This is a genomic window from Paraburkholderia sp. RL18-101-BIB-B (assembly GCF_046026985.1).
Classification (GTDB): domain Bacteria; phylum Pseudomonadota; class Gammaproteobacteria; order Burkholderiales; family Burkholderiaceae; genus Paraburkholderia.
Map to the genome: position 1 here is coordinate 1 of NZ_JARESV010000009.1, position 229,965 is coordinate 229,965.

General features: G+C 61.9%; 208 protein-coding genes and 3 pseudogenes (1 of these 211 only partly in view). 107 read left to right on the plus strand and 104 right to left on the minus strand.

What is annotated here, in order from left to right; all coding sequences use genetic code 11:
* From P0D73_RS15605 to flgE, 3 genes are all read left to right on the plus strand, one after another.
* The coding region (locus P0D73_RS15605; protein ID WP_408431867.1) for a flagellar basal body rod C-terminal domain-containing protein at positions 1-759 on the plus strand (759 nt) is incomplete at its 5' end.
* Positions 760-779: 20 nt separating this feature from the next.
* Positions 780-1,496: a flagellar hook assembly protein FlgD gene (locus tag P0D73_RS15610; protein WP_408431869.1), complete on the plus strand. Its 717-nt coding sequence runs from the start codon at positions 780-782 to the stop codon at positions 1,494-1,496.
* 27 nt (positions 1,497-1,523) lie between these two features.
* On the plus strand, positions 1,524-2,759 hold the full coding sequence (gene flgE / locus P0D73_RS15615; RefSeq protein ID WP_408431871.1) for a flagellar hook protein FlgE: 1,236 nt from the start codon (positions 1,524-1,526) through the stop codon (positions 2,757-2,759).
* 397 nt (positions 2,760-3,156) lie between these two features.
* Here the strand turns inward: flgE and P0D73_RS15620 are convergent, their stop codons facing one another.
* Together P0D73_RS15620 and P0D73_RS15625 are read right to left on the minus strand one after the other, a co-directional pair.
* The gene (locus tag P0D73_RS15620; RefSeq protein ID WP_408431873.1) at positions 3,157-4,461 is read right to left on the minus strand and encodes an MFS family transporter; all 1,305 of its coding nucleotides are present in this window, start codon (positions 4,459-4,461) and stop codon (positions 3,157-3,159) included.
* Between the two features lie 81 nt (positions 4,462-4,542).
* Positions 4,543-5,841, minus strand: coding sequence for a cation:proton antiporter (locus P0D73_RS15625; RefSeq protein WP_408431875.1), 1,299 nt, complete (start codon positions 5,839-5,841; stop codon positions 4,543-4,545).
* 945 nt (positions 5,842-6,786) lie between these two features.
* Here P0D73_RS15625 and P0D73_RS15630 point away from each other — a divergent pair.
* From P0D73_RS15630 to P0D73_RS15640, 3 genes are read left to right on the plus strand one after another with little or no spacing between them, the layout of a single operon-like run.
* Positions 6,787-7,035 (plus strand): hypothetical protein, encoded by a 249-nt coding sequence (locus P0D73_RS15630; protein ID WP_408431877.1) that lies wholly within the window; start codon positions 6,787-6,789, stop codon positions 7,033-7,035.
* Between the two features lie 24 nt (positions 7,036-7,059).
* Entirely contained in the window at positions 7,060-7,338 is a 279-nt protein-coding gene (locus P0D73_RS15635; protein ID WP_408431879.1) for an H-NS family nucleoid-associated regulatory protein, read from the plus strand.
* A 21-nt stretch (positions 7,339-7,359) separates the two neighbouring features.
* A complete protein-coding gene (locus P0D73_RS15640; protein WP_408432151.1) occupies positions 7,360-7,581 on the plus strand; it encodes a hypothetical protein in 222 nt (73 codons plus the stop codon).
* Here P0D73_RS15640 and P0D73_RS15645 read toward each other — a convergent pair.
* Positions 7,491-7,994, minus strand: coding sequence for a UTRA domain-containing protein (locus tag P0D73_RS15645; protein WP_408431881.1), 504 nt, complete (start codon positions 7,992-7,994; stop codon positions 7,491-7,493). The two genes, P0D73_RS15640 and P0D73_RS15645, sit on opposite strands and share 91 nt — an antisense overlap.
* Between P0D73_RS15645 and P0D73_RS15650 the strand changes: the two genes are divergently transcribed.
* The 5 genes from P0D73_RS15650 (at position 7,897) to P0D73_RS15670 (ending at position 12,214) form a co-directional block, all read left to right on the plus strand.
* Entirely contained in the window at positions 7,897-9,360 is a 1,464-nt protein-coding gene (locus tag P0D73_RS15650; protein WP_408431883.1) for a mechanosensitive ion channel domain-containing protein, read from the plus strand. The genes P0D73_RS15645 and P0D73_RS15650 overlap by 98 nt on opposite strands.
* Positions 9,361-9,802: 442 nt before the next feature.
* Positions 9,803-10,186, plus strand: coding sequence for an HIT family protein (locus P0D73_RS15655; RefSeq protein ID WP_408431886.1), 384 nt, complete (start codon positions 9,803-9,805; stop codon positions 10,184-10,186).
* Positions 10,183-11,250, plus strand: a complete 1,068-nt coding sequence (locus tag P0D73_RS15660; protein WP_408431888.1) for an HNH endonuclease — start codon at positions 10,183-10,185, stop codon at positions 11,248-11,250. Before P0D73_RS15655 ends, P0D73_RS15660 begins: the two co-directional genes overlap by 4 nt.
* Positions 11,251-11,364: 114 nt before the next feature.
* On the plus strand, positions 11,365-11,763 hold the full coding sequence (locus tag P0D73_RS15665) for a hypothetical protein (protein WP_408431890.1): 399 nt from the start codon (positions 11,365-11,367) through the stop codon (positions 11,761-11,763).
* Positions 11,756-12,214 (plus strand): DUF2846 domain-containing protein, encoded by a 459-nt coding sequence (locus tag P0D73_RS15670; RefSeq protein ID WP_408431892.1) that lies wholly within the window; start codon positions 11,756-11,758, stop codon positions 12,212-12,214. Before P0D73_RS15665 ends, P0D73_RS15670 begins: the two co-directional genes overlap by 8 nt.
* Before the next feature lie 470 nt (positions 12,215-12,684).
* Here the strand turns inward: P0D73_RS15670 and P0D73_RS15675 are convergent, their stop codons facing one another.
* Positions 12,685-15,501, minus strand: coding sequence for a UvrD-helicase domain-containing protein (locus tag P0D73_RS15675; protein WP_408431894.1), 2,817 nt, complete (start codon positions 15,499-15,501; stop codon positions 12,685-12,687).
* A 209-nt stretch (positions 15,502-15,710) separates the two neighbouring features.
* Positions 15,711-21,641, minus strand: a complete 5,931-nt coding sequence (gene proA / locus P0D73_RS15680; protein ID WP_408431896.1) for an anti-phage protein ProA — start codon at positions 21,639-21,641, stop codon at positions 15,711-15,713.
* 495 nt (positions 21,642-22,136) lie between these two features.
* Between proA and P0D73_RS15685 the strand changes: the two genes are divergently transcribed.
* From P0D73_RS15685 to P0D73_RS15695, 3 genes are all read left to right on the plus strand, one after another.
* Positions 22,137-22,736 carry a GIY-YIG nuclease family protein gene (locus tag P0D73_RS15685; protein ID WP_408431898.1) on the plus strand — a complete coding sequence of 200 codons (600 nt, stop codon included), beginning with the start codon at positions 22,137-22,139 and terminating at the stop codon, positions 22,734-22,736.
* Positions 22,737-22,865: 129 nt separating this feature from the next.
* Positions 22,866-23,060: an H-NS family nucleoid-associated regulatory protein gene (locus P0D73_RS15690; RefSeq protein ID WP_408431900.1), complete on the plus strand. Its 195-nt coding sequence runs from the start codon at positions 22,866-22,868 to the stop codon at positions 23,058-23,060.
* A 465-nt stretch (positions 23,061-23,525) separates the two neighbouring features.
* Complete coding sequence (locus tag P0D73_RS15695; protein WP_408431902.1) at positions 23,526-24,389, plus strand: hypothetical protein; 864 nt, start codon at positions 23,526-23,528, stop codon at positions 24,387-24,389.
* A 491-nt stretch (positions 24,390-24,880) separates the two neighbouring features.
* On the opposite strand, the gene P0D73_RS15700 is transcribed toward P0D73_RS15695, so the two are convergent.
* Both P0D73_RS15700 and P0D73_RS15705 read right to left on the minus strand, forming a co-directional pair.
* Complete coding sequence (locus tag P0D73_RS15700; protein ID WP_408431904.1) at positions 24,881-25,327, minus strand: HU family DNA-binding protein; 447 nt, start codon at positions 25,325-25,327, stop codon at positions 24,881-24,883.
* A gap of 403 nt (positions 25,328-25,730) precedes the next feature.
* Positions 25,731-26,147, minus strand: coding sequence for a hypothetical protein (locus tag P0D73_RS15705; protein ID WP_408431906.1), 417 nt, complete (start codon positions 26,145-26,147; stop codon positions 25,731-25,733).
* 331 nt (positions 26,148-26,478) lie between these two features.
* On the opposite strand from P0D73_RS15705, the gene P0D73_RS15710 reads away from it, so the two are divergent.
* Positions 26,479-27,384, plus strand: coding sequence for an H-NS family nucleoid-associated regulatory protein (locus P0D73_RS15710; RefSeq protein ID WP_408431908.1), 906 nt, complete (start codon positions 26,479-26,481; stop codon positions 27,382-27,384).
* A 53-nt stretch (positions 27,385-27,437) separates the two neighbouring features.
* Here the strand turns inward: P0D73_RS15710 and P0D73_RS15715 are convergent, their stop codons facing one another.
* Positions 27,438-28,076 carry an SEL1-like repeat protein gene (locus P0D73_RS15715; protein WP_408431910.1) on the minus strand — a complete coding sequence of 213 codons (639 nt, stop codon included), beginning with the start codon at positions 28,074-28,076 and terminating at the stop codon, positions 27,438-27,440.
* Positions 28,077-28,479: 403 nt separating this feature from the next.
* Entirely contained in the window at positions 28,480-29,139 is a 660-nt protein-coding gene (locus P0D73_RS15720; RefSeq protein ID WP_408431912.1) for a hypothetical protein, read from the minus strand.
* A gap of 449 nt (positions 29,140-29,588) precedes the next feature.
* Here P0D73_RS15720 and P0D73_RS15725 point away from each other — a divergent pair, with 449 nt between their 5' ends.
* Together P0D73_RS15725 and P0D73_RS15730 are read left to right on the plus strand one after the other, a co-directional pair.
* On the plus strand, positions 29,589-29,921 hold the full coding sequence (locus P0D73_RS15725; protein ID WP_408431914.1) for an H-NS histone family protein: 333 nt from the start codon (positions 29,589-29,591) through the stop codon (positions 29,919-29,921).
* 161 nt (positions 29,922-30,082) lie between these two features.
* Entirely contained in the window at positions 30,083-30,160 is a 78-nt protein-coding gene (locus tag P0D73_RS15730; protein ID WP_408432137.1) for an H-NS family nucleoid-associated regulatory protein, read from the plus strand.
* 400 nt (positions 30,161-30,560) lie between these two features.
* Here P0D73_RS15730 and P0D73_RS15735 read toward each other — a convergent pair whose 3' ends face one another.
* The gene (locus P0D73_RS15735; RefSeq protein WP_408431916.1) at positions 30,561-31,802 is read right to left on the minus strand and encodes a D-amino acid dehydrogenase; all 1,242 of its coding nucleotides are present in this window, start codon (positions 31,800-31,802) and stop codon (positions 30,561-30,563) included.
* Positions 31,803-32,040: 238 nt separating this feature from the next.
* Here P0D73_RS15735 and P0D73_RS15740 point away from each other — a divergent pair, with 238 nt between their 5' ends.
* Positions 32,041-32,388, plus strand: coding sequence for a RidA family protein (locus P0D73_RS15740; protein WP_408431918.1), 348 nt, complete (start codon positions 32,041-32,043; stop codon positions 32,386-32,388).
* 69 nt (positions 32,389-32,457) lie between these two features.
* Complete coding sequence (locus tag P0D73_RS15745) at positions 32,458-33,246, plus strand: maleate cis-trans isomerase family protein (RefSeq protein WP_408431920.1); 789 nt, start codon at positions 32,458-32,460, stop codon at positions 33,244-33,246.
* 107 nt (positions 33,247-33,353) lie between these two features.
* Here the strand turns inward: P0D73_RS15745 and P0D73_RS15750 are convergent, their stop codons facing one another.
* Positions 33,354-33,728, minus strand: a complete 375-nt coding sequence (locus tag P0D73_RS15750; protein WP_408432139.1) for an SDR family NAD(P)-dependent oxidoreductase — start codon at positions 33,726-33,728, stop codon at positions 33,354-33,356.
* Between the two features lie 619 nt (positions 33,729-34,347).
* Here P0D73_RS15750 and P0D73_RS15755 point away from each other — a divergent pair.
* Positions 34,348-35,073 carry a GntR family transcriptional regulator gene (locus P0D73_RS15755; protein ID WP_408360393.1) on the plus strand — a complete coding sequence of 242 codons (726 nt, stop codon included), beginning with the start codon at positions 34,348-34,350 and terminating at the stop codon, positions 35,071-35,073.
* Between the two features lie 122 nt (positions 35,074-35,195).
* Here the strand turns inward: P0D73_RS15755 and bktB are convergent, their stop codons facing one another.
* The 4 genes from bktB to P0D73_RS15775 are packed head-to-tail and all read right to left on the minus strand — an operon-like array spanning position 35,196 to position 41,096.
* Entirely contained in the window at positions 35,196-36,377 is a 1,182-nt protein-coding gene (gene bktB, locus P0D73_RS15760; protein WP_408431922.1) for a beta-ketothiolase BktB, read from the minus strand.
* Between the two features lie 52 nt (positions 36,378-36,429).
* The gene (locus P0D73_RS15765) at positions 36,430-37,197 is read right to left on the minus strand and encodes an SDR family NAD(P)-dependent oxidoreductase (protein ID WP_408431924.1); all 768 of its coding nucleotides are present in this window, start codon (positions 37,195-37,197) and stop codon (positions 36,430-36,432) included.
* A 24-nt stretch (positions 37,198-37,221) separates the two neighbouring features.
* Complete coding sequence (locus P0D73_RS15770; RefSeq protein WP_408431926.1) at positions 37,222-40,701, minus strand: indolepyruvate ferredoxin oxidoreductase family protein; 3,480 nt, start codon at positions 40,699-40,701, stop codon at positions 37,222-37,224.
* Positions 40,698-41,096 (minus strand): dihydrodipicolinate synthase family protein, encoded by a 399-nt coding sequence (locus P0D73_RS15775; protein ID WP_408431928.1) that lies wholly within the window; start codon positions 41,094-41,096, stop codon positions 40,698-40,700. Before P0D73_RS15775 ends, P0D73_RS15770 begins: the two co-directional genes overlap by 4 nt.
* 137 nt (positions 41,097-41,233) lie before the next feature.
* Between P0D73_RS15775 and P0D73_RS15780 the strand changes: the two genes are divergently transcribed.
* Positions 41,234-41,503 carry a type 2 periplasmic-binding domain-containing protein gene (locus tag P0D73_RS15780; RefSeq protein ID WP_408431930.1) on the plus strand — a complete coding sequence of 90 codons (270 nt, stop codon included), beginning with the start codon at positions 41,234-41,236 and terminating at the stop codon, positions 41,501-41,503.
* A 178-nt stretch (positions 41,504-41,681) separates the two neighbouring features.
* Here P0D73_RS15780 and P0D73_RS15785 read toward each other — a convergent pair whose 3' ends face one another.
* The 5 genes from P0D73_RS15785 to P0D73_RS15805 are packed head-to-tail and all read right to left on the minus strand — an operon-like array spanning position 41,682 to position 46,105.
* Positions 41,682-42,401, minus strand: a complete 720-nt coding sequence (locus P0D73_RS15785; protein WP_408431932.1) for an ABC transporter ATP-binding protein — start codon at positions 42,399-42,401, stop codon at positions 41,682-41,684.
* Entirely contained in the window at positions 42,398-43,189 is a 792-nt protein-coding gene (locus P0D73_RS15790; protein ID WP_408431934.1) for an ABC transporter ATP-binding protein, read from the minus strand. The genes P0D73_RS15785 and P0D73_RS15790 overlap by 4 nt, the downstream gene beginning before the upstream one ends.
* The gene (locus P0D73_RS15795) at positions 43,186-44,073 is read right to left on the minus strand and encodes a branched-chain amino acid ABC transporter permease (protein WP_408431936.1); all 888 of its coding nucleotides are present in this window, start codon (positions 44,071-44,073) and stop codon (positions 43,186-43,188) included. Before P0D73_RS15795 ends, P0D73_RS15790 begins: the two co-directional genes overlap by 4 nt.
* Positions 44,066-44,959 (minus strand): branched-chain amino acid ABC transporter permease, encoded by an 894-nt coding sequence (locus tag P0D73_RS15800; RefSeq protein WP_408431938.1) that lies wholly within the window; start codon positions 44,957-44,959, stop codon positions 44,066-44,068. Before P0D73_RS15800 ends, P0D73_RS15795 begins: the two co-directional genes overlap by 8 nt.
* Positions 44,960-45,004: 45 nt before the next feature.
* Positions 45,005-46,105, minus strand: coding sequence for an ABC transporter substrate-binding protein (locus P0D73_RS15805; RefSeq protein WP_408431940.1), 1,101 nt, complete (start codon positions 46,103-46,105; stop codon positions 45,005-45,007).
* Positions 46,106-46,413: 308 nt separating this feature from the next.
* On the opposite strand from P0D73_RS15805, the gene P0D73_RS15810 reads away from it, so the two are divergent.
* From P0D73_RS15810 to P0D73_RS15825, 4 genes are all read left to right on the plus strand, one after another.
* Positions 46,414-46,695, plus strand: a complete 282-nt coding sequence (locus tag P0D73_RS15810; RefSeq protein WP_408432141.1) for an H-NS family nucleoid-associated regulatory protein — start codon at positions 46,414-46,416, stop codon at positions 46,693-46,695.
* A gap of 44 nt (positions 46,696-46,739) precedes the next feature.
* The gene (locus P0D73_RS15815; RefSeq protein ID WP_408431942.1) at positions 46,740-47,186 is read left to right on the plus strand and encodes an H-NS family nucleoid-associated regulatory protein; all 447 of its coding nucleotides are present in this window, start codon (positions 46,740-46,742) and stop codon (positions 47,184-47,186) included.
* A 261-nt stretch (positions 47,187-47,447) separates the two neighbouring features.
* Entirely contained in the window at positions 47,448-47,915 is a 468-nt protein-coding gene (locus P0D73_RS15820; protein WP_192700391.1) for a hypothetical protein, read from the plus strand.
* Positions 47,916-47,969: 54 nt separating this feature from the next.
* Positions 47,970-48,227: a hypothetical protein gene (locus P0D73_RS15825; RefSeq protein WP_408431944.1), complete on the plus strand. Its 258-nt coding sequence runs from the start codon at positions 47,970-47,972 to the stop codon at positions 48,225-48,227.
* Between the two features lie 496 nt (positions 48,228-48,723).
* On the opposite strand, the gene P0D73_RS15830 is transcribed toward P0D73_RS15825, so the two are convergent.
* The 4 genes from P0D73_RS15830 to mblB all read right to left on the minus strand — a co-directional run bounded on the left by P0D73_RS15830 (position 48,724) and on the right by mblB (position 53,900).
* Complete coding sequence (locus P0D73_RS15830) at positions 48,724-49,623, minus strand: HNH endonuclease (protein ID WP_408431946.1); 900 nt, start codon at positions 49,621-49,623, stop codon at positions 48,724-48,726.
* A 121-nt stretch (positions 49,624-49,744) separates the two neighbouring features.
* Complete coding sequence (locus tag P0D73_RS15835; RefSeq protein ID WP_408431948.1) at positions 49,745-50,464, minus strand: hypothetical protein; 720 nt, start codon at positions 50,462-50,464, stop codon at positions 49,745-49,747.
* 27 nt (positions 50,465-50,491) lie between these two features.
* Positions 50,492-52,717, minus strand: coding sequence for an anti-phage 6A-MBL system cap2_3 protein (gene cap2-3, locus P0D73_RS15840; protein ID WP_408431950.1), 2,226 nt, complete (start codon positions 52,715-52,717; stop codon positions 50,492-50,494).
* A gap of 16 nt (positions 52,718-52,733) precedes the next feature.
* The gene (gene mblB, locus P0D73_RS15845) at positions 52,734-53,900 is read right to left on the minus strand and encodes an anti-phage 6A-MBL system MBL-fold protein (protein WP_408431952.1); all 1,167 of its coding nucleotides are present in this window, start codon (positions 53,898-53,900) and stop codon (positions 52,734-52,736) included.
* Positions 53,901-55,465: 1,565 nt separating this feature from the next.
* Between mblB and P0D73_RS15850 the strand changes: the two genes are divergently transcribed.
* The 12 genes and pseudogenes from P0D73_RS15850 (at position 55,466) to P0D73_RS15905 (ending at position 67,402) form a co-directional block, all read left to right on the plus strand.
* A complete protein-coding gene (locus P0D73_RS15850) occupies positions 55,466-56,578 on the plus strand; it encodes a hypothetical protein (protein WP_408431954.1) in 1,113 nt (370 codons plus the stop codon).
* A gap of 2 nt (positions 56,579-56,580) precedes the next feature.
* Positions 56,581-56,913, plus strand: coding sequence for a DUF2623 family protein (locus P0D73_RS15855; protein WP_408431956.1), 333 nt, complete (start codon positions 56,581-56,583; stop codon positions 56,911-56,913).
* 130 nt (positions 56,914-57,043) lie between these two features.
* A complete protein-coding gene (locus P0D73_RS15860) occupies positions 57,044-57,463 on the plus strand; it encodes a hypothetical protein (RefSeq protein WP_408431958.1) in 420 nt (139 codons plus the stop codon).
* 284 nt (positions 57,464-57,747) lie between these two features.
* Positions 57,748-58,329 (plus strand): hypothetical protein, encoded by a 582-nt coding sequence (locus P0D73_RS15865; protein WP_408431960.1) that lies wholly within the window; start codon positions 57,748-57,750, stop codon positions 58,327-58,329.
* Between the two features lie 266 nt (positions 58,330-58,595).
* A complete protein-coding gene (locus P0D73_RS15870) occupies positions 58,596-58,772 on the plus strand; it encodes a hypothetical protein (protein WP_408431962.1) in 177 nt (58 codons plus the stop codon).
* A 550-nt stretch (positions 58,773-59,322) separates the two neighbouring features.
* Positions 59,323-60,282: pseudogene (locus tag P0D73_RS15875) on the plus strand (DUF2252 family protein); the annotation flags it as partial.
* A 265-nt stretch (positions 60,283-60,547) separates the two neighbouring features.
* Positions 60,548-61,960: a GH1 family beta-glucosidase gene (locus P0D73_RS15880; protein ID WP_408431964.1), complete on the plus strand. Its 1,413-nt coding sequence runs from the start codon at positions 60,548-60,550 to the stop codon at positions 61,958-61,960.
* Positions 61,961-62,021: 61 nt separating this feature from the next.
* Positions 62,022-63,260: an ABC transporter substrate-binding protein gene (locus P0D73_RS15885; RefSeq protein ID WP_408431966.1), complete on the plus strand. Its 1,239-nt coding sequence runs from the start codon at positions 62,022-62,024 to the stop codon at positions 63,258-63,260.
* Between the two features lie 9 nt (positions 63,261-63,269).
* Positions 63,270-64,211, plus strand: a complete 942-nt coding sequence (locus P0D73_RS15890; RefSeq protein WP_132382447.1) for a carbohydrate ABC transporter permease — start codon at positions 63,270-63,272, stop codon at positions 64,209-64,211.
* Positions 64,211-65,128: a carbohydrate ABC transporter permease gene (locus P0D73_RS15895; RefSeq protein WP_408281748.1), complete on the plus strand. Its 918-nt coding sequence runs from the start codon at positions 64,211-64,213 to the stop codon at positions 65,126-65,128. Before P0D73_RS15890 ends, P0D73_RS15895 begins: the two co-directional genes overlap by 1 nt.
* A 4-nt stretch (positions 65,129-65,132) precedes the next feature.
* Positions 65,133-66,296: an ABC transporter ATP-binding protein gene (locus P0D73_RS15900; protein ID WP_408177089.1), complete on the plus strand. Its 1,164-nt coding sequence runs from the start codon at positions 65,133-65,135 to the stop codon at positions 66,294-66,296.
* Between the two features lie 50 nt (positions 66,297-66,346).
* A complete protein-coding gene (locus tag P0D73_RS15905; protein ID WP_342960045.1) occupies positions 66,347-67,402 on the plus strand; it encodes a LacI family DNA-binding transcriptional regulator in 1,056 nt (351 codons plus the stop codon).
* A 42-nt stretch (positions 67,403-67,444) separates the two neighbouring features.
* Here the strand turns inward: P0D73_RS15905 and P0D73_RS15910 are convergent, their stop codons facing one another.
* Positions 67,445-68,302: a PA4780 family RIO1-like protein kinase gene (locus P0D73_RS15910; RefSeq protein WP_132382451.1), complete on the minus strand. Its 858-nt coding sequence runs from the start codon at positions 68,300-68,302 to the stop codon at positions 67,445-67,447.
* 707 nt (positions 68,303-69,009) lie between these two features.
* On the opposite strand from P0D73_RS15910, the gene P0D73_RS15915 reads away from it, so the two are divergent.
* On the plus strand, positions 69,010-70,722 hold the full coding sequence (locus P0D73_RS15915) for a SulP family inorganic anion transporter (protein ID WP_408431969.1): 1,713 nt from the start codon (positions 69,010-69,012) through the stop codon (positions 70,720-70,722).
* A 44-nt stretch (positions 70,723-70,766) separates the two neighbouring features.
* On the opposite strand, the gene P0D73_RS15920 is transcribed toward P0D73_RS15915, so the two are convergent.
* The 3 genes from P0D73_RS15920 to P0D73_RS15930 all read right to left on the minus strand — a co-directional run bounded on the left by P0D73_RS15920 (position 70,767) and on the right by P0D73_RS15930 (position 72,875).
* The gene (locus tag P0D73_RS15920) at positions 70,767-71,114 is read right to left on the minus strand and encodes a hypothetical protein (RefSeq protein ID WP_408431971.1); all 348 of its coding nucleotides are present in this window, start codon (positions 71,112-71,114) and stop codon (positions 70,767-70,769) included.
* A gap of 69 nt (positions 71,115-71,183) precedes the next feature.
* Positions 71,184-71,822 carry a LysE family translocator gene (locus tag P0D73_RS15925; RefSeq protein ID WP_408177094.1) on the minus strand — a complete coding sequence of 213 codons (639 nt, stop codon included), beginning with the start codon at positions 71,820-71,822 and terminating at the stop codon, positions 71,184-71,186.
* 168 nt (positions 71,823-71,990) lie between these two features.
* Positions 71,991-72,875 (minus strand): LysR family transcriptional regulator, encoded by an 885-nt coding sequence (locus P0D73_RS15930; RefSeq protein ID WP_408177095.1) that lies wholly within the window; start codon positions 72,873-72,875, stop codon positions 71,991-71,993.
* A gap of 145 nt (positions 72,876-73,020) precedes the next feature.
* Between P0D73_RS15930 and P0D73_RS15935 the strand changes: the two genes are divergently transcribed.
* From P0D73_RS15935 to P0D73_RS15960, 6 genes are all read left to right on the plus strand, one after another.
* Complete coding sequence (locus P0D73_RS15935) at positions 73,021-73,455, plus strand: VOC family protein (RefSeq protein WP_408431973.1); 435 nt, start codon at positions 73,021-73,023, stop codon at positions 73,453-73,455.
* 323 nt (positions 73,456-73,778) lie between these two features.
* Positions 73,779-77,018: an efflux RND transporter permease subunit gene (locus P0D73_RS15940; RefSeq protein ID WP_408431975.1), complete on the plus strand. Its 3,240-nt coding sequence runs from the start codon at positions 73,779-73,781 to the stop codon at positions 77,016-77,018.
* Between the two features lie 22 nt (positions 77,019-77,040).
* On the plus strand, positions 77,041-78,264 hold the full coding sequence (locus P0D73_RS15945; RefSeq protein ID WP_408177098.1) for an efflux RND transporter periplasmic adaptor subunit: 1,224 nt from the start codon (positions 77,041-77,043) through the stop codon (positions 78,262-78,264).
* Positions 78,261-79,757 carry an efflux transporter outer membrane subunit gene (locus P0D73_RS15950; RefSeq protein WP_408431978.1) on the plus strand — a complete coding sequence of 499 codons (1,497 nt, stop codon included), beginning with the start codon at positions 78,261-78,263 and terminating at the stop codon, positions 79,755-79,757. The genes P0D73_RS15945 and P0D73_RS15950 overlap by 4 nt, the downstream gene beginning before the upstream one ends.
* 101 nt (positions 79,758-79,858) lie before the next feature.
* Positions 79,859-80,545, plus strand: coding sequence for a heavy metal response regulator transcription factor (locus P0D73_RS15955; protein ID WP_007176723.1), 687 nt, complete (start codon positions 79,859-79,861; stop codon positions 80,543-80,545).
* A complete protein-coding gene (locus tag P0D73_RS15960) occupies positions 80,542-81,999 on the plus strand; it encodes a heavy metal sensor histidine kinase (protein WP_408281736.1) in 1,458 nt (485 codons plus the stop codon). Before P0D73_RS15955 ends, P0D73_RS15960 begins: the two co-directional genes overlap by 4 nt.
* Here the strand turns inward: P0D73_RS15960 and dinB are convergent.
* The 4 genes from dinB to P0D73_RS15980 form a co-directional block, all read right to left on the minus strand.
* The gene (gene dinB, locus P0D73_RS15965) at positions 81,966-83,132 is read right to left on the minus strand and encodes a DNA polymerase IV (RefSeq protein ID WP_408431980.1); all 1,167 of its coding nucleotides are present in this window, start codon (positions 83,130-83,132) and stop codon (positions 81,966-81,968) included. The genes P0D73_RS15960 and dinB overlap by 34 nt on opposite strands.
* A gap of 367 nt (positions 83,133-83,499) precedes the next feature.
* Positions 83,500-84,078 (minus strand): YceI family protein, encoded by a 579-nt coding sequence (locus tag P0D73_RS15970; protein WP_408431982.1) that lies wholly within the window; start codon positions 84,076-84,078, stop codon positions 83,500-83,502.
* Positions 84,079-84,123: 45 nt separating this feature from the next.
* A complete protein-coding gene (locus P0D73_RS15975; protein ID WP_132382473.1) occupies positions 84,124-84,699 on the minus strand; it encodes a YceI family protein in 576 nt (191 codons plus the stop codon).
* A gap of 126 nt (positions 84,700-84,825) precedes the next feature.
* Positions 84,826-85,380 (minus strand): cytochrome b, encoded by a 555-nt coding sequence (locus tag P0D73_RS15980; protein WP_408431984.1) that lies wholly within the window; start codon positions 85,378-85,380, stop codon positions 84,826-84,828.
* Positions 85,381-85,588: 208 nt separating this feature from the next.
* Between P0D73_RS15980 and P0D73_RS15985 the strand changes: the two genes are divergently transcribed.
* Together P0D73_RS15985 and P0D73_RS15990 are read left to right on the plus strand one after the other, a co-directional pair.
* Positions 85,589-86,614, plus strand: a complete 1,026-nt coding sequence (locus P0D73_RS15985; RefSeq protein ID WP_408431986.1) for a GGDEF domain-containing protein — start codon at positions 85,589-85,591, stop codon at positions 86,612-86,614.
* Between the two features lie 133 nt (positions 86,615-86,747).
* Entirely contained in the window at positions 86,748-87,998 is a 1,251-nt protein-coding gene (locus tag P0D73_RS15990; protein WP_408431988.1) for an arsenic transporter, read from the plus strand.
* Positions 87,999-88,043: 45 nt separating this feature from the next.
* On the opposite strand, the gene P0D73_RS15995 is transcribed toward P0D73_RS15990, so the two are convergent.
* Positions 88,044-88,289: a hypothetical protein gene (locus P0D73_RS15995; protein ID WP_408431990.1), complete on the minus strand. Its 246-nt coding sequence runs from the start codon at positions 88,287-88,289 to the stop codon at positions 88,044-88,046.
* Between the two features lie 373 nt (positions 88,290-88,662).
* On the minus strand, positions 88,663-88,998 hold the full coding sequence (locus tag P0D73_RS16000) for a hypothetical protein (protein ID WP_132383280.1): 336 nt from the start codon (positions 88,996-88,998) through the stop codon (positions 88,663-88,665).
* 399 nt (positions 88,999-89,397) lie between these two features.
* Between P0D73_RS16000 and P0D73_RS16005 the strand changes: the two genes are divergently transcribed.
* From P0D73_RS16005 to P0D73_RS16020, 4 genes are all read left to right on the plus strand, one after another.
* Positions 89,398-89,688: an EF-hand domain-containing protein gene (locus tag P0D73_RS16005; protein WP_132382480.1), complete on the plus strand. Its 291-nt coding sequence runs from the start codon at positions 89,398-89,400 to the stop codon at positions 89,686-89,688.
* 113 nt (positions 89,689-89,801) lie between these two features.
* Positions 89,802-90,212, plus strand: a complete 411-nt coding sequence (locus tag P0D73_RS16010; RefSeq protein ID WP_408431992.1) for a hypothetical protein — start codon at positions 89,802-89,804, stop codon at positions 90,210-90,212.
* Positions 90,213-90,228: 16 nt separating this feature from the next.
* Entirely contained in the window at positions 90,229-90,942 is a 714-nt protein-coding gene (locus P0D73_RS16015; protein WP_408177108.1) for a response regulator, read from the plus strand.
* A complete protein-coding gene (locus tag P0D73_RS16020; RefSeq protein WP_408431994.1) occupies positions 90,939-92,294 on the plus strand; it encodes an ATP-binding protein in 1,356 nt (451 codons plus the stop codon). Before P0D73_RS16015 ends, P0D73_RS16020 begins: the two co-directional genes overlap by 4 nt.
* A 45-nt stretch (positions 92,295-92,339) precedes the next feature.
* On the opposite strand, the gene P0D73_RS16025 is transcribed toward P0D73_RS16020, so the two are convergent.
* From P0D73_RS16025 to P0D73_RS16050, 6 genes are all read right to left on the minus strand, one after another.
* A complete protein-coding gene (locus tag P0D73_RS16025; protein ID WP_132382485.1) occupies positions 92,340-92,606 on the minus strand; it encodes a hypothetical protein in 267 nt (88 codons plus the stop codon).
* 106 nt (positions 92,607-92,712) lie between these two features.
* Positions 92,713-93,036: a DUF1634 domain-containing protein gene (locus tag P0D73_RS16030; protein WP_408177110.1), complete on the minus strand. Its 324-nt coding sequence runs from the start codon at positions 93,034-93,036 to the stop codon at positions 92,713-92,715.
* On the minus strand, positions 93,033-93,905 hold the full coding sequence (locus P0D73_RS16035; protein WP_408431996.1) for a sulfite exporter TauE/SafE family protein: 873 nt from the start codon (positions 93,903-93,905) through the stop codon (positions 93,033-93,035). The genes P0D73_RS16030 and P0D73_RS16035 overlap by 4 nt, the downstream gene beginning before the upstream one ends.
* Positions 93,906-93,919: 14 nt before the next feature.
* Positions 93,920-94,666 (minus strand): GntR family transcriptional regulator, encoded by a 747-nt coding sequence (locus P0D73_RS16040; RefSeq protein WP_408431998.1) that lies wholly within the window; start codon positions 94,664-94,666, stop codon positions 93,920-93,922.
* A gap of 171 nt (positions 94,667-94,837) precedes the next feature.
* Entirely contained in the window at positions 94,838-95,752 is a 915-nt protein-coding gene (locus P0D73_RS16045; RefSeq protein WP_408432000.1) for a DUF72 domain-containing protein, read from the minus strand.
* A 34-nt stretch (positions 95,753-95,786) separates the two neighbouring features.
* Complete coding sequence (locus P0D73_RS16050; protein WP_408432002.1) at positions 95,787-98,450, minus strand: hybrid sensor histidine kinase/response regulator; 2,664 nt, start codon at positions 98,448-98,450, stop codon at positions 95,787-95,789.
* 457 nt (positions 98,451-98,907) lie between these two features.
* Between P0D73_RS16050 and P0D73_RS16055 the strand changes: the two genes are divergently transcribed.
* Complete coding sequence (locus P0D73_RS16055) at positions 98,908-100,140, plus strand: DUF2252 domain-containing protein (protein ID WP_408432004.1); 1,233 nt, start codon at positions 98,908-98,910, stop codon at positions 100,138-100,140.
* 62 nt (positions 100,141-100,202) lie between these two features.
* On the opposite strand, the gene P0D73_RS16060 is transcribed toward P0D73_RS16055, so the two are convergent.
* The 7 genes from P0D73_RS16060 to bcsD form a co-directional block, all read right to left on the minus strand.
* Positions 100,203-104,930, minus strand: a complete 4,728-nt coding sequence (locus tag P0D73_RS16060; protein ID WP_408432006.1) for a cellulose synthase subunit BcsC-related outer membrane protein — start codon at positions 104,928-104,930, stop codon at positions 100,203-100,205.
* Positions 104,921-106,102: a cellulose synthase complex periplasmic endoglucanase BcsZ gene (bcsZ, locus tag P0D73_RS16065; RefSeq protein ID WP_408432008.1), complete on the minus strand. Its 1,182-nt coding sequence runs from the start codon at positions 106,100-106,102 to the stop codon at positions 104,921-104,923. The genes P0D73_RS16060 and bcsZ overlap by 10 nt, the downstream gene beginning before the upstream one ends.
* Positions 106,103-106,112: 10 nt before the next feature.
* Complete coding sequence (bcsB, locus tag P0D73_RS16070) at positions 106,113-108,656, minus strand: cellulose biosynthesis cyclic di-GMP-binding regulatory protein BcsB (protein WP_408432010.1); 2,544 nt, start codon at positions 108,654-108,656, stop codon at positions 106,113-106,115.
* Positions 108,657-108,659: 3 nt separating this feature from the next.
* On the minus strand, positions 108,660-110,864 hold the full coding sequence (gene bcsA, locus P0D73_RS16075; RefSeq protein WP_132382499.1) for a UDP-forming cellulose synthase catalytic subunit: 2,205 nt from the start codon (positions 110,862-110,864) through the stop codon (positions 108,660-108,662).
* Positions 110,861-111,649, minus strand: a complete 789-nt coding sequence (bcsQ, locus tag P0D73_RS16080) for a cellulose biosynthesis protein BcsQ (protein WP_132382501.1) — start codon at positions 111,647-111,649, stop codon at positions 110,861-110,863. The genes bcsA and bcsQ overlap by 4 nt, the downstream gene beginning before the upstream one ends.
* The gene (gene bcsP / locus P0D73_RS16085) at positions 111,646-112,536 is read right to left on the minus strand and encodes a cellulose biosynthesis protein BcsP (RefSeq protein WP_408432012.1); all 891 of its coding nucleotides are present in this window, start codon (positions 112,534-112,536) and stop codon (positions 111,646-111,648) included. The genes bcsQ and bcsP overlap by 4 nt, the downstream gene beginning before the upstream one ends.
* 204 nt (positions 112,537-112,740) lie before the next feature.
* A complete protein-coding gene (gene bcsD / locus P0D73_RS16090) occupies positions 112,741-113,196 on the minus strand; it encodes a cellulose biosynthesis protein BcsD (RefSeq protein ID WP_132382504.1) in 456 nt (151 codons plus the stop codon).
* Positions 113,197-113,753: 557 nt separating this feature from the next.
* On the opposite strand from bcsD, the gene P0D73_RS16095 reads away from it, so the two are divergent.
* Entirely contained in the window at positions 113,754-114,899 is a 1,146-nt protein-coding gene (locus P0D73_RS16095) for a GGDEF domain-containing protein (RefSeq protein WP_408177120.1), read from the plus strand.
* A gap of 118 nt (positions 114,900-115,017) precedes the next feature.
* Positions 115,018-117,351, plus strand: coding sequence for a diguanylate cyclase (locus P0D73_RS16100; RefSeq protein WP_408177121.1), 2,334 nt, complete (start codon positions 115,018-115,020; stop codon positions 117,349-117,351).
* A gap of 48 nt (positions 117,352-117,399) precedes the next feature.
* Here P0D73_RS16100 and hpaI read toward each other — a convergent pair whose 3' ends face one another.
* The 7 genes from hpaI to P0D73_RS16135 all read right to left on the minus strand — a co-directional run bounded on the left by hpaI (position 117,400) and on the right by P0D73_RS16135 (position 123,451).
* Positions 117,400-118,203, minus strand: coding sequence for a 4-hydroxy-2-oxoheptanedioate aldolase (hpaI, locus tag P0D73_RS16105; RefSeq protein ID WP_408177122.1), 804 nt, complete (start codon positions 118,201-118,203; stop codon positions 117,400-117,402).
* 21 nt (positions 118,204-118,224) lie between these two features.
* On the minus strand, positions 118,225-119,028 hold the full coding sequence (hpaH, locus tag P0D73_RS16110; RefSeq protein ID WP_408177123.1) for a 2-oxo-hept-4-ene-1,7-dioate hydratase: 804 nt from the start codon (positions 119,026-119,028) through the stop codon (positions 118,225-118,227).
* A 20-nt stretch (positions 119,029-119,048) separates the two neighbouring features.
* Positions 119,049-119,450, minus strand: coding sequence for a 5-carboxymethyl-2-hydroxymuconate Delta-isomerase (locus P0D73_RS16115; protein ID WP_408177124.1), 402 nt, complete (start codon positions 119,448-119,450; stop codon positions 119,049-119,051).
* Between the two features lie 21 nt (positions 119,451-119,471).
* Positions 119,472-120,335, minus strand: coding sequence for a 3,4-dihydroxyphenylacetate 2,3-dioxygenase (gene hpaD / locus P0D73_RS16120; RefSeq protein WP_408177125.1), 864 nt, complete (start codon positions 120,333-120,335; stop codon positions 119,472-119,474).
* A gap of 85 nt (positions 120,336-120,420) precedes the next feature.
* Complete coding sequence (gene hpaE / locus P0D73_RS16125) at positions 120,421-121,878, minus strand: 5-carboxymethyl-2-hydroxymuconate semialdehyde dehydrogenase (RefSeq protein ID WP_408177126.1); 1,458 nt, start codon at positions 121,876-121,878, stop codon at positions 120,421-120,423.
* Positions 121,879-121,922: 44 nt separating this feature from the next.
* Positions 121,923-122,681 carry a fumarylacetoacetate hydrolase family protein gene (locus P0D73_RS16130; protein WP_408177127.1) on the minus strand — a complete coding sequence of 253 codons (759 nt, stop codon included), beginning with the start codon at positions 122,679-122,681 and terminating at the stop codon, positions 121,923-121,925.
* The gene (locus tag P0D73_RS16135) at positions 122,678-123,451 is read right to left on the minus strand and encodes a fumarylacetoacetate hydrolase family protein (RefSeq protein ID WP_408177128.1); all 774 of its coding nucleotides are present in this window, start codon (positions 123,449-123,451) and stop codon (positions 122,678-122,680) included. Before P0D73_RS16135 ends, P0D73_RS16130 begins: the two co-directional genes overlap by 4 nt.
* A gap of 180 nt (positions 123,452-123,631) precedes the next feature.
* Between P0D73_RS16135 and hpaR the strand changes: the two genes are divergently transcribed.
* Positions 123,632-124,039, plus strand: a complete 408-nt coding sequence (gene hpaR / locus P0D73_RS16140; protein WP_042277081.1) for a homoprotocatechuate degradation operon regulator HpaR — start codon at positions 123,632-123,634, stop codon at positions 124,037-124,039.
* Between the two features lie 22 nt (positions 124,040-124,061).
* On the opposite strand, the gene P0D73_RS16145 is transcribed toward hpaR, so the two are convergent.
* The 3 genes from P0D73_RS16145 to P0D73_RS16155 all read right to left on the minus strand — a co-directional run bounded on the left by P0D73_RS16145 (position 124,062) and on the right by P0D73_RS16155 (position 126,937).
* Entirely contained in the window at positions 124,062-125,201 is a 1,140-nt protein-coding gene (locus tag P0D73_RS16145; RefSeq protein ID WP_408432017.1) for a DSD1 family PLP-dependent enzyme, read from the minus strand.
* A 22-nt stretch (positions 125,202-125,223) separates the two neighbouring features.
* Positions 125,224-125,895: an HAD family hydrolase gene (locus P0D73_RS16150; RefSeq protein WP_408177130.1), complete on the minus strand. Its 672-nt coding sequence runs from the start codon at positions 125,893-125,895 to the stop codon at positions 125,224-125,226.
* A 136-nt stretch (positions 125,896-126,031) separates the two neighbouring features.
* Positions 126,032-126,937: a LysR family transcriptional regulator gene (locus tag P0D73_RS16155; protein ID WP_408250479.1), complete on the minus strand. Its 906-nt coding sequence runs from the start codon at positions 126,935-126,937 to the stop codon at positions 126,032-126,034.
* A gap of 200 nt (positions 126,938-127,137) precedes the next feature.
* Here P0D73_RS16155 and P0D73_RS16160 point away from each other — a divergent pair, with 200 nt between their 5' ends.
* On the plus strand, positions 127,138-128,226 hold the full coding sequence (locus P0D73_RS16160; protein WP_408432019.1) for a hypothetical protein: 1,089 nt from the start codon (positions 127,138-127,140) through the stop codon (positions 128,224-128,226).
* Positions 128,227-128,286: 60 nt separating this feature from the next.
* On the opposite strand, the gene aroQ is transcribed toward P0D73_RS16160, so the two are convergent.
* Genes aroQ through P0D73_RS16175 form a run of 3 tightly spaced genes read right to left on the minus strand, consistent with a single transcriptional unit; the run spans position 128,287 to position 131,278 of the window.
* Positions 128,287-128,727: a type II 3-dehydroquinate dehydratase gene (gene aroQ, locus P0D73_RS16165; protein ID WP_132382529.1), complete on the minus strand. Its 441-nt coding sequence runs from the start codon at positions 128,725-128,727 to the stop codon at positions 128,287-128,289.
* Positions 128,728-128,770: 43 nt separating this feature from the next.
* A complete protein-coding gene (locus P0D73_RS16170; RefSeq protein ID WP_408432021.1) occupies positions 128,771-129,838 on the minus strand; it encodes a Gfo/Idh/MocA family protein in 1,068 nt (355 codons plus the stop codon).
* A 33-nt stretch (positions 129,839-129,871) separates the two neighbouring features.
* Positions 129,872-131,278: an MFS transporter gene (locus tag P0D73_RS16175; RefSeq protein WP_408177134.1), complete on the minus strand. Its 1,407-nt coding sequence runs from the start codon at positions 131,276-131,278 to the stop codon at positions 129,872-129,874.
* Positions 131,279-131,543: 265 nt separating this feature from the next.
* On the opposite strand from P0D73_RS16175, the gene P0D73_RS16180 reads away from it, so the two are divergent.
* A complete protein-coding gene (locus P0D73_RS16180; RefSeq protein ID WP_408314775.1) occupies positions 131,544-132,500 on the plus strand; it encodes a LysR family transcriptional regulator in 957 nt (318 codons plus the stop codon).
* A 261-nt stretch (positions 132,501-132,761) separates the two neighbouring features.
* Positions 132,762-134,285 carry a CoA-acylating methylmalonate-semialdehyde dehydrogenase gene (locus P0D73_RS16185; protein WP_408314777.1) on the plus strand — a complete coding sequence of 508 codons (1,524 nt, stop codon included), beginning with the start codon at positions 132,762-132,764 and terminating at the stop codon, positions 134,283-134,285.
* 83 nt (positions 134,286-134,368) lie between these two features.
* On the opposite strand, the gene P0D73_RS16190 is transcribed toward P0D73_RS16185, so the two are convergent.
* The 3 genes from P0D73_RS16190 to P0D73_RS16200 form a co-directional block, all read right to left on the minus strand.
* The gene (locus P0D73_RS16190) at positions 134,369-135,709 is read right to left on the minus strand and encodes an MFS transporter (RefSeq protein WP_408281671.1); all 1,341 of its coding nucleotides are present in this window, start codon (positions 135,707-135,709) and stop codon (positions 134,369-134,371) included.
* Positions 135,710-135,773: 64 nt separating this feature from the next.
* Positions 135,774-136,337, minus strand: a complete 564-nt coding sequence (locus P0D73_RS16195) for an isochorismatase family protein (protein ID WP_408314781.1) — start codon at positions 136,335-136,337, stop codon at positions 135,774-135,776.
* A 16-nt stretch (positions 136,338-136,353) separates the two neighbouring features.
* Positions 136,354-136,806: a MarR family winged helix-turn-helix transcriptional regulator gene (locus P0D73_RS16200; protein ID WP_408177138.1), complete on the minus strand. Its 453-nt coding sequence runs from the start codon at positions 136,804-136,806 to the stop codon at positions 136,354-136,356.
* Positions 136,807-137,093: 287 nt separating this feature from the next.
* Here P0D73_RS16200 and P0D73_RS16205 point away from each other — a divergent pair, with 287 nt between their 5' ends.
* From P0D73_RS16205 to P0D73_RS16215, 3 genes are read left to right on the plus strand one after another with little or no spacing between them, the layout of a single operon-like run.
* On the plus strand, positions 137,094-137,555 hold the full coding sequence (locus P0D73_RS16205; RefSeq protein WP_408314783.1) for a VOC family protein: 462 nt from the start codon (positions 137,094-137,096) through the stop codon (positions 137,553-137,555).
* Positions 137,556-137,558: 3 nt separating this feature from the next.
* Positions 137,559-137,897, plus strand: a complete 339-nt coding sequence (locus P0D73_RS16210; protein WP_408314785.1) for an ArsR/SmtB family transcription factor — start codon at positions 137,559-137,561, stop codon at positions 137,895-137,897.
* On the plus strand, positions 137,894-138,391 hold the full coding sequence (locus P0D73_RS16215; protein WP_408432023.1) for an SRPBCC family protein: 498 nt from the start codon (positions 137,894-137,896) through the stop codon (positions 138,389-138,391). The genes P0D73_RS16210 and P0D73_RS16215 overlap by 4 nt, the downstream gene beginning before the upstream one ends.
* 29 nt (positions 138,392-138,420) lie before the next feature.
* Here the strand turns inward: P0D73_RS16215 and P0D73_RS16220 are convergent, their stop codons facing one another.
* Positions 138,421-139,032: a LysE family translocator gene (locus P0D73_RS16220; RefSeq protein ID WP_408432025.1), complete on the minus strand. Its 612-nt coding sequence runs from the start codon at positions 139,030-139,032 to the stop codon at positions 138,421-138,423.
* Positions 139,033-139,049: 17 nt separating this feature from the next.
* Positions 139,050-139,697, minus strand: coding sequence for a VTT domain-containing protein (locus tag P0D73_RS16225; RefSeq protein ID WP_408281657.1), 648 nt, complete (start codon positions 139,695-139,697; stop codon positions 139,050-139,052).
* 138 nt (positions 139,698-139,835) lie between these two features.
* On the opposite strand from P0D73_RS16225, the gene P0D73_RS16230 reads away from it, so the two are divergent.
* Positions 139,836-140,363 (plus strand): GNAT family N-acetyltransferase, encoded by a 528-nt coding sequence (locus P0D73_RS16230; protein WP_408281655.1) that lies wholly within the window; start codon positions 139,836-139,838, stop codon positions 140,361-140,363.
* A 177-nt stretch (positions 140,364-140,540) separates the two neighbouring features.
* On the opposite strand, the gene P0D73_RS16235 is transcribed toward P0D73_RS16230, so the two are convergent.
* From P0D73_RS16235 to P0D73_RS16255, 5 genes are all read right to left on the minus strand, one after another.
* Complete coding sequence (locus P0D73_RS16235) at positions 140,541-141,602, minus strand: alkene reductase (RefSeq protein WP_408281652.1); 1,062 nt, start codon at positions 141,600-141,602, stop codon at positions 140,541-140,543.
* An 85-nt stretch (positions 141,603-141,687) separates the two neighbouring features.
* Positions 141,688-141,990 carry an ArsR/SmtB family transcription factor gene (locus tag P0D73_RS16240; RefSeq protein ID WP_132382559.1) on the minus strand — a complete coding sequence of 101 codons (303 nt, stop codon included), beginning with the start codon at positions 141,988-141,990 and terminating at the stop codon, positions 141,688-141,690.
* 205 nt (positions 141,991-142,195) lie between these two features.
* Entirely contained in the window at positions 142,196-143,119 is a 924-nt protein-coding gene (locus P0D73_RS16245; protein WP_408432143.1) for an ATP adenylyltransferase family protein, read from the minus strand.
* A 49-nt stretch (positions 143,120-143,168) separates the two neighbouring features.
* Positions 143,169-143,654, minus strand: a complete 486-nt coding sequence (locus P0D73_RS16250) for an adenosine-specific kinase (protein WP_132382561.1) — start codon at positions 143,652-143,654, stop codon at positions 143,169-143,171.
* A 231-nt stretch (positions 143,655-143,885) separates the two neighbouring features.
* Positions 143,886-145,586 carry a 3-(methylthio)propionyl-CoA ligase gene (locus P0D73_RS16255; RefSeq protein ID WP_408432027.1) on the minus strand — a complete coding sequence of 567 codons (1,701 nt, stop codon included), beginning with the start codon at positions 145,584-145,586 and terminating at the stop codon, positions 143,886-143,888.
* 315 nt (positions 145,587-145,901) lie between these two features.
* Between P0D73_RS16255 and P0D73_RS16260 the strand changes: the two genes are divergently transcribed.
* The 3 genes from P0D73_RS16260 (at position 145,902) to P0D73_RS16270 (ending at position 151,212) form a co-directional block, all read left to right on the plus strand.
* A complete protein-coding gene (locus P0D73_RS16260; RefSeq protein WP_408432029.1) occupies positions 145,902-149,360 on the plus strand; it encodes an adenylate/guanylate cyclase domain-containing protein in 3,459 nt (1,152 codons plus the stop codon).
* A gap of 96 nt (positions 149,361-149,456) precedes the next feature.
* A complete protein-coding gene (locus tag P0D73_RS16265; protein WP_408432031.1) occupies positions 149,457-150,506 on the plus strand; it encodes a patatin-like phospholipase family protein in 1,050 nt (349 codons plus the stop codon).
* Positions 150,507-150,597: 91 nt separating this feature from the next.
* The gene (locus P0D73_RS16270) at positions 150,598-151,212 is read left to right on the plus strand and encodes an HD domain-containing protein (RefSeq protein WP_408432033.1); all 615 of its coding nucleotides are present in this window, start codon (positions 150,598-150,600) and stop codon (positions 151,210-151,212) included.
* Positions 151,213-151,245: 33 nt separating this feature from the next.
* Here P0D73_RS16270 and P0D73_RS16275 read toward each other — a convergent pair whose 3' ends face one another.
* Positions 151,246-152,169, minus strand: coding sequence for a LysR family transcriptional regulator (locus P0D73_RS16275; protein ID WP_408281635.1), 924 nt, complete (start codon positions 152,167-152,169; stop codon positions 151,246-151,248).
* A 112-nt stretch (positions 152,170-152,281) separates the two neighbouring features.
* Here P0D73_RS16275 and P0D73_RS16280 point away from each other — a divergent pair, with 112 nt between their 5' ends.
* The 3 genes and pseudogenes from P0D73_RS16280 (at position 152,282) to P0D73_RS16290 (ending at position 154,888) form a co-directional block, all read left to right on the plus strand.
* Positions 152,282-153,265, plus strand: a complete 984-nt coding sequence (locus P0D73_RS16280) for an aldo/keto reductase (RefSeq protein WP_408317374.1) — start codon at positions 152,282-152,284, stop codon at positions 153,263-153,265.
* Positions 153,266-153,299: 34 nt separating this feature from the next.
* Positions 153,300-153,488, plus strand: a pseudogene (locus P0D73_RS16285) (aldo/keto reductase); the annotation flags it as partial.
* Between the two features lie 452 nt (positions 153,489-153,940).
* Positions 153,941-154,888 (plus strand): LysR family transcriptional regulator, encoded by a 948-nt coding sequence (locus tag P0D73_RS16290; protein ID WP_408177150.1) that lies wholly within the window; start codon positions 153,941-153,943, stop codon positions 154,886-154,888.
* 22 nt (positions 154,889-154,910) lie between these two features.
* Here P0D73_RS16290 and P0D73_RS16295 read toward each other — a convergent pair whose 3' ends face one another.
* A complete protein-coding gene (locus P0D73_RS16295; protein ID WP_408177151.1) occupies positions 154,911-155,918 on the minus strand; it encodes a TIGR03571 family LLM class oxidoreductase in 1,008 nt (335 codons plus the stop codon).
* A 397-nt stretch (positions 155,919-156,315) separates the two neighbouring features.
* Between P0D73_RS16295 and P0D73_RS16300 the strand changes: the two genes are divergently transcribed.
* Positions 156,316-156,837, plus strand: coding sequence for a GlcG/HbpS family heme-binding protein (locus P0D73_RS16300; RefSeq protein ID WP_408317370.1), 522 nt, complete (start codon positions 156,316-156,318; stop codon positions 156,835-156,837).
* Between the two features lie 83 nt (positions 156,838-156,920).
* On the opposite strand, the gene P0D73_RS16305 is transcribed toward P0D73_RS16300, so the two are convergent.
* The gene (locus P0D73_RS16305) at positions 156,921-157,343 is read right to left on the minus strand and encodes a VOC family protein (RefSeq protein ID WP_408177228.1); all 423 of its coding nucleotides are present in this window, start codon (positions 157,341-157,343) and stop codon (positions 156,921-156,923) included.
* Between the two features lie 273 nt (positions 157,344-157,616).
* Between P0D73_RS16305 and P0D73_RS16310 the strand changes: the two genes are divergently transcribed.
* A complete protein-coding gene (locus tag P0D73_RS16310; protein WP_408177153.1) occupies positions 157,617-157,922 on the plus strand; it encodes a DUF4148 domain-containing protein in 306 nt (101 codons plus the stop codon).
* Between the two features lie 254 nt (positions 157,923-158,176).
* On the plus strand, positions 158,177-159,907 hold the full coding sequence (locus tag P0D73_RS16315) for an FAD-dependent oxidoreductase (protein WP_408177154.1): 1,731 nt from the start codon (positions 158,177-158,179) through the stop codon (positions 159,905-159,907).
* A gap of 234 nt (positions 159,908-160,141) precedes the next feature.
* On the opposite strand, the gene P0D73_RS16320 is transcribed toward P0D73_RS16315, so the two are convergent.
* From P0D73_RS16320 to P0D73_RS16335, 4 genes are all read right to left on the minus strand, one after another.
* The gene (locus P0D73_RS16320) at positions 160,142-161,317 is read right to left on the minus strand and encodes an FUSC family protein (protein ID WP_408432036.1); all 1,176 of its coding nucleotides are present in this window, start codon (positions 161,315-161,317) and stop codon (positions 160,142-160,144) included.
* Between the two features lie 397 nt (positions 161,318-161,714).
* Entirely contained in the window at positions 161,715-162,146 is a 432-nt protein-coding gene (locus P0D73_RS16325; RefSeq protein WP_408317366.1) for a TerB family tellurite resistance protein, read from the minus strand.
* Positions 162,147-162,276: 130 nt separating this feature from the next.
* Positions 162,277-163,896, minus strand: a complete 1,620-nt coding sequence (locus tag P0D73_RS16330; RefSeq protein WP_408432038.1) for a class I adenylate-forming enzyme family protein — start codon at positions 163,894-163,896, stop codon at positions 162,277-162,279.
* A 39-nt stretch (positions 163,897-163,935) separates the two neighbouring features.
* Positions 163,936-164,358 carry a LysR substrate-binding domain-containing protein gene (locus P0D73_RS16335; protein ID WP_408432040.1) on the minus strand — a complete coding sequence of 141 codons (423 nt, stop codon included), beginning with the start codon at positions 164,356-164,358 and terminating at the stop codon, positions 163,936-163,938.
* A 266-nt stretch (positions 164,359-164,624) separates the two neighbouring features.
* Between P0D73_RS16335 and P0D73_RS16340 the strand changes: the two genes are divergently transcribed.
* A complete protein-coding gene (locus tag P0D73_RS16340) occupies positions 164,625-165,935 on the plus strand; it encodes an NAD(P)/FAD-dependent oxidoreductase (RefSeq protein WP_408177159.1) in 1,311 nt (436 codons plus the stop codon).
* Between the two features lie 32 nt (positions 165,936-165,967).
* Positions 165,968-166,804: an alpha/beta fold hydrolase gene (locus tag P0D73_RS16345; RefSeq protein WP_408177160.1), complete on the plus strand. Its 837-nt coding sequence runs from the start codon at positions 165,968-165,970 to the stop codon at positions 166,802-166,804.
* A 190-nt stretch (positions 166,805-166,994) separates the two neighbouring features.
* Here the strand turns inward: P0D73_RS16345 and P0D73_RS16350 are convergent, their stop codons facing one another.
* Positions 166,995-167,150, minus strand: a complete 156-nt coding sequence (locus tag P0D73_RS16350; protein WP_408432042.1) for a hypothetical protein — start codon at positions 167,148-167,150, stop codon at positions 166,995-166,997.
* 148 nt (positions 167,151-167,298) lie between these two features.
* Positions 167,299-168,471: pseudogene (locus tag P0D73_RS16355) on the minus strand (porin).
* A 482-nt stretch (positions 168,472-168,953) separates the two neighbouring features.
* On the opposite strand from P0D73_RS16355, the gene P0D73_RS16360 reads away from it, so the two are divergent.
* A complete protein-coding gene (locus P0D73_RS16360; protein ID WP_408432044.1) occupies positions 168,954-169,235 on the plus strand; it encodes a hypothetical protein in 282 nt (93 codons plus the stop codon).
* Between the two features lie 70 nt (positions 169,236-169,305).
* Here the strand turns inward: P0D73_RS16360 and P0D73_RS16365 are convergent, their stop codons facing one another.
* Positions 169,306-170,820, minus strand: coding sequence for a hypothetical protein (locus tag P0D73_RS16365; RefSeq protein WP_408432046.1), 1,515 nt, complete (start codon positions 170,818-170,820; stop codon positions 169,306-169,308).
* A 424-nt stretch (positions 170,821-171,244) separates the two neighbouring features.
* Here P0D73_RS16365 and P0D73_RS16370 point away from each other — a divergent pair, with 424 nt between their 5' ends.
* The 3 genes from P0D73_RS16370 (at position 171,245) to P0D73_RS16380 (ending at position 173,852) form a co-directional block, all read left to right on the plus strand.
* Positions 171,245-172,216: a LysR family transcriptional regulator gene (locus tag P0D73_RS16370; protein ID WP_408317387.1), complete on the plus strand. Its 972-nt coding sequence runs from the start codon at positions 171,245-171,247 to the stop codon at positions 172,214-172,216.
* Positions 172,217-172,295: 79 nt separating this feature from the next.
* Entirely contained in the window at positions 172,296-173,027 is a 732-nt protein-coding gene (locus P0D73_RS16375) for a nitroreductase family protein (protein WP_408317357.1), read from the plus strand.
* A gap of 243 nt (positions 173,028-173,270) precedes the next feature.
* Positions 173,271-173,852, plus strand: coding sequence for an NADPH-dependent FMN reductase (locus tag P0D73_RS16380; protein WP_408177166.1), 582 nt, complete (start codon positions 173,271-173,273; stop codon positions 173,850-173,852).
* 135 nt (positions 173,853-173,987) lie between these two features.
* On the opposite strand, the gene P0D73_RS16385 is transcribed toward P0D73_RS16380, so the two are convergent.
* The gene (locus tag P0D73_RS16385) at positions 173,988-174,545 is read right to left on the minus strand and encodes a 4-hydroxylaminobenzoate lyase (protein ID WP_408432145.1); all 558 of its coding nucleotides are present in this window, start codon (positions 174,543-174,545) and stop codon (positions 173,988-173,990) included.
* A 500-nt stretch (positions 174,546-175,045) separates the two neighbouring features.
* On the opposite strand from P0D73_RS16385, the gene P0D73_RS16390 reads away from it, so the two are divergent.
* The 16 genes from P0D73_RS16390 (at position 175,046) to P0D73_RS16465 (ending at position 191,102) form a co-directional block, all read left to right on the plus strand.
* Entirely contained in the window at positions 175,046-176,179 is a 1,134-nt protein-coding gene (locus P0D73_RS16390) for a porin (protein WP_408432049.1), read from the plus strand.
* A 138-nt stretch (positions 176,180-176,317) separates the two neighbouring features.
* Positions 176,318-177,691 carry an MFS transporter gene (locus tag P0D73_RS16395; protein ID WP_408432051.1) on the plus strand — a complete coding sequence of 458 codons (1,374 nt, stop codon included), beginning with the start codon at positions 176,318-176,320 and terminating at the stop codon, positions 177,689-177,691.
* Positions 177,692-177,768: 77 nt separating this feature from the next.
* Positions 177,769-178,734, plus strand: a complete 966-nt coding sequence (locus P0D73_RS16400) for a LysR family transcriptional regulator (RefSeq protein ID WP_408281601.1) — start codon at positions 177,769-177,771, stop codon at positions 178,732-178,734.
* Positions 178,735-178,898: 164 nt separating this feature from the next.
* The gene (locus tag P0D73_RS16405; protein ID WP_106301548.1) at positions 178,899-179,390 is read left to right on the plus strand and encodes a cupin domain-containing protein; all 492 of its coding nucleotides are present in this window, start codon (positions 178,899-178,901) and stop codon (positions 179,388-179,390) included.
* 35 nt (positions 179,391-179,425) lie between these two features.
* Positions 179,426-180,421, plus strand: coding sequence for a hydroxyquinol 1,2-dioxygenase (locus P0D73_RS16410; RefSeq protein WP_132382601.1), 996 nt, complete (start codon positions 179,426-179,428; stop codon positions 180,419-180,421).
* A gap of 95 nt (positions 180,422-180,516) precedes the next feature.
* The gene (locus P0D73_RS16415; protein ID WP_408432053.1) at positions 180,517-181,980 is read left to right on the plus strand and encodes an aldehyde dehydrogenase family protein; all 1,464 of its coding nucleotides are present in this window, start codon (positions 180,517-180,519) and stop codon (positions 181,978-181,980) included.
* A gap of 6 nt (positions 181,981-181,986) precedes the next feature.
* Positions 181,987-183,045, plus strand: coding sequence for a maleylacetate reductase (locus tag P0D73_RS16420; RefSeq protein ID WP_408432055.1), 1,059 nt, complete (start codon positions 181,987-181,989; stop codon positions 183,043-183,045).
* A gap of 41 nt (positions 183,046-183,086) precedes the next feature.
* Complete coding sequence (locus P0D73_RS16425; protein ID WP_408281591.1) at positions 183,087-184,376, plus strand: ABC transporter substrate-binding protein; 1,290 nt, start codon at positions 183,087-183,089, stop codon at positions 184,374-184,376.
* A 20-nt stretch (positions 184,377-184,396) separates the two neighbouring features.
* Positions 184,397-185,119: an ABC transporter ATP-binding protein gene (locus P0D73_RS16430; RefSeq protein ID WP_408432057.1), complete on the plus strand. Its 723-nt coding sequence runs from the start codon at positions 184,397-184,399 to the stop codon at positions 185,117-185,119.
* 2 nt (positions 185,120-185,121) lie between these two features.
* The gene (locus P0D73_RS16435; protein WP_408432059.1) at positions 185,122-185,832 is read left to right on the plus strand and encodes an ABC transporter ATP-binding protein; all 711 of its coding nucleotides are present in this window, start codon (positions 185,122-185,124) and stop codon (positions 185,830-185,832) included.
* Positions 185,829-186,695 (plus strand): branched-chain amino acid ABC transporter permease, encoded by an 867-nt coding sequence (locus tag P0D73_RS16440; protein ID WP_408177173.1) that lies wholly within the window; start codon positions 185,829-185,831, stop codon positions 186,693-186,695. The genes P0D73_RS16435 and P0D73_RS16440 overlap by 4 nt, the downstream gene beginning before the upstream one ends.
* A 10-nt stretch (positions 186,696-186,705) precedes the next feature.
* Positions 186,706-187,797: a branched-chain amino acid ABC transporter permease gene (locus P0D73_RS16445; RefSeq protein ID WP_408432062.1), complete on the plus strand. Its 1,092-nt coding sequence runs from the start codon at positions 186,706-186,708 to the stop codon at positions 187,795-187,797.
* A gap of 8 nt (positions 187,798-187,805) precedes the next feature.
* Positions 187,806-188,669 (plus strand): intradiol ring-cleavage dioxygenase, encoded by an 864-nt coding sequence (locus P0D73_RS16450; protein ID WP_408432064.1) that lies wholly within the window; start codon positions 187,806-187,808, stop codon positions 188,667-188,669.
* A 12-nt stretch (positions 188,670-188,681) separates the two neighbouring features.
* On the plus strand, positions 188,682-189,050 hold the full coding sequence (locus P0D73_RS16455; protein ID WP_408432066.1) for a Rieske (2Fe-2S) protein: 369 nt from the start codon (positions 188,682-188,684) through the stop codon (positions 189,048-189,050).
* Positions 189,047-190,180 carry a porin gene (locus P0D73_RS16460; RefSeq protein WP_408317337.1) on the plus strand — a complete coding sequence of 378 codons (1,134 nt, stop codon included), beginning with the start codon at positions 189,047-189,049 and terminating at the stop codon, positions 190,178-190,180. The genes P0D73_RS16455 and P0D73_RS16460 overlap by 4 nt, the downstream gene beginning before the upstream one ends.
* A gap of 169 nt (positions 190,181-190,349) precedes the next feature.
* On the plus strand, positions 190,350-191,102 hold the full coding sequence (locus tag P0D73_RS16465; RefSeq protein ID WP_408432068.1) for an SDR family NAD(P)-dependent oxidoreductase: 753 nt from the start codon (positions 190,350-190,352) through the stop codon (positions 191,100-191,102).
* 43 nt (positions 191,103-191,145) lie between these two features.
* On the opposite strand, the gene P0D73_RS16470 is transcribed toward P0D73_RS16465, so the two are convergent.
* Positions 191,146-192,213: a catalase family protein gene (locus P0D73_RS16470; RefSeq protein WP_408432070.1), complete on the minus strand. Its 1,068-nt coding sequence runs from the start codon at positions 192,211-192,213 to the stop codon at positions 191,146-191,148.
* 203 nt (positions 192,214-192,416) lie between these two features.
* On the minus strand, positions 192,417-192,923 hold the full coding sequence (locus P0D73_RS16475; RefSeq protein WP_408432072.1) for a hypothetical protein: 507 nt from the start codon (positions 192,921-192,923) through the stop codon (positions 192,417-192,419).
* A gap of 320 nt (positions 192,924-193,243) precedes the next feature.
* Here P0D73_RS16475 and P0D73_RS16480 point away from each other — a divergent pair, with 320 nt between their 5' ends.
* Both P0D73_RS16480 and P0D73_RS16485 read left to right on the plus strand, forming a co-directional pair.
* A complete protein-coding gene (locus tag P0D73_RS16480) occupies positions 193,244-193,471 on the plus strand; it encodes a hypothetical protein (RefSeq protein ID WP_132382627.1) in 228 nt (75 codons plus the stop codon).
* A gap of 183 nt (positions 193,472-193,654) precedes the next feature.
* Positions 193,655-194,374: an ABC transporter substrate-binding protein gene (locus tag P0D73_RS16485; protein ID WP_408432147.1), complete on the plus strand. Its 720-nt coding sequence runs from the start codon at positions 193,655-193,657 to the stop codon at positions 194,372-194,374.
* A gap of 6 nt (positions 194,375-194,380) precedes the next feature.
* Here P0D73_RS16485 and P0D73_RS16490 read toward each other — a convergent pair whose 3' ends face one another.
* The 4 genes from P0D73_RS16490 to P0D73_RS16505 are packed head-to-tail and all read right to left on the minus strand — an operon-like array spanning position 194,381 to position 203,588.
* Positions 194,381-195,874 (minus strand): efflux transporter outer membrane subunit, encoded by a 1,494-nt coding sequence (locus P0D73_RS16490; protein WP_408432074.1) that lies wholly within the window; start codon positions 195,872-195,874, stop codon positions 194,381-194,383.
* A complete protein-coding gene (locus tag P0D73_RS16495) occupies positions 195,871-199,191 on the minus strand; it encodes an efflux RND transporter permease subunit (RefSeq protein WP_408432076.1) in 3,321 nt (1,106 codons plus the stop codon). Before P0D73_RS16495 ends, P0D73_RS16490 begins: the two co-directional genes overlap by 4 nt.
* A complete protein-coding gene (locus P0D73_RS16500; protein ID WP_408432078.1) occupies positions 199,188-202,313 on the minus strand; it encodes an efflux RND transporter permease subunit in 3,126 nt (1,041 codons plus the stop codon). The genes P0D73_RS16495 and P0D73_RS16500 overlap by 4 nt, the downstream gene beginning before the upstream one ends.
* Before the next feature lie 15 nt (positions 202,314-202,328).
* Entirely contained in the window at positions 202,329-203,588 is a 1,260-nt protein-coding gene (locus P0D73_RS16505) for an efflux RND transporter periplasmic adaptor subunit (RefSeq protein WP_408432080.1), read from the minus strand.
* Between the two features lie 422 nt (positions 203,589-204,010).
* Here P0D73_RS16505 and P0D73_RS16510 point away from each other — a divergent pair, with 422 nt between their 5' ends.
* Positions 204,011-204,238 (plus strand): hypothetical protein, encoded by a 228-nt coding sequence (locus tag P0D73_RS16510; protein ID WP_132382639.1) that lies wholly within the window; start codon positions 204,011-204,013, stop codon positions 204,236-204,238.
* A 34-nt stretch (positions 204,239-204,272) separates the two neighbouring features.
* Here P0D73_RS16510 and P0D73_RS16515 read toward each other — a convergent pair whose 3' ends face one another.
* Positions 204,273-206,108: an ABC transporter ATP-binding protein gene (locus P0D73_RS16515; protein WP_408432149.1), complete on the minus strand. Its 1,836-nt coding sequence runs from the start codon at positions 206,106-206,108 to the stop codon at positions 204,273-204,275.
* 309 nt (positions 206,109-206,417) lie between these two features.
* Here P0D73_RS16515 and P0D73_RS16520 point away from each other — a divergent pair, with 309 nt between their 5' ends.
* Positions 206,418-207,584 carry a hybrid sensor histidine kinase/response regulator gene (locus P0D73_RS16520; protein WP_132382643.1) on the plus strand — a complete coding sequence of 389 codons (1,167 nt, stop codon included), beginning with the start codon at positions 206,418-206,420 and terminating at the stop codon, positions 207,582-207,584.
* Positions 207,585-207,630: 46 nt separating this feature from the next.
* Here P0D73_RS16520 and P0D73_RS16525 read toward each other — a convergent pair whose 3' ends face one another.
* Positions 207,631-210,207, minus strand: coding sequence for an ATP-binding response regulator (locus P0D73_RS16525; protein ID WP_408432082.1), 2,577 nt, complete (start codon positions 210,205-210,207; stop codon positions 207,631-207,633).
* A gap of 17 nt (positions 210,208-210,224) precedes the next feature.
* Positions 210,225-211,424, minus strand: a complete 1,200-nt coding sequence (locus tag P0D73_RS16530; protein ID WP_408281559.1) for a hypothetical protein — start codon at positions 211,422-211,424, stop codon at positions 210,225-210,227.
* A gap of 376 nt (positions 211,425-211,800) precedes the next feature.
* On the opposite strand from P0D73_RS16530, the gene P0D73_RS16535 reads away from it, so the two are divergent.
* Positions 211,801-212,223, plus strand: coding sequence for a carotenoid oxygenase family protein (locus tag P0D73_RS16535; protein ID WP_408432084.1), 423 nt, complete (start codon positions 211,801-211,803; stop codon positions 212,221-212,223).
* Positions 212,224-212,285: 62 nt separating this feature from the next.
* Here the strand turns inward: P0D73_RS16535 and P0D73_RS16540 are convergent, their stop codons facing one another.
* Entirely contained in the window at positions 212,286-212,471 is a 186-nt protein-coding gene (locus P0D73_RS16540) for a DUF3563 family protein (protein WP_408432086.1), read from the minus strand.
* Between the two features lie 251 nt (positions 212,472-212,722).
* Between P0D73_RS16540 and P0D73_RS16545 the strand changes: the two genes are divergently transcribed.
* From P0D73_RS16545 to P0D73_RS16555, 3 genes are all read left to right on the plus strand, one after another.
* Positions 212,723-213,016, plus strand: coding sequence for a hypothetical protein (locus tag P0D73_RS16545; RefSeq protein WP_408177191.1), 294 nt, complete (start codon positions 212,723-212,725; stop codon positions 213,014-213,016).
* 62 nt (positions 213,017-213,078) lie between these two features.
* Complete coding sequence (locus P0D73_RS16550) at positions 213,079-213,360, plus strand: hypothetical protein (RefSeq protein WP_408432088.1); 282 nt, start codon at positions 213,079-213,081, stop codon at positions 213,358-213,360.
* A 135-nt stretch (positions 213,361-213,495) separates the two neighbouring features.
* Positions 213,496-214,497, plus strand: a complete 1,002-nt coding sequence (locus P0D73_RS16555) for an alpha/beta hydrolase (RefSeq protein WP_408432090.1) — start codon at positions 213,496-213,498, stop codon at positions 214,495-214,497.
* Here the strand turns inward: P0D73_RS16555 and P0D73_RS16560 are convergent.
* Together P0D73_RS16560 and P0D73_RS16565 are read right to left on the minus strand one after the other, a co-directional pair.
* Positions 214,460-215,446 carry an alpha/beta fold hydrolase gene (locus P0D73_RS16560; protein WP_408432092.1) on the minus strand — a complete coding sequence of 329 codons (987 nt, stop codon included), beginning with the start codon at positions 215,444-215,446 and terminating at the stop codon, positions 214,460-214,462. The two genes, P0D73_RS16555 and P0D73_RS16560, sit on opposite strands and share 38 nt — an antisense overlap.
* The gene (locus P0D73_RS16565; protein WP_342960036.1) at positions 215,443-216,126 is read right to left on the minus strand and encodes a response regulator transcription factor; all 684 of its coding nucleotides are present in this window, start codon (positions 216,124-216,126) and stop codon (positions 215,443-215,445) included. Before P0D73_RS16565 ends, P0D73_RS16560 begins: the two co-directional genes overlap by 4 nt.
* Here P0D73_RS16565 and P0D73_RS16570 point away from each other — a divergent pair.
* Entirely contained in the window at positions 216,125-216,265 is a 141-nt protein-coding gene (locus tag P0D73_RS16570; protein WP_408281542.1) for a hypothetical protein, read from the plus strand. The two genes, P0D73_RS16565 and P0D73_RS16570, sit on opposite strands and share 2 nt — an antisense overlap.
* Before the next feature lie 169 nt (positions 216,266-216,434).
* Here P0D73_RS16570 and P0D73_RS16575 read toward each other — a convergent pair whose 3' ends face one another.
* Positions 216,435-216,578: a hypothetical protein gene (locus P0D73_RS16575; RefSeq protein WP_408432094.1), complete on the minus strand. Its 144-nt coding sequence runs from the start codon at positions 216,576-216,578 to the stop codon at positions 216,435-216,437.
* Between the two features lie 156 nt (positions 216,579-216,734).
* Positions 216,735-217,289: a hypothetical protein gene (locus P0D73_RS16580; RefSeq protein WP_408432096.1), complete on the minus strand. Its 555-nt coding sequence runs from the start codon at positions 217,287-217,289 to the stop codon at positions 216,735-216,737.
* Positions 217,290-217,621: 332 nt separating this feature from the next.
* Between P0D73_RS16580 and P0D73_RS16585 the strand changes: the two genes are divergently transcribed.
* Entirely contained in the window at positions 217,622-217,903 is a 282-nt protein-coding gene (locus P0D73_RS16585; protein WP_408432098.1) for a GCG_CRPN prefix-to-repeats domain-containing protein, read from the plus strand.
* A gap of 175 nt (positions 217,904-218,078) precedes the next feature.
* Here the strand turns inward: P0D73_RS16585 and P0D73_RS16590 are convergent, their stop codons facing one another.
* The 3 genes from P0D73_RS16590 to P0D73_RS16600 form a co-directional block, all read right to left on the minus strand.
* On the minus strand, positions 218,079-220,085 hold the full coding sequence (locus tag P0D73_RS16590; RefSeq protein ID WP_408432100.1) for a bifunctional DedA family/phosphatase PAP2 family protein: 2,007 nt from the start codon (positions 220,083-220,085) through the stop codon (positions 218,079-218,081).
* A gap of 86 nt (positions 220,086-220,171) precedes the next feature.
* Positions 220,172-220,870 (minus strand): glycine zipper 2TM domain-containing protein, encoded by a 699-nt coding sequence (locus P0D73_RS16595; RefSeq protein WP_132382665.1) that lies wholly within the window; start codon positions 220,868-220,870, stop codon positions 220,172-220,174.
* Between the two features lie 113 nt (positions 220,871-220,983).
* A complete protein-coding gene (locus P0D73_RS16600; protein WP_408432102.1) occupies positions 220,984-221,628 on the minus strand; it encodes an HD domain-containing protein in 645 nt (214 codons plus the stop codon).
* A 160-nt stretch (positions 221,629-221,788) separates the two neighbouring features.
* On the opposite strand from P0D73_RS16600, the gene P0D73_RS16605 reads away from it, so the two are divergent.
* Entirely contained in the window at positions 221,789-222,121 is a 333-nt protein-coding gene (locus tag P0D73_RS16605; RefSeq protein ID WP_408432104.1) for a hypothetical protein, read from the plus strand.
* A gap of 90 nt (positions 222,122-222,211) precedes the next feature.
* Complete coding sequence (locus P0D73_RS16610) at positions 222,212-222,688, plus strand: OsmC family protein (RefSeq protein WP_408432106.1); 477 nt, start codon at positions 222,212-222,214, stop codon at positions 222,686-222,688.
* A gap of 55 nt (positions 222,689-222,743) precedes the next feature.
* Here P0D73_RS16610 and P0D73_RS16615 read toward each other — a convergent pair whose 3' ends face one another.
* The 4 genes from P0D73_RS16615 to P0D73_RS16630 all read right to left on the minus strand — a co-directional run bounded on the left by P0D73_RS16615 (position 222,744) and on the right by P0D73_RS16630 (position 226,346).
* Positions 222,744-224,402, minus strand: a complete 1,659-nt coding sequence (locus tag P0D73_RS16615) for an NRAMP family divalent metal transporter (protein WP_408432108.1) — start codon at positions 224,400-224,402, stop codon at positions 222,744-222,746.
* A 123-nt stretch (positions 224,403-224,525) separates the two neighbouring features.
* Complete coding sequence (locus tag P0D73_RS16620; protein ID WP_408432110.1) at positions 224,526-224,693, minus strand: hypothetical protein; 168 nt, start codon at positions 224,691-224,693, stop codon at positions 224,526-224,528.
* Between the two features lie 885 nt (positions 224,694-225,578).
* Entirely contained in the window at positions 225,579-225,812 is a 234-nt protein-coding gene (locus P0D73_RS16625) for a hypothetical protein (RefSeq protein WP_408177205.1), read from the minus strand.
* 66 nt (positions 225,813-225,878) lie between these two features.
* Positions 225,879-226,346 carry an Lrp/AsnC family transcriptional regulator gene (locus tag P0D73_RS16630; protein WP_408177206.1) on the minus strand — a complete coding sequence of 156 codons (468 nt, stop codon included), beginning with the start codon at positions 226,344-226,346 and terminating at the stop codon, positions 225,879-225,881.
* A gap of 152 nt (positions 226,347-226,498) precedes the next feature.
* Here P0D73_RS16630 and P0D73_RS16635 point away from each other — a divergent pair, with 152 nt between their 5' ends.
* Entirely contained in the window at positions 226,499-227,152 is a 654-nt protein-coding gene (locus P0D73_RS16635) for a LysE family translocator (RefSeq protein ID WP_408281518.1), read from the plus strand.
* A gap of 66 nt (positions 227,153-227,218) precedes the next feature.
* On the opposite strand, the gene P0D73_RS16640 is transcribed toward P0D73_RS16635, so the two are convergent.
* Positions 227,219-227,392: a DUF1289 domain-containing protein gene (locus P0D73_RS16640; protein WP_132382683.1), complete on the minus strand. Its 174-nt coding sequence runs from the start codon at positions 227,390-227,392 to the stop codon at positions 227,219-227,221.
* 132 nt (positions 227,393-227,524) lie between these two features.
* On the opposite strand from P0D73_RS16640, the gene P0D73_RS16645 reads away from it, so the two are divergent.
* On the plus strand, positions 227,525-227,845 hold the full coding sequence (locus tag P0D73_RS16645) for a YnfA family protein (RefSeq protein ID WP_116121219.1): 321 nt from the start codon (positions 227,525-227,527) through the stop codon (positions 227,843-227,845).
* Positions 227,846-227,946: 101 nt separating this feature from the next.
* Here P0D73_RS16645 and P0D73_RS16650 read toward each other — a convergent pair whose 3' ends face one another.
* Entirely contained in the window at positions 227,947-228,456 is a 510-nt protein-coding gene (locus P0D73_RS16650) for a DUF1993 domain-containing protein (RefSeq protein ID WP_408432113.1), read from the minus strand.
* Between the two features lie 302 nt (positions 228,457-228,758).
* On the opposite strand from P0D73_RS16650, the gene P0D73_RS16655 reads away from it, so the two are divergent.
* Positions 228,759-229,965, plus strand: the 5' portion of a protein-coding gene (locus P0D73_RS16655; protein ID WP_408432115.1) for a S53 family peptidase. 353 nt of this gene lie beyond the right edge of the window; the window shows 1,207 of its 1,560 coding nt (coding positions 1-1,207); the start codon lies at positions 228,759-228,761; its stop codon lies off the right edge, out of view.

Below are 229,965 nucleotides of genomic sequence, written 5' to 3' on the forward strand. Positions count from 1 at the left end.
GGTGACTCTTTTACCGTTTTGCCCACGCGCGGCGCGCTCGAAAGTTTTCGTCTTGCGACAAGGGATGGCGCCGCCATTGCAGCTGCGTCGCCGGTGACTGGTAGCCCCAGCACCACGAACACCGGCGACGGTAAGGTGAGTGTCGGTGTGACCGGGGGTAATTATTTCATCCCGTCAACGCCGACCAGTCTGAAGTTCATGTCGAGTCCCGAACCGGGTCAGCTGACCGGATTTCCCGTGGGCTCGACGGTCACCGTCGACGGCACACCGCCAACAACGATTGAGATTACGGCAGCTGATACGCCTGTGCCGTACGACCCCGTAAAAGGTCTTGCGCTGACTGTCTCCAACAGCACAACGGGCGAGATGAACGGCGTAAAACTCGAACTATCCGGCAAACCAGCGAACGGAGATACGTTCACGATTGGTCCCAACACGGGCGCAACCGGTGACGGCAGCAACGCGCTCGCCCTGTCGAACATCCTGACATCCAAGGCATTCAATGGTGTAACCCTCAGCACCGGATTCGGCAATTACGTCAACGGCATTGGCAACACCACTAACCAGTTGAAATCCGTGGCCGCAGCACAGAACGCCGTTGTCCAACAGGTTGGCAATGCGCAGCAGTCGATGTCGGGTGTGAACATCAATGAGGAGGCGGCGAACCTCATGTACTACCAGCAGCTTTATCAGGCCAACAGCAAGGTCATTCAGGCGGCATCAACGATGTTTGACACCGTGCTGGGCATCTTCCGATAAGCAACCCAACCGGACTCCACATGTACGCACAAAACACCTATTTCAGGGACAGCGCGCCGCCCTCGCAAGCGCTGCTCGACTCTGTCAACGGCACAAGTACGCGCAAGGAAGCGGCGAACAAATCCGCGAGCAGCAACCAGGCCGAAGACCTCCAGGCCACGTTCCTTCGTCTGCTCATCGCTCAGCTGCAGAATCAGGACCCGACGAGCCCGATGGACAGCTCGCAGATGACATCGCAGCTCGCGCAAATCAATACGGTATCAGGCATCGCCCAACTAAATGTGTCGCTGGCCGCGCTGGCCGCGCAGCTCACGGCGGGTCAGCAGACCCAGGCTGCATTGCTGATTGGGTCCACCGTACTTGCCCCTGGTAACTCTGCCGCCGTCGTCGAGGGTAAGTCCGCCGGCTTCGGGCTGCAACTAGAAAGTGATGCGACTGACGTCCAGGTTGTAGTCAAGAACTCCGCTGGTCAGGTCGTAGATACGATAAATCTTGGAAAACAGTCAGCCGGGACGGTGCCGGTCAGCTGGGAGCCCAAGGACGAAAGCGGTAACCCTCTGCCGGACGGCACCTATACGTTCACCGCGACTGCAACTGTTGGCGGCAAGGAGATGCCGCTCAAAACCTTCTCGACGTCCGTCGTTCAGGCGGTAGTCAAACAGCCGGATGGAACACCCGGACTCGCACTGTCTAACGGCACGATTGTCGGTCTGAACGACCTCGCGGCCATCGTTTAACGATTCGCTCTTCTCGAGGAAAATATCATGAGTTATCAAACCGGTCTGAGTGGCCTTGCCGGCGCATCGAGGGACCTCGATGTCATTGGCAACAACGTCGCAAACGCCAACACCGTTGGGTTCAAGCAGGGCGTCGCGCGTTTCGCGGATATGTACGCGAACTCAGTGGCCACTGCTGTCAACAACCAGGTTGGTATTGGCACGCGTCTCGCTCAAGTGCAGCAGCAATTCACCCAGGGCGGTATCACGAACACCGGGCGCGAGCTCGACATCGCTATCAACGGAAACGGGTTTTTCCAGATGCAGAGCAATGGGGTGCTCACCTATTCGCGTGACGGCGTGTTCGAGCTGCGCGATGGGTACATCGTGAACGGAGCCGGGCAGAATCTGATGGGTTACAACGCCGACGCGTCGGGCGTAGTCAACACGGCGTCAACCGTGCCGTTGCGCGTGCCGATGAGTAATCTGCCGCCGAAGGCCACTACGGCTATCACTGCGGGGTTAAATCTGAACGCGCAGGACAGCTTGCCGAAGACGACCCCGTTCGCGAAAGGCGACCCTTCGAGCTACAACTACGCGACGTCCACTGTGGTCTATGATTCGCTCGGCGGTTCGCAGCAGGTCGACATGTACTTCGTGAAGACGGCCGCCGGCTCTTGGGACGTGTACGCAGGCTCGACAACTGGCGCCGCTACGCAGATAGGCACGGCGAAGTTCGATACCTCTGGCAATCTGGTCTCGACGACCGACGCGGCGGGCAACCCTACGGCGAAGCCCCTTGCGTTTGACTTTACTGTGGCGACAACGGACGGCTCCGCGACACCGCAGAGCCTTTCGCTGAGCATTGGCGGAACGACGCAGTACGGCGGTAAAACTGGCATCAATAACCTTAGCCAAGACGGTTTCGAGTCGGGGCGTCTGGCAACCTTCGCGGTCGACGTGGACGGCACGATTGTCGGGATGTACTCCAACGGCCAGACCATGGCCATCGGACAGGTAGCGCTGGCGACCTTCAACAATCCCAACGGCCTTGTCAACCTCGGGGGCAATCAGTACGCAGCGACGAACTCGTCGGGCGTCCCGCAAATTTCGGCGCCGGGCTCGACTAACCACGGAGCATTGCAGGGTGGGGCGCTTGAGGCTTCGAACGTCGACCTCACCTCTGAGCTCGTGCACATGATTTCTGCACAACGCAACTATCAGGCGAATGCGCAGACCATCAAGACGCAGCAGGCGGTCGATAACACGCTTATCAACCTGTAATCGGAGGCAGATGAGGCTTTCTTACCGGAGAGTCTCATCTGCCAAACCCAACAAAAAGGCCGCGTTACCTCTCAGGTGCGCAGCCTTTTCTTTTTTAGGTTGGGGGGTTAGCGCTTCGTGCTTTCCCGGGGTTGGAGCAGGGCGAGGCATGGTCGAAGTAGCAGCGCCGCCGAGATAACGCACATTCCGGTGTTCGTGCTTTGCGTGACGTACTTCATCTAGGCGCTTCTGCTCAGAGGCGGGATGAAGCGTAGTGATGGTCATTGTCTCGGTAACTTTTTATTAAGATGACGAGGTCGCGCCTGCCCCCCCGCCCCTCGCTTCAAGATGCTTGAGCGCGCACTGCAGAGGGAACAGGCAGCGGAATAGCGCTGGCTCCCATCCTCTATTCACCAAATCAACGCTCGTGACGCAGATAGCCTTCCTTAGCGGTATCGCGCATGCTGAACGAGACAAGAAAGGAAATGGCGCAAAGCGCGGTCACATACCAGTAGAACGTCGTCTCGCTGCCGGCCTGCTTGAACCACAACGCAACGTATTCAGCCGTGCCGCCGAACATCGCGTTTCCGACGGCGTACGAGAGGCCCACACCAAGTGCGCGCACTTCGGGCGGGAACATTTCAGCCTTGATGAGTCCACTAATCGAGGTGTAGAAGCTGACAATAGTCAGGGCGATGGTCACAAACACAAAAGCCATGAAGGGGCTAGTCACATCCCTGAGAGCGTGTAGCAGCGGAACCGTGCACAGCGTCGCGAGCGCGCCGAAAAGCAGCATCGATTTGCGGCGACCAATCCTGTCGGATAGCGCGCCAAAGAGCGGCTGAAGGCACATAAAGACGAATAGTGCGCCTGTCATCACATTGCTTGCTGTCTTGGCGTGCATCCCTGCCGTGTTCACCAGATACTTTTGCATATAGGTGGTGAACGTATAAAAGATGAGTGAGCCGCCGGCAGTGAAACCCACGACAGATGTAAATGCCTTGCGATGCTTCCAGAGACCTCGCAGCGTACCGGCTTCCTTCTGACGACGCGATTCTGCGGTCGTCGTTTCTTCTAGCGACTTGCGCAGATAGAGCGCGACGAGCGCCGCGCCTGCGCCTACGATGAACGGAATGCGCCAGCCCCAGGCCTTGAGTTCGTCCGCAGAGAGAGTCTGTTGCAGGATGATGAGTACGAGTAGCGCACAGAGCTGGCCCCCGATGAGCGTCACGTACTGGAAAGATGAGAAGAAACCGCGACGGCCCTTGAGCGCGACTTCACTCATATAGGTCGCGCTTGTACCGTACTCGCCGCCAACAGACAGGCCCTGAAACAGGCGCGCTAGCAGGAGAAGAGCGGGTGCCAGCGCGCCAATCTGGGCATATGTTGGAAGGAATGCGATGGCCAGCGAACCGCCACACATCATGTAAACAGACACAAGCATTGATGTCTTCCGGCCGTGTTTGTCGGCCAGTCGCCCAAAAAACCAGCCGCCAATCGGACGCATCAGGAAGCCTGCGGCGAATACGCCGGCCGTATTAAGCAACTGCGTAGTGGTGTTGCCGCTGGGAAAGAACGCCGGCGCGAAATAGATGGCGCAGAACGAGTATATGTAGAAGTCGAACCATTCGACGAGGTTGCCGGATGAGGCACCGACGATGGCGAGAACACGTCGGCGAGTATCTTGCGCTGAGACGACCTGCGCGTCTTTGAAATCAGTCATGCTTTTTCTATCCTTTGTTGCTTTAGTCGTAAATATCCAGCGGTCGAATTGCCGCTTCCTGCGGAGTTGCTAATCATTCTGTCAAGCGGTACCGGGTTGAGAATTCGGTCCATCCTCTGTCGCGTCAGTTCGTTTGGGCGCAACCGTGCAGCAAGTCAGTTTTTTTACCAACCTTCCTAGGGTCGTGGCCTGCACGAGAAGACTGAATACGACTACCAGATATGTGACGCCTATCAGCATCTCCCGGCCGTGGAAGTCCGGCACCGAGAGCGCTAGCGCAATTGAAATGCCGCCGCGGAGTCCGCCCCACGTCATGATTTTTACCGAGTGTGGGCTTACCTTGCGGAAGCCACGCAAGGCTGCGAGCGGCATTGCCACGCTAATCGCTCGAGCCAGCAACACAACTGGGACGGCGGCCAGACCCACCCATACAACGTCGAACTCAAATGAGAGTGCAATGACTTGAAGTCCGATGAGCGCGAACAGGACAAGGTTTAGTAGCTCGTCCAGCAGGCCCCAGAAACCGAACAGGTGTTCGCGCGTCCGCGCAGACATCGCTTTCTTCGTTCCGTGGTTGCCAATGACGAGTCCCATGACGACCATCGCGAGTGGCGCGGATACATGCAGCAATTCTGAGGCGCTGTACCCGGCTGTGGCGAGTGCGAGCGTCACCATTATCTGAACCGCGTAGCTCTTGAGACTGCGCAACATGAGAAATGCAACGTATCCAAGGGTAACGCCGACGACAATGGCGCCGCCCACCTCGCGGAGAAGCGTAGCGAGCACCTGGGTTAGGGAGAATTCCGCCGTTCCGGTCGCCAAACCAACGAGCGTAAGGAATGCAACCACGCCGGTGCCATCGTTGAAGAGTGACTCACCCGCAATCTTTATCTTCAGGTCCTCCGCGGCCCCGGCGCTCTTCAGGACGCTCATTACGGCAATGGGGTCTGTTGGCGAGATGAGCGCTCCGAAGACGAGGCTCCATAGCCATCCAACGGGGTGTCCCATCGCCAAGGTCAGCAGGTGAAATCCGGCACCGACCGCTGCGGTAGAAATGACCACCCCAACTGTCGCTAGCAGGAATACTGGCAGTTTTACCGTGCGCATTCGCGTCAGGTCGACGTGAAGCGCACTTGCGAACAGGAGAAAACTAAGAAGCCCGTGGAAAACTATGTCCGCGAAGTCGACGTTGCTGACCACCTTCCGTGCAACGACAACGAGACCAGGATTTCCGTAACTAGCGACCAGGAAGCAAAGGCTGACAATCAAGCCGACGGCGGTGATGCCAAGTGTGTCGGGCAATTTCAAAAACCTTTGATTCAGGAGACCAAAGACGGCAATGAGTGAAAGAAGAATGCCTACACCCTGGAACATGGTCATCCGCGTGCGTCCTGTTTCATGCAATATCCTGTGATGGTCCTACGGCGCGGAATATTCAACCGCCGCTTGTTCTCGGCTGCCGACGACCGTACGTTTGCGAAGAGTAGTTGGCTGATAAATTGAAGAGATGGCAATCGCCCCTCAATTATTTGCTTGTGAACAGTTTTTTCCGATTGTTCGTTGGTGACAAAAAAATGGGCACAACCGAAGTCGTGCCCAATGACGACGAGCGTCAGGAGGGAGGGGTTTGTTCGTAAATGGAAATGACGGAATTTCTCAGCTATTCAAAACGGTATGTGGCCAGTTTGTCCGAGTGCGATAACTCATAGACTAATCAAAACACTGGTCTCCACAAAGCCCTCGGGACAGAAAACACATATCGCTCACGTCGAACAATCTGGTGCATACAATGTGCTCCACGGTACTCGGGGGCAAGTGTCGCGTCGTGTTGGCGCCTCCCGTACCTCCGGGCGGCCGTCGCGCTTGTAGTACAGACAGACCAGCAATGCCGGTTCAGCCTTTATGTGAGGCTGGGGCCAATATCCCTTGACGACTACCATTACCTTGTCCGCGAAATCAATAGGTGTGTTGGAGGAGCGTGCGTGTCTCGGCTGTCTGCCTGTATGCAGAGTTCCTTTTCGGGCGAGAGAAGGTTATTCCACGCGCGAGACGACGAGGCATCAGCCACATTGGCGGGTATCGTTTATCGTTACCTGCTCGCGATATGTGTGACCATGCTCGTTGACGTAGGAGAGGGCATGCCGATATCTGATAGGGTCCTCTTGCATGACTGATTCTGGATTGGATGACTCCGCGGTGTCCGGGTCGGGCAACATCTTGACATACCGCAATGCGGGAGTCCTTCTCAAACGGGCCATGTCTCATGTGTCGCGACGGATGCGCTATACGCCTCTCATCAAGAAGGGGCCTATTGGAGTGCAGGACATGGAAAGCGACTCGACGATTTTTGAATCGCTGGGCGCATGCAGGCTGCACGCCATGGTTGCAATCGACCGAGTGCAGGCAGAGTGTGGCGCGAAGCGTGTGACGGTGCGCATCCCTCTCGACGACGGTCGGGTAGTTTACGCTGCATTTTTGCTTGCGACCACAATGCCGCAGCGTTGCGCAGGGTCGTTTGCGATATCGCGGCATCTGGGCCGGGAGCGACTGGTCGACTCGCGGATTTGGTGGTAACAGACCGGCGGTTTGTGTTGCCTTATGGGGGCTGTGGCCGGAACCGCAGAGAAGCAATTTATTGGCTGGAGCGGACGATTGAAAATCGCTGTTCACAAAAGGAGATACTGCGAGCGAGTCGAAAACTGTATCCGCGACGGCGTCCAAGACGACGACTGGCGTGGCCAGTGGGAAGGGGCAGTAGAAGGGCCGCAGTCGGCGCTTTATCGTGACTCCGCGTCTGGTGCGACCTGGAGCGGGCGCGGGCGGGCGCCGACGTGGTTGGCTGGTGACAAAGACCGGTCGAGGTATTTCATAGGTTGAGCGCGGACTCCGCCGACAGCGATGTTTGCGACCGCAGCTGTTGGGAAGGCGTTAGCCAACAACTGGCGCCGACTGATACATGAAATCGATGTCATCCGTTGCCTCTTCTCTGAAAAGGTGCCTGCGTTCCGGCTGCGAACTTTTGATGAAATTTATCTCGTCAATCTCATTGAGACCGAGAACCGCGTCGCCGGATGGACGCTGACAGACACCTCGAACACGTCTCCGGCCGCATCAAAATAGCGTCGAACTATTTCAAGCATGACCTCTCCGGCCTCGGCCTGCAACCTTTTGGTCGTTTCACCTTTCACGTTCAACGCGTGAACGTCCTGCTGGATTTCCGCGATGGCGCGGTCGTAACTTCGCCGACCCTCCGGACATGTGCGGCATACCGAGAGACGGAAGGACGGTCTGCACTTTCGGCGAGGAACCGTCTCGGATTCATCTGACCGTTGCTCGACACGAAAAGTGCCGTCGACAGGCTGCTCACGCACTGCCACGTGTACGCGTTCAGATGTGTATGCTCTTGTAGTCGCCTGATAGGAAGGAGGAGCGCCTGTGGAATATCCGTTAATTCTCGGATTCGGTATCGTCGTTTTAGACGTCATCGTATGGCGCTTCCGGATGCCTGCAAATGAGCTCGTACGGCTCTTCATCCGACTGGCATTTTTTTCTGCGCTGAGCTGGGTGCTTTTCTCCTCCGGTCTAAGCCCAATCACCCAAACGAGTCCCGAGAGCGCGGCCCGGTTGCACTGGTTAGGGCAGGTGCTCGAGATAATCTGGTGGTTGATGGGCGCTCGTCTGCTCACTCTCTCATTGGACACACTGCTGTTGCCAAGCGCCTGGCGAAGGCAACGGCTATTCTCGGACGTGTTCGGGGCCGTGGTATTTCTGGCCGCAATCGTGGCCGCCCTCGGCTTCGTGCTCGAACTGCCTGTGCGTGGCCTCGTCGCTACATCAGGTGCGCTCGCTATTGTGCTGGGTTTGGCAATCCAAAGCACACTCAGCGACGTATTCGCAGGCATAGTGCTGAACACCACCGAGCCATATTCGGTCGGCGACTGGGTGATAATCGACGACGTCGAGGGCAAAGTAATCGAAATGAACTGGCGGGCCACGCACCTGCTGACTGGTCAAGGGAATACGCTTATCGTGCCGAACGCTGTTGCATCGAAGGCGAAAATCTTCAACAACAGCAGGCCAGCAGATGTACACGGCTTATCACTCGTCCTTGAGATTGAGCCCGAGGCGCGGCCGAAGACGGTGCTCGATGCTCTAGGCCGCGCTCTGAAGGGCTGCAACGCCATTCTGGATGTTCCATCTCCGTATGCACGCGTGAGGCGCACCACACTAAATACGGTGCAATATGAGGTTGTCGCGTTCGTCGACGACATGAACAAGAAGCTCGCCACATCCAACGAACTGTTCGACCTTTGCTACCGGCATCTTGCCGCCTCAGGCGTGACGCTGCGCTCGCTTGGTGTGCCCGCGCCTGCCTTTGCCGCTCATGATGCCAAAGAGGCGCTGCTCAGCCGTGTCAGCCTGTTTGAGAGTCTGACCGGCGATGAAGTGACACGGCTTGCAGAACGACTTTCCCGGCACGAGTACCAGGCGAATCAGCAGGTACTGGCGCCTGACACGGTGCCAGACAGTCTTTCTATCGTGTACTCGGGCGTACTTTCCGTGAGGCTCAGCGAATCGGCAGAAGACCGTGAGATTGCCCGGGTCGGCCCGGGTGAGTCATTCGGGGAGGCGGGCCTGCTAGCAGGGCTATCGATGCACGTGTCGATTTCGACGCTCACGCCTTCCGTGCTGTATCAGCTAGGCAAGGACGACATGACGGCGTTCCTCAAAGACCATCCGGAGGTCGCAAAGCAGCTATGTCAGCAACTAGCCTACCGGCAGGACGCGCTGGGTAAGTTGACGACCCAGACCTCAATCGAGCAGGAAAAAGGTCATTCGCTATTTCAGTGGCTGTTTGACAAAGTTCGGCACCTGCATTCGCTGCACGATGATTCTTAGACCATCCGATGGCGACTCATGAAGAGGCAGGTGTCCTCGATAACCGACGCGGGAAGTGCAGCATCGACGAGTGGGATTTGCGCGATAGCTTCGTGTTAGTTGGTTCTGAGACTGTTTTATCCCGTCCGCGCATATTCGAGTGCCCCGCGCTCAAGAGTCTGGAGAGACGTGCCAGGTCCTCTCGGAGTACCTGTTGCCCGAAGCGGCGAAGAGCCTCAGCGGATTCACGACGTCGGCGCTCCATTCAGAGCATCTTCATTCGCGACTGCTAGAATGCTTGAACGCGATGTCGAGTTGATTTGATTGGCCAGACTGCGGGACGAGGGTCAGCCGCAGACGCTGGGCGCACGCGGGTTCTGAAATCAAGCGATTGGCTGATGTGTCGTCGACGTCCGCGACGACGAAGCCGAATGCGTGAGTCCGATATTCACCGGCGACGTCAATGACCTGTCCTTTCTGTGAAATTTCCCGTTCTCGTATCGTCGGCAATAACGAGCACGCTTTCTGGATACTTGATGGCTACCCGGTTTCACCCGGGCATAGCCTCATTATACCAAAGCGCCATGTTGGCTCATTCTTCGAAGTGACTAAAGACGAGCGTGACTGTCTTTTCGCGCTCCTCGATGATGCGAAGGCTTCGGCGGTCCGCTGTTATGCGCCGGACGGATTCAACATGGGCATCAACGACGGCCCGGCTGCTGGGCAGACTGTGCCGCATTTGCACATCCATCTGATACCGCGGTTCAAGGGCGACTTGCCGGACCCCCGCGGTGGAATTCGATGGGTACTGCCGGCAAAGGCAGACTATTGGAGCAAGCGAGATTGAGTCTCAACCCTCCGCCGCCATCCCCGGAAGCGCAACTGGCTTTTCTCGCGAAGCTTCAACGACTGTTCGCTGAGGGCGACTTTACAGCCACGTATAAGTTCGCGCTTCTGATTTCGTTCGCAGAATTGGCGGTCGAGCACGGAGCCGACGACGGCGCGCAACTGACGCTGACCACTCGTCAAATTGCAGAGCGATTCATCTTCCTCTATTGGAAACATGCGATTCCATACGGAACCGGTCGGCCAGGCAGCCAACCCGGCGTCCTGGTCCAGAACCTTGGAGTTCAGGCAGCGATTTTGAGCGCAATCGCGGAGTTTCGAGCAAGCACCTCAGCATCATCAGCGCTCCAGGCATCTAGCTTCCCTGGCTACGCGCCTCTGTTGTCGAAGGTTGCGGCCGTAGTATCGGCGCAGCCGTTGAACTATCTCCAAAATTTCGGCGGGGTGACGGACCCGTTCCTATATGAGCGGCCATTAAGAGGCGGCGTTACTTTGAAGCCGGGCGTTAGCTACTGTCTACGCCGGTTCTACACCCTCGTGGAGCAGATGGCTCGAACCCGGTGGGTAGCGCACATCAAGGCGAACCGCCGGAACCACCCAATTCTCGGCAACGCCGACGACCTCGAGGATTTCCTGTTCTCATCTTCTCGTCAGTCGCTCGCCATCATCAGCGCTAACCTGCGAAAACTGGATGGTCCTCGGTGCTTCTACTGTGGAGAAGGGCTGGTCGATGCAGACGTTGACCACTTCGTTCCTTTCTCGCTTTACCCAAGAGACCTAGTTCACAACTTCGTCCTCGCTCATCCGGCTTGTAATCGCAGCAAATCGGACACCCTCGCGGCGAAGCCCCATCTTGAGCGGTGGCTAGAACGTCTCTTGGTCAAAGAGCAGCAGCTCACTGAAATCGGGCTGCTGGCTGGCGTTTCGGGTGACAGGGGCACCGTACAGCGTGTGATAACTTGGGGTTACACGGTCGCCAGCGGCACTGGCGGCCGCGCCTGGTTGTCCCCCTCGACCTACGAGAATATCGATTTCCTTTATGTAAGCCTGCTATCGGCGCATTAAGCGAGCCGAAGCGCTGACGGATATCGGATTGACATCGACACGGCATGATTTTCTCAAGTTCGGTCGGAGCATGCCGATAAGGTGGGTTGGAGATGACACCGAGGCTCGCTCACCTTGTTCAAAAACTATGCTTTTGTGGCTTCGGCACTTGCCGTCTTAGTCCTTTCCGCTTGTGCGCCCGCCATATCGGTCCAAAGCACCGAGTTGTCGTTATTCACTGCAGCGCGTCAACAGGAGCGCTTCCGCGCTGCCGCGCCAATTACGGTCCAATTGACGACAGGATATTCGCGACAAGTGAAAGAAGGTTCCCTGTGGCGGCCGGTTGGTGAAGTTCCGCAAGGGCTTGTTCTCCGTCCCGTTGATGGAATATTTACCATCGAAGGGCGCCAAGTGCATGAAGCCTATCTTGTCGTTAAAGAGAACAACTTGGTGGGGTTCTATCTGGCTGGCGAATCTCACTTCTCCCCTTTGAAGCCATCTCAACCCATACTACTAGAGAAAATAAATGACTAACCTGTTCCGAGCTTTGGCAACCAGCGCGTTTGTAGCGGTTGTTGCGTCTGGATGCGCGAGTGGCCCGCAATATAAGGACGTTGCTTCTTCCATTCCGACGTTGAAGGAAGCGCAGGGACGGATTTATTTCTATCGCTCAAGCTCGATGTTCGGCGCGGCCATGCAGCCGACTATCAATCTGAATGGTCAAGCTGTCGGAAAGTCGCAGCCGGGGGGATTCTTCTTCGTCGATGAGCCAGCCGGCCAGTACGTCGTGTCGACGACAACCGAAACTGAGAAAACGCTGTCGTTCAAGCTCGACGCAGGTGAGACAAAATATGTAAAAACAAGCGTTGGACTGGGGCTACTTGTAGGTCGCGTCATCCCCACGCTGGAGTCCTCCGACGAAGCGACCAAGAGCATCGAAGACTTGCACTACACCGGAACTCCGACTACCGCTGCCTCGAAGTAACGAGCTTCGCGTTCCAATCATAGGCATGAATGACCGGTCAACTCAATTGCGCTGTACCCGGTCCATTTCATTAAGCTCTGGGCTGTAACCTTGCCCGACTAATGCGTAAGCCAATGGGGGCTTGGGCAATTGTCCTCGCCACCGTGGTGGGAGACGCCCGAGCGGCCGGTTTTAGTCTGCGGCGGGCTGTTCATTTGTCTCACCGTTTCAGCAGTCGGCTGAAAACGTCAATCCGATTGGATAGGCAAGCGCAGCCCGGTGAATCCGCGCCGGCAGGTGCCACATTCCCGTGCGCTTACGAAGCCCACCGCGAGTCAAAGACCATCGTTCTCTTGGTGGCAGGCGCGGCCGTAGGCGCCGTCCGTGGACGCAAGGAGAATCCGACGGGAACCGGATGAGCTTGGACGTTAGCGCGTCGAAACGGCTCACTCGTCAGCTCGCGAAACTGCGCAGTGCAGCCTCGCAGGATTTCAGGAGGTCGATACGGAGCCGCGACGCGTTTGGGCCGCAGTACCGCCACGACGTGGCTTGTACTCGCAGCGAGGATATGATGAGCACGCCTCGAACACCCCGTATGGTCCTGTTCTCTGCACGATAACGCCAGTTCCGCATGCGGGGCATCGCTCTTCCTCAACCACTTCGCCTCTGGAAGCCTCGACTTTCACCACCCCGTCTGTGACCAGTTCATTCAGGAACGAGGAAGTCTCTCCCTTCACGGTGAACAGGGCAACGGAACGCCGCGCGCGTGTCAACGCGACATAGAAGAGGCGCCGCTCCTCACCCAGAGCATATGTGTCGCCCGCTGGCATCGCCATTGCCAGAACGGGGTCGTCCGCTCTTGTACTTGGGAAGGTGCGGCTAAGCATTGCCGGCAAAATAACGTAGTCCGCCTCAGCGCCTTTCGAGCGGTGCATGCTCAAGAAGGAAAGCGAGATGAGCCGGCCATACCGCGCCTGCCAATTTCTCGGGATGTACGAGATGTCCGCGTTGTAACGACCTAGAATGAATACCGATACCTTTCCGTCTTTGCCCGGGGGCAAATTACCTTCCATTAGGTCGCGGTTTAGCTGTGCAAGGTACGCATCAATCGCGCCCTGCAACTCCCCTTTGCTGTCAACCTGAAGCGCTCTCAGTACAGGGCCCAGTGCCGGGGTCGCTGAACGCACCTTCTTTTTTAGCTGGTTCGGATTTTTGCTGATAAATTCGCTGGAAACGTCGCAAAGTCCCTGTGGGCAGCGGAAGGTTTGCTCCAGCTTCAGCACTTCAGAATGGCCAAACCAGTCTGCGAAGGCGGTCATGACCGAAATGTCAGAGCCGGCGAATCGATTGATGGATTGCCAGTCGTCGCCGACAGCAAAAAAGAAGCGACCGCGGCGATTGACGAGTGCCCGGCAAAGACGCGCCCTTGCACGTGAGGCATCCTGGAACTCGTCGGCCATAACAAGCTCGAACGGCGATTCGTAACGGCCAGCCTCCAAGTGGGCTGCGGCCTGATTCAGCATGTCCTCGAAGTCGATGCCGCCCTCCACAGCCAAGGCGTCATCCCACGCGTTGAGAACGGGGCCTACGATTTCGAGAAACATCTTGTGTCGCTGGATGAAAGCGTCGCGGTTATCAGCGTCCAGGCGTTGCAGCATGGCATCGATGGTCAAGCAGTTGCTCTTCATGTGCGTAATGAAGATTCGCACCAACGCAACAAGCTTCTCGTTCTCCATGGGCGGAAAGCCGCGCTCCGGTGTGTGCCTATCCGGGTTGGGGTCAAGCAGAACGCCGTGTGCGGTCAACTGCTTGCCCAAGACGTCGTCCAGAGACCTTGTTCGCAGTTGGTGTGAGGTCGTCTCAATCAGCTTCGTACCGCGCCGCTTATGTTCGGCGCGCTTCCACACGACGCCATCGAGGTAGCCGATGAACTCCGGCGGCGGTTCGCCGGCGGCGTTGAGCGCAAAGTGCTCGTGGTAGAGGCCGATGTCCGGGTAGTAAAAGTCAGGGAAATATTGACGATGCTCGGCGGTCGCCGTATCGAATTCATATTGCCGCTCATACTCGTAATTGACGCCGTTGTAAAACAACCAGTCGCAAATCAGCCGTTCTTCGTGGCTTCGCACACGCTCGCCGCGATTCGTCCGCACGTAACCGTTGCCGTCGCGGTCCCAGCCGTCGGAGGCCGATGTGCTACCAAACTCGGGTAAGTCACGGCCAAAGACCACACGGAAGAGGTCCCACCTTGTACGGAATTCGGTAGAGCGGTCCTTCAGGTCATCGACAATTGCTTCAAGCTTGCGCAGGCCGGCGGCCGCGTCCACGGCCCAGTCTGGCACGCTTGGCTTTCGTCCCGTGGCGTTGCCGATGATGCTGAGACCCAGACTATGGAACGTCCGGGCTTCCACCTTGACGTCAGGTCGACCCACACGCTTGAACGCTGTCTCGCTCCGGGCCCCAAGTTCTTCAGCGGCTTTCGCATTGAAGGCAAGAAGCAGTATTCGGTCCGGACTCACAATCTGGCGATGTACTGCGTACACTGCCTTTGCCACCATAGTGGACGTCTTGCCGGACCCAGCCGATGCGACCACGAGCATCCTGTTTTCGAAGCACATCACCGCGCGAATCTGGTCCGGAGTGAGGGGCTTACTTTCGACCTGGTCGAAGAGCTCACGCGGCCACTTTTTTTCGTCGTGTACGCTGCCGAAGTTGCAGATGCGACAGAACGACAGCCACTGCTGCTCCCGAAAGTTCAATATGGTCTCAAGTTTCTTCGGCTCGTCAGGGAGCGAAGCCCGATTGGCAGGGTCACGCACGTGCCTTAGGAGTGCATCGTCGCTAAGCGCCAGCTTGGGCCGCGATTGCAGCATCTCCATTTGGTCTTCGAATGGCACCCAGCCCATCCTATCGCGCATGGCATCGCCACGCCGTATCACATCGGAGACCCATGCGCTTATCTGGGCGTACGCCGCATTGAAGGCCTGCTGGCGGGCCGCACGCTCCTTGGCGAGTTTGGAGGCCGCTTTGCTGTCAGCGATTGCCTTCTGTAGCGCGCGCGCCCGCCCCCTGGGCAAGCCATCGACCCGACTTGGCGTCAGACCGTCCATCCGCAGCGTGAGCGCTGACCAAAAAACGCCGGGGTGAACCAGGACGGGCTCATCGCTGCCGTCGACCACTGTCTTGTAGCGCTTCCCGTCAAAGGTCAACTGAAGTTCGAGCTGGTCAACGTCAAAACTCAGACTCCACTTGCGTGACCCTGTGAACAGCAAACCCCACGATGTGGGTTCGAATACATGCGCCATGGTCATCAAGCGTGTCTGTAATTGTAGGCAAGGTGTTAAATGATGGCCTCAAGCTGACGAGGAGAGCGGCGGACGGCGCATCCACATCGAACGACGGCAAGGCTGTCGCAACTGGAACTACCAAACAAGCTTTGTCAGGCTGTCCATCCTCGTCTTGGGGAGTGAGATATCCGGCCCAACCGCTCGCTTCATTCATTCATTCATTCATTCAAGGTTCATTTCGTTAAACGAACTGAACCATCCTCGACAACCACTACCGTCTGAACTCGTCCATGGGTCAGCGCCCGAGAAATCCGTGCTCCGGCCTCGGCAGTTGTCCGGGCCACACCCAGCAGTCGGCAAACCGCTTTTGCCAGTCCATCTTGCGACGTGCCGCCTTGCTGCATCAGGATGTACACGGCCGCATTACCCAGTTCTTCGAGGCTAATCTCGTCGATACCGCGGCGCGTTTCGGGGTCGCTTCCTGGCACCCGGATACCCTCCCAAGTGCTCGGATTGGCATGCTCCGGCCAATAGAAAGTGATGCCGTTGCCCGTCGTCCGGACCACCTGCCTAGGCACCAGTGCACTCAAATGAGCCTCGATGCGGCTACCGACCCTGGACAGCCCCCAGGCCCGCGTTACACGCTTGAATATCACCGCCTGCGATACTGGCCCTTCCGTTTCAATTACCTGGAGTAGCTGACCAGCCAAGGTCGACATCGAGCCGCCCTCGTAGAAGAGGTCCGGATTGCCTTTGTCCAAGCTGGTCAGTTCGTATTCGGGAAGCTGCGTGACAGGAGCAACCGGCTCCACGGCCGATTCGCCCCTGGCATACAAGGCGTGCACATTTTCCTCATGCGCAACCTCTTCTGGCAGCTCAACAACTGGTTCGTCCTCAGTGGACACCGTCGCGACCAATTCTTCCAGTCTGGCCACAAGCTTTCGCATTGGCTCTTCCGGATTCAGCCACCAGTCGGTAGACCAAATGCGGTACAGCTCCCAACCCAACCCCTCAAGAACATGCTGGCGGAGCCGGTCACGGTCGCGCGCCGTCGCGCCGGAGTGATACATGGCACCATCGCATTCGACACCCAGCAAATAGCGGCCTGGCGCACGCGGGTCGACCACGCCAATGTCAATTCGGTACCCGGACACACCAACCTGCGGGTGGACCGTCCAGCACTTCTCGCGGAGGGCGGAAATCACCTGCCGCTCGAATGGGCTATCGGGCTCCCGTCCGGTCGGCATACTTTGCTCAACCAAGGCCCGCGGGCCGCGAATAGCAAACTCCAGATAGTTCTTCAGGTCTCGCACGCCGGCGGCCCTGACGCGCGACAGGTCAATCTGCTCGGGCAGCAGCGTGCTGAAAATCACGACGCCGACACGGGCTCGCGATACGGCCACATTGAGACGCCGATGGCCGCCCTCCAGATTCAACGGCCCGAAGTTGAGACTGACCTTGCCTGACGCATCTGGGCCATAGGTGATGGAGAAGAAGATGATGTCTCGCTCATCACCCTGGACGTTTTCCAGGTTCTTGATGAACAAGGGCTCCTGCGCCGCCTGCGCAATAGCCTGGTCCAGTTGCTGAGATACCCGCCGGCGTTCATCCAGCATCCGCTCAATCAGGCTTTGTTGCGCCTGATTGAAGGTCACTACGCCGAGCGTCAGATGCCGCTTCGCTGAGTCCAGATAATGCCGCTCAATCGCCTTGACGATGGCATCGGCTTCCGCCCGATTGGTTCGCGAGCCGCCGCGGTCGTAGACACCCTGTACGCGTTCAAAGCACACGCTCTGGTCGTTTGTCACCGGTGACGGGAACGTGACCAACTCGTTGTCGTAGTACGTGACATTGCTGAAGGTAATCAGCCCTTCGTGCTTGCTTCGGTAGTGCCAGTTCAACCGCAGTTCAGGCAGGCCAATACTGAGACACTCGTCCAGGATGCTCTCCAGGTCCTGAACGTCGTCGCTGTCGGCTCCATCGTCCGAGTCATCTGACCGGGAGAAGAAGCTTGTCGGCGGCAGTTGCTTCGGGTCGCCAACGCAGACGAGTTGCTTGCCGCGCGCAATGGCGCCGACGGCATCCCACACCGGAATCTGGGAAGCCTCGTCGAAGATGACCACATCGAACTGGGCGTGCGATGCGTCCAGATACTGGGCGACCGACAAAGGCGACATCAGAAGGCATGGCTTCAGCCGGTTCATCAGGCTCGGAAGGTTTTGCACCAGTTGCCGAATCGGCATGTGCTTGCGCTGCTTCTGCAATTCGCGGCGTAGCTTCCCCAGTTCAGAATCAGCACCAGGCACAATCTCGACGCTTGCCGGAATCTGGCCCGCCAGTCTGGCCGCAATATATTGCTGGGTCAGCTTCTGAAACCGCTCGTCAGCCTCCTTGAACTCAGCAATCTTGCGGTCATGCTCGGCACTCGAGAAGTTGCAGAGCACCGGTTGCCGGTCAATCGCTTTCCGCAGCCACCAGCTCTGGTAGCTGTATTCAAAGAACGTCGCCACAGTGGACAATGGCGCCTCGCCAGCCTCCAGTGCATCCACAATACCCTGCAACCCGCTGCTGATTGCATTGCCGCGGGATTTCCGCCACAGGCACCACGGCTGCAACTGCCGCGAAGCAGATTGCCATCCTTGAAGCAAGCTCAACAGCCGAGGAATCACGCTGGCGGCAGTCGGGTCAAGTCCGAGGTCAGCCTGACAGTGTCCAAGCTCAATGACTCGCCGGAGTTGAGTCATGACGTCCCGATAGCAATCGCGGTACGACAACAAACTCGAGCCAAGAGGCATGTCTGCCTTCAGGAGGCTCCGGTTGTCGGAAACAAATGGCTGCAGCTTTGCGCGGAGCGTCTGGGCCAACTCGATGTCGTTGCCCGCGATTGCCGTTACCGCGTCCGCGAATGACGTCGCCCACCGCTCGACCGACTCGACTGTGTTCCAGTCCGTCTTCGACGCAGCGAACGTTTCATGCAACAGTTGCGACGCATCATGAGACATAGACGCGATGACCTTGTCCTCGGCATTGACGGCGGTCAATGCCGTAATGACGGCCGGAACATCCCCACCTTGTGGGCGACGCTGGTCCTGTCGATACAGGCGCAATCGTCCGGTAGCCGCGCGCTGGGCAAACAGGCTCTTCGGCCACCAGGTATTGGTTGCCGCCGCCCACTGCAGCTTCAGCTCGGACGCATTGAGGGTGGCGATGTCGTCCACGTAGTGTTTGCTCAGAGGCTCCCATGCCTGATTGCGCGCCAGGCCATGCTGCCGGAGGTTGGCAAGCCGGTTGCGAGCGGACTCGTCATGCGCCGACCGGGCAACCTCGACTGGAACAGTGGGCGCGGCGGAAAGCACGTCGGCCAGTACATCGAATTTGCCTAGCCCATTCAGGGAGAAAGCAACTTTGGGAAGGCCCAGCTGATTCAGCAGGTTCGATGCAGCCTCATCCAGCTTCTTGATTTGGGCTTCAAACGCCGAAACCGCGTCGAGAAACTCTTGCTGCCAGGACGGCATCCATTCGGCTTTGTGGACGACTGCCAGAGGATGGTTCTGCAAACCGGTTAACTGGCCGGCCAGAGCGCCCATCTGGCGGGATGTCTCACGCAGTGCCTCGAGCTGAGCGCGGTTATGTACATCTGCATCGGCCCACGGCATCGCGCCAGGCCGCATTTCCGCATGCTGCAGGCTGGTTCCGATGGCCTCGTAAACGGTCAGGTCATTTGGATAGGTGCGATGCAGCGCACGCGCGACCCCATTGAGGTCAGTGCGGAGCGTCAGGAGTCGTTCGGACTCTCGCTCCCAGTCCTTCACCGTGCGTGCACCGGCGGCATCAAGTGCGACGCCTAGCTGTTTCAGGACATCCGCTTTCTTTGCCTTGGACGAATGCAGCTCGAGACAAAATGGCCCCAAGCCAAGACTGCTAAGCCGGCGATGCACCACCTCCAGCGCAGCCATCTTCTCCGAGACGAACAACACCGTCTTCCCGGTGGCCAACATATGGGCAATCAGATTCGAGATAGTCTGGCTCTTACCCGTCCCAGGTGGGCCTTCGATGACAAGATTCTTGCCTTCAGCGGCGACGCAAACGGCACGCAACTGTGACGAGTCCGACAGCAACGGCGTGAACAGGTCTTGAGGCCGGAACTTCTCGTCCAGGGTGCCGGGCTCGAAGCCCGTCGCGCTGTCAGCAAACGCCTTACCGGGATTGTTAATCAGATGGGCAACAACACTGTTTTCCTGGAGCTGCTTCTGACGGTCCTGGAGGTCCTTCCACATCAGGTACTTCGTGAACGAGAAGATACCCAGATGGACCTGCTCCTTGACTTCCCATCCCTTCAGTTCGCCGACATGCAGCCGGAAGGTCTGCAGAATCCGGTTGACGTCGATGCCACGGTCATCGGTTGGCAAAACGTCGAACGACGGCGGCTTCAGGCTGAAATCCTGCTGCAGCTTTTGCAGCAGCGTCGGGTTCACGAGTGCGTCGTCATCGTGACGAACCAGGCGGAAACCACTCCGGACGGACTGGCGGGACAGCGTAACGGGGATAAGCAGAATCGGAGCCAGATGGCTGGATTCGGCATCCTTGCTCTCCCGCCATTCCAGCATCCCAAAAGCCAGAAACAGCGTATTGGCGCCGCCTTCCTCCATTCCCGTGCTGGCCGCTCGGAATATCTCGAGAAGCCTGCCTTCCAGAGCTTCCTCCTCGATGTCCGTGACGATTTCGTTCCGGCCAAGCGCGTCGGTCGCCAAGTCATCCATTGCCGCCGTACCGTTTCGGCCGGCGTACACATTGGCATCGCGACCATCCGAGCCGGACATCATCTTCGGCTTCGCACGGACGCGGAATTCGTTTCCATCCGCAAGCCGGTCTTCCAGCGCACCCGGGTCAGGGCAAATGACGCGCAGCGTGGATTTGGTCGGCTTGAAATTTAGGAGCTTGTTTCGGAGCGTCAAGTCGAGCAGCTTGCTCTTCCATTTCGCCAGGCGTCCTTCTGGTGTTTCAGGTGTTACATCGTCACGCAGCGGTATGACGACCGGGTCCAGCGGCGGCAACTGCGGCACGTCCTCGATGATGGGTGTTTCGGCCTTGGCAATCGGGACAGTCTGCTCATCGACCTGCGACGAACGGGATGGGAGTGGGCGAATCTGGACTTCGCGTGCGCGCCGGACATCTACGGCATACGCGAACCCGGCTTCGTCGTTCAGGTGTTCCTCGCCGCGAGTGCAGGCCCAGCGAAGGGACGGTTTCTGACCGCCCGCCACGCCGGTGGTCTCGAAGACCATGAACTCGCCGGATTTCACCCGCTTACGAACTGCCTGAACATCGTCCACCAATGCAGTCGGAAAGCTGGTCTCTATCAGCCAAACGCCAACCCAGGCATGGCCTTCCTTGAACAACACAACAGGGTGCAGACCGGCCTGCTCCAGGCAAGACGCGAACAGCATGGCGAGGTCCAGGCAGGTCGCAAGCTTGCCATCCAGGATGCGTTCTGGCGTCCGGATTTTCTGGCCGTCATTTCCGAACGATGCAGGCGGATTGGAGTATTGGATGTCCTCGGCAACTATCGTGCTGTAGATAGCCGATGCCTGCTTCCAGACCTTCTCGCGATTCTTGGACTGATATCCGTCCATGGACAGGTCGGTCGACGTCTGGCGCAGCAACCCGGAGGCTCGAGCGAGAAGCTTGTCTACGACCCGCGAGTTCGGCATGCAAAACGCGGCCAGCAGTTCGGGTAAAGACCGCGCGCCGGCCCACTGGTCGTAGGCTAGAACATCAATGTTGTGCGTTGCCGTTACGAGTTCAGTTTCCTGAACACGCAACGATGCCGTGATAACGGCACGCTCAGACTCATCGAGCTGGCTGAAATACTGGTGGTCAGGACGCAGGTCGACAGGTGCCAGACGGCGGCTCTCGCCAGGCGCCAATGCCTCGAAACGGAAACGTGCGCTCTCAGCAAAAGCCGGCACACATTTGACGAGCAGTTCGACATCGGAGAGTGTCGACTCCCCATCGTTCGTGACCAAAATTTCACGGATGACCGGAACGTTGTTCTGAATCGCCGCATACCCTATCGTCAGGTCGGCAATAACCTGAACGCTCGGTAGCTTCACGTCGGTGTCGGTCGTCAAATCCTCAGCGTCGTCTGCCTGTCCCTGCGTCATCACCCCGTTCCTCATTATTCGTACTGGGTTCAACCGAAGCGCCATTACTGTGGGCGACGTCATCCAGGTTGAACCATGATATTGACTGCGCTATTACCTCTGATTCTTTCGCAAGGAGTTTATTCTCTTCTTGCAAATGCGAATTGCGTGGAAATCTCTTTTTTGTGCATTCGCTAGGTTCGGCCGAAATATTACGCCTTTTTTACCGTCATCCTAGGAAACCGGCTGAACCTCTGCACAGCTACGCTGAAGCTTGCCGCCATGGCGATTCGATTTCGGTCGTACGGGTCAAAGAGCCGTGGTCGATAGGACGCCCCCTGCGGTCCGAAAATTTCAGCCTCAGCCACTGTCAAGGTGTCCTAGGACACCTTGACAGTCGACTCGCATCTAGTCTCATGATGCCAATAAGGACCGGCGCTGCAAACGCATGAAATTCCGGATACTCCGCGCGCCATACAGTCACTATCGTTCCGATATCTGAAAGGGGGCGCCGCGATGAAGCCTGAGGCTATGCTGCGAGACGATGAAGGATGGCTGTACGTGATGCACAACCCTGCCTTTCCTGGTGTCGTAAAAGTGGGGCGCACGCAGCTCCTACCCAAGGTCCGCGCCGCACAGCTTTCAACGACCGGAGTAATCGGAAAGTTCGATGTCGCGTACGAGGCGTTGACGTTCGACCACACGCGCTTCGAGACAACCGTCCACAGACGACTATCCTGGTGTCAGGTGGAGAGAGAGTTCTTTCGGTGCGATGTCGGCGAAGCCGTGGCAGCTATTCAACATGTTGCCGGCCCGAAAATTTCATTCGAGAGAGGGGCCAGCGCAGCAGCGACGGCCTGCGATACTGAGCATACGGTCGTCGCATCCATCGACTATTTTTGCAATTGGGCTCGCTCGCTTGAAGAGTCAAACGTAAGATTCACGACAAGCAGCCGATTACATCAGTATTGGCTCCTCTGCCGCCCACAAGACATTCCGGAGCCGGCTTCGATGAAGGCGATGGTCCAGAGCCTGAAGGCTCTCGGATATCGGCATGTCAAACAGGGCGGGTCTGGTTTGAGAGGATTCTCGGGCTTGGCGGTGCCCGACACGTAGCCACGGATGAGGGTCTTCGCGCCGCAAATGTTGAAGGGCAGAGCGAGCTTGCGAAGGATTTGAAAAAACCGGAATAAATTCCTGATTGCAGGCGGCACTGAAGCGGCGGTCGCGGCGAGGGCAGGTGTTGTGAGCAAGGCAAAGGGTGCGGTCAAGAAGACGACGTCGAAGTCAGTCGGCGCAACTGCGGGCAAGGGGCGGCGGAAAGGACCGCAACCGGCGCTTTACCAAGACCCGAAGTCCGGTGCGACTTGGAGCGGGCGTGGACGGGCGCCGGGGTGGCTGGCATCAGTGAAGGACCGTAATAAGTTTTTGATAGGTTGAGCGGTCGCTGCGCTGACTGTGACTATTCCTACGTCCGCCATCGGGGAAACGACGGTTCAGAAGGTCGTCGCAAAGAGGACCTTTGCAAAAAAAGCCGACTGCTCGAGACGCATCCGCAGCGAATGGGAGCTGTGCCCCTATTGGGCAGTATGACGAAGGCAGCCTCCGAGGGCACAGCGTTTCAGTGTCACGCCTAGGCTTGTTTTCCTGGTTGATTGACGGGGCGTTGCCGGCACTGCCACTATTCTCGAACAGGACGGGCGCGACACTGGCAATGTTTTACCAAATTCGACGCGGTACTCCAGCAAGGAAAAGCTCCCTGTCGCAGAAGCGACAAGGTAACGGAGCTCAATTGCCAGAAAACCCGATAGGGTGAACCGTGAGAGCATTGCAAGGGGCGACCATGCGCGGCCAGATTTCAATGACGGAAGAGAATGTGACCGATTTCGAAAAGGGCAGTGAAAGATGAGCACGGTGCTCGAGACCCAACGCAGCGCGGCAGAGGAGCCGGAGCGCAAGGCGACGCCGCACACAGCTGTACTCGACCCGGAACGCCGCAAGGACACCGGCCTTCAGTCGGGCCTGATTGCGGAGAAGGATGCTCTGTACATGGCGCACTCCCAGGGCACTGTTTTCCACGGACACTCATGGCAGTCTTCCCTGCGCCTCGGCAACGAGGTTGTCTTTTACGAAGTTGCGCTTCACGGGAAGGTGTATCGCGCGCTCGCGCGGCCTGTGCCCGGCCAGAGTCCGCGAACCGCCACCCACGACCTGGAATACGGGCTTGCACGCGCGTGCTCGGATGGCCTTCAGAGGGATGGCTGGCTGCTCGAGCCACCGATGGCCATACCGAACACGCCGCGCGCGCTGGTGCGTGAGCTTCAGCACGTCACTGGCCTTGCCGTCGAAGACATCGTCGACAACGCGTACAGCATTCTGAACTATCGTCGCCACCACGGCGCGCAGTATCCCGATACAATGGAGCCGGAGAAATACAGCTTCAAAGAACTGTTTCTGATGTCGGTCGACACGGACGGCACCCTGAAGACCCTCTACGAAACGCCCTCGGGTGTATACCCGGAACAGTGGACAAACTTCCTGCGCGTGCTCGACCGCGAAGAGTGTGAACCGCTTCGGCAATACGCCGTCTCGGGCATGGCTGTCGGGGAATACGGGGAAGCCGGTGCAACGGCCATCCGCGAGGCATTGCACTTGCGTGACGGCGGGCTTCGCGCGGTTCCGCCCGCGTCGTATATGCCCTTCTTGGAGCGCTTTCCCCTAGCCGACCACCAGCAGCTCGAACGTACCGTGGGCGGACAGCGACGATAACCGGGCACTGGGCGGAATCTGGCCAAGCCCAACACTGCGTTCGAAACGCCTCACACCCAGCAGAAGAGCCGGACCGCATGGCGACACCGCATACGGCCGTACTCGAGCCCGGAGCGGCGGTAGAACTGCTTGCAAACCAGTGGCCACAAGACTAGCCGGAAGGGGCGGTCGAGTGGCTCCTGACTCAGGTCTGAGCCGGATTGATTCGACCGGGCCCAGACACCTATGGCCGTAAGTCAACCAGGGCCGTAATTTCGAATCCTAGCGTTCGGAGTGGCATCCTTGCCGCGCGCGCAGCGGCCGCAATGCACGACTTATATGACGCAACAATCTCGGTCGCCTTCACACATTGAGCGCACCCTGATACTCGGCTGTGTCGCCCGGTTCACCTTGAGTGGCCAGATTACATGAAGGCCCGCGCGCGCCAGGCATAAAAGCAAAAAAGCCCCTCGGACTTGCGTCGCGAGGGGCTCGCATTCAAGCGGCTCGGTTTAGAGAGCTGCGTCCTTCAGCTTCTTCAGCGGACGCACTTTCAAACGCACTGAAGCGGGTTTTGCGGCAAACCATTTTTCCTCGCCCGTGAACGGGTCCTTGCCGAAGCGCTTCTTCTTTGCCGGCATGTCCTGAGCAACAACCTTGAGCAGACCCGGCAGCGTGAACTCCTTCGCGCCCTTCTTGTGGACCGACGCGAGCACCGTTTCTTCCAGTGCGACCATCAAAGCCTTCGCGGCTTTCGGCTCGAGACCTGCGCGCTCGGCAAGGTGGATGGCGAGCGAAGCCTTCGTGAACGAATCCTTGATGGGCTTCAGCGGCGTGGCAGCGACCGCCTTCTTGGTGGCAGGAGTCGCCGCCTTCTTTACCGTCGGCGCCTTCGCCTTTTTCTCGACCGGGGTCGTCACCTTCTTCGGAGCCGGCTTTGCTGCAGCTTTCGTTGCCATAGATTCCTCGTCATTGGTCAAAGGTTGGCCCGGGGCCCTTGCCTTTGCGTAGTCACCGACAATGCGCAAAGGTCCAAATCCTCAGGCTGGCGCTAGCGTAGCAATTCGCATTTGAATCCGCAACGGGCGAGGCCCTAAAACAAGGGGTTTTGTGCAGAAGGAACGCAAAAACGGCGACCTGTAGCCCTCCAGAGGAGGCTGCACTCACGAAAACGGCTACGCGACAGGGTTTGACGCAGGGGCAAGAGGGGTAAACCACTCGCGCGAGTCCAGCGTCGGGTGCCGGAATCGGCAATGATGCATGCGAGCGCTTAAGATGATTGGTGTTTGCTAAAGGATGTTTATTTTCCTATGGCTTGAGCGCAGGGTCACCCTCCGGCAACCCTGCATGCACACCTCGAGTTTACTCAGCAGGGTCAAACAGCGCTGTAATTCCGACGTAGGCGGTCACGTCGCATTCGGCATTGCCTAGCTTCCGAAGAGCATTATGGTGACGGTCTGTGAGCCACCGGTCGCCGCCAGCTTCTCGCAAGACATGGCGGAAAGCGCGCACATCTTCCTTGCCTGCAAAAATCTGCTCGATGTATTTGTCTGCATCCAGTCGACCGGCTTCAGCTGCGGCAGCGAGGCTGTCCATCACCCATGACAGACCCGGGTTATGGGGCCTCGCCAGCAATTCCACAAGCTTGATTGGCAACAGAGATTTGTTCTTGTAGTCCCAGCCGCCGTATTCGATGCACCCGCTCGCCATCCGTTGACCTTCCTCAGTTTCAAACATCAGTGGTGTGACCTGCGGGATGTATCCGTTAATCGTTGCCATCAGAGTCCTCGATTTCGATTGCTGTTTTCTACCGGACTGAGCGACCGGCTAGCGTTGAATTACGGCATCAACGTAGCGGTCCTTGAGCGACAAACGTGAATGGCGATTTCTACGACTGGAATGCGCCGTGCAAAGCATCGACTTGGATGCATCACAAGTCATAGCGCCTGCGAAACTATCTCGTCCAGTTGGGGACGTTGCGTGCGTCGACCCTTGAAGACAGTTCTGCTATTTGAACCTTCCGCCAATGCTCCTCAAGACATAATCGACAACAGCTAGCGGACGGCCGATACGCATGGCATAGTGCGGACATCTCAAAGGGAGAGAAAAAATGACAACTCTGGAATCTATGCAGGCAAAAATTAAAAAGCTTGAGCAGCAAGCCGAGGCTCTGATTGCGAAACAGTCATCGGGCGTTATCGAGAAAATTCGCAAGTTGATGGCAGAACACGGCCTGACGGCTGCGGACATCGATGGGCAAGTTGGCGGCAAGCAGCGCGCGAAGAAGGTCGGAGCGAAGACTGTCAGCAATAAGAGTGCTGCTGCGGTCAAGTATCGCGACCCTAAGAGTGGCGCGACATGGACTGGACACGGCCGGGCGCCGAGCTGGATTGCGGCCGCGAAAAACCGAGATAAATTTTTGGTTGACGGAGGCACGGCGACGGCGAAGCCGGCTTCTGCGAGCAAAGCGAAGGCTGCTGGCAGTTACGTCCGCGGTCCGCAGCCTGCGCTTTATCGTGACCCAAAGAGTGGCGCGACGTGGAGTGGGCGTGGACGGGCGCCGGCGTGGATTGCTGAAGCCAAAGACCGAAGCAAATTTCTGATTGCAGGTGGTAAGGAAGGGACCGTTGCGGCGACCGCGGGTGCTGTGAGTAGAGTGAAGACTGCGGTCAAGAAGGCGGCGCCGAAGACGGTCGGTGCGACTGATGGCAAGGGGCGGCGGAAAGGGCCGCAGCCGGCGCTTTATCTTGACCCAAAATCCGGAGCGACATGGAGCGGTCGCGGGCCGGCGCCCGCGTGGCTGGCTGGTGCCAAGGACCGGACGAAGTTTCTGATTCATGGTGGGGCGGCGGCGGGCGCTGCGAGCAAGCCGAAAGCCGTCGCGAAGAAGGCCACGACAAAGACGGCGGTAGCGAAGAAGGCCGCGGCGCAGAAATCGGTTGTCGCCAAAAAGGCGGTTACGAAGTTGCCTGTCGCAACCGCGCCAGAAGCTGTGACTGCTCAAGCGACCGCGTAAGCCAGGGCACAGAGGTCGCTTTTCGTTGCGTCGGGACGCGCGATTAATGGGGTCTACCGCGAACGGGCCCGCATTGCTTCCAGTCGGGCGGCGCATTTTGCGTTCGAACCACCGCGCTTGTAGGCATGTGCCGCCTTTGAGCTGTCGGGGACGACGTCGCCGGGCGCACTTCTGTCCCAGTGCCCCTCCCAGTACAACCCAAGGTTGTACGCGGCCGACCGGTGTCCAAGCTCCAGTGCCGTGGAATACATGTCTTTGGCCATATCGAGGTCGACGTCCATGCCGCGACCAAGCCGCGCACTGTCCGCGAGAGCTGCTGCCGCCATGCCGCGCAGCGGCTCGCTCGCCGTATCGTCCTTCAGCACGTCACCCAGAATGACGTGGCCGCCCTCATAATCCGCAGGCCCACCAGTCTCAGTCACAAGAGACAGTGCAAGCGCGACCCGAAGGGAAGGGTGCCGGTCAGGGCCAACCCGGTCAAGCAGCCGCCGGCCGAGATAAGGTGCGCCCGACAGCGGGCTTGTGAGCAGGCCATTCGCAATGGCCGTAATAGATTCAAGGGAAAGAAAGCCAACCTTGGTCGCCGACACAACGTGGCGGAAGAATCGTTCCACGTCGAGTGACGGGTCGCCTTGGCGAAGTTGTGCCCATTCGTGTTCAATCTGGCTAAACCAGCTGGAATCTACGGACATCAGATTTGGGCGTCCTGTGGTGAGTGATGCGGGCGATGATACCTCACCGCTACTGCCACCCGACGCCCAAGACAGGGCCGTGCCCCGTCGCTGCAGGTAAGTCGATGACTGCCCGCTCTGCCCGAGCAAGGTTCTCTTGATTTCTCCGTCGCGGCTCTGCTTGCGCCCACTACGCCGAAGCGCTCAGCATTTTCGGCGCGACAGGAATGAGGATGTCGCGAACTGGTTGAGCGAATTGTGCTGTGATTGGGGCAATGGCGCTTTCTGCTTTGGCATCAGGTTGTTACGCCGCGCGTCAGCAAGTTGCCCACCGCCTTGCCAACAAAATGTGGGGATAACTTTAGGCGTTCGCCGGGGGACGGCACACAGAAGGTCCGGCCGGACCTCCCCTAATCTTCTGCCATCAAGGACGGGTCGACCGAGCCCGGAGTTCTTCGACGAGTGCTTTCCACGCCGCCAGGTCACCGGTCCGGGACACGTTGTCAATTTGTGTCGACTCTTCTGCGGACAGGATACGAGGCTCGGCCAGCTTGAGCTGGTAGGGTGCGGCCAGCTCAACTACGAAAGCGACTGGGTAGCCGGTGCTTGCCGATGTATTTCCTGTTTCCGTGCGGTCCACTATCGCAGTGACCTGTGAGCCACCGAGTTTTCTTCCGGTGCCGTAGTTGGTGAGGGATTCCGGATACACTCTTGTGCCCAGACGCACGGTGAGGGGCGCGTCAGCCTTGCAGGCCAGAGCATAGTGATTCAGCTTCCTCTTTCCTGACGGCAAGGTCGCACGACTTGTGACGAGGGCGTGCACGGGTAGCCGCGTGATAGTGCCATCAGCGGCGGCACTTGCGGTCCATAGAGCAATTTCTCCTGGTGTTACGTCAATTGCCCGTGGGCGGCTGGACATCGGAGAGAAAATCGCGGGCAGGTGCCCCATTTTTTCTGCAACCACCTCGGGCAAGCTACCAAGGGACTGGCCAATGCCCCAGAAGAACGTCCCCTGACCAAGCTGTCGCTCCCACTCCTTGCGCGTCACGATGGCTGCGAGTTCTTCGCCCGATTCCGTGCCCATCTTAGTCCAGCAAAACGTGGGCGGTAAAAGTGTAGGCGACATTTGGACAGTCCTCCTTGTAGATATCAAGTCACTCGGAGTCTTTGGGCGCGGACGTCGTTACTTACATTGAAAAGCCGTAAAGTATGGTCGGCGGTCGACTTTCGTGCATCGAACAAAATGTCCGATTGTGTTCACAAGCGCTCTTTCTTTATTCGGCTCAATTCCGACTGGCTTCACTATCGACCTCCGTTGTGGTCGATGGCATAGTTCGCGCATTGTAAGCAAAAGGAATCACTCGTGGTGACGTTCGAAGCCATCCATGCACGAATTGCAAGCTTGCAAGCGATGGGAGCAATCACGGCTGATGGTCGTCATTGAGATAAGTCGGCTCTCGCTCACGAGAGTTATGCGCATGCCACGATGCCTCTTGCATAGTGCGGACATTCATCACCCATACAGGGGACCATATGACAACACTAGAACAGACTAACGTAAAGATGAAGAAGCTTCAGGCGCAAGCCGAAGCTCTAGCAGCGAAGAAGGTCCACGCCGTTGTGGACCAGATTCGCGAGCTGATACTCACGCACGGTTTGACGACAGCAGACATCGACGCCAAAGCGAGGGCAACGCGGGAGGCGAAAGGACCGAATGTCGGTGCCGCCGCCGGCAAGACGAAAGTTGCCGATGTCACAAAGACCAAAGCTACGCCGAAGTACCAGCACTCCAAAACGGGCGCGACTTGGAGCGGGCGTGGGCGCCGACGCGGATTGTTAAAGTCAAAGACCGAAGCAAATTTTTGATTGCAGGTGGTGCGGAAGCGGCGGTCGCGGCGGGTGTAGGTGTTGTGAGCAAGGCAAAGGGTGCGGTCAAGACGGCGGCGCCGAAGACGGTTGGTGCGACTGCGGGCAAGGGCCAGCGGAAGGGTCCGCAGCCGGCGCTCTATCTGGACCCCAAGACCGGTATGACTTGGAGCGGACGCGGGCGTGCGCCGGGGTGGTTGGCTGGTGCCAAGGACCGGTCGAAGTATCTAATAGGCTAAGCGCTCGTTGACGGCGTCTTGAACTCTACACTTTCGACATCGGTATAGTGCGGGAGTTTTGCTTCTCGCGCTGCATGCGCGGTTGATGACCTAACCGCTGACACTATCAAGCACCGGGGGCCTGTCGATACCGAACCGTTGACATTCGTCTGCAACCGACACCCGCCCCACTATCAAGCCGTGGGCGCAATCTCGCCAGACCGCTTGCGCCTGTGACTATTCGAACCCGTTCGGAAGAGTTCGCCCCCTAAGGTCAACTGGCAAAGGCGGCTCCTGCCTTGTGCCCGGGGCGTGCTGCAGGTCGAGCGGCCAGCCGGGTCGCGAGACGGCTCCCGTCTACAAACGGGCACTCGCGCCCTGTCATTGAACCAGCGCTCCAAGCACCCGGATGAGTCGATGCTCACGGGACCAGACCGTCCATGGGGATGTCCGGGGTACGCCCCGCAATCAGGTCAGCGGTTACCCGTGCTGAACCGTGAGACATTGTCCAGCCGATGTGGCCATGACCTGTATTCAGGTAGAGGTTTCCATACTTCCTTCGTCCGAAGAACGGGAGGTTATTCGGAGTCATCGGACGCAGGCCCGCCCACATTTCCGCCCGGTCGTAACTGCCACCATCGGGGTAGAGCTCTTGCGTGACACGCTTCATGAACTCAAAGTCCGACGGCTTGTGCGTCGTGTTATACCCGGCGAATTCGGCTGTCGCAGTGACGCGAATTCTGTCGCCGAATCGTGAGATGGCTACAAGGTTGTGCTCGTCGACGACCGCCACGTTGGGCGGTTGCATATGCCCTTCGATTGGGATGGTGAGCGAATAGCCCTTCACAGGGTAGATGGGCAAATTGATTCCAATCTTCCGAGCCAGAATGGGACTGTAACTGCCGAGGGCAAGTACATACGCATCCCCCCTCAGAACGCCTTTGTCGGTGCGCACTCCGCTAATCTGCCCTCCCGCTACTTCAAGCGCCTGGATGTTCGTATTGTTCAGAACGGTGGCGCCTCGCGAGACAATGATTTCAGCCAGCGCCCGGGTGAACTTGGCCGGGTCGCCAGTTTCGTCTGTTGGGCAGAAAATCGCGCCGACAATGTCATCTTTCGCTGACGCGAGCGACGGGTCGAGCGACACAACTTCGTCTCGATTCAAGACCTTGATGAGCTGACCATCTGACTCCAGAAGCTTCATCTGCGCGACGCCTCGGTCCAACGCCTCCTGGCTTCTATGGAAGTAGATGATGCCCCGGTCGTTGCGGTCATAGCTGACCGATTCCGTCTTGATGACTTCCTGGAGAACGGACTGCGAGTACGCCGCAAGTCGATGTTTCAACAGTGTGTTGCGTCGTGCTTTCTCCGCGTTGCACTCCATCAGAAACAGCCACGACCAGCTGTACAGCGTTGGGTCGACCGAAAATTTGAAGCGAAGCGCCTGGTCTCGGAGTACCAGCGATTTGAGGAGAATCATAGGCGCCTTCGGTGACGACCAGACAAACGAGTGTCCAGGCGCAACCATCCCCGCATTGCCCCAGCTGGTTTCACCTGCGACCACGGGTTGCCTGTCAACGACCGTGACATCGTGTCCATCTTTTTGCAGCTGATACGCGGTAGTAACCCCCACCACTCCGCCGCCGAGCACAATAACCTTCATGACGCCCTCAATGTGAAACGTGGAATGACTTCGTGCCGCTGCGGCGACGACTGCTTAATGGCAGTCCGTTTCCGTTTTTTAAGTGTCGACACCGATGTATATTACGAACAAAAAAGTAAAGCAATGGGAGGTATCGCTGACTCTCGTGAGATAGCGAATTTGTCTATAAAAGTGTCGACAATTGTGTGTGATATACGCTAGCCTATGAGCACTTTACATCACCGTACGGGAGGGTTTTATGCAAATCAAGCGCTATGAAAGTGGCAAGCGGATGAGTCAGGCGGTCGTTCACGCAGGGTTCGCGTTTCTTGCCGGGCAGGTCGCCGATGACCCGAGCCAGGACGTGAAGGGGCAGACCGAACAGATTCTCGCGAAGATTGACCGGCTCCTTGCGCAGGTCGGTTCTGACAAGACAAGAATCCTGTCGGCGAGCATCTGGCTTGCCGATTACAAAACGTTCAACGAGATGAACGAAGTGTGGGACGCCTGGGTTCCCGAGGGTGATGCTCCGGCACGGGCGTGCGTCGAGTCGAAGCTTGCGTTCCCCCAGTACACCGTCGAAATCGGGGTTATCGCCGCAGTCTGACTTGCGGGTCGCTGAAGGGCGGCACCGATGTGCAAACCCGAACTCACAACGTGAATGGGATAGCCAAGAATGGAAACTCTCGAAGCTGCAGAGCGCTATGTGAAACTCGACTTCACCCTCGATAATGGAGTTTCTCATCGCGCTGCAATCGGTCTAGTCGTGCTGGCGACTGACCATACGATTGAGTATGAGTGGCGCAGGCTGCTCGCTGTCGAAGGCGTTGGATTCTACGAAAGTCGCATCATGAATTCGGCGCAAATCACCCCTGAGACGCTCAGGGATATGGATAGGCTTATTGCGCCGGGCGTTGAAGTTATCCGTCCTGGCGAACGGCTCGATGTTGTCGCGTTTGGCTGCACGTCCGCATCCATGGTTCTGGGAGAGGACCATGTAATTGAGCGCATCAGAGAAGCTCGGCCGAACGCTGCATGCACCACCCCAATCACCGCGGCCAGGGTTGCGCTGAACTCCCTCGGTGCCAAGCGAATTGCGCTCCTCACGCCCTACATGCGCACTATTACCGAATCGATGGGGGAATACCTCGTTGCTCGCGGTGTGAACATTGTGCGGATGGGGTCGTTCGAGCACTCAGATGACAACGAAGTCGCGCGAATCGATGCACAGTCAGTTCGCGACGCGATTCTGGAGCTCGGAAAGCATGATGATGTGGATGCCATCTTCGTTTCGTGCACCTCGTTGCGGCTAGCCGACCAGGTTGCGTCCATCGAAGCCGAATTGGGGAAGCCCGTGACCTCCAGCAACCACGCAATGGCGTGGCATGCACTGCGATTGGGTGGCGTCAAGGATGAACTGCCACAATTCGGTCGTCTGTTTACCGTGCAGAACATCGAACAGTAGGCATCTCCTTCGAGTAGTTCTCGGACGTGGTAGTCGCTAACCACGTGAAGCCTCAGTTCGGGCCGCTGTAGGTCGACTGTTTTGTCGACTCTACAGCGCCTTCGCATTCACGCTTTCGCGCAGAAGTAAGCGCCCTTCAGATTGGCATCCAGAATCTGGTCCCACTCGTCGCTTTCGTAGTCTTCGGCAGCTTTAATTTTGTCGATACCGGCATTGCAGACCATCGTATCGATACGGCCAAATTTCTGCAGCGTCTGTTCGACGAGCGAAGCCGAAGATTTAGGGTCCGAAACGTTAGCTACGACCATCATCGCGGGAAGGCCGTCACCTGCGAGCTCTGCCCCGGCCTGCGCGAGTTCTGTCGCGTCGTACGAAGCGATAACGACATGGGCTCCGTATTCTGCAAACATCCGCGCAAGTCCTTTGCCCAGTCCGCGGCTAGCGCCGCTGATGCAGACCGCTTGGTCGCTGACGGAAAAGATTCGACGGTCATACCGTGTTCCTCTCTAGCCTTGCCCGGCAACCGTCGTGCACTGCTAGGGGCCAAATCGCTCCCGCCTCCATCTAACCTATGTTAAACGATAAAAGTGTCGACAATAGTGTACTATGATGAGGCGCTCATATCCAATGGGCTCGGGTTGCGGAGGCGCTACAGAGGCTTCTGACTGTTGAAGCAGGCATCAATGCGGTGCCGGAATCCAGCGTCGTGTCACGAACCCTGCATCATCCGTCGCTTCGAAATCTGGCTATGTGGATAGTGCTGCTGCGAGCAATTCTGGAAAGACCCGCCCGCGGAGGAGAAAGCGGGACAAAGCAGTGTGGCGCACTCCATCATCGCCATCGTTGTCGAATCATCCGGAAGGCACCTCCGTTCCTAGACGGCGGCGACAGGGAGTGTTATAAAATTCAGTGTTGCCGACACTTTCCAACTGCTGCGGATGTGAAGCTTCGATGTCGCTGGGCGCAACGGGACGAATGCAAGTCCCCGTTCAGCGAATACCTCGAGGCGCAGCGTGAATCCTCCGACAGAAGGCCGATAGAGAGTGGCAGGTCCTCAGAAATGAACGAAGGTTGCCGCTGGCACCGGAAAGGAAACGAATTATGGCAGGCTACTCATCTCTCATTCGGGAAACTAAACCGCGCGTTCGAGAGACCAGCGCGCCGAAGCGGGCGGGGCTCACCGTCAACGACCTGTATGAGCAGTTGAAGGAGATGGCCGTCCTCTACACGATTCGGCCCGGCGAGAGAGTGAACGAGCTTGAGCTGGCCGAGAAGTTCGACGTCAGCCGCACGCCGCTTCGGGAAGCCCTCAACCGACTCGTTGCGGAAAACCTCCTCAACTTCGTTCCGAACCGTGGGTTTTTCGTCCGCGAGCTGAATCGTCAGGACATCTTCGACCTCTTCGAGCTTCGTCGAAGCATCGAAGCCTCCGCAGTGCAACTCGCCGTCGAACGTGCCGACCCGAAGGACGTGCGCGCCCTGCGCAAGTTCTGGAAGGACGTCATGAAGAACAAGGCTGCACAAGCGCCCACAAGCCAGCTGGTCGCGCGCGATGAAGAGTTTCATGTGCGGCTGGTCGCGCTCTCGGGCAACAACGAAATGGTCCGCTCGCTCTACAGCATCAACGCTCGCATCCATTTTGTGCGCTGGATTGACCTTGAGCAGCGCGGGCATGACGCATTCGCGGAACACCTCGATATCCTTGACGCCATTGAAGCCCGGGACGCAAAGCGTTGCCGCGAACTGACCGAGACGCATATCACCTGGCGGATGGAAGAAATCACCAAAGTCGTCGACGCAGGAGTCGTCAAGCTCTACTCGCAGTAACCCTGCCGAACGGGCGCCCGTCTTTCCGCGGCGCTGCCACGGAGCTAACGGTAGGCCACGCTGTGTACCAATTCGGTGACAGAACGCCCCATATTCCAGGGCTCCGTCACCGCAGAGCGTACTCAGATGCGCTCGAAAATCGCAGCGATTCCCTGGCCGCCGCCGATACACATCGTGACCAACGCATAGCGCGCGCCCGCACGGTGCAGTTCGTGAACTGCCTTGGTCACCAGAATGGCTCCAGTCGCGCCAATAGGGTGGCCGAGCGAGATTCCGGAGCCGTTCGGATTCAGTTTGGCCGCGTCAAATCGAAGTTCTTGCGCGACCGCGCAAGCCTGCGCGGCAAAGGCCTCGTTCGCCTCTATCACGTCGATGTCGTCCAGAGACAGACCCGCACGCTGCAACGCGACCCTAACGGCAGGTACGGGGCCGATTCCCATGTAGGCTGGAGCGACGCCCGCGTGTCCGTAGGAAACCAACCTCGCCAATGGAGTGTGTCCGTCTCGACTGGCTGCCTTTGCGGAGGCCAGTACGACCGCCGAGGCACCGTCGTTCAGGCTCGAAGCGTTGCCGGGTGTGACCGTTCCCTCTACAGCGAAAGCGGCCTTGAGCTTGCTGAGGTCTTCCCGGGTGATGTTCGGCCGTACGTGTTCGTCAGTCTCAAATGAGATTTGACCGGTTTTGCTGCGCACAGGGACAGGCACAATCTGTGATTTAAAACGTCCGGCCTCAATTGCCGCTGCGGCCCGGCGGTGCGACTCGAGTGCAAGTTCGTCCTGCTGGTCCCGGGAGATTCCGTACTTCACAGCAATGTTCTCGGCCGTCTGTCCCATGTGGTACTTCTCGAAGGGGTCAGTAAGCGCCCCGACCATCATGTCAACCACCTTCGAGTCGCCCATTCGCTTGCCCCAGCGAGCATCAAGCATCGAATAGGCAGCGCGGGACATGCTTTCGGCGCCTCCCGCGACAATGTAGTCGCCGTCGCCAACTGCGAGCGCCTGGGAGCCCGAGATGACTGCTTGCAAACCCGAGCCACAAAGGCGGTTCAGAGTTAAAGCCGTCGACGTCTCAGAAAGACCAGCTTCCATTCCCGCAACGCGGGCGAGATACATATCCGATGGCTCGGTGTGAATGACGTTGCCGAACACAATCTGGGTTACGACTGCCGGGTCGACAGCAGCGCGAGACAGCGCTTCACGGACGACAAGTGCTCCCAGCGACGTGGGCTGAACGCTGGCCAGCGATTTCCCATAGTCACCAATTGCGGTACGAACAGCACTAAGAACGACTACTTCCTCAGACATTCAACCTCCTGAGCGCTTAACGCGCTATACCGAAAATCGGTCGGTCGTACATTCAAAGAGAGCTGACCAGGTGGCCACCATCGACCGTGATGACTGAACCAGTCATGAACGAGGATGCGTGGGAGGCCAGCGTGAGAAGCGGACCGTCCAGCTCCGGCAGAGAGCCAAGTCTTCGCATCGGGATGCGTTTGACCAGTTGTGTGCCGGCGTCCGTCTCGAAGAAATCCCGATTCAGGTCGGTTTCAAAGTAGCCCGGCGCAATCGCATTCACGCGGATTCGGTAGCGCGCAAGCTCCAGTGCCAAAGCCTTGGTGAGCTGAATCACCCCCGCTTTGCAGACAGCGTATGCCGCCACCTGCTGCGCGACACGCAAGCCCAGAATCGACGCGATATTGATTACGTTTCCGGGCGCTTCCGTCTCCTTCAACTTGCTGGCATAGGCGCGAGTCATCTTCCATACGCCATTCAGGTTCACCTCAATTGTCTGATTCCACGAGTCGTCCGTGGTCGAAAGCGCAGGTGAATGGTGAGCAACTCCGGCGTTATTAATCAGCACCGCCGGCATGCCGACTCTTTCACTCACCGCGTCCAGGCAGCGGGTAATCGAGTCTGCATCCGTCACGTCCAACTCGAAGGCGTGTGCAATCTGCCCTTCCTCGCAGAGCGAGCGAGCCAGACCGGTACCAAGCGAGATGCGCCGACCACACATTGCGACCTGACATCCCTGCGCCGCCAGTGTTCTTGAAAAGTGCAGCCCCAAGCCGCTAAACGCTCCGGTGACCAGCACACTTTTTCCAGCAAGGTCGAAATCGAATGTCATCCCTGTCCTTTGCTCCTGCGTTTCTCACGCCACTTGCTTCAGCTCAATCACGGACGGCTTGGACAACTGAGCGACAGCGTTGGTCCACTCCGCGTCCACGGATTTAAAGTTGCGCTCTTTGACGTGTCCATATCCACGAATCTTTTCAACCATCGATGCAGCCCGGACGACTGCCTGATAGTTGCGCGCCGTGCCGTGACGGAGAATCTCGTCGACGGTCTGCTCGTATCGTGTAATCAGTCCGCGCTCCATCCGCCGTTCGGCTGTGTAGCCAAACACGTCCAGAGGTGTTCCGCGAAGCACCTTGAGCTTCGAAAGCGTCCGGAACACAGGCAGAATCCAGGCTCCGAATTCCTTTTTGCGAGGCTCGCCGGTCAGTTCGTCCCTGCCGGTCAGTCCCGGGGGCGCAAGGTTAAAAGCAAGGCGGAAGTCACCCTCGAACTGCTGCTTGAGGCTCTCAACGAATTCCGGCGAGGAATGAAGCCTTGCGACTTCGTACTCGTCCTTGTAGGCAAGCACCTTGAAATAGCCGTTTGCGACAGCTCGTGTCACGGCGTCCTGCCGCGGTGTAACGGTCCGTTCCCATTCGCGGACGCGGTTCACCAGTGCGCGATAGCGCTTTCCGTATGCCGCGTTCTGGTATTCGGAAAGGAACATGACCTTGCGTTCGATGAGCTCGTCGAGCGACGACGAAATCTGCACTGATTCGCGCATAGGCTTGGCCGCGACAAGTGCCCGCTCGGCAGAGCTGGGCGACAGGGCCGCGCGACGTCCCCAGAGGAACGCTTCCTTGTTCATCTTCACGCCCGCACCGTTGAGTTCGATTGCAGCATCGATAGCCTCGGAGCTAATCGGGATAAGGCCCCGCTGATACGCGTAGCCAAGCATGAACATGTTGCCGGCAATGGTGTCGCCGAAGATGTTGAGCGCATACTTGGTCGCATCCACAAACTCGACGCAATCACTGCCGACGGCGTCGGTGATGCCAGCTCGCAGCTCCGGTGAAGGGAACTTGAGGTCGGGGTGCCGGGTGAATTCGCCCGTCATGACCTCATGCGTATTGACGAGCATCCGCGTCGCGCCCTTGCGAGTCGCAGCGAGGGTCTTCCGGCTTGCTGCGACAACGAGGTCGCAACCCAGAACGGCGTCTGCGCCACCAGCGGCAATCCGGATAGCCTTGATAGCAGCCGGGTTCTTGCCGAAGCGAAGGTGTGACCACACCGAGCCGCCTTTCTGGGCGAGACCAGCCATGTCGAGAATCCCGCAACCTTTGCCTTCTAGGTGTGCGGCCATGCCGAGGATTGCACCGATGGTCACGACTCCAGTGCCGCCAACACCCGTTACGATGATTGAATACACGCCGTCATCGAGTGAGGGACGGTCAGGTTCGACCAGCGCCGGGAACAGCTCGACGTTTGGCTTGACCTTACCTGCCTTGCGAAGACTGCCGCCATGAACCGTGACGAAACTCGGGCAGAACCCGTTGTTGCACGAGTAGTCCTTGTTGCAGGACGACTGGTCGATAGCGCGCTTACGGCCGAACTCCGTCTCAAGCGGCACAAGCGAAACGCAATTGGATTTGACGCCGCAATCTCCGCAGCCCTCGCAGACCAGGTCATTGATGACAAGACGTTTGGGCGGGTCGGGAAACTGTTTACGCTTGCGGCGGCGTCGCTTCTCGGCGGCGCAGGTCTGGTCATAAACGAGAACCGTCACACCAGGAATGTCCCTGAGCTCTTCCTGCACCTTCTGAAGCTCGGAACGATGGTGAATCGTCACGCCCTTGGCCCAACCCGCGTCCGGCGGATATTTGGCAGGGTCATCTGTCACAACTAAGATACGGCTCACACCTTCCGCATGAACCTGCGTCGTGATGGTCATCGGACTGAGCTGACCATCGTGACGTTGACCGCCGGTCATCGCGACGGCGTCGTTGTACAGAATCTTGAACGTGATGTTGGTTTTTGCCGCAATCGCCGCGCGGACCGCGAGTAGACCCGAGTGAAAATAGGTGCCATCTCCCATGTTCTGAAACATGTGCTCGCGCTTGGAAAATGGAGCCTCTCCGACCCATGCCATGCCTTCGGCACCCATCTGAGTGTAGCCGAGCGTATTGCGGTCCATCGTCTGCGCCATCCAGCTGCAGCCGATACCGGCGTAGGCTTTGCTTCCTTCCGGGATGATGGTCGACGAGTTGTGCGGGCAGCCGCTGCAGAAGTAAAAGCTGCGCAGCATCGCTTCAGGAGCGAATTCCACCTTGCTCAGTTCCGTCAGGAATGAGACACGCTCGGCGATGCGCTGGTCGCCACTACGTTGCGCAAGCCGTTGTCCCAGAGCGACGGCAATATGGAGCGAGCTGAAAGACATCTCGACAGGAAACAGCTTCTTGCCGTTCTCGTCCTGCTTGCCGATTACGACCGGCGCGTTGGGCTCGCGGTACAGGATGTCCTTAATCTGCGACTCAAGGAGGCTACGCTTCTCTTCGACGACCATCATCAGGTCAAGGCCACCCGCAAATTCGCGGATGCCCTGTGGCTCGAGCGGCCAGGTGCAGGCGACCTTATAAACCGAGATACCCATCGCTTCGAGGTCAGTTTCAGTGATGTCAAGGTCGTCAATGGCTTGCAGCAGGTCGAGATAGCTCTTCCCGTGAGTCACCACGCCGATTCTTGCTCCCGGCTTCCCTAGCGTGACGCCGTCCAGCCCATTGGCTCGCACGAACGCGCGAACGGCATCGAGCTTGAAGTTGTGGAGGCGATATTCCTGGTCTTGCGGCGTGTCAGGCAGGCGAAGATTCAACCCGCCCGTCGGCATCTGGACATCAGCGGGGAGCGTGGGCATCACGCGATTGAGCTCGACATTAATGGCCGCTGACGCGTCGGCGGTGTCCTTCACGCATTTGATACCGACCCAGCATCCGGAAAAACGCGACAAGGCCCAGCCGTACAGACCATAGTCGAGAATCTCCTGAACGCCGCTAGGGCTCAGAATTGGAATGGCCGCGTCGACAAGCGCGAATTCCGACTGATGGCATGTGGTTGACGACTCGCACGTGTGGTCGTCACCCATCAGGACCAGAACGCCCCCGTGCTTCGAGCTGCCGGCGAGGTTTGCGTGACGGAATGCATCGCCACTGCGGTCAACGCCCGGACCTTTCCCGTACCAGATGGAGAAGACACCGTCGAACTTACCTTCGCCGCTGGTCTCTGCTTGCTGGGTTCCCCAGACAGCGGTTGCCGCCAGGTCTTCATTCACCCCCGGCACGAACACAACGTTAGCTTCGCCCAAAAACTTCTTCGCCTTCCCCAGTTCGGCGTCGTAAGTGCCGAGGGGAGAGCCGCGGTAGCCGGAAATATAGCCAGCCGTTTGCAGACCGTTCGCCTTGTCGCTGCGTTGCTGCATTAAAGGCAGTCGAACAAGCGCCTGGACGCCGGTCAGAAAAATCCGCCCGCTGTCGAGGGTGTACTTGTCATCAAGAGTTACTTTGCGCAGAGTCACGGTCATTCCTTCGAGGTGGTGCCTTCTTCAGCAAGTTGCGACTTCCAGTCCCACATCGCGCTTTGAGGCTCAGCACCACAGTCGGAGGCAGACTGTGCGAGAGCAACCGCTTCCGAAGTGGAATTGGCTCCGACTCCAGCCATTACATGAGTGCGTCCAGCCGAGTGCTCAACCGTCGCCGCAATAACGTCGCGGTGCTCGGCATGGGAGAGCGTCGACGACTCGCCCGTCGTTCCGGCTACTGCAATCGCGGCCGTGCCGCTTTGGATATGGAAGTCGATGAGACTGCGCAATTTGGCCCAATCGACCCTTCCGTCGGTCATGAAGGGCGTAATCAGCGCAACGATGCTGCCGCGGGGCAGACTTATGTCAGCATGCTTCGAAACCTCAAGATTGCTCATAAACATCTCCCGCAAATGGGGCGTCATGACCACGGTGACGACCCGTCCAAGCATTAGCCACAACACGAGTCGACGAATGTTTTGTTTTTATTCTACACAAGTGTCGACAATTAATTGAAAAGTTCGGCCCTCTTTTAATGGCAGAACTTACCCTACGTCCTTGCCTCACGCGGCGGTTTGTCTACCGCGCGAGCATGCCAATCCGGTGTTTACTCGAGCGTGAATTTCACGAAGCAGGGCTGCGGCTGCCGGTACGCCTGGTCGAAACAACATCAGACTTCACAACCATGTCGCTCTTACAGACCAATCCGGCGTTCGTGGCCATGCTGCCCGTTGCTGTTGCAGACTTCTGCACCAATCAAGGCCGGGGCGACGAGGCTCGCGTTAGCGGTTACCTCGCGGAGTGAGCCATACGAGCTCGTGACCCCGGCAGGGTGCGCCTGTCTCGCCTGGCGCACAACTGCTGATTAACGCATTGACTCGGGATAGGGGCACTGAGAGTGTCAAGCCGGAGCGATGGGAGGGCGATGTGTCCGCGCGCGGTGCCATCCATGCGGACACATCGTTTCGAAACGACAGAAAACGCTAATGAGGACGGCCACCCAAGTAGAGGCGGCGCATCTCATCACTCGCGAGCAGGTCGGACGACTTGCCCTCCAACGCAACTTGGCCCATAGAAAGAACATAGGTTCGGTCAGAAATGCGCAAAGCCTCGGTCGCATTCTGCTCCACCATCAACACTCCGATGCGCTCGGTGTTGCGTAGTTCGACAATTGCGTCGAAGACTTCGCCCAGCAACTTTGGAGATAGCCCAGCCGAAGGCTCGTCAAGCAAGAGGAAACGTGGCCTCGGCATCAATGCGCGCGCGAGCGACAGAATCTGCCGCTCTCCGCCGGACATGCCGGCTGCCCGTGCCCGGAGCTTGCGCTTCAATACTGGATAGGCGGAACAAAGTTCATCCAGCCTACTTTCCTTGTCCTGCTTCTGCATGAACTGCCCGCCAAGCGCGAGATTTTCCCAGACCGATAGCGAGCCGAACACGTTGTCGGTCTGAGGCACGAAGCCGATATCGTATTTCCTGACCTTCTTGAACACTGGCACCTGTCCGATGTCCTTCTCGTCCAGGGTGACATTTCCCTCCCGCGGCACCAGGAAACCCGCGACCGTCTTTAGCAGGGTCGACTTCCCACAGCCGTTCGGGCCAAGGATGGTGACAATTTCGAGTTGCTTCGCGTTGATTGAAATGCCACGAAGAATATCAACGTCGCGTGTGTAGCCGGCGACGACATTGTTGACGGAAATCATGCAATCACCCCCGCAACCTGATACTGGCCGCCCGGCTTCTTGCCGAGATACGCCTCAACCACGCTTTCATGAGTTTCGAGCTCTGACGGAAGGCAGTCCGCCACAGTTTTTCCCTTATCCAGAACAATGCAGCGGCTGCACGTCTCTGAAATGAAATGCATATCGTGCTCAATGATGACTAGCGTGATGCCTTGTCCGTTGATTCTCTTGAGCGTGGTGACGAGCTCTGAACGCAAGTTCGGGTGAACGCCAGCCATTGGTTCATCGAGGAGCAGCAATGCTGGTTGCTCCATCATCGCGCAAGCGATGCCCAGGAGTTTCTTCTGCCCGCCAGAGATGGAGGCAGCGGGCAGATGCGCGACCTTCGTGAGAAGCAGTTCTTCGAGAAGGCGATGCGCGCGCTCACGCGTCTCATGCTCAAGGCTGCGTGTCGCACCAGACCTGAAAAGCGTACTGAACAATCCGTGGCTTCGTGTCGACGCGGCCATCACAACTTCTTTCACCGTCATCCGCGTGGGCATTGACGGCAGCTGGAAGGTCCGCCGTACACCCTTTACGGCAATCTGATGGGAGGACAGGCCGCTCACCGGCTGACCGCCGACCTCGATGAGACCTTGGTCAATCGGGCAATAACCGGTGATTGCGTTGAGCACGGTGCTCTTCCCGCAACCGTTCGGTCCGAGCAGACCTACGATTTCGCCTGTCGTGACGTGAAAGTTGAGTCCGGTCAGGACGCTGTTTCCACCAAAGGACTTGTGGACATCCTGCAATCGAAGCATCGTGCTCATGTTGCGCTCCGGATTTTTTCGGGAAGTAGACCGCCTGGTCGAACCAGAAGACAGCCAAGCAGGACAACGCCGATTGTGCCGAGCCGGACGGCGCCAGCGATATCGCTGCTAATGTTGAGATAGTCCTTGGCGAATGGCACCGCGCTATAAATGGCTTCGACGAGCAATGCGCCGAGCACGACGCCGAGATTATTGCCAAGCCCGCCAATCATGACCATCGTCCAGATGACGAAGGTCTCGGACGCGAGCATGTAGTCCGGGCCAACGAAGCTCATGTAGTGCGCGAGCAGAGAACCTCCGACCGACGCTATCGCGGCGCTCGTGACCGTCGCTTTAACCTTGAGCGGAACGAGCTGATAGCCGAGACTGGTTGCCAGCGCAGGCTCCTCACGCATCAGTCGGATGGCTCGGCCGAAACGTCCACGGGAAAGCCGAACGCAGGCGAACAGTGCAATCGCAACCATGGCGAGCGCCAGCAGAAAAAATGCGAGGTCATTCTGGACGCCGGACGCGCCTCTGAACAATGGCGGCACGCCGCTGATGCCCTGGGCGCCGCCCGTGAGCCAGTTTTCGTTGAGCGCGACAGTGCGGATGAGCTCCGCCACCGCCAGGGTGGCAATCGCCCAGTAGTCAGACGCGAGGTTGCGCCCCAGCCGAGCTATGAAGAAGCCCACAACGATTGCGGCTACGACGCCAAAGAGTATGCCAACTGGTGCGGGATATCCGAGTGAGGAGGTAATTGCTGACGCGTAGGCACCGACACCCGCGAACGCTACAAAACCGAAGTTCAGAAGTCCGGCGAAGCCTGCCTGTAGATTCAACGCCAGTCCGAGCAGCGCATAAATGCAGCTCAGTGTCGCAACGTGCAGAAGGAAGCTATACACGGCGGACCTCCCGGTCGAAGATGCCGTACGGCTTGAAAAGAAGCGCGACGAGCAAAATCACGAACGACGCGGCGCTTATATACGTCACCGGAACATAGACGTCGGATGTGCCGAAAAGCCAACCGAAGTCGAGATTGGTCACCAGCGTCTCGGAAACTGAAATCAGCAACGCGCCTGCTGCTGCACCAAGAGGATTGCCGAGGCCTCCGAGAATGGCTGCGGCGAACACTGGCAGCAGCAGGTTGGTGCCCAAGGCAACGTGTACGCTCTCGGTCAGACCCAACATTGTCCCGCCCAACGCAGCCAATGCGCCGCTGAGGAACGTGATTCCGTTGACCACCCGTGCACCATCTACTCCGGTCGCTGCGGCCAGCGCGGGATTCGACGACATGGCCCGCATCGAGCGGCCGACCCCCGTTTTGAAGAGCAGAACCGCGAGCAGCGCAACACAACCGAACCCGCACGCAATCGAGGTAATCTGGTCGACCGAAATGACGGTTGAGCCGAGGGTAATTGGGCTCGACAGCCCCGACGAATACCGGAACGGCCGCGAGCCGGCGATACCCAGTACAACTGCGATGAGAATCATCGAGATGGCAAGCGAGCCAATCATCGCAATTGAACTGCCGGAACGTAGAAGCCGCTTGAAAACGAGCACATTGAGCAGAACCGCGACCACGCCTGTCGCGATACATGCCCCGATGAGCGCAAGTGAGAAAGGCAGACCTGTGCGATTCAACGCCAAAGTACCGAACGCGCCCAGCATCGCGTACTGGACGTGCGCGATGTTCGGAAATTTGACCAGTGAATACACAACGCTCAGGCCCACCGCCACCAGCATGATGTCCGAAGTTCGTATCAGGACATCGACGATGAATTGAAGCATGGGGACTCTCCTGGGCGGCCGCGCCGCAGAGCAGCGCGGCGGAGCTTATCGGGCAACGACCTTGGTATCGAACTTCACCTTGTCGTACGGCTGCTCTTTTCTTTGACCTGCGTCGTCGAAGGCAATCGTGCCGGTCGCGCCGTTGTACGGTACGACGGTCTTCATTGCCGCGCGAATCTTTGCGGGGTCAGTTGCCCCGGCCTTATTGATTGCGGCCGCCGCTACCATCACGCCGTCGTACGCATAGCTGCCGAATGAGGACTTCGGAGCTTCCTTGTATTTCTCGCGATATGCCTGTTCGTAAGTCTTGCCACCCGCGCCAATGGACGCGACTTCAAGTCCTTCCTGTCCCTGAGCGGCTTGTGGCACCGTGTCGCTCGTGCACATGGTGAGGTAAATGCCGTACCACTTCTTTTTGCTCAAACCAAGTTCGTACGCTTCGCGATTGATGGTCGCCGCCTCTTGTCCGTAGGCACTATAAACGTAGGCCTGAGGAGACGAGCGAGACATCTGCTGCAGCTCGCGTCGATATGTCGACTGTCCTTCGCTGTACAGCACGACGGAAGATACTTTGCCACCAAGCGACTCGAATCGCTTTTTGAATTCGGAGGCGACACCTTGACCGTAGGAGTTGTTCGGTGCGATGAACGCTACGTCTTTCAGGCTCTGGGCGAAGACGTCTCCCGCCGCGAAGCGAGCCGACAGGTCGTCGAGTCCGATAACGCTGAACGACCCTTCGCCGATTTTGCGGATTGCTGGGCTCGATGAACCGATGTTGATATGTACGTCGCCCTGCTGAACGACGTATTCGCCGACCGGGATAGTGATTCCTGAGGAAAACTCGCCGAGCACAACGGGGACTTTGTTCACAGAAACGAGTTTTCTTGCTGAACTCAACGCCGTCGCCGCATTGCCGCCGGAATCCTCCACGACGACCTGTAGCTTCTGACCCAGCACGCCGTTATGCGCGTTGACTTGTTCGACTGCCAGTTCAATACCCCGTCGTTGGTCGTCTCCGACGGATGCACTCGCTCCCGTAAGCGGCAACACCGCGCCAAGCGACACCGTCTGTGCGGCCGAAGCGGTCGCAATAGAAAGCAACGCGCTCGCAACAGCGCTGATGCACAGCTCCTTCGCAAACTTCATGATGACGCCCTCTCAACGATGGAAATTAAACTACACAAGTGTCGACAATTTATCCGAAAAAAAATTTTGTCAATAAAAACGTCGATGTCTGTAATCGCTGCCAGCGGCAGGCTGCGTCGTCAAATGCTTACTGGACTTGCGTTTGCGCGATTTTCCCGACTATCAGAGTTCTGCTTGCGCTGCGGCCGGAAGGTCAACGAGCCTCGCCCTAACGGCACCAGACTAGCTGATTGTCTACACTTTTGTATTCTGATTTTCCCCGATTCGGGGGGCGACGCGCGAAGAACGCCGCGAAGTCGGTACGCCTGTTGCCAAAACACTGGAACCCGAAAATCGGCGCAACATGGTCCGGGTACGGACGCGCCCCAAAGTGGATTGCCACCGCAAAGAATCGCGACCGATTCCTGGTTGACGCAGCGACGGCGACGGCGAAGTCGGCTTCAGCCACGAAGGCAAAGGCGGCGGGAGCAAATGTTCGTGGTCCACAGCCGCCGATGTACCGAAACCCAAAGTCCGGTGCAACTTGGAGCGGCCGCGGTCGCGCGCCGGCATGGATTGCTGAAGCCAAGTACCGGAATAATTTTTCTTGATTGCAAGCGGCGATGAACCGACTGTTGCGGCGAATGCAGGTGTAGTGAGCAAGGCGAAGGCTGCGGCAAAGAAGGGGGCTTCGAAGTCGAGCGGTGCGACTGGTGGCAAGGGGCAGCAGAAAGGAGCGCAGCCGGCGCTTTACCGTGACCCCAAGACGGGCGCGACCTGGAGTGGGCGCGGGCGGGCGCCGGCGTGGCTGGCCGATGCGAAAGACCGCAGCAAGTTTCTTATTGATGGCGCCGGCGCGGTGGCCGATGTGAGTGCTTCGACTGAGACGAAGCCTTCGACCAAAAAGGCAATTGCCAAGAAAGCCGCAGTCAAGAAGGTCGCAGCGACAAAGACCGCACCGGCGAAGAATGTTGTGGCGAAGAAAGTGGTTGCAAAGAAGTCCGTGAGCGCGAAGGCGCCGGCGAAGAAAGCACCGCGCCAGAGCGTGGCCGTGCCCGCTCCGGTGGCCGCAGTCGAGTCTGGTGCCGAGTTGACGACCTAAGCGGAGTTGCCAGGTACCCGGTGGACCGGCGATTTTCTGGTTCCACCGGGGACACCAAGCCGACGACGTTTTATTCCGCCTGTGCTGCCTGACGTCGCGCGGCTTGCTGTTGAGCGTGCTGCTTCGCAAGGTGCCTGCCAACTATGCAGCTACCGACTGCGCCAGCGCCACGCAACTGCGAGCCCATAGCCACATCACCCTGTCAGCCAGCACCCGCAGGACTTCAGCTAAAATGCCGGCATAACAACGATGGGGCCGGGGATGAAAACAAAATTAAAAGCTTTTGTGGCGATGATTGCGGTGGGCTCACCGGCGATAGCGCAAGTGACGATTGGCGCAAACGGCCAGCCCGTCGCACCCGAGAAGCCGATTTATCTGTCGTGCATCGGGAGTCAGTTGCAGTTCGGAAACGGATTCGGCCCGAACTTCACAGCCGAGCATAAAGGCGTCCGCGAGGTCATCGTTGTCGACAAAGTCCGTGGTGTTATCTCCGTTGACACCAGTCTCGCTGGTCACGTCGACGCTCGCATGTATGAGAACGACGACGAATGGTACGCAGCGGTGCAACAAGTGAACCTGCCTTACAAGGGTAAGGTTATACAGTACGTTGCAGTGCAGGTGAATCGCATAAACGGGCAAGGGCAGATTACTTACAGCGTTGACCCTAAGCAGCACACGGCCTACATGGACTTTGGAGGGACCTGCTACCCGGCAGCGCCGCAGTTCTGACGTCAGAACTGAACGGCGCGATGTCGGTATAGAGCGTTGCCCCGCAGTGCCTGATTGCATCGCCTGCATCCTGCAGCGCTCGCCCGCAGTAAGTTTTTGATTGATGGCGACCGCACGGCGGCCGATGTAAAACCGGCGGTCACGAAGGCTATTGCAAAAAAGGCCCCGACGGCGAAGAAAATTGCTGCCAAGAAGGCACAGCGCGCGAAGGTGCCGGCTAAGAAGGCGCCGGCGAAAAAAGCGCCGCGCCAGAGCGTGGCCGTGCCCGCTCCGGTGGCCGCAGTCGAGTCTGGTGCCGAGTTGACAACCTAAACGTAGTTGTCAGGTGGCCGGTGGGCCAGCGATTTTCTGGTTCCACCGGGTACGCCAAGCCCGCACGCTGCGACGGATTCGATGTCTTTGCGTAGTTGCATTTGGGCGTTGAATACTAAGCTCGAAGTCGAAGCTGATGTGATGCCGCCCCGTGGATAGCAAACCGTTCTTTCGGAAGCTTGTTCGAATAGTGGACCTTCCGAGGGCGCGGCTCGATGAAACGAAGCCGGAAATCGAGCCACCGCAAAAGTGGGCTCGACAGCGTTTCGACCTTCTCGTGATGCTTCAGTCCAAGCGCGTCCACAAATGTTTCCGCAATTTGCCCAGCACCAACAAACAGGGTTTGAGCGAGATGATTGACAGTCATTGATACAGGGGTCCTGCACGTTGGGGGGAGGGCAACGACCACGCATACGCTGCCCCTTCAAGCTTTCTCACATGTTCACCGGCGTGCCGTTCCGGGCTTATGTTTCAATCCTGTTTTCTTCCAACCGTTTCAAGCCGGTCTCGCTCTGTGCGATTTGGTGGGACTTTTCATCGAGGCGTTCGAAGAATTCATCGTCATGGGGTACTTCTTTGCAAGCACGTCCCAAATCATAGTGTCACGGAGGTCATGTCGGTCTTCCCCGTAATGAGCCTGTCGATGGTCGTCTGCGCAGATAGCGACAACATTTCGTTCATCGTCAGCCCCGCCACAATTCAGCGGAATGACATGGTGCGCTTCCAGGTAGTGAGCACCACTCGCCGTCACGAACCCCTTCTTGCCACATAGCTCACAGCACCCATCTGCAGCTCGCAGCTTCGCTGCGCGGACTACCGCCGAGTCGCGCTCATAAATCGCTGTGGCCGTAGTCGGAGCAATGACCTTCTTTGGGAGAGCTGCGGCGGCCGACGAAGCTCTGCGCTGCTTCTCATACTCCTGGTCTTCTGCATAAGGGTCGAACTCGGCGGGTTGCGGCTTACCGCGAATAACAACAATCCGGCGGTCTTTATTCCGATGATGTGGGTACCAGAGGACGGGGTCCAGCTCGCGTTGGTGTGCCTCGCTAGTCTCTCTCAGCCCTTTCATCTTCCGTACGCCATCGAGAATGGCGACATGAATCGGCATTTTTCGGTAGTAGGCTTCTACCATCAATGCGGATACCGCGTCCGCGCGGTTCAATTGGACCGGCGTGGCCGTGGTGATATTCTCCTGCGCCCAGTCCGACGCGGTGTCGATGAAAAAAATCTCATCGCTATCCTCATCCATGCCGTCGTGCCAGATGTTGACAAGGTATGGGCCACCCTCGCCTTTGAAGCACCAATCGTACTGCGTTGTCATAGGGACACCGACCTTCGCTGCGATGTCGCGGACGAGCTGCGTTGTAACCGGTTTTAGGTCTGCCAGAGTTGTCATATTTTGTCTGCAAGCAGGAGCGCCACGCGTAGCGCTAATAATTCGCGTGGACTCTTATTTTTCCTTCAGCCCCGTATGCTGCAAGATGGCGTGATGATACTTTCGATAGGTCACGCACTGCTCACTTTTGTGCCGCTTCGCCAGTTTTTTTCCGAGGTGTCGTCGGCTTTGCCGTGCGAACCTTCTTCGCGGCATGAATCGCGAGGACATTCTGGACGAAGCGTATCCCATTGTTCTTCGAAGCTAGCGCGGTCAGAAGATATTGTGCGAGGAAAAACAGACCGCAGTACATTGCTAATGAGGTGGGATTTCCGAAGAGTATGAGGCAGACAGGCACCACTATTACGAGCAAAAGCGACATTGCCGCAATATCGCGAAACATCAAATGGTTCTGGTGACTTTCAAGCACGGCAGTGTCGTTTTCCACCAGTTTGTAGAGCCGGTACCACGTCGAATTTTGGGCTCGCTCATCGGTGGGAAACTCACCCACGTTTGCTTTCAATGTTGCGAGGTCAATTCGAACATCAGCTCGGGCATGTACCGAGAACGCCCGGCAGCCTGGCATCGGGTGCTTCAACCGCCAAAATACTATCGTCGCCTTCTGCGATTGCGACAGCAGGTACGAAAGCATAAGAATCGGCACGGGAAGCAACACGGTCAGACTTGCCCTCAATGCCGCCATTTTATCGACTGTGAAATCACCGAGTGGGCGATGAAACACGAGCGCGAGCAATGCGATGACATCGACAATGCCGGCCGCAACAAGCCACATCATGTTCCGACGTTTCAGCGATTTTCCCGTTGTAGCTGCTGCTGCAGCTCCTTGTAGCGCATCCATCATCCATCCCCGAAAATCGAAATTATGCTTCTACGCTGGCGCACCGTCGCGGACCAATGCCGCATATCCTGCTGGATGACGTATCAGAAGCACGGCTGCGTTTCGCAGCTTCCCGTCGAGCAGCTTTGCTGTATCTCTGTCCATCTGGGACGGGCCGCTCACCGCGAGGTGGCTATGCCATGTGCCAAGGCATGAAAGCGTCTGCCCGCCCAGCGCCTCATATTCGCGGATAGTTGCCACTGTTCCTTCGGTTCCAAGAACAAAGCGCGTCGCAGAACGAGTGCTGTCCTGTGGTGCGGGCAGAACATCTGTGATAAAGATTTCCCGCGTCAACGAAGATACCCGTCCGACAATGAGGCCACCCGATTCAACGTGTGGATAGAGAGCCACGTCAGCCAAAATCTTTTGATGGGCGGCATCAAGAACTCGTACTGACCACGTCTCGTCGTCGTGGACACGTGCGAGATGCGTAGGTCCGACGCTGTCGTGCGTCCATGAAATTGACATGCCGTCTTCGCCAACTAATGATACCGCTGATACACCCGCATCCGGCAAACCAGTTTCCTGCAGCTGCAGGAGCTTCTGGCCAACACCTGCGGCCACGAGGGACACACGACTGTCGGGCATCGGGATAGTCACGGAGTGACAGCCCACCCCAATCTCAAGGACGTTCTCCTTCTCTTCGCCTTGTTTTTGCAGAACGCCAGCGGGGCGCAACCGCTCGTACGCATGATGAATAAGGTCGAGCGTCGACGGATTCCTGCCAGGACCTTCTACGGTCATGAACGCCGCCGCCCCGTGATTCAGTAACGCGCTTTCTATAACCCTTGCCGGGAATGGCTGGGTCGACAAGAACGAGCGAACCGAAGTCGAGCCCGTGGTGTTGACTATGACGCAGTGTTCGCCGTTGAAGAAATCGCGGTATTTAGGGTGAGAGAAGTCGAGGCCTCGCACGTCACCCAAGAAGGCCTTCGGCCGCTTCGTTGCAAAGCTCCTGACGATGTCTGCGAGCCGTTCAGCTTTTCCCCGCAGCAAGCCGGCATCCTCGGGGAGAAGAGTATGGCGCGCGACGTTGTGCGAAACCATGTTCTTCTCGTCGATGAGCAGCCCTATGCTCGCGCCCGCACGGACAACATGCATCAGTGCTTTCGAACCGAGACTCCCGCACCCAAGGAACGTCAGCGTTAATCCCGCCGGCGGCTTCTTCAGCGCCGACGTGCGGCTCAGCAGTTCAGACGAAATCGGTGTACTTATCGCGACAGGTGTCACCGGCGTGATGTCGGCAGTGGAAAGCTTGGTCGCAAATGAGAGAGGCATTCGATAGGCCATCATCTCAAATTCGGTTGCGGTCCCGATGATGTTTTTCGGCCGACGAATCGGGAAGACCAGGTAGGCGATGAGGTCGCCCTGTGCTCCAGGGCGAACCCAGTTCCTGTTGAAATTGCTGACGAAATCATTGAGCGCGACCCTACAACGCCACTCGCTTGCCTGCTCGGCTAGCTCCGCGAATGTCGTGACCGAGTCGGCCTTGTAGTGCGCGTTGACTGCTGGCTTCCCTGCTTCACTTACCTGCGGCCATAAGAACACTAAAGGAACGCGCCCGGCAAACGTGTGCTCGCTGACCTTCAGGCGGTTGAGCAGGTCATCGAAAAATTGCCGCTGCCCAACCGGCGATACGCGCTCGCCCCCGAAGGCCATCGACATCGTGCCGCTCTTGGCCCAGACCGATGAGCACAAAAACATTCGCCATCCACCAAACGGTGGCCTGTCGACGAAGTCTTCCGGGTTTAAATCAAGAAAATTGACTCCTACATGGCGACGGCTTGGCTCCCATCCGTATTCGTTCGCTGCGAGGCTGTCCGTCGCGGCTTTATCGAGCCAGTCAGACATCTGGTCGGCCAGCCGATAGATGCCGTCGGAATGCATCACATCCCGTTTGTCTCCAAACGTGATGCACGGCGGAACCCGTGCGCCTTTCTTGTGCAAATAGGTGTGCGGAAGTGTGTCAGGAAAATCCTCGCGAAGGGTAATTCTCGGTGCGGTGGATGGAAAGTCTGCCGCGAACTCGAAGAGCACCTCTTCGAGCGACCGCACACCGTTTAGGCTCACCCCAGCCGCCTTACATCGCGACGGAAGGTCGACGCGGAACTGCGCACGGACTTCGACTACGCCTGCCGGCGCTTCGACAACAGCGACCGCTTCGACCGAATCATGAGCCTCGATAAGCCGAATCGCACCTTGAATAAGAGGACTCATCTCCGGTCCGTCCTTCTTACTCGCTACCGTGCGACAACGGCTGCGTGCCGATTGCGGCAGCAGCACTGGTGGCCGCAGCGGCCGACCGAGTCTTCCACGCAGGCTTCACGCCACCCCCATGGACCTCGAAGGTCATTGGCTCCGGGTTTTTCTCGCACGGATGGATGGCGGTATTCAGGAAAGTACCGTCAGCATCTTTCGCGATGCTCTTGTACTCGCGTTCGGCGCGGATACACGGCGGGTCATTTTTGTCGTCAACGATTTTATTGCTGCTCGCAACGATGTATGCGCCGGCACGAGTTTGCGACAATGCTTTGCGGGCGTTCTCACAAACCTTCGCTTCTTCCCCTTTTCCGCTCCAGCTGTCGTACGAGAGCGTGTGCCACGAGCAGTGATGCGGCGTTGACAACAGGTCGTATTCGAGCGCCTCTGGCTGATTCTTGTAGCGCGACCATAACTTCTTATCCCAGATGTACACCTCGGCGTCGCCGGCGGAGAGAAATTTCACGGCGTCCGGGGTCGCGCCCGTGCCGATGGAGTAGTTGATGATGACGCTTGATTCGTTTTTGGTCAGCTCTTCAGCATCCTCGTCGCTTTCAGCATTCCGTGGAGCTAGCAGCAACGCACTGAAGTTCTCGTACGACTTCCCTGCCACATTGGTAATGCGTTCGCCGGCCTTGATGACGATTTCCATCACATCGTCCGTTTTGCCGTCAGCGTCCTCACCCATAATCTGGATGCGGTCGCCGTCTTCTAGGGCGCCCTCGTCTTTAAACAGCTGGACCCGCCGCTTTGCTTCCGTATTCCACGCCTTCGCGTCGTCGCTCAACGTATGCGTTTTCGATGCGCGGCGGTAGACCAGCGGCGACGACCACATCTCACGAATCACAATCTTGGATGCTTCGCCTTTCACCGGGTAGTCGAACAACGACCCGAGATGGAAATGTTCCACCAGGCCGCGACAGTGGTCCTGGTCCGGGTGGCTCAAAACCATGACATCCACGTAAGGCCTACCTTCCTCGTCTTCGGATAGTTTTTCGCGCAAATCCTTCAGAACATCCCGCACACCTTCGCCAGGAGCCCGAATATTGATATCGATAAGGATTGTCTGTCCGTTCGACAGTTTAATAAGCGTCATGTCCCCATTTCCAACGGGGAAAAAGATAATCTGCGGCGTCGCCATTGGTGACCGTCCTATGCAAATCGTTTGGGGGATGCGGCCACGATGCTGGCGGCAATTTTTACCTTGTAAACGCCGTGAACCAACCAACGAAGGAAACAAGATGTAGAAGTCAAGGCAAATTTAGCACAAGATTTAGTGGGTTAAAGAAAAAATTACCGCTATTTGTAAGAATTTGTGATTTCAGCTTGTCTCTTTGGTCTGATAAAAACGCAAAAAAACGATGATTTCTACAAAATCAAACGTTTGCTAAGAATTTTCGTTAAATCACCGACAGATACATTTACTAACCATGTTCCTTATTTAATCAGGGGTGCGGTTTTGACGATTGCTGCCTTGATTTATGCGTTTTGAGTATCGACGCGACTGCCACCGATTTCCAATCTCGAATCTCGCGCAAAGCAGTCGAAGACTCGCTCGCGAGGCGGGCTTTGTGGACGCCATTTAGTCGGGATGTCGGACGTGAGTGCGACTACTGTGCAAGGTGGTAACGCCGCTTTTGATATTGCAGTTCAGGACGTCGTTACATCGTGGATTCGGATGCGTGGCAAGGGGCGAAACGGGGTTTTGATGATTGGGGGTTCTAGCGACAGGCTCAGGCTTAACTCTGCGCAACAGCAGCAATTCGATGCAAACGTTGGGCTTGCTCAGGCACGCGCGGCGGAGGTGAAAGCCCACCTGCTTGATTTGCTCAATAAGCGGGCTCCAAGCCTCGCTCCTCGGTCGGACGAGAGTCTGGGTCTTGCATCCGGACCGAACCATGCGCCTGTCCCTGAGCGATGCGCGTCCTGCCCTCAGCCTTTGGGATTTCCCGAGGACCGACGCGTCGATATATGGGCGTTCTGAGGTGAAGCTCTCCCGACTACCGGCCAGAAATCTGTGCAGTGACGAACTGCGAGTTGTGACATCCATGTGACGCGACAAATAGGCCGATGGGTGGCGTCTCTGGCGCGGTGTAATCTTGGGGCGGTGTCAGCAACGGATTTCTGGCTGGGCTAACGGCAGGGCGCTGACCTTGCGGCTGGAGGAGCAAGGTGTCGACGTCGGCGACCAGCGCGAGGCGCACGAAATTGCGGCCGGGGTTCACGCCGTGCGCAGTACGCGCGAGGAACGAGCCCGGCAGAACCGTCACATTACATCGTCGTCGGATTCGGACGGCCTGCCAACATCGACCATTTAGTGACTATCGTTCGCCAGAAGCAGCGACGTTCGCAATGCCGCCGGCCGGAGCAGGCCGGCACACCCCAGGCGCGGCGCTCGGTCGCGCCAGTGGCGGAACGAGCGGCCGGCGTGATGGCATCTGTTGACCCATCCGGCTTTCATCCCGTATATTTATCCGCGAGGCCGAAATCTCGGAAGCGTCTGACACTGACCCCTGTCGGATTGTTTTGGTCTTTTCTTGGGTGGCGAGGAAGGTAGTACGGGTTTCCAGCGCCGCGCGTCCCATTGGGCCCTACGGGCAACGCAACAGCTAACGGGCAACTCAGGCCAGGTGTTCCTGGCCCGAATTTCTCTGGTCCCAGCGCCCACGCGCCGGACCTTAACTGTTGACGTCCGTAGAGGTAACTATGATGTATTTCAAAGGGGCAAGAATCCCCACTCAAACAGCCGAGCGCTGCGCAGAACTGTTGCCAAAGTATTTTCCGGACGCAGTTGACAAAATCCCTCCGAAAGACCTAACAGCCTTTGTCCTGTGCGCGCTCGAATCGTGGCGCGACATGAAAGCGTCGTGGACCACTGCTGCAAACCCCTCGCAACTCGACGAAGACGACGAGGCGAACTTCATCGCCACTCGCTCGGAGCAAATCGCACGGACGCACCAGTTCCTGACTCAGCGAGGTGTCGAGGCGGCGGTAGAACTGGCAACGGCGTTCGTCCGCGCGTGGCAGCCTTCTGCACGCTGCCCCGAGCTCGACGTCGAAAACTACTTCGCGGCTCAAAAAGACGGCGGTACGCGGAGGGAGCGCGAGTGCATGTTCTTGATGGGTTTGCGCGACAAGACCTCGACTCTCCCAACTGAACCGGAAGTGCGGCTTATCGTTGAGAACGTCCATTGGGCTGCACCTGCATGGTCCGAGATTATTCGCATGAAGGCCGGCGAGTTCGCGTTGCACGTCATCGCCCGGCTCAAAGGCCATGAGCAGGCTGAAATTGGCTTTCGCATCCTTCGCGCCGTTTCTCTATTTGACCCGTTTGCAAAAGCCCGGCTTGCCAGGCTCCTGACGGTTGGATGGAATCGCAAGAATCGCCAGCAGGCATGGGACCTTGTCATCCAAGTAAGCGAAGAAAGCTTCGATGAAAATCCGCTCGCGGACTTGATTTATCACGAACTGGCAGACGCCGCTGCGGCGCTCGCGACCTCCGACGCTTCGCCCAAACAGGTCAGCAAGGTCATTCGCATCCTGGAAGGTGTCGCAGACCGTGGCTACTGGAAGGCTGCCTTGTACCTGTACCACTACTATTCGGTGCCTTCTGAGGCGTGCGACGACGACCCCGACAAGGTCTACTCCAACAAGGTCGCACCCGATAAAGAGAAGGCACAGCGTTACCGCGCTATCGTCTCTCGGTACCCCAACGCCGAATACGAACTCAGCATGGCAATGAAGGAAGCGAGGGGCGCAAACGACAACGCGGGTGCCGAGCCTGTCGGCGAGCGGGGTGATGATAAGGAGGGTGCGTAATCATGGGCGGACAAACCAATGAAGCGCGCGCACTTGTCGAAACCGGTTTCCAGGTAGGCCTGGATGCGGACAAGGCACCCGGCGCGAACGAGATGCTGCGATACAAGCATGACTATGTGCTCGGGTTTGTCGTCGGCCGTAGCATCTCAGAATCGGTGCAGCGGGCGAGCCGCGAGGCAGGGGCTGTTGTGGCGGGGCAGCTCGCCGCACGTTACTCGCTCCCGATGGACCGTCTGCTCGCGGAACTCGAGTTCACTCAGGAACTGCGAGAGCAGGTGCGTAACGCCTGCGAGGCCAAACTCCGCAGCGTCTCAAAGCCCGACGGCTGCGACTAGCCAGTGCGCGACGTGAGGTCGTCCGGTCTCACGCTCGCGTTTCAACGCCTTTGGTGTTGTCGGGTGGCCGGATGGCTATTCGACAACCCGTCGAAACTGACACCACTCAAAATTCATCTGAGGAGCTGTAATGGCTGAACTTCCTAACGATGCAACACCGCCCTCGACCGACGCCGCAACGAATAACAAGATGACTGTCGTTCCGGCAGCGGGTGACCTCGGCTTGGGGCAAAGCCCCGGCGTCCAATACTGTGAGCGTGTGGGCGAAATCTGCAACATGCACGACGTTGGATGGCTGGCAACAGAAAACGAACTGTCTGCGGAAGCTATGCAGGCGGTGGCGCTGCTGTCGCGTGACAGTGGAAAGTCCGTTTCGCAGGTTACGGCTGATGTCTATGAGGCCGCGCCTGGTATAGACGAGCAAAACATAGCCGACGATGAAGACAAGTACGGCAACCTCGACGAATATGGCGACCCGCTGCCACCGCTTGGCGACCTGAATCGCGGTTCTGGTGATGACGACGATTGGGATGACAGCGCTGCCGTCTAGAAGTACAACATCCTCGTCGCTCGAAAAATTGCGATTCAAACGCTGCAGGTGACACAGACAAATCAACGAGGAGGCTCGCGGCGAAAGGACCGAGCTTCCACCACGAAGACTTCTAGAGCCTGCAAGAGTCGGGATTGTCGGAAAATGCATGCCTTCTCGAACACATAGCCGCGTGGATAGAATAGCTTTGAGCGCACATCTTTAAGCACTGGTCGTAGCGCTCTTGATGCGATTGACGATACGGCATGGGTGCCGAAATTTACATCTCTCCAAGAGAGCGAAGTATGAGTCTCGAAGCAGAGTTCGCCGTTGTAGACCTCATCAAAGACTCTGGTGCGGTGACGCTCGGGGTCGACGCACTTACACTCTCCATCGTGAAGTTGGAGCGTCAACTCAGACGCCTCTTCACTCATCTAGTCTTCCAGTGTGAAGCCCTTGATGACGGGAACATACCCGAACTGGTGAAGGCGCTGGAAGAGCGTCCGGATGTGAACGTGACGGGTTTCATCACGGGCATTGACGCGCTATTCCGCTTCTCGGTTTCCGATATGGTCGGCCCAAGGTACTCGAAATCGCGCACCGAGCTGAGGGAAATTTATAAGGTTAGAAACAAGCTGTTCCATGGTCAGTTGACGGGAGAATCTCTTGACCAATGCCAACTGCTAGAGAGGGTTGCAACGGTCAGGGAGTGGTGCGAGCTACTTTCGGCGGGCGCGCTTGCTCGGGTTGGTTACGATGGATTCGGGCGCGACTCGTTCCGTAAGTCAGACAGGGCATTGGCCGCAGACTATCGCGAGCAACTCGACAGTGTTGACGCTTACCGGGCATTTATTGGGGCGCACGTCGTAGGCCGAACCAACTGGTAGCTGACGAGGCAGCGCAGACACAGCAAGAAGATGAGCCCCGTCGCCTGGGTGATACTCTTCACTCGAATGCGAGAAGAACGACTGCGCGGGCGTTATCGGTTTGATGTGCCAGCGCGGACGGAATGCTTCCGGTAACGTCAGTGGTCGAAGCCATCTGAATCGCGGAAAAGTTCGGGGTGTCGCTAGTCATCACGCGGACGCAGCGACAAGCCATAAGGTTGATAGGGACTGCACGTCTCGCAAACAACGGCCAAGACAAGAGCGGAATGTTCCTTTATGCCTTCCTCGCCGCAGAAGTAGTCTTCCTCGACAATCGCCAGATGAGTCTCGGTCATATCGACAGGGCCGCCACAATCCGCGCAGCGCTCAATGAGACCAACGCCAACTGGTCGGATTGGGATGCCTGCCATCAGTTCTTCGCGCTGGCTCCTGAGGCAGCTTAGGCTGCAGAAGCAGCCAAGACTCAACGACTCGAAGACTTCGAAGGAAGGCCCTTCAAACCCCAAGTCGAGGTACTGCCGTCTCTCTGCAAGTTCGAACACTTGACCGGAGAACCACTGCTTGCAACAAGGGCATTGGCAGCTGGACGCAGAATGGTTGCTCATGACGACCTCGCAGAATGCGTTGAAGGGTTTGCTGCAGACGCCTCGATTGCCAACATAGAATTATTCAAGCCAACTGTTTCACCAGAATATTGGCGCTGGACGGCCGTTTGCCAGCAGTTTTCGGCCAATCGAACGAACAGGACCAACCAAACATCCCAAAAAATCACACTTCTATTGGGAGTAGAGTTTACTTATATGCATAGTGAAACTAAGTAAACGTTTCTCGTTGATGTTCACTTTATGCTCCAAATGCTGTCGACCGAGCATGCATCGGAAATAAGGGCGCAATCGTCTGTATAGCGAGGTTCGTTGATACCGAAATCAAGCCGGAAAAGGGTTTGCGGCGTCGCAAATCTTAAGTTGACACTTTCTGACCAATAGAAAGTACTTCGACGAAGCCTGTCTCGCGCCGAATCTCTACGAACTGGTGCGTCTGTTGACGAGCGTGCTGGTCGGCGCGAGCGATCTCAAGCTGAGCCGCGCGCAGGCGCTGGCGCTGTGCCACACCGCGCTGGAAGCGTATGGCGCGGCGCTCGCGTACGGCAAGTCGCGCTGGATCGAAGGGGAAACCGCGACCGGCATGGTGCGCGATCTGTTCGTCGCGCTCGCGAGCCGCACGCGGGTTGCGCATCTGGACCGGCGCACCACGCTCAAAGGCAAAACCCGCACGCTGAAAGTGGACGGCAAGAAAGCGCTGGCGGTCAGCGACACGCAACGTGCCGCCGTCACGCAGTTCATGCAGAAGTTCGCCGCGGGCGAGCCCAATCCCGACTTCTTTCGCATTCTCGACGTGGCGCGGCGGATTGCCGGCACTGGGAGCCTTGGCGTGGATCGTTACGTGATCCTCGTCGAAGGTAAAGGCTCGCCGGACGGCAACTATCTGATCGATCTGAAAGAGGCGCTGCCTTCTTCCGTGACGCCGCACTTGAGTACGCCGCAGCCGGCGTGGCAGACGGAAGCGCAGCGCGTCGTCGAAATTCAGCGGCGCAATCAGGCGGTCTCGCAGGCGTTCCTGCATGCGGTCGAATTCAATCAGCGCTCGTATGTGCTGCGCAGCCTGCAGCCTTCCGAAGATCGCGTGGCCTTGAGCGATTGGGACGGCAAGCTGCCGCGTCTCGAAGAGGTGGTCAACAGCATGGCCGAGTTGAGCGCATGGGCGCATCTGCGCAGCGGCGGGCGGCAGAAGTCGTCGATTGCAGACGAGTTGATTGCGTTCGGCAATCGTAAAGACTGGCAGTTGCCGTTGGTCAATATCGCGACGCAATGCGAGGTTCAGGTCGCGGCGGATTGGAAAACGTATTGTGAAGCCTACGACAGCGGCGTGTTCGACCTGACACCGAAGCCTTGAGATTGCGTCGCGCTGGCGGCGTATGACATCGTGACCGCCGCGCTTACAACGTCTTCGAATCGCCGCCGGCAGAGGCTCTCGGGATGCCCAACGCATCGCGGTGCCGCGCCTGCCGGTACGTCTCCAGACAAACCCTGATTGCTGCGTCGAATCCGCCGCTGCTATCGTTCGCAGGTCATGTGGAAGCGCTTCCACTCAGTTTCGGACGCAGGTACGCCGGAGCTTCCACCGTACCCGGTTCAACGACCTCAGCGCAGGAGAATCCGTGGCAAACGACACATCCGCTGTATCCGAAGCTCTCTCCCCCCATTCCCAGTCAGTCGCCGACCCTTTCACCCCGCCCGCGGACTCGTCGCTGTGGCGCAAGAACTTTCTGCTCGGCGCGGCCACCGCTTCGTATCAGATCGAAGGCGCGGTAAACGAAGACGGCCGCCTGCCGTCCATCTGGGACACCTTCTCGGCGACGCCCGGCAAAGTGCTGGCCGGCGACACCGGCGAGGTGGCCTGCGATCACTATCATCGCTGGGAAGCGGACGTCGACCTGCTGGCCGGACTCGGCTTCGAAGGCTACCGGCTTTCGATTGCCTGGCCGCGCGTGATGGATGCGGCCGGCGCGCCGAACCGCACAGGCATCGACTTCTACAAGCGTTTGCTGGCGCGGCTGAAAGAGAAGGGCATCGCGACCTCCGTGACGCTGTATCACTGGGACTTGCCGCAGCATCTGGAAGATCGCGGCGGCTGGCTCAATCGCGATACCGCGTACCGTTTCGCCGATTACGCCGACCTGATGAGCCGCGAACTGGCCGGCAGCGTCGATGCGTGGGCGACGCTCAACGAGCCGTGGTGCTCGGCGTTTCTCGGCTACGGCAACGGCCACCACGCGCCGGGGCTCGCCGACACGCGCTACGCCACCCAGGCCATGCACCATCTGCTGCTGGCGCACGGCCTCGCGGTGCCGGTGTTGCGCGCCAACGATCCGGCTTCGCAAAAAGGCATCGTCGCCAACATCGGACGCGGCACGGCCAATAGCGAGAGCGCCGCCGACCAGCGCGCAGCGCATCTGTTCGAAGTGCAGCACAACGCGTGGATTCTCGATCCGCTCCTCAAGGGCAGCTACCCGCGGGATCTGTTCGAGTTGTGGCCGGGCACCGAGCCGCTGGTGCTCGACGGCGACATGCAAACCATTGCCGCGCCGCTGGACTTCCTCGGCATCAACTATTATTTCCGCACGAATGTCGCGAGCGATGGCGCGCACGGTTTCAGGGACGTGCCGCTCGAAGGCGTGGAGCGCACGCAGATGGGCTGGGAAGTGTATCCGGACGGCCTGCGTGATCTGTTGACGGGATTCAAGGCCACGTATGCGAATCTGCCGCCGATCTACATCACCGAAAACGGCATGGCGTCGGACGACAAGGTGATCGACGGCCATGTGGAGGACAGCCAGCGCATCTCGTTCCTCAAGCGCCATCTCGCCGCGGTCGACCAGGCGATCAAGGCCGGCGTGGAGATTCGCGGCTATTTCCTCTGGTCGCTGATGGACAACTTCGAGTGGGCCTTCGGGTACGAGCGTCGCTTCGGTGTCGTACACGTCGATTACGCTACCCAGAAGCGTACGATCAAACGCAGCGCGGAGCTGGTGTCGAAGTTCCTGAAGGAGCGCAAAGCACGCAGTGAATAGCAGGCGGGAGCTGGTTGGTATGTCGACTTGAAACACGGGCGCCAAGCCTGGAGGAGACGGAATGAACAGCAAAAAAATGGTCTTGCGAGGCGTGGTTGCGGCACTGGCGTTGTATGGCGTCGTCGCGCAGGCGGAGCCTTTGAAGGCCAACGTGATTCACTGGTGGACCTCGGGCGGCGAGTCGGCCGCGATTCGCCAGTTTGCCGATGCGTATAACAAGGCCGGCGGCCAGTGGGTCGACAATGCGGTGGCGGGCGCCGATCAGGCGCGCTCCACGGCGATCAACCGGATCGTCGGCGGCGATCCACCCACTGCCGCGCAGTTCAATACGTCCAAGCAGTTTCACGACCTGATCGATCAGGGCCTGCTGAACAACGTCGACGACGTCGCCGCGAAAGAGAACTGGAACGGCGTGTTCCCGCAGTCGATTCTCGACAGCATCAAGGTCAAGGGGCATTACTACGCCGCGCCCGTGGATATCCATATGCCGGCCTGGTTCTTCTACTCGAAGCCGGTGTTCCAGAAAGCCGGCATTGCCGGAGAGCCGAAAAGCTATGACGAGTTCATCGCCGATCTCGGCAAGCTGAAAGCCGCGGGCGTGATTCCGCTCGCGCTCGGCGGCCAGCCCTGGCAGGAGAAAATCACCTTCGACGCGGTGCTGGCGGATGTGGGCGGTCCCGATCTCTATATGAAGGTGTACCGCGACCGCGACATGAACGCCGTGAAGTCGGACGCCTTCAAGAAAGTGCTGGCATCGTTCAAGCGCCTGCACGATTTCGTCGATGCCGGCTCGCCCGGCCGCAACTGGAACGACGCCACGGCGCTCGTGATTTCCGGCAAGGCGGGCGTGCAGATCATGGGCGACTGGGCCAAGGGCGAATTCTCCGCGGCCAATCAGGTCGCGGGCAAGGACTTCGGCTGCTTCCCGGGTTTCGGTCCGCATTCGCCGTATCTGGTCGCGGGCGACGTTTTCGTGTTCCCGAAAACGGACAACCCCACGACGATCAAGGCGCAGAATCTGCTTGCCACGGTGATGACCTCGCCGGCCGCGCAAGTTGCATTCAGCGCGAAGAAAGGCTCGATTCCGATTCGTCCCGACGTGGACGGCAGCAGTCTCGACATCTGCGCGAAGGAGGGCATTGCGATCATGAAGGACAAGTCGCGTCAGTTGCCGAATCCGGAAATGCTGCTCTCGCCTGACACGCAGGGCGCGTTGATCGACGTCATTACCAACTTCTGGAACAAGAGCCAATCGGTTGACGACGCGCAGAAAGCGTTCGCCAGTGCGCTGAAGAGCTAGGTGCGCAGCATGCACGCGCTCAAGCTGCCGGCCGCCGGGTCGAAGACACGTCAAGCGCGGCTGAAGAAGCCGCTCAAAAAGCGTTTTCCGTTCGCGGCGTGGCTGGCGCTGTTGCCGATGGTCCTTACCGTCGTTTTCGCCTATCTCGGCACGATGATCTGGACCGCGCGCGTGTCGCTCAGCAATTCGCGCACGTTTCCTTCCGGCGACTTCGCGGGCTTCACGCAATACGTGCGGCTCTTCCATAACGATCGCTGGCTGCTGTCGCTGCAAAACATCGTGATCTATGGCGCGTGCTTTATCGTGGCGTGCATGGTGATCGGTTTGCTGCTGGCGATCTTCATCGATCAGCGCGTGGTTGCCGAAGGCGCATTGCGCACAGTGTTTCTCTATCCGTACGCGATGTCGTTCGTGGCCACGGGACTCGTCTGGCAGTGGATCCTGAACCCGCAACTGGGCGCGCAGGCCGTGCTGCACAAGCTCGGTTTCGCGCACGCGCGCTTCGACTGGATCGTCGATCAGGACTGGGTGATCTACACCATCGTCATCGCGACGGTGTGGCAGGCCTCGGGTCTGGTGATGGCGTTATTGCTCGCGGGTTTGCGCGGCATCGACGACGAGTTGTGGAAGGCCGCGCGCATCGACGGCATTCCGCGCTGGCGTGTCTATGCCAGCATCGTCGTGCCTATGCTCGGGCCGTCGATCTCCACTGCTTTCGTGCTGCTGTTCGTGATGGTCGTGAAGCTCTACGACGCCGTGGTCGCGATGACGCAAGGCGGCCCCGGCACGGCGAGCGAAGTGCCGGCGAAGTTCATCATGGACTATCTGTTCGGCCGCGCCAACATCGGGCTTGCGTCGGCGGCGTCGATCGTGTTGCTGGCCACCGTGCTGGCGATTCTCGCGCCGTTCTTCTACGCCCGCAGCCGCGCGGCCTTGCGCAAGGAGGTGTGATGAACACGCTCAGTCCGCCGCTGAAAGGCGGCACGCCGGACCGCACGCGGCCGCGTCGCCGCCGCACTGCATTCACACCGGCGCGCCTCGGCGTCTACGCATTTTTGCTGACGGCCGCGCTGTTCTTTCTGCTGCCGCTCTACGTGATGCTCGTCACCTCGGTCAAGCCGATGAGCGAGATCCGCCTCGGCAATCTGCTGGCGTTCCCAGCGCATTTCACGCTCAGCGCGTGGGGCGCCGCGTGGCAGTCCGCGTGCACCGGACTCGATTGCAATGGCATTCAGGTCGGCTTCTGGAACTCGGTGCGCATCGTCGTGCCGAGCACGATTCTGTCGATCGCGATCGGCGCGGTGAACGGCTATGCGCTGTCGTTCTGGCGACCGCGCGGCGCCGGCCTGCTGTTCGGCGTGCTGCTGATGGGCGCGTTCATTCCCGTCCAGGTGATGGTCTATCCGCTCGTACGCGTGCTGGCGAGCGTGCATCTGTTCAGTTCGCTGCCGGGTATCGTGGTGATTCACACCATCTTCGGCATGCCGGTGATGACGCTGCTGTTTCGCAACTACTACGTGTCGATTCCGCAGGAGCTGTTCAAGGCGGCGCGCATCGACGGCGGCGGCTTCTGGCGTATCTTCGTGCAACTGATGCTGCCCATGTCCACGCCGATCATCGTGGTGGCGATCATCATGCAGGTGACGGGCATCTGGAACGACTTCATTCTCGGTCTCGTGTTCGCCGGCACCAAAAACCTGCCGATGACGGTGCAGCTGAACAACATCATCAATACGACGACCGGCGAGCGCCTCTATAACGTCAATATGGCGGCGACCATTCTGACCTCCATGGTGCCGCTCGCGGTGTACTTCGTTTCGGGCCGCTGGTTCGTGCGCGGCATTGCATCCGGCGCCGTCAAGGGATAGGGCAATGACAAACGTGGCTAATATGGCAAACGCCGTGGACATGGCGGGCGTGGCCGGCAGTTCCGATGCGGCGGACGCGGCGGGTCTCACGAATCCGGCCAACGTCGCCGTGCGCAATCTGACCATTCGGCTGGGCGCGAACACGGTGATCGAGAACCTCGATCTCGACGTGCGAGCCGGCGAATTCGTCGTGCTGCTCGGCCCGTCCGGCTGCGGCAAATCCACCTTGCTGCACAGCATTGCCGGATTGATCGACGTGACCGACGGCGCCATCGAAATTGCCGGCGAGGACATGACCTGGGCCGACCCGAAGGACCGGCGCATCGCGCTGGTGTTCCAGTCGTACGCGCTCTATCCGACCATGAGCGTGGAGCGCAACCTGTCGTTTGCCTTGCGCATCAACGGCACGCCGAAAGCGGAGATCGCGCGGCGCGTGGCGCGCGCCTCCGAGATGTTGCAACTCGGGCCGCTGCTCAAGCGCAAACCGGCGCAGCTTTCAGGCGGCCAACGGCAGCGGGTGGCGATCGGCCGGGCAATCGTGCGCGAAGCGGACGTGTTCCTGTTCGACGAGCCGCTCTCGAATCTCGACGCCAAATTGCGCACTGAACTGCGCCGCGAACTCAAGCAACTGCATCAGCGTTTGGGCGCGACGATGATCTACGTCACGCACGATCAGGTCGAGGCGATGACGCTCGCTACCCGCATGGCAGTGATGCGCGGCGGCGTGATCCAGCAGTTCGGCACGCCCGCCGAAGTCTACGCGCGCCCCGACAACCTTTTCGTCGCGACATTTCTGGGCACGCCCGCGATGAACCTGCTCAAGGGCACGCTTGAAGAACGCGAGGGCAGGGTCCACTTCAGCACCGGCCATTGGCGCCTCGACGTGTCTGCGTACCCGTTCAAGACCACGCCGGTCAACGGGTTGCCGTGCGTGCTCGGCGTTCGGGCCGAAGACGTGCGCTTGGCCGAGGGCGCGAGCGAACACGCAAAAGTTTCGCTGGTGGAGCCGATGGGCAACCACCGCGTCATCTGGCTCGACTATCATGGAGTGCAGGTCGCATCGATCGACCAGACGAAGACGCCGTTGGCGATAGGGGACACCGCGGCGTTCTCGTTCGACAGTACCCATGTCTCTCTGTTCGACGAAGCGGGCGGCGCGCGTTTGTAGCGCCGGCACGCGGCGTCACTGAAAATACAACATGCTTGACGGAGATCCGCGTGGCAACACTCAAAGATGTCGCGGCACTGGCCGGCGTGGGCATGTCGACCGCCTCGCGTGCCATTTCCGGTAAAGGACCCATCTCAGCCGATGCCGCCGCCCGTGTGAAGGCGGCCATCGAACAGTTGAACTTTCGTCCGTCTTCCATCGGCCGGGCCATGGCAACGCAGTCGCTCGGCATGGTCGGCATTTTCGTGCCGACTTTCTTCGGCTCCTATTACGGCACGATTCTCAAGCAGACGGATACCGAACTGCGCGCGGTGCGCCGTCACGTGGTGGTGGCGACGGGCTGCGGAGAAGTGTCGCCGCGCGAGCAGGCCATCGAGGCGGTGCGCTTTCTGATCGGCCGCGATTGCGACGGCGTGGTGGTGATCAGCCACGATCTGCACGACGAGGATCTGATCATGCTGCACCGCATGCACCCGAAAATGGTGTTTCTGAACCGCGCGTTCGATCAGTTGCCGGAAGCGTCGTTTTGCGCCGACCATCATCGTGGCGGCGAACTGGCGGCGCGCACGCTGCTCGATCACGGGCACCGCGACATCGCGGTGATTTCCGGGCCGTTTAGCGCCTCGGACAACCAGACGCGTCTGGAAGGCTTCTTTGCCGAACTGGCGCGCGAGGGCATTGCGCGCGACGACGTCACGCTGATCGAATCGGACTTCTCACCGGAAGGCGGCTACGCCGCCGCGCAAAAGCTGCTCGACGCGAAGCGTCCCTTCACCGGCGTGTTCTGCGCGAACGATACGATGGCCGTGAGCGCGTTGGCGCGTTTTCACCAGGCGGGCATTGCCATTCCCGACGAGGTCTCGGTGATCGGCTATGACGACGATTACTCGGCCGCTTATGCCGCGCCAGGGCTCACGTCGGTGCATATTCCGACTGCGGAACTGACGCAGAACGCCGTGCGCTGGCTGCTCAATCAGTGCTACCGGACCACTTGGGAGATTTTCCGTGAGTTTCCAGTGAGCGTGACGATGCGTGAGTCGGTGGGGCCGGCGCCGGGTGTGACGGCCGCCGCGATCGAGGCGGCGCGTTTGAGCCGTACGACGTAGCTGCGTCTCGCGAGGCGGCGAAGTGCCGCCCGCGGTTAGCGCTCAGGTGCCGCTGCGCAGCGACTGCTCGTAGCGCAGGCGCGCTTCTTCGTCGAGCCGTGTATCTTCCAGTTCCTGGAGCACGGCTTCGAGATCGATCGGCGTGGTGTCCAGTTCGACGCGGCCGGTCAACGCGGCGTCGACATGCAGCGCGCCTGCTTCGTAGAGCGACCAGATTTCCTTGCCGTAGGTGGTGTCCAGCAACGCGGGCGCGAAGCGGCCGAAATACGTGGCGAGGTTGTTGACGTCGCGCTCGAGCATGGCGGGCGCTTCGAGATTGCCGGCGGCGTCCACCGCTTGCGGCAGGTCGATGATGACCGGGCCGTCGGCGGCAAGCAGGATGTTGTACTCGGACAGGTCGCCGTGAATCATGCCGGCGCACAGCATGCGCACCACCTGGTTCACCAGCAGTGCGTGCAAGTCGAGCGCGCGTTCTTCCGTCAGCTCGACGTCGTTCAGACGCGGCGCGACATTGCCGTCGGCGTCGGTCACCAACTCCATCAGCAACACGCCGTCGGTGCAGATGAACGGCTGCGGCACGCGGACGCCCGCGTTGGCGAGCTGGAACAGCGCGTCGACTTCGGCGTTCTGCCAGGCCTGTTCCTGCACTTCGCGGCCATAGCGGCTGCCTTTTTCCATCGCGCGCTGCTGGCGGCTGTTCTTGACCTTGCGGCCTTCGCGATAGGACGCGGCCTGGCGGAAGCTGCGCTGCTTGGCGTCTTTGTAGACTTTCGCGCAGCGCGTGGCGTCGCCGCTGCGCACCACGTACACGGTGGCTTCCTTGCCGCTCATCAACTGGCAGATGACTTCGTCGATCAGGCCTTCTTCGACCAGCGGGAGCAGACGTTTCGGAGTTTTCATGGGACCGCCGAAGGGCGGCGGGCGGCGCGGCGGCGACAAGCGGCCGGTTGCGAGGGCAGATGATGCGGGATTCGGGTCATGCCGGATTATACGGGGAGACCGCGCGGAGCATGGAAAAGAGCCATGACGGGGGTCGCGAGTCGATCGCTTCTTGCCTGATGATTCCAATGCGCGCCCGAACCGCTAGAAGCGTTCGTCTAATTGCTGGGCGGTGAAAAGGAAGGCCGACTTTTCGATCGTGATGGGTGAATGAGCTCGCAACCGTTTGCGTATCGCACGCGCCGTCGAACATACGCTTCGCTACCGTTTGCGCCGCATTTTCTGCCGATATCCCGATGCGGACGATCGCGGGCTCACGCGAGATTGTTGTAGCTGCCGACACACTGATTTGCTGATTTCCAGCATTCAATTCGCATGGTGATCGCTTAAACTTGGCGGTAACAATATGTTACGGGGTGCGAGATGTTGGCCGTGTTCTTCATTGCCTGCCCGATCTGCATCGCCGCGTTGGTTGGTTTCGCGCGGCACGTGGATCTGGTGACGGGGCAATTCAAGCGTTGAATCTGTAAGTGGGTGATTTTCCGCAGCGCCATTGGGGCGCGTGATGCAGTGTTCTCTTTTCTTGAGCCGATCTCGCTACAAGTCTTGCCTTTGAGTGCCGAGTCGCGGCACGATGCGCGATAACCTGGATTAGGGCAGTATCGCGTATGCGAGATTTTCTGGCGAATATCACGGCGCGCGCCAGCGTGCTGAAGGGCGTTCTTCCCCTGAACCGCGCAGCGGCGGCGCGCGATGCGCTGGCCGGTGTGCAGCTTGCGTCGATGGATATTCCGCAAGTGCTGGGCTACGCGCGTATTGCGGGCATGCCGGCCGTCACGGGTCTGTACACGGTCTTTCTGCCGCTGATCGCGTTTGCGTTTTTCGGCGCTTCGCGGCACCTCGTCGTGGCCGCCGACTCCGCAACCGCCACCATCTTCGCAAGCCGGCTCTCCACCATGGCGCCGGCGGCGAGCGCTGAATATGCCGCGCTCGCCGCGATGGTCGCCTTGCTTACCGCTGCCTTGCTGTTCATCGCGCGGATTTTCAAACTGGGCTTTCTCGCCGACTTTCTGTCGCGTACCGTGCTGGTCGGCTTTCTCGCCGGCGTCGGCGTGCAGGTCGGCATTGCGATGCTCGGCGACATGTTCGGCTTGCCCGGGCACGCCGCGCGCAGCGTCGATCAGCTCGTGCTGGTGGTGCGCGAAGCCACCCAGGTCAATCGGCCGACGCTCGCCATTTCGCTGCTGGTGGTCGTCGCCATTCTGACGTTCAAGCGCTTCCTGCCACGCGTGCCGGTGCCGTTGATCGCGGTCGTGGCGGGTATCGCCGCGAGCGATCTCTATCATTTCCCGGCTCACGGTATCGCTGTGCTTGGCCCGGTGGCGGGCGGCTTGCCACCGCTGCGCATCCCGTCGGTGACATGGCAGCAGATGCTCGATTTGCTGCCCGTGGCGGCGTCCTGCTTCGTGATGATCGTCGCGCAAAGCGCCGCCGCGAGTCGCGTGTTCGCCGAGCGTCATCACGAGCCGGTGGATACCAACGCCGACCTGCTGGGCATTGCCGCGGCCAACACGGCGGCGGCGTTCTCGGGCGCCTTCGTGGTGAACGGCAGCCCGACGCAAACCGCCATGGCCGATCTCGCGGGCACGCGCAGCCAGTTCGCGCAGCTCGTGTTCGCGGCGGTGGTGGTCGCCGTGCTGCTGTTTTTCAGCCGCTTTCTGCAGTATCTGCCGCACTGCATTCTTGCCAGCATCGTGTTCACGATCGCCATCGGCCTGATCAATCTGAAGACCTTGTTTGCGATTCGCCGCGAGAGTCCAGGCGAATTCGCGCTGGCCGTGTTCACCGCGGCGGCGGTGGTGCTGATCGGCGTCGAGCACGGCATTCTGGTGGCGGTGGCGCTCTCGCTGCTGCGGCACGTGCGCCACAGCTACCGTCCGCATACGATGATTCTCGCCCCCGGCGACGACGGCGTGTGGGTGCCGGTGCCCGCCGTGCCCGGCATCCAGACCGCGCCGGGCCTGATCGTCTACCGCTTCGGCGCCGACCTGTTTTATGCGAACGACCACTTTTTCGTCGACGATGCGCGCCGCCTGATCGACGCAGCCCCCGGCAAGGTGCACTGCTTCGTGATCGACGCGAGCGCGATCACCGACCTCGACTATTCGGCCTCGCGTTCGATCGGCGAGTTGATCCAGACGTTGAAAAGCGAAGGCATCAAGGTGCTCTTCGCGCGCGTGAACCGCTATTTGCGCTCGGACATGGACCGGCACGGCATCACGCCGATCGTCGAGGAAACTTGCATTTTCAACACTTTGCACGAAGCGCTGCGCACGGCCGGCGTGGAGAAGCCCGACCGGCATGTGAAAGAGGCGACGTAAGCGCTGGTTTGCGCGAGGGTGGCGCGTGGCTTTTGGCGTTGCGCTTATTCGTCTGCGAAGAAATAGCCGATGAAGAAGCATGCGCCCGCGATGACCGCACCGAGCACGGCCACCGTATAAGCGAGCGCCGTGCCGTGCCACAGTCCGTCGAACCACTGATGAAGCTGCGCCATCAGCACCGCCGCATTGCCGCCGATACGCTGCAATTCGATCTGATAGCGCGGATCGGCGATGCTGTACAGGGAGACGGCGCTGTCCGGCGGCGGCGTGGTCGCATAGATGATCACGGCCAGAATCACACCGGTCACCAGCGCCGCGACGCCCGCCAGATAGAGCCGTTTCTGCCACGGCGAGCGTTGCGCTGCCGGGTTCACTTCGTTGCTGCCGCTCATCGTGTTCGTCTATCCGCTTCAATCGTCACGGCGACAGTATCGCAGAGCGGCGGGCGTTTCCAGGCGCGCTCAGGTTTTCGAAGTCAGCAGCTTGATGCCGGCAATGCCGAACATGATTGCGAGGGATCCGTCGAGCCAGCGGCGGATCGCCGAGTAGATGCGCCGTGCCGAAGCGGTCGAAAACAGCACCGCGTAGCTGCTGAACACCGATACGCCGATGCACATGCAGCCGAGCACCACCGGCGTGGTGTGCGAGGCGCCGCCGGCCGGCGACATGGCCAGCGAGACGATCGACAGCCAGACCAGAATCGCTTTCGGATTGGTGAGATGCAGCAGCAGGCCGCGCAGATAGAGGCGCTTGAGCGATTCGTCCTCGCGCGCGGTGCCCGTGGGCAGCGCCTTGGGACGAAACGCGGAGCGTGCCGATTTGAAGCCGAGCCACAGCAGATACAGGCCGCCGGCGATCTTGATCGCCACCAGACAGTCCGAATAAGTGGCGAGTACCGCCGACAAACCCAGCGACGCCAGCAGCGCCCAGAAGAACGAACCCGATACCACGCCGAGCGCGAAGGTCAACGCGCAGCGGCGGCCCGAGCTCATCGCCAGTGACATGATCGCGAGATTGCTCGGCCCCGGGCTCGCCGTACCGACGAAGTAGGCGCTGTAGGCGATCAAAACATCGGCGGTGAGGAAGGTGCTGGCGATCATGGGCTGGACCTCGGCGGCGGGCAAGGTGTGCGGCTGGGTGCGCACAGGGGTAAAGGCGCGAACGTCACGAAGCGTCGCGCGAACGGGGATTTTGCGCTCGGCAGGCCGAATCTCACAGATACAGTTGACTGTTCCGGCAACAGCACAATCACGCAGGCGCCTGCCGGCTCACGCACCCGCCGCCGCGCCGATGCAGTCGGCGAGCGCACCCGCCACCGCCTGCCGGCTATGCCGCGGGCGCTGCACGAGGCCGATCTCCCGCTGAAACGTCGCCTCGCCGAGTTCGAGCGCGACGACCCCGGCTGGCCACTTGCCGAGTCCCGCGCTATTCGGAAGCAGCGCCACGCCGATGCCGCGTGCGACCAGTTGCACGATCCCCTGCAATTCGTCCAGTTCGATCACGTCGTGCACGTTCAGCCGCGAGCGCCGCAGAAACCGGTCGACCAGCCTGCCGCCGAACGAGGTGCGGTCGTAGCGGATAAACGGCTCGCTGCGCAGCAGTTCGCGCCAGGACCGCGCCTCGCCCTTGCCGCGCGCGAGCGCCTTGGGCACGAGCAGCACGAACGGCTCGGTGACGAGCGTGCGCCATTCGAGTTCGGACGGCAGCGCGAAGGGCGGTTTGATGACGACGGCCAGATCCAGTTCGCCGGAGTCCACTTGCCCCAGCAAGCCCAGCGACACACCGGGCACGACGCGAATGCGCCAGCCGGGACGGTCGTCGCGAAAGCGCGCGAGCGCGTCGGCGAGAAACGACACTTGCGCGGACGCGATGGCACCCACCCGCAGCATGCCGCTTTCCGCCGCGACCGCGCCACGTTCGGAGAGCCGCGCGTAGAGCGTCATCATTTCCTCGGCGAGCGCGAGCGTTTCGCGGCCGGCGTCGTTGAGCGTGGCGGAGCGGCCGGTGCGGTCGAACAGCGCGAAGCCGAGTTCCTCTTCGAGCCGCTGCATCTGGGCGCTCACGGCGGATTGCGTCAAACCGATGCGCGCGCCCGCGCCGGAAAACGTGCCGTACTGACTCACGGCGATAAAAGTCTTGAGTTCGCTCAGCATGATCGATTGATCGATTTCGGTGATGGTGAGATCAAATATATATCGTTTTTCACCATTTTTAATCATGGTTAAACTTTGCCTCACGCGTGTGGCCTTCAAGGCGCATGCACGTTCAACCCAATTCCAATCAGCGAGTTTCCCCATCATGAGCGTTGCCGCTACCGCCTTGCCGCCGTTCCATCTGGCGTTCCCTGTTCATAGCCTTGCCGCCGCGCGCGAGTTTTACGGCGACCTGCTAGGCTGTCCGGAAGGACGCAGCTCGGACGCGTGGGTCGATTTCAATTTCTACGGTCATCAGATCGTCGCGCACCTCGCGCCCGAGGAAATTGGCCACCGCCACACCAGCAAGGTCGACGGCGACGCCGTGCCGGTCCGTCACTTCGGCGCGGTGCTCTCGATGGCGCAATGGCAGGCCGCCGCGGACAAGCTGCAGGCGGCCGGCATCGACTTCATCATCGAGCCGCACGTGCGCTTCAAGGGCGAAGTGGGCGAGCAGGCGACCATGTTCTTCCTCGACCCGTCGGGCAATGCGCTGGAATTCAAGGCCTTTGCGGATATGTCGGCGTTGTTTGCGAAGTAACGCTGGCAGCGACATGGCAAATCAGCCGTGATCGACTAAGCTTTCAATATGCGTGAAGTATTTGCTTCGCGCAAATCAATCGATGCGATGTTTCGTGATGCTCTCGCGTGACATCGCGTTGAACCGACGCCTCAACCTCGGCTATCTTCGCTCATCAAACGTTTGCTCTTCAGCAAACCGTCCCGCAGTTCAAGCACTGTTTTTCCTTACATTAGCCTTCCTGACAATTCCGCCATTTTCGCGCCATGCAGGCGTTGGTGCTACCGATCTAGCATAAGCGCTGATTCACCCATCCCTTACCTGCATTCATTCGGGCGCGTTTCATGTGGATCGTCAACGTTGCGCTTAAACGGCCATACACGTTCATCGTGATGGCCATTCTGATTTTGCTGGCGACGCCATTCGTGCTGTTGACCACACCGGTCGACGTGCTGCCGGAGATCAATATTCCGGTGGTCAGTATCATCTGGACCTACACGGGCTTGTCGGCCGAAGACATGGCCAACCGCATCACGTCGGTGAACGAGCGCAGTCTGACCACCACGGTCAACGACATCGAGCACATCGAATCGCAGTCGCTCGCGGGCATCACGATCCTGAAGGTGTTCCTGCAGCCGAATGCGAACATCCAGACCGCGATCGCGCAGACGGTGGCCGTCGAACAGGCGCAGGTCAAGCAGATGCCGCCAGGCGCGACGCCGCCGCTGGTGATCAGCTACTCGGCCTCCAGTATTCCGGTGATCCAGCTCGGCCTGTCGAGCCCGAAGCTCTCCGAACAGGCGCTCAACGACACGGCGCTGAACTTCCTGCGTCCGCAGCTCGTGACGATTCCCGGCGCGGCCGTGCCGTACCCCTACGGCGGTAAATCGCGGCTGATCTCGGTCGACCTGGACACGCGCGCGTTGCTCGCCAAAGGGCTGACGCCATCCGATGTGGTCAGCGCGTTCAACGCGCAAAACCTGATTCTGCCGACCGGCACGGCGAAGATCGGACCGAAGGAATACACGATCAACATGAACGGCTCGCCCGCCACGTTGGAAGGGCTCAACGATATTCCGGTGCGCACGCTCAACGGTGCGACGACGTATCTGCGCGAGGTCGCGCACGTGCGTGACGGCTACTCGCCGCAAACCAATATCGTGCGGCAGGACGGCCATCGCGGCGTGCTGATGTCGGTGCTCAAGAACGGCAGTGCGTCGACGCTTTCCATCGTCAATACGCTGCGCGGCCTGCTGCCGAACGCGCAAGCCGCCTTACCGCCGGATCTGAAGATCACCGCGCTATTCGATCAGTCGGTGTTCGTGAAAGCGGCGGTGCAGGGCGTGGTGCGCGAAGCGCTGGTCGCCGCCGCGCTGACCGCCGCGATGATTCTGCTGTTCCTCGGCAACTGGCGCAGCACCTGCATCATCGCGATCTCGATTCCGCTGTCGATCCTGTCCTCGCTGATCGCGCTGCATGCGCTCGGACAGACCATCAATATCATGACGCTCGGCGGTCTCGCGCTGGCGGTCGGGATTCTGGTGGACGATGCCACGGTGACGATCGAGAACATCGAACGGCATCTGCATATGGGCACGAATCTGCACGATGCGATTCTCGACGGCGCGGGCGAAATCGCGATTCCCGCGCTGGTGTCCACGCTATGTATCTGTATCGTGTTCGTGCCGATGTTCTTCCTGACCGGCGTGGCGCGTTATCTGTTCGTGCCGCTCGCCGAAGCCGTGGTGTTCGCGATGCTGGCTTCGTACGTTCTGTCGCGTACGCTGGTGCCGACCCTCGCGATGCTGCTGATGGGTCACGCGCACAAGCCGAAGCAGGGCGCGAAGCCGAATCTGTTCATGCGCCTCTATCACCGCTTCGATCGTGGTTTCGAGCGCATGCGCGCCGGCTACATCATGATTCTCAGCAGCTTGCTGGTGCGGCGTGGCATGTTCGGCAGCGTGTTCCTCGGCTTTTGCGTCGTCTCGATGGGCCTGATTTTCGCGCTCGGCGAAGACTTCTTCCCGAGCGTGGACGCCGGCGACATTCGCCTGCATATGCGTGCGCCGACCGGCACCCGCATCGAGGAAACCGCGCGTCTCGCCGACGAAGTCGAAAAAGTGATTCGCGAAGTCGTGCCGCAAAAAGAGCTCGGCACGATTCTCGACAACCTCGGTTTGCCCTATAGCGGCATCAATCTCTCGTACAGCAATGCGGGCACGATCGGTACGCTTGACGGCGAGATCCAGGTGGCGCTCAATGAAGATCACAAGCCCACGCAGATCTACATGGACAAACTGCGCGCGATCCTGCCGCAGCGTTTTCCGGGCGTCGAGTTTTTCTTTCAGCCCGCCGACATCGTCACGCAGATTCTCAACTTCGGCCTGCCTGCTGCCGTGGACGTGCAGATTTCCGGCGCGAATCAGGAGGGCAACTTCGACATTGCGCGCAAGCTGCTGAAACAGGTGCGCATGATTCCCGGCACGGTGGACACGCACATCCAGCAGAAACTGGATGAACCGGCGATCAATCTTCAGATGGATCGCACACGGCTTCAGCAACTCAATCTGAGCGCGAGCAACGTGGCGCAAAACGTGCTCATTTCGTTGTCGGGCAGTTCGCAAACCTCGCCGGGTTTCTGGTTCAACAATCGCAACGGCGTGGAATACAACGTGGCGGTGCAGACGCCGCAGTATCAGGTGTCTTCGATCGATGAGCTATTGCGCACACCGGTGTCGGGCTCGACCACCGGCCCGACGCAATTGCTCGGCAATCTGGTGCGGGTCACGCCGCGGACGCAGTTCGCGGAAGTCACGCATTACAACATCAGGCCGGTGATCGATCTGTATGTGAGCGTCGAGAAGCGCGATCTGGGCAGTGTGGCGAATCAGGTCGACAAGCTGGTGGACAACGTGCGTGCGTCGCTGCCGCGCGGCAGTCAGATTACCGTGCGCGGCCAGGTGCAGACCATGCGCAGTTCGTTCTTCGGTCTTGGGATCGGCGTGGCGATGGCGATCGTGCTGGTGTACCTGTTGATCGTGGTGAATTTCCAGTCGTGGGTCGATCCGCTGATCATCGTCAGCGCGTTGCCCGCGGCGTTGGCGGGCATTGTGTGGATGCTGTTTCTGACCGGCACGCACCTGAGTGTGCCGGCGTTGACGGGCGCGATCATGACCATGGGCGTGGCCACCGCCAACAGTATTCTGATGGTGGCGTTCGCGCGCCAGCGCCTTTCCGCCGGCGCACCGCCGTTGACCGCCGCGCTCGAAGCCGGTGCAAGCCGGATCAGGCCGGTGCTGATGACCGCCTTCGCGATGATCATCGGCATGATTCCGATGGCGCTCGGTCTCGGCGAAGGCGCCGAGCAGAATGCGCCGCTCGGCCGCGCGGTGATCGGCGGCTTGCTGTTCGCCACCGTGTCCACGCTGTTTTTCGTGCCGCTGGTGTTCGCGGCGATTCACTCCCGCCTTGCGCGCCGTCACCGCGACGATGGTGACGACGGCGACGTAAACCACAATGGTTCCCACGGCGACGGCCACGACGGCCCCGCGCCCGGGCACGGCGGCGCCGGCAAGCCCGCGTAAAGTTAAATGATGGCTGACTGAGATGACCGAAAAAACTCATGCATCGCTAGCGATTCCGGCGCGAGAGACCGAAGGCGGCCACGCCTTGCCGCCGCGCCATCGCGAATGGAAACGCGCCAAGATCGCCGTGTGGATCGTGCTGGCACTGCTCGCCGTCGGGGCGTTGCGCACCGTGGTTGCGAACATGATGCAAAACCGTTCGGTGGCGGAGACCACCAAGCAGAACGCCACGCAGTATGTGAACGTGGTGAGTCCGACGCAGACCGAAGGCGGCGGCAATACCTTGCTGCCGGGTACGCTGCGCGGCTACGTCGAATCGCCGATTTACGCGCGCTCCACCGGTTATCTGTTGCACTGGTACGCGGATATCGGCACGCGTGTGAAGCAGGGTCAACTGCTCGCCGATCTGGACACGCCGGAAATCGATCAGGAGCTCGCGCAGGCATTGGCGCAGCGCCAGCAAACCAGTTCGAGCCTCGGCCTTGCCAAGAGCTCGCTGGACCGTTGGCAGCAACTGCGTCAGCGCGATGCGGTCTCGCAACAGGAACTCGACGAACGGCAGAGCACGTACACGCAAGACGTGGCCAACCTCGCCGCCGCCGACGCCAACGTCAAGCGCCTGCAGCAGCTCGAATCGTTCAAGCGCATCGTCGCGCCGTTCGCGGGCGTGGTCACGCAGCGCAATGTGGATGTCGGCGACCTGATCGACGCGGGCAGCGGCACGAGCCGCGCGCTCTTCGCGCTCGCGCAGTCGGACCCGCTGCGCGTCTATGTGCAGTTGCCGCAGGCGTATGCGCAGAACGTGTCGGTGGGACAGAAGGTGGTGGTGACGCAGGCCGAACTGCCGGGCCAGCAATTCCACGGCACGATCACGCATATTTCCGGCGCGATCGACGTGCCCACCCGTTCGCTGCAGGTCGAAGTGACGCTGCCGAATCCGGACGACAAGCTGCGGCCCGGCGCGTATGTCCAGGTCGCGCTGCCGGCGGTTGCGCACGCGCGATTGATGGTGCCGGGCAACGCCTTGCTGTTTCGCGCTGAAGGCCCGCGGGTTGCGGTGGTCGATGCGAACGGCAACGTGCAGTTGCACAAGATCGTGATTGCGCAGGATCTCGGCCAGTCGCTCGAAATCGAAAGCGGCATCGAGGCCAGCGACAAGATCATCATCAACCCGAGCGATTCGATCGCGGACGGCGATCACGTGCAGATCCAGCAGCCGCAGGCCAACGGCAAGGGGGCGTCGTGAGGCACGTGGCCACATGCCGTGCACTGACGACGCTGGCAGGCGCGGCGCTGCTGGCCGCGTGCACGGTCGGGCCGGACTATCAGCGGCCGCAGGCCGAAGTGCCGCCCACCTGGCAAACCGATTCGTACTGGCGCGTGGCCGTACCGTCTCATGCGCCGATTTCGCCGGACTGGTGGAGCGCGTTCAGCGATCCGACGCTCGCCACGCTGGAAACGCAGGGGCTCGCGCAGAATCAGACGCTGGTGGCAGCCAGCGCGCATTACGAGCAGGCGCGGGCGACGCTCGCGAACAACCGCGCGCAGCAGATTCCCGAAGTCGATTTCGCGGCGCAGGCGTCGCGCTTCCGGATTTCGCAGAACCGTCCGCAGACGAATTACGGCACGCCCACGACGTCGACGGTGCAGAACAATGTGCAACTCGGCCCCACCATCAACTACGACACCGATCTATTCGGCCGGATACGTCGTGAGGTGGAAGGCGCGGCGGCTTCCGCGCAGCAGTCGGCCGACGACCTCGCCAACGCGCGGCTCGTGCTGACCACCGATCTCGCCACCGACTATTTCTCGCTGCGCGAACTCGACGCCGAGATCGACGTGCTGAATCAGTCGGTGAAACTGCAGCAGAAGGCGCTCGACTACGTCACCACGGAACACGATCTCGGTTCGGTGTCGGGGCTCGACGTGCTGCAGCAGAAATCGCTGCTCGACTCGACGCGCGTGCAGGCGCAACTGCTGCTGAACCAGCGCGCGCAGTTCGAGCATGCGATCGCCGCGCTGGTCGGCGTGCCCGCGCCGCAGTTCGCGATCGAACCGAAGGTGCTCGATGCGAAAGTGCCGTCGATCCCGCTCGGCGTGCCCAGCGACGTGTTGCAGCGGCGGCCGGATGTCGCCTCGGCGGAGCGCGCGATGGCTGCGGCGAATGCGCAGATCGGCGTCGCCAAGGCGGCGTTTTTCCCGAGCCTCACGCTGGCGCCGAGCATCGGTTGGGAAAGCACACAGTTCGCCAGCCTGTTGAGCGCGCCCACGCTGATGTGGACGCTCGGCGCGGCGGTCGGCCAGGTGTTGTTCGACGGCGGCCGCCGCGCGGCCAACGTGAAGTTCGCGAGCGAAGGCTACAAGGCCACCGAGGCGAACTACCGCCAGACCGTGCTCACCGCGTTCCAGCAGGTGCAGGACGGCATCACCGGACTCTCCGTGCTGGACGGCGCGGCGAAGCAGTCGAGCGAGGCCGTCACCGACGCGCAGCATCTGCTGGCGCTCGCCAACGACCGCTATTCGGGCGGCCTCGTCGCTTACCTCGACGTGATCACCGCGCAACAGCAACTGCTCACCAGCGAGCGCCAGGACGTGCAGATTCACGGCCAGCAGATGACGCTGTCGGTCTCGCTCGTGAAGGCGCTCGGCGGCGGCTGGGACGTCGGCACGGACATGCCGAATACGCCCATGGGCGCGCAGCCGAACGACACGAAGGAGGCGATGGCTCCCGCGCGGTGAGCTACCGGATCATGAAGCAACAGGGGCGGCAACAGGAGCACGCGGCGGTGCGCAAGAAGATTGCAAGGCGTTTCGTATAATGCACATACAAGGGGACGCGCATGAAATTGCTGATTGTTGAAGACGAGCACAAGGTGGTGGACTACCTGCGCTCCGGTTTGACAGAGCAGGGCTGGGTCGTCGACGTCGCGCTCGACGGCGAGGAAGGCATGCATCTGGCCACCGAATTCGATTACGACGTGATCGTTCTCGACGTGATGCTGCCCAAACGCGACGGCTTCAGCGTGCTGAAGGCGCTGCGTATGCGCAAGTCCACGCCGGTCATCATGCTCACCGCGCGCGATCACGTGAACGACCGCGTGCGCGGCCTGCGCGAAGGCGCGGACGACTATCTCACCAAACCCTTTTCGTTCCTCGAGCTGGTCGAGCGGCTGCATGCTCTCGCGCGCCGCACCCGCTCGCAGGAGTCGACGCTGATTTCCGTCGGCGATCTGTTCGTCGATCTGATCGGCCGGCGCGCGACCCGCGACGGCGTGCGGCTCGACCTGACCGCGAAAGAATTCCAGTTGCTCAGCGTGCTGGCGCGCCGGCAAGGCGACATTCTGTCGAAGACGGCCATTACCGAACTGGTCTGGGACGTCAATTTCGACAGCCATACGAACGTGGTCGAGACCGCGATCAAACGATTGCGCGCCAAGCTCGACGGCCCGTTCCCCTCCAAACTGCTGCACACCGTGCGCGGCATGGGTTACGTGCTCGAAGTGCGGGAAGAGGCGGAGCAATCATGAACCGCTCGATAGCCCGGCGCCTCGCGTTGATGTTCGCGTTCGTCGCGCTATTCGTGTTCACGCTGGTCGGCACGGGGCTCTTTCTCGTGCTGCGCACGCAGCTCGAACACCATCTGCGCGAGTCGCTCGACGACCGCACGCAGATCGCGCGCATCATCGTGTATCACGCCGTGACGCCGGAAAAATGGCGCATGGCGCGCGAAAAGCTCACCGACATGACGCCACACGACGGCAGCACCGTGTATGCGGTGTCGAGCCCCGATCCGTATTTCCATTACGGCACGCCGGTCGACGGTTCGGTGGTCACGAGCTGGGCGGGCGGCTACGCGCGCGTGACGCCGGCCGGCGGCGGCCAGGACATGCTGACCTCCACGGCCACGATTCCAGCCTACGGCGCGCGTCCGGCGGTGCAATTGCAGGTGGCCGCGAGCTATTCGCCCAATGTGCGCACCATGCGCGTGTTCGGCTTCGCGCTTGCCGCGTTGTCGGCGCTGGGCAGCCTCGGCGTCCTGTTGCTCAGCTATTCGGTCACGCGGCTCGGCCTCGCGCCGCTCACGCGCCTCACGCGCGACGCTTCCGCGGTGAGCCCGAACAACCGCTCGCAGCGTCTGAATACCGCCTCGCTGCCGCTCGAACTGAACGACCTGGCCAACTCCTTCAACGGTGCGCTCGAGCGGCTTGACGGCGCGTATGGCCGCCTCGAATCGTTCAATGCGGACGTGGCCCACGAACTGCGCACGCCGGTGACGATTCTGATCGGCCAGACGGAAGTCGCGTTGACACGCAATCGCTCGGTCGACGATCTGCGCCATACGTTGCAATCGAATCTCGAAGAATTCGAGCGCATGCGGGCGATCATCAACGACATGCTGTTCCTCGCCCGCGCCGATCAGGGTGAGCGCGCGACGGGCCTCATCGACGTGTCACTGGCTGCGGAAGTCGCGCATACGCTGGAGTTTCTGGAGATACCGCTCGAAGAAGCGCGGGTGCATGCGCAATTGCGCGGCGACGCCATGGCGCGCGTGAATCGCTCGCTGTTCGGCCGCGCCTGCACGAATCTGTTGATGAACGCGATCCAGCACTGCGAGCCGGGCGCCGAGATCAGCGTGACGATCGTGAGCGATCAGGATCAGGTGCGCGTCGCGGTGGCCAACCCCGGCGAGCCGATCGCGCCGGACGTGCTCGAACATCTGTTCGACCGCTTCTATCGCGCTGAGGTCTCGCGCACGAACAGCCGCGAAAACCACGGGCTGGGCCTGGCGATCGTGAAAGCGATTGCGGAGATGCATAGCGGCACCGTGTCGGCGCAAAGCGCGCACGGCATCAACACCTTTGCGTTCTCGGTTGCGGCGGTCTCGCCGCTCGAAGCCGGCGTGCCGGCGGCGCGCTCGAACACGAGTGCGGCGGCCGAGGGAACCGGTTATTCGTCGCTGGTGAAGGGCAAGTCGGCCTGAACCGGCAGACGTCGCGGCGGCGCCAGCGCGTTGGCCGGCGTCAACGCGCTGACGCGCACGCCGAGGAGCCGCAGCTTGCGGTTCAATTCCACTCTGCGCAGGCATTCGGTCGCCGCGCGCCGGATCTCGGCGGCGTCGGCGGTCGGCACGTCCAGCGTCAGATCGCGCGTGACCGTGCGGAAATCGTCGTAACGCAATTTGATGCCCACGGTCCGTCCCACGTAGCCCTTGCGCACCAGATCTTCCGCCACCCGCACGCACAAGCCGGTAAATGAACTCGATAGCGCGGGCCGGTCGTGCCGTGGATGCAGATCGCGCTCGAAGGTCGTCTCGCGGCTCATCGACTTGGGCTCCGATTCGACGACCACCGGCCGCTCGTCGTGGCCTTGCGCGACCTGCATGAGCCACGCCGAGTAGCTGCGCCCGAAGTGGTCCTGCAAGAGCCCCGCGTCCGCCGCCGCCAGATCGCCGACGGTGGCGAGACCGAGCGCGGTCAGCTTCTCCGCGGCCTTCGGTCCGATGCCATTGACCTTGCGCACCGGCAGCGGCCAGACGCGCAAGGGAATGTCAGCGGGCGTGAGGATGGTGAGGCCGTCGGGTTTGTCGAGTTCGGAGCCGATCTTCGCGAGCAGCTTGTTCGGCGCCACGCAAATGGAGCAGGTGAGGCCGGTGGCCTGATTGACCGCCTGCTTGATGCGCGCGGCGATCTCGCGCGGCTCGCCCGGCAGTTCGGTCAGATCGATATAGATTTCGTCGATGCCGCGATCTTCGATGCGCTCGGTGAACGTGGCGACCGCCGCCTTGAACAGGCGCGAATAGTGGCGATAGGAGTCGAAGTCGGTGGGCAGCAGGATCGCATCCGGCGCGAGCACGGCGGCCTTCATCATGCCCATGGCGGAGAACACGCCGAGCGCGCGCGCTTCGTAAGTGGAGGTGGTCACCACGCCGCGGCCCGCGTAATCGCGCAGCTTCGCGAAGCGGCGGGTGCCGTCTTCGAGCGTTTGCGGTATGCCATTGCGGCCGCCGCCGATCACCACCGCCTGGCCTCGTAGTTCCGGATAGCGCAAAAGCTCGACGGACGCGTAGAACGCGTCCATGTCGAGGTGCGCGATGTGGCGGCTTGCAGAACTCATGGGATGGCAAAAAACGGCTGACGACGACGGTCAAACCGTAATAGTACCTTGCTCCGCCGCCGTCAGGACCGCTCAGAAGCGGTAGCTCACCCCGGACACGGCCGTTGAAACCACCAATGCGTCGACGCTGGTTTCCGCTAACCGCACGAGCGTGGTGAAAGACGCGCCGACGCCCGGCATCACGGTGACATCGAATCGGCAGACGGGGACTTACACGGAAAGCGCAGACACGTTCGGCTCGCCGGTGAGCGGCTGAGGGAAAAAACGGGCTGGCGTGGAGAGTGGGGAGCGGGTTGCGGCAACGGAAGTCGAGGGACTGGTTGCCGCAACCGCCTGATGCAAACCCGGGAGTCCGGGCGGCAGGCAATTACTGCTTGATGCCTTCGGTCTGGATGTGCAGCGTGGTCTGCATCTTGAAGCCGTAGGTCTTGCCGAAGTCGACGCCGAAGTCGTCGCGATTGAACGTCGCGGTCGATTCCGTGCCGCACACTTCACGCTTGAGCATCGGGTTCATGATGCACTTGAACGATTCGATCCTCAGATTGACGGGCTTGGTGATGCCGTGCATCGTCAGCGTGCCGATCACTTCCACCGGCTTGTCGCCGTCGAAGCGGATCTGCGTGCCCTTGTAGGTCGCGGTCGGGTACTTCGCGGCGTCGAAGAACTTGTCCGTGACCAGTTCCGCGTCGAGCTTGTCGTTGCCGATATCCACCGAGCTCATGTCGATCGTCACGTCGACCGTGCCGGTCTTCGCCGCGCGATCCAGCACCACGGTGCCGCTGCTCTTCTTGAACTTGCCGCGCCAGATGGACAGGCCGCCGAAGTGATCGGTTTCGAAGCTCGGGTAGGTGTGCGTCGGGTCGAGCTGATACGTATCGGCTGCCATCGCGTTGAACGACAGTGCAGTGGCCAGCGCGCCTGCGGCGAGCAAAAGTTGTTTCTTCAAGTTGTTCTCCAGGTTTCAGAAAGTGCTGTGACGCTTCGTGTCGAGTTATTTCTTCGAAGCGACGATGTGAAATTTGATGACGACTTCATCGGCGACCACCGACGTGTCTTTCCATTCGCCAGTACCGACGTCGAATTGCGAGCGCTTGATCGGCAACGCGCCGTCGAAGGTTTGCGTGGCGCCCTGGCTGGCAATGGTGACGGGTACTACGACGGTTTGCGACTTGCCCTTGATGGTGAGTTTGCCGGTGATCTTGTACTGGTTGCCGCCGGCCGGCGCGATCGCGCTGGAGACGAAGGTTGCGGCCGGGAAGGTGGCGCTGTCGAACCATTCCTTGCCTTGGGCCTGCTTGTTGTAGTCGTCGGCGCCGAGGTCGTAGCTGCCGGTGTCGATCGACACATTGGCGCTGCCCGCGGTGGGCTTGGCCGGATCGAAATTCAGTTGCGCCGAGAATTTCCTGAACTTGCCGTCTACAGGCACGTTCATCTGTTTCGTGGTGGCAATTACGCTGCTCTTGCCCGTGTCGACATCGGCATGCGCGAGGCTTGCGCCCAGCAGCGAAAAGGCCGTGATGCCGGCGAGCGTCACGCGTTGAACGGAGTGGTAAAAGTTTGCTTTCATGGTGGTACGCATCCTATCGAACCCGCGTGCGTTGATTGCGCACCGCTGGGAATTAGATTGCCAACAAGCCGTAGCCAATCGCCGGCTGTCCGCCGCTGTCTGCTGCTGTGTGGCTATCGTCTGCCGTTACTTGAGGAACGGAATCATTCGGGCCAGCAATCCGTCGCGATCGACGAATTGATGCTTGAGCGCCGCCACCACATGCATCGCCACCAGCGCAAGTAAGGTGTAATTGAGCAGCACGTGGACCGTGCGCAGACTTGCCTTGAGCGCCTGATCCGGGCCGATGAAGGTAGGCAGCGGCACGATGCCGAGATACACCACCTGAATGCCGGCGGCGGAACTATAGAAGTAGCCGGACAGCGGAATCGCCAGCATCAGCACGTACAGCACGCCGTGCACCAGATGCGCGGCGGCCTTCTGCCATGCGGGCGTGGCGCTGTCGAGCGCCGGCGCGCGGTGGGTGGCGCGCCACAGCACGCGGGCCACGGCGAGCACAAATACGGTTACGCCGATCCACTTGTGCCAGGAGAAATACTTCAGCTTGGTAGGCGTGAAGCCGGGGATATCGGTCATGATCCAGCCGATATAGAAGCCGCAGATGATCAACGCCGCGATCAGCCAGTGCAAGGCAATGGCGGCGCCGTGGTAGCGGTCTGAACGGACGGGGCTGGATTTCATTCTTTAACGTTCGTGGGTTATCGGGTATTGCAAGTGAATGCGAATGGTAGGGATGCCAATGAAAACTGAATAGCCGGGGAGAAAGGAACAGATTGTTGTATCCGTGACGCTAATGTCGCCGGAATAAAGCGGCGCGGCGGCCGTAATGGGCCGGTAGGTCCTCCACTGTGTTAATTTGCCGGCTGAACCGCCAGGAGAGTCGAGACCGATGAACAGGATTGAAAACAACAACATTGCGCTAGGCGCGGATTTTCTGCGCCACGAGGTGGCACCCGTGGCGACTGCCGCGGCCGGGGTGGAAGGCTACATGGAGCACGACGCGGCTGTCTACCGCACGTTGCTCGAATCGACCAAAGCGATTCCGTGGAAGATCGATTGGGCGACCATGGAGTTCGCCTATATCGGCCCGCAGATCGAAGCCCTGCTGGGCTGGGCGCCCTCGAGCTGGAAAAGCGTGCAGGACTGGGCCGCGCGCATGCATCCCGAAGACCGCGAGAAGGTGGTCGAATTCTGCGTCGCCCAATCTCAGGCGGGCACCGATCACGAAGCGGACTATCGCGCGTTGACGAGCCGGGGCGAGTACGTGTGGCTGCGCGACGTGGTGCATGTGGTGCGCGACGCGCGCGGCGAGGTGGAGTCGCTGGTCGGCTTCATGTTCGATATCAGCGAGCGCAAGAAGACCGAGGAGAAACTGGCCGCGCTGCAACGGGAACTCGAGGCGCTCTCGTTCGTGGACGGCCTGACGGGCGTCGGCAATCGCCGCGCGTTCGACGCGCGCCTGCAGCGCGAATGGAGCGCGGCGTTGCGTCATGCGGCGCCGCTCTCGTTGATCATGGTCGATATCGACTTCTTCAAGTCCTACAACGACTACTACGGACACGTGCAGGGCGACGAGTGCCTGAAGCGAGTCGCCGGCGTGTTGAGCAGCGCGGTGCGGCCGGGCGACTTTGTCGGCCGCTTCGGCGGGGAAGAGTTCGTGCTGATCCTGCCGAACACCGGCGCTGACGCCGCCCGCCAGGTGGCCGAGCGTTGCCGCGACCGTATTGCGACCGAAGAGATCGCGCATGAGCGCTCGCCGTTCCGCCAGACGGTGACCGCCAGCTTCGGCGTCGGCACCACGATTCCGGCCGAGGCGGCCGATCCGGTAGCCTTCGTCAATCTGGTGGATACACAGTTGTACTGCGCCAAAGATAACGGCCGCGATTGCATTGCGGCGGTGAACCGCGTGGGATGAAGCGAACGCAACGGCACGGCCATAGGCGCGCAACTTGCTATGTCAGCGCCTGCGACCACCGCAACATGGGCGAGTTCGCCCGGCCATGCCGGACATCGCGCTCGCGCGTCATCAATCATCCTGGGCTCACTTCGTGAATTCCATTTTCCTGTCTTGGGGTATCGCCGCCGCCGCCACGGCGGGCGTCATCACGCGGCCGTTCAAATGGCCCGAAGCCGTGTGGGCCGTGGCCGGCGCGCTGCTGCTGGTCTCGCTCGGTCTGTTGCCGGTCCATCTGGCGCTCGAGGCGATCGGCAAGGGCACCGACGTCTATCTGTTTCTCTTCGGCATGATGCTGCTGTCGGAAGTGGGGCGCCGTGAAGGCCTGTTCGACTGGGTCGCCGTGCTCGCGGTCAACCATGCCCAGGGTTCCCCTCGCAAGCTCTTCCTGCTCGTCTACCTGGTCGGCGTGGTGATCACCGCGTTTCTCTCGAACGACGCCACCGCCGTCGTGCTCACGCCGGCCGTGTTCGCCGCCGCCAAAAAGGCGAAGACGCATCCGCTGCCTTTGCTGTTCGTCTGCGCGTTCATCGCCAATGCGGCGAGCTTCGTGCTGCCGATCTCGAATCCGGCCAACATCGTGCTGTACGGCAATCACACGCCCGCACTCGGCGCCTGGCTGATGCGCTTCACGCTGCCCTCGCTGCTGTCGATTGTCGCGACCTACGTGATGTTGCGCTGGACCCAGCGTGACGCGCTCGCCGGCGCCTGCGAGGCGAATCTGGAGCCGGTCGAGCTCTCATCGAGCGGCAAGGTGGCGCTCGCGGGCATCGCGGTGACGGCCGTCGCGCTGCTGACGGTCTCCGCGTTCGATGTTCCGCTCGGCATGCCGACCGCGATTCTCGGCGCGCTGACCGCGCTGGTCGTGCTGATTCTGGAGCGCAAGTCGCCGCTGCCGATGATCCGCGAAATCTCGTGGAGCGTGCTGCCGCTGGTGGCCGCGCTGTTCGTGCTCGTCGAAATGCTCGATCACACCGGCGTAATTACGGCGGCGGCTCAACTGACGCAGCGCGCCGCGCAACATCACGAACTGGCCACGGCGGGCTGGGCAGGCAGCGTCATCGCGATCGGCAGCAATCTGATGAACAACTTGCCGGCGGGTCTGATCGCCAGTTCGACCGTGATGCAGGCGCATAGCCCGGAGCGTGTGATCGACGCGCTGCTGATCGGCGTCGACCTCGGCCCGAATCTGTCCATCACGGGTTCACTCGCAACGATCCTTTGGCTCAACGCGATTCGCCGCGAGGGCGAAGACGTGAGCTTCATGAAGTTTTTGAAGGTGGGCGCGCTGGTTATGGTGCCGGCACTCGTGCTGGCGCTCGCCGCGCGGATCCTGACTGGTTGACGGCGTGAATCGAGCATCGAGGGCGGCGGCTTCCGGGCCGCCCGGTTACCACCGCGTACCGGTGGGACGCAGCGGCGCTTCGGCGAACGACGCTTCGTTCGCTTCGTTCAGCGAGCGCAGCGTCTCCTCGAGCCGCGCAATACGCTCGCGCTGTGTCGGCATCAACGTCGGCCTGGGCAAATTTCGCAGGCGATTGTGCCAATAGGACAAGGGAATGCGATCGTTGCTGGAGATCATCCCGAACACACGTTCGAGGTGGGCGATCTCCTTGTCGAGTTCCTGGTAGTTCATCTGATGTTTCCCCAAAGGGTGGTGGCCGGGCCGACATCTGTCCGCAAGCCACTCGCGAGTCCAATGGTTGGACAGCTATGTCCCACGAATGGACATGCGCCACGTGACAAGCGACATTTAGCCAACGATGTTCCGCACCCGCTGGAACGGAACCGCATCGCATTTGGCCTTCCTCTAGAACCGCGAAACCCACCGCTTTATTCCAAGGGTCCGTTCGGAGTTTTGCAACACGGACTCGCGCTCCGCATCGCGTCGCCGGACATGCTTCAGGACAACGGGAATTCACCAGGCGTTCTCCCCAACAGCATGTCCTATGCTGGTTCAGCGGCTTTTGTTGTAACCAGCACATCGGCTGACAAGACGCTGAGCGCGCCTAACGCGGCATCATCATGACGGGCTGGGCGTAGGTCACCGCGGGGGCGGGCACGATCGCGTAGTTGGTTGGCGCGGGTACGACGACGGTGGTGTACAGGGGAACGGGCTTCGGCGCCGTCACCGTTGCCGCGACCGGAACGGCCACGGGAAGGGGAACCGGCGGGGGCGCCACCACATACACGGGATTGACCGGCACGGAGTAGTAGACCGGGCGCGGCGGCGGTGCGTAGATCACGGCGGCGGGCATATAGACGACCACGCGGGCGAACGCCGTCGACGAACAGGCGAGGCCGATGGCGGTGACAGTTGAGGCGCAAACGAGGCGAATAGTCAATTGGTACTCCTGATGCGTTGAGCGGTGCGATGCGTCTTCGGGTGAAGAGGCGGGCCGGCTGGCTCGGGTGACGTGAGAGCTCAGCCGTTGCGACGAGGCGCTGATGGCGCCGGCAGACGAAAGATACGCAAAGCGCCGTGAAAACGGCATCGCAAACTCATTTCATTCCATGTCACGCCGAGGTGGTGTTGCGGCGTGCGTGTGTGTATGGAGCGCATGCTGCATTTGCGGTGGCGGCAAGCGTGGCGGCTTGTGACGCGGTCACGCAAACCATGACATAAGTCGACATGATTCTGAAGTTGCCTTCAGGCGACGCTTCCCCAAGAATTCGGCCTGTCATCGAAACGGATCGCGGCAAACAGCAGGCGACGCTCGATGGCTCAATCGAAGGAGTCAGTCATGAAGAAGTTGATCGCTATCGTGTTGCTGTGCTGCGCATCCACCGTCACGTTCGCTCAAGCCGCGCCTCAAGGCGGGGACTCGCAGCGCATGGAGCGCATGGTGCAGCAGTTGCAATCGCGCTTTGCGAATGCAAATGCCACGCACGACGGCAAGCTCACCAAGGACCAGGCCGCCGCGGGTATGCCGATGGTCGCCAAGCATTTCGATGAGATCGATACGCAGAAGGCGGGCTACATCACCCTGCCGCAGATCGAGGCATTCATGCAGCAACGCGGGGCAACGCACTGAAGCGCGCGAGCATCGGCGGGACCATGAGGCCGTGGCGCGGCGCGGTGTGCCGCCGGCGCGCGAGCCATCCTGCCGAACCATCAGCCGTCCTCTGAAACCAATAAAAACGCGCGATGAAACCTGCCACGTCCCGTCATCTGCGCAGCGCCGGCGCGTCGACCAGCGTATCGATCAGTGCGGCGCTCAGCGGTTGCGCGAGCGTCGGCAAGCCGGCCGCGGGCATCGCCATTTATCAGTTACCCGAAGCGAATGCGCTCGAACCCGGCATCGTGGTGGACGACGCGATCGTGGCGTTCGAGCAGAAAGCCGCGCGCATTCTGCCCGCGGGTATCGGCTATGAATCGACCGCGAGGTCGTATCAGGAGAAGTGCCAGCGCGCACCGTTCACTCGGGATTGCGGTATTTTCGGGGATGCTCGCTTCCACCTGCATCGCCGTGCTGTTCATTCCGTCGTTCTACGTGCTGTTGCAGCGCCTCTGCGAGCGGCATGCGGCGCGGAAAACGCCGCCCGACGCCTAGCCTGAACCGAGGAGCCTTCGCATGGATCGCCCCGCCAAAATCATCGTGCTCGACGACGAAGTCGAATTGCGTAACATGCTGCAGCGCTTCCTGCGCGGGCACGGCTTCGACGTGCGCGTCGCCGAGGACGGCAAGCGTCTGGACCGCTACCTGGAGCGCGAACCATTCGATCTGCTGGTGCTCGATCTGATGATCGGCGAAGAGGACGGTCTCGCCATCTGCGCCCGCTTGCGCGAGCAGGGGCAGACCTTGCCGATCCTGATGCTGACCGCGAAGGGCGATCCGCTCGACCGGGTGGTCGGCCTCGAAACCGGCGCCGACGACTATCTCGCCAAACCGTTCCTGCCGCGTGAACTGGTGGCGCGCATCAACGCGCTGCTGCGCCGCCAGAAGATCGCCTCGGGCGAAGTCACCGTGACGTCGCAAAGCGTGCGCTTCGGTGATTTTTCGCTCGATGTCGCCAAGCAGCAGCTCTCGCGCGTGGGCGAGTTGCTGGATATTCACTCGGCGCAGATGCTGCTGCTGGTCGCACTCGCGTCGTCGCCGAACCGGCCGGTGAGCCGCGACAATCTGCTGGCGCGCGCACGGGGCCGCGAGCACGATGCGCTCGATCGCAGCATCGACGTGCAGGTGCTGCGGCTGCGGCAGATCGTCGAGGACGATCCGTCCAAGCCGCGCTTCATCAAGACCGTGTGGGGCGTGGGCTACATGCTGGTCGCGGACGTCGACTCATGACGCGCCCGCTGCTGCACAGGTTGCTGCCGAGAACGCTGCTGGCGCGCAATATCGCGCTGCTGATCGCGCTCGTGATGCTGAGCCAGGTGTGTTCGCTCGCCGTGTTGCTGCATTATGTGCAGCGGCCGCGGGTCGAGCGCGCGGCGGCCGTGTTCGCCACTTATGTGACCACACTCGACAATCTGCTCGCCGCCACGCCGCCCAACACGCGTCGAGAATTGACGACGCGCCTCGACATGCGCGCACAGGTTCCGGACGAAGCCGTCGCCGAGCCGCCGCCGAGTTTCTTGGGCGCGTATCGCGTCTATCAGCGCCGCATCTTTCTCCAGAGCCTGCGCGCGCATCTGCCCGCCGACATGCCGACGCGTTGGCAATTGGTGGGCGGCCAGCGCCTGTGGATCCGTATGCACGCGCCGGCCGACGCTCCGCAAACGCCGTACTGGATCGCCCTGCCGATTCCCGAAGACGCGCAGGGCAACGGACTCGACGCCGCGATCGTGCTGTCGCTCGGGCTCGGCGCGCTGGCGGTATTGACCGGTTATGTGATCCAGCGCCACCTCAACCGGCCGCTTCAGGAATTGACGCGGGCGGCGCGCCGCGTGAGCGCCGGCGAAACGCCCGCGCCGCTGCCGACAGACGGCCCCACGGAAATCGCCGCGGTGAGCGGCGCCTTCAATCAGATGACGCAGGCGTTGCTGCAAGCCGAGGCGACGCGCGCGCTGATGCTCGCCGGCATCTCGCACGACATCCGCACGCCGCTCACCAAGCTGCGCCTTTCGATGGCCATGGCGATGCCCAGCGGCAGCGACAGCAGCTTCGTGGTCGCCGCCGAATCGTATCTTGACCAGATCGAAACGATCTTGCAGCAGTTCATGGATTACGCGGGCAGCGGCGAGCGCGAGCAGCCGGAGCCCGGCGATCTGAACGCCTTGGTCGAACGGCTCGCGGGGGATTTCGCGGGGCTGGGTCACGAGTTCGATCTGTCGCTCGCGACTTTGCCCGCTGTGCCGTACCGGCCGATCAGCATGATGCGGCTGCTGATGAACCTGATGCAAAACGCGATCGTATACGGCGGAACCGGACTGGCGGTGCGAAGCTGGGCGACGGGCGAGGCGGTGTATGTGGCGGTCGGCGATCGCGGCAAAGGTCTTTCAGCGCAGGAACTGGAGCAACTGAAGGCGCCGTTTCAGCGTGGCCGCAATGCGCGTTCGCATAGCGGCGGCACCGGTTTGGGACTGGCGATCGTCGAGCGGATCGCGCGGCTGCATGGCGGCAGTCTGGAGTTTCATGCGCGCGAGGGCGGTGGGTTGGAGGTGTGGGTGGTGTTGCCCCTTAGCGCCTCGACGCGCTAAAAGTGGCAGTTGCGAGGCGTCGTTGCGCTGCTGCGCGTTCTTCGCTCACTTCCGGTCGAACCATGCATCCAGCCCGACCCGGAACGCCACGCCCGCGATCACCGGCACGGTCAACATGAGGATGATGCCGAAGTTCGGAATCTCGTCGCCGTACGTAATCGGACCGTAAAGCACGACGGTCGCCACGATCGCGAAGACCACGATGCCGACGGCCACCATCAGAAGATTGCGCGCGGCGATGGGCATCACCTTGCGCGGAGCCTTGTCCGGCGTGGCGCTGGCAGCGGGGACTTTGTCGGGTTGGACGGGCATGATGGTTCTCGTGACGATAGGAAGCTGCGTGAGGAGCACCGGTGAACCGAACTCCACGGAAGGCGCACGATGGGCATCATACCAGGGCGCGTGCGTGCCGCGCATTTCACGCCGCGCCGACCACCAACCCTGCGGCCACGATCACCAGCACGAGTGCGGCGATCGCGCTGAACCGGTAATCCCGTTGATGCAGGAACACGCCTAACATCAATATAAGCCGCATTACCGGCAGCAGGATAAAAAGCGCGATGCCGATAGTCACGACAGGCATCCCGGCCGATGCCGGAAGACCAGCGCCCGTGGTCCGCATGGCGGCCAGGGCGATGGCGAGGCCGAGCGCGATCGTGCCCGTCGCGATCCACGTGCCGTAATGCAGCAGCGCCGCCAGCCAGTGTTCGAGCCGCGCGCCGGCCCGCGCGATGCGGCTCATGCCGACGCTCCGAACAGGTGAACGCCGAAGGCTTCGAGCAGCATCTGCACGGCAAGCGCCGCGAGCACCGCGACGAACAACACGCGCAGCCGGTCGTTGGAGACGCGCATGAGCACGCGCGCGCCGAGCAGCGCGCCGGCCACCGAGCCCAAGGCCACCGGACCGGCGATCGCGGTCACGATCTCGCCCCTCAGGAAGTACGCGCCGGCGCTGGCCGCCGCCGTCACGCCGATCATGAAGTTGGAGGTCGCCGACGAGACCTTGATCGGCAGGCGCAGCGCGGTATCCATCGCGGGAATCTTGAGCACGCCGCTGCCGATGCCGAGCAGCGCCGAAATCAGACCCGCGCCGTACATCAGCGACAGGCCCAGCGGCACGCGCTGCACACGGTACGCGACGTCGCGTCCGAGCGCGCGGTCCGGATAGCTCGAATCCAGCCGCAACGAGGCGCCCCACGAGTTGGCGCGGGGCGTGCCGGCGGCATCGGCGGCGGTTGCCGGATCGGTGCGCCGTGCGAGCATTTGCTGCGCCGACAACAGCAGGATCGCGGCGAAAATGAAGTACAGCGCGGGCACGGGAATCAGCCCGCTCAGCAGCACGCCCGACAGCGCGCCGAGCGTGGTCGCCGTTTCCAGCACGAGCGCGAGCCGGACGTTGGTCAGGCGTTCGCGCAGGAAGGGCGCGGCGCCGCCGCACGAACAGGCGATCACCGACACGATGCTGGCGCCGATCGCGACGTGGATATCGACGTGGCCGAACATGGTCAGGACCGGCACGATGAAAATGCCGCTCGCCATGCCGAGCATGCCGCCCAACGCGCTCGCGCCGAGCGACACCGCGAACAGCCATAACGTGTTGTGCAGATCCATCGCCGCCGCGCCCGTCATTGGCCGCGCGGCTTGCGCCGCGCGAGGCGGGTCACGAACTGGATCTGATCGCCGCGGTAGTAGAGCTTTTCGTAATCGACGGGACGGTTGCCGTCGCCATACGAGGTGCGCTCGATGAGAAAGATCGGGCTGCCGGGCGCGATGTCGAGCGCCCGAGCGACGGCTTTGTCGGCGGCGATCGCTTCGAGGCGGTACTCCGCCTCGATCAGCGGCATGCCGTACTTTTGCTCGAGCAGCGTAAAGATCGGCTCGGCCTCCAGATCGTCTTCCATGATCTTTTCGCCGATGTCTTGCGGCAGCCAGGTTTCGTCGAACGAGAGCGGGGTGCCGTCGGCGATGCGCACGCGCCGGATGTGCACGACTGGCGTGCCGGGTGCGAGCGACAGCTTGCCGGCCACCGCTTCGCTGGCCTTTTCGATCTGCTTGCCGACCAGCCGGGCGGTCGGATGACGGCCGTGCGCGCGCATGTCCTCGACGAAGCCGCTCAGTTCGGTGAGCGGCTGGGTCAGGCGCGGCTGCGTGACGAAGGTGCCTTTGCCACGGCGGATTTCGATCAGGCCGCGCGCGATCAGGTTCTGCACCGTCTTCTGCAGGGTGGTGCGGCTGATGTTGAAGCTGGCGAGCAGGCTGGCTTCGTTGGGTAGCTGGGTGCCCGGCGGATAGGTGCCGTCGGCGATGCGTGCGGAGAGGGTCGCTTCGACTTGCGCGTAGAGAGGGAGCTGGTTGCTGCGGTCCGTGGTCATGTGAGACATCATGACGTCATGATGTCTTGGTGTCAAGGGCCGGTTTTGAGGGGCGGCGTCAGTGCCTGGCGGCGATCGTCATGAGGTCAAGGCTGAAGGGATTCGATCGGCAAGATACTGACGCGCCTCGCGTGGGCGGCGAAACGATCATTGGAGTGTTCAGCGCGATTGCTACGGGAAATCATTTCCCAGAATCTCCATCAACGTCCGCGCATTCCGCTGCCCCTGATCCTCGAAGCAATTATTGAAAATGACATGCGTGCGTCCTGCCCGTCTCGCGATCGCGCGGATCGGGACGGCCAGTTCCGTCAGTTCCGCTTCGTTGTAGTCATAGTCGAAGCGATCCGCGGCGCTCGCGGCGCCTGTCGCGCTCCACGTTTGCGTGTTGCGCCCATGCAGACGCACCATCGCGAGTTCAGGATTCGTCGCCTCCCACACGGTATGCACGCGGTTGCTCACGTCCGGCGGCGCATCGACGATCACATGCACGATGCCCCGCTCGCGCAGAAACTCGAGCGACCAGGCCGCATGCTCGTCATCGAACCACGACTGATTGCGAAATTCCGCCGCCATCATGTAGCCCGCCATGCGCGCCCGGCATTCCTCGACCAGCGCGAGGCCATCCGGCGCGCGCGTGATCCACGGTGCAAACTGGAACAGCACGGCGCCGAGTCGTCCGCTCACGCGCAGCGGTTCGAGCGCATCCAGATAGCGCCGCCACAGTTCATCGCGGATATCGTCCGGCATGTCGCGGTAGTAGACGTTCTTCTTGCGCGGGCCGGTGATGCCTTCCGGCAGCGCCATTGCGATGTCTCTCGGCAGCGCTTCGGGCGAAGTCTGATGTCCGGTGAAGAGACGAAACGCCTTGAAGTTGAAGGTGAAGCCTTCGGGCGTGCGCTCAAACCACAATTGCGCATTGCTCGCCGATGGCATTGCGTAGTAAGCCGAATCGACTTCGACCAGCGGGAACTGCGACGCATAAAAACGCAGACGTGCTTCAGCGCTGCTGCTGCCGCGCGGATAAAAGCGCTTGCAGGCAATCAGCGTCTTGTCGGTCCAGCCCGCGGTGCCGCAGCGAATGTCCATCGGCGAAGTCAGTTGAATGCGTGGCGTGCGCCGGCTAGGACGCTTCTTCGGTGTGATCGATCCAGTCCGCGAGTTCGCGCCGCAGCTCCGCGATATCGAGCGGTTTGCCGAGCAGCCGCGCGCCGGGAATGGCGTCGCCGATCTGCGCGCTCTTGCCATAGCCCGACACCAGCAGCACGCGAATACCCGGCTGCTGGCGCAGCATGGCGCGCGCGAGGCTGTCGCCGGACATGCCCGGCAACGTGAGATCAGTAAACAGGATGTCGAAGTGTTGCGCGGGCACGAGCGGCAGCGCTTCTTCGGCGCTCGCGACCGCGGTGCAATCGAGGCCCAGGGCGTTCAGCAGGTCACTGAATGCTTCGCGTGAATCCGCGTCGTCTTCGACCAGCAGCACGCGAGCCGGCGTGCCGGGCGAGCGCGCCCTCCCCCACGGGGCCTTCCTTTGGGATGCAGCCTCGGTAGCGCAATGCTGGCTTTCCTGCCTGGACTCTCTGCCTGGGTCGTACACGGCGGGCGGCACGCAGGCGGCGATCTGTCCATCGGCGACGGACACGGACAAGGACACGCCGGCAGGCGTGGCCGCGCCGGCACGCAACACGCCTCGCACCTTGCGGGCAAGATCGTCGCGCCGGTACGGCTTCGAGAGCAGCGTGATGCCGGCGTCGAGTTTGCCGTGATGGACGATTTCATCGCGCGTATAGCCGGAAGTGAAGAGCGTCGGCACCGCGGGCGAGCGCGCCGCGGCACGTTGCGCGAGCTCCACGCTTTTCACCTTGCCGGGCATGACCACGTCCGTGAACAGCAGATCGATCGGCACATCGCTGTCGATGAACTCGATCGCCGCGTCGCCGCTCGACGCGGTCAGCACCTTGTAGCCGAGTTGCGCGAGCATTTCGACGGCGGTCAGGCGCACGTCGGCATCGTCTTCGACGACCAGAACCGTTTCGCCGCCGCCGCTCGGCGCCGCGGTCTCGTCGACGGCTTCCGAGGTTTCGGCTTCGCAGCTGCGCGGGAAAAACAGCGAGACGGTGGTGCCGCGTCCTACTTCGCTGTCGATCAACGTGTGACCGCCGCTTTGCCTGACGAAGCCGAACACCATGCTCAGGCCGAGGCCGGTGCCGTGGCCGTCGGGCTTGGTGGTGAAGAACGGTTCGAACACGCGTTGCAGGATTTCGGGCGGCATGCCGGCGCCGGTGTCGGTGACGGAAAACACCACGTATTCGCCCGGAGAGAGTTCCGGTTTGCCTCGGCAGAACGCGGCATCCAGCACTCGGTTGGCCGCGCGCACGGTGAGCGTGCCGTCCGCCTGCATCGCGTCGCGCGCGTTGATCGCGAGATTGAGCAGCGCGTTTTCCAGTTGATTGCGATCCACCTGCACGTTCCACAGATCGTCGCTCAGGACCGTATCGATCCGGACCGTTTCGCCGAGCGCGCGATGCAGCATTTCGCTCATGCCGCGGAGCAGGCGGCGCGGGTTCAGCACGGTCGGCGAGAGCGGCTGGCGCCGTGCGAAGGCGAGCAGATGCGCAGCCAGTTTCGCACCGCGTTTGACGGCGTCCGTCGCGGCGGACAGGCGGCGCAGCGTGGCCGGGTGCCCGCCGGCGTCGGCGGCAAGCATTTGCAGGTTGCCGTTGATCACCTGCAGCACGTTATTGAAGTCGTGCGCGACGCCGCCCGTGAGGCTGCCGATCGCTTCCATCTTCTGCGCCTGGCGCAATTGCTCCTCGGCCAGCGCGCGTGCCGCGACTGCGTCGGCGACGCGCTGTTCGAGGGTCTCGGTCAACTGGCGCAGCGACTGTTCGGCGATCTTGCGTTCGTGAATGTCGATCAGCACGCCGGGAAAGCGTGTCGGTTCGCCATGCTCGTCGAATTCGCACTGGCCGTTTGCCTGCACCCACATATAGTCGCCATCGGGCCGGCGGATTCGAAACTCGGCGCGAAACGGCTCGCCCGAGCGGATCGCCTCGGCGGTCAGTTGATCGTTGAGCGCCTGATCGTCCGGATGAAGCATCTGGATGGCTGCATCGCGCTCGACGCCCTTTGCGGCTTCTTCCTGCAGAAAGGAAAAGGTGCGCGCGAAACGTTCGTCGCCGCTGACCTTGCCCGTGTGCACATCCAGCACCCATGTACCGAGCACCGTGCCGGTATTGAGCGCGAGTTGCAGCCGTTCGTTGGTCTCGTGCAGTTCGGCCTCGGCGCGCTGCCGCCAGCGTTCGGTGAGCACGCGCGCGGTGGTTTCGACGACCACCGCCAGCACGCCGGCCGGCGCGCCGCTGTCGTCGGCGACCGGGCTGTAGTAGAGATCCATCCACACGTCTTCGGGTTTGCCGTCGCGCAGCAGCACCAGCTCCTTGTCGCGATACGACAGCGTGCCGCCCGCGAGACAGGTGGCCATGACATGCCGGTTGAAGTCGGCGACTTCCGGCCAGCCGTGTTCGACAGGACAGCCGAGCAGATAGGGATGGCGTCCGCCCGCGAAGATCGCGTAGGCGTCGTTGTAGATCATGTAGCCGGGCTTGCCCCACAGCAGCACCAGCGGCACCGGCGAGGCGAGCAGCAACTGGACCGTGGCGGTCAGACTGCGTGGCCAGTTTTCAATGGCGCCGAGGCCGGTGGCGGCCCAGTCGAATGCGCTGATGCGCTGCGCCATCTGCCCGCGCCAGCCGGGGCAGCCGTGGTCTTGTGCCGGAAATGGCATGCTGCGCTCCACAGAGGTCACGTCGATGAAAGTGTCCCCACTCTGCCGGCGCGCGCGACGCGCTTGCACTCTCAGCAGGAGGCGGGATGAATCTTCTGCCGTGCACCGCGAGCCGGCGGATAGCTACACGCGGTTGCGACAATTGTAGGCCACAACGCCGGGCCGGTGACCCGTCACGCATGGGTTATGGGGTTTAGCCGAAGCCTGTCCGCAACGGGGTTCGCAAGAATTACCTGGACGAAGAACCGAGTGCCCCGGATAGCGGAAAGAAGCTCACAGGTAGGCATTTCATGCGGAAGATGCCGGCGTGATTCCGGCCGCTGCGTGCCGCTTACAGACTGCATTCATCACGCGGGCGCGAATCCTGCTGCCGCCATTTGTTCAACTGCGCCGACCGGCGCACTGTGGGCCTGGACGCCACGCAGAAATTTGAACGTCGATAAAAGCGGACCGCACAATGAGCAAGAAAAACATCACACGAAACAAGCTGCCTAAAGCGGATGCGCGCCAGGCGTTGTTGATCACGCGCCGCAACGCCAGAATGGCGCGCTCGGCACACGCTTATGTACGCGGCAACACCAGCAAGTTCTACGAATGGCTCGAGGGCATCGAAGGCCATGCTTTGCCGGAGGGTCCCGCGATCTGGATTTGCGGCGATTGCCATACCGGTAATCTCGGACCCGTTGCCGACGCGCAAGGGCGCGTCGAAATCCAGATTCGCGATCTCGATCAAACGGTGATCGGCAATCCGGCCCACGACCTGTTTCGCCTCGGCCTGTCATTGGCGACCGCCGCGCGCGGCTCGGACCTGCCGGGCGTGACGACGGTACGCATGATGGAAGCGATCGCGGACGGTTACGAGCGCGCCTTCGACGACGCCGCGGGCGACGCCGACATCCACGCGGAAAAGCCCGAGGCGGTGCGAGTGGTGATGAGGGAAGCGGTGCGCCGTTCGTGGCGCCATCTCGCGGAGGAGCGCATCGAGGATCTCGAGCCGAGCATTCCGCTCGGCCCGCGCTTCTGGCCGCTCGCGAAAAGCGAGCGGCGCGAGATCGACGCGCTGTTCGAGAAAGGCACGCTGGCGCGGCTCGCCACGGTGCTGCGCGGCGCGGGCGACGAGTCCGCCGTGGACGTGCTCGACGCCGCTTACTGGGTGAAGGGCTGCAGTTCGCTCGGCAGGTTGCGCTATGCGGTGCTGCTCGACATCGACGGCGCGGCGGTGGAGGGCGACGACTTGTGCCTGATCGATATCAAGGAAGCGGCGCAAGCGGCCGCGCCGCGCTATCCCGGCGTGCGCATGCCGCGCGATAACGCGGAGCGGGTGGTGGAGGGCGCGCGGCATCTGTCGCCCTCGCTTGGCGAGCGGATGCGCTCGGCGCGTCTGGCGGAGCGCGCCGTCGTGATTCGTGAACTGCTGCCGCAGGACATGAAGCTGACCATCGAGCAGTTCACCCGCGACGAGGCGATGAAGGTAGCGCGCTTTCTCGCGATGGTGGTCGGCAAGGCGCACGCACGGCAGATGGATAGCGCCGAGCGCAAGGGCTGGCTCACCGAGCTACGCAGAAACCGCTCGAAGACGCTCGATGCGCCGGGGTGGCTGTGGACGGGTATCGTGGAACTGGTGAGCAGCCATGCTGCCGGCTATCTGGAGCATTGCCGGCGATATGCGACCGGTCGCGATGACGGCTGATGCGGTGTGCTCGCGGCGGCGGCAGCCTGAAGCGGGCCGCGCCGTCGTGAGACACGCAAAGGTCAATTCGACAACGACAGATACGGCGAAACAAGCGGCGTGGGCGGGAACGGCTGCAACCCGGTCTGCTTGCTGAAGCTATACCGCACATAGACCGCCGCGAGATACTCGCGATATTCATAAGCATTGCCGAGCGAAGCCGTCGCCCCGAACGCCAGTTGCGGCGCGAGTTGATATTCGCCCACTGCGCTGAGCGAATACGACACGCCGGTCTTGCTTTGGCTCGGGTACTGCGCGTTGCTCTGCACGCTCGTACCGAACTGCGCTGCGTTTCCTACCGCCGAACTCTGCCGGTTGGATCCGTCATTGAGCGGGAAATAATTCGACGCGTCCTGGCGGTAGTGCTGCACTCCGATCGATCCCTTCACGTCGTACGTGAACGCGCCATTACGTCCTGTCCATTCGATCGGCAAGTTCAGAATGACGTATTCCTGCGGGCTGAAGTAGCCCCCCTGGCCATACGTGAAGTACGACAGATTCTTGTTGTAGCCCATCACCGTCGTATTCACGCCGATCGTAAAGGTCTGATCGGCATCTTTCAGCAGGCGCGTGTAGACGCCACCCCCTCCCTTGACGGCGACATTGCCCTGCACGTTATCGCCCTTGTAGTACTGAACCGCCCCGTTCACATACAGGCCGCTCGTGCCGTCGTCCCATGCGAGGCTGGCAAGGCCGCCGGTCGATGTGATGCCACCCCATTCGAGGCCGGAGCCGGCATCGTGCGCACCGGCATAGGACAGCAGACTGTCGGTCACCGCGCGGCGCGCGACGGCCAGCGAATATGACACCTTGTCGGTAATGCCGCCGTTATATTGCGCGCCGCCCACGATGTTGGTCTCGCGGAAGCCGATCGGCGTCACGCCGATATCGCCGCTGATGCTGCGGCCTTCGTAGCCGACCGACAGGCCCACGCCGCTCGCCGTCTGGTTGCCGTAGGTGTTGTTGCCCGCCTTGGCAGCCGCGGTGGACGTGTCGTTCGAAAGGCCGGCGCCGAATCGCGCGAGCGTCGAGACATTGCCGGCGGCCGTGCCGGCATCGAGGGTGACAGGCGTCGCCGTGACGACGACGTGGCCGTTGCCCGCCCGGATGCGCCCCTGGATCGGCGCTTCGATGTCGGTGAGGTTGGACAGGCCGTCCTCGCCGCTGCGGTTACGGAACACGATCCCGCCCGAGATGCTGCTCGACTGCTCGCGGTTGACCTGCGCCAACTCTTCGGCCACGCCGAGCGTTTGCGTGTTCGCCACGTTCGACGGTGCGTAAGTGTTGCCGTTGCCGTTCGCGCCGGGTTGTGCCGGATAGTACGGCTGGGCGTAACCGGTGGGCGGCTGCGGAATGTACGGCTGCTGCTGCGCGTAAGCCTGCTGCGGCGGATACGGCTGGTAAGGCTGTTGCTGTTGCGCCGGATAGGGTTGATAGGGTTGCTGCGCGTAGCCCTGCTGCTGCGGATACGCCTGCTGCCCGTAATAAGGCTGCTGTTGCTGCGGATACCCTTGCTGTTGTCCATACGGCTGCTGCGCGTAAGCCGGCGCATTGCGGCTATTCTTCGACGCGCTTTGTTTCTTGCTGGTCGAGCGCTTCGAACTCGTGCTCGCGCCCGGTGCGCCATACGGTTGCGCTTGCATTGAACCGGCATTGGCCTGCGCTTCGCGCGCGGCCGGCGACATCGGCCAGGGCGTGGCCGCATAACCATCCTGCGCGCCGTATTGCGCTTGCTGCGGATAAGGCGCCTGCTGCGGATAAGCCGGGTTGTACTGCGGAGCCTGCTGCATCGGCGGCATCTGCGCCTGCTGTTGCATCGGCGGCTGTCCTTGCCCCGGATAAGGCTGCAATGGCGCACCCGACTGGCTCGACCCGTAAGTCTCCTGGCCGTAGCCACCCGAGTCGGCGCCACGGCGCGGCGCGTTGTACGGCAGGGCGGCGGGCGCCGGGCTCGGCGCATAAGGCTGCGCCGGCGCGTTATAAGGCGCGACGTAAGGCGCGGGTTGCGTAGGCGGCGGATAGTTCGGCACGGTCTGTGTCGGCAAGGAAGACTGCGAATACGGAAGCGCTGCGCGCGCGGCGTTATAGCCGCCGCCGGCATTGTCGGTGTCGGTCGGCGTGACGGTGGCGGTTTTGCCTTCGAAGGGATTGGTGCCCGGCAGCGGCGTCGCGCCGATCCGGCGCATCGCCACTTCCCAGCCACGCGGCACGTTGCTCGCCGGGCTGCGCGGGACGTTGGCCATCAGCGGCGTGTTGGCGGCGACCAGCGAGCGTTGCAGATAAGTCGACGCGAGCGACAGCTTGCCTTCCGCGCGATACATGCGGCCGACCGTCGCCAGCAAGCCGGGATCGCCGGGCGCCGCGTTCAAGGCCTGCTTCGCGAGCGTTTCGGCATAACTGAACTGCTTCGCGCCGGCCGCGGCGGAGATCGTCGCCTGCAACAGGTTCAGATCGTCGGGCTTGCGTTGCAGCGCGACGCGATAGCTGGCGAGCGCGTTGCGATCGTCGCCGGCGCTCGAATAGAGGCGGCCGAGCGCGGCCTGCAGATCGGGATTGTCGGGCATCGCCGCGAGCCACGGCGCGATCACGTCGTAGGCGCTGGCGAGGTCGCCGCGCTGACGCACCGCATCGCACTGCTTGATGACGATGCCGAGATTCAGGTTGCCGAAGTCGGTGCGTTGCTGCGGCGTCAATTGCATCGACGCGAGTCGGCGCATCACCATGCCGAGTTCGGTTTCCTGCTGCGTGGCGGACAGAATGCCCGCGTATTGCAGCAGCAGATCGGTGTTGCCAGGCGCCGCGTTCATGGCGGCGCGCACGAGTCCGAGCGCGCGGTTCGGGTCGCCGGCCTGGCTGTAAGCGGCGGCGATCACGCCGATCAGTTCGGGGCTGTTGCCCGCGACCGGCTCGGCGGCACGCAGCGTGGCGAGTGCCTGTTGCGTCTGCCCGTTGCGCGCCATGCGCGTGGCGAGATCGGCTTGCTGATGCACCCACAAGCGGTGCTGCAAGGTCGTCATCGCATCGGTGCGCTGCGCGACCGGAATGCGGTCGAGTTGCGCGAGACCCGCGGACCAGTCCTGCGTTTCCGCCGACAGCAACGCACTCGCGTACAACGCGTCGGTCATGTCGGGATGCGCGGCGAGCAGGCCGTCCATCATGCTGCGCGCGTTGGCGACCGCGCCCTGGCGCACGTAGATGCGCGCGAGGTCGAGACGCAGCCACGGATCGTCGGGCGTATTCAGCAGCGCGTCTTCGAAGAGGCTGCGCGCGCTGCCGAGATCGCCGCGCGCTTCGGCCGCGCGCGCTTGCGCGGCCTGCGCTTCGCCACGCAGACGGTTGATGCCGCCGGCCTTCGACTGCTGTTCGGTGTTGAGTTGATTGGCGAACTGCAACGCCTCGTCGCCGCGCCCTTGCGCGGCAAGTGCGCCGACCAGCCCGCGCACCGCGTCGGGGTTGTCGGCCTGGCGGCGCAGCGCCATCCGGTAAGCCTGTTCGGCGCCGCTCGGGTCGCCGTTGGCGAGCAGCATTTCGCCGAGCAGCACCTGCGCGGTGACGTCGGACGGATTGAGCGCGATCGCGCGTTCGAACAGCGACTTCGCCTTCGCGAATTCGCCGTTGCTGCGCGCGCCGATCGCGTCGCTCGTGTAGGTCCAGTAGGTCGCGCTGTCGAGCGCGGTTTTCCAGCGCGCCGGATTGCCGTTGCGCGACGCGCGTTCCAGATAGTTGCGGGCTTCGGCGAAATGTTCCTGCTTCAATGCGGCGATGCCCATGCCGCCGAGCGCATCGGTGTCGTTCGGGCTAGCGGTCAGCACCGAGGAAAATTTCGCGCGCGCCGTCGCCACGTCGTTGCGATCGAGCGCGGCGAAACCGTCGGCGATCGTGCGGCCGCGCGCGTCGACGGCGGCGTTTTCCTGCGAACGTGCGCGCGCTGCGCTGTCCTGCTGGACCATCGAATCGAAGCGCGCCTTGACGGCGGCGTCGTCGGTGGCGGTTTGCAGATAGGCCTGATAGAGCGGGGCGTCGGAGGGCCGCGCGTCGAGCCACAACAGCGCCTGACGCCAGCTCTTTTTCGCCGACGCGGCGACCGTGCTGTCGCCCGCCAGTTTCTGCAACCGCGCGATGCCGTCGCGGCGCGTCACGTCGCGATAGGTCAGATGCTGCGCGTAGGCGAGGGCGTAACGCGGATCGTCGGGGTTGTCGCGCGCGAGTTGTTCGAGACCGCGGCGCGCCTGATCCCAGCCTTGCGGCGTGGCCGAGAGCGCCTGGTAGTATTCGAGTTGCAATTCGGGGGTGGCCGGTTTGCCGCTCAGCGCGCGCTGGTATTCCTGCACCGCGCTCGCGCTTTGACCGCTTTGCGCGAGCCGCCGCGCGTCGTTCACGGTCTGGTCGCGCAGGCTCGATTCGCCGAGGCGCCGGCCGAGTTCATCCAGATTCGGATAGTTCGGCGCGACCGCTTTCAGGCGCGCCAGATATTGCTGCGCGCCGGCGCCGTCCTTGCGGTCGGCGAGCACCATGCCCATGCCGAACAGCGCGTCGGGCTGCTTGGGATCGATGCGCAGCACCTTCTGCCACGCCTGCTCGGCGAGGTCGCCGCGCTGATGCGATTGCCAGTACTTGCCCTGATCGATCAGCACGTTCAAAGGATCTTTCGACGCCTGCGCCAGCGCGTCCGGCGAAACCGTCGCCACGCAACAGACCGCCGTGAGGCTCAGCGCGAGGCGCAATGACAACGCGAGGGCGCTCAGTCGCATGCGTTTCTCCAACTCGGCACGAGACGTCCGGCTTCGTCGAAACGATAGCGGCCGTCGATGAAACCCGTGCCGAACAAGCCCAGCACACGATCGTAGTAAACCGGTTCGCGGCCCGGCACGCTGGTGTCGAGCGCGGCGAGATGCGTGCGCGCGAGGCCGAGGCCGCGCTCGTCGCCGAGCGCCTTGAAGTACGGCGCGAGCGCGCCCCAGTAGCTGAGCGGTCCTTCGCCGCTGGCCGTGCCGGTGGTCGAGGAAACCTTCTCCGGCGGAAAGCCGGTTTGCGCGACGCGGGCGCGCATGCCGCCGAGCGCCGCGAGCCACGGCTTGGCGAGCGGATCGGCGGGCGAGGCGAGGCCAGCCCACAGATAGACGCGGATCGCGTCGTAGCTGCCGGTGTCGCCGTTCTTCGGATCGACCACGAACTGGCCGTTTTGCCAGGCTGCCCAGTCAGGCGCAAAGCCTTGCGGCGCGGTGGTTTTGATGAGCTTGTAGGCGCTGTCGGCGAGCTTGCCCCACGGGCCGCTCGGCATTTCGTGCGCGAGCGAGCGCAGCACCGGCAGCGGCAGATAGCTCGGATTCAGGCGCGTCACGCCGCCGGTTTTGAAGCCTTGCGGTCCGGGCAGCAGCATCGGCCCGACGCCCGGCAAGGTGGTCATTTCCTGACGCGCTATCTGTGTGGCGAGTGCTTCGCCCAGCTGCGTGTAGCCGGTTTCATGCCACAGGCGGCCGGCTTGCAGCAGATCGTAGGCGATCCACAAGTCGGAGTCGGAAGCGGAATTCGGATCGAGCACGCCGTACGAGCCGTCCGCTTTTCTGCCCCATTGCCACGACGGCAGCCGCATGTTTTGCGCGTCGAACTGATTGCCCGCGAGGTTGGTACGGGTCCAGCCGAGCAGCCGGTCGAAAGTCGCGCGGTCGTTCGCGACCAGCGCGAAGAAGAGCGCGTACGACTGGCCTTCTGAGGTGGTTTGCTGCGTCGGCGTGGAATAGTCGATCACGCGGCCGTCGGCCTGCACGAAGCGCTCGACGAACGCGCGATAGCCGCTCCAGTCGCCGCAGGCGCCGGGTGCGGCGGTGGTCTGCGCCACCTTGACGAGATTGGCGAAACTCGCGGACGCCGCCAGCCCGAGCGTCAGCGCCACGCCGATTTTCTTGTTGATTCGAACCCGCATATCAGTCCTATTAGTCCTTCAGGCGGCGCGCGGCGATCGAGCGCAGCGTCCGGTAGAACAGGCCCGCGATGATCAGCGCGGCGAGCACGCCGCCCAGCATCAACAGCAGCGGATGCGACGACAGCGCCCAGCGCAGATACTCCTGCGGCGACAGATGGCCGACGTAATACGCCTCGCCATTCGAAGTGATGGTCACGGTGCGGCCGTGGATCACGGCCATCGCGCCTTGAATCTGCGGCAGCACGTCCGAGTCGAGCAGCGCCGTGGACAGATCGGCGTCCGACTGGCCGGCCGCGCTTACCAGCGCGACGGCGCTGCGGTTCTTTTGCAGCGGCGATTCGAAACCGGTCAGGAGCGCGTCGCCGTTCGAACTCACGAGAGTCAGATCGGCGCGTGCGGGCGTGCGCTCGACGCCGCGTTCGCCATGCCACCAGTCTTCGAGCTTGAAGACGATGTCGGTGAGCTGGAAGGTGCGCGAGTCGCCGTCGCTGGAGAACGGCATCGACTTTGCCCAGCGCTGCAACAACGGCTGCTTGCCCGGCGCGCCGAAGATCAGCAGGTCCTTGTTGGCGAACTTGTCGGCGTCGTCGGCGGTGCCGACCGTGACGCCCGTGACCGGATAACCGGTGGAGGTGCCCATGCGGCCCATGGTCAGCAGATACAGGCTGTAGTCGCTCGAATCGGCGTCGTTCGGCAGGATCACGGCGGTCTCGGAGAGGTCCGCCATGCGCGTGAACGGGAAGCCGCTATTGGCGAACGCGGCCAGATCGGGCAGCGCCATGTAGTGGGGGAACGACGAGAGGTCGATGGTCGAGTTCGGATCGATCGCGCCGACCACGTTGTCGAGCAGACGCCCGTGACATTCGCCGGTATTCGGAATGTCGTAGTAGAAGTGCAGGCGCACCTGCGCGCGCGGCGTCAGCAGCAGCGCTGGAATATGCAGGGTGCGGCGCGCTTCGGCGGTCTTGTCCGGCAGCACGGTGGCGAAGTAATGGCTCAGCTCGAACACGGAAGCGGACTCGGCCGGAATCGGCAGCGCCTGCACGAAGCCGTTGTTCACGCTCACGTTGAGCGACGAACGATCGCGCAGCGGGCGCACCGTGTAGCGGTAGCGCAGATCGATCGGCGCGCCCTTGGTGTGCCACATGAACAGATCGGGCGGCACGCGCAGATTCACACGCACGGCGTCGGCGTCGTAACCGGACACGGTCAGATCGCGCGGATCGGCGAGTTCGCCGAAGCGCACCGGACGGTTGGTGGGCAGCCAGTTCGGCGCGTCGTACGGCGCGCGCGGCGCGAGTTCGTTCAACTGCGTGATGGTCGCGCTTTGGCCCGTCAAGGTGTTCTGGCCGATGCCGAGCGACTTGGCGGCGGTTTTCAGTTCGGCTTCAGTGCGCCCGAGCACGAGCAGCAGCTTGCCGCGCGCCGGCGCCTCGCGATCGACCACCGCGATGGTCGGGCCGGAGATCGCCGGAATGTTGATGCCGGCCGGGCGTTGATCGGAAGTCGCGAATACGACCGCATTGCCCGACAGCGGCGCGTTATCCAGTTGCGCCGGAAACAGCGCGCCGCGATAACCGGCGAGCGCGCCGAACCACGAGGCCACGATGCCGCCCGCTTCGAGCGTGGCATTGCCCGGCTTTTGCGGGAACACGAACGGCAGCTCCAGCCGGCGCACGTCGCGGCGGTCGAAGAACGGTTGCGGCAGCGCGGCCAGATCAGGCTTGCTGGCGAGCGACGCATACGTGAGGTCGAGCGAGCTCGCATTGCTGACGGTGGCCCACAGCGAAGAGTTCGCCGGGTCTTCGCAACTCGTCGTGTAATGGCCGATCAACTGCACATTCAGATGGTTGAACTCGGTGATGAAGCGCGGATCGATCGAGACGTCGCGCGCCACCAGCATGCCGGCCTGTTCGTGCGGCACGGGCAGGGTGGCGGCGACTTCGCCGTTCACCAGCACCTTGAGCTGCGAGATGTTCGCGAGCAGCGCGGGCGAGTAGCTATACACCAGATGCAGCACCGCGCCCGTCACCACTTCGTCGCCGCGCACGGAAAACGCCACGCCGTTCTGGCCGTCGGTGCCGCGCAATTGCAGCGGATCGAGCGCGCCGAGATCGGCGAACGTCAGCGTTTGACGGCGGCCGCCCGGCACGAGCGTGCCCGGCTCGGCGGTGGTCGGCGTCCTGATGCCCAACGCTTTCACCGACGACGCGGCGAGCGCCGGCGTCGGTGTCGCCAGTTGCGGTTGCGCCATCGCGTTCGGATCATAGGGCACGGCCGGACTCGGCGCACTCACACTGCCGACGCCGGTCGCAGCCGGAGCGGCAGGCGTGCTCTGAACGGCACCCGCCGCGCTTGAACCGCCGCCGGCCGCCACGACTTCAGCCGCCGACGCCAGCGGCGCGGCCAGCGCCGTCTGCAAAGCGAGCCAGCACGCGAGGCCGCGCATCAGCCGTTGCGAGCCGGGGCGAGCCACGCGGCGCATCTGCAATCCGGTCCCACTGCGCTCGTGATTCGAGCGTTCGATGTTGCCCTTCGCCATCCAGTTGCACATAGATCAGTCTTTCGTTTTTAGCTTCTTGACGTCCATTGGACGGCTTTTCATCGAACTGCGAAGGTCGGCATAGAGATGCTCGAACAGCCCCGCGATGCCACGCGCGCCGACCGTCAGCACATGTGACAGGCCGCGCAGGGGCGTGTCCTGCTGCCGTCCTTCCGCCCAGCCGGTCCAGGCGTCGGCGCGTGCAAAGGTGGTCTTGACGAACTCGTACTCCTGCTCGCGCGTCATCGCTGAGAAGCGCAGGCCCACGCGGCCTGGCGCGGTGAAGCCGACCGTCGCGGGGAACGCGTATTCCTCGTCGCCGCGAAAGAGGGAGACGGTTACGCGTTCGTGCATCGGCACCTGGATCGCGGCGGGCAGCGCCACGCCGACGCCGCCTTCCGAGTAGTCGATGGTTTCGCAGGCGAGCGTGCGGCCGGTCGAGAACTTGAGCATCACGGGCATCTGCATCGCCACGCGGTGCACCGCGCGAATCTGCCGGCGCTCGCTCGCGGCGGCCACGCTCGCGCCGAGAATCAGCATGTTGTACGTGGTCCAGCCGAGGTTGAGGATCGTGGTTTGCACCACGCTGCGCACATGCCAGTTGAAATAGATGTGCACGACGCCCACGCAGAAGCCGATCAGGTTCAGCAACAGCAGGAACAGATAGGGCCGCGAGATTGCCCAGTCGAAATAGTTCTTCTCGATCTGGCCGCCCTTGGCCGTCACGTTGAACTTGCCGAGCTTCGGGTTGATCAGCGCGAGCAGCGTCGGCGCGGTGATGTACGAGGCCAGCACCGATTCATACACTTCGGCCCAGAACGAATGGCGGAACGAGCGCTGCATGCGCGAGTTGGTGATGCTCGCGTGCATCATGTGCGGCAGTGCGTAGATCGCGATCGTGCTGGCGGCGGCTTCGATCACGTGCGCGCCGAAGAACAGATACGACAGCGGCGCGGTCAGGAACACCAGACGCGGGATGCCGTAGAAGAAGTGCATCATCGCGTTCAGATAGCACAGGCGCTGGCCGATTTTCAGGCCCTTGCCGGTGAGCGGATTGTCGATCCGGAAAATCTGCGTCATGCCGCGTGCCCAGCGAATCCGCTGGCCGATGTGGCCGGAGAGACTTTCGGTGGCCAGCCCCGCGGCTTGCGGGATCGCCAGATACGCGGTGGTGTAGCCGAGACGGTGCAGCTTGAGCGCCGTGTGCGCATCTTCAGTCACGGTCTCGACCGCGATGCCGCCGATCTCCTCGACCATGGTCCGGCGCAGCAACGCGCACGAGCCGCAGAAGAACGTGGCGTTCCACAGATCGTTGCCGTCCTGCACGAGGCCGTAGAACAGTTCGCCTTCGTTCGGCACCTTGCGGAAGGTGCCGAGATTGCGCTCGAATGGGTCGGCGGAGAAGAAATGGTGCGGCGTTTGCAGCATCGACAGCAGCTTGTCGCGCAGGAACCAGCCGAGGCCGATCTGCAGGAACGAGCGGGTCGGAATGTGATCGCAGTCGAAGATGGCGAGGTATTCGCCGCTGGTGATCTTCAGCGCTTCGTTGATGTTGCCGGCCTTGGCGTGGCGATTGTGCGTGCGGATCGTCCAGTTGACGCCGACCTCTTCGCAGAACGCCTTGAACTCGGGGCGGCGGCCGTCGTCGAGCACGTGGATCGAGATCTTCTCGGCCGGATAGTCGAGCGCGAGCGCGGCGTAGATGGTCGGCTTCACCACCGAGAGCGGCTCGTTGTAGGTCGGAATGAACACGTCGACGGTCGGCCATTGGTCGCGCGAGGCGGGCAGCGGCATCGGCGTGCGCTTGAGCGGCCAGGCGGTCTGGAAGTAGCCGAGCAGCAGCACGATGGTCGAATAGACTTCGGCGGCCACCAGCAGCAGGCCCCAGCCGGCGTCGAGCGGATGTTCCCAGTACGTGGTCGCGGTCAGCCGCCAGTACATATAGCGGCCCGAGGTCACCACCGACAGCATGATCATCACCATCGTCGCGTACCGGCCTTGCAGGCGGCGGAACATCAGCGCGGTCACGAAGCAGCAGGTCGCGAACGTCAACTGTTCGTAGAAGGCGAGCGGCACGGTGAACACGAAGTACAGCATCACCAGCGCGAACAGCGTGACGAGTCCGGTGACGATGCGGCTGTTCCAGAAACGCGCGTCGACGAAGCGTTCGAGCCGCGAAGGCTCGGCGGGCTCGAGACCCGGCGATGGAGTCGTGCTCATGCGACGTTCCTCGGCGAGACGGCGATCGCGTCGAGCGCCGCCAGCAGCCACGCGCCACACGATTTGAAATCGGCGGCCGCCTGGCTGAGTGGATCGTAGTGAATCAGCGTGGTGTCGCACGCGAGCGCTTCGCTCACGCCTTCGTCGAGATGGATCACGCCGGGGAACAGCTTCGCGCCGAGCATCTGGCGCAGCACCTTGAGGACGTCCTTGGTCAGTTGGCGCGACTGGTCGATCTGGTTGATCACATAGCCTTCGCCGCCGAACTCGGCGCGCGGCGCCGCGTAGGTTTCGATCAGCCGCTCCATCTGCGGAATCGCGGCGTACGACGCGGCGTCCGCGAGCACGACGTTCAGCGTGAAGGTGGCCGCGCACAAGGCGGTGCGGACATAGGCGGACGAACCCGGCGGCGTGTCGATGATCACGATGTCGGATGCATCGAGGCGCAGGTTCTGCAACGACTGCGCGAGCCAGCGCGGCTCCTGGTCGATATGCGCTTCGAAGCGGCGGCGGTCGTCTTCGAGTAACGCGCCGTAGGGCAGCACGGTCACGCCGTCGACGCCGTCGAACATTACCGATTGCCACGGGTCGCCCGTCAGCGTGGCGCGCGACAAACCGTCGATGCTGTCGAGCGGCACGCCGAAGTGCAGACGCAGCGCGTTTTGCGGGTCGAGGTCGAGCGCGATCACGCGCCGGCCGCCGGCGGCCAGCACGGAAGCGAGATTGGCGGCGAGGGTGGTCTTGCCGACCCCGCCTTTGGCGGACACCACCGCGATGACTTTCATGAGCGACGAGGGCCGTTGATCAGCCACGAGTTGGAGGTGGCGGGCGTGGCGGCGCGCGCGGCGCCGGCCGGTGCTGCGGTGGGTTGAGCGGGTGTGCCGCGCAGGCGGTCGAAGACCGCTTGCAACGGCGCGGATTCGCCACGGGTCGCGGCCGCTTGCGGCGGCGGAGGTGCGGATGCGGGTTCCGGCGCGAAGAGCTTGCCGAGGATCGAAGCGGGTTGCGTTGGCGCGGCGGGTGCGGTTGTTGCGGTTGTTGCGGTTGGTGCAATCGGCGCGGTCGCAGTCGTGTAAGCACGCGCCGGCGCCGGAGTTTGAGTCCAACTCGGCACGGCGGACGAAACCGTTTGCATCACTGGCGGCCGTAAAGGAATGGCGGCGGCCTGGACGGCTTGAGGCGCGGAAGCGACCGGCGCAGTCTGAGCCGGAGCAACAGCCGGCGCGGCTTGTGCGGCCACCGGCGCGACGCCTTCCACTCGGGCGGCGCCGACTGCTGCTTGCGACGTCGCGTCATCTTTCGATTCGAGCTCGCCAAAGCGCGACGCGCCTTTCGGCGCGGTCGCCGGCGCGGCCACGGCAACCGGCGGAATGTCTCGCCGATGCGAACGGGTGAACAGCGGCGCTTTCGCGCGTGTCACGGAGGCCGCATCTTTCGGCGTGGTGTCCTGACGATCGACGGCTACCGGCGCTTCGACCGTGAGCGGCTGAGGCTTGGCCTCGCGACGCTGCCCGATTGCGGGAATCGTCGGCTGGGTCAGATCGAGCGTCACTAGTAGCGGCCAGCGGGTGCGCGCCGAACGCGCTTCGTTTTCGCGGCCGATTTCCTGGTACGCGCTGGCGTCACCGCCAAAATGATCGAAAAGTTTTTCGATGTCGCTCGATGAGCTCATAGTGCCGCCGTCTTGTTCATACCTACCCTTGCCCCGATCCCGACTTGCGTTCGCGGCCCTGAAACGCTGGTCCTGCCTGTTCCGCTACTTCACTGCTACTTCACGCGCACCGGTCTGGCGCGTTTCTCTACGGCTCATTGCTACCGTGTCCATTCACAAACGCGGCCCACCAATCCAGGCCACATGTTCATCAACGTGCGGCGTTCAAACAGGATGACGTCCCAGACGGAACTCGATCGCGGTGTCCTCGCTGTACCCACTCGTTTGCGCGACCGACAAGCCTTGCGCGCCCAACGCGCTCAACCAGGTCTGATACACGCCTTCGAGAAACGCCGGCGTCCATGCAAGCGCCGTGCCGCCGAATGCCTGCAACGGCGCGCAGTAGTGAACGATGCGCAATGACTCGGGTTCGTCCGCCAATTCGACGTAGCCCCAATCCATCTCATGCCAGTACAGGTTCAAGGTTCGCGCGAGTTCGGCGGTGGAGTCGCAGGCGGGCAGCGGATGCGCCGCCGCAAACCGGCTGCCGACGCGATGCATCAATTGGCGCAATTCGTCGCGGCCTATCTGCGCTTCGAATTCGGTGGCCAAGGCGGTCAGCATGCCGCGCCACTGCGGCGAGATTTGGCGTTCCAGCAGGTAATCGAGAATTGGGACCATGTTTTCCGGGGAATGGCCGTTGCTTCAGCCGCATAAGAAGTCGGAGCCCCACGGCCGGGTGCAAGGAAAAAGTGTTGCGGGAAATCGCGTATTGCACGCGGCCTAGGTTAGTTTTACCGGGTTGTCTAGTCTGTCCACCACACTTCGAAGCAGTCTACTTAAGACATTAACTTTTAGCCACTTTCCATTCGTCTGTTTATACGCGCAATCGATTGCGATGGATGCATTTTCGATTAAGTAATTTTTGCTGCTCGATTCGCCGGTTGGCTTATCCAACGTGGATGTCCGGTAAGAATGCTTCCGTCGTGACTCTATTAACGGCGCGTTTCCGCAGCTGATTTAACGCTTTCGTTTCGTGATAAATGCAACGCTTGGCGATCGCGCGCAAGCAGCGCGATCACTGCCCGTCGGTAAGTCTTTCTAAATCTTTCGCGGTGCTTGCGTGCCCATTTTTTGCGCGAGCCGCTAAGCTTGCGAACTTGCAGCGGGTTGCACACAGAAAAAGCACGTGCGTACGTGGCGCATGTTCACGATGCCGTTTGATTCAATTCACTTCAATGCTCAATCCACTCAGTATTCTTCTGGTCACCGTGTTGTCGAGCGCCATGGCGATGGCCGTGCTCGGCTCGTTGTGGCGCGCGGCGATTCCCGGCGTCGGTTACTGGATCTCGGCCAACGCGATCGCGATCGTCGCGCTGCTCGCTTTCGCCTTGCAAGGCCATGCGTCGCGCTGGCTGACCTTCGTGGCGTCCAACTTGTTGCTGGCGGCTTCGCTGCTGCTGGTGGTCGAAGGCTGTTTGCGCTTTCTGGGGCGCCGCGCGCGACCGTGGCCGGCTTACGCCGGCCTCGTCGTCGTGCTGTTCGGCATCTCGTACTGGACCTTTGCCGCGCCGAACTTCAACGCGCGCGTCGCACTGGTGTCGGCATTTCATGCGGGCCTTTATGCCGCGCTTGCCGTGATCATGCTGCGCGGCCGTCCTGCGAACCGGCCGCGCTACAGCTATTACTTCCTCGCGGTGGCAGGCGTCCTGCTATGTGCCGGGCATACTTCGCGCGGGCTCATGTACGGCTTCGGTTTGCTGACGCAGACCGGGCTCCTGCAAGTGTCGCCGTCCAACATCGTATTTCTTGCGCTCGGCATTCTTGCGCCGCCCTGTCTTTCGATCGGCGTGGTGATGCTGGCACACGACCGCCTCGCCGAACGGCTCGAACGGCTCGCCAATGTCGACGACCTGACCGGCGCGCTATCGCGCCGCGCGTTTCTCGCGATCGGCGACGCGCTGCTGAACGCGTCGCTGCGGACCCGCTCGCCGGTGGCACTGGCGATCATCGACATCGACTCGTTCAAGGCGGTCAACGACAACTACGGCCACGCCGCCGGCGATCAGGTGCTGAACCACTTCGCCACGTTCGTCGCCCGCAACCTGCGGGTCGGCGATGTGTTCGGCCGGCTGGGTGGCGAGGAATTCGGCGTGCTATGCCCGGCCACCGGCACCGCTGAAGCCGTGAAACTGCTCGACCGCTTGCGGGCCCGGCTCGCCGGGGCCGCGCCGGACGAGTTGCCGCGTGGGCTGCGCTACACCTTCAGCGTCGGCGTGGACCAGCTGCGGCGCGATGAATCGCTCGCTCAACTGATGGCGCGCGCGGACGGCGCGCTGTATGCCGCCAAGGCGTCGGGTCGCAATCGCGTGATGGCGGCGTAGGGCGGAGGGGCCGGGAACGACAATCTTCGTTCTATTTGTGTGGAAGGCATAAATATTTATCAGACATTTGCCGATATCCATTGGCAGAGTGACCGGAACCAGCCTGATACCTATCAATATGCTTTCCAGCTCAACGCAGCACCCGTCCGACACCGGTTTGCGCGATCGCTTCCACCGGCGCTCGCTCGAACATCAGCGTCCGCTGTCCACCATGACCATGGCGTTCACCGTGGTCGCGTTCCTGTGCTTCATCGGGGCGCGCAATCTCGTCGACGGCCCGGCCGCGCCGCTCGCCTACCGGCTCGCGTGCGCGCTGCTGCTCGGCTTACTCGTGCTGGCGATTCCGCGCACAAAGTCGACGTGGACCTTCGGCTTCATCGGCGTCGCTTACTCGCAGGTGCTGCTGGTGGGACTCGCGGTGAACATCGCCGGTGTCGCGCAGCCGCTGCTGTGGACGCTGCCCGCGATGGTCGTGATCCCGATCTGCGCCGCGCCACTGTGGCTCACGCCCGCCCACTTCATCACCGGCAGCGTGCTCTTCTATACGACGGCGTTCGCGCTGCTGTTCGGCGCGCCGCTGCCGCATGACGTCGATACCGTCGTGTGGATGTGGATCGTGGCGATCGGCGTGCCGACTTCCGCGGTGTTTCATTTCGGCTTCTACCGGTTTCGCCGCAACCACTTTCTGCTGGAGAGCCAGCTCGCGCAACTCGCCGCGACCGACCCGCTGACCGGCCTGCAAAACCGCCGTGCGTTCGTCAAGCAGGCCGAGCGCCGCCTCGACACCGTCACGCCGGATACGCGGATCAGCGCGATCTTTCTCGACATCGACAACTTCAAATCCTTGAACGACCGCTTCGGCCATGCGATCGGCGACCACGCGCTCTATCAGGTCGCCCAGGTGCTGATGGAAGAGATTTCCGCGGACGACAGCGTGAGCCGGATCGGCGGCGAGGAATTCGCGCTGTTGCTGCGCGACAGCCTCACGGGCGCGCTTCATGTGGCCGAACGGCTGCGCCATGCGATTGCAGCGATCGAGCGGCCGGACGGCCGTCTGACCGCGAGCTTCGGCGTGGCGGAGCACCGCAGCGGCGAAAACATCATGGTGCTGCTCGATCGCGCCGACGAAGCCTTGCTGCGCGCCAAGCACTCGGGCAGAAACCGGGTGTGCGCCGAGCGCGCGCTGCCGCGCGAAGCGCTGCAACTGCTGGCCGACGACGGATCCGACGAGAGCGGGGCGGCAGTGCGGCGGCATCGCTGGGAGGAGTACTACCTCACGTCGCATTTCCAGCCGCTCTACAGTCTGTCGCATCAGAAGCAGGTGGGCTTCGAGGCCTTGCTGCGCGGCGAGCAGGACGACGGCACGCTGGTGCCGCCCGCGGTGCTGTTCGCGCCCAGGCCTTCGAGCGACGAAGGCGCGCTCGACCGCGCGAGCCATGTCGTGCATCTGGCTCATGCGCGCAAGTCGCTGCCGGACGACGCGTGGCTCTTCCTCAACATTCTGCCGGCCACGTTCATTGCCGAAGGCTATGCCGATCAACTGGCGAAGATCGTGCGGGCCGTGGGGCTCGAACCTGAACGGGTGATTCTGGAGATTCTCGAATCGCACGGCGGCAGCGTCGACGACATGTCGCGGGCGGCGGCGTTGTACCGCAAGCACGGCTTCCTGATCGCCGTCGACGATTTCGGCGCCGGCCAGTCGAATCTCGACCGCCTGTTCAGGATTCGCCCGGACCTCGTCAAGCTCGACGGCGAACTGATTCGCGCGACGGGCCACGGCACCGAGCAGCCAATTCTGCCCAAGCTCGTTTCGCTGCTGCACCTCGCGGGGATGCTGGTGGTCGTGGAGGGCGTGGAGACCACGGAGGAACTGATTCTCGCGGTGGAATCGAATGTGGATTTCGCGCAGGGCTATCTGCTCGGGCGGCCGGCTAAGGAGATCGCGCCTCCAGAGTCGGTGCATCGGCGTATCGACGAAGCTTTCGATGTGATCGCCCAAGGGCGGGCGCATCAGTACGCGTTGTTCGAAACCGAAGTGGAGCCTTACCGGGTCGCCTTGCGGCTCGCCGCCGATGCGTTGCTGGCCGGCGTGGCCATGGAGGAGGCGTTCGCTTCGCTGGCGAGGTTCGAGCGCTGCATCAGCTGTTTCATCCTCGACGACTCGGGCAGGCAGATCGGTCATGAGGTGCAGGGGCCGGCCTGGAGCACGGACGGGGCGTCGCTGCAACCCGTGGCGAATCCGCGCGATGCGCGCTGGGATCATCGGCCGTATTTCCGCAATGCGGTGTTGTTGCCGGGCGTGGCGGTGTCGAGTAATCCCTATCTGTCGCTGGCCAGCGGCAGGCCGTGTATCGCGGTGACGCTGGCGCTGCAGTTCGCCGCCGAGCGATCCGTGATCGGTGTGGAACTGGACTGGTCGGCGTCGGGCTTGCCGTGGCCCGCGGGGGAATAGGGCGTTTCCCGCGCCGCGGCCCCGCGTGTTTCCGCTGAACGGATTCCTTCAATACCCGCCCTTTGGCGACGCCGCCAGCGCTGCGGTCGTTTTATACGACCCCGCCAGATCCGCCGCCGCGCGGCTCAGCAAACCCGTGTCCGTGCCGACCGCCACGAAGGTCGCGCCCGCTTCGAGATAGTCGGCGGCAATCGCGGGATCGGGCGCGAGCACACCTGCCGCTTTGCCCGCGCGCCGCACGGTCTGGATGCCGTTGCGAATCGCTTCCCGCACAGTGGGATGGCCGGGTTTGCCCAGCAGTCCCATCGACGCGCTCAGGTCCGACGGACCGAAAAACACGCCGTCGACGCCGTCCACTGCCGCGATCGCCGGCAGATTTTCCATGCCCTGCACGGTCTCGACCTGCACCAGCACGCACAACTCGTTTGCCGCCGTGGTCAGGTAATCCGGTATCCGGCTCCAGCGCGACGCGCGCGCCAACGCACTGCCCACGCCGCGAATGCCTTGCGGCGGATAACGCGTGGCTGCAACCGCGTCGGCGGCCTCGTCGGCGGTGTCGATCATCGGCAGCAACAGGGTCTGCGCGCCGATGTCGAGCAATTGCTTGATCAACGCGCTGTCGCTGCGCACCGGACGCACCACCGGATGCGATGCATACGCGGCCACCGCCTGCAATTGGGCGAGCGTGCTGCGCACGTCGTTCGGCGCATGCTCGTTGTCGATCAGCAGCCAGTCGAAACCGGCGGTGGCCAGTAGTTCGGTTACGTAGGCGTCGGCGAGCGCGGCCCACAGGCCGAATTGCGGCTTGCCTTCGGCGAGTGCGCGCTTGAATGTGTTTTGCGGTAGTGACATGGCGTGTCGACTCGAATGAGCTCAGATGAAATTCAAACCGATGCCGCCCAACGGACCGTAGTCGACGTGGAAGGTGTCGCCTGCGCGCGCGGGGATCGGACTGGTGAAGGAGCCGCTCAGGATCACATCGTTCGCGTTGAGCGTTTCGTCGAATTGGGCGATCTTGTTGGCGAGCCAGGCAACGCCGGTGGCCGGATGATTCAGCACCGCCGCCGCGAGGCCGCTTTCTTCGACCGTGCCGTTCTTGTAGAGCAACGCGCCGACCCAGCGCAAGTCGACATCCAGCGGACGCACGGGACGTCCGCCCAGCACGATGCCCGCATTCGCCGCGAAGTCCGAGATCGTGTCGTAGACCTTGCGCGGCGCCCTGGTTTCGCGGTCGAACTGTTCGATGCGCGCGTCGATGATTTCCACCGCCGGGCTCACGTAAGCGGTTGCGTCCAGCACGTCGAACAGCGTGACACCGGGGCCCTTCAAGGGTTTGCTCAACACGAACGCCAGTTCGACTTCCACGCGCGGTGCAATGAAGCGGTCCGCGCGAATATCCTGGCCGTTTTCGATGAACATGCTGTCGAGCAGAGGCGCGTAGTCGGGTTCGTCGATCTGCGACGAACGCTGCATCGCGCGCGAGGTGAGGCCGATTTTGCGGCCCTTGATCACGTGGCCTTCGGCGAGCTTGAGCTTGACCCATTCGCGTTGAATCGCGTAGCCGTCCTGCACGGTCATCTGCGGATACGCGGCGGAGAAGTGGCGCAGTTGCGTGCGCGTTTTCTCAGCGTGGTCGAGTTGTGCCGCGAGGTCTCGGATAGTCTGTTCGTCTAGCATGATGGATTCTCTCAGTGCCGCTACTCAGCCATCAGGCGCGCGTGCAAGTTGTTATGTTTCCAGGTACCGGCTTCGCTGAATTCATTGATCTCCAGCGACAACGCCAGACCCTTCTGTGCGAATTCAGTGGCGAAGTGCTGCTTGATCAGCGCGAATAGCGCGTCGCCGGTGGCCTTTTTCGCGGCCTCGGAACGGCCTGCGCCGATCTTCAGATTCGCATGCAGGAACGCGGCGTCAGCGCGTCCGTCGGCGATGCAGTACTGTTCGCAGCGCAGCGCGCGCACGCGGATGCCGCCGAGCGGATAGACGCGCTGTTCGTTCTCGCGTTGCGCGTCGAGGCCCCGCGCGAGCGCGTGGCACAGTTGACCGATACTTTCTTCGCCGGCGAGATTGGCGCTGTATTCGAGTGTCAGATGCGGCACAGTGATCTCCTTCCTTGGAACTCAGGCGGGCAGGGGCGTAACGGGGAAGATCGCGTTGATCTGGCCGGTGCCCGAACTGCCGAAGTAGGGCGTGACGACTTCCACCTTGCCGTCGTAACGATCCCAGCCGAGCGCGCCGAGCAGCATCGCGGTGTCGTGCATGCCGCCTTCGCCCCAGCACTTTTCGTTATAGAGCGGCAGCATCTCGCAGAAGGTTTTCCAGTCGCCGGCTTCCCACAGTTCGACCACCCTGCGGTCCATCTGCTCGAGAAACGGACTCCATACCTTGTGCATGAACTGCTCGGCCGTGCCGTTGTTGGCGAAGTGGTGGCTGAGCGACCCGCTTGCCAGAATCGCCACGGTGCCGTCGTAGTGCTCTTCAATAGCCTTGCGCACCGCGAGGCCGAAGCGCGCGCTGGTGTCGAGGTCGTGCCACATGCACCAGCCTGCGACCGAGACGGTTTTGAAATGCTGATCGCCATTCATGTAGCGCATCGGCACGAGCGTGCCGTATTCGAGTTCGAGCGTGGTCTCGCTGTGCGCGCGGCTTTTCACGCCCATTTCGTTGGCGACTTCCGCGATCAGGTTGCCGAGGCCGGCATTGCCCGGATACGCATACGGCATGTTCTTGATGAAATGCGGCAGTTCGTTGCTCGTATAGACGCCTTCGAAATTCGGCGCGCAGTTGATGTGGTATTCGCTGTTCACGAGCCAATGCACGTCGAACACGACGATCGTATCGACGCCCAGCTCGCGGCAACGCCGGCCGATTTCATGATGGCCGTCGATTGCCGGTTGTCGGCAGCCTTTATGCGGACCGTCGAGTTCGGACAGATATAACGACGGCACGTGTGTGACTTTTGCTGCCAATGCGAGTTTGCCCATCGCGGTCTCCAAGTCTGCTGCCGCGCGGCGCATGAGGCGCTCGCGCTGAAAACGCACCGGCGCTTCATGCGCCGGCACCGATGGTTCAAACGCCCCAGCGCGGAATGTGATGTGAGCCTAGCGATACGCAAACATTCTTCGGTTCGAGGAACACTTCATAGCTCCATGTGCCGCCTTCACGGCCCACGCCCGATGCCTTGGTGCCACCGAACGGCTGGCGCAGATCGCGCACGTTCTGGCTGTTGACGAAACACATGCCGGCTTCGACGGCGGCGGCGACGCGCAACGCGCGGCCGCTGCTCTCGGTCCAGATGTAGCTCGACAGGCCGTAGGAGATATCGTTGGCGAGTCTGATCGCGTCGGCTTCGTCGTCGAACGGAATCAGGCAGGCGACCGGGCCGAAGATCTCTTCCTGCGCGATGCGCATGCGATTGTCGACATCGACGAACACGGTGGGCTGCACGAAGTTGCCTTTGCGCATGGCGTCGGGCAGCTCCGGCATGTCGAGGCCGCCGCACGCGAGCGTCGCGCCTTCTTTCGGGCCAAGTTCGATGTAGCTGCGCACCTTCGCCAAATGGCCCTGACTGATCATGGGGCCGACAATGGTGCTGTCGGACAGCGGATCGCCCACGCTCAACCGCTTTGCACGCTCGATGAAACGCTCGGCAAAGCGCGCGTAAATAGAGCGTTGCACGAGAATGCGCGAACCCGCCGTGCAGCGTTCGCCGTTGTTCGAGAAGATCATGAACACGGCGGCGTCGAGCGCGCGCTCGAAATCGGCGTCGTCGAAAATGACGAAGGGCGACTTGCCGCCGAGTTCCATCGAAAACTTTTTCAGCCCCGCGGTTTGCACAATGCGGTTGCCGGTCGCCGTCGATCCGGTGAACGACACGGCATGCACGTCCGGATGCGCGACGAGCGGTTCACCGGTGTCCTTGCCGAAGCCGTGCACCACGTTCAGCACGCCGGCCGGAATGCCGGCCTCGAGCGCGAGGTTGCCGAGCATCGCGGCCGTGAGCGGCGAGAGTTCGCTCATCTTCAGCACCGCGGTGTTGCCGAACGCGAGACAGGGCGCGACTTTCCAGGTGGCCGTCATGAACGGCACGTTCCACGGCGAGATCAGCGCGCACACGCCAACCGGATGGAATAGCGTGTAGTTCAGATGTGTATCGGTGGGATACGTATGGCCGTCGACACGCGTGCACATCTCGGCGAAATAGGTGAAGTTGTCGGCGGCGCGCGGTACGAGCTGCTTGCGCGTCTGCGAGATCGTCTGGCCGGTGTCCTTCGTTTCGGTCTCCGAGATCTCCGACACGTTCTTCGCGATCAGTTCGCCGAGCTTGCGCACCAGCTTCGCGCGTTCCGCGGCGGGCTTGCCGGCCCAGGCGGGAAACGCGTCTTTGGCGGCGCGCACGGCGGCGTCGACTTCTTTCTCGCCGCCTCGCGCGACTTCGGCTAGCACTTCCTGGGTGGCCGGATTGACGGTTTCGAAGTAGTCTTTCGTCGCGCCGGTCTTGCCGTTGATCAGATGTTCGATTCGCATTGCCTTGTCCTTTCTCTTTTTTGATCCCATGCACCGCACCCCGATCAGGCGCGCTTGAAGTCCGCGTCGGATGCAATCGTATTGACGAGACGGCCCAGGCCGTCGATTTCGCAGATCACTTCGTCTCCCGCGTTGACGTTGACGACGCCTTCCGGCGTGCCGGTCAGGATCACGTCGCCGGGCGCGAGCGTCATGAAGCTGCTCAGGTATTCGATCAACGCCGGGATGTCCGTGACGAGATCGCGCGTGTTGCCGTGTTGCTGACGCATGCCGTTCACGAACGTGCGCAATTCGAGTTGCGTGACGTCTTCGATATCGGCGGCGTCGACGAACCAGGGGCCGAGCACCGTGCCGCCGTCGCGATTCTTCACGCGCAGGTTCGGACGGTAGTAGTTTTCGAGGTAGTCGCGGATCGCATAGTCGTTGGCGATCATGTAGCCCGCCACGTATTGCATGGCGTTTTCGCGCTTCACGTTTTTCGCGGTTTGACCGATCACCACCGCCAGTTCGCACTCGTAGTGCATGAAGGTGACGTCGGCGGGGCGGCGCGTCACGCCGCGATGACCGACCACCGTGCCCGGTCCCTTGAGAAACACGAGCGGCTCTTCCTGCTTGTTGAACTGCAATTCCTTTGCATGCTCAGCGTAGTTCAGGCCGAGTGCGAAGATCGTGCCGACTTCGATCGGCGCGAGCCACACCACTTCATCCTCGCGACGCACGCGGCCATCCGCGAGGCGCACGCCATCGGCGTCGGGATACGCTTCGTGAATCGCGCCAGCATACGCAACACGGCCGCGCATCATGGCTGTTCTCCTTCTTTTTCTTCGGCGCCGACGAACGACACCGTGAGCGGCGGCATCGCGCCGATCGATAGCGTGGCCGTGTCGCCGATATGCGCGACAGGCGAACCATGCGGCACGCCGAGCGTGATGACGTCGCCCGCACTAAGCGTCATGAAATCGGTCACGTCCGCGAGCAGTTGCGCCACGTTGCGCACCGATGACGCGGTGCTCGCCGTGAACGCCTCCCGTGACCCGAGTTGAACCCGGATCGCCAGATAGTCCGGCGTCGCGACATGACGCGCCGCAACCACGGCCGGTCCGACGACGCAGAAACCGTCACGCGCCCGGAACCGCACCGATGGCCGGTACACGCTCGCATGCGGCACGCTGAGATCGGCGACCAGCGTATAGCCGGCGATGTAGTCGAACGCCTGCGCCACGCTAACCCGTGTTGCAGTGCGGCCGATCACGATGCCGAGCGACGCGCCGACTTCCACGCCCAACGCATCGTCCGGCACGACGACCCGCGCGCGATGCCCGGCGAGCGTATTGCGCGGCTTCAGATAGAGCACCGGCGCTTTCGGCGGCGCTTTATATGGCGCGGCGTGCACCGCGTCGCCCAGCGCATCGAGCGCGGCGCGGTCGTTCAGCAAGGTTCCATAGACAGCGCCGCCAACCGGCGCGCGGCAGGCCGTGCCGCGTGCGAGCAGCGCGGCCGCGGTGCGCGCATCCACGTCGCGTGGCAACGCTTCGCCTTCGGGATGCAGCAGATGATCGGCTAGTGCAAACATAAATTAGCTGTCTCTCGGCAAAAACACTAACATGTTAGTAGTATTGCGCTTGATATCATCCATGGTCAATAGCCTGTCGGCTGATCGCGGGTTTTCCCTTAAGCTTCGACGGCTGCTTTTTAATCATCTTCCAACATGTCCGCTTCCGCCTCGACCCGAGTTTTGCACCGCAACCTGCCGATGTTGTTGCTGCGCGCCAGAGAAAAAATGATGGAGCGGTTTCGTCCGTTGATTACCGCACATGGATTGACCGAACAGCAGTGGCGCGTGATTCGCGCGCTCAACGAGCACGGTCCGATGGAGCCGCGCCACATTTCCGATATCTGCACGATTTCGAGCCCGAGCATGGCCGGCGTGCTCGCGCGCATGGAGAGCATGGAACTGGTGACCAAGGAGCGTTTCGCCGAAGATCAGCGGCGCGTGCTGGTGTCGCTGACCGATACGAGCGTGGAATTGGTGCGCGTGATTTCGAAGGATCTCGAAGCGCATTACCGCGAACTGGAGCGCAAGGTGGGACCGGAGATCGTCGAGCGCGTGTATCGCGCGGTCGACGATCTGCTGGCGGGTCTGGAGGAAGAGGACGAGTGATGTAGCGGTTCAGATGCTCGCTTCACCAGCCCTGAAAGCGCCGCCACTCTACACTGTTGCCGTCCGGCGCCACCGCGTGATACTCGGGAAACTGCGCGCCGGTGGCGCACGCGTGATTCGGCAGAATGCGCAGTTTCATGCCGATCGGGAAGCGCTGCGTGACATCGTCGGCGGCGTCCGCGTTTTCAACTATCGGCGACAGAATGCCGTGCTCCTGGTTGGCGCCGCTGACCACGTACCCGGGCAGCGGCGTGCCGTTCAGCAAACACGGCTGGCCGTAGCCGAAATCGTGCGACTGCTTCGACGTGCCGCGATCCCGGCTCATCGCCATCCAGCCCGCGTCGAGAATCGCCCAGCCCTTGTCCGCCTGATGACCGATCACGGTGGCGAGCACGCTGAGCGCGATGTCGTCAAGCGCGCACACGCCGATGTTGTGCATGACGAGGTCGAACAGCACATACACACCGGCGCGCACTTCCGTGACGCCCTCTAACTGCGTGGCGGCGAGGGCAGTGGGCGTCGAGCCGACGCTGACCGCCGGGCATGCAATGCCGGCTTCGCGCAACCGCTGGGCCGCGCGCACGCAGCCCGCGCGTTCCTGCTCAGCGAGCGCGGCGAGCGCTTCCGGCGTATCGAGCTCGTAGCTCGAACCGGCATGGGTCATCACGCCACCCACCTTGACGCCGTTCTCATGCAGAATCCGGCCCACTTCGAGCAGCGTGTCCTGTTCGGGTGTGATGCCTGAGCGGTGCCCGTCCGTATCCACTTCGATCCACACCTCGAAGGTTTCGCCGTGCTGATCGCCGTATGCGGCGATTGCGGAGGCGGCCGTCGGATTGTCCACCACGAGCTTCAGATTGCAGCCCTGGCGGCGCAGCGCGAGCGCTCTCGGCAGCTTCGACGGAGCCATGCTGACGGCGTAAAGAATGTCGTCGACACCGGCGGCGAAGAACGCCTCCGCTTCCTTCAACGTGGACACCGTGACGCCGCGCGCGCCGGCGGCGATCTGCGCGCGGACCACGTCGATGCACTTGGTGGTCTTCACGTGCGGACGAAACGCGACGCCGAGCGTGTTCATATGCCCTTGCATGCGCGCGATGTTCCTTTGCATCCGTGCGATGTCGATCAACGCGGCTGGGGTTTCAATCTGGTCGAGTTTCATGCTTTCACCGGGGAAAATGGAGTCATGCGGAGTCATGCTGGTTCGTGCCGAAGCGAGCGAGCCACGGAACGAGCGAATCGAGCGTCGGCGACTGGATCTCGGGCGGCCGTGCGCCGCTTACGAGCGGCAGGCCGACGCGGTTGTGCCAATACGTCCGCAAGCCGACGGCGGCGGTGCCGAACATGTCGTAGCTGGAGCCGGCCACGAACGCGGCTTCATGGGCCCGGACGCCGAGTTTTTCGAGCGCGAGGCGGTACGGCAGCGGGTCCGGTTTATATACGCCGGCCTCTTCGGCGGTGACGATCGCGTCCCAGCGGACCGGCAAGAGCTGGGCCGCCTGTGTGCCGAGCCGCGTGGAGCAGTTGGTCACGACCGCTAGCTTGCAATGCGGCGCGAGCGTTTGCAACGTGTCGACGGCGCCGCTCCACGGCGCGAGCGTCAGCCAGTCTGCTTCGAGCGCGAGCGCGGCGGATTCGGGCAGGCCGACTTGTGCGGCGGCTTCGCGCACCAGTTGTTCATACGCAATGTATGAGCCGCAGCCGTAGGTCAGCCGCAGATAGGCGGCGCGCCATGCACGGCCCGCCTGTTCGGAACCGGCCGCGCGATTCCATGAGGTCCATGAGTCGAGCAAGGCGGTCAGGAGGTCGAACAGGACCGCTTTGGGATAGGCGGCAGGCACAGAGGCACGAGTCATGATTGATTTGACCAGCAGCGGACGGTGAGCTGATTATAAAGTTTCATCAGCGGCGCGGCGTTCAGATGGCTTAACTCTTAGATTCAGTCAGAATGAATGATCCAGTTTGCGCCTTCCTGCAAGCGGATTTCGACACTTATCGCCGCCAGGGCGGCTGCGGCCTGAACCTGCTTTGCAGATACTGCATGAAATGACGGGTGCGCGCCGGCAGGCCCGCGCGTTGATGCGTGAGCGCCATGACGTCGGCATCGGGCGCTTTCCATCCTGAAAGCAAACGCACGAGCTTGCCCTTCGCGAGATCGTCGGCCACGTCCCATTCGGAGCGCAGGATCACGCCGCGCCCTTCGCATGCCCACTGGCGGATCACATCGCCATCGTTGCAACTCAAATGAGCAGACACGCGCACGCTGCGGCGCGTGCGGCCTTTGCTGAACTGCCATAGCGAGACATCTTCGTTGTTCTCGCGCAGCACGATGCAGGGCAGCTTGCTCAATTCATCCGGAGAATCCGGCATGCCCACTCGCTTGATCAGCGCGGGCGCCGCGCAGACGAAACGCGCATTCGGTGCAATCGTGTAGCCGATCAGATTCGACACCGGCAACTCGCCGATATGCACGACGATATCGAAGCGGTCCATCGTCTCGGTCAGAGGCTTGTCGGAGAGCGTCAGCGCGACGTCGACATCCGGATTCTGCTGCTGGAAATCGGCAATCGCGGGCGCGAGGTGCCGCCGCCCGAACCCCAGCGGCGCATTGATTTTGAGCGTGCCGACGAGTCCGCCGCGACGCATCTGCAGGTCTTCGAACAGTGCGTCGAACTGCTGGACGAGGTCGGCGCCGCGTTCGCACAGCAGCGTGCCTTCTTCCGTGAATTGCAGGCGGCGCGCCGTGCGGTTCACCAGTTGCGCGCCCAGTTTCTTTTCCAGTTGCTGAAGTCGCTGCGTGACCGCCGAGGGCGACAAGCCCAGCTTTCGCGCCGCGGCGATCAGGCTGCCGCTTTCGCGCAGCGTCAACAGGAAGCGGATATCGGCCGAATCGTTCATGTGAGCGACGTTTGAGTTCGGAAGTCTGGCAGCTTAAAGCGTTTGGATGCGCGATTCCAGTTCAGTCTGGCACACGCGCCGACGAATGCGGTGCGGCTTGCAAGGTAAAGTGATGCTTCTGTCATGCAGTCGGCGGCGTGAGCCGCTAAAGTATGCGTTTGCGCCGCTTACCTGTTGCTTTCATTTGAAGAGAAGTCCACATGCCGTTGTCCATTGAGCCGTCGAATGGCCCGTCAAACGATGCCGCGCGGAACAGCGCGTTGAAACAGGCGGTGTTTCTGCACACTGGCTGGCGTAGCGCGGGAACGTGGGTCTGGTCGCGTCTGCGCGAACTCGACAGCGTGACCGGCTTTTATGAGCCGCTCAGCAACGTGCTCGCGGACCTGAGCCTGGCCGAGGTGTCCGCGTCGCGTCCCACGCTGACATCGGGCCATCCGCCGCTTGACGCGCCGTATTTCCACGAATATCGCCCGTTTCTGCGCGAAGGCGTTCGCGGTGTGGACGGATATCGCAGGGGTTTCAGTCTCGATCGCTTCTCCAGCGTGCCTGATGCGGAATTTCCGGCATTGCAGGCCTATCTACGCAACCTGTGCGAGCGCACTACCGAACAGGGCAGCGTGCCGGTCTTCAAGTTTTGCCGCTCGTCCGGCCGGCTGCCGTGGCTGAAGCAGGCTTTTCCGCAGGCCATGCATGTGGGCGTGTTGCGAAATCCGGCCTCGCAGTTCGCTTCGGGGTGGCTGCTCAGTCGGCAATGGAACAATCCGTTTTTCGTGGCCGCGCCGTTTCGTGTGCTCGGGCTGAATCAATCGGACCCGCTAGTCAGTAAGGCCATCGAGATCTGCGGCGTGAGCTTGCCGCCCGCGGCGCCCACTTCGGACGACACTTATGCAATGGCGTGCGAGCACTATGCGCGCACCGCGGAAGGCAATAACGCGTATCGGGCATTCGTCGCGCTGTGGATTCTGTGCGCGTTGCGCGTGGCGGACGGTGTCGATCTGCTGATCGATATGGACCGGCTTGGAACCTCGCGCGATTACGCGACGGATCTGCGCAGCCGGTTCGAAACGCAGAGCGGCTTGTCGCCCGATTTCAGCAGCGCGCGCGATCTGGTGGAGGAGACGCGTCGCGGCGCGGCGCGCATGAGCGGAATCGACGGACGGGCGATGCGCACCGTGCATTCCGCCGCGCTCAAATTCCTCAAGGCGCAGGGCGCCGCCGACGCCGCCTTTGTCGAAGTGATCCGCGAGAAGATGGTGCTGGCCAACGAGCTGACTGATGCATGGCGCTGATGGAGCATTCGCCGCGCACGGTGAACGACTCCGGGCGCGGCGACGCAAAATCACCGTTATTTAAGCGGCCGTCGCCGATACAGCCGCTCGCAGCCCCAGCAGATAACTCTCGACGCCAAAGCCGCAAATCTGCCCTTTGACGACTTCGGCAAACACGGAAACATGCCGGAACGCTTCGCGCGCGTGGATGTTCGACATGTGAATTTCCACCACCGGCACCGTCAAGATCGCCAGCGCATCGCGAATGCCGTAGCTGTAATGCGTCCATGCTCCGGCGTTGATCATGACGCCGTCGGCATTGTCCGTGAAAGCCTGGTGGATGCGTTCGCACATGGCGGCTTCGCTGTTGGTCTGAAAGCTCTCGACCTGCACGCCCAGTTCCTTGCCCAATGCCTGCAGGCTGCTGTCGATTTCGGCGAGCGTCACGGTGCCGTATTGCGCGGGGTCGCGCTTGCCGAACATATTGTGGTTGATGCCGTGAAGCATCACGAACGTTTTCATGGGGCGTTCCTGGAGTAATGGATTCAGTAAAGGCGATGCGATATCAATGCGCTGCTGCGACCGCGGGCGTCGTGCTGACCACGGAACCGGCATTGGCCGCTTCCACGATTGCCTCGGTGATGCGCAGATTCTGCAGGCCGTCGCGGGCGCTCACGAGCGGTTTCACCTCTTGTCGAATGACGCGCACGAAATGTTCGAGCTGAAGCTTGAGCGGATCGTCGCGAGTCATCTCGGCAACGCCGACCGCGAACGGCTTCCACCACGAACGGTCCTCGGCCTTGCCATAGGTTTTCAGGCGCATGGTGGGCACAGCGAGCGAGCCGAAGGTGCCTGCGATCACATAGCAGTCTTCGTCCGGATACGACGGATAAGCCTTGTTTTCCTGCGACGTCTGCTCCCAGCTACGAGCACTCGCGGCCGTGTCCGACAGCATGAAGCTGCCGAGCGCGCCGCTCGCGAAGCGCAGGTTGATCGCCACTGTGTCCTCGACCGGAAAGCCGCGTGTGGCATGCGACGAAAACGCCTGCACGGCCACGATATCGCCGCACAGCATGCGCAGGTTGTGCACCTCGTGGATCATGTTCAGCAGGATCGGCCCGCCGCCCGGCTCGCGCCGCCAGGGGGCGTCGGCGTAGTACTCATCCGGTTTGAAAAAGACCGCGCTGCCCATCACCGCGACCAGTTTGCCGAGCCGGCCTTCGTCGATTAGTTGCTTCGCGCGGGCCATGATCGGACTGTGCGCGCGGTGATGCCCGATCAGCAACGGCACGCCGCAACGCTCGGCTTCGGCGACCAGTGATTCCGCTTCATCGACCGTGGATGCGATCGGCTTTTCGAGCAGTGTCGGCACGCCGGCCGCGAGACAGGTCAGCGCGTGCTCCACATGCAACTGGTTCGGCGTGGCCAGAATCACACCGTCCGGGCGGTCCCGTTCGAGCAGTTCGTCGAGCGTCCGGTAAAGCGGCACGCCGGTCTGGGTAGCGATCGCCTGTGCCGCCGGCGACGGGTCGACGATCGCCGACAACGAGCACGTGCCGCTCTGCCGCGCGACGGCCATGTGAGCGCGGCCGATGTAGCCCGCGCCGGCCACGGCGATCCGGGTCCTGTTCATGGATCGATTCCTTCGAAGTTCGAGCGAAATGGATTACGCGAGAGCTTTCTTCGTTTCAGCCATGGTCTCGGCCCGCATGCGCTCGTAGCTGACCTTGTCGATCGGCACGGCATTGGGTTCACCCAGATCGCTCAGCCTGACGCGGTAGTTCTCGCGTGCGCTCCATGCGGTCACCGCCGCAACGATGGTGATGGCGAACGTGATCGTGCCGATGATGAGTGGCACATTGGTCGATCCGGGCGGCGCGACATAGGCGAACAGCGCAGGCAGCAAAGCGGTGATCGTCGTGCCGATGTTCTGGCCGATGGCCATCGCGGAGACCCTTGAACGGGTCGGGAACAGTTCCGGATAGAAGCTCGGGAAAATCGCGTTATACCCTTGATAGACGATGCCCCACATGAGGATCGACATCACCATGGCGAGCGGGACGTTGCGGATGCTGATCGCGTAGAGGTAGCCGAACGAAAGCAGACCCGCGCCGAGCGCGCCGACGACGATGGGCAGGCGCCGGCCGATCCGGTCGGAAAGATTGCCCACATAGGGAATCACCAGCACGGCGACGATATTGCCGATTACCGGAATCCACAGATAGACGCTCTTGGAAAAGCCGATGCCGTACGACGCCTGCACCGCATAGGCCGCGCCGAAGATGGTGGCGACGACCGGGATCACGTTCATCAACGAGCAGAGAATCACGCGCACCATATCGGGCCAGTTGTAGCGGAAGGCTTCGACAATCGGCGACTTGGGCACGTTGCCGCTCGCGTCTTCCTTGGCGAACGCCGGTGTTTCATGGACTTCGCGGCGAATGTAGTAGCCGGCAATCAGCACCACGGCACTCAGCAGGAACGGGATGCGCCAGCCCCACGAATTGAATGAGCTCTCTTCCATGAAGTAGGCGAGCGGCAGGAACACGGCGGCGGCGAGAATCTGGCCCGCCTGCACGCCTTGCAGCGTGAAACTGGCGTAATAGCCGCGCCGCCCGAATGGCGCGTGTTCGAGAATCATCGAACTCGCGCCCGAGATTTCACCGGCCACGGCGAAACCCTGAATCAGGCGCAGCACCACCAGCAGGGCGGGCGCGAGCAGCCCGACGCTGTGATAGGTAGGCAGAAAGGCGACCGCCATCGTCGAGATGCCCATCAGGAACATGCACAGGAGCAGAACGTTCTTGCGGCCGTGGGTGTCGCCCCAATGCCCGAGCACCACCGCGCCGATCGGCCGCGCGACGTAACCCACGCCGTAGGTGGCGAGCGAAGCCACGATGGCGATCTTCGGATTGCCCGAGGGAAAGAACAACTGTGGAAAGATAAGGGCCGCTGCCTGGGCGTAGATAAAGAAGTCGTAGTACTCGAGTGCCGAGCCGATCCAGCCGCTGGCGGTTGCCTTGCGAGCCTGCGAGCGGCGTTCGTGGCCGCCTGCCGATGTATTCGTTTCCATGTTGTCTCCTGAACAGAAATGTTTGGATCAGCTTCTACGGCTGATTCATTGGCGTCCTGAAAGCAAAACTATGCAAGCCAGGACTTTCCGGGACGCGGCCTGTTTCCGGATGCTCGATCGCTGCTGTGCAGCGCACCAATCGAACGGCGGTACAGGGTTAACCAGTGCCTGGGTGTCCCGAGTATTTCATCCGACCGGCATGGCTTGCCCGATCGGCTCGTTAAGGCTAGGGTAATGTGGTTCTGCACGGACACAATGCGGCCAAATGGAAAATCAGAATGCGCTCACAGCCAGCAATGAGTCTTTCCTGCGCGATCTGCAGCTGTTCTGCAACATCGCGCGCCGGGGTAGCTTCGTGGCTGCATCGACGGAAATGGGTTTGTCACCCTCGCATGTCAGCAAGCGCGTTGCCATGCTGGAAGCCAGTCTCGGCGTGAAGCTCTTTCAGCGCACCACGCGCCGGGTCAGTGTGACGAGCGACGGCGAAGCCGCTTTGCAGTGGGCGCAGAAAATACTCGACGACGTGCAGGGCATGGCCGATGCGTTCGCCGATCGCCGCACCGAGTTGCGCGGCTTGCTGCGCATCAGCACGAGCCTGCGGCTCGGCCGCAAGCATGTATCGCCGATTCTGGCCTTGCTGCGTCAGCGTCATCCGAATCTCGAGATCTGGCTGGAATTGCTGGACCGGCGCGCCGATCTGGTCGGCGAGAACTTCGATATCGACATTCGCGTGGGCGAAGTGCATGAGCCGCACCTGATCGCGCACAAGATAGTGGAGAGCACGCGAATACTCTGCGCGTCGCCGGACTATCTGGAACGGCGGGGCACGCCGCTCGAACTGGCCGAATTGACCCAGCACGACTGCCTGCTGTTTCGCGGACGCGACGACCGCTTCGGCGTCTGGCGCCTGAGCGGTCCGAACGGCGAAAAGAGCGTGAAGGTGACGGGCACCGTTGCGTCCAATCTCAGCGATATCGTCGTGCAGTGGGCCAAGGACGGCTACGGCGTGGTGATGGTGTCGATCTGGGACGTGGCCGAGAGCCTGCGCGCCGGCGAACTGGTGCGCGTGCTGCCCGACTACCTGCAGTCCGCCGATGTATGGGCCGTGACGGCGGAGCGTTTGTCGTCGTCGGCGAAGATCCAGGTGTGCATCGAATTTCTCCGGGAACAGTTGACGAGCGGGCCGTACGCGCTGGTGACACGCGGCGTGGGCGGGTTTTGACCGAGCCACGCCGCGACGCGCGCTGACGCCTGAGCGGGGTCCGCGGTCCAATACAGTTGCCATGCAAAAAACAATACAGTGAGGCGCGGTTTTATTTCGCTGTATCGGGAATATGGCCGGCGCCGTCGATACAGTTGGCAAGTCTCGATGGAGCCTGCCGACGAGCGGATCGCCGCTCTGGCGCTGTGCGAAGTAGCCCGATTTTTTGCCTATGGCCCGGTGGTGACGCGCCGCGGTTTATCCCGAACACGAGGTAAGGACATGAATGCAGTGAACGAACAAGCGAAGCTGTCGGTGCAGCAGTTGGGCCACTACATTGGCGGCGCGCCGGCCGCGCCGACTAGCGGCCGCTTCAAGGACGTGTTCAATCCCGCCACCGGCAAGGTGACCGGCTCGGTGGCGCTGGCGTCGGTCGAGGAAGTGGACGCGGCGGTGCAAGCCGCCAAGGCCGCCTTTCCCGCCTGGAGCGAAACCGCGCCGATCAAGCGCGCCCGCATTCTGTTCAAGTTCAAGGAGCTGCTGAACAAGCATCACGACGAACTGGCGATGCTGATCACACGCGAACACGGCAAGGTGTTCACGGACGCGCAAGGCGAAGTGGTGCGCGGCATCGAAGTGGTCGAGTTCGCGTGCGGCATTCCGAACCTGCTGAAGACCGATTTCACCGACCAGATCGGCGGCGGCATCGACAACTGGAATCTGCGGCAGGCGCTGGGCGTGGTTGCGGGCATCACGCCGTTCAACTTCCCGGTCATGGTGCCGATGTGGATGTTCCCGGTCGCGCTCGCCTGCGGCAACACGTTCGTGCTGAAGCCGTCGGAGCGTGACCCGTCGGCGTCGCTGCGGATTGCCGAATTGCTGAAGGAAGCCGGACTGCCGGACGGCGTGTTCAACGTCGTCAACGGCGACAAGGTGGCCGTGGATGCGCTGATCGATCACCCGGATGTCGCGGCGCTGTCGTTCGTGGGCTCGACGCCGATCGCCGAATACATTCATACGGAAGCGTCGAAGCGCGGCAAGCGCGTGCAGGCGCTCGGAGGCGCGAAGAATCATCTGGTGGTGATGCCGGACGCCGATCTGGATCAGGCGGTCGACGCACTGATCGGCGCGGCCTACGGTTCGGCGGGCGAGCGCTGCATGGCGATCTCGGTCGCGGTGGCGGTCGGCAACGTGGCCGACAAGCTGATCGAGAAGCTGGTGCCGCGCGTCAAATCGCTCGTGATCAAGAACGGTGAACATCTCGACGCGGAAATGGGCCCGTTGGTTACCGCCGAACATAAGGCCAAGGTGGCCGGTTATATCGCGTCGGGCGAGGCCGAGGGCGCGAAGTTGGTCGTCGACGGCCGCGCGCATCCGGTGGCGAGCGAAGACGGCTTCTTTATCGGCGGCACGCTGTTCGACAATGTCGGCACGGACATGAAGATCTACAAGGAAGAGATCTTCGGCCCGGTGCTGGCGGTGGTGCGGGTGCCCGATTTCGCGAGCGCCGTGGCGCTGATCAACGCGCACGAGTTCGGTAACGGCGTGTCGCTCTTCACGTCGGACGGCGGTGTGGCGCGCGCGTTCGGCCGGCAGATTCAGGTGGGCATGGTTGGCATCAACGTGCCGATTCCGGTGCCGATGGCATGGCATTCGTTCGGCGGCTGGAAGCGCTCGCTGTTCGGCGACCATCACGCTTACGGCGAAGAGGGTGTGCGCTTCTATACGCGCTACAAGAGCATCATGCAGCGCTGGCCGGACAGCATCGGCAAGGGGGCTGAATTCACGATGCCGGTGGCGAAGTAAGTTATCGGCGGGTTGGTTGTCATTCAGAAAGCCGCGCCTGATTCAGGCGCGGCTTTTTTGCGTGAGGGAGCGGCAACGGCCCCTTAAACGCCCGAAGACGAATCTTCCTCCGCTTCGCTCAAGACAGCGTTTTGCAAGGCAATAGCGGCGCTGACGTATGCGGGCCCCTGACGCGGATCGTCGACGCTATAGCGCAGACGTCTGCCGTCCATATACACGCGGAACTGGCGGTATTTCACCAGGTAGAGCAAGCCGACGACCGCCGCCGCGAATCCCGAAGCCGCGCCTACGCCGAGCGCCCAGCGCGGGCCGAAACGGTCCGCGACCCAACCGACGACCGGCGCGCCGAGCGGCGTGCCGCCCAACGCAATCGCCAGCAGAATCGCGATCACCCGGCCGCGCATGACGGGGTCGGTGGTGAGTTGAACGAGACTGTTGGTGGACGTCGTGAAGGTTTGCGTCGACACGCCGATTACCATGAGTGCAATGCCGAACAGCACGGAAGTCGGCATTAACGAAGCCACGGTGCAGCCCACGCCGAACACGCTCGCCGCGCCGAGCAACAGCGCCATGCGCGGTTTGGCCCGACGCGCGGCGAGCAGCGCGCCGGTCACGGAGCCGATCGCCATGGTCGAGCTCAACACGCCGTATTCGCTCGCACCCGCATGGAATGCAGTGACCGACATCGTCGAGATGAAGATCGGGAAGTTCAGGCCGAATGTGCCGATCAGGAACAGCATCAACAGCGCGGCCTTCAGGTCGGGCCGCGTCCACACATACTTGAAGCCTTCCACGAAACTGCCACGTGAGCGCACCGCACGGGGCTTCAGATGCAGTTCACTCAACCGCAGCATGCGCAGCGAACCAAGCACGGCGACAAAAGACAGCCCGTTGATGAGAAACACCCAGCCGGTGCCCACCGAAGCGATCAGCAGTCCCGCGACCGCCGGCCCGATCATGCGCGCGGCGTTGAACGAGGTGGAATTCAGGCCGACCGCGTTCGACAGATCGTCCTCGCCGACCAGATCCGATACGAAGGTCTGGCGTGCCGGCGAGTCGAACGCGGTGACGCAGCCGAGCAGTCCCGCGAACACATAGACGTGCCACAACTGCACGAGCCCGGTGACGGTCAGAATACCGAGGCCCAGTGCGCAAGTACCCATGGCTGCCTGCGTGGCGAACAGCAGTTTGCGACGGTCGAAGTGATCGGCCGCATAACCGGTGAGCGGCAACAGCAGCATTTGCGGGCCGAACTGCAGCGACATGACGATCCCCACGGAGGTCGCATTGTGACGCGTGAGTTCCGTGAGAACGAGCCAGTCCTGCGCCGTGCGCTGCATCCACGTACCGATGTTGGAGACGATCGCGCCGCTCGCCCAGACCCGGTAATTGAAATTGCGCAGCGAACGGAACGTGCCTTTCACCGGGCTGTTTCCATGTGCGGGGTTAGGCCGGCGCGCAGACTTCCAGCTGTGATCGAAGCCGGCATCATGCGCGCGAGCGCTCGAGCAACTCGAGGACTTCCTGGGTCGTGCCGGTTTCGCCGAGACGCGGAAAGATGCGCGTGATGCTGTTGGTGTGAGCGTCCGCATTGAGATCGGTCATGGCGTCGACGACGAGCGTGACGTTAAAGCCGAGTTCGTTGGCGTAGCGCGCGGTGGATTCGACACCGATGCTGGTGGCCACGCCTACGAGCACCACTTGCGTAACGCCTTGCTCGCGCAGATAGGCTTCGAGATCGGTGTTCGTGAACGCGCCCCAGGTGCGCTTGGTGACCCGATGATCCGACGGCTGCGCGTTGAGTTCAGGCACGAGGTCCGCGAACCCGGCCGGAAAGTCGCCGGCGTGGCGCGCCTGTTCCGCGCGGCCCGGCGCGCCGCCGGTCACGTTGACGAGCACCACGGGCAGGCCGTGGCGGCGAAACGCGTCGGCGATGACGGCCGAGCGCTTGACGACGTCGCCAGTGGGATGCGCGGTGGGCAGCGCGACAATACCTTGCTGCAAATCGACGACGATGAGTGCGGTCTTTGGGTCGAGCGTAGTGAATGCCATGAGTTGCTCCTGAGAGTTACGAGTCGATGAGGCGTTTGAGTAAGTCGACGCCGGTAGCGAGTTGTCGTTGCTCGGCCGCCGAGAAGCGCGTCTGGATGGTGCGAAACAGCCAGTCTTCGCGAGCCGCGCGGCTTGCCTTGATCTTCTTGCGAAAGGCGGGTGTGAGGGAGAGGACCGTTTGCCGCCCGTCGTTCGGATCGGGCGCGCCGCTGACGAGGCCGGCGGCTTTCAGAACCGAAAGCGTTTCGCCCATGGATTGCGGACGCATGCCGTGAGCACGCGCGAGCGCGGTGACCGTTGCCGGACCTTCGCGCTCCAGCAAGCCGAGGACCTGCACCTGTGAAGGAGTGAAATCGCCCAGATGCGACTCTTCGCGCAAGCGGCGGCGCAGTTTGCCGACCAGCACGCGCAGGTCTTCCGCGATGGCGTGCAGGGTTTCGGTATCGGCCGGTAAATCGGTCTTGCTCATGCCATGACAGATGTGAAGGTTACCTGCGAAGGTTACCTTCGTATCTGGTTGAAGTCAAGGTGAGGGGGTGGCGTGGGGAGAATGAAAGGAGGGCGAAGCGTGCGCCGTCGGAGACGGTATCAGGCTGCAAAGTCAGTCGTGCTCTTTGCGAAGACACGTTCGTACCTGGCGTCCGCATCGACCGACTCATGTGCGAAGGGCAGTGTTATGCATCTCGATCTTGCTTTCTCGATTTGTTTAACTATAGTGTTAAATATCAACCGTCAGGTTTACAAAAGGAGGCAATCATGAGCGAGCCGCTGTATCGTCCGTCGCTGGGATCCGCGGTGTACTACAAAGACCCGTTTGCAGCGCTCGACTGGCTCGAGCGGGCGTTCGGTTTTGAGCGCCAGATGGTCATCACGGACAACGACGGCCAGTTGGGCCACTCGGAAATGCGTTTCGGCGACAGCTACCTGATGGTCTGCCGCGAATGGTCGGAAAACGCGGCCAGTCCGGCGTCGATCGGCGGCAAGAACACGCAGTCGGTGCACGTGCAATTGCGTGACGGCATCGACGAGCATTGCGCCCGCGCGCGTGCCGCGGGCGCCGTGATTACGCGCGAACCGGAGGATCAGTTTTACGGCGACCGCGTCTACGCCGCTCGCGACCTGGAAGGGCACGTGTGGAGCTTCGGCCAGACGGTTCGCACCGTGTCGCGCGAGGAAGCCGAGCGCGTCAGCGGTCTGAAGATCGAAGGATGGGTGTAGCGCATGGCCCTGCCTGCGAGCGCCTCGCTCGACCGCACGCTGGCCGCGCTAGCCGATCCGAACCGGCGGCAGGTGGTCGATCTGCTTAGCCGTCAGCCGATGCGCGCCGGCGAACTCGCGCAAGCCACCGGCCTGTCGCCTCAAGCGATGAGCCGGCACTTGCGTGTGCTGCGTTCGAGCCAGTTGATCGAGGAATCGCATGACGGCGTCGACGCGCGCGTGCGCCTTTACGTGCTGCGCTCGACGCCGATGGCCGAGCTGAAGGCGTGGCTCGAACAGACCGAGGCCATGTGGGCCGGGCAATTGCTGTCGTTCAAAGCGCATCTGGAGGTACAGGGATGAGTTCGCGCGTGCAGGTGTCGTTGCGCGTGGCCGCCTCGCCGCAACGCGCGTTCGACGTTTTCACGCGCGAGATCGGCGCATGGTGGCGGCCCAATCAGCTCTTTCAGTTCACGCCGCAGAGCGCCGGCGTGTTGTCGTTCGAACCGGCCGAGCAAGCGGGCGGACAGGGGCGCCTGATCGAGACGCAGGCGGACGGCAGCGTCTTCGAGATTGGCCGCGTCACGGTCTGGGAGCCGGGCGAGCGCCTCGCGTTCGGCTGGCGTCAGGCCAGTTTCAGCGACGCGCAACACACGCACGTCGAGGTGCGTTTCGAAGCGGTGGGCGACGAAACACGAGTGACCGTTGAACATCGCGGCTGGGATACCGTGCCGCAGGAACACGTGGCGCGCCACCATTTCCCCGATCGCGTGTTTCTGCTGCGGCACGGCGAATGGTGGCAAGCGTTACTGGCTTCACTGCGAACGGCCGTACAGGCGTCCGGACCGACTGGCTGAGCGCTCGGGCGTTCCAGCGACGCAAAGCCTCAGCGCGTGGCGATCGCGGCCGCGACGCCCGCCATGACCGTCGCGCTCGCGCGGTTGGCGATCTTCACGGCGCGCCGCGTGGTGAGCAGCTTGCGCGCTCGCGTGGCGAGCAGCGCCCAGCCGAAGTCGACGGCCATCAGCACGATCAGCATGGTGAGCGTGAGTTCGAACCACGCGACGGTGCCAATGCGCGACACGTCGATGATGGTCGGCAACAGCGCGAGGTAGAACATCATGATCTTCGGATTGCCGAGCGTGACGAGCAGACCCGCCACGAACATGCGCCACGGCGAGCGGCCGCTCGGCAACTCGCTGCCTTGAACGTCAGCCGGCGCGCGCCACATCTTCCAGGCGAGAAGCAGCAGATACGCCACGCCGATGAATTTGAGCACCACGAACACCATGCCGAAGCTGCGCGCAATCACTGCAAGTCCGGCCACCGCGCAGGTGAGCCAGAGCGCCTCGCCGATCCACATGGCGGCGAGAAAGGGCAGCACGTCGAGAAAGCCGTTGGTCAGCACGCGCGCGACCAACGCGGCGATACTCGGTCCTGGCGTGCCGGCCGCGACGATCAGCGCGAGGGCGAAAACGAGCAAGGCGGTTAGCGTCATGACGATCTCCACGAATTTCAGTGCGCGCGCAAGCGCCGGTTGACGAAGCGCCACACTCCGCTCACGAGCAGCGAGCCGACGCCGAGCGCGACGCCCAGCAGCACGATCGAACTCATATGATCGCGCACCAGCGGCACATTGCCGAACAGATAGCCGGCCGCCACCAGCGATACGATCCACAGCGCCGCGCCCGCCGTGACGAACGACACGAAACGCGCGAACGTCATGCGCGAAACGCCCGCGACGAACGGCGCGAAGGTGCGCACCACGGCGATGAACGGTGACAGCAGGAAGGTCAGTCCGCCGCGTGCTTCGTAAAACGCATGCGCCTTGCGCAGCGCGTTCTTGTCGAGCCAGCGATAGTCGGCGGTATAGACTTTCTCGCCGATCGCGCGCCCGATCGCATAGTCGACGATGCTGCCCGCCACCGTCGCGGCGAACAGCACCGGAATCACGAGCCAGACGTTCAGCGCGCCGGCGGCCGCGAGACCGCCGCAAATGAAGATCAGCGGATCGCCGGGCAGGAAGAATAGCGGCAGGAAGCCAATTTCGACGAATACGACGAGAAACAGCATCGCGTAGACGGCGGTGCCGTATTGCACGATCAGGCCGCTCAGGTGCTGGTCGAAGTGCAGGGCGACCTGCAGCACATGCATCAGATCCATCTTGGGTCGAAGGGAAATTCAGATCTTCAGGAGTTTAGTCCCGCCGCGGCGCGCTGACTTGTCTATTTCTCGGAGGTGATGTCAATATCGGGGCGTGTCGTCGAGAATAACCAGCACTACACACCTGCGAAAACGCCCATGCAACACGCCACCGCTGTCACCTTCCGCTTTGCCGAGCCGCACGATGCGAACGCCATCCGCACGATCGAATTCGAAGCGGGGCAGCGCTTCCTCAGCGTCGATATGGCGGGCATCGCGGATGCGCCGCCGATGGACCTGGAACTCGTCGAGCGCAAGATCGCGGCGCGGGAAATCATCGTTGCCGTGGCTGCCGATGCGACGTGTGCCGGTTTCGTGATGTTCGAGCTGCAGCCCACGCGCATCTACGTGCAGGAACTCGATGTGCTCACCTCACACGCGGGGCAGCGGATCGGCGCGGCGCTGATCGAGCAGGTCGCGCAAATTGCTCGCGCGCAACGACTCACGCAACTGATTCTGTCGACGTTTCGCGAGGTGCCGTGGAATGCGCCGTATTATCGGCGGCTCGGGTTTCGCGATATCGAAGAAGCCGAACTCGACGCGGCATTGATCGCGCGGCGCGACGCGCATATCGCGCGAGGACTCGACGAATCGAAGAGGGTGTTCATGCGGCGTGATCTTGCGTGATATGCGCTTTTCTTTCAGGCATAAAAAAACGCGGCGGGTATGACCGGAACATATCGTTCATGTCACACCCGCCGCGCGGTTTTTAGCGTACTGCCATGCATTTGCCGCTTTGACTCAGCGGCTTAACCTCCGTCGACCCCACGCATAGCTTCGCTTTTTTACAGCTTGCTGCAAGGCTTATTCCACGGTTTCCAGCGTCGGATAATCGATGTAGCCAGTTTCGCCGCGTGCATAGTACGTCGCCGGGTTCGGCTTGTTCAACGGCGCATTGGTGGCGAAGCGGCGCACCAGATCCGGATTCGCGATGAACAGTTGACCCCACGCCACCGCGTCCGCTTCACCCGCGTCGAGCACCTGTTGCGCGGTTTCCTTGGTGAACTTTTCGTTCGCGATGTACGGGCCGCCGAAGGCTTTCTTCAGTTGCGGGCCGAGACGGTCGTCGCCGAGCGCTTCACGTGCGGCGATGAACGCGATCTTGCGCTTGCCGAGTTCGCGGGCCACATAGCCGAAGGTGCCGGCCGGATCGGAATCGCCCATGGCGTGCGCATCGCGACGCGGCGCGAGGTGCACGCCGACACGGTTCGCGCCCCACACGTCGATACAGGCGTCGGTGACTTCGAGCAGCAGACGCGCGCGGTTTTCGATCGGGCCGCCGTAGGCGTCGGTACGCTTGTTGGTGCTGTCCTGCAGAAACTGGTCGAGCAGATAGCCATTCGCGCCGTGCACTTCAACGCCGTCGAAACCGGCTGCCTTCGCGTTTGCCGCGCCTTTGCGGAAGGCTTCGACCACGCCGGCGATTTCATCGAGTTCCAGGGCGCGCGGCGTCACATAGGGACGCTCCGGACGCACCAGGCTCACGTGGCCTTGTGCCGCGATCGCGCTGGGCGCGACCGGCAGTTCGCCGTTCAGGAACAGCGGGTCCGAAATACGGCCGACATGCCACAGTTGCAGAAAAATCTTGCCGCCGGCGGCGTGCACGGCGCTCGTAACGAGTTTCCATCCTTCGACCTGCTCCTGCGACCAGATGCCCGGCGTCTCGGCATAACCCACGCCCTGCGGCGTGACAGACGTCGCTTCGCTGATGATCAGGCCGGCGCTCGCGCGTTCAGCGTAGTACTTCGCCATCAGCGCATTCGGCACGCGGATTTCTTCGGCGCGTTGGCGCGTGAGCGGCGCCATGATGATGCGGTTCGGCAGCGTGATGTCACCAATTTGCAGCGGATCGAAAAGAGTCGGCATATGAGTTCACCTTTGGCCGAGGGCGCGCGGCCCGAGCCGAAAAAACTGCTTGATGAAAGAAGCGCGGCACTGCGAATAACAGCGCCTAGAACTGCGTGTTCATGTGCTCGAGGAACGCCTGGATGACGGCCTCGTTGCGTTTGAAAAACACCCATTGACCCACCCGCTTCGACGTGACGAGGCCCGCGCACTGCAAAGCCGCGAGGTGGGCCGACACGGTGGACTGCGACAAGCCGCAGTGTTCGTTGATCTTGCCCGCGCACACGCCGTAATCGAGCGGCAGTTCCTGGTCGCCGAAATGCGCGTACGGCTCGCGCAGCCAGCCAAGAATCTCCCGGCGAACAGGATTGGCAAGCGCTTTGTGAATCGCGTCGATGTCGAGCGTCATTGGGTGGGTTTCAGGGTCATCAACAACAGCCAGTTGGGGGCGCCGGTTGGCGCCCCCACGACTGCATCGCTACAGGACGAATCATATATCGGATTTCGACGATATGCACGAAGGCACTACTGGCGATGGGGGTGATAGGTGTGGACGCCCGACAAGGCCCTACTTTCGACGCACCTCCGATCAGATGAAACGCCACATCGACCCACTATCGCAGACCGGTCGCGGGGAGCGCGACCCGCTGCAGCGCGGCCATCGGGCCGAGCCGCTCGATCACTTTCATCTGCGCCGCGTCGCGCACGAAGAGCGATCCGGCGAATCCCAATGCGTTGATTGATACGCCCTCGACACGCTCTTCCGACCTCGGTACGAGCAACATCCATCGGCGTGTAACGAGCAGGTTGTACGGCGCCGATTGACGAAGTTCACCGTTGGACTCGACCGGTCGGACGCCGGCGGCTTCGAGCAGTGCACGGTAGCAGGAGAGGACCGACTGCGCCGCAGCCACGGAGATCGCGGCGCCGGGTTCGAGGTGCGCGAACGCATGCCGGAATGGCAGCCCTGGTACGCATTGCGGCAGACCATCGGCAAGCGTGGTTGCGAGAACGGGCTCGATGGGGACCGGCGGTTCAGAGTCGCCGAGCGGCAGCGGCATGATTTGCAGATGCTTGTGCGCCTGACTCGCGCCCGCGGCAGCGCCTGCATTGTAGAAACCGATGCCGTCGAACTCGGCCATACAGGCAATCAGCGACTCGAAGTCGGCCAGGTTGAGGAGCGCGTCCTGCGGTTCGAAAGCACGGGTAACGATCAGCAGATGATTGTCGATGACATTGAACTTGTTAAGCAAAGCCAGATGCGTGTCAGAGATATCGGCGACAAAGAGATCCGGCTCGTAGGGAAGGAATGGATTCTTGGATGGACGTTCTCCGCCATGAAGCTTTTGCGTTTGCCGGCGCTGCTGCTCCTTGCGGTTCAGGCTCGAGACCTGCCGCACGATAAAACGGATGCCGCCGCTTTCGATCACCGCCTGGAAGGTTTCGATCTGTTGCAGCGCGCCGCAGCGCAGCGCGTGCGCGGTCTGGCGCAGCATGGCAGGCCACAGGGTTCCCGGTGGAAGGCGTCGATCTTCCATGGTTCGTTGCGGAGACAGGTTCGTCATTGGGCACGCTCATCGATTGCCGCTAAAGCTTGTAACCGATCGTGCGCAACAGATCCTTGCGCCATTGCACGTCTTCCTCGCTTTCGACGCCGAGCGGCGAGAATCCATCAATCACACCGACAATGCCACGGCCCTGGTCCGTTTCCGCGATCAACACCTCGACGGGATTCGCTGTCGCACAGAAGATCCGGCATACCTCGGGCACCGCCTTGATTGCGTTCAGCACGTTGACCGGAAAAAAACCGTCTCCAAGAAAAACAAAGAAGCTGTGGCCCGCGGCGACGCTCATCGCGTTCTTGCAAGCCATCTCGACCAGGCTTTCCTCGGTGCCGGAGCGGCGCACGAGGCGCTTGCCTGATGCCTCGCAGAACGCCAGGCCAAACTTGATGCCGGGCACGGTGCCAACCATTGCCTCGTGAATATCCTCGACGGATTTGATGAAATGGGTTTGCCCGAGGATGAAGTTAGTCGTTTCGGGCTTGACGATTGTGACGGCGGACAATTGCATATCGGACCTCGCTCCGTTGCGACAGCACACCGGTAAAGACGCGCAGACGACCGGCAATTGTGACTTCAGAGATTTGCGCCAGCCAGTCCACCGCTTTACCCCATCTTCTAGGCTAGTACTAACCGCCCTTCAGCGGAAGCACAGTTCGCCGATGAGGTCTCGCCAGCCTGCTGTTTTCTCGTTATCAGCCGGCATTCATGTCTGGCGCGGTCCTTTGACAGCCTCTTTCAATCATTCGGGTACAGGCGTTGACCCAGAGGCCGCCGTAACCTCATCGGTCAAGGGACAGTTCTGAACTTTGCGTGCCGACGGCAATATGTAATCGCGGAACTGCTCACGCAGCTTCAGCTTGTGCAGCTTCCCGGTTGCGGTGTGGGGCAGCTCGTCGACGAAGACGACATCGTCGGGAATCCACCATTTGGCGACCTTGCCTTCGTAGAATCCACGCAGCTCGTCCTGGGTCACATCGGTATCGGGACGCTTGACGACCACCAGCAGCGGCCGCTCTGTCCATTTCGGATGCGCGCAGGCAATACACGCCGCTTCCGCCACCGCGGGATGCGCGACTGCCACGTTCTCGATGTCGATCGAACTGATCCACTCGCAGCCGGACTTGATCAGGTCTTTGCTGCGATCGGTAATGCGCATGAAGCCGTCGCGATCGATCGTCGCGACGTCACCCGTCGCAAACCAGCCATCGACGAGCGGCGACGTATCGTGGCGGAAATAACGGTCGATCACCCACGGCCCGCGCACATGCAGATCGCCGAACGCGACGCCGTCCCACGGCAATTCGCGCCCGCCGTCACCGACGATCTTCATGTCGACGCCATAGATCACATGCCCTTGCTTCTCGAGCAGCCTGCGCTGCTCGTCGGGCGAGCGCTGCATCTGCTCCCAGTTGAGTCTTGCGAGCGTGCCGAGCGGCGACATCTCCGTCATGCCCCACCCATGGATGGCCTCGACGCCATAGTCGTCCTTGAACATCCTGAGCATCGCGGGCGGGCACGCCGAGCCGCCGATTATCGTGCGCTCCAGCGACGAGAAGCGCACGCCCGCTTCGCGCACGTAGTTGAGCAGCCCGAGCCACACGGTCGGCACGCCCGCCGAACACGTGACGCGCTCGGCTTCCATCAGCTCGTAGAGCGACTTGCCGTCGAGGTCCTTGCCGGGGAACACGAGCTTCGCGCCGGTCAACGGCGCGCCGTGCGGAATGCCCCACGCGTTCACATGGAACATCGGTACGACGGGCAGCACGGAATCGCGCGCGGACAAGCCCATCGCGTCGGGAAGCGATGCGCCTAGCGCATGCAGCACCGTGGAACGATGCGAATACAGCGCGCCCTTCGGATTGCCTGTCGTGCCCGACGTGTAGCAAAGATTCGAGGCGCTTCGCTCGTCGATGAGCGGCCAGTCGAATTGACCGTCCATCTCCGTGAGCAACGCTTCGTAGCACGATGCGTCCGTCGACATGCGCGGCCTATGCGCCTCGTCCGTCATCGCAATCCAGCCGCGCACGTTCGGACATTGTGGCGCAAGCATATCGACGAGCGGCGCGAACGTGAGGTCGAATAGCACATAGCTGTCGTCGGCGTGATTGACGATATAGGCGATCTGCTCGGGAAAAAGCCGCGGATTGATCGTGTGGCAGACGGCGCCGAAGCCTGTCGTGCCGTAGTACGTTTCCAGATGCCGGTAGCCGTTCCATGCGAGCGTGCCGATTCGGTCACCTGCTTCGACGCCAAGCGCGATGAGCGCCTGCGCGAGTTGCTTTGCGCGCCGCTCGCAATCGCGATATGTATAGCGATGCACGTCGCCCTCGACGCGCTTCGACACGATCTCCGTCGTGCCGAAGTAGCGTGACGCATGCGCCAGCAACGAAGAAACCGTCAGCGGCACATCCATCATCTGTCCATGCAGCGGTGTCGTCATAGCCGCGTCTCCCTGCTGTTCTCAACGCTTCGCTTTGGCACTCGAAGGCTGACTCGTTGTGCTCGAATTGACCGGCTGATGCTTCTATTGGCCTCTGACTTAACCCACCTAGCAATCCCGTTCAGTGATTCAAGATAGGCTAGCCCTGGACCTGTTGCAAATGGCTAACGAGAATATTGCCAGCCTCGATGGCGCCTTCCGGGACGAAGTCCCTTATTCGGCTAATTAACGATACGGCCCTGGAGGGCGCTCTTGTCGCAACCGGGTCCTGCGCCTAATGTTTAGAAGCAGGCACGGGACAAGGGAAGGGATCGTATGCGCTGCACAAACTGCGGATTCGAGAATCCCGCTGGGGCCAGCTTCTGTGAAGCATGCCGTGCCATGCTGGCACGCACGTGTGCGCGCTGTGGACAAGAGGCGGGGTCTTCCGCGAAGTTCTGCAGCGAGTGCGGCGCGCCGCTGACTGATGGGCCCACAGGGGCGTCCGCGCAGTCCCGGTCCGTTTCAGAGCCGTCCCCGGCGCCTGTCCATTACACGCCACACCACCTTGCCGAGCGCATCCGCGCCGAGCAGGCGGCCATGGAAGCCCGGGGCGAGATCGCCGGCGAGCGCAAGACCGTCACGGCGCTATTTGCCGACATGGCGGGGTCCACGGCGCTGGTTCACGACCTGGACCCGGAAGAAGCCCAGCGCCTGATCGAGCCCGTCGTCGCGCTGATGATGGACGCTGTCCACTACTACGAGGGCTATGTCGCCAAATCGCTGGGCGACGGCATCCTGGCGTTGTTCGGCGCGCCCATCGCCCACGAGGACCATCCGCAGCGCGCGCTGTATGCGGCGCTGCGGATGCAGCATGCGATGCGCCGCCACGGGGACCGGATTCGTCTGGAAAAAGGCATCCCGTTGCAAATTCGCGTCGGCATCCACACCGGTGAGGTCGTCGTGCGTTCGATCCGCACGGACGACCTCCACACCGATTACGATCCGGTCGGCCACACGATTCACATCGCGTCCCGGATGGAAGGGATCGCCGCCCCTTCGTCGATTCTGGTGAGCGAGTGCACATACAAACTCGCCACGGGATATTTTGAGTTCAAGGCGCTGGGGGCCACCCAGGTCAAAGGGGTTCCCGAGCCGCTCGTCGTGTATGAGGTATTGGGTCCCGGCGCGTTGCGCACGCGCCTGCAACTGTCGGCATATCGCGGCCTTGCCCGATTCGTGGGCCGGCAACTCGAACTGGACCACTTGCATGCGGCGCTGGAGGAAGTAAAAGAGGGGCGCGGACGGGTCGTCGCAGTGGCAGGCGAGGCCGGGGTCGGCAAGTCGCGCCTGTTCCATGAGTTCAAGGAGCGCTCTCAGGGCAACCGTGTGTTGCTGGAGACGTTTTCGGTTTCGCACGGCAAGGCCTTCGCCTATTTGCCGCTCATCGAGCTATTGAAGAACTATTTCCAGATCACCGCCCGCGACGACGAGCGGCAGTGTCGGGAAAAGGTTATGGGCAAGGCGTTGACTCTCGAGCGAAGCTTCGAGGATCTCGTGCCTTACCTTCTCTACCTGCTAGGCATCGGCGAGCGAGGATCGGCGCTCGCGGAAATGGATCCGCAGATCCGGCGTGACCGGACCATTGACGCAATCATCGAGCTTCTCACGCGGGAGAGCCGCGACCAGCCGATCGAGTTGTTGTTCGAGGATCTGCAATGGCTGGACCGCGAGACCGAAGCATTTCTCTTGAGCCTCATCGACCGCGTGGCGAATTCACGGATCCTGCTGCTGGTGAACTACCGGCCAGAGTATCAGCCTGTCTGGGAACGCGTGGGCCATTGCAGCCAGTTGCGACTCGAACCGCTTGGTCCGGCGGAGGCCCAGGGATTGCTCTCCGCGCTGCTTGGAGACGATCCCACCCTCGTAGCGCTCAAACAGCTCATCCTGGAGAAGACGGAGGGCAATCCCTTCTTCATGGAGGAAGTCGTCCAGACGCTGGTCGAAGAGAAAGCGCTGCTGGGCGAACCCGGCCGTTTCCGGATCGAGCACACCCCGGCTGCGCTGCATATTCCGACCACCGTGCAAGGTGTGCTGGCCGCTCGCATCGACCGGCTCCCTGTCGCGGAGAAGGACTTGCTGCAGGCGCTTGCCGTCCTCGGCAAGGAGTTTTCGTTTAGTCTGGTCCAGCGCATCTGCGAGGGGCAGGGCGCCCCGACCGATGACGCGTTGCGGGAGCTGCTGGCCCGGCTGGAGGCCGCGGAATTCATTTACGAGCGTCCCGCGTTTCCGGAGGTCGAGTATTCGTTCAAGCACGCGCTGACCCAGGAAGTCGCCGGTCGCTCGCTGCTGACTGAGCGCCGTAGCGCCCTGCATGAGCGTGCGGCGCAGGCCATCGAGGCGCTGTTCTCCACCCGTATCGCGGATTACTGGAGCGAATTGGCGCATCACTACAGGCTGAGCGGCAATGTCCCGAAGGCCGTGGAATACCTGCACCGCACCGGGCAACAGGCACTCGAGCATTCCGCCCATCTGGACGCGATGCGTCATCTCGGCGCGGCGCGGGAGTTACTCGAGCATTTGCCTGACACGGCCGAGCGCGCTCAGCAGGAACTGACGCTGCTGCTCTCGCTGGGGCCCGCCTTGGTGGCCGTCCGCGGCTATGGCGCGCCGGAGGTCGTGGCGGCGTACACGCGCGCGCTGACGTTGTGCGAACGGATCGGCGAGACATCGAAGATCTTCCCGGTGCAACTGGGACTGAGGACTTATTACCAGCTGCGCGCGGAGTACCGTACCGCGAACGAACTGGGAGAGCGGCTGCTGCGCATGGGACGGCAGATCGGGAAACCGGCCTTGCTGGTGGAGGCGCATCTGGCGCTCGGGTCAAGCCTGTTTTTCCAGGGCGATCTCGAAGCTGCCCGCGTCCACCAGGAACAAGCGCTGGTTTTCTATTTCCAGGAAAGGCACGAAGAGCAGGTCTACGACCACGTGATCGATCCGGGCGTGCGCGCCCTGAACTTTATGGCCTGGACCCTGTGGCATCAGGGATACCCCGATCAGTCGAGCGAACGGAGTCAGGAGGGGCTTGCACTGGCCCGGAAATATAGCGGTGGCTCGAGCCTCGCGCTGACGTTGGCCTACACGGCGCAACTGCATCAGTTTCGCGGTGATGCGACGCTGACCCGCAAGTACGCGGAGGCCGTCGTGTCGCTCGCGGCCGAGCAGGGGATGTCGTTCTGGCTCGCGTGGGGAACGATTCTGCGCGGCAGGGTGCTGTGCCAGCAGGGAAGCCTCCAGGAGGGAATTGCGCAGATGCGCGAGGGAATGGCCGGCTACCGGGCGACCGGGGCCGAAATGGGGTACTCGTACTTTTTGGCGCTGCTCGCCGACAGCTACCGGCAAGCGGGCGAGACGGATGCGGGCCTCGGCGCGATCGACGAAGCGATGGCGATGGTGAGCCGTTCAGGCGAGCACTGCTACGAGGCGGAGTTGCATCGGATCAAGGGGCATCTGCTGCTCGGTGCGTCGGGCGCTCGCATCGGCGATGCCACCCGCGCGGAAGACGCCGAGGACTGCTTTCATCAGGCGATCGCCGTGGCCCGCCGTCAGGGCGCCAGGTCGTTCGAATTGCGGGCCGCATCGAGCCTCGCCCGTTTGTGGCAATGCCAGGGCAAAACGGCGGACGCGCGCCAGGCGTTGTCCGAGGTGTACGGCAACCTGGCAGAAGGCTTTGACACCGCCGACATGCGAGAGGCGAAAGCCTTGCTCGATGCGTTGGCGTTGTGCGAGGGGTGAACGATCGATGACACGTGGCGCCGACTGGTGTGTGATTGACCGGCGCACCGCGCCGGGCGAGTGCTACCGAATCCGCAGTGACCCAGGAGACGGGAAATGACGACGAAGAATACAAGACGTCGCGGCGATGACGAGCACAAGCCGGTCGCGCTGGCTTTGCAAGGTGGCGGGATGCACGGTGCGTTCACGTGGGGCGTCCTCGACCGGCTGCTCGAGGACGGCAGGCTCGCGATTGAAGGGGTGAGTGCGACCAGCGCCGGCTCGATGAATGCCGCAGTGCTCGCGTACGGGCTGCTGAAAGGGGACGAGGACGGCGCACGGCAGGCGCTGCACGACTTCTGGTACGCCGTGGCGCAATCGGCCGAGCATTACAACCCGTTGCGCTGGATGCCGTGGCTGAAAGGGACGCACAGCTTCGGGTTCGATCATTCGCCGTTATATGCGTTCGCCGACATGGCGCTGCGGATTTTCTCGCCCTACCAGTTCAATCCGAACAATCTCAATCCGCTGCGCGAGGTGCTCGACAGTCAGGTCGACTTCACCGCGTTGCGAAAACAATGTCCCATCCATCTGTACCTGTGCGCGACCAACGTCGAGACGGGGAAAATACGCCTCTTCACGGGCGAGGATATCTGCGCGGACGCCGTGCTTGCATCCGCGTGCGTGCCGACGCTGTTCCAGGCGATCGCCATCGACGGTGAACACTACTGGGACGGCGGCTACATGGGAAATCCAGCCATCTACCCGTTGATTTACCACTGCAATACGCGCGACGTCGTGATCGTCCACATCAACCCGCTCGTTCGCCGGGGCGTGCCGATTACGGCTGCCGACATTCTCAACCGCATCAGCGAAATCAGCTTCAATTCGTCGCTGATGCGTGAGATGCGCGCGATCGCCTTCGTCACAGATCTGATTCAGCATGGCAAAGTGGATGGTAACGAGATGAAGGAGATGCTGATCCATTCCATTCGATCCGACGAGGCAATGTGTGCGCTCAGCGTGTCCAGCAAGTACAACGCCGATTGGGATTTCCTTTGCGGACTGCGCGATAACGGGCGGCGCGAAGCCGATGCGTGGCTCACGCAGCACTACCGGAACGTTGGGCAACGCTCGAGTATCGACATTCGCGAGGAGTTTCTTTGAGCATTGCGAGTCGATCGGCGCACAGCAACGAGGTCGTGATAGGCACGGCACCGGACGCTCACGCGTCGGCGCATGGTGCAAAGGGGCGGGAATGAGTCAGACGCAGGCGCGCTTCATCGCATTGTGGTCACGCAGCGGCGGCTTGCGCGCCGAGGCCGCCTATGCTGAGCTGGCGCAGCTATATGCCGAACCGGCGCGCTATTACCACACGCTGCGTCATATCCGCCGCTGCTTGCGCGATCTCGACCTGGCGCGTAGCGCGATTCCTCATCCCGATGTTGTGGAACTTGCGCTGTGGTGTCACGACGTGATTTACGTTCCCGGCGCGCGGGACAACGAGCAATGCAGCGCGGACTGGTTCCGGCAATGGGCAGATGACCGTATCGCTGCGGGCGGGCGTATCTGCGAAATGATCCTGGCGACGAAGCATACGCGTGTGCCGGCCGGATTGGACGACCGCTTTGCCTGCGATATCGACCTCGCGGTGCTGGGTGCTCGACGCAATCGTTTTCGCGAGGACGGGGTGCGCCTGAGAGCGGAACGTCCCGACCTCGACGACCGCGCCTACGACATGCACGAACGGACGATTCTGGGCAAGCTGCTGGCACGTCCGCGCATTTACTACACCGATTTTTTTCATGCCCGCTGCGAAACGAGCGCGCGGAGCAATCTGATATGGAGGCTTGGCCTGCCTGTGCCGCGATGACCGTGAGGTGGCGTCCGTCAACAGTCTTTGCGGTCAAAGCGCGGACGGTGTGTCTTTCATATCGCCTTCGGCCCACTCCCGAACTGCATTCGCAAATAATCGAAGTGCTGTTGGTGGGTGGCGATTCGCCGGGTAGTAAAGGCAGAGCCCAGGAAATGATGGGCTCCACTCAGTGAGCAACTGGACGAGGCGCCCCGACTGTACGTGCTCGGCTGCAATGTAATCCGGAATCCACGCAATACCTATCCCGTTGAGCGCTGCCTCGATCATGAGGTTGAGGTTGCCGAGCGTCATCGGACCATCGACATCGATGCTCGCGCTCTTTCCGCGACGTTCGAGATCCCATCGATACAGGGCGCCGCTCTCGAAACGAAAGCGGATACATCGATGTTGCGCAAGATCATGGGGCGCCTGAGGCGCGGGATGTCGCCGTAAATAGTCCGGCGATGCCACGGCCGCGAACCGCATATCGTCTCCGAAGCGCACGGCGATCATGTCGCGCGGAACGTCTTGCAGCACGCGAATGCCCGCGTCGAATCCATCGGCAACGATATCGACCAACCGCGTATCAACGACGATTTCGATATGTATGTCCGGATATCGCGTCAGGAAGCCTGGCAAGACGCCGCGCACGAGCGGTTTTGCCGCGGATTCAGACGCGCTGATGCGAATCACGCCCGACGGACGGTCGCGCGTGGAAGCCGCTTCGCTCACGGCGCTTTGCAGATCGGCGAGGGCGGGACCTACGCGCCGTAGCAACCGCTCTCCTGCCTCGGTGAGCGCGACCGAACGCGTCGTCCGGTTGAACATTCGCACGCCCAGACGCGCTTCGAACGCGCGCATGGCATGGCTGAGCGCCGACGGCGACACGCCCAGGTTACGCGCGGCCGCACTGAAGCTGCGCTGATGCGCGATCTCCACGAAGATCGTCAGATCCGAAAGACCAGCTTTCTGCATAGTTGAGAGATGTTCATAAGCCCATGCAATTGTAGGCCGATTGTTGAGTCCATCACAGCAGACTAAGCTTCATCCTTCACATGCCATTTGGCGATCCGAAGGAGATAGAGCAATGCAAAAGCGCAAGCTTGGTAACGGTGGACTCGAGGTCTCGGCGCTCGGTCTAGGTTGCATGGGTCTCAGCTTTGGTTACGGGCCGGCCGTCGGGAGAGCCGACGGCATCGCACTCATCCGTTCGGCCTTTGAGGCGGGCGTGACGTTTTTCGATACGGCAGAGTGCTACGGCCCGTTTGTCAACGAGGAACTGGTGGGCGAAGCGGTTGCGCCGTTTCGTGACCAGATCGTGATCGCGACGAAGTTCGGGTTCCAGGACGGCGATTCGAAGAATCCGTCCGACAGCCGTCCCGAACGCATCCGCGCGGTCGCGGAGGCCTCGTTGAAGCGGCTCAAGACCGATCGTATCGATCTCTTCTACCAGCATCGCGTCGATCCGAACGTTCCGATCGAAGATGTCGCGGGAACCGTGAAGGACCTCATTCGGGAAGGCAAGGTCAAGCACTTTGGTTTGTCGGAGGCGGGCGCTCAGACGATCCGCCGTGCTCATGCCGTGCAACCGGTCGCCGCGCTGCAAAGCGAGTACTCGTTGTGGTGGCGCGAGCCGGAGCAGTCCGTGCTCCCAACGCTCGATGAACTCGGTATCGGCTTCGTTCCTTTTAGCCCGCTCGGCAAGGGGTTCCTGACCGGCGCGATCAACCCGGGTACCGAGTTCGCCTCGAACGATTTTCGTAACGTCGTGCCGCGGTTTTCCGAAGCGAATCGCAAGGCGAATGCGGCGCTCGTCGACTTGCTCGGCGAGATAGCGGCCGGAAAAGGCGTGACGCGCGCGCAAATTGCACTTGCCTGGCTGCTTGCACAAAAGCCAGGGATCGTGCCGATTCCGGGCACCACGAAGCTGCATCGGTTGAAAGAGAACGTGGGGGCCGCAGCTGTGGAGTTGTCGGCGGACAATCTCGCAGCGATCGAATCAGCGTTACAGCATGTTCAAATTGCCGGAGAGCGCTATCCGGCGCATATGCAGCAACGTATTGATCGCTAACGCAAATCAATCGAACAGGTGACAAGGACCCGATATGCAGCAAGTGACCCTGAGCAATGGCGTCGACATGCCTATCCTTGGCTTCGGCGTCTATCAGATGCGCGACCACGATGAATGCGAGCGTTGCGTGATCGACGCGATCAACGCGACAACGCGATCAACGGGCTACCGCCATATCGACACCGCCGCCTCTTATATGAATGAAGAGGCGGTTGGCAAAGGTGGGTAAGAGCAGCTTCTTTTCGCATCAGGATCCGGCGATCGTCAAGTGGATGAGCGAGAGGAAGCTGGAGGTTTAGCGTCTTCGCCTACCGAGTGGATCGTTGACAATCCGCTTCTACGGCGCTGCAGTCCGCGTCCGCACCATGCGGGCACTTATTGGCGCACAATGATCAACCCACGGGTGCCTGCACCGCAGGTGTGAAGGTGCGCATCACTCGCCAGCGTATGGTCGGAAAATCGCCCGACACAGTGACGCGGACATAGCAGCCGGAGTAACGTCCGGCCGCCCGTGGCCAACTCGTCGCTCGCGAGGACCGGTAGGAGCATGGCGACGACGGCCCAGAGCGCGTCCAGGTTTTGCTGACGGATGGACCGGCCGGGCCACATTTCGATTTGGTGCCGCTACGACCGAGATAAAAGACGCAGGCCTGACCTGTCGGTGGAGTCGCGCGTATGGACACGTTCCGTAACATGAAGATTTTCGTCGAGGTCGCGGAAGCGGGCAGCTTCACGGCCGCCGCGCAGCAACTCGATGCGACGACAGGCTATGTGTCCCGTTCGGTCTCCGAACTCGAAGCGCATTTGCGTACGAGATTGCTGAACCGCACGACACGCCGGATAGCGCTCACGGAAGCCGGAGAGCGCTATCTGAACCGCTGCCATGCGATCCTCGCGTCGGTGATGGAGGCGGAGGCCGAAGCGTCCGACGCCCATGCAAAGCCGGTGGGAACGCTGAAAGTGCACGCCATGGCGAGTATCGGGCAGAACTATGTCGTGCCTGCGATCGCTGCCTATCAGGAACGCTACCCGTCGGTGACCGTCGATCTGACGCTGTCGCAGAACGTGCCCGATCTGCTCGAAGAGGGATACGACGTCGCGCTCAGGGTGTCGCCGGATGCCTTGCCCGATTCGAATTACATTTCGCATCAGCTCGGGACTGTCTACAGCGTGCTGTGCGCGGCGCCGGCGTACCTCCAGAAGCACGGCACACCCACGTCCGTCGACGATCTCTCGCATCACATTTGTCTGCAAGTGGCGATGCCCATTTTTCCGTCCGAACGCTGGCTGCTGGTTGGTCCGGACGGGGAGCGTGAATTCCGGTTGCAGAACGCTCGCTTCAAGGTCAACGTACCCGATGCGATGGCGGCCGCCTTGCACGAAGGCATGGGTATCGGTGCGCTGCCGACGTTGACGATAAGATCGGCGTTCAAGTCCGGCTCGTTGATTAGAGTGCTGCCCGACTATCATCTTCAGCTGCTGAATATTTACGCGGTCTATGCATCGCGCCAGTACCTCGACGCGAAGATCAGAACATGGATTGATTTCTTGCGGGAGTCGATCGCACAAGCGTTAAGCGCCGACGAGGCTGCATTCGGAACCACGCCCGTCAAGGTATCGTGAAGAACGGCGCCGTACGGGGCCGTCATTGAGGAGGGAAAGCGGAGAGTACGATCGAGCCGAGTTCATCGAGTATCTCGACATACGGACGCGGCGTAACCCGCGGGTTGAGCGCAACATGATTGACGCCCGCGTCGCGCGCCTGTTCGAGGAACTCTCTCAACGCACGGCTGCCTATGGCGAACCCGCCGCGAATTCGTGTGAACGGATGATCGGGCTTCGGATGTAAATAAAGGAAACCACCAAAGGCGAGTGGTTTGAATGCAGTCGTGTTGGCGGTGGACTGTGTGAGGCTGCGCCATTCTTCTGCGAAGCTGCGCAACTCGGATGGATCCGGCACGAACCCGAGGTAACCATCCATGTTCTCGGCGATCCACTGCAACGTTTGCTGCGAGCGGCCGACGGCAAGGGCGGGCGTGCGGCCATACGGCGGCTTGGGAAGCATATCCAGCCCGCCCGGCGACCGTCCGAAGCGCGCCGACGCGAATTGCGGGAACGCGCTTTCGCTGACATTCCGATAAACACCGTAGGCGTCTCTGAACCGTTCGCCGCGCGTTTCGAAGTCGATGCCGAACGCGGGATACTCCGATGGCCGGTCACCACTCGACATGCCGATCACAACACGTCCGCCCGTCAGTTGATCGAGCGAATTGACCTGTTTCGCCAACAACAGCGGCTCGCGCATCGGCAGCACGATGCCCGTCGTGCCGAGCGTGATATTGCGCGTTGCGGCGGCGAGGTGCGCGATATAGATCAGCGGCTCGAAAATCTGCCCGGTGTCGCCATAAGCGGGATCGAAGAACGGGATGTCGCGTGCCCATAACGCCGCGACGCCCAGGCTCTCCGCGCGTTGCGCCATCGAAATGTGCTCATGCATCGTAGGATGCGGCATGCCGGGGTGCGTTTCCAACGGCAGAATCAGCCCGACAGTGAGTTCGCGCGGCTGGAATACGCGGCTATATCCCGGATGCGACTCAAGTCGAATCGTGGTCGCGGTTGCGTCGGTGCGGGCAGGGGTGACGGACATATCCATGGCGGTTCCTCAGAGCGTGATGGGAGAGTACGCACTTTCACGTCGGGGAAAAACGCAGCCATGCAAACAACACTTGATACACGGAGTCATCAACCGTGTTCATAAGACCTTTTCCATCTGGGCGATGAATGCGCGAATGACGACCTCGTCCGCACCGCGGCGTGAGAGACCGTGGCGTACGGAAAACAGCCGATACGTCTTCCCGGACGCATTTATTCCATCGAGGCAAAACTGTTGTTCGGCGAGGGGTCGTGCCAAACAGCCGCCGTGACTCCTATAGTTCGCTTGGACCGCATGCCGGTTTTATCAGCCAACCTGTACCAAGGCTCTATGTGCGCACTACTGCCCTTTATCGATCTGTTCAAACGGCGCCATGGCGGCGCCGCACGGTGTAATCATGAAACGTTTTAGTCTGATCGCGTCACTATGTGTTGCGTCGCTCATGTCGCCGGCAATTCAGGCGCAAGAACCGCCGCCGTCCGGCTACCACTACAGCTTGCCGCTCGACGTCGCTCTCGAGGCGGCGAAAGAAGCGATACGCGTGTGTGAAACGAAGCATTACTGGGTGACCGCCACGGTGCTCGACATGGATGGCGTGCCGCAAGTGGTACTGCGTGGGGACAGGAGCACGGTACACACCGCTGAATCGAGCATGCGCAAAGCGTTCACCGTCGTGACCCTAGGGCCGGAATTCGGCTTTGACCGGTCGAGTGGCTTTTTCGAATTGATGAAGACGAGTCCGTACGCACCGCAACTCGCGACCGTGCACAACGTCATGGCGTTGCCGGGTGCGGTAGCGTTCAAGGTGAACGGAGAGATAGTAGGCGCGCTCGGTATCGGCGGCGCACCCGGCGGCGACAAGGACGAAGTGTGCGCTGCGGCGGGCGTCGCGAAAGTCGCGGACCGCTTGCCGCACTGAGTCGTCGAGTCTCACCAAAAGTCCGCGATGCATGCCGGGTCGGCAAGAAGATCATCGGGCGAGATCCTGGTAACAGTACGCGCTCAGGCGGCCGCAACTCGTGGATCGAAGTCGAACTCGAGCCGAATTCCGCCCGGTTCGAAAATCATCGTGTGCCGTTTTGGGCCGGCACCCAGGGGTTCGGGCGCAAATTGAACTTCGACACCAGGCCATTTGGACACCTTCGAGAACACGTCGTCAAGCGCTGCTTCACTGCCGACGCGCAGGGCCAGGTGGTGCAGGCCTACGTTCGTTTTGCGGTCGAATTCCACGCGGCCCGCTTGATTCTGCACTTCCCACAGCGTCAGCATCACGTGCCCGTCAGACACGAATGCAGCCGGATAGTCCGGCTTCTCGCCAATTTGCGTCCATCCCAAACAATTGATGAAAAAGTCGCGAGTGAGATTCAGATCACGAACGGTCAAGCCGATGTGATCGATGCCAAGCGTCAGCGGTTTCGCAGTCATTTCGAGCCTCCGGGTTGTGGTGATGATGCTACCGCAGAAAAGCAATGTCGATCGATGGCGCGCGGGGCGGCGCGATCAGATCGCAATGGATGTAGTCGGGACGCTCAGTCGTGCATGGCGAGCCAGTCGATGCGTGCATTCACGCGCACCCGGTAAACGATGTCTTGATTGATCTGGGGTTAACCCCGACAACGTTGAAGCATAGACTTCATTCACCGCTTCAAACAACTGAGTCTGTTGCAGGCAGGTCCAACATTTATCGAGGTGTTTGTCATGAAATCATTTATCCGTGGAGTCCTTATTGCCGGCGCTCTTGTGATTCCCGCTGCGTCGTTCGCTCAATCGACGGAGCACACGACACGTGCGCAGGTCCGCGCAGAACTCGTGCAACTGGAGAGTGTGGGTTATCACGTCGGTGACGGTGATCCGACGCACTATCCTGATGCAATCCAGGCCGCCGAAGCGAAGGTGGCGGCGCGCGATGCATCGACGAGCAACTACGGTGGCGCATCGAGCAGTACATCCCAGTCGAGTGGTGGCGTGTCGGCTGCGGACTGGAATGCAATGTATAGCCGCTGAGCGGCGATGGTGTTTCTTCTGGTACCAGGACGCGGCCATGACGGCCACCCGTCCTGGTTTGCGCTGATGCCCATCCATAGAGTCCGACGCGGACTCAAAGAACGAATACAAGAACTCTTGGCCGGCGGCAATAACTCGATTACTCTTTTCATTGGAATTGCGTAGGCGGTCATAGCGCCCCGTCATTGCCCTGCGCACTGGTGACTGTCGGCCAACCGATGGCGGCGCCCATCAGCATTGGAGGAGGAGCCGCGATGAGCAACGAGTCAGGGCCGGAAGGCGGTACGCCTTCCCCTCAGCCTTCCGCGGATGGAAGCCGTATCGACGACGCATTCGCCGATGACCCGGCCGTGCGCGATCACCCGCGTTACCAACAGATGTTTCCGGTGCTCACCGATGCGGAAGTCGACAAGGTGCGCCGCTTCGGCAGCTTGTCCCGCTACGTCAAAGGCGAATTGCTCTACCGTGCGGGAAGTCTCTGCCCCGGAATGTTCGTCCTGCTGTCAGGCAAAGTTCGGATAGTCGGCCGCGATGGCCTCGGCCACGAACGGATCATTCACACCTATACGCAGCGCGGCGAGTTCACCTCGGATGTCACCCAGCTCTCGAGCAAGCCCGCGGTTGTCGACGCGCATGTCGTCGAAGATGTCGAAGCGGTGTTGTTGCGGCCCGATGAACTCAGCACCATGATGATCAGTGAAGCCGATCTTGGCGAAAAGATCATGCGCGCACTGATTCTGCGGCGTGTCCTCGTGATCGAGCGCGGACAAGGGGTGATTCTTGTTGGCTCATCCAATCATCCGCAACTGCGCGCGCTGCAGAATTTCCTGCGCCGCAATGCTTTTCCGAATATGACGCTCGATGCCGAGCAGGATGCCGAAGCCATTGCGCTGCTCGAGCGCCTGACGCCACAGCCCGATGACTTTCCACTTGTGGTTTGTCCGGACGGTACTGTGCTGCGAAATCCCGACGAGGGGCAGCTCGCATCTTGCCTCGGACTGATCCCCGAGTTCGATCCGACGCACGTCTACGATGTGGCGATAGTCGGCGCAGGCCCGGCTGGACTGGCGGCGGCCGTATACGCGGCATCCGAGGGACTGTCGGTCGCGGCGCTCGACTGTCGCGCACCCGGCGGCCAGGCCGGTACGAGTGCACGCATCGAGAACTATCTGGGCTTTCCCACCGGTATCACGGGTCAGGCTCTCGCGGGCCGCGCGTTTGTCCAGGCGCAGAAGTTCGGTGCACATATCGGCATTCCGTGCGAGGTCAAGGCGTTGTATTGCCATAAGCAACCGCTTGTCATAGAGCTTGCCGATGGCCGCCGCATTGCCACACGCACTGTGGTCATCGCCAGTGGTGCGGAGTATCGGCGACCTGATGTCGAGGATCTCCCGCGCTTCGAACGCTGTGGCGTTTATTACTGGGCTACGCCAATCGAGGCAAGGCTGTGCCGCAAGGAGCCGGTGTTGCTGGTCGGCGGCGGCAATTCAGCGGGGCAAGCGGCGGTGTTTCTGGCCTCACATGCCGAGCATGTGCATATGTTTATCCGCAGCGCGAGTCTCGAACACAGCATGTCGCACTATCTGGCCGAACGTGTCGCATCTCTGGCGAACGTGACGCTCCATACGCGTATCGAACTGACCGCGCTCGAAGGGGCGGCGCGCCTCGAGCGTGTGCACTACCGCGGTGCCGGCGGCATTGAAGGAAGTATGACGGCACATCATCTGTTCGTATTCATCGGCGCGGAACCGAATACTGAATGGCTCAAGACATGCAGCGTGTCGCTCGACAGTAAGGGGTTCGTCTTGACGGGGACCGATCTCGAAGAAGCGGGCGTCCATTCCATGCCGTTGCAGACGAGCGTCGAGGGTGTCTTCGCGATCGGCGACGTTCGTTCAGGATCGACGAAGCGTGTCGCGTCGGCCGTGGGGGAGGGCGCGGCCGTGGTGGCCCAGATTCACGGATTCCTGACCGGTGCGCGGTGAGCCATTCGAACTAGCAAACTTCATATTTAGGCTGACGCCTTTCAGCAAATGCGGCGACCCCTTCGGTTGCATCATTGGTAAGCGACCTTTGACGAAACGATACGTGCAGCGAAGGCCAGGTTCGACGGATCTGAAAAACGGCGTTGACTCGCTGATTTACCACTAAAAGAATTGTCGCAGTCGAAAACAACCTCGGACAGAACCTCGCAGCGCAATACGAAGTGCATACGAGTCTTAACGGCTGGCATCCTGAGGCACAGGCGGAATATACAGCCGGCTGGTCACGAGCATCACCGCTGCCAACACAACAATCCCGGTGAGAATGCCGGAAAGCCGCATAAGCGCGGGTAACGGATCGGCTGACCAATGATGATCCTGGACAAACACCATGATGAACGCGATGGTGAACTGCCGGCCCACGTAGCTTGCGCCTTCCCGTCCCGTTTGCACGTGACATCCTGCCCACACGCCGATGGACAGCGCGAGCATGCACAGCACTGCTTGCCCCTGCATCAGAGGGAGTAGCGCCACACCGATCGCACCGGCCAGCAGACAGCCGGCCACGCGTTGCACCATCTTTTCTATGACCGGCTGCCGCGTACTGTCTATTGCCAGCCCGGGCGGCACGATCAGCACGGCGATCGCCGTGACCATTGCTTGCGCGAAACCCGGCAGATGCAGCACGTAAGTCAGGGAGGCGAGGATTGTGATGGACAGCGCGGCTTGCAAGCACAGCAGCATGCGGGTCGAGCGCGCTGATTCCAATGGCGGCGTCAAAATCGCAGCGGAAGGCACGCCCGAATCGCCCGCTGCGCGAGCGACTGAAGCCGCCAATGACGTTCTGTTCTTTCGGTACCACTTCGGCCCGAAATGAAACACGCTCGCCACCAGCAGACAAGCAAGTGTTCCGACCGCGACCTCGGCGACTCGCAGCGCCGCAAATATTGCGGTCGCCCGAACGGTCGCGAACTTGTGCGCTTCGTACGTCACCATCAAGGCAGTCACGCCGCCCAGAATCCAGGCGTAGGCCGCTTTGGACCCGTTGGCTCGATACACTGTGACAGCGCCGATCACCCCTAACGCGGGCACGAACAGCCACGGGCGGTCACCAATCCAGGGCCCCGCCAGGGTTCCCAGCGCCGCGCCTATCACCGTGCCCATGATCCGGTGTGCGGCACGCTGCACGGAGCCGGCAAAACTCGTTTGCATGACTGCGAAGCCGCTGATTGCGGCCCACCACGTGTCCGATAGATGCAACGCGTTGGCCAGCGCGACAGAGAGTGCGACCGAGAGCATCGCTTCGGCCCCGAATGTCGCGCGCGCTCCGGAAGGCTTCCAGGCCGCCAGTTCACGCCCGAGCCCAAATAGGGCCGTCCGGCAGATCTGAGCAAGCGTGCCGAAGAGCGTCATCTACGCCGCCGCAGTCTCGTAACGCCTGCGCGAGGGACACAGTCGAGCGGAATGGCCGCATCGCGATAAGCGAGTCTTCCGAGCGAGAGTGATCTGCCAGGCTTCGCGCACATGTGGCCCAAGCACTGCACCCGAATAAAGGAGCGCAAGCACAGCGGCAGAAAAGACATAGTGATCCATGGGAACCGGCCTCCGTCGATCGCGCGGGTCATGACACTTACGTCGAGTCATCCTCGCAGTCATGCCGCAGATTATATGGCTGGCGATGCAAAAGGCCATGCGTTATCCGGCGCATGGCCTGGCGGATCCGAATGGGTGGCTGATCCGGGCTTCCAGAAGGTCACGTCAGACGGGGTGACGCGGAACGCCCCATCATCTTCCTGCTAATTCTTGCACGCTACGAAACGGACGTGCCCGTTAGCGCATCTTGCCGGACAGGGCGGGCCGGAAGTTGCCACGCGTCGCGCAACAGTCTCAGGAATTCGGCTTCGCGATCGCAATGGCCACGGTCCGCCATGACGGCCTCGCTGCACAACTCCAAGATGTCGCGCCGGAGTCGCCGGTCCTGCACATCAGCCGCGAGCCAGGCGAGCGTCGTGGGATCGACGTGACATACGTCGCTCCAGCTCAGGTACCCGGAGCGCGTCAGGTCTTCGTACAGCGTTTGCACGATCGAGAGCAGACGGTGTCGATTCAACAACAGGCGCTTTTCCATGCCACAACGATCGAGTGCCTCGAGTTCTGTGAGGCTGAGGTGTCCATCGGTTAGCAGGCATGCCGCCAGGATGCGGCCGGCTGCCTCAGGACTGTTGCATTGATAGTGACGCATTTGCTACTCCTCTCTATATGGGCAAGAACGGATCGGCGAAATGAATCCTGGGATGTTTCAGGTGAATCGCCGTGACAATTCAGTTCACCTCACGCGTTCGCTAAATGAGGAAAACAAAATGTTGGGTGCCTCATGCGGCCGGTTCGGGTTCATTGACGGCGGCATTCTGGCGGCCGCCCAGCCGCCGGTCAGCGGCGAGATTGCCGACCGATTGGAGCGGGGCGTAGCTCGACCGCAGGTCGCCTTGCAGGATCATTTCGATTGCGGTGCGATCGGCTTTTCCCTGTTCAGTAAGCGGCACGCGATCCGCCACGACGATACGAATCCGCTTGGCGACCAAAGGGCCGAGCATGATTTCGAGCCTGCGCATGCATCGCGCAACGTTTGCTTGCCCAGCAACCCACGGTTCGATTAGCGCGTTCCATCCGTATTTGTCGGCAGACTGGTTGGCGGCCAGCGCCACGGCGTAGCGAACGTCGGGTAAGCGGCACAGGGCATCTTCGATATCGGTGGGGCCGATCGCCAGTCCATCGATTTCCGCGACATCGGTCGCGCGGCCGAGAATGTGCAGATTGGCCGCCTCGTCGATGACGCCCGCGTCGCCGGTCAGGCACCAACCGTCCTGAAACTTTTGTGCTTCTTCGACCGGCTGATGGTAGTAACCATCTGCCACAGCGTCCGACCTGACTTCAATGTTTCCGCACTGTCCCGCGCGCGCCAGCGTTCCATCGGCGCGACGCAAACGTACCTCGACGCCGGGTCGAATGCGGCCCGCGCAAGCCAGCAGATCCGGATTCGCCTCGTATGCGGATGGCGGCAGAATGCTGACGAGACCGGTTTCGCTGGCACCGTACATGTGCGTGAGCACAGGACCCAGACGCGCGATCGCGCGTTGCCGCAGTACCGCAGGCGCTGATCCGCCGATGTGCGCAATGGAGCGCAGCGACGACAGGTCGCGCCGGCCGACGTCCGGGTGGTCCATTGTTTCGAACAGCTGAGGCTCGACGAGAAGCACGTCGGTGATGCGATCCGATTCGATCGTTGCGAGCGTCTCCGCGGGGTCGTACCGACGTTTCAGCACGACCGTACCGCCGCCGATGAGCGTGCTGTCGACGAGCACTTGTGACAGGTAGGCGAGCGGGCCATTGATAAGCTGACGCCGGTCCTTGTCGTCCGCTGCGCCGACCATCGTTGAATATGTCGCGAAGGACCGGCGGCTGCATTTCGGCACACCTGTCGTGCCGCCCGACGAGACGACGACCGCGAGGTCATCGGGCCTCAGTCGTCCGCGTAACGGCAGATCAGAGTGCACTTGCGCGAGTTTGTCCAGGCGTGACGACGCGGGACCGACGCCCACGAAAACCACATGGCCCTCGACCGCAACGGGAATGAGGTGAAGGGTTTCCGGGAAGGCTACGAGAAGCGTCGGTTGAACGCGGGCCAGCAAGGTTGCGCGCCGTTCGGCATTCGTAGACGCAGGCACGAACATCGTAGCCGAACCAAGGAGGTTTGCGGCGTAGCGAATCGCAAGCGCGTCAGGGCAATTGGGTGCGAGCAGTGCGACCAGCGAGCCCCGGCCGATGCCATGCACCGCAAGCGCCCGCGCATAGCGAAATATTGCGCTTCGCAGGGTTCTGCCTGTGACGTCATGATCGAGATAGCGCAATACCGCACGATCAGATTGGTTTTCCAGTTGATCGAGTAAGGCGTCAACATAGGGCCGAAAGGCTGCATTCCCGTCGTTTTGCATGATTGCTCCGCTCCAGTGATGCGTGATTCGATATGCGAATCAGGCTGTGCTGTGAAGCATTGTGCGTTTGCAAAATGAGCGGAGAATTAGCCGGTGCGGAAGGGGCGCCACCTCCCGTCTTCCTTTGCGAGTCGATGAGGGGCCGTCGGCCGGCGCGATCGCCGGATTGAGCAGCAGCACCAGTGGCTCATCGTAAAGATGCTCCCACGACTCGGGTAGCGTCGTCGCGCGGGGTTCGCTGACGATCACCGCCGCGTCGATTTCCCCGGCGCACACCTGGCGCTCCAATTCGGCGCTGTTGCCGTGCGCGAGGCGCACCTTCAGGCCGGGGTAGGAGACCCTTGGCCGGATCACGTTGGCCGCCAGAAAACCCATCGACGACACGGTCGAGCCGATCGTGATCGAACCTTCGATGCCGAGTTTGTCGGCCACGCCGCGCAACAGCGAGTCATCCGCGGCCACCACCGTGCGCCTGCTCGATGATCGAGCGGCCGGCATCGTTCAACTGGATGCTGCGCCCGCTGCGGTCGAACTCAAGTCGATATTCATCTTCGCTGTTCGGATCGGCCGCGGAGCAGCCAGTCGTTAAGCACCGGTATTGCTCCGCTCTACCTCATTCGCCGAACGGATGTAGCTCACCCGGATAGCGTCGGTTCATAGCCCTAGCTCCGCCTATACTGAGTAAAGTTCGTACCCTGTACGGGCTTGGATTCTGGCTGGAGAACGAGGTGAACAACACCAAAGTCTGCGACACTGATCCGCCACTATCGAGCGCCCCGCTGAATGGCCGCTTTGATGCTGTTGTCATAGGTGCGGGTCTCGCCGGGTGTACGGCGGCGCGGTTGTTTGCGCTGCAAGACCTGCGTGTCGCGCTGGTCGAACATCATTCCGACATGGCTGCTTTCAAACAGTTATGTACACATTTCATCCAGGCGTCAGCCACGCCAACGCTGCGGCGTCTGGGTCTTGACCGGCTGATTGAGGACGCTGGCGGCCTGCGTAACGGCGTTGATATATGGACTCGCTATGGCTGGACCGGAGACGTCGCCCCGCTTGATGAGAACGGTGAGCCTGCCTTCGGGTACAACGTCCAGCGCCGAACGCTTGATCCGATTCTGCGGCAACTTACGATGAACACCCCGGGCGTCACAACCCTGTTCGGGTGCGGCGTGCGTGGGCTCGTGAAAGAAAACGGTGTCGTCACAGGCGTCGATCTCGGCGGGAACCGCACGGGTATAGTTTCGGCCCCCCTGATCGTCGGTGCGGACGGCCGAAGCTCTCCGCTGGCGACGCTCGCCGGGATCAAGCCTGCCGCGTCGGAGAACTGTCGCTTCGGTGCGATTCGCGCTTATCGCGGCGTGGCACTGCGGCGGGGAACCTGTTCGCAAATGTGGTTGCGCGGTCCGGAGACCGGCTACGTATTTCCCAACGACGGTGACGTTACCGTGATTGCCTACATGGCGACCAAGGACAAGCTCGACGGCTTTCGCGCCAATCCGGGGGAGGCACTTGAACGAAGCATGGCTGGGTTTCCGGATTCCCCCGATTTGGCTTCCGCCGAGCCGCTCAATAACGCGCTGCTCGTCAAGGACTATCCGAATTTGTGGCGACAGCCAGCTGTTGGGAACATCGCGTTCGTCGGCGATGCCCTAATGAGTATCGACCCCCTGTGGGGCGTCGGTTGCGGGTTCGCGTTCCAGACGGCGGAGTGGCTCGTTAACACTCTTACTCCAGCCCTACGACAAGGGCGCCCGATTGCGCCGGCCCTGCGCAGCTACGCGAAGCGTGTGCATCGGGAACTCAATGGACATCGATTTCTTATAGTCGATTTTGCACGCCGACGCGGACTCAACGCGATTGAGCGGCTTAACTTCTCGGCCGCGGCGAAAGACGTAGCAGCAGCGAGACATCTGCACGCCTTTGGCGCGCGTCTGATAGGGCCGGCAAGGTTCTTGTCACCCGGCGCTCTGCTGAGGGCCGCTTGGGTCGATCTGCGTCGGCCCGCCGCGCGCTCCGCGCAACCTGACGCACCGGTCTGAATGATGCGTCCGCCGTCGCTCCGTAGACAGCCATGAAAGAGGGCTCCGTCCGCGTCGATGGAATCCGTTCCCCCCTGTTGGAGGCAGGACCGCCCGACGCCATCGAGGCAATCGTTTTCGTGCACGGCAATCCTGGATCGACTGCCGACTGGACGCGGCTCGTGGCCAGGGTGGGTGAATTCGGTCGCGCCCTCGCCATGGACATGCCAGGTTTCGGCAATGCCGACAAACCTGAACAGTTTGACTACAGCGTGCGTGGCTACGCACACCATCTCGGTCGTCTGCTGGTTGAGTGCAATGTCCAGCGTGCCCATCTCGTCATGCACGACTTCGGCGGCCCTTGGGGCCTTGCGTGGGCCGCTGCCAATCCCCGCGCTATCGCGAGCGTTACATTGATCAACACAGGCATCTTGCTTGATTACCGATGGCACTATCTCGCGCGTATCTGGCAGACGCCGTGGCTAGGCGAATTGTTCATGGCCACGACAACGCGTGCCGGGATGCGGCTCCTGCTTCGACACGGGAACCCGCGTGGCTTGCCCGTGGAGTACATCGACCAAGCGTTCAACAACTTCGATGCTCGCACCCGGCGCGCTGTGCTGCGGCTCTATCGCAACACCCGCGAGACGAATGGCGCCATGCAGGACATCGCTAACGCGTTGCGTCCGTTGGATCTGCCTGCACAGGTTGTGTGGGGTGCCCGCGATCCCTATATTTCCGTGGACTTCGCCGATCGGCAATGCGAGGTCTTTCCCCGCGCCGAGGTGCTGATTCTGCACGATAGCGGGCACTGGCCTTTCATAGACAATCCTGACGCCGTCGCGTGCGCGATCGTACCGTTCCTGCGCAAGCAACTGGGCGCGAGTTGAAGCGTTCGGAGCCACAGGGAAGATTCAGATATGTTGAATACACACGAGGAAATAGCCTTAACCCAGCGCCTGATATACCGGTTGCGACATCCCGCCGGTCGTTGCTATGCAAGCCAGGCATTTTTCCGGGACCTCTAACTTGGGCAGCACTGCCGAAGCAATCTTGACCTAGCAGCGAATCGACTCGCTACTACACGACCATATCGTGACCGCCTTCATTCATGAAGGTTACGGTCCAGCCAACGAGCAACTGGCACAGAAGGTTGCGTCGAGCGTCGACGATGTAGAAGCTGGGCTGTTGCGCCTTCAGGCCTCTCATGGCGTCGTTGCGATCGCTTTGAAGCATATAAGCTCGCTGCAAGTCACCCTTCATGCGGTTTGTGCGAGGACCGCGCGAAGGAGGCGTCACTCAAGACAAAAAAAGACCAGTGACCGGCTTGCGCCCGTCGCTGGTCTTTGCGATTGTCACGCTTTAATTGCGCAACGAACTCCGACTAGAACTTATGACGAATACCGAGGCTGACGATTTCTTGCGTGCGCGAATCGCCCGTGAAGCCGTAGTCGGCCACCGAAGCAACTGCCGGTTGTAGTTGCTGCGGTGGCGAGCTGCGCGGGTTGCGCTGCGTGCCGCTCGCGCGCTGCCAGGCGCCTACCAGGTAAAGGTCCGTGCGCTTCGACAGGTTGTAGTCCGCGCCGAGCGAAACCTGGTTGTACGATGCAGACGTGTCACCTGAACCGTGCGTGTAGGTATAGCCGAGACCCAGCAACGCAGCCGGCGTCACCTGGTAGCCAAGATAGCCGCCAGCCACGTTGTAGCGCTCGGTCGAGACGAACGTCGACGCTCCATCAGGCTTGTATTGTGCATTGCTGTAACGCACGCCGGCCGTGAACGGGCCCGTGACGAATTGCACTGCAACCGACGCGATGCCGATCGACTTCGCCGTTGCGTATGCGCCGTTGACGATCGAATCGATCGTGCCGTCAGACGAGCTCGTGAAGGCGTTGTTCGGGCGCACCACACTCGAGCTGGCGTTGTTCATGCGGATGTAGCCTGCTGCCACGCTGAACGGGCCCGTTGCGTAGGTTGCCGCACCCGCCCACGTTTGCTGCGAACCCGTCTGGCCTGCCACGCCGCCGAACGCGTACATGCCTTCGAACTGGAAGCCAGTCCATGTTGGCTAGGTGTACTTGACCGCGTTGTTCGTGCGCGAGCTGTTGTCGTTGTTGTCGACGTCGCCCGGAGTCGTGAACGTGCTGCCGAAGTAGTTGTCGGCCGTGAGCGGCTGAACCAGGTCGACGAGCGGGTCATATTAACGGCCAAGCGTCACGGTACCGTACGCCTGATGCGCGAGGCCGACGTATGCCTGTCGGCCGAACATGCGACCGCCCTGGCTCAGTTGGCCGTTGTTGATGTCAAAGCCGTTTTCCAACTGGAAGATCGCTTGCATGCCGCCGCCGAGATCTTCCGTACCCTTCAGGCCCCAGCGGTTGCCCTGGAGGTTGCCGCCAGCCAGCTGGTACAGGTTGTTGCCCGCCGGATCGGCGTTGTGCACGTACTGAAACGCTTCATCGATGACGCCGTATAGGGTGACGCTGCTTTGCGCATGGACTGCGCCGCTTGCGCTGAGCAGCGCAAGCGAAACCGTAGATAAAGCGATTCGTTTCATCGATTTCTCCACGCAGACGACTGGTTTGTCGTTGCGAAGCTGAGCGTACGCCCACACCTTGTGATACCGAAGCAAAACCGAATTTTCTGTCGCTACCCCTGTTGGATTACCGCATACAGCGGGTCGAAAAAGCGTTCGATACAGTCAGACATCGCCTCTTTTTAGTTTCACCAAATACCTTCCTGGCGGAGATCAACTCCTGTTTATTTTCAGGTGGTTACGGTCGGTCAGCGGGTGGACGGATCGGACTTGGCATAACCCGTGCATTTGTAGTGGCGGGCAGAACGACGACCGGTTTCGTGCTTTCGCCGCGGCGTCAGCAATATTGCTCACATTTAAAGGGAAATGCGTTGTTCGTTTGAGCCTCTTTGTCAGCGCGCGGCAAGCCCTTTGCCTCTTCGCATCAACGTTGAATAGCGCGCCGAAAATGGACCTGATCCGGGTGCATTCGAGTATTCAACAAACTTATTATTGGAGTCGTTATGAAGGTGAAACTTATCGTCAGTCTATTAGTCGCAAGCTCTGCCGTGTTGGCTGCTCCCGCGTTTGCGAGCGGTTACGGCCCTGCACCTTTCTATCGCCCCGACGTCGGCGAGCCTGCAATGCAACGCAGTCAAACTGCTCAGACGATGGCTGCGGCAGTGAGTCCGGCAAGCATGGTAGACGAAAACAGCAGTGGCGTTGGCGGTAACGAATCGGTCAGATCGCAGTCTGGCGGGCCTGCCGCGGCTGATAGCGTCGGCGTGATGTATCGCGGCAATTGATAAGCCCGGTCGCGGGGCGCGAGTCAGCCAGCGCTCTGCGACCGAAGTGATGTCCGTTGCCGCGGCTATTTCAGTTTGCACTCGCGTTTAGTAAAACCATCCCGTGTATGCCCGAAAGCGTCTGTTGCCAGGTGCTGCTGTTCTGTGCGGCCTGGTTATCGTCAAACAAAGGTTGCAGCAACGTAAGCAGATCTTTCGAAACCGATGTATTCGTTGGCGTGGTGACGTCCGACACCAACACGCCTCTCACGTATTCGGATTGTCGTACAGACTGATTGGACGCCTGGTTCAACGTCGCCTGAAGTAGCTTGCCGCGTTTCGTTGCGATGTCGACTGTGCTGCTTGCGTCGTCGTTGATCTGCACATAGTCGTAGTTCTGTGATGCTAACGATTTGCGGAGTTGTAGCGTGCCGCCGGCTAGCGCCTGGTGGTAACTCGCTTGCAGATGCGATCGCTGCGTTTGCGAAATCTTGCCGTCCAGCAGATTGCCTTCGGTTCGCGTGCTCTGCGAGACCTGATAGGAAAAAGTATCCGTTTGATTCACCAGCATCGGATTGGAGGACACCGGGTTATCGGTCATCGAGCCGGTGAAATCGGCCAGACCGGTCAACATGGCGTGATCCGACTGCGCCAGCCACGGTGCATAGGCCGTACCGGGAAGCTGCTGCGACGACGTCCCATAGTCGCTGTTCAGTTGCGTGAACGCGTCTTTGAACATTGACATCAACGCGGTGTTCCCGTGCCCTTTCGCGTTGGCGTTGTCGAACTGCGTCAGATAGCTTGCGATGGCCTGGTCGCGTTGCGCGCCCGAGCCCCAGACTGCGGAATCGCTCGTATCGACCTTGAGATTGATCGTGCCGGCGGAGTCTGTGAGGCTCACGCTCCTCGCTGAACTGTCCAGTGAGATATTGGCTGACACGTTGTTTGGGCCGTCGCCTGTCACATCGAACTGCATATTCACGGACGACAATACCGATGTGTCGTACTGCGTCAGACCGCTCATGTCGAGCGTCGGTGGGACAGCGCTGATGCCATCGATTGCTTTCTGAAATCCATCCGCCAGCTTGGCCAGGGCACTGCGCTCGGTGCCGCTCAACGTCCCGCTGCTCTTTACGCTGACCGCCAGCGTCCCGTCCCCGCTGTCCATTTCAATATCAACCTTGACGCCGCTCGCGGTCTGAACGGTCAGTTTGATATCGCCCTGCGGACTTTGTCCCGATAGTCCGATTGCACCGGCTCCGCCGGCTGCGCCCGCCGAAGCGACCGTGACCGACTGCGAGAAATTGCTACCCGTGGTCTTGAAGCGATCGAGCAGAGCGCTTCCCAGATTGTAGAACTGCCCGGACATCGCGCCGGCCATGTAATCGCCCGCCATCGCGAGAGAGACGGCGTCGGTGTTGCTGTGAGCCCAGGTGATGTTCGGTCCCGCGCTCGCCAGCGTTCCGTGCTGCGTGTACACGATGGGTGATTCGACGCCCGCGTAGGGGATCGTGACAACTGTCGACGCGGTCTCGGTGACGGCATCTTCCGATACGACGCCGGCTGTCGAAGCAAGGCTGTTCGCCGTGCTCGATGACGGCGTCATAGTTAGAGGAAGGCCTACATTCAATGACGATAAGGTGGTCATGGTGCCGTGCTTTGCTATTTTTTCGATGCGGGATTGTGGTCATCTGCGCGACGAGCGGCTTCCGTCGATATATCGACTGCAAACTGAAAATCTTTAAACTTAATACTTGGTTTTATGGAAACTCGGGGCGAAAGAGGGGTTAATCCGCTGTTTCGCTCCGCATCCGTGTAGCTCGCTTATAGCCCAATGCCTTTGCCGGGCTGACCCTCGAACTGCGCCATTTCGTCATACTTTGGGCCACCGAGGCGAGGTGTCCCAAATGCGGTCAGCGGCCGCCGGCGCGTCCCAAATCCTCCTGTGTCGATGCCTTGGCAGTGCAGTCGCCGAAGCACGAGTCACCGCGAGTAAAATGATGCGACTGCAACGCCAACCAGTTAACACCATGAACCTCGGCCGGATCGACCTTAATCTCTTGCGAGTTTTCGACGCAGTGTTCGAGGACCGCAATCTGGTCCTCGCCGGAAAGCGATTGAATCTTAGCCAGTCCGCCGTGAGTCACGCTCTGGGGCGGTTGCGGGACGCACTGGAGGATGACCTGTTCGTCCGGACCTCGAAAGGGATGGAGCCGACCGCGCGTGCAGTCGCGATGGCAGCCCCGTTGCGCAACGCACTCCACCAGATTCAAGTGGCGCTGGGCGACGAGCCGTTCCGGCCGGATGTTGCCGAACGTGAGTTCGTCGTCGCGGCGAACGACTACATCACGATGCTTCTTCTCGGCCGTCTCAGTCAGAGACTTGCCGCCGAAGCTCCGATGGTGAACCTCGTGATACGACCGTCCACGCGGCTGGATCTCGCCGGACAGATCGACATCGGCCGGATCGACATCGCCATTGGAATCTTTGCGGAGGTGCCGCCGCGCTTTCAGTCGATGATGGTGTGGCAGCAGAGAGACGTGCTGGTGATGCGTCAGGATCATCCCATTGGCGACCGCACGGTCACTCACGACGACCTGTTGAACTACCCACTTGTCGCCGTCTCGCTCGGTGGTGCGGAAGAGGGCGCCGTTGGCGGCTTCATCGTTGAACGGGGTTTGGCGCGGCAGTCGGAAATGTTCGACCGGCAGGCGTTGGAAGATGCCTTTCCAGAGGGATCGGCGCGACCGCGGCTGAGGGTCGCTGTGGCTCATTCGCTGGCGATTCCTGCCTTGCTGCGTCACAGTGAGATGTTCGCCGTCGTACCTTCCCCATTGGGACGCGAGTTCGAGCGCTACGGCGAGCTGAAAACGCGGGCAACGCCGTACCCGCCTCCGGAGTCCGCGGTCAGAGCGGTGTGGCATGCGCGAAACGCCCACGACCCGGCGCTGCAATGGCTGCGGGCCCAGATACTCGACATCGGCAGGCAGGTGCGAAGCTAGCCGGTCCCGTTTCCTTCAAGATCATCTTGCAGTCTTTTCACCGCGCTTGATGTTCTGGCTATGCCATCATGGGGGCACTATGCATATAGATATCCCTAACGCCGCGGAGACCGGTCATCAAATGCATTCGGACGCTCAAGTCGTCGATTCGGTTATCCGGTCACGGAAAGCCGTTCGCGTTTTCCGTTCCGATGCAGTCTCACAGAAAGACATCATAGACATTCTCGATGTCGCTCGCACAGCGCCAAGCAACTCGAACATGCAACCGTGGCGAGTTCACGTGCTGCGTGGGCGTAGCAAGGAGTCGCTGAGTGAGGCGCTTGTGCGCGCCCATGTTGCCGATTTACATCCGCCGCTACAGCATGTTCCGGACCCCATGCCGGAGGCTTATCGCCCGATGCAGGAGGAGTTCGGCGCGCGATACTACGGTGCCCTTGGTATCGACAAGGCGGACGTCGCCGGTCGCGCCCGCGCCACAGGCCGAAACTTCGGTTTCTTTGGGGCACCGGTCGGCCTGATCTTCACTATCGATGCGAGACTGAAAAAGCACAGCTGGCTCGACTATGGTCTCTTTCTGCAGACGGTCATGATCGCAGCCCGTGCTCGGGGCCTCGATACGTGCCCGCAAGTGTCGTTTGCACGCTATCAGACGATCATCGCCGAGCATCTTTTACTTGAACCGGGCTTTGACGTGGTGTGCGGTATGTCGCTGGGTTACGCAGACCATGATTCAGTGGTCAACAGGCTCGCAATTCCGCGCGAGACGGTCGAAAGATTTACTACGTTTGTCGGCTTCGACGAAGAGGCATAGCGCCGAAGGCCGTTGTTTTGGACCGGCTAATCGGTCGCTCTCCATTTCAGAATTCGCGTGCGTTGCAGTTGCGGCGCGCGCAATCGCCTTGCCGAAGACCCACGAGCCATGTGCACCGGGCAGGCGTCCCAACGTGTGTACGCGACATGATCGCGGATCATCTAACTCACGTTGAGGATCAGCCGGCAATAGTTCAATCAGTTCACTTCAATCTCTTTTTTTGACTCCACTACTTTTCAAAATATGACAGTAAAGATCCTTGCCTTTTGTGGGAGTTCCCGCCGTGATTCCCTTAATCGAAAACTATTGGAAATAGCTGCGTCTGCTGCACGAACGGATGGCGCGGAGGTGACGTTTATCACACTCGCTGACTTTCCCTTGCCGATTTACGACGTTGATGTCGAAAGTGCGCACGGTGTCCCTGAGCGGGTTCGAGCGCTGCAGGAATTGTTCGCCAGACATGACGCGCTGTTAGTCGCTTCGCCTGAGCATAACGGCGGCTATACCGCTGTGCTCAAGAACATGCTGGACTGGGTAAGCAGGCCGACCGCGACGGGAAGTTCCGGCTTGACACTCTTCGCCGGTAAGGTCGCGGCGGTTGTTTCGGCATCACCGGGGCCGATGGGCGGGATTCGCGCAATGCTCGGAATGCGGGGTGTTCTCGAGAAGATGGGCGCGATCCTGATTCCTCAAGTGTTCTCGCTGGGTTCTGCCCATCAGGCATTTGCTGAGAACGGCGGGCTCGTCGATGAGAAAGCGGATGCCGAAGTGCGACGTGTCGGTCTTGGCCTCGTTGGCGTGACGAAGCAACTGACCACCCACTGAATGTTGGTGCCCGGGCGCAACTCAACGCGCCCGGCGTGATGCCGGTTTGGTGTCCCAGCTTCCGGGTTGAAGGGGAACGGGTGTCGACGCGGCGTAAGCGCAGAACGCGCCGTTACCGACGGGTCCTGCGCATGATCAGTTTGCGTCAGGCGCCTTGACGTTGTACGCAATGCGCCCTGCGGGCAGAAAAAACAAAGCGATAATTGCGCCGCCCTTTGCTTCCGGATAGTGATGACTGCCCGGCGCCGGCGCGGTCCATCCGCCATAACACCAGCCGTTCGGACCGGCGAGGGCCGCGCCTTCGTTTAGCGACACCACCATGTTGAATTCGCCATAGGGATGCGCGTGGTAATCGCCCCGGAAGCTTCCCTCCGGATTGTTCCGGTCATTGCCGGTGCTATCCATATAGACCGCCGTAATGCTGAATCCAAAGGTCTCTTCTGACGGATCGACAAGACGTGCGCGCCGATACCTGCGCCCGGAGATCTCGATGTTGGCCGCCCAGCCTTCTTCCACTACGCCGATCGTAATCAGGCGCTCGAGATCTTTATAGAACTCGCTCGATGTGCCGTATTTTTCGTTGAGCCACTGTTCGACCTCATTGCCCGTAGTCAGATCCTTGACCTCCTCGAGAAAGGGCAGGCATTTCGCTATCAGTTCATCTCTACTGCTTGAGTTATTGGCTTGTGACAAGTTGGTCCTCACTGGTCTGAAGGGCTGCGTGTGCAGCCCGGATCGACGACGCCGCGTCGAAGATGGTGGGCTTTGCCCGTCGACGCATAACGACTGGGCGCTCACCGCTGCGGTCACGATGCCACATCGCTGCTGGAGGACGAAGGGGATAGTTTTCAATATCACATTGAACGATGTTCAAGTGCCGCACACCGCTGTGTTCAATAGGCAAATGAACACAATTCATCTCGATACTCGAGGCCTCCGGCGCTTCTCTCTCAAGCACGTTAGCGCATGAAAATCACCGCTGATCACGCCGTGAAAAGAAAAGTACATGCGTCTGTGTCCTGACAGGAGAATTTAAATTTTCCAAATGTCCGGCGAATACGCTTCGTATTTTCGTGGCCCCGTGTTTCACCGTGTTGTTGCTTTTTATTTGCAAACATAAGCTCCGCACCAATGATCCGTATCACATAAAGTACTTTGGATAACGAAGCGAGTAGCCAATCATTGGGAGGAGTATGAAGCGTGGAAGGGTTGCAGCGTTCGGTCTCGGGATGTTGAGTGCATCGGCCTTCGCACAAAGCAGCGTCACACTGTATGGTTTGATCGATACCGGCATCGAGTACGTGTCTCATGCAAATTCCGCCGGCGACCACGTCGTTCGGATGCCGGCCATCAGTGGGGAATTGCCGTCCCGGTGGGGGATCCGCGGCACCGAGGACCTCGGGGGCGGCTGGAAGGCGATCTTTACCCTGGAGAATGGCTTCAATACGAGAGCCGGAGACATTGGGCAAGGAGGGCGGTTGTTTGGGCGCCAGGCGTGGGTCGGCATTGACGGGCCGTGGGGGGCGCTAACCTTCGGGCGCCAGTACAACATGGTTTACTGGGCTTTGTCTGACGCGGACATGCTGGGCCCCGATGTCCACGGGATCGGGGCGCTGGACAATTACCTGCCCAATGCGCGTAGTGATAACAGTATCGTCTACAAAGGCACCTATAAAGGGGTGACAGTCGGCGCCTCGTATTCGTTCGGACGCGATGCGGCCGGCACCGGCAATTCGCCGGGACAGGGCACATGCGCCGGTCAGGTTCCAGGCCAGTTCAACCCGTGCCACGAGTGGAGCGCAATGCTCAAATACGACGCGGCAAGCTTTGGCGTTGCGACTGCGTACGACGAACAGCGGGGCGGTGCGAACGCCGCAGCTAATTTCTTTGACGGCATCGGCACTTTTCCCATTGCGTCAGGCGCAGACAAGGACACGCGCATCGTGGCGAACGGCTACGTGAAGTTTGCCGGGTTGAAGGTCGGAGCGGGGTGGCTCGGGAGACACGTCGAGACGAACTCCGCGGCGGCGCCCGACGTACGGTCGAATCTTTACTTCGTAGGCGCCCAGTATTTCGTGACCCCGAGTTTTGTGATCGATGGCGAAGGCTTTCGGATCGTGGTCCGGGAGCAGGATGCGCGGGCAACGATGACAACGCTGCGCGCCACTTACTTCTTGTCGAAAGCCACTGCTGTCTATATCGGCGGTACGTATTTGTGGAACAGCGCCAAGGCGCGCTTTTCCGCGAGCGTGGGCGGCGGGGGCACAACGCCGGCGGCGGGCATGGGTCAGTTCGCTACGATGGCGGGAATTCGGCACTTGTTCTAACTGGGCACGTGCGCGAAGCGCGATTTGCCCGATAGAAGCGACGGGCATCGTGCTCCGTGAATCCGCAGGGCAATCATTAACCAAGGCAGGCGGACAGTGTTCTTGCGAACGCTCCGCCCGTTTGATCACGGAGTTTGCATGAGCACACGAGATATCGGCGAGCAGAACTTACTCAACGTGGAACAGTTCATTGACGAACGCAGGTTTTCACCCTATCAGTGGTTGATTCTTTTTTTCTGCTTTCTGATCGTCGCGCTGGACGGATTCGATACCAGCGCAATCGGCTTCGTTGCGCCGGCGATCGCGAAAGAGTGGGGAGTAACAAAAATCGCGCTTGGGCCCGTACTAAGTGCGGCGCTCGTGGGTCTCGCGATCGGTGCGCTGATTGCTGGACCCGTTGCCGACAGGATCGGGCGTCGCAAGGTTTTGATCGGCTCAGTCTGTTTTTTCGGCGTGTGGACGATTGCCTGCGTATTCGCTACGGGTGTTTGGCAACTGTCGGTCTTTCGCTTTTTAACCGGAATTGGGCTTGGCGCGGCACTTCCCAACTCGACGACGTTATTGTCGGAATACGTGCCGGCGAGATGTCGATCCTTGCTGCTGAACGTCATGTTCTGCGGATTCACCTTAGGCGCGTCGGCCGGTGGTGTCGTGTCGGCTGCATTGATACCAGACTTCGGATGGCGCTCGATCTTCCTCGCAGGCGGCATTGCGCCCGTCCTGCTTGCATGTGCCCTTGTTGCGCTGCCGGAGTCCGTGCGATTCATGGTGATCAAAGGCTGGCCGGATGATCGGATTCGTCGAGTACTTCGAAGAATTGCCAGTGGTGAGCTGGTGACTGCTTCAAAGTTCTCTGTATCTGATCGGGTAGGGGAGAAGGAAACCGCGCCACTTGCTCTCATCCTTTCTACGCGTTACAGGTTCGGCACGTTGATGCTGTGGCTAGCGTACTTCATGGGTCTGCTTGTCTATTACATGCTGACGAGCTGGATGCCGACGATGATCCATGACGCGGGCTTCACACTGCGCCAGGCGTCGTTGGTGTCGGCACTGTTTCCGGCAGGAGGCGTAATCGGCGCATTGGGTTGTGGCTGGTTGATGGACCGCTTCAATCCGTGGCGAGTGGTCGCGCTCGCATTTCTGTTGCTGGGCGCCGCTGTCTGCGCGATGGGACAGGGCACGGCCAATGTTCAGTCGCTTGCGATCGCGACCTTCGTGGCGGGTGTCTGCATGACGGGCGCGCAAATGTCGATGCTGGCCCTTGCGGCGCTGTTCTATCCCACGCACGGGCGCGCTTCCGGCGTGGCGTGGATGCTGGGTATCGGGCGCCTGGGAGGCATTCTCGGCGCGCTCGGTGGGGGAGCGCTTTCTGCTGCCGGCTACAGCATGATCGCCATTTTGACGTCGATGGCCGCGCCCGCATTCATCGCAGCCTTGGCATTGCTTTTCGCGGTATCGGTCAGTAATAAGCAGGGAAGCCTGCAGGCGGCGGTTGTCGAACCGAGTCCATGAGAAGGCGCGTGCCATCGAATTCGCGATAGGATCTCGGTACAGACCGGATGGTGCTCGCCCCGGCAAGAGGAGACAGCATGGACCTATTCATGTCGATGGAAGCGTTCGTACGCGCCGCGGAAGCGCAGAGCTTCGCCGGCGCGGCGCGTCAGTTGGGGGTCGCCAAATCGGTGGTGACCTCGCGCGTCAAGCAGCTCGAAGACCATTTCGGCGTGCCGCTCTTTCATCGTTCGACCCGGGCGGTGCGCCTGTCCGAACTCGGCGAGACCTACTACCGCGAGTGCGCCGAGCTGGTCACCAAGGTTCACGATCTGTCCGGCCGCTCGCGTGGCGATCCGCAGGCGCTCGCGGGCACGCTCAATATCCACGTCCTGCCGGGCTTTGCGCTCGGCCATTTTTCGCAGACGCTGATCGAATTCCGCGCCGCGTACCCACGCGTGGAGTTCGTCGTGACCGTCAACGACCGCGTCATCGATCCGGTTCAGGAAGGTTTCGACCTGGCGTTGCAAATCTATCCGCCGGCATCGAACCTGCTGGTCGAGCGGCGTCTCTTTCCGGTGCGCGGCGTGCTCTGTGCCGCGCCCGGCTATCTGAAGGAAGAGCCGCTGATCGAGACACCGCTCGATCTGCTGCGGCACGATTTCGCCCGCTATTCGTACTACCCTTGGGGCGACAAGTGGCCGCTGATGCGCGGCAACGAGTGCTTCGAAATCGCGCTGAACCCGGTGCTCAAAACCAATAGCGTGCATCTGCTGCTGGAATTCGCGAGGGCCGGCGCGGGCGTCGTCTATCTGCCGACCATGGTCGCCGCCGCCGATCTGCTCGAACGCCGGCTGGAACGTGTGCTGCCGGAATACGCGGCGCCGCCGCTGTGGCTCTCGGCGGTGTATCCTGCGTCGCACCGCTCGACCACCAAGGTCAAAGCCTTCGTCGACTTCCTGCGCGCGCGCTATCTGCGCGAACCGCAGTGGGACCGGGCGCTCGGCATTACGCCGCCGGACGACGAAACGAAAAGCGTCGGCGAGGAACTGTCCGACAGTTGAGCCCTACCCAAGGCCGATGAGGGTTCGCCACCAGGTAGTTTCCCTGGCGCGATTTTGGAGCACCCAAGGTTCGCGTTTCCCGACCCTCAGAACATTGCTGTAGTGCCTGTCGCCGCTTAATCTTCGATGCAAGCAACGCATTCGTGGATCAACTGGAGGCAGACATGCAACAAACCTGGTTCGGCAGCCTGGACAACTTTCGGAAAGGCTCCATCGAAATCATCAAGGGCAAACCGGAACATTACGCCATGTCGAATGTGTTCGACGTCGCGAGCCGCGCTGAGCCCTACGAGAAAGTCGTCGTCGGCAAGAATCTCAAGTACGTGATCGAGACACTGCGCGCGGAAGGTTCGTCGCCGTGGTTTGCTGCGTCGCACGATGAGTTCGCTGTCGTGCTCGACGGCGAAATCGACATCTATTTCATCAAGCCGTCGGACGGCCCGCTGGTCGACGCACAGACCGAAGGCAGCGTGCGCCTCGAAGGCCAGCCCTCGGGCCAGTCGATGGGCCATGTGCGGCTGCGCCGCGGTCATCAGGCGCTGCTGCCCGCCGGCGCCGCCTATCGCTTCGAAGCAAAGACAAAAGGCGTGCTGCTCGTGCAGACGATCCTCGGACGCTATTCGGTCGAGAAGTGGGCCGACATCTGCATCCACTGAATCCCTCTACACGATCGATCTTTTCGGAGCCCATCATGGACAAAGTCAGCACCCTGCAAAACGTCACCGCGAGCGAGGCCGACGCGGTGACCGGTTATCGCACGTTCTGTCTCGGCGACTTCGAATTCAGCCGCGACGCTTATTTCGCCACCGTCAGATGGCCGGCCAAAGGCCAGATCCGCTCGCACCAGATGCACGCCGACGACTTCCTGCGCGCGATGATGCGCGACGTGGCGTGGGGCTTCTTCTACGGCTGGGTCAACTTCGACGAAGTGATCGGCACGCGCAATCACTACGGCAAGGTCGACATGTACGCCGGCGCGTATAACGCGAGCTTCAAGGAAGCGGGCGTCGACCATATGCAGCAGTTCGACACGCCGCTCATCATGGCGACCTTCAAGGCGATCCTGAAGGACTGGGTCAACGAAGGCTTCGACCCGTTCGCCGCGCCCGAAGAAACCGGCTCCGCGTTCGGCACGAAACATGGCGACAACATCGCCGCGATCGAGCGCACGCGGATTGCCACCAAGCGCATGCCGGGCCTCGAAGGCGACTCGCCGTTGCGCGACGATCTTCCCGTCAATCGCCAGTTTGCCGACGTCGGCCAGGACGAACCGGAGATTCACGCGGAGCCGGGTTTCGAAGGCGCTCTGCATGCGTTCAGCCTCTTCAAGTACCTGTCGCGCTCGGACGTGACGTGGAATCCGTCGGTCACGTCGGTATGCCAGCAGAGCCTGTTCTGCCCGACCACCGAGGAATTCGTGCTGCCGGTGTTCCACGGCAACGACCGCGTCGAGTGGTTCCTGCAACTGTCCGACCAGATCATCTGGGACGTCGCCGACAAGGACAGCGGCGAGCCTCGCGCACGCATCACGATGAACGCGGGCGATATCGCCGCGATGCCGGCCGATATCCGCCACAAGGGCTATTCGCAGAAGCGTTCGATGCTGCTGGTGTGGGAGAACGCGACCCCCGATCTGCCCAAGCGCTACGAAAGCGGTGAGCTGCCGCCGTATCCGATTCAGATGTAACTCCCCGGCATTCCCCCCGATCGTCGATCGAACGGCGCCAGACCGCTGGCGCCGCGGGGAAAGTCGCGTCCAGGTTTTACTTGCACAGGACTGACATGCAAACGCAACTCTTCATCGGCGGCCGCTTCGTGCCGGCTGCAAACGGCGAAACGCTCGCCTCCCTCAATCCCCACGACAACTCGGTAATCGCCGACGTCGCGATGGCGGGCCCGGCCGATGTCGATCGCGCCGTCGCGGCGGCGAAGGCGGCGTTTCCGAAGTGGAGCAACCTCGCCGCGATGGAGCGCGGGCATCTGCTTCTCAAGCTGGCCGACGCGATCGAAGCGAATGCCGACAAGCTCGCGCGCCTCGAATCGCTCGATACCGGCCACCCGATCCGCGATACACGCAACCTCGACGTGCCGCGCACGGCGGCCACGTTCCGCTATTTCGGCGGCATGGCCGACAAGTTCGAAGGCTCGGTGATTCCGGTCGAGCAGGGCTTTCTGAACTACCTGACGCGAGAGCCGGTCGGCATTGTCGGGCAGGTGGTGCCGTGGAATTTCCCGCTCATGTTCACGAGCTGGAAGATGGCGCCGGCGCTCGCCGCGGGCAACTGCGTGATCATGAAGCCCGCCGAACTCACGCCGCTGTCGAGCCTGGCGATAGCCGAACTGATGGCCGAAGTGGGTTTCCCGGATGGCGTCGTCAATATTCTGCCGGGCCTGGGTCATGTGGCCGGGCAGTATATCGCCGAACATCCGGAGATCAGCAAGGTCGCCTTCACCGGTTCGACCGCGGTGGGCCGCAAGGTCGTGCAGGCGTCGAGCGGCAATCTGAAGAAGGTGCAACTCGAACTCGGCGGCAAGGGCGCGAACATCGTATTCGGCGACGCGAATATCGAGGCGGTCGTGCAAGGCTCGGCGTTCGCGATCTTCCACAACCAGGGGCAGGCGTGCATCGCCGGCTCGCGGATGATCGTGCACGAATCGATCGCCGACGAAGTGCTCGAAAAGTTCGCCGCGTTGAGCCGCACGATCAAGATTGGCGATCCGCTCGATCCGTCGACCGAGATGGGCCCGCTCACCTCGCGTCAGCACCGCGACCGCGTGCTTTCATTTGTCGATATCGCCCGCGAACAGGGTGGCCGCGTACTGGCGGGAGGCAAGGCGCCGGACAATGCCGCGCTCGCAAATGGCTGCTATGTCGAGCCGACTATCGTCGAAGCGAAACCGGAGCATCGGGTGTCGCAGGAAGAGGTGTTCGGGCCATTCATGACGGTCACGACATTTAGCACCGACGAAGAGGCGCTGGCGATTGCGAATGGCACCGAATACGGTCTCGGCGCGGGTCTCTGGACACGCGATCTCCAACGCGCGCATCTGGTGGCTCGCGAGATTCGCGCCGGCATGGTGTGGATCAACTGCTACAAGCGCGTGAGTGCCGCTTCGCCATTCGGCGGCGTCGGCGCAAGCGGCTACGGCCGTGAAATGGGTTTCGAAGCGATGCGCGAATACACGCAGCCCAAGTCGGTCTGGGTCAACGTGGATGCGCAGATTCCGCCTTACTACCCGCGCTGAACCGCCATGGAACCGTTCATCTATAACGGCCTGCCGTCACGCGTGATTTTCGGCGCGGGCAGTCTCGACCAGCTTGATCGCGAGATCGGTTTGCTCGGCGCCACGCGGGCGATCGTGCTGTCCACGCCGCAACAGCGTGCGCAGGCCGAAGCGCTCGCGGCGAGTCTCGGCTCGCGGGCGGCAGGCGTCTATGCCGAAGCCGTGATGCATGTGCCGGTCGAAACCGCTCGCGCGGCGCGTGATTTCGCCGCAAGCGTCGGCGCCGATTGCGCGATCGCGATAGGCGGCGGTTCCACAACGGGTCTCGGCAAGGCGATCGCGCTCGAAACCTCCCTGCCGATCATCGCAATTCCGACTACGTATGCCGGCTCCGAGATGACGCCGATTTACGGCCTCACCGAGGGCGGCGTCAAAAAGACCGGCCGCGATCTGCGTGTGCTGCCGAAGACGGTGATCTACGACCCGGCATTGACGACGTCGCTGCCACCCGCGTTGTCGCTGACAAGTGGGATCAACGCCATCGCCCACGCGGCGGAAGGGCTCTACGCGCAGGACGCGAATCCGATCATCAGCCTGATGGCGCAAGAGGGCATTCGCGCGCTCGGCCAGGGGCTGCCTCGCGTAATGCAACAACCAGAAGACCTCGCGGCGCGTGGTGACTGCCTGTATGGCGCGTGGCTATGCGGCGCCGTGCTCGGCAGTGTCGGCATGGCCTTGCATCACAAGCTGTGCCATACGCTCGGCGGCACTTTCAATCTGCCGCACGCTGAGACGCACACGATCGTGTTGCCGCATGTGCTCGCCTACAACCGTGCGGCTGCACCCGAGGCGATGAAGCGTATCGCCCACGCATTGCACGCCGACGACGCCGCGCAAGCCGTATTCGATCTCGCACACGATCACGGTGCGCCGACCGCGCTGAAAGACATCGGCCTGACAGCAGCCGATCTCGACATCGCACTCGATCTCGCGTTGAAGAACCCGTACTGGAATCCGCGGCCAATAGAACGAATACCGCTGCGTGCATTGCTCGAAGCCGCCTTCGACGGGCGGCGCCCCGACTAGCACGCCCAATTCACTCATACAAAAAAATTCAGGAGACAACCATGGACTCACATACTTTCGATGCGAGACGCCGCCGCTTTGTCAGCCTCGCGGCAGGCGGTGCGCTCGCCGCCACGACCTCGGCGTTCTCGCCGCTCGTCTTCTCGGCCGGCCCGCGCACACTGAAAATCGGCTACGTATCGCCGCAAACCGGGCCGCTCGCGCCGTTCGGCGAAGCGGACCGTTTCACGATCCAGCAGATGCAGACGGCGCTGAAGAACGGCATCGTGATCGGCGGCAAATCATATCCGGTATCGATTGTCGTCAAGGACAGCCAGTCGAATCCGAATCGCGCCGGCGAAGTCGCCAACGACCTGATCCTGAAGGACAAGGTCGACATCATGCTGGTGTCCGGCACGCCGGAGACCGCCAATCCCGTGAGCGACGCGTGCGAGCTGAACGAGATGCCGTGCGTGTCGACGGTGGTGCCGTGGCAGCCGTGGTTCTTCGGCAGAAAAGGCGATCCGAAGAAGGGCTTCCGTTTCACCTATCACTTCTTCTGGGGACTGGAGGATGTGATCGCCGTCTACACCGGCATGTGGCAATCGGTGCAGACCAACCACAGCGTGGGCGGCCTCTTTCCCAACGACGGCGACGGCAACGCCTGGGGCGATGCGAAGCTCGGCTTTCCACCGGTACTCGCGCAGAAGGGCTTCACGCTCAAAGACCCCGGCCGTTTCCAAAGCATGACGCAGGACTTCTCCGCGCAGATTTCCTCGTTCAAGCAGTCGAATGCGCAGATCGTCACGGGCGTCGTGATACCGCCGGACGCCAAGAACTTTCTCGTTCAGGCGCGTCAGCAAGGCCTGAAGCCCAAAGTCATTTCGATCGGCAAGGCGCTGCTGTTTCCGACCTCGATCGAAGCGCTCGGCGATCTCGGCAACGGACTGTCCACCGAGGTGTGGTGGTCACCTTCGCATCCGTTCAAGTCGTCGCTGACGGGGCAAACCGCACGGCAAGTCGCGGATGACTACGAGCGCGTCACCTCGAAGCAATGGACCCAACCGATCGGTTTCGCCCACGCGCTATTCGAAATCGCCGTCGATTCATTGAAGCGCGCGAAAGACGTCGACTCGAACGAAGCCATCCGCGACGCGGTGGCATCGACCAAGCTCGATACGCTGGTCGGCCATGTCGCCTGGGGCAGCGGCCCGGTGAAGAACGTTGCCAAGACGCCGCTTGTCGGCGGGCAATGGGTGAAGGGGCAGAAGCATCCCTTCGATCTCGCCATCGTCAACAACCAGCTCGCGCCCAGCGTGCCGCTGTCCGGCCCGCTCAAGTTGATTGCCTGAATTCAAAGCGGAGAGCAGTGATGAACCCAGTGCTCAGACTCACCGGCGTGTCGAAGCGTTACGGCGCGCTGCAGGTGACCGACGACATCAGCTTCGCGGTGGAACGCGGCGAAACCTACGGCATCCTCGGCCCGAACGGCGCCGGCAAGACCACGCTGTTCAACCTCGTCAGCGGCGACGTGCGGCCCGATCAGGGCAGCGTCGAATTCGACGGGGCGGATGTGAACCACTTGCCGCCGCATCGCCGTTGCGCGGCGGGGATCGGCCGGTCGTATCAGGTGCCGCGGCCGTTCGGCGGCATGACGGTGTTCGAGAACCTGCTGGTCGGCGCCACCTTCGGCGGCGAACTGACCGGCCACGCGGCGTACGACGTCTGCGTCGACGTGCTCGAACGCACCGGCCTCAAAGCCCGCGCCAACCAGTTGGCCGGCACGCTGGGGCTGCTGGACCGCAAACGGCTCGAACTGGCTCGCGCGCTCGCGACGCAGCCGCAACTGCTGCTGCTCGACGAGATCGCCGGCGGCCTCACCGAACCCGAAACGCACGCGCTCGTCGACGAGATTCGCCGCGTCAAGGAGCGTGGCGTGACGATCGTGTGGATCGAACATGTCGTGCATGCGCTGCTCGCGGTGGCCGACCGTCTGCTGGTCATCAACTTCGGCAAGCGGCTCGCGGAGGGCTTGCCCGCCGCCGTGATGGACGACCCCGACGTGCGGCGCGTGTATCTCGGACTGGAGGCTTGACCATGTCGGCACTATTGGAGACTCGCGCGCTGAGCGCGTTTTACGGCGACTTTCAGGCGCTATTCGGCATTGACGTGACGGTGGCGCCGGGCGAAGTGATCGCGCTGATCGGGTCGAACGGCGCGGGTAAATCGACCTTTCTGAAATCGGTGGCGGGCCTGCTGCGCCCACGCACCGCCGAGCAGATTCTGTATCGCGGGGAGCCAGTGGGCGGTGCGGCGGCAGCGAGCATCGTGGGCAAGGGCATTGCGCTGGTGCCGGAAGGGCGGCGTCTGTTCGCGAGCCTGACCGTCGAAGAGAATCTGCAACTCGGCGCCTTCAGCAAGCGGCCGGGGCGCTGGAACCTGCAAAGCGTCTATGCGCTGTTTCCCGCGTTACAGGCGCGCCGTCATCACGCGGCCACCGCGTTATCGGGCGGTCAGCAACAGATGGTGGCGATCGGCCGCGCGCTGATGAGCAACCCCGATCTGCTGATGTGCGACGAACTTTCGCTCGGCCTCGCGCCGGTGATCGTCCGCGAAATCTACGCGGCGCTGCCCGACATCGTTTCGCATGGCATGAGCGCGATCGTCGTCGAGCAGGACGTGCAATTGGCGCGCCGCGTGTCGTCGCGTTTCTATTGCCTGCAGGAAGGGCGCGTGTCGTTGACGGGCGTGTCGGCAGAAGTGTCGGACGAGGCGATCACGCAGGCATATTTCGGAGTGTCGGCATGAACACGTTCATCAATATCGTCGTGCAGGGCGTGCTGTTGGGCGCGCTTTACGGCCTCTTCGCGATGGGCCAGTCGCTGGTGTTCGGCGTGATGCGGCTCACCAATACCGCGCACGGCGACTTCATCGTGCTGCTGGTGTTCGTGCTGTTCGCCTTGACGAGCTTCGCCCATCTGCCGCTCGCCGTCGCGCTCGTGCTGTTGCTCGTGATCGCGTTCGGTGCGGGGTATGCCGTGCAGTTCGCGCTTCTGAACCGCGTCAGCAGCCGCGATCCGCTGCCGTCGCTGATCGTCACGTTCGGCCTGTCGATCGTGATCCAGAACGTGCTGCAGCAGATGTTCTCCGCGGATCCGCGTTCCATCGCCACCGGCAGCTTCGAATCGCGGAGCATCACGCTCGCGGGGGGCATCACGCTCGGCTATCTGCCGCTCGTCACGCTGGCGGCGACGGTGGCGCTCGCCTTCGCGATGCAGTGGCTGTTCGGCCGAACGCCGCTCGGCCGCGCGTTTCGCGCCACCTCTGACGATCGCGAGATCGTGCAACTGATGGGTGTCTCGTACCGCCGTACCTATGCGCTCGCGATGGGCATCGCCTTCGTGCTGATCGCGGTAGCCGCGGCGCTTTACTCGATGCGCACGGCGGTGTCGCCGACCGACGGCCCGGCGCTGCTGCTGTATGCGTTCGAGGCGGTGATCATCGGCGGAATGGGGTCGTTCTGGGGCACCTTCGTCGGCGGCATGGCGCTCGGCATTGCGCAGCAGGTGGGCTTTTACTTCGACCCCGGCTGGGGCATCTGGCTCGGCCACGTGGTGTTTCTCGGCGTGCTGGTGGCGCGGCCGCAGGGCTTGCTGCCCAAAACCGCATAGAGGCTTCGACATGACCATGCAATTGAACCAGCCCGCAGCGGGCTTCGAAGTGCGGCGCGCGACGCGTGCGAGCCGCGTGGCGGTGATCGTGCTGCTGATCGTCGCGTTGGCGGTGGCGAGCGCGCCGTGGTGGGCAGGACGCGATGCCATGCGCGACTTCGTGCAACTGGCGTCCTACCTGGTATTCGCGTTGATGTGGAACCTGCTGGCGGGTTATGGCGGGATGGTGTCGATCGGCCAGCAGGCATTCTTCGGCATCGGCGGCTACGGCATGCTGATTCTCGCCAACTATTGCGGCATCTCGCCGTTCATCGCGGTGCCGATTGCGGCGGTGATTGCGACGGTCGTGGCGATTCCTGTGTCGATGGTGGCGTTCCGGCTCGAAGGCGGCTACTTCGCGATCGGCACCTGGGTGATCGCCGAAGTGTTCCGGTTGACGGTGGCGAACGTCTCGGTGCTCGGCGGTGGTTCCGGCACGAGCCTCACCGCATTGCAGGAGGTGCCGCGCGCGCTGCGCGAATCGCTGACGCTGTGGCTGGCGCTTGCCATCGTCGCGGCGGCGATCGGACTGCTGTATCTGTTTCTGCGCTCGAAAGCCGGTCTCGCGTTGACCGCGATGCGCGACAACGCGGTGGCGGCCAGCAGCCAGGGTGTCGACGTGAAGCGCGCGCGCCTGATCGTCTATCTGGTGTCGGCGTGCGGCACCGCGCTGGCGGGCGGCCTGTACTTCGTCGGCAATCTGCGCATTTCGCCCGACGCCGCGTTCTCGGTGAACTGGAGCGCGTTCGGTATTTTCATCGTGATGATCGGCGGCCTCGGCACGCTTGAAGGGCCGATTGTCGGCGCGCTGATTTTCTTCCTGTTGAACCAGTTCCTGTCCGATTTCGGTACCTGGTATCTGATCGGCCTGGGTGCGCTCGCGATCGTCGTGACGATGTTCTTTCCGCAAGGACTGTGGGGCTTCGTCTCGCACCGCTATGGCCCGCAACTGTTCCCCGTGGGCCGGCGCGTCGTATTCCGCGACGCCGGTCCGTCTCAACAACGCTCGCCGGACGGCGCGTCCGATTCGCTCGACGCGGGCTCGGCGGCACACCGTGCATGAGGCCAGGCATGAACGATAAAACCATCCACCCGTTGACACAGAACGTGCTCGATACGTTTGCCGATTGCACCGATCCGCGCCTCAAGCAGATCATGACCGCGTTGGTCACCCACCTGCATGCATTCGCCAGCGAAGTCGAACTGACCGGCGACGAATGGCGCCGTGGCATCGAATTCCTGACGGCCACCGGCAAGATGTGCAACGGCATCCGCCAGGAATTCATTCTGCTGTCGGACACGCTCGGCCTGTCGATCATGATCGATGCGATCAATCACGGGCGCGGCAGCGTCACCACCGAGAGCAGCCTGCTCGGCCCGTTCTACCGCGAAGGCGCCAAGGAAGAAGAATTCGGCGCCAACATCGCCCGCACGGAAGGCGAGCCGACGCTGATTCATGGCCGCCTCGTCGACGAAGGCGGCGCGCCGGTGGCCGGTGCCTTGATCGAGGTGTGGGAAACGGCGAACAACGGCATGTATGAAGGCCAGGATCCCGATCAGCCCGAGAGCAACCTGCGCGGTAAATTCCGCTCGGGGCCTAACGGCGAATACGCATTCAGGACCATCAAGCCGACTAGCTATCCCATTCCTACCGACGGCCCGGTCGGACAGATGCTGATGGCGACCGGCCGTCATCCGATGCGGCCTGCCCACATCCATTTCCTGATCGTCGCGCCCGGCTACGAGACGCTGACCACCGCGCTTTATTCCGAGGGCGATCCCTATGTTCACTCCGATGCGGTGTTCGGCTCGAAGCCGTCGCTCGTGATCGACTACGTGCCGAATCACGACGCGGCCGCTGCCAAAGAGTGGGCGCTGCCGAGCCCGTTCTTCGAAGTGCAGCGCGACTTCGTGCTGTCCGCGCGGCAGGCATGAGGAGGCGAGGCGATGAACGCGGCGAATCCCGAACCTCATCAAGGCTTTCTCTGCGCGCTTGACGACATTCCCGATGGCGGCGCGCTTGAAATTCCCGCTGATCGTGCCGGCGCACCAGGCGTCATGATTCTGCGCCGTGGCGATGAAGCGTGGGCGTACCGCAATGTGTGCCCGCACTTCTCGATTCCCCTGAACTACGAACCGAACACGTTCTGGGCCTACGACGCCGAATTGCTGATGTGCGCGCATCACAGCGCGATGTTCCGCTTCGAAGACGGCGTGTGTGTCGATGGACCGTGCGAGGGCGCGTCGCTCACGCCGGTCGAGATCCGCATCGAACAGCGACAGATATTCAACAACGACTGGAGGAGACAGCTATGAAAGGGACCAAGCCGAAGCGCCTGGCGATGGCAGGGTGCACGTTCGCATGCATCGCGCCGGGTATCGTGCCAAATATAGCCTGCGCGCAAAGCAGTGTGACGCTGCAAGGCGTGATCGATGCGGGCGTCACGTATGTGAACAACCAGCATGGCGGCGCCGCGACGCTGTTCGACAGCGGCGTGCTCTCGCCGGACCTGCTGACGTTCAAAGGCAGCGAAGATCTGGGCGGCGGCAACAAGGCGATTTTCGAACTCACGTCGCAGTTCGATCTGGGCAGCGGCGCGACGATTCCGGGCGCCGGGCAGATTTTCAACCGCACGGCGCTGGTCGGTCTCACCAATGACCGCTTCGGCTCGCTCACCTTCGGCACCCAGTACGACTTCATGTTCGAGACGTTGACGCTCGGCCTGTATGACGGCGCGTTCCTGTTCGGCGGCATCTACGATTTTCGCCAGGGGCCGTTTACCGCGCTGGGTGTGCCGAACAATCCGACCGGTTCATTCGATTTCGACCGCATGGCGGGCGCGACACGCGTAGGGAACTCGGTCAAATATCGCAGCCCCGATATCGCGGGGTTCACGGTCGGTGCGCTCTATGGATTCGGTGGCGTACCCGGCTCGTTCTCGTCGGACTCGACAATGAGCTTCGGCGCGAACTATGCGAACGGTCCGTTGGGCATCGGCGCGGCATATGTCGAGGTGAAGTATCCGCAATTGGGCGACGGTCACGACGGCATCCGCAATTTCGGTTTCGGCGCGCACTACAACTTCGGCAGCGTGCTGGGGATGTTGCTCTACACCAACACGAAAAATACGGCGAGTGGTGCGAAGATCGACGTCTACAAAGGCGGCGCGTCGTGGACGATCTCCGGCCCGTGGACACTCGGTCTCGACTACGCGTACATGAAGGGCAACGACGTGCTGCTGAACAACAAGGCGCAACAGGTCACCACCGCGTTGCAGTACAGCTTTTCGAAACGCACCACCGCGTATGTCGAAGCGATCTATCAGCGCGCGAGTGGCGACGCGGCTGTGACGCGGGCATGGATCAACGGTTTGCTGCAACCGGACGGCGCGGCGAGCAACCGCTCGCAGACGCTTGCTCGCGTCGGTTTGCGTACCAGCTTCTGACGGTCTGGGCTTGCGCGGCCCAATCCAAGGGTCGTCCGAATTTCGAAAGTGGTTGTCAGGCGTACCATCCGGGAAACGATACTCTTATCGAGGGTCTCACTGACCCGGTCGTTACGGCGTCGCTCGCACGGCGTGACGGTCGGTATTCCATTCATGCGTAGGCGTTGAAATGACGGCACAGTCTCTGGAAGGGAAGGTCTGCGTGATACTCGGCGGGTCCGGTGGTATTGGCAGCGCGACGGCGCGGCGCCTGGCGGCACTGGGCCCGCGCATCGTCGTGACCAGTCATGCGGATTTGCAGAAGGCGCAAGGAGTTGTCGACTCGCTGCCGGGGAGCGGCCATCTCGCCGCGGCGGTTTCGATCACCGACAGTAGCGCGCTCAACGATCTGGCCGTGAAAGTGCAAGCCGAATATGGGCGCACGGATGTGCTGGTCAATACGGCCGGCATCACGCAGGCCGTGCCGCACGCGAATCTCGATGCACTCACGGACGAGCTGATCGACCAGATATTTGCCGTGAACTGGCGGGCGCAGTTTGCGGCGATCCGCGCTTTCCGTGCGCTACTCGAGTCAAGCGGCGACGGCTTGGTGATCAACGTCTCGTCCATCTCGGGGACCACGGGGCAGGGCAGCAATATCGCCTATTGCGCCGCCAAAGCGGGGCTCGACGTGATGGCGGCTTCGTTGGGCCGCGCGCTGGCGCCGCGCATTCGGGTTTTGAACGTTTCTCCGGGAGCCGTCGATACGACTTTCGTGCCGGGGCGCGGCGCCGACTTCAATGACAAAGTCGCGGCGACGACACCGCTTCGCCGCATCGGCACGCCGGACGATGTGGCATCGGCAATCGAGGCGTGCGCGACGCATCTGACGTTCAGCACGGGCGTGACCATAGTCGTCGACGGTGGGCGGCGTCTGAATTGAGCCGGCTGGTCGAGAGGAGCGTTGCGACACTCGCGCAGAAACTTCACATGGGTTCTATATATCGGCGCGCGTCGTCGCTCGACAATACGCCGCGGTCCATGCGATTCGCGGCGCTGGCCGCGTAGACGTTCTTGCGAGCGTGTGTGATGCCCAGCGGTTCGAAGCCGTTGGCCGGGTTGAATGCCATCTGGTTGATGCGCGCTTCGTCGTCGGCGGAGGGCAGTGTCGCGATCTCCAGCACGCCTATCGCAATCGGCGTCTCCGCCCATGCGACCGATGCGTCGTTGACCGGCGTGCTTTCCTCATCCACGAAGAACTGCACGCAGAGTTGCCATTTGAGCGGACCGGTTTTCAGGCGATTCAGCAGGTCTTCGCGCAGATAGTCGTCGCCGTGGCGATCGCCGTTTGTCCCTTGCACGGTTGTATCTTCGGGTTGAAGCGAGTACTTGATGGCCGCGGCGCCCAGCTTGACGACCGAACCCCAGAACCGCTCGGTCGTGAGACTTTCGACGGAGCGCAGGGTCGTCTCCTTTGCCAGGATCGCGACGATGCGGGCTGTCTCGACGGGGCCGAGTTTGCCGCTCAACACTTCCATCGACGCCTGCTCCAGTGCCCCAAGCGCGCCTCTAGCGATCTGGGCGACGAGGATATCGGCGAAGTCCATGAACTGCACGGCATTTCTCGCATGCGAGCGGCCGCCCTCGTTGGTCATGAGGAGATCGGTTTCAATGCCCTGTGCGGTGAAGAACTTGATGGCGACACCGCGAACGTCGGCGGCTTGGTCGGAGAAAGGACAGGGCTGTCCGTTAGAAAAGCGGCAGGCGACCCGATAGCAAAGCGACGGTCCCAGTTCGTCCTGTTTCGCAAAAGGGCCATGCTTGAGCGCAGTGGGTATCGTTTCGAAGATCCGCAGCGTGCCGAAGGCGCCGAGCGTTTGCTTCTGATGCTGACCGCGGTCGACGCGTCCGTCCAGATGAGTGTTGCTACTGGCTGCGATCGCCGCCTGCTGCGCCTTGATTTTCTCGACGAGAACGGCGATAACCTCTGCGTCTTCGGGCTGGTCGATCCAGCCTGTGCCGCGTTCTGCTTTGTCGGGGGAGTCGTTGGTCATGCTCGTCCTCCATCAAGGTTCGCCGCGATGGAAATGCGTCCAGGCCTGCGCTGAGGTGGCATTCGTGTTGCTGCCTCAGCGCATGGATCTGAACTACATCGTAGACTACCGCGCAATCGAACGCATGACCGCTTCAGCATCTGGCGCGCGAGATCGCGGTGACATCATGATCACCACGATTGAACGAGCGGCGGTTCCCCCGTTTAGTGCATGCCCGACGGGTTCGGCGGCGGCAATGCCGGATCGAGCTTGGCGGACTCTTTGACGAGCTGTTGCGTCATCGCGGCCGCGACGGCGTTCGAGCCACGATGCGGCTGATCGTCGTGCACAAACGGCGCAGGTTCAGGCGGCGGGAGCGCCGGATCCAGCTTGGCGGATTCCTTGACGAGTTCGTCCGTCGCCGCGGACGAGACCGAATTCGAATCGCGGCGGTGCAGACCGTCACGGCCGCGGCCGGGTTGCACAACGGTGGCTGTTTTTGAATCGGTGGCGGCCAGGACGGTGGCCACCGCGGGCGTTTGCACGGTTTGCGGGTGCGGTTGTGCCGGTTGCCGTGGCAATTGCGCGGCGTGCTCCGTTGACGGTTCGGGCGCGGGCGCGGACGTGATGTGTCCCTGCGCAGCTTGAGCGGGGATTTGTGCGGGGACGCGTGCGGCGGTCTCCGTGCTTGCGGCGGGCGACGACGCGCTGAGAGCGTTGTCGGCGCTCACATGTAACGTGCCGGACTGAACCTTGTCCGAAGCCAGCGCCGCAGAGCCGTCCGTAACGGCCCCGGGATCGCGGGTCGACGGATCACTTTTTGGGGACAGTAGGTAAACGGCGAATGCGACCTCTGCGAGCACCAGACCGACCACCAATGCTTTTCCGATATTCCTCATAATTAGCCAACGGGTACTCAGAGCGATGCGATCGCACATGATAACCAACCGGCCGCTGGCGGTTTGTAACGAGAGGTATGCGGAAGTAACCGGAATACTCGGCGCGGAGCATGCTAGATTTGACTTATCGCGCCATCAACGGAGTTTCTTCCATGGACACTCATTCGATTCTGGGCATGATTCACGCCGAAGAGGCATTACTGGTCTCCATCGTGCGGTCGTTGCCACCCGACGTGCGACGCACAGTGGCTAACGATTTCCACGAGCAGGCTCAACTCGCTGAGACGTCGCATCTGAATCCCACCACCGATCGTGAGGCGAGCATCGCGTTCAAGGCTCACATCAGACGGCTGTCGAACATGCTAGCTTCGCTATCCTGAGGGGATATGGGGCGCTGCCGAGCGTGCATGTCCTACAACAAAATTTTAAACATGGAGCGACACAGCAGCATGCTCAGAATATTCACATCGATCCTCGTATCCACTGCGGTCTTGCCCGCATTCGCGCAACCCAACGACGCGAGCGCCCAGCCAGCCGCAACCTCGAAACCGGCAAGCGCATCGATGGCCGCCGTATTCGCGCCGAGCGGCACCTTGCGCGCGTCGATCAATCTCGGCAACCCCGTGCTGGCCGCGCTCGATCCGGCGACGGGCAAGCCGGTCGGCGTGTCCGTCGATCTCGCCAGCGAATTCGCCAGACGGCTTGGCGTGCCGCTGCAACTGGTCGCGGTCAAGTCGGCGGGCGCCTCGGTCGAGAACGTCAATCAGGACAAGGCCGACATCGGTTTCTTCGCGGTCGATCCGAAGCGTGGACAGGAAATCGCTTTCACGAAACCGTATGTGCTCATAGAAGGCTTTTATCTCGTGCGGGCGGCCTCGCCGATCACCAGCAACGAGCAGGTCGATCAACCCGGCGTAACGGTCGCGGTCGGCAAAGGCAGCGCCTACGATCTGTTTCTGACGCGCGAACTACACCACGCGACAATCGTGCGGATTCCGACTTCGCCCGCGGTCGTGCAGGGGTTCCTCGATCAGCATCTCGACGTGGCCGCCGGCGTCAAGCAACAGCTCGAAAAGGACGCCTCCAAAACTGGCGGAGTGCGCATACTGGACCAGCGCTTCATGGTGATCCGTCAGGCGATGGGCGTACCCAAGGCAAAGGGCGACGACGCGGCCGCATACCTGTCGAAGTTCGTCGAGGACATGAAAGCGTCCGGCTTCGTCACGGCGTCGCTGGCGCGGCATCAGATCACCGGCGCGGTGGTGGCGAAAGACAACGACTAGCACGGCTCAGGGCGACGCGTTCTGTTGCACTGGTTTCCGTGGATCAGTCAATTCGCTAGCGGACCAGCCGCCTCCCAGGTCGCCGATCAACGAAGCCGCATCGAGCAACCGTGTTTGCTGCACGTTCAACGCGGTCTGCTGAAGATTCAACTGCGTTGCCTGCGCCGTCGCGACCGTCGTGAAGTCCACCGTCCCCGCCTGGTATTCATTGCGCGCGATCTCGGTGCCGCGCGTCGCATCGCGTACGGCACGCTCCAGCACCTCGGCTTGCTGCGCGAGGATGCGCAAGCCGGCGAGGTCGTTCTCCACACCCTGGAACGCCGTCAGGACGGTGCTGCGATAATTGGCCACGGCCGCTTCGTAAGACGCTCTTGCCGCGTCGACCTGCGCGCTGCGCTGGCCGCCGTCGAAAAGCGTTTCGCTCGCCTGCCCGCCCAAAGACCACACATAGTTGCTGATGTGCAGCAGGCCGGCCAACGGCGACTGCGTGAAGCCATCCAGCGCGGATAGCGAAATCGTCGGGTAATACGCGGCGACGGCCACGCCGATCGCGGCATTCTGCGCCGCCATCTGACGCTCGGCGGCGGCAATGTCGGGCCGGCGCTCCAGCAGCGTGGACGGCACGCTGACGGGAATGGACGGCAGCGTCGGCAGCGTGGTGTTCGGGGGGATGTCCAGCTCTTCCGGATTCTTGCCGACCAGCACGGCGATCGCATGAACGTTTTGAGCCCGCGCGACGCCCAGCGCAATCAGACTCGATTGCGCCGACTCCAGTTGCGTCTGCGCGGTCACCAGATCGGAAGGCGGCACGGTGCCGGCCTTGTCCTGCTCGGCGACGACGCGCAACGATTGCTCGAACGCATCGACGGTGTGAGTGAGCAAGTCGATATTCGCATCCGTCACGCGCAGGTCGATGACCGCGTTCGCCAGCGCGATCTGTTCGGAGAGCGTGGCGTTCGCGAGCGTCGCCTGACTGGCCTGCGCGGTGGCGGCGCTTTCCTCGATGTTGCGGCGCACGAGGCCCCACAGGTCGGGCGCCCAACTGGCGTTGGCTTCGAGCGAGCCGGCGTTGTTGATGCGCTGGAAGCTGCTCGCGCCCGCGCCGGCCAGTGCGCTGCTGTTGAAGTTGCCGGTCGACGAACGTGCGCGGGTCACCGATCCGGTCACGCCGATGGTCGGGAACAGGGCGCTGCGCGCAAGCCGCACTTCGGCAAGAGCCTCCTGATAGTTCGCATAGTCCTGGCGCACGGTCTGATTCGATACCGACACGAGCGGCTCGAACTCGTTGATGAGCGGGTCGTTGAAGCCCGTCCACCAGTCGCCCTTCGGACGCTCGGCGGCGGGCTGCGCTTCGGTCCAGCCGGGCAGTTCCTTCCATGTGGCGGGCGTGGCGACGGGCGGGCGATGATAGTCGGGGCCGACCATGCAGCCGCCTGTCAACACAGTCGATAAGGCCAGCATCGCGCCGGCCAGTCGGGTGGGGGAGATCGTCTTCATCATGCGCTCGTATCGGGTGCTTCGCCGCGGCGATTCCACGGCAGGCGCGCTGACCATTTCGCGAGTCGCGCGCGCAGCCGGTCGAGGTACAGATAAATCACCGGCGTCGTGTACAACGTGAAAACCTGGCTCACGAGCAGCCCGCCCATGACCGTCACGCCGAGCGGCTGGCGCAGCGACGCGCCCTGGCCGATGCCGATCGCAAGCGGCACCGCGCCCAGCACGGCGGCCGCGGTCGTCATCATGATCGGGCGCAGCCGCACCACCGCGGCCTCGTGAATCGCATCGCGCGCGTTCATGCCGTCGTGGCGCTGTAACTGGATCGCGACATCGACCATCATGATGCCGTTTTTCTTGACGATGCCGATCAGCAGAATGATGCCGATCATCGCGATCACCGAAAAGGGCGTGCCGAAGATCAGCAAGGCGAGTGTCGCGCCGATGCCCGCCGACGGCAGCGTCGACAGAATCGTGAGCGGGTGCACCGTGTTCTCATACAGCACGCCGAGCACGAGATAGACCACCACCAGCGCGGCGAGAATCAGCAAGGGCACGGCGCCCATCGACTGCGCATACGCTTGCGCGGCGCCCGCGAACGCGCCGTGCACCGACGCGGGCATGCCGATGTCGCGCTCGGCCTGCGTGATGAGTTGGCCGGCCTCGCTGAGCGATCCGCCCGCCGGCAGATTGAACGAGATGGTGCCGGCCACGAGGCCGCTCTGGTGGTTCACCTGGGTTGCGGTGTGGCTGTTCGAGAAGGTCATCATCGCGGAGAGCGGGACCATGGTTTCGGCGGCGGTGCTGTCCGCGCTGCCGCTGGAATTGCCGCCCTTGCTGTTCGAGATGCTGTTGGTCTGCTGGTTCGCTTCGGCGTCGGCGTTCAGCGAGTTCGTATTTGCGCTGGTGCTCGACGCGCTGCTGACCGCCGCCGCCTGTTGCACGGCGCTGACGGTGGCACGCGACATCTGCGTCTGCTGTGTGCCGTTCGCGTTGCCGGCGGCCGTGCTGAGGTAGATCTGATTGAGCGCTTGCGGATACTGCCAATAGGCCGGCGCGACTTCCATCACGACGAAGTACTGATTCAGCGGGTTGTAAATGGTCGACACGGTGCGCTGGCCGAAAGCGTCGTACAGCACGTTGTCGATCTGGTTCGGCTGGAATCCGTAACGCGTGGCGGTCGCGCGGCTGAAGTTCACGTAGGTCTGCAAGCCGTTTTGCTGCAGGTCCGAGTTCACGTCCTCCATCTTGCTATGGTATTTACCGAGCTCAGTCACGAGTTTCGGCACCCAGGTGAAGAGTGCGTTGGCATCGTCGCTGGTGAGCGTGTACTGGTATTCGGCAGCGGCCTGGCGTCCGCCGATCTGTAGATCCTGCTGCGCCTGCAGGAAGAGCCGCGCGCCCGAGACGGCGTTGAGCTTCGGCCGCAAGCGGTTGACCACCTCCGTCGCCGACAGATGGCGTTGCGCGAGCGGTTTGAGTTCGATGAACACGTTAGCGGTGTTCAACGCGCGTCCGCCGGTGAAGCCCGCGACCGACGCCACCGCCGGGTCCTGCTTCACGATCGCCTGCAATTGCGCCAGCTTCTTTTCCATCGCGTTGAACGAGACGCTCTGGTCGGCGATGATCTGCCCGATCAGAATGCCGGTGTCCTGCTCCGGGAAGAACGTCGCGGACAGGAAGCGGGCCAGGAACACGTTGAGCACGAGCAGGCCGATCAGCAGCAGGACGACCACGAGTGCGTGGTCGAGCGCCGCCGAGAGCGAGCGGGAATATGCCTGTTTGAAGCGCTCGAACTGCGCCTCGACCCAGCGGGCCCAGCGCGACGGCGAATGCATTGCGCGCTCGCGGCTGAGCAGGTAGGCGCACATGACCGGCGTGATGGTCAGTGAGATCAGCAGCGACAGCAGGATCGCAATCGAGAGCGTGACGGCGAACTCATGAAACAGCAGCCCGACAATGCCGGGCATCAGCAGGATCGGCAGGAACACGGCGATCAGCGAGAGGCTCATCGAGATGACAGTGAAGCCGACCTCGGCGCTGCCGCGCAGCGCGGCTTCCTTCGGATCGAGACCGGCTTCGAGATGACGCACGATGTTCTCCAGCACCACCACGGCATCGTCGACCACGAAGCCGGTGCCGATCGTCAACGCCATCAGCGAGAGGTTGTCGATGCTATAGCCGAGCAGATACATCGGACCGAAGGTGCCGACAATGGAAAGCGGCAGCGCGACCGCCGGAATCAGCGTGGCGCGCGGCGACAGCAGGAACACGAAGACCACGCCCACCACCAGCAGCACCGCGATGAACAGCGTGCGCTCGGTATCGGCCACCGAGGAGCGCACCGACTCCGAGCGGTCGATAGCGACATTCACGTGAATCGTGCTCGGCAACGCGGCTTCAATGATCGGCAGGCGCGCGCGGATCTGCCCGACCGTCTGCACGACGTTGCTGCCCGGCGTCGGATAGACGATCACGAGCACGGCCGACTTGCCGTTGTAGAGGCCGGCATTGCGGATATTCTCGTTCGAGTCGCGCACCTGGGCGACGTCGCGCAGCAACACGGGCGCGCCGTCGCGATAGGCGATCACCACGTCGCGATACGGCGCGGCCTTGCTGATCTGATCGTTCGACGTCACCACGTAGCGCTGCTCGCCCTGGTCGATATGCCCTTTCGCGCTGTTCGCGTTCGCCGCGCCGATCGCCGCGCGCACGTCTTCGAGGCCGATGCCGTAACTGTTCAGCTTGCCCGGCTCCAACTCGACGCGCACCGAGGGCAAGGCGCCGCCGCCGAGCGTGATCTGCCCGACGCCGTCGATCTGCGACAACTGCTGCTGGATCACCGAATCGGCGGAGTCGTAGAGCTGCGCCTTTGTCAGCGTGTCGGAGGTCAGCGCGAGCACCATGATCGGCGCGCCGGCCGGGTTGTACTGGCGATACGTCGGGTTGCTGCGCAGCGTGGTCGGCAGATCGGCGCGCGCGGCCTGGATGGCGGCCTGCACGTCGCGCGCCGCGCCGTTGATATCGCGGTTCAGGCCGAACACGACGATGATCAGCGACGAGCCCACGTAACTGATCGAGGTCAGCTGGCTCACATCGGCGATGGTGGCGAGGCGCCGCTCCAGCGGCTCGGCGACGGTGGCGGCCATGATTTCCGGACTAGCGCCCGCCATGTTCGCCTGCAACGCGATCACCGGAAAGGCGATGTTCGGCAACGGCGCAACCGGCAGGCGGAAATACGCGAGCGCGCCCGAGATCAGGATCGCGACCGCCAGCAGCGCGGTCGCGACCGGGCGCCGGATGAAGAGCGCCGAGATGTTCACGGTGCATTCTCCGGCGGCGCGGCGGCGCCGTCATTCGCGGCGCGGCGCCGGTTCTTCACGCGCTGCGCGGCGCGGTCGAAGAACAGATAGATCACTGGCGTGGTGAAGAGCGTCAGCACCTGGCTGAGCGTGAGTCCGCCGATGATCGCGAGACCGAGCGGCCGGCGCAGTTCCGAGCCGGTGCCGGTGCCGAGCAGCATCGGCAGCGCGCCGAGCATGGCGGCAAGCGTGGTCATCAGGATCGGCCGGAAGCGCAGCAGCGACGCTTCGAAGATCGCTTCACGCGCAGGCTTGCCATGCACGCGCTCCGCCTCGAGCGCGAAGTCGACCATCATGATCGCGTTCTTCTTGACGATGCCGATCAGGAGCACGATGCCGATGATGCCGATCACGTCGAGATCGCTGCCCGCGATCATCAACGCCAGCAGCGCGCCGATGCCGGCCGACGGCAGCGTCGAGAGAATCGTCACCGGGTGGATGTAGCTTTCGTACAGCACGCCGAGCACGATATACACCGCGACCAGCGCGGCGATCAGCAGATACACTTCGCTGGAAAGCGAATCTTCGAACGCCTGGGCCGCGCCCTGGAACGATGTCGTGATCGACGGCGGCAGGTCCACCGCGTGCTCGGCGTCGCGGATCTGCGCCACGGCGGCGCTCAGCGACGCGTCCTGCGCGAGGTTGAACGAGATCGTGACCGCCGGGAACTGCGCGAGGTGGCTGATCAAAAGCGGCGATTGCGTGATGCTGATCTTCGCGATGCCCGACAGTGGCACCTGGCCGGTGCTGCTGGTCTGGCTCGGCAAGTACAGATTGCCGATCGATTGCACGGTGGGTATCGTCTCCGGCTTTGCCACGAGAATCACGCGGTACTGATCGGACTGCTGGAAGATGGTCGAGACGATGCGCTGGCCGAGCGCGTCGTACAGCGCGTTGTCGATCGTGGCCGCCGTGATGCCGTAGCGCGCGGCAAGCTGCCGGTTCACTTCGACGTTCACGCTCAGGCCGTTGGTGTTCAGATCGCTCGTGACGTCCGTGATGGCGGGAATCTGCTTCATGCGCGCAATCAACGCGGGCACGTACTGATCGAACGCCTGCTGGTTCGGCCCGCGCAGCACGAAGTTGTACTGGTTGCGCGAGATCGACGTGTCGAGCGTCAGATCCTGCTCGGGTTGTAGATAAAGGCGGATGCCGGGCACGTCGGCGACTTCCTGCTGGATGCGGCGGCCTATTTCTTCGGCCGTGAGCGAGCGGTCGTCGCGCGGGCGCAGATTGATCAGGAAGCGGCCGTTGTTCAGCGTCGGATTGGTGCCGTCGATGCCGACGTACGAGGTCAGCGACACCACGTCGGGATCCTTCAGAATCGCGTCGGCGAGCGCGCTCTGACGCCGGACCATGGCTCTGTACGAAACCGAGTTGTCGGCCACGCTGATGCCCTGGATCACGCCGACGTCCTGCACCGGGAATAGTCCTTTCGGAATCACGATGTACAGGATCGCCGTGAGCGCGACGGTAATGAGCGCGACCACCAGCGTCAGCGTCTGGTGATCGAGCACCCAGCGCAGGCCGCGTTCATACGCGGCGAGCGTCTTGTCGAACAGGCCCTCGCTGAACCGCTCGAAGCGGCTCGGATGGCGTTGCGCCTGCGCGCGCAACAGACGCGCGCACATCATCGGCACGACGGTCAGCGAGACCACCGCCGAAATCACGATCGTCACCGCGAGCGTGATCGCGAATTCGCTGAAGAGCCGGCCGATCACGCCGCCCATGAACAGGAGCGGGATCAGCACGGCGATCAGCGAGACCGTCAGCGAGAGGATCGTGAAGCCGATCTGCCCGGCGCCTTCGAGCGCGGCTTCGAGCGGCGTCTTGCCTTCCTCCAGATAGCGCACGATGTTCTCGATCATCACGATCGAGTCGTCGACGACGAAGCCCGTCGCGATGATCAGCGCCATCAGCGAGAGGTTGTCGATCGAATAGTTGAGCTGGTACATCACGGCGAGCGTGCCGATCAGCGAGACCGGCACGGAGATGCTCGGAATGATGGTGGCGGGCACGTTGCGCAGGAACACGAAAATCACCAGCACGACCAGCACGACGGCGAGCACGAGTTCGAACGCGGCGTCCGAGACCGACGAGCGGATCACGCCGGTGGTGTTCGCCACCACCGTGACCTGCAGGCCGGCGGGCAGCGTCGATTCGAGCGCCGGCAGCTGCTTCATGATCTGGTTGACGGTGGCGATCACGTTCGCGCCCGGCTGACGCTGCACGTTCAGCACGATGGCCGGCGTGCGGCCGTACCACGCGCCGCGTCCCACGTCCTGCGCGGCCTGGCTCACGCGCGCGACATCGCGCAGATACACGGGCGCGCCGTTCTGATACGCGATCACGGTGGCCAGATAGTCCTGCGGGTCGACGATCTGGTCGTTCGCGTTGATCGTGTAGTCGAGCTCTGGCCCGTCGAAATTGCCTTTCGGCTGGCTGACGTTGACGTTCGCGAGCAAGGTGCGCAGATCGTCGAGATTCAGGCCGTAGGCCGCGAGTTTTTGCGGGTCCGCTTCGACGCGCACGGCCGGCACGTTGCCGCCTGCCGTCGTCACGAGACCGACGCCGGGGACCTCGGAAATCTTGGTGGCGAGGCGATTGTTGGCCGTGTCCTGCAACTGCGTCAGCGACATCGACTTCGAGGTGACCGCGAGCGTGAGGATCGGCTGATCGGCCGGGTTGACCTTTGCATAGGTCGGCGGCGCGGGCAGGCCGGTGGGCAGGAAGCTGTTGGCGGCGTTGATCGCCTGCTGCACGTTCTGCTCGGCGATGTCGAGGTTCAGCGAGAGATCGAATTGCAGTGTGATGACCGACGCGCCTTCCGAACTGTAAGACACCATTTGCTGCAAGCCCGGAATCTCGCCGAGCTGGACCTCGAGCGGCGCGGTGACGGTGGTCGCCATCACGTTCGGGCTCGCGCCCGGATAGAAGGTCTGAACCTGGATGGTCGGATAGTCGACGTCGGGCAGCGACGAGACCGGCAGGAAGCGCACCGCGACCAGCCCGACGAGCACGAGCGCGACCATCAGCAGCGACGTCGCTACGGGTCTCAGGATGAACAGGCGGGAGAAGTTCATCGACGGGGCGGCGTGTTATGAGGCCGTGGACGCCGTGTCGGGCGCGGACGCCGGACGTGTGCGCCGCGCGGTGGACGCGGACCCGGGCGCCGCCGGCGTCGCAGCCGAAGCGCCCGCGGCACCCGAAGCCGGCCGCGTCGCGGACGCATTGATCTTCACGCCGTCGCTCAAGCGGTCCATGCCGTCGGTGACGACCACGTTGCCCGCGGCGAGCCCCGAGGTGATCACCGTATGCTGGCCGTCGCCCGGTCCGAGCGTAACCTTGCGCACCGATACCGTGTTGTCGGCGTTGACGAGATACACATAGTCGCCGGGCGCGCCGCTCTGCACCGCGGGTGTCGGCACCAGCACCGCGTTTTGCAGCGTATCGACCAGCAGCTTGACGTTGACGAACTCGTTGGGGAAGAGCGCCTCGTCATCGTTGGGGACGGTTGCGCGCAGCGTGACGGTGCCGGTCGCGGTCGCCATCTGGTTGTTGATCGCGTACAGCGTGCCAGTGGCGATTTGCCGGGAATTGTCGCTGCTGAATACGGCGACAGGTAGCTGCGCGCCGGCGTTGATGCGCTGCAACACCTTGTCGAGCGCGGTTTGCGGCACGGTGAATTCGACGGTGGTCGGCTTCATCGTCGTGATCACCGCAATGCCCGGTTGGCTCGACGCGGTCACGTAGTTGCCCGGATCGACGAGGCGCAGTCCGACCCGCCCCGACACCGGCGCGGTGATATGGCAGTAGAGCAGGTCGAGAACGAATTGCGCGACGTTGGCTTCGTCGGCTTTGACCGCCGCTTCGTCCTGCTGGACGAGAAACTGCTGATCCGCATAGGTCTGCTCGGCGATCGACTTGCGTTCGTTGAGTTGCGTAAAGCGCGCGAGATCGGCGCGCGCCTGGGCGAGCGCCGCTTTGTCCTTGGCGAGTTGCGCCTCGGCTTGCCGCTTGCTGATTTCGTATTGGCGCGAGTCGATCTGCGCGAGGAATTGCCCTTTCTCGACGTCCTGACCTTCGCGATAGCCGACGGCGGTCAGGTAGCCGCTCAGTTGCGGCAGCACGGTCACGGTGGCGACCGGCGTCACGGTGCCCAGTTCGCTCAGCGTCTCCGGCATCGGTCCCGTGGTGGCGGCGGCGACCGTCACGACCTGGGGTGCCACGCCGGGCTTGGGCGCCTTCGAGCGCAACAGATGAAACACCACCAGCGCGATCAGCGCGAGCACCACGAGCGCCAGCACGATACGGCCGCGCCGCGGACGCTTGACCGGGATTGACGACACTTCGCTCATGACGGTCTCCCGCCGGATCCGTGGCACCCGGCGACCGCCGTCGAGGAACGGCCCGGCCAATTGCTGTCGAAGAGCGTCATACGAACTCCCAGGATGGGGCATCGCCGTCGCCGGCGACAGGAATCCAGACAATCACTAGCAGAGTCTATCCGACTGTGGAGCTAGTTCTCACGACAGTACCTTGACGGGCGTTTCGATTTGTTACGGTCGGCCAGGCCGTGGCGCCTTACCGTCTGTCCAGGCGCGAGCGCGAGCATACGGAAAAAAGTAGCGGCGACGCGGGACGTCGTCGGGCACCAGCGAAGCACGCGCGCCGTGCCGACATGTAACCACGTAACTTGGCGCAACAGAACCGTAGCCTGAATGTCGGACTCGCGAACTAGCATCACGGCATTGTCCAGTCTCAACCGACGAGGTAACCGATGCTGAGCCATCATGAACTCGCGACACTGCTGCGTCTCGCGGACACCGAGCGGCGTCCGGAGGCGATCGATCCCGACGTGCTCGCCCTGAGCCGATACGATCTGATCGAAATCGACCGGCGCGAGGAGGGCGTGATAGTGGGCGGCACGTCGACGCTGCGGTTGACGAGCCGGGGCCGTGAACTCGTGCGCCGGCTGTTCGGTGGTGGCGACCGCGACGGCGCGTGAACGGAGTCCCTTGCGCCGTCGCGTGCGTCCCGCATCACATGAGATCGGGACGCGGAGCGGGCGTGCGTCTGATCTGCCGCGCCAGCGTGTCGCGATAGATGCCCGGCACGGCGGCCAGCTCGGCCGGCGTGCCTTGCTGAACGACACGGCCGCGGTTGAGCACCACGATCCGGTCGAAGGACTGCAACGTCGAGAGCCGGTGAGCGATCGCGACGACGGTGCGATGCTTCATGAGCCGTTCGAGCGCCGCCTGAATGGCGATCTCCGATGCGGTATCGAGCGCCGACGTCGCTTCGTCGAGCAGCAGGATGGGCGAGTCTTTCAGGATGGCCCGGGCGATTGCGATGCGCTGGCGCTGTCCGCCAGAGAGTTTGGTGCCGCGGTCGCCCGCGACGGTGTTGAGCCCTTCGGGCATCGCGTTGATGAAATCGAGGCAATAGGCGTCCTCGCACGCGCGGCGCACGTCGGCCTCGCTCGCGTCGGGACAGCCGTAGCGGATGTTGTCCAGCAGCGAGCGGTGAAACAGGGAAGCGTCCTGCGGCACGACCGAGATGGCGCCTTGCAAGCTTTGCAACGTGACATGCGCAATGTCCTGGCCCGAAATCCGCACGTACCCGGAGCCAGGCTCGTAGAAGTGCTGCAGGAGCGCGAGGATGGTCGATTTTCCCGCCCCCGAGGGGCCGACGAGACCGACGCGCTCGCCCGCGCCGATATGCAGGTTCAGACCGCTCAATACCGGGCGGCGCCCCGGATACGCGAACGTCACGTCTTCGAAGTCCACGGTGGCGCGCCGGACTTCGAGCGCCGCCGCCCTGGTCGGCTCGGGCATGGCGTGCGGGATCAGCAGTGTCTGCGACGCTTCGCCAAGCCGGGCGACATGCTGGGTCAGGTCGACGAACGCCACGGCAATATCGCGCGAGCCGTGCAGGATCGAGAAACCGAGTGAGCCGACCAGAACGACGTCGCCGGTGGTCGCACGGCCGACGCTCCACAGCCACACGGTCCACCCGAGCACGCAAGCCGACAGAATGCAGGTGGCGAACGCGTGCAACAGGCGCAGCTTCTCGAGGTAAAGCAGGCTGCGCTTGCGGGCATCGCCTTCGGCGGCGAGCAGCGCGTCGAAGCGCCCCCGTTCCATCACCACGGCGCAGAAGGCGCGGACCAGCCCCATATTGCCGATGACGTCCACGAGTTCGCCGTCGACCGAGGCAGCCTGCGCGGCGAACGCCTCGTGCCGGGCGGTGCCTTTGCGCGCCAGCAGGAACAGGCAGAAAGCCAGCCCGACCGAAATCGTGACCAGCGTGAGGCTCATGGGAATGCTGACCACGCCGACCATGACGATCGCCCCGACCACGGTCAGGCACGGCGGAAAGGCCGTCCACGCCACCGTGTTTTCGATCACGTACACCGCGTTGGCCGTCGCCGATATCCGGCTCGACAGGACGCCGGGTTGCTTGTCGGCGAAGAAGGTCGGGGCGTGCACGGTGAGATAGTCGAACATCTCGCGCCGGATGTCGCCTGTCACCGCCACGAACGTGCGCGCCGAGATCCATCCGGCAATGCGCCAGAAGAGATTGTCGGCGAGGATCAGCGCGACGAGCACGGCAAACGCGTGAATCACCTGTTGCGGATGGGCGCGGCCGCCCGGCAACGCGTCGATCAGATTGCGGATCCCATATTGCGATGCGAGTGCACAGCCGACCGCTGCCACGACGCTGGCCAGCACGATGGCGTGCGCCAGCTTGCGACGGGCTACGTAGCGCCAGATCAGCCGGATGGGCCGCCCGGCGTATCGCGACAGCACGCGGGACTGCCGCCGCCTGCGCACGCGCCCGGCCCGGCCGGTATCGCCATCGTTGGTCAATTCCATGACACCGCTTCCCCTTGGTGGAAGGAGTCGGGCGTCCATGCTGTGCCACCCCGACGGGCAGCCGACAGTCGAGAAGTCCGGTTCCGGCAGCACGCAAGCGGCGTGCCTTCGCAAGCAGCGAGCCGGTCTGACCGGCGGCGATGCATATTGGGTAAGGGCGTGCGGTGTTTCCCCCGGTTTTTGTCTGACGCGATACCCTATACTTCCAAACTCCAAATCGGTTCGGCGCTTGTCACCGGCAAGCCGTTTTTATCATCCGCAACGTGGGCTCCGTGCAATGTCGACCCGCCGCCATCCGCTGGGAATGCGATGAGTGACCCTATGCAGCCGCCGTTTTCCATTCTCTTCGTCGACGACGACGAGATGTCGCGCAACCACTTCGCGCGCGCGATGAGTGCCGATTACAAAGTGTATGTCGCCCAAAGCGCCGACGAGGCGATGACGGTGCTAGGCAAGCACGCTTCGGAAATTGCGGTGCTGGTGACGGACTTCCGCATGCCGGGCCGCGACGGCGACGATCTGTTGCGCCAGGTGGCGCAGGAGTATCCGCAAATCGTGCGCATTCTCGTGACCGCCTATGCGGACAAGGACATGCTGCTGCAAACGGTCAATACGGGCGACGTGTTCCGCATTATCGAAAAGCCGCTGCGAACGGACATGGTGCGCGAGGTTCTGCAACTGGCAACCGCGCGCTATACGGAGCGGGAAACGCGTCAACAGCGGCTGCTGGCAATGGACGAGACGCTCGCTTTTCTCGCCCACGAGCTGAATACGCCGTTGGCGACGATCTCGCTGTTCGCGCGCTCCGTCGAGAACGACGTGGCCGAGCAATACGACCCGGAGCGTCAACGGGAGATCGGCCTCGCGGCAAAGTCGATGCTGAACAACGCCCAGTATTGCCTGACGCTGATCTCGTCTTTCTGGGCGACGGTGCACAAGAGCGGCGGCCAGAAGTCCGCCTCGGGCGGTGGCACGCGCGCGGTCAGAGCGACGCGGTTGATCGCCACGCTGCTCGACACCTATCCGTTTGTCGCGTCGCAGCGCGATTGGGTGAAGGTCGACGTGGAAGGGGATTTTGTCGTGCACGCCATGCCCAATTGCGTGGCGCTCGTGCTGTCTTCACTGCTGTCCAACGCGCTGCGCGCGCTCGACGGCACCAGCGCGCCTTCGTTGCGCCTCGAAGTGGTGGCTTTCCCTGAACCGGAGATCCGCATTCGCGACAATGGCCCGGGAATCGCGCCAGAGGTCAAAGCACGTTTGCTGCAGGATCCGGTCACCACTTACGCCGGCGCCGGCGGCCACGGCATGGGCATGATCTTCTGCAACCGCATTATGCAATCGTTCGGCGGCTGCCTGCGGATCGAATCCACGGTCGGTGCGGGGACCACGGTGACCATGGGCTTTCCCAGTTTCAATAGCCACATGCACACCGCTGACGACGAAGAACCGTCCGACAGTCAGGTGGCCTCGCGATGAAATCGAATGGCCTGGATGGCCGCTTGTGTCACCGCTTGCATCACCACTAGTCGCTCAGAAAATCCCGATGATCGCGGCGTGCCTTGGCCGTGGCGAAATACGTCTGCAACGCATCGGTTGAACGCTCGCTCAAGATGCAGATGCGCGCGAGCCAGTCGGTTTCCACCGGCCATTCGCCTTCCACCACGCGCGGATAGATTTGCCGCGCGAACTGATGCAGCGCTCTTGCGCCGATATTGCCGCTGACGCCCAGCAGGAGGTGCAGCGCGCCGTGCGTCGATTCGAGGTCGACAGCCGCGACACTGGCCGCCAGCCGGGCCACGAGCTGGCGAATCTGCTCGATGCCTTTGAGGAACGATTCGTCGAGCAGATCGAGCGACGCCAGTTCTTCGAGGTGTTTCTCGTCGAGCAGTTCGCTTTCGCTCACGATCGGCAGCTTGCCCGCCGGCATGGCCGGTGGCGTCGGCGGTAGACCGGCTTCCGTCGGCGCGTTCGAGCCACGTTGCCGTGCAAACTGTCTCGCAAGGCACGCATAGAGAGAACTGGCTTGCACGGGTTTGATCATGACTTCGTTCATGCCCACTGCCAGACAGGTCTGGACCGCCTTGATATCGGACTGGCTGGTCAAGGCGATGATCGGCAGGGCGGCGTACGAATCGGCACGGGCGCGAATCGATGCGGTCGTTTCCAGGCCGCCCATTCCCGGCATATTCATATCCATGACGATCGCGTCGATCACGCCGTCCGCCTGCAGATGCGCGAGCACGGCCTGCCCATGCTCGGCCTCGACGACGCTCGCGCCGCATCGCTCCAGATAGGCTTTGGCCACCAGCCGGCTGTAGGTGTCGTCGTCCGCGACCAGGATCGATTTGCCGGAGAACGCGTCGGATTTCTGGCTCAAGTGGTGCCGGTTGCCGTTTTCGAAAAGCGCCTGGAGCGTCGTGATCAATTCGAGCACGCTGCAGGATTTGCTGATGATTTCGTCCATGCCGGCTCGGCGGGCGAGTACGCGCACCACCGTGCCGGGCTCGGCCGTATAGGCGGCGATCAGGACATTCCAGCTCGGATAATCGTGACCGGCGCGAATTCTCTCGGCGGTCGCGTAGCCATCCAGAACCGGCATGTTGATGTCCATCAACACGAGGTCGTAAGGGGCCGATTCCCGAAGCACGCTCAACGCGATCGCGCCGTTTTCCGCTTCGCTCAGGTATGCGCCCACTTTCGACAGCGCACGGCAGGCTCGCGCGCGCTGACCCGCGTCGTCGTCCACGATGAGAATGCGCTTGTCTTTGAAGACAGGCGTGGCGCGTTCGAAAATCTGCCGCTCGTGGTCCACGATTTCGCTCTTCGGGACGACGGGAAATTGCAGCGTGAATTCCGTGAATTTGCCGACTTCCGAACGGCAACTGATGCTGCCGCCGAAGGCGCGCATCGCGCGCTGGCAATAGGCGAGTCCGAGTCCTGTGCCGTCCGAATTGCCCGCTGTACGGAAGGGCTCGAACAGATGCGACAGCATGTCGGGCGCAATGCCGGGACCGGTGTCGCGAACCATGACCGACTGCTGCTCGATCGTCAGCGTGAGCGTGGCCGCCGGGTGCGTAGCGATGTGATGTAGCGCGTTCTTGATCAGGTTGAACAGGGTGAACAGATAGACGGTTTCGTCGACCTTGAAGGTGAAGTCTTCGCGCACCACGAGCCTGACCTTGTCGCGCTCCTTTTCATCGCCGAAGCCGTATTCTTCCAGCGCCTTACGCGTGGTGCTCGTCGCACTCAGATACGTGAGGTAATCCGGGCGGATGGGTTTGGCGCTGACTTCGTCGAGCGTCATGGCGATGATGCGCAGGCCACGCTCGATCGACAACTGCCCTTGGGCGAGATGACGATAAAGCCCCGCGGCGCTCTCGGCCCTGTCGTGGCTATCGTGCCTGTCGTGTGTGAGTGCCAGCGGCCGGTTGGAGCCCATTGTCACGGGCAGGGCTTCTTCCACGCGATCCAGCACGTAGCGCAACTGGCTGAGAGGGTTGCGCATTTCATGAGCGATCGAACCCGCGAGGGCCTGCAGCGCACGGTTCTTTTCGACGAAGATGCGCCCTTTGCTGATCGCATGGCTGAAGGCCATGCTGCACAGAACGACGACCGGCAGCAAGGCGAGATTCGATTGATCGGCGGCGGTCACGACAATCGGAACCGGCGAACTGATCACCGCGGCGAGCGCCCCGGAGAATACGCCGATGCCGATGCAGCCCATCAGCAAAAGCGGATTGTCGATGCACAGCGCCATGATGAAGATCATCATGACCTCGGTCATCATCCACATGGTGGAGAATGAATTTCTGATCGCGAGAAAAGTGCAAACGAATGGCAGTACGTAGATCAGGCAGCAATGCCAATAGATCAGCAGGTAATGGTTGAACCGCTTCGGCCAATGCGCCTGGAAAATCAACGGAATGCAGACGAGCGCCGCACTCAATCGAAGGGAGAGGTTGTCGTAAGGTTGCGGCAGGACATAGGTCCAGACTACGTAGTAGATGGGGTGGCACAGGAGGCCCAGTGCGCCGCCCCATCGTATTGCAAACCGGCTTCGTTCCAGCACGTCCCGCATGCTCTCGCGCGGTATTACCATCAGGCCTCCAATGACGTTTACGAGCCCATCAATTCTCGCTTGCCGCGAAGTTGTGCATCCAGTTCGATCGGCGAGCCGTTTTTCCCATGGAAAGGGCCGACCGCAAAGCCGTACTTCTTCAGCAGGCTGTGCGTGTAGGAGACGGACCACACGGGCGGGCTGCCGATGATGAAGTCGGACGCAATGCCTTCCTGCCAGGCGGAGTAGCCTTCGGCGAAACAGGTATAGCAATCGCGCGTGGTCGGCAGCCGGAACGGGAAGGTGGTGTTGAGTCCGGCCGGGCCACGGGCGAAGCACTCAATATATAGCGTATGACCGCGTGACGCGAGTTCAGCCTCGACGCTCGCCGCCCGGGGGTGCGAGTCGTCGATCCAGAACTGCGCGCGCTTGAGGTCGGCTGCGGTGAGGTAGGGCACGCTGGTGCTGCTCGCCAGAATGGCGCCGTCGAAGTCCGGCAAGGGTGTGTTCGGACTGAACGTGTGCACGGAAACCCGCGTTTTGCCGAGCAGGTCCGAGGCCATCAACTCCTTGGCTTGTTCCGTGAGCAGGTTCACCTTGTCCGGCAGATCGATCAGAACAAGCTCGCGCGGTGCATCTTTGTAGAGCGCGTATTTGGCCACCGTCGTGCCGAGCCGGCCGGCCGCGCCGAATAGAGCAAGCTTGGTCTTGCCGAACTCGAGGTCGAGTTCATTGCAGCAGTGCATGGCCCAGTCTTTCAGCATCGCCGCGGTGGCGGCGTGACCCGTGGTGATATGCGGCGGCTTGGTATCGCGCGGCAGTGCGCCGTAGTTGCAGGCGTACGGCGTGGAAGCGCCCATTGCCACCATGTTCAGGCCCGCTTGTCTTGCCAGCTCCAGTGCCGGGAAAAATTGCGTCTCGCGGAATCGCTTGATGCCGCGCGGGCTGCCGAGCCATAGCTCGAGCGGAACCGGACAGGCAATATTGGCCCCGATGATCTGGGAGCCCGAATAGATCGGTGAGGCAATGAAAGGCTTGGTGTTCCAAAGCTCTTCTTCGAAAGACGCGTTTCTGTGCTTCACATTGTGAAATGAAAACGAAAGTGTCTCCCAGTCGGTAGCGTGAAATAAAAACCCGACGCCGCCTTGGCCGGCGGGCAGGTTGTCCCGGATCTCGTCCGGGCTGATGGTGTGTTTAAGTGCCAAGGGGGCGCCCGTTTGAAGTTGACGAACCCCGGTTTGCTCTTCGGAATAGGCCATTACTTCGTGGTGAACAGAAGTTCTCATTTGATTTTCCCTTTGATTGAATCTCACGCTGAACAGTTAGCGCGACAAAGCCGACCGGCGTGTTGGATGGTCGACCCTTCAACTCTAGAGAAAACTGATGCGATGTGCCCGTCTGTTGGTTCGCATTGCCGAGAATGGGGGGCGTCGCGCGATCAGGTCGAACACGGTTGCGTGTGCATTCGAGTTCTTGACGGGTCGGCCGAGCGCCGCTGCCGGCAAGCCAGGCAAGCACCCGGCCGTGTCTTGCATGGCAGCGCTTCGATCTGGCAGATGTTTCTAGTGAGAAGATGGTTGACCAGACGGGTCGCTGAAATCAAAATCTTTCCATTGGAAAATTTTGGGCGGGCGTATGAACGAACGTTTGAAAATGAATGGCTACCGCGCCAACCTGGCGCCGATCGATTTCGAAGTCGACTGTGGCCCGCTGCCTGTGCGCGGCGAGTTGCCCTCCAGGCTGGCGGGCGTGCTGGTCCGCAACGGCCCGAACCCGCTTCGTCCCGATCCGGTGCAGCACTGGTTTGCGGGGCATGGGATGGTCCATTGCTTCGAGTTCGCGAACGGCGACGTGACGTACCGGAACCGCTGGGTACACACGCAGCGCTGGCTTGCCGAACAGGCGGGCGTGGTTGCGGACGTCGGCGCCTTCGGCGCGCGGCCGCAGCAACGATGGAAATCCGCACCGCGTGCCGAACGGTTTTCATGGCAACTGGGTGGCGGCGCGCAAATAGCCCGCGTGAACGGCGCGTTACGCCGGAGCACGCGAGCTAGTTGATCCACCCGCATTGGCAACGTTTGCACGAGCCACGCATTCCAGCGTGGGCGGGAACACGCGCTTCAAATCCTCCATTCGTGCGGCGTGCTGGACGCATACCAGCGCGCCGGATCCGCATGCGTTTCGACGACGTTGATGCGGTGTTCCAGATCGACCAGATCGACCGACGACGCCAGATAGGACTCGCGTTCGTAGTCCTCGGTGGTGATCAGCAAGGCGCTCAGTTTCTTCGCAAGTTCAGTAAACATGATTTTCTCCAGTCCGTGTTGCAACGAGCCGTTTCGGTCCGGCTGTGGGAGCCGGCGTTGCCCGTCGATGGAATGAAGCTTAGGCGCGAAGAATGAGCCGGAAATGAGCGCTCGAAACCGGCGATTAACGCCTTGGCAATGCGCAAATTTCGAACTGACACCCGGCTAATTTCCCCCTCATTCTGCGTGACCACAATGCAGTCATTCGATGCAGCCAACCGACTCGCACCGATCGACAAGGGGAACAGAAAATGAAAGTCATTCGCCATCTGGTAGTCGCTGCGGCGCTCGGTGTCGGCCTGGTGAGTTGCGCCGAAGCGCATGTGTTCGTCGGCGTGGGCGTAGGTGTAGGCGCGCCGGCGTTTCCGATGGTGCCGGTAGTGCCGGTAGTGCCGGCTTACGTGCCGCCGCCGGTCTACTACGCAGCGCCGCCACCTCCGCCGCCGGTGTACACGGCGCCTGTCGTGATTGGGTACTACGGGCATCCGCAGTATCCGCGCTATTACGGCGGGTGGGGTTACGGCTATGGCTACTGGCGCCGTTAGGACGCGTGCCTGAACCGGCAGTACCACGAACCAACAATCAACGATCAAGAGGAATATCAGTCATGAAGCAACGTCAATGGGCTTTTGTCGCCGCTACCGCGCTGGCGCTTTCACTCGTATCCGGCTGTGCGGTCGCCGACGATGGTTACGGCTACGGCTACTACATGAGCCGTCATCCGAACATCGAAGCCGCGGACTTCAACGCGCAGCAGGCGATCGAGCGGATGCGCGCCGCACAGCGCGCCAACGGCTACGACATGGGCGGCCATGCAGGCAGGGCGATTGTCTTGATGCAGCAGGCTCGCGCCGAGATGCAGGTCTCCGCCGAAATGGCGACGCGTTGAGCGCGTCGACTTCCTGGACAAGCGGGGCACATGCACGTCGAATCCGCGATGAATTCACGACGAACAGCCCCGCTCGCATCGCGCGAGCCGCGCTGACCACGGCGTCCGCGGCCGTTTCTTTCCGATCAGATCATCATGAACGTCCAGCAATCCCAAACCACTTCGACCGATGGCGTGCCGCTCGACACGCTTACGCGACCGCGTGCCGAAAGCTGGCAGGCCGCCTGGGTGCGACGCGCGATTCCGCTAGTGATGGCGCTGCACTTCAGTTCGAGCCGCCGCCCGGCGCCCGACGTGCAGGCGCTGCGTTTGCGCGCGCATCGCTACACTTTGCCTAGCCGGCTCGCCGCGGCATGCCTTTATCCGCGCGTGCGCCGTCACGCCGATGCCGAACTGAAGGGCGAATGGATTCGTCCGCCAGGCGCTTCACAGGAATCGGAAGAGACAGTGGTGCTGTACCTGCACGGCGGCGCGTACTACTTCGGCTCCCCCGCGACGCATCGTGCGTTGACCGTCGAACTGGCCCACTCGACGCAATCGGCGGTGTTCGCGCTGGACTACAGCCTCGCGCCCGAACATCCGTTTCCCGCCGCGCTGGAGGACACCTTGCGCGCCTATCGGGCGCTGCTGGCGCGCCGCATCGCGCCGAGTTCGATCGTGTTCGCCGGCGACTCGGCGGGCGCCGGGCTCGCGCTCGCCGCGCTGGTGGCGCTGCGCGACGCGGGCGAGCCGCTGCCCGCCGGGGCCGTGCTGTTCTCGCCTTGGGCGGACCTGACGACGATCTGGCGCGCGAGCCATAACGCGTTGTCGATGAACCGCACCGCGATGGAAGCGGCCGCCGACATGTATCTGCGCAACGTCAGGCGCTTCGAGCGGCTGGCGTCGCCCGCGCGCGCGAAGCTGCATGGCTTGCCGCCCATTCACGTGCAGACCAGCGACGCCGAGGCGTTGAACATCGACGCGCGCGAGCTCGCGGCAAGACTTCAACGCGCAGGCAATGCAGTGGAGTTCGCACAATGGCATGCAATGCCGCACGCGTGGCAGTGCTTCGCGCCGTTCGTGCCGGAAGCGCGCGCGGCGCTGGCCGAGGCTTCGCGATTTATTTGCCGCTGCTGGGCGGGTGCGACCTTGCGATGAACGCGTTGATCGCGGCGGCGAGCGCCTGCGGGTATTGATACATCATCGCGTGGCCCGCCGAACGCACGACGAGCAGTTGCGCATGCGGAATCTGCTCGGCGAGCGCTTCCGAGTTCTGCTTCGGCAAGACCTGATCGTCGGCGCCCGTGAGGACCAGGGTAGCGAGGCGCACGTTTTTCAGCGCTGCTGCGGCGGCCTCGTCGCCGGCCCAGTCATGTAGCAGTGCGGACTGGCCTTCGGTCACCGTCGCCGAAATGGCCGGCGACTGGTAACCGGCCGGCTGGAACATATTCTTACGGAAGCACCGTTGCGCTGCGTCCACCGCAGTGGGCGGAAACAGGACCCGCATGACATCCATGAAGCTGGTGCCCGGCTTGCCGGACAGGGTGGCTTCGACGTCGGGCGTCACCGGCACGCCGAGCGACCCTGGTGCGGGCGCGCTCATGAGGACGATGCGCCGCACGGCGAGCGGCGGGTCGAACGCGAGTTGCTGGGCAATGGCGCCGCCCATCGACCAGCCGACGAAGGTGACGTCGGAGAGGTGCAGTGTGTCGATCAGCGCGGCGGCGTCGAGTGTCATGTCCCGTGCGGAAAAGCTGGATGCCGCCGGTTCGGAGCGGCCGATGCCGCGGTTGTCGAAGACGATCACTTCGTGCCGCCTGGCGAGATCGGTCAGAAAGGCGGCGTCCCATTCGGCCATCGTCGCGCGAAAGCCGGTTTGCAGCACGATCGGCGTGCCGCGGCCGAAGCGGTAGTACGCGATGTCGCCGTTCACCGTATGCGCGATCTGCTCACGAATCGATGGCTTTTGATCCGGGCGATCGGCAACGACCGGGCAGGCCTTTTCGTTCGCGTAGTGGACGGTTTTCGCTTCGACGAGCGCGGCCTGCGTGGCGCCGAATAGCGCCAGCAGCGAAGTCGCCGCGATGAGACTGCGCAGGCGTGTCATGAAGCCGGTCCTTTGCCGGCTTCGCCGAGCATGACGGTCCAGCCGAGCCCTCGCACGTTGCGAATCACGGTGAGCCCAAACTTCTTGCGCACCGAATGAATCAGCACATCCACCGCGTTGCTTTCGACCTCTTTGCCCCAGCCGTACAAACGGTCTTCGAGTTGTTCGCGCGACAGGATCGTGCCGGGGCGTTCGAGAAACGCGAGCATTAGCGCGAATTCGCGTGCGGAGAGCACCGTGGTGGTGCCGTTGCAGGTCAGCGTGCGTTTGTCGAGATCGAGGCTGAGCGATTCGTCGCCGAGACGCGACGACGCGTAGCCGGCCTTGCGGCGGATCACTGCACGGATGCGGGCGAGCAGTTCGGGGACGTCGAAAGGCTTGAGCAGGTAATCGTCGGCGCCGACATCGAGACCCTGTACGCGCGAATCGAGATCGTCGCGGGCGGTCAGGATCAACACCGGGACCGCGTTGCCGGCCGCGCGCGACGACTTCAGCAGCTCGATGCCGCTCATGCCGGGCAAGCCCAGATCGAGCAGCACGACAGTGTATTCGGCGTTGGCCATGGCGTCGCGCCCGGCGATGCCGTCCCTGACCCAGTCGACGCTATAGTCGGCGTCCTTGAGTGCACGCAGCAGACTTTGGCCAATCTGCAAATCGTCTTCAACGAGGAGAATTCTCATGATCGTCCTGTCGGCAGCAGTCAGGTTGTGCCTGGCTCGCAGCTCGCGGGTGCGTGGCCGGGCCACGACAGGCGAGCGATTGAATGATAACCGACGCACGCGCGGCGGCATGATCCGCAGTGCCGATCTGGTCGAATGAGTGAGGGGGTTTGTGCGTGCCGACGCAAGCGTGGATGCGGGACGATTCGAAGACTTCGCTGCGTGCGCAGCGATGAGAGGCCGGGACTCGTGGCGTGCCGAAATCCTGCTGGCGCAGGTGGCGGATCGAGACGCCACATAACGCGGTGTGGCGGCTCGCTGTGTCGTCGTCAATAAGCGCCGGCCATGGCGAGCAGATAGAACGGCAGCAGATCTTCGTTCGATGGCGGCGGCTCCAGCGCTGCGCCGGCTGCGTCAGCGGGTGCGGTGGCGGTGTCGTCGGACTGGGTGGAAGGGACGGTTTGCGTGTCCATGATGCTAATCCTCGTGATGATCGAACCGCATCTGCGGAGAGCCGAAGGGGTCTTTCCGTGCGGGATAGAGTCATCGTGAGCCTCGTGAATTAGCGTGAAATTAGTCGATGTTCCGAGCCCTGCGATGCTGAAGCGCAGGGCCGCCAAACGCCATTGCTAGCGCGATGCCTGCCCGGCCGCGTGCTGTTCCGGATACCACGACGTGAACTTGACCGCGGCGACCAGCGCGGCCACGGTCGCCATCACGCCCACCGAATGGGGCAGCGCCGGCGCATAAACCATCGCGATGTCCGCGAGCACCAGCATGCCGAACGCGAGCGCCCAGGCGGCGCTGATCACATAGTTGACGTGGATGAAACGCTCGCTGTTCCACTGCTCGCGATCGACGGTCTCGCGTGCGTATTGCAGCGTGAATGGCCGCCGCAATGCGATCGACGCCAGCACGACCAGCGCAAGCCCTGCATCGACACGCAGCCGTACCGCGGCGATCGACCAGTGCACGTCACTGGTCAGCGCATAGATGGCCAGCGCCCCAAATAGCAGGACGGTGCAGGCGTCCAGCAGCTTGACGTGGCGAGCCGGGCTTACGAGATCGCGCACCAGCAGCGCGGCGGCGACGAGCGCACCGGCAAGCAGTCCCGCCTGCGCGCCGGCAAGGCGTTCGATCACCGCAAAGGCTAGAAACGGGGCAAAGCTCAGCAAGAGATTCATCGTGGACTCCAGAGTTGGGGGAGGTTCGCGTGATGGCAGCCGGCCGTGCGTTTCGCGTAATGCGGACTACGCATGACGGCCATGCGAAGCCAAATGCCGATATGTTTACAGTGGAAAGATATTGCCTAAATTTTCAGCGCGAGTCAAGTGGAGATGATTGGCAGCCAATTCATTCGTTCGCCGGGCAAATCACCTCGACGTCGATGCCGATCGACCCGCGGACGAGCGTCGTCCGAGTGCTCACTTTCACCTAACTCTCGAAGCCGATCATGCGTCCTGCAGCACACGAAAACGACGCTTATCGAAAACCACCAGGGTGAAGGAGAATCATCATGTCAACACTTCGTTCAGCATTGGCCGTCGCCGTCATGGCCACGTCCGCTCTTGTGGTGAATACCGCTCACGCCGCCCAGGGCTGCGGTCCGAACGGCTGGCGCGGTACCTGGGGCCATTGCCATTACGCGCCGCCGGTCTATGTCGCGCCGCGTCCGGTGATCTATGCAGCGCCGCCGGTCTCGACCTACGCTTGCCCTCCCGGCTACTGGCTGGGCCCGTGGGGCCATTGCCGCGACACGCCATATCACGGCCGCCTGCCGAACGGCGGATGGCAATGAGCGGGCGCAAGCCTGATCCGTCGCCGGCGATGGGTCCGACGGCGGATCGTTCCAGGTCCGCCGCGTGCACAGACCTTATCCACAGAAAATGTTCGCAACCCTGTGGACAAGTCCTGGCCAAGCGAGATAACTGATTGAGTGCAGAAGGATTTCTTCGCGGGAGCAGCGAACGCGCTCACTCCATCGGCGAGGCGAGCAAGGACACCGGCACGCCATGGCAACTGACCCGGGCGACGAGCGCTGCGCCCAGGCCCGCACTCGACTTCTCGTGCGCATCGAATGAGGTCATCTCCCTGTCGACCCGCAGAATGTTGATGGGCCACGACGGCCGGGACAGCCGTTCGTGCGCGAAAGCCCCGACCCATAGCGGCGTGATGGACGTGCCGTTGCCCACCGCGTAACCGCTGGGCCAGAAACGCAGCACATCGCGTTCGTCGCGCGAGTCGCCCGGACGCATGAAGACCACCGAGGACGGCACGCCGTTGTTGAGTTTCGGCAAGACCGGCAGCGACACCGCGGCCACGTTGGGCGAGGCCAGCGAGAGCAGGCTGTGCGCCGAGACGTCCGTGCCCTCGACCCACCCTTGGGCGCGCAACTGTCCGCGGATCGAATCGAGATTCGAGACCCACTGCAGCGTGAGCGGCTCCTTGCGGTCGCCGCCCATATCCGAGCGGTAGCACGGCAGGCGCTTCCACAGGGACAGTGTCCATTCCGATTGCGTGACCAGCACGGGCGACGGACGCAGCGCGCTATCCGGCGGCGGGGTGGGCATGTTGAAGCCGATCTGCACGCCCACGCTGACCAGCACGACCGCCAGCACCATGACGGGCATGAACGCGCGTTCGGGCGGTGCTTCCGGGTGCCGCCACATCGCTGTCAACGCAACGATCGCCACCCAGATGTACGCGAGCGCGGCGCCGCCGATCGCATCCGACACCCAGTACCTGCCGAAGTACAGTCCCGCGAGCGCGACCACGATCACCACGATCGCACTCGCGGCCGCCACCAGCACGCCCTCCAGCCGGCCGACCCGGCGCGCGAGCAGAAACGCGAGGAAGCCGTACACGATGACGGTCGCGGCGACGTGATTGCTCGGAAACACATAGGCGCCGACCATCAGCTCATTGGGAGGCGCGCGGCGCATCGCGAACTGCAGCGCGAAGATCAGCAATTGGGAAAACACCACAGCCGCCAGCCAGTAGCCGATGGTGCGCCAGCGCCGCTCCAGCAGCATCCACACCGCGACCGTCACGACCAGCGCCGCGAGCGTGAGGCTGCTGCCGAGCGTCGAGAGTCCCGCAAGCACGGTGTCGCTCCAGGGCGTGCGTACCGATTGCAGGAAGTGATAGACGGAGAGGTCCACTTGCGTCAGCGGATCGCCGCTGATGACGTCGTCGAGCACGCCGAAAAAAAGCGCGCCCGACACGAGCACGACCAGCGACGTCAGCAGGATGCTGCTGGCGTCGGGTGTGCTGGGATCGAGCATCCTGCGCGCGAAACGGCCGAACGGCCCCGGATGCCGGCACGCCCAACTTCCGAGCTGGCGGCCCGCCGCGCCCGACCACGCATTGGCATGCGAGAGCAGAAAACGCGCGGCGCGAAAGCTCAGCCAGACGATCCCCACCAGCAGCGCGATGATCACGACGAGCCGGAACGATACCGCGCCGGCCAGCAGCACCGAGGCGCCGAATATCATGCCCGGCAGGATATGGGCGGGCGCCCAGATCAGCGCGGACAGCACGTTCATTGCGTAGAAGCGCAGCGGCGACATGCCCAGCATGCCCGCCACCACTGGCACGATCGCCCGCAAGGGGCCGATGAAACGCGCCAGCACGACGCTCTTCGCGCCATGTTTGCGGAAGAAGCGGTGACCTGCCTCAAGCAGCTCGGGATGTTTGCGGAACGGCCAGCACTGGACGATCCGGTGCTTGTAGCGGCTGCCGATCCAGAAGCTCATGCCGTCGCCGGCGATGGCGCCCGCGATCGCCCACACCAGTGCCCAACCCAGGCTCAGCGAGCCGGTGCCGACCAGCGCGCCGGCGAGGAACATCGCGGTGCTGCCCGGAACGAAAGTGCCGATGACGGCGAGAGACTCCAGAAAGGCCGCCAGGAAGACGACCGTCAGCGTCCAGCCGGGATGACCGGCTAACAGATGCAGGAGGTGGATGTAGGCGTGCTCCATCGTGCGCGATCAGCCGTTCTGGCGTAACGATTGATCATAACGCGCGAGGGAGCCGTCTTATTCCTTTTTGGGGACCGCTCGCATGTTCACGAAGCGCTAAGCGAATCGCCGGAGACGTGAACGCGTTCGCCGATCTGCACGGCCGGTTGCGTCGGGTAGCTGAAGTTGCGATAGCTGCCGTCCTGCATGCGGACCTGGACTTCGTAAGTGGTCTGCTTGCGCACCGCGTGCTCGATGCCGTTACCGGCGAGTCCGCCGCCGACCGCGCCCGCAATCGTCGTGAGAATCTTGCCGCGGCCGCCGCCGATCTGATTGCCGACCAGCCCGCCCGCCACCGCTCCGCCCAGCGCGCCGAGCCCCGTGGTCGGCTCGGGCGCCTGCACCGTATTGATGGCGACGACTTCGCCCGCGTACGGATCGGCGGCGACCGGCCGCGGTGTCGCGGCGTCATAAGGTGCCTGGTAGCCCTGATTGTTTGCGTAGTTCGGCGCGGCCACCGGGTTTGCGCGGCGCGGGTGATGAACCGGCGGCCGGGCAGGGGCGGCTTGCTGCGCGGTCTGCTGAACCGGAGCCGGTTGCGGCGCCGCGATCGGCGCGCTGGCGATCTGCGGCGCCGCCGCCGTGACCGGCAGCGCCGGTTCCGTGACGGCATGCGAAGTCGGCAGCAGGCCGGTCATCGCGGCGATGCCGGTTGCGCTCGCCAGGATGACGGCGACAGCCGCGCCGGCAACCAGCGGATGAATACGGCTGCGTTGCGCTTGGCTGGTAGTAAGGTTCGTGTTCATGGCGGACTCCGCGGGTAGGTGCTTGCAATAACGCCGCGAAAGTGCGCCCGGTGGACACGGGTCGCGTGCTCCTTTGTAAGGATTTGTACAACTTCGCGCGTCCGGTTACACGTTCAGATTTCGTCGCTGAATTCGTCGAGGAAACGTTGCAGGCGGTCATGGCGCAGGCTCGCCAGACGCGCGCCGGTCGTCGTTTGAAAACCCGCCGAGAGTTTCAGCAGCTTGGTGTGGAAATGGTCGAGCGTGTAGCGCGTGTCATCCAATGGACGCCGCGTTGCGTGCGGATCAGCCGGATCGTACAAGGCGCGGCCCATCCGCCCTGCGACGTAGAAGCAGCGCGCCACGCCCAGCATGCCGAGCGCGTCGAGCCGGTCGGCGTCCTGCAGCGTTTTCGCTTCGAGCGTAGTCGGCGTGACGGCGGCTGAAAAACTGTGCGCCTCGATCGCGTGCGCCGTGGCCTCGACTTGCGCTTGCCGCCAGCCGAGCGAGGCCAGCACGCGTGCCGCTTTTTCCGCCGACAGGCGCGACGCCTGCGCGCGCAGCGGCGAGTTTTTTTCGACCGCGACGCAATCGTGCAGCAACGTGGCGGCGAATAGCACCTGCGCATCGCCGCCTTCTTCCGCCTGAATGGCCGCGGCGTTTTTCCAGACGCGTTGCAGATGCGAGGTGTCGTGCGAACCGTCGCCGTTGTCGTCGTAAGCGTGCGGCAGGAGAGTTCGGGCCAGATCCTGAAAGGGGGCGAAGGCGGGTTGTGTCATCGGTGCAGTCTGTGAAGAAAGCCGTCGATTATCGCGCATCGTTCGCCGAGTTCTGATCTGGCGGCGGTGAACGAAGCGGGTCGGGCGTCGTCATACTATTTGAGCGGCCGGCAATGCGGACACCGCGGCCGCGCAATTCGACGATGTAACGGAGTGGGCTATGAAGATCGTAAAGGGCAGTATCGTGACGTCGGCACTCGTGATGGGTGTCGCCACGGCGGCATATGGGCAGTCGGTCGGCCTGCCGGGCAATGCCGGCGCGGGTGGCATGAATGGCGTGCAGTCCAGCGGGATCAATAACATGGGCGCCGCGGCGGGTGCCGGGCTGGGGACGGGAGCCGGCACGGGTCCGACACCGGGCGTCGGAACGATGGGCGGAGCGGGGGCCGGTCCCGCGCTCAACACCATGCGGGCAAACGGCACGAGCCTGAACATGAATCCGGACCCGCGCGTGCCCAATCTCGCCGGCAAGGGCATGCCGGCGCGGAATTAGTCAGCAAGCTGCGCGCGTCCATCGTGTGATGGCCGCGTATAAAATGCACGCCTCGGCAAGCGGATCCGGTTCGACAGCAAGGAGATGGGCATGGCGTACGGCGAGCACAAATACAAGGTCTCGGTGCAGTGGACCGGCAATCGCGGAAGCGGCACTTCCGGTTATCGCGACTACGGGCGCGATCACGTGATTGCCGCGGGCAACAAGCCCGAGATTCCAGGCTCATCGGATGCGGCCTTTCTCGGCGACGCCGAGCGCTGGAATCCGGAAGATCTGCTGGTCGCCTCGGCCAGCGCCTGCCACAAACTCTGGTATCTGCATCTATGCGCGGATGCCGGCATCGCAGTGACCGCGTATCGTGACAACGCCGAAGGCACCATGCTCGACGATCCGAACCAAGGCCGTTTTTCCCAGATCGTTCTGCGTCCGCATGTCGTGATTCGCGCGGGCGGCGATGTCGAACTCGCCGCGCACCTGCATCACGTGGCGCACGAGAAGTGCTATATCGCGAACTCGGTCAACTTTCCGATTCTCTGCGAGCCGGTCATCGAAACGGATACGCATTGAACGAGGCGTTCTGGCCGCCGCTCGCGGGAGCGTGCTGCGGCTGGGCGCTATCCATTCAATGCAGCAGTGTCATCTGCACGACCTTCACGATTACCAGCGCGACCGCCACGATCAGATAGCCGCGCAACACGCCCATCCAGACACGCTTGGACATCGTCAATTGCGGCGCCGGCAGTTCGTCCAGAGGCGGCATGCGCCAGTTTGCGCGTGTTTCCTTCGACAGCCTGAACTCGCTTTCGTGAGTCGCGGAGTTTTCTGATTCCCGCCGTAGCTTGCGGACCACGACGGTGGCCGCATAGCCTGCTACGGCCATCAGTGTGCCGCCTGCGAGCACTTCAAGAATCGCTTCGCCCGTGATGTCCGGATACATCACCGATGCCGTGAGAATGATGGATAGCATGACGAGCACCCAGACCACTGCGCCTGTAAAGACGTTGAGCTTCTTCGAGTTGACCCACGGTCCGAGGACCGCGCGGTCGTTGCACAACAGCAGCAGAAACACGGTCGCGCTCGGCAGCAGCACGCCGGCGAGCGTTTGCACTGCTTCCGTCAGAAGGCCGAGCGGGCTGCCCGGAATCAGCACCAGCGTCGCCGCGGCCGCCACGATGCCGAAATAGACGAGGTAGAAGCCCTTCGCGTCCGACACGCCGCGATGCAGCGAGTGGCGAATCTTGAAGACGTCGCCGATCGCGTAGGCGGTGGACAGCGACACCGCCGCCGCGCCGATGATGCATGCGTCGAGCAGCGCCACGGCGAAGAGCACGGCGGGCGTGCGGCCGGCATATCTTTCGAGGTCGGCGATCACGCCGCCCGCGTCGGTGAAATTGCCGGATTCCGGTTTGCCCGCGTAGAGCGCCGCGCAGAACGAGATCATGGCCACGGCGCCGATCATCACGAAGACGATACCGATCCACAGGTCGGCTTTTTCGTACTTCATGAAGCGCGGCGTGATGCGCTTGTCGACGATGTAGCTCTGCTGGAAAAACAACTGCCACGGCGCGACGGTGGTGCCGACAATGCCGATCACGAGCAGCATCACGTCGCTTAGTTTCGAGTGGGCGGGCCAGCCCGGAACCAGAAAGTCGTGTGCCATCTGGCCGGCCGGCGGATGAATCGACACCAGCACGGGCACCAGCAACAGGCTCATCAGACACAGCACCACGGCGAAGCGTTCGAAGCGCCGGAAGTTGCCCGTGCTGACCGCGGCCATCGTTACCGCCGCCGCGATGCAAACGCCGGCCACTTTCGAAATGCCGAAGAACTGAAGCACGAACGTAATGCCGATGAATTCGGTCACGATCGTGAGCGCGTTCAGGATGAACAGATCCACGACGCTGAAGGCGCCCCAGAACTTGCCGAAGCGCTCGAAGATCAGCCGTGCGTGACCGACGCCGGTCACGGCGCCCAGGCGCAGCACCATTTCCTGATTGACGAACAGCACGGGCACGAGCAGCAGCATGGTCCACAACAGGGTCGTGCCGTAGTTCTGTCCCGCTTGCGTGTAGGTGCCGAAGGCGCCGGCATCGTTATCGCCGACCATCACGATGAGGCCGGGCCCGAGAATCGCAAGCAGCGTGCGCACGCGGGCCCACCAGCTGTTGCGCGCACCCGTGTCGTGGTGAGCGATGGTGCCGAGCGCGCCTTTGATGTCGCCGAGGTGCGCGTCGTCGAGAACGGCGCTGCGCGGTGGTGAGACGTTGATTGGAGTGGACATGCTAGCCGCCTGAGTAGGTTTGATTGGATTGAGCGGGGCGCCTTCGGGATTCGCTGGGTGTGCGCGGTCGGACGACGGCGGCGCGGGCGGATCGCGAAAGCGCGCTGAGCTGGGCGTGCGTAGTTACGAAGCGGTGTGCGAAACGGGCTGTGAAGCGCGGCGCGACGCGAGCGCCTTGAGGCGTTCCCAGGATGCGGCGAGCCAGTGCGGCTTGATGCCGTGCAGTGCGAGAGCGGCGTCGCTGTGGGTGTGGGTTTGCTGCAGGGTCGGTACGAGGATGGCGAAGTACATGTTATTTCTCCGGGCGTATGGCTTGACGCGGATTGCGGAAAGCCAGCAGACACGGAGCGCGGCGCATCGGGCGCACGGCGAAAGGACGTCTACTCGCTTTCCTTAGGCAAATAAAGCTTTGCGTGCCTGCCCGGTCGTGACTGAGCGGCACCTAAGCGGCATATGGGATAACTGTCACTGTCCATGGCGGCTCCTTATCGGCGTTCAGTACGCACGTGTTCGTCCACGCGTCCGGCCGCGCCGTTTCGAGCGAATCGAAACGGCGCGAGCGAACGCTGTTGCGAGCCGAGGCTCGCAACGCAATGCCATTCGGTAAGACGCACGTGCGCAAGCACGGCGCGGCCGGATGGCGCTAATCAAGGTGCACGGAGAGAGTTACTGCGGCGCGCACCGTCTGCCTGCTGGCAAGACGGCGGCTAAGAAAAGAGAGCGCGGGCGTCGGGCCGGTCAGGCAGTGAAGCTGTTCGAAAGTCGACTACTGCTGGTGTCCAAGGCATGGGCCCCGTTTGTGAAGACGGCGAATTTTAGGCACTCCGGCAAGCGGAAGTCAACATGCTTCGTTAAACGAAGCAAATATTCTTTGATGGGGCGTGGGCTAGGCCACGTTGTGGTTGCCGGAGGTGTCTTGTCTTTCAGTTTGGACAGAAAAGAAAGGCAAATGAATGGTGTCTTTTTCGTCGCCGGTGCGGAGCGGTTGCGGCTGATATCGCGGGCCGGGTTCCATGTGCAACTCGGCCTGATCTGGCGACTGCGCTTGCAAAAGCATGATGCGGTTGCAGCGCGTGTTCGTGACTCGCGGGTACAAGCGAGCGTGCCCAGTGGATGGAGCCGAACTTCGGGCGCGCTTCGCCGTCGCTACACGGGCAGAGCGCGCTTCGAGGCGTCTTAACGATTGCCGTCGAGCAGATCGCCAAGCAGTTCGTCGAACGAGGCTTGCGCGTCTTCGAGTTCCTGCAGCGCGGCGTCGAATGTTTGCAGCGCGAACTGCGAAGGCTTGCCGCTGCCGGCCGGCGGGAATTGCGATTGCAGCGACGCGAACGCCGACTGCACCCGCTGCGTCGCGGTCAATACGCGCTGCATCGCCGCGGTTTCTTCGGCTCGCGCCTGTTCGTGATCCATGAGAACTCCGTATTCGTCTGGTCGGCTCGCGCCGTTTTCAAAGGGGTGACTATGCCACGTTCGCGTTCAGGACAGCGGCAAGCCGCCGTTGGCCTTTATTTCGCGCAACGACAGCGCCGATTCCACCGAAGTCACGCCAGGCAGGCTGCGCATCTCGTCGCGCATGAAGGTGCCGTAGTCGTCGAGGTCGCGTGCCACCACCTGCAAGATGTAATCGGCGCTGCCCGACACGTTGTGACACGTGAGGATTCGCGGGATGGCCTGCACCTCGCGCTCGAAGCGCGTCGCCACCGTGCGGTCGTGCACGGCAAAACGCACGTAGACAAACGCCACCACGCCGAAGCCGAGCGCGGAGCGTGACAGCATCGCGCGGTACTGGTCGATATAGCCGTCGTTTTCGAGACGCTTGAGACGGCGCGCGCAGGGCGTTTCGCTCAGGCCGACCGTTTCGGCCAGCCGCGCGTTCGACATGCGGCCATCTTTCTGCAGCGCGGCGAGGATCGCGCGGTCTGTTTTATCGAGGTCGGTTGTCATAGCTCAGGTGCTGATGGCGGATTGGAGGAAAGCATGGTCTTAAGCCGCAATGTTAGCGCATTCCTCCAAACATGCAGTCAAGAGGCCGGCAATTCGCCAGCAAACCCTCCGCCGGCGATAGCAAGATAGAGCCTTGAAAACAGGAGAATTTCATGATTTCCGCACACCTGCTGGCCGTGTATATCGCAGCGCTTTTCGTCGTCTATGCCGTGCCCGGACCGGATATGGCGCTGGTGCTGCAAACCAGTATCGGACGCGGCGTGCGCAGTGGTTTCGCGGCCGCCGGCGGCCTCGGTCTCGCGCGCGCGACGCACGTCACGCTCTCGGCATGCGGGGTGGCCGCGCTGTTGCGCAGCGCGCCCTGGCTGTACGACGTGGTGCGCTATGGCGGCGCGGTTTATCTCGCATGGGTGGGCATTCAGATTTTTCGTTCGCCGGTGTTTGCGCTGCCTGACGGCACGACAACGGCAACCCCTGCGGGTGCTGCGGCGAGCATCGAGTCACGCCCGCTGCGGGCCGCCTTTGTCAAAGGCCTGCTGACCAACCTGCTCAACCCGAAAGCGTTGCTGTTCTGCTCGGTGTTGCTGCCGCAATTCGTGCGCCCGGAGGCGGGGCCGGTAGCCTTGCAGATGGTCGAACTCGGTCTGGTGCTGCTCGCTATCGGCGCCTGTTTCGACGTGATGTACGCGATCGGCGCCGCGCGGATCGCCGGCTGGATGCGGGCCCATCCGCTCGCGCAAGCGCTGCAGCGCTGGACCTTCTCGGCGGCGCTGATCGGCTTCGCGCTGCGGCTCTCGCTGGACTGACTCTGGCTGGGCATCACGTGGCGCGTTATCGGACCGCCACGCGCCCAACCGCGCAAGAGGGGCCGCCTACTTGCTCAGCTTATGCTCGCGCCGCGAGCGGTCCTCGATGATTTTCTTACGATGCTTGTCTTTCATCTTCTTCCAGCTTTTGCATTCGTCGCGCGTGCGCAGGCAGCCGATGCAGAAGCCGGTTTTGCTGTCGAACTTGCAGATGTCGATGCAGGGTGACGCGATGCTCATGGCGAATGGCAATTAAAGTAAATGCGAGGACTCTCGCATGCGCCATGCCCGCACGCAAAGTGATTGTGTTAATAAAGCCAATAGAGAGCCACAGCTTAGTCGTGGCATCACAATCACTCGCTTTCACTCTCAATGAAAACTTTTCTGCTTTATGCCGTGACCGCCATTGCTGAAATCGTCGGTTGCTATTTGCCGTGGCGGTGGTTGAAAGAGGGCGGTTCGATCTGGCTGCTGGTGCCGGGCGCGCTCAGCCTCGCGCTGTTCGCCTGGCTCCTGACCTTGCACGGCACCGCCGCAGGCCGCGTATATGCGGCTTACGGCGGTGTGTATGTGGCGGTGGCGATTGCTTGGCTATGGTGCGTCGACAAGGTGCGGCCCACGCTGTGGGACGCCGCCGGCGTGGCCTTTACGCTGGCCGGCATGGCGATCATCGCATTCCAGCCGCGCGTTTGAGCTGGCCGGGGCGTGGGTCTTTGCGCACCCCAACGTGCATCTTTCTGTGAGCGCTCATTGCCTTATCTGCGCAACCGTCAAAGCCACGCAGGCACGCCCTTTTACTTGATGCCGCCGAGATAGTCGAGCTTGCCGAGTTCGACGCCGTTGTGACGCAGAATGTCGTACGCCGTCGTGACGTGAAAATAGAAGTTCGGCAGCACGAAACCGAGCAGATACGACTGGCCCGTGAACTCGACCGGGCCCGTGCGCATCTTCAGCGTGATCGCGCGTTCTTCCGAGCCGTCGATCTGCTCCGCATTGAATTCCTTCAGATACTCGATCGTTTTTTTAAGGCGGCCAATCAATTCTTCAAAAGTCTGTTCGACATCTTCGTACTTCGGCGCTTCGACGCCGGCCAGACGCGCGGCGCAGCCCTTCGCGGTGTCGCTGGCGATATAGACCTGGCGCGTCAGCGGCAGCATGTCCGGCGCGAGCCTGCCGGTGGTGAACACCGACGGCTCGATCTGCTTCGCGGCGGCGTGCGCCTCGGCTTTGCCCAGAATGACCTGCAGGTTCGTCAGGCCGCGGATCAACAGGGGCAGTGATGCTTGATACATCGAAATTGACATGGGGCTTCCTCTGATTCTTTTGATCGTGCGCGCGGATGGCGCGCGAGGCAACGTAGCGGCTGGATTGCCGCTGCAGCATCATAGCGCGAGCGATGCAGGATGCGCATCGACGCGACACGACGTTAGCCATTCGGACAACTGCCGCGCGCGCCGGAACTGTGTTTGAATGGATTGGTCGGACGGTTTGACGTCCTTGATCAGCAAACTTGCCGCCGGCCTTAGGCAATGAGGTTGTGCAGGCGCGTGGCGTGCCGCGTCCACCCCGTGGAGCGCGCCGCCACGCTAACCGGAGAATCGACACCATGGTCAATAAGCACCCGCTGCCTGGCAGCGAACGCACAGTGGAACAGGGTTCGAAAGTCGTAGGGCAATGCGATCCGGCGGAGCGCATCGAAGTATTCGTCATGTTGCGCCGTCAGCAGCAGGCGCAGTTCGACGCGCTGATGAGCAAGATCGAAGCCGGCGACCCCAGCGTCAAGCCCCTGTCGCGCGAGACGCTCGCCAAAGATTACGGCGCCGCGCCCGACGACATCGCCAAGGTCAAGGCCTTCGCCACCGCACACGGCCTGACGGTGGTGCGCGAAGATCCGGCCGCGCGCACGGTGCTGCTGAGCGGCACGATTGCCCAGTTCCAGGACGCGTTCGCCGTCAAGCTGGAACACTACGAACATCACTCGACCGGCCAGTTCCGCGGCCGCACTGGCACGATCAGCGTGCCCGACGATCTGCACGGCGTAGTGCAAGCCGTGCTCGGCCTCGACGACCGCCCGCAGGCGAGTCCGCACTTTCGCATCCGGCCGCCGTTCCAGCCGGCCCGCGGTCATCAGGTTTCGTTCACGCCGCCGCAACTCGCATCGCTCTACCACTTTCCGCAAGGTGACGGGGGCGGTCAGTGCGTCGGCATCATCGAACTGGGCGGCGGCTATAACACCAGCGATCTCAAATCCTACTTCGCGAGCCTCGGCGTCGCATCGCCCAAGGTGAAATCGGTCGGCGTCGACCAGGGCAGCAACCAGCCGACGGGCGACCCGAACGGGCCGGACGGCGAAGTCACGCTCGACATCGAAATCGTCGGCGCGATCGCGCCGGGCGCGACGATCGCGGTGTATTTCACGCAGAACAGCGACGCCGGCTTCATCGACGCGGTGAGCCGCGCGGTGCACGACACGACCAACAAGCCATCGGTGATTTCGATCAGTTGGGGCGGCCCGGAGTCGAACTGGACCAGCCAGTCGTTGCAAGCCTTCAACAGCGTGCTGCAGTCGGCGGCGACCCTCGGCGTGACGGTCTGCGCGGCGTCGGGCGACAGCGGTTCGAGCGACGGCGCGGGCAGCGGCGACCAGGTCGACTTCCCGGCGTCGAGCCCGTATGTGCTGGCCTGCGGCGGCACGAGCCTCACTGCGTCGGGCACTTCGATCTCGCACGAGGCGGTGTGGAACGACGGCGCGCAGGGTGGTGCGACCGGCGGCGGCGTGAGCCAGGCCTTCCCGGTGCCCGTGTGGCAGAAGG

Coding starts and splice junctions, on each gene's coding strand:
- P0D73_RS16435 (WP_408432059.1), top strand. CDS start 185,122: ATGTCGGCACTATTGGAGACTCGCGCGCTGAGCGCGTTTTACGGCGAC.
- P0D73_RS15890 (WP_132382447.1), top strand. CDS start 63,270: ATGCACGCGCTCAAGCTGCCGGCCGCCGGGTCGAAGACACGTCAAGCG.
- P0D73_RS15790 (WP_408431934.1), bottom strand. CDS start 43,189: ATGAGCACGATGCTTCGATTGCAGGATGTCCACAAGTCCTTTGGTGGA.
- P0D73_RS16330 (WP_408432038.1), bottom strand. CDS start 163,896: ATGCAAAACGACGGGAATGCAGCCTTTCGGCCCTATGTTGACGCCTTA.
- P0D73_RS16575 (WP_408432094.1), bottom strand. CDS start 216,578: ATGGACACGCAAACCGTCCCTTCCACCCAGTCCGACGACACCGCCACC.
- P0D73_RS16020 (WP_408431994.1), top strand. CDS start 90,939: ATGACGCGCCCGCTGCTGCACAGGTTGCTGCCGAGAACGCTGCTGGCG.
- P0D73_RS16270 (WP_408432033.1), top strand. CDS start 150,598: ATGAGTCAGACGCAGGCGCGCTTCATCGCATTGTGGTCACGCAGCGGC.
- P0D73_RS16005 (WP_132382480.1), top strand. CDS start 89,398: ATGAAGAAGTTGATCGCTATCGTGTTGCTGTGCTGCGCATCCACCGTC.
- P0D73_RS16205 (WP_408314783.1), top strand. CDS start 137,094: ATGAGCGAGCCGCTGTATCGTCCGTCGCTGGGATCCGCGGTGTACTAC.
- P0D73_RS16455 (WP_408432066.1), top strand. CDS start 188,682: ATGAACGCGGCGAATCCCGAACCTCATCAAGGCTTTCTCTGCGCGCTT.
- P0D73_RS16130 (WP_408177127.1), bottom strand. CDS start 122,681: ATGATGCGCGGCCGTGTTGCGTATGCTGGCGCGATTCACGAAGCGTAT.
- P0D73_RS16565 (WP_342960036.1), bottom strand. CDS start 216,126: ATGAGAATTCTCCTCGTTGAAGACGATTTGCAGATTGGCCAAAGTCTG.
- hpaI (WP_408177122.1), bottom strand. CDS start 118,203: ATGTCACTACCGCAAAACACATTCAAGCGCGCACTCGCCGAAGGCAAG.
- P0D73_RS16040 (WP_408431998.1), bottom strand. CDS start 94,666: ATGACCACGGACCGCAGCAACCAGCTCCCTCTCTACGCGCAAGTCGAA.
- P0D73_RS16525 (WP_408432082.1), bottom strand. CDS start 210,207: ATGGTAATACCGCGCGAGAGCATGCGGGACGTGCTGGAACGAAGCCGG.
- P0D73_RS16380 (WP_408177166.1), top strand. CDS start 173,271: ATGACAGTAAAGATCCTTGCCTTTTGTGGGAGTTCCCGCCGTGATTCC.
- P0D73_RS15835 (WP_408431948.1), bottom strand. CDS start 50,464: ATGATGGATGCGCTACAAGGAGCTGCAGCAGCAGCTACAACGGGAAAA.
- P0D73_RS15700 (WP_408431904.1), bottom strand. CDS start 25,327: ATGGCAACGAAAGCTGCAGCAAAGCCGGCTCCGAAGAAGGTGACGACC.
- P0D73_RS16415 (WP_408432053.1), top strand. CDS start 180,517: ATGCAAACGCAACTCTTCATCGGCGGCCGCTTCGTGCCGGCTGCAAAC.
- P0D73_RS16430 (WP_408432057.1), top strand. CDS start 184,397: ATGAACCCAGTGCTCAGACTCACCGGCGTGTCGAAGCGTTACGGCGCG.
- P0D73_RS16350 (WP_408432042.1), bottom strand. CDS start 167,150: ATGCTTCAAAGCGATCGCAACGACGCCATGAGAGGCCTGAAGGCGCAA.
- P0D73_RS15765 (WP_408431924.1), bottom strand. CDS start 37,197: ATGACATTCGATTTCGACCTTGCTGGAAAAAGTGTGCTGGTCACCGGA.
- P0D73_RS15980 (WP_408431984.1), bottom strand. CDS start 85,380: ATGAAATCCAGCCCCGTCCGTTCAGACCGCTACCACGGCGCCGCCATT.
- P0D73_RS16360 (WP_408432044.1), top strand. CDS start 168,954: ATGAAGGTGAAACTTATCGTCAGTCTATTAGTCGCAAGCTCTGCCGTG.
- P0D73_RS16365 (WP_408432046.1), bottom strand. CDS start 170,820: ATGACGCCGTCATCGAGCACGGCGAACAGCCTTGCTTCGACAGCCGGC.
- P0D73_RS15955 (WP_007176723.1), top strand. CDS start 79,859: ATGAAATTGCTGATTGTTGAAGACGAGCACAAGGTGGTGGACTACCTG.
- P0D73_RS16555 (WP_408432090.1), top strand. CDS start 213,496: ATGAACGTCCAGCAATCCCAAACCACTTCGACCGATGGCGTGCCGCTC.
- P0D73_RS16640 (WP_132382683.1), bottom strand. CDS start 227,392: ATGAGCATCGCGTCACCCTGCATCGACATCTGCAAGTTCGACAGCAAA.
- P0D73_RS16560 (WP_408432092.1), bottom strand. CDS start 215,446: ATGACACGCCTGCGCAGTCTCATCGCGGCGACTTCGCTGCTGGCGCTA.
- P0D73_RS15610 (WP_408431869.1), top strand. CDS start 780: ATGTACGCACAAAACACCTATTTCAGGGACAGCGCGCCGCCCTCGCAA.
- P0D73_RS16260 (WP_408432029.1), top strand. CDS start 145,902: ATGCGCTGCACAAACTGCGGATTCGAGAATCCCGCTGGGGCCAGCTTC.
- P0D73_RS16185 (WP_408314777.1), top strand. CDS start 132,762: ATGAATGCAGTGAACGAACAAGCGAAGCTGTCGGTGCAGCAGTTGGGC.
- P0D73_RS16155 (WP_408250479.1), bottom strand. CDS start 126,937: ATGAACGATTCGGCCGATATCCGCTTCCTGTTGACGCTGCGCGAAAGC.
- P0D73_RS15640 (WP_408432151.1), top strand. CDS start 7,360: ATGTTTGCGACCGCAGCTGTTGGGAAGGCGTTAGCCAACAACTGGCGC.
- P0D73_RS16515 (WP_408432149.1), bottom strand. CDS start 206,108: ATGGAATTGACCAACGATGGCGATACCGGCCGGGCCGGGCGCGTGCGC.
- dinB (WP_408431980.1), bottom strand. CDS start 83,132: ATGAGTTCTGCAAGCCGCCACATCGCGCACCTCGACATGGACGCGTTC.
- P0D73_RS15785 (WP_408431932.1), bottom strand. CDS start 42,401: ATGATTTCCGTCAACAATGTCGTCGCCGGCTACACACGCGACGTTGAT.
- hpaE (WP_408177126.1), bottom strand. CDS start 121,878: ATGCGAATCGAACATCTGATCAACGGCAAGACCGGCGCGACGAAAGAC.
- proA (WP_408431896.1), bottom strand. CDS start 21,641: ATGACGCAGGGACAGGCAGACGACGCTGAGGATTTGACGACCGACACC.
- P0D73_RS16175 (WP_408177134.1), bottom strand. CDS start 131,278: ATGGAAACGAATACATCGGCAGGCGGCCACGAACGCCGCTCGCAGGCT.
- P0D73_RS16145 (WP_408432017.1), bottom strand. CDS start 125,201: ATGAAACTCGACCAGATTGAAACCCCAGCCGCGTTGATCGACATCGCA.
- P0D73_RS16535 (WP_408432084.1), top strand. CDS start 211,801: ATGAACGAACGTTTGAAAATGAATGGCTACCGCGCCAACCTGGCGCCG.
- P0D73_RS16370 (WP_408317387.1), top strand. CDS start 171,245: ATGAACCTCGGCCGGATCGACCTTAATCTCTTGCGAGTTTTCGACGCA.
- P0D73_RS16395 (WP_408432051.1), top strand. CDS start 176,318: ATGAGCACACGAGATATCGGCGAGCAGAACTTACTCAACGTGGAACAG.
- P0D73_RS16100 (WP_408177121.1), top strand. CDS start 115,018: ATGCTTTCCAGCTCAACGCAGCACCCGTCCGACACCGGTTTGCGCGAT.
- P0D73_RS16410 (WP_132382601.1), top strand. CDS start 179,426: ATGGACAAAGTCAGCACCCTGCAAAACGTCACCGCGAGCGAGGCCGAC.
- P0D73_RS15675 (WP_408431894.1), bottom strand. CDS start 15,501: ATGACCATGGCGCATGTATTCGAACCCACATCGTGGGGTTTGCTGTTC.
- P0D73_RS15935 (WP_408431973.1), top strand. CDS start 73,021: ATGAGCGTTGCCGCTACCGCCTTGCCGCCGTTCCATCTGGCGTTCCCT.
- P0D73_RS16035 (WP_408431996.1), bottom strand. CDS start 93,905: ATGGATCTGCACAACACGTTATGGCTGTTCGCGGTGTCGCTCGGCGCG.
- P0D73_RS16545 (WP_408177191.1), top strand. CDS start 212,723: ATGAAAGTCATTCGCCATCTGGTAGTCGCTGCGGCGCTCGGTGTCGGC.
- P0D73_RS16195 (WP_408314781.1), bottom strand. CDS start 136,337: ATGGCATTCACTACGCTCGACCCAAAGACCGCACTCATCGTCGTCGAT.
- P0D73_RS16290 (WP_408177150.1), top strand. CDS start 153,941: ATGGACACGTTCCGTAACATGAAGATTTTCGTCGAGGTCGCGGAAGCG.
- P0D73_RS16250 (WP_132382561.1), bottom strand. CDS start 143,654: ATGCAATTGTCCGCCGTCACAATCGTCAAGCCCGAAACGACTAACTTC.
- P0D73_RS16405 (WP_106301548.1), top strand. CDS start 178,899: ATGCAACAAACCTGGTTCGGCAGCCTGGACAACTTTCGGAAAGGCTCC.
- P0D73_RS16300 (WP_408317370.1), top strand. CDS start 156,316: ATGAAACGTTTTAGTCTGATCGCGTCACTATGTGTTGCGTCGCTCATG.
- P0D73_RS16645 (WP_116121219.1), top strand. CDS start 227,525: ATGAAAACTTTTCTGCTTTATGCCGTGACCGCCATTGCTGAAATCGTC.
- P0D73_RS16580 (WP_408432096.1), bottom strand. CDS start 217,289: ATGAATCTCTTGCTGAGCTTTGCCCCGTTTCTAGCCTTTGCGGTGATC.
- P0D73_RS15940 (WP_408431975.1), top strand. CDS start 73,779: ATGTGGATCGTCAACGTTGCGCTTAAACGGCCATACACGTTCATCGTG.
- P0D73_RS15770 (WP_408431926.1), bottom strand. CDS start 40,701: ATGACCGTGACTCTGCGCAAAGTAACTCTTGATGACAAGTACACCCTC.
- P0D73_RS15725 (WP_408431914.1), top strand. CDS start 29,589: ATGACAACACTAGAACAGACTAACGTAAAGATGAAGAAGCTTCAGGCG.
- P0D73_RS16015 (WP_408177108.1), top strand. CDS start 90,229: ATGGATCGCCCCGCCAAAATCATCGTGCTCGACGACGAAGTCGAATTG.
- P0D73_RS16550 (WP_408432088.1), top strand. CDS start 213,079: ATGAAGCAACGTCAATGGGCTTTTGTCGCCGCTACCGCGCTGGCGCTT.
- bcsZ (WP_408432008.1), bottom strand. CDS start 106,102: ATGCGGGTTCGAATCAACAAGAAAATCGGCGTGGCGCTGACGCTCGGG.
- P0D73_RS16320 (WP_408432036.1), bottom strand. CDS start 161,317: ATGACGCTCTTCGGCACGCTTGCTCAGATCTGCCGGACGGCCCTATTT.
- P0D73_RS15740 (WP_408431918.1), top strand. CDS start 32,041: ATGCAAATCAAGCGCTATGAAAGTGGCAAGCGGATGAGTCAGGCGGTC.
- P0D73_RS16610 (WP_408432106.1), top strand. CDS start 222,212: ATGGCGTACGGCGAGCACAAATACAAGGTCTCGGTGCAGTGGACCGGC.
- hpaR (WP_042277081.1), top strand. CDS start 123,632: ATGTTGTTGCTGCGCGCCAGAGAAAAAATGATGGAGCGGTTTCGTCCG.
- P0D73_RS16310 (WP_408177153.1), top strand. CDS start 157,617: ATGAAATCATTTATCCGTGGAGTCCTTATTGCCGGCGCTCTTGTGATT.
- P0D73_RS16215 (WP_408432023.1), top strand. CDS start 137,894: ATGAGTTCGCGCGTGCAGGTGTCGTTGCGCGTGGCCGCCTCGCCGCAA.
- P0D73_RS16210 (WP_408314785.1), top strand. CDS start 137,559: ATGGCCCTGCCTGCGAGCGCCTCGCTCGACCGCACGCTGGCCGCGCTA.
- P0D73_RS16425 (WP_408281591.1), top strand. CDS start 183,087: ATGGACTCACATACTTTCGATGCGAGACGCCGCCGCTTTGTCAGCCTC.
- P0D73_RS16275 (WP_408281635.1), bottom strand. CDS start 152,169: ATGCAGAAAGCTGGTCTTTCGGATCTGACGATCTTCGTGGAGATCGCG.
- P0D73_RS16585 (WP_408432098.1), top strand. CDS start 217,622: ATGTCAACACTTCGTTCAGCATTGGCCGTCGCCGTCATGGCCACGTCC.
- P0D73_RS16095 (WP_408177120.1), top strand. CDS start 113,754: ATGCTCAATCCACTCAGTATTCTTCTGGTCACCGTGTTGTCGAGCGCC.
- P0D73_RS15920 (WP_408431971.1), bottom strand. CDS start 71,114: ATGAGCGGCAGCAACGAAGTGAACCCGGCAGCGCAACGCTCGCCGTGG.
- P0D73_RS16375 (WP_408317357.1), top strand. CDS start 172,296: ATGCATATAGATATCCCTAACGCCGCGGAGACCGGTCATCAAATGCAT.
- P0D73_RS16255 (WP_408432027.1), bottom strand. CDS start 145,586: ATGACGACACCGCTGCATGGACAGATGATGGATGTGCCGCTGACGGTT.
- P0D73_RS16615 (WP_408432108.1), bottom strand. CDS start 224,402: ATGTCCACTCCAATCAACGTCTCACCACCGCGCAGCGCCGTTCTCGAC.
- bcsB (WP_408432010.1), bottom strand. CDS start 108,656: ATGTGCAACTGGATGGCGAAGGGCAACATCGAACGCTCGAATCACGAG.
- P0D73_RS16450 (WP_408432064.1), top strand. CDS start 187,806: ATGAACGATAAAACCATCCACCCGTTGACACAGAACGTGCTCGATACG.
- P0D73_RS16600 (WP_408432102.1), bottom strand. CDS start 221,628: ATGACACAACCCGCCTTCGCCCCCTTTCAGGATCTGGCCCGAACTCTC.
- P0D73_RS15910 (WP_132382451.1), bottom strand. CDS start 68,302: ATGAAAACTCCGAAACGTCTGCTCCCGCTGGTCGAAGAAGGCCTGATC.
- P0D73_RS16315 (WP_408177154.1), top strand. CDS start 158,177: ATGAGCAACGAGTCAGGGCCGGAAGGCGGTACGCCTTCCCCTCAGCCT.
- P0D73_RS16570 (WP_408281542.1), top strand. CDS start 216,125: ATGATCGTCCTGTCGGCAGCAGTCAGGTTGTGCCTGGCTCGCAGCTCG.
- P0D73_RS15730 (WP_408432137.1), top strand. CDS start 30,083: ATGACTTGGAGCGGACGCGGGCGTGCGCCGGGGTGGTTGGCTGGTGCC.
- P0D73_RS16400 (WP_408281601.1), top strand. CDS start 177,769: ATGGACCTATTCATGTCGATGGAAGCGTTCGTACGCGCCGCGGAAGCG.
- flgE (WP_408431871.1), top strand. CDS start 1,524: ATGAGTTATCAAACCGGTCTGAGTGGCCTTGCCGGCGCATCGAGGGAC.
- P0D73_RS15735 (WP_408431916.1), bottom strand. CDS start 31,802: ATGAAGGTTATTGTGCTCGGCGGCGGAGTGGTGGGGGTTACTACCGCG.
- P0D73_RS15805 (WP_408431940.1), bottom strand. CDS start 46,105: ATGAAGTTTGCGAAGGAGCTGTGCATCAGCGCTGTTGCGAGCGCGTTG.
- P0D73_RS16345 (WP_408177160.1), top strand. CDS start 165,968: ATGAAAGAGGGCTCCGTCCGCGTCGATGGAATCCGTTCCCCCCTGTTG.
- P0D73_RS16010 (WP_408431992.1), top strand. CDS start 89,802: ATGAAACCTGCCACGTCCCGTCATCTGCGCAGCGCCGGCGCGTCGACC.
- P0D73_RS16025 (WP_132382485.1), bottom strand. CDS start 92,606: ATGCCCGTCCAACCCGACAAAGTCCCCGCTGCCAGCGCCACGCCGGAC.
- P0D73_RS15775 (WP_408431928.1), bottom strand. CDS start 41,096: ATGAGCAATCTTGAGGTTTCGAAGCATGCTGACATAAGTCTGCCCCGC.
- P0D73_RS15705 (WP_408431906.1), bottom strand. CDS start 26,147: ATGGCAACGATTAACGGATACATCCCGCAGGTCACACCACTGATGTTT.
- P0D73_RS16230 (WP_408281655.1), top strand. CDS start 139,836: ATGCAACACGCCACCGCTGTCACCTTCCGCTTTGCCGAGCCGCACGAT.
- P0D73_RS16245 (WP_408432143.1), bottom strand. CDS start 143,119: ATGGAAGATCGACGCCTTCCACCGGGAACCCTGTGGCCTGCCATGCTG.
- P0D73_RS16485 (WP_408432147.1), top strand. CDS start 193,655: ATGGCCGCCGTATTCGCGCCGAGCGGCACCTTGCGCGCGTCGATCAAT.
- P0D73_RS16505 (WP_408432080.1), bottom strand. CDS start 203,588: ATGAGCGAAGTGTCGTCAATCCCGGTCAAGCGTCCGCGGCGCGGCCGT.
- P0D73_RS16540 (WP_408432086.1), bottom strand. CDS start 212,471: ATGTTTACTGAACTTGCGAAGAAACTGAGCGCCTTGCTGATCACCACC.
- P0D73_RS16160 (WP_408432019.1), top strand. CDS start 127,138: ATGCCGTTGTCCATTGAGCCGTCGAATGGCCCGTCAAACGATGCCGCG.
- P0D73_RS16060 (WP_408432006.1), bottom strand. CDS start 104,930: ATGCGACTGAGCGCCCTCGCGTTGTCATTGCGCCTCGCGCTGAGCCTC.
- P0D73_RS15850 (WP_408431954.1), top strand. CDS start 55,466: ATGATGTATTTCAAAGGGGCAAGAATCCCCACTCAAACAGCCGAGCGC.
- P0D73_RS16050 (WP_408432002.1), bottom strand. CDS start 98,450: ATGCCATTTCCGGCACAAGACCACGGCTGCCCCGGCTGGCGCGGGCAG.
- P0D73_RS16630 (WP_408177206.1), bottom strand. CDS start 226,346: ATGACAACCGACCTCGATAAAACAGACCGCGCGATCCTCGCCGCGCTG.
- P0D73_RS15925 (WP_408177094.1), bottom strand. CDS start 71,822: ATGATCGCCAGCACCTTCCTCACCGCCGATGTTTTGATCGCCTACAGC.
- bcsD (WP_132382504.1), bottom strand. CDS start 113,196: ATGGTCCCAATTCTCGATTACCTGCTGGAACGCCAAATCTCGCCGCAG.
- P0D73_RS15655 (WP_408431886.1), top strand. CDS start 9,803: ATGACCTGTCCTTTCTGTGAAATTTCCCGTTCTCGTATCGTCGGCAAT.
- P0D73_RS16280 (WP_408317374.1), top strand. CDS start 152,282: ATGCAAAAGCGCAAGCTTGGTAACGGTGGACTCGAGGTCTCGGCGCTC.
- P0D73_RS15945 (WP_408177098.1), top strand. CDS start 77,041: ATGACCGAAAAAACTCATGCATCGCTAGCGATTCCGGCGCGAGAGACC.
- bcsP (WP_408432012.1), bottom strand. CDS start 112,536: ATGAGCTCATCGAGCGACATCGAAAAACTTTTCGATCATTTTGGCGGT.
- P0D73_RS15745 (WP_408431920.1), top strand. CDS start 32,458: ATGGAAACTCTCGAAGCTGCAGAGCGCTATGTGAAACTCGACTTCACC.
- P0D73_RS16530 (WP_408281559.1), bottom strand. CDS start 211,424: ATGGCCTATTCCGAAGAGCAAACCGGGGTTCGTCAACTTCAAACGGGC.
- P0D73_RS15900 (WP_408177089.1), top strand. CDS start 65,133: ATGACAAACGTGGCTAATATGGCAAACGCCGTGGACATGGCGGGCGTG.
- P0D73_RS16520 (WP_132382643.1), top strand. CDS start 206,418: ATGAGTGACCCTATGCAGCCGCCGTTTTCCATTCTCTTCGTCGACGAC.
- P0D73_RS15870 (WP_408431962.1), top strand. CDS start 58,596: ATGTTCCTTTATGCCTTCCTCGCCGCAGAAGTAGTCTTCCTCGACAAT.
- P0D73_RS16265 (WP_408432031.1), top strand. CDS start 149,457: ATGACGACGAAGAATACAAGACGTCGCGGCGATGACGAGCACAAGCCG.
- P0D73_RS15855 (WP_408431956.1), top strand. CDS start 56,581: ATGGGCGGACAAACCAATGAAGCGCGCGCACTTGTCGAAACCGGTTTC.
- P0D73_RS15710 (WP_408431908.1), top strand. CDS start 26,479: ATGACAACTCTGGAATCTATGCAGGCAAAAATTAAAAAGCTTGAGCAG.
- P0D73_RS15670 (WP_408431892.1), top strand. CDS start 11,756: ATGACTAACCTGTTCCGAGCTTTGGCAACCAGCGCGTTTGTAGCGGTT.
- P0D73_RS16325 (WP_408317366.1), bottom strand. CDS start 162,146: ATGCGTCACTATCAATGCAACAGTCCTGAGGCAGCCGGCCGCATCCTG.
- P0D73_RS16500 (WP_408432078.1), bottom strand. CDS start 202,313: ATGAACTTCTCCCGCCTGTTCATCCTGAGACCCGTAGCGACGTCGCTG.
- P0D73_RS16055 (WP_408432004.1), top strand. CDS start 98,908: ATGAGCAAGAAAAACATCACACGAAACAAGCTGCCTAAAGCGGATGCG.
- P0D73_RS16595 (WP_132382665.1), bottom strand. CDS start 220,870: ATGAACACGAACCTTACTACCAGCCAAGCGCAACGCAGCCGTATTCAT.
- hpaH (WP_408177123.1), bottom strand. CDS start 119,028: ATGCTAGACGAACAGACTATCCGAGACCTCGCGGCACAACTCGACCAC.
- P0D73_RS16480 (WP_132382627.1), top strand. CDS start 193,244: ATGGACACTCATTCGATTCTGGGCATGATTCACGCCGAAGAGGCATTA.
- P0D73_RS15915 (WP_408431969.1), top strand. CDS start 69,010: ATGCGAGATTTTCTGGCGAATATCACGGCGCGCGCCAGCGTGCTGAAG.
- P0D73_RS16240 (WP_132382559.1), bottom strand. CDS start 141,990: ATGACGCTCGACATCGACGCGATTCACAAAGCGCTTGCCAATCCTGTT.
- P0D73_RS15865 (WP_408431960.1), top strand. CDS start 57,748: ATGAGTCTCGAAGCAGAGTTCGCCGTTGTAGACCTCATCAAAGACTCT.
- P0D73_RS16180 (WP_408314775.1), top strand. CDS start 131,544: ATGGAAAATCAGAATGCGCTCACAGCCAGCAATGAGTCTTTCCTGCGC.
- P0D73_RS15975 (WP_132382473.1), bottom strand. CDS start 84,699: ATGAAAGCAAACTTTTACCACTCCGTTCAACGCGTGACGCTCGCCGGC.
- P0D73_RS15860 (WP_408431958.1), top strand. CDS start 57,044: ATGGCTGAACTTCCTAACGATGCAACACCGCCCTCGACCGACGCCGCA.
- P0D73_RS15720 (WP_408431912.1), bottom strand. CDS start 29,139: ATGGGCACGGAATCGGGCGAAGAACTCGCAGCCATCGTGACGCGCAAG.
- P0D73_RS15620 (WP_408431873.1), bottom strand. CDS start 4,461: ATGACTGATTTCAAAGACGCGCAGGTCGTCTCAGCGCAAGATACTCGC.
- P0D73_RS16445 (WP_408432062.1), top strand. CDS start 186,706: ATGACCATGCAATTGAACCAGCCCGCAGCGGGCTTCGAAGTGCGGCGC.
- P0D73_RS15645 (WP_408431881.1), bottom strand. CDS start 7,994: ATGAAGAGCCGTACGAGCTCATTTGCAGGCATCCGGAAGCGCCATACG.
- bktB (WP_408431922.1), bottom strand. CDS start 36,377: ATGTCTGAGGAAGTAGTCGTTCTTAGTGCTGTTCGTACCGCAATTGGT.
- P0D73_RS16295 (WP_408177151.1), bottom strand. CDS start 155,918: ATGGATATGTCCGTCACCCCTGCCCGCACCGACGCAACCGCGACCACG.
- P0D73_RS16470 (WP_408432070.1), bottom strand. CDS start 192,213: ATGACCAACGACTCCCCCGACAAAGCAGAACGCGGCACAGGCTGGATC.
- P0D73_RS15895 (WP_408281748.1), top strand. CDS start 64,211: ATGAACACGCTCAGTCCGCCGCTGAAAGGCGGCACGCCGGACCGCACG.
- P0D73_RS15630 (WP_408431877.1), top strand. CDS start 6,787: ATGGAAAGCGACTCGACGATTTTTGAATCGCTGGGCGCATGCAGGCTG.
- mblB (WP_408431952.1), bottom strand. CDS start 53,900: ATGGCGACGCCGCAGATTATCTTTTTCCCCGTTGGAAATGGGGACATG.
- bcsQ (WP_132382501.1), bottom strand. CDS start 111,649: ATGAAAGTCATCGCGGTGGTGTCCGCCAAAGGCGGGGTCGGCAAGACC.
- P0D73_RS16620 (WP_408432110.1), bottom strand. CDS start 224,693: ATGTACTTCGCCATCCTCGTACCGACCCTGCAGCAAACCCACACCCAC.
- P0D73_RS16510 (WP_132382639.1), top strand. CDS start 204,011: ATGCTGAGCCATCATGAACTCGCGACACTGCTGCGTCTCGCGGACACC.
- P0D73_RS15625 (WP_408431875.1), bottom strand. CDS start 5,841: ATGACCATGTTCCAGGGTGTAGGCATTCTTCTTTCACTCATTGCCGTC.
- P0D73_RS16635 (WP_408281518.1), top strand. CDS start 226,499: ATGATTTCCGCACACCTGCTGGCCGTGTATATCGCAGCGCTTTTCGTC.
- P0D73_RS16305 (WP_408177228.1), bottom strand. CDS start 157,343: ATGACTGCGAAACCGCTGACGCTTGGCATCGATCACATCGGCTTGACC.
- P0D73_RS15695 (WP_408431902.1), top strand. CDS start 23,526: ATGAGCACGGTGCTCGAGACCCAACGCAGCGCGGCAGAGGAGCCGGAG.
- P0D73_RS15715 (WP_408431910.1), bottom strand. CDS start 28,076: ATGTCCGTAGATTCCAGCTGGTTTAGCCAGATTGAACACGAATGGGCA.
- P0D73_RS16465 (WP_408432068.1), top strand. CDS start 190,350: ATGACGGCACAGTCTCTGGAAGGGAAGGTCTGCGTGATACTCGGCGGG.
- P0D73_RS16170 (WP_408432021.1), bottom strand. CDS start 129,838: ATGAACAGGACCCGGATCGCCGTGGCCGGCGCGGGCTACATCGGCCGC.
- P0D73_RS16490 (WP_408432074.1), bottom strand. CDS start 195,874: ATGATGAAGACGATCTCCCCCACCCGACTGGCCGGCGCGATGCTGGCC.
- P0D73_RS15885 (WP_408431966.1), top strand. CDS start 62,022: ATGAACAGCAAAAAAATGGTCTTGCGAGGCGTGGTTGCGGCACTGGCG.
- P0D73_RS16030 (WP_408177110.1), bottom strand. CDS start 93,036: ATGAGCCGCATCGCGCGGGCCGGCGCGCGGCTCGAACACTGGCTGGCG.
- P0D73_RS16150 (WP_408177130.1), bottom strand. CDS start 125,895: ATGACTCGTGCCTCTGTGCCTGCCGCCTATCCCAAAGCGGTCCTGTTC.
- P0D73_RS15985 (WP_408431986.1), top strand. CDS start 85,589: ATGAACAGGATTGAAAACAACAACATTGCGCTAGGCGCGGATTTTCTG.
- P0D73_RS16440 (WP_408177173.1), top strand. CDS start 185,829: ATGAACACGTTCATCAATATCGTCGTGCAGGGCGTGCTGTTGGGCGCG.
- P0D73_RS16650 (WP_408432113.1), bottom strand. CDS start 228,456: ATGTCAATTTCGATGTATCAAGCATCACTGCCCCTGTTGATCCGCGGC.
- P0D73_RS16625 (WP_408177205.1), bottom strand. CDS start 225,812: ATGGATCACGAACAGGCGCGAGCCGAAGAAACCGCGGCGATGCAGCGC.
- P0D73_RS16590 (WP_408432100.1), bottom strand. CDS start 220,085: ATGGAGCACGCCTACATCCACCTCCTGCATCTGTTAGCCGGTCATCCC.
- P0D73_RS15995 (WP_408431990.1), bottom strand. CDS start 88,289: ATGAACTACCAGGAACTCGACAAGGAGATCGCCCACCTCGAACGTGTG.
- P0D73_RS16045 (WP_408432000.1), bottom strand. CDS start 95,752: ATGGACATTCGCTGCGGCACCGCGGGCTGGACCGACAAGACGCTGATT.
- P0D73_RS15930 (WP_408177095.1), bottom strand. CDS start 72,875: ATGCTGAGCGAACTCAAGACTTTTATCGCCGTGAGTCAGTACGGCACG.
- P0D73_RS16220 (WP_408432025.1), bottom strand. CDS start 139,032: ATGACGCTAACCGCCTTGCTCGTTTTCGCCCTCGCGCTGATCGTCGCG.
- P0D73_RS16235 (WP_408281652.1), bottom strand. CDS start 141,602: ATGCCGACTCTTTTCGATCCGCTGCAAATTGGTGACATCACGCTGCCG.
- hpaD (WP_408177125.1), bottom strand. CDS start 120,335: ATGGGCAAACTCGCATTGGCAGCAAAAGTCACACACGTGCCGTCGTTA.
- P0D73_RS15635 (WP_408431879.1), top strand. CDS start 7,060: ATGGGGGCTGTGGCCGGAACCGCAGAGAAGCAATTTATTGGCTGGAGC.
- bcsA (WP_132382499.1), bottom strand. CDS start 110,864: ATGAGCACGACTCCATCGCCGGGTCTCGAGCCCGCCGAGCCTTCGCGG.
- P0D73_RS16135 (WP_408177128.1), bottom strand. CDS start 123,451: ATGTTTGCACTAGCCGATCATCTGCTGCATCCCGAAGGCGAAGCGTTG.
- P0D73_RS15755 (WP_408360393.1), top strand. CDS start 34,348: ATGGCAGGCTACTCATCTCTCATTCGGGAAACTAAACCGCGCGTTCGA.
- P0D73_RS15685 (WP_408431898.1), top strand. CDS start 22,137: ATGAAGCCTGAGGCTATGCTGCGAGACGATGAAGGATGGCTGTACGTG.
- P0D73_RS16420 (WP_408432055.1), top strand. CDS start 181,987: ATGGAACCGTTCATCTATAACGGCCTGCCGTCACGCGTGATTTTCGGC.
- P0D73_RS16605 (WP_408432104.1), top strand. CDS start 221,789: ATGAAGATCGTAAAGGGCAGTATCGTGACGTCGGCACTCGTGATGGGT.
- cap2-3 (WP_408431950.1), bottom strand. CDS start 52,717: ATGAGTCCTCTTATTCAAGGTGCGATTCGGCTTATCGAGGCTCATGAT.
- P0D73_RS15960 (WP_408281736.1), top strand. CDS start 80,542: ATGAACCGCTCGATAGCCCGGCGCCTCGCGTTGATGTTCGCGTTCGTC.
- P0D73_RS16225 (WP_408281657.1), bottom strand. CDS start 139,697: ATGGATCTGATGCATGTGCTGCAGGTCGCCCTGCACTTCGACCAGCAC.
- aroQ (WP_132382529.1), bottom strand. CDS start 128,727: ATGAAAACGTTCGTGATGCTTCACGGCATCAACCACAATATGTTCGGC.
- P0D73_RS15830 (WP_408431946.1), bottom strand. CDS start 49,623: ATGACAACTCTGGCAGACCTAAAACCGGTTACAACGCAGCTCGTCCGC.
- P0D73_RS16390 (WP_408432049.1), top strand. CDS start 175,046: ATGAAGCGTGGAAGGGTTGCAGCGTTCGGTCTCGGGATGTTGAGTGCA.
- P0D73_RS15780 (WP_408431930.1), top strand. CDS start 41,234: ATGGCAGAACTTACCCTACGTCCTTGCCTCACGCGGCGGTTTGTCTAC.
- P0D73_RS16460 (WP_408317337.1), top strand. CDS start 189,047: ATGAAAGGGACCAAGCCGAAGCGCCTGGCGATGGCAGGGTGCACGTTC.
- P0D73_RS15800 (WP_408431938.1), bottom strand. CDS start 44,959: ATGCTTCAATTCATCGTCGATGTCCTGATACGAACTTCGGACATCATG.
- P0D73_RS15820 (WP_192700391.1), top strand. CDS start 47,448: ATGAAAACAAAATTAAAAGCTTTTGTGGCGATGATTGCGGTGGGCTCA.
- P0D73_RS16200 (WP_408177138.1), bottom strand. CDS start 136,806: ATGAGCAAGACCGATTTACCGGCCGATACCGAAACCCTGCACGCCATC.